Here is a 230,686-nt window from a genome sequence, read left to right on the forward strand (position 1 = left end):
TCGAACCGGACGACGACGCGACGCTGCCGGGCGGCGTGCGCGTGACGGCGCTCGACGTGCGCTTTCGCGGCCAGCAGGTGGCGGGCGTGTGGTTTGCGCCCGACGCCGGCTCGCCGGGCGCGTATTACGACCTCGACGGCGTGCCGCTCGCCGGTGCGCATTTCGCGATGCCGGTCGCCGCGACGCGGATCAGCTCGCAGTTCGGCGCGCGCGTGCATCCGGTGACCGGCACACGCCACGTGCATTCCGGCGTCGATCTGGCTGCGCCGACGGGCCGTGCCGTTCATGCGTCGGAGAACGGCGTCGTGTCGTTCATCGGCACCGAGCCGCGCGGCTACGGCAAGTACGTGGTGATTCGCCACGGCGGCGGCTATGCGTCGTACTACGCGCACCTGTCGGCGTTCGAGCCGACGCTGCGAACCGGTACGCGCGTCGAGCGCGGCCAGCGTGTCGGCGCCGTCGGCAGTACGGGGACCGCGACCGGCCCGCATCTGCATTTCGAGGTCCGGCGAAACGCCCGTCTCGTCGATCCGGTTGCGCTCGTGCAGGCAGCCAACGCGGCAAAGCTGAAGGGCGAACTGCGTGTCGCGTTCAACAGCGTGGCTCATGCCGCCCGTACGCAGTTGGCGTCGGCCACGTGGACACAGCCGGTCGCCATGTCGACGGCAGTCGAGCCGCATACGGGCTGATCGCTAGCGCCGGATGCCGGCCGCTGCGGTCGGCGTCGCTGCACCAGCACGCGCAGTCGCGCAGCGGCAGCGATATTCCGAGGTACGTCCGCGTTTGAACGGCAGGTCATCGTGCGAAGCAACATCGCTGAATGGCTTGCGGCAACACATGCGCGGCTAATCGTTTAATAAGTTGCGTCAAATTTTCCGATTGCTTCGGACTGCATCGCGATCGCTTTCAGCGCGTGAGCGAAAGCCGGCAAATTCAACCGGTTTTTCGTTCCATCTCGAATGCGACGCTTGCCGCATCTCCGAATGCTGCGCAGCGGCAGAAACCGTTCCCATTATTTCTCGTTGAGAAATTAATCGCCGGCTGATTTCCAATATCACACGAACTGACCTTGCGATTATTTCAAGACAGGTGATATAACCCGTTCCACGCACCGATTTGCAGCAATAACGTCACCAATAAATGCGAGCGGAACGATGAAAAGAAAAACGCGGAACCTGGGTTTGGGTGGGATGGCGATCCTGACCGGCGCGATGCCGGTGGGCGCCCATGCGGCATGCTCGGCCACCGCGCCGGGCAGCGGCACGACGGTCACGTGTTCCGGCGCCAATGCGCCGTCGGTCGTGGCCACGGCCGGCAGCACCAACGTGACGGTCAACCTCGATTCGACCGTGACGGGCAGCTATGTGCTGACGTCCACGCCGACGCCGTTTTCCGTCGACACGTCGAGCGCGATCACCAACAACGGCAACCTGTCGATGTCCGGCAACGGCACGGGCGTCGCGAACCGCGGCGCGGTGCTGCTCGGCGTGAACAACGGCAATACGCTCACCAATGCCGCGACCGGCGTGATTTCGACGACTGGTCAGTACAACGACGGGATGGCCGCGAACGGCAACAACAACACGCTCGTCAACAACGGCACGATCACGACCAGCGGCAACAATGCGTACGGGATGACGGCCGCGTGGGGGCAGAGTAATCCCGGCGCGTCGGGCAACCAGATCGTCAACACCGGCACCGTGACGACGTCCGGCAACAACGCGCGCGCGGCGTCGCTGCTCGGCGGCAACGGCACGATCACCAACAGCGGCACGCTGACGTCGAACGGCCGCGATGCGCCGGCCGTCTACATGCAGGGCAACAACGACACGCTGGTCAACAGCGGCACGATCCAGACGACGGGCACCGCGACGAGCGGCGGCAGCGTCGACGCGGTCGTGTCGAACACGCTCGGCAGCTCGTTCACCGCAACGATCACGAACCAGGCCGGCGGCAGGATCATCAGCAACAACGGCATCGGCGTGCGCTCGACCAACGGCGCGACGACGATCACCAACGCGGGGCTGATCCAGGGCGGCGGCGGCACCGCGATCCAGGGCGGCAGCGGCAACGTGACGCTGATCCTGCAGACGGGCTCGCAGATCGTCGGCACGGCGAACGGCGGCGGCGGCGCCAACACCGTGACGCTGCAGGGCACGGGCACCGCGTCGAACGCGTTCACGAATTTCCAGAGCCTGACGATGGCCGGCACGGACTGGACGTGGGCCGGCACCGGCACGTTCTCGACCGCGCTCGTGCAGAGCGGCACGCTGAATCTCACCGGCACGCTCGGCACGACGACGGCGTCGGTCGTCGCGACCGTGAACGCGGGCGCGACGCTGCAGGCGAATGCGTCGAACCTGCCGCTGTCCGTGACCGACAACGGCCTCGTGCGCTTCCAGCAGGACAGCGCCGGCACGTACACGGGCACGATCGGCGGCTCGGGTGCGGTGGAGAAAACCGGCGCGGGCACGCTGACGGTCGCGCCTTCGTCGGCCGGCGGCAACACGTATTCGGGCGGCACGACGATCACGCAGGGCACGTTGACGGTCGCGGCCGACAATGCGCTCGGCGCATCGTCAGGAAACCTGACGTTCAACGGCGGCACGCTGCAGCTCGGCAGTTCGTTCAATCTGGCATCGGGCCGCGCGGTGTCGATCACGTCGAACAACGGCACGATCGATACGCAGGGCTTCAATTCGACGTTGACGCAGGGCATCGCCGGTGCGGGTTCGCTGACGAAGCTCGGCAGCGGCACACTGACGCTGAACGGAGCGAGCAGCTACGCGGGCGGCACGAACGTGAACGCCGGCACGGTGATCGTCGGCGACGGTACGAGCGCGTCGGCGGCGCTGGGCGGCGGCGGGCCGGTGACGGTTGCATCGGGCGCGACGCTCGGCGGCTACGGCAGCGTGACGGGCAACGTGACCAACAACGGCACGATCTCGGTCGCGAATGCGCTGGCAAGCCTCGCGAGCGGCGCGACCGGCAATTTCCGGATCAACGGCAACCTGACCAACGCGGGGCTCGTGCAGCTCGGCGGCAGCGGCGTGGGCAACGCGCTGACGGTGGCCGGCAACTATGTCGGCCAGAACGCGACGATCGCATTGAACACGACGCTCGCCGGCGACGGCGCGCCGTCGGACAAGCTGGTCGTCAGCGGCGGCACGGCGAGCGGCGCGAGCATGCTGAAGGTGACGAACGTCGGCGGCGCGGGCGCACTGACGACCGGCGACGGCATCCAGGTCGTGCAGGCGACCAACGGCGCGACGTCGAGCGCGGGTGCGTTCACGTTGTCGGGCGGCACGGTGAGCGCTGGCGCGTATTCATACTTCCTCGCGAAAGGCGGCGCGGCGGCCGGCACCGGCGACAGCTGGTACCTGCGCAACACGGTGCCGCCGAAGCCGCAGCCGCGGGTCGTCGAACCTGGGCAGCCGACACCGCCGCCCGCGACGCCAGTCACGCCGGCGGAAGGCACGCCCGAATCGATCGTCGAAGCCGTCGCCGATGCCGGCACCGGCGGCAGCCCGGAGCCGATCTTCCGCCCCGAAGTTCCGCTGTATGCAGAGGCACCGGCCGTCGCGCGGCAACTCGGCCTGCTGCAGATCGACACGTTTCATGACCGGCAGGGCGAACAGGGGCTGCTGAGCGAGAGTGGCCCGATGCCTGCGTCGTGGGCGCGCGTGTGGGGCGGCAACAGCAACATCAAGCAGAAGGGCGACGCGACGCCGTCGTTCGACGGCACGGTGTGGGGGATGCAGGTCGGCCAGGATCTGTATGCGGACAACAGCCCGAGCGGTCATCGCAATCACTACGGCTTTTTCCTCGGTTTCGCGCGCGCGGTCGGCGACGTGAACGGCTTCGCGCTCGCGCAGCCCGATCTGGGCGTCGGCACGCTGCAGATCAATTCGTACAACCTCGGCGGCTACTGGACGCATATCGGCCCGGGCGGCTGGTACACGGACGCCGTCGTGATGGGCAGTGCGCTGACGGTGCGCACGCACTCGAACGACAACGTGAACGGCTCGACGGACGGCAACGCGTTCACGGGGTCGGTGGAGGCCGGCTTTCCGGTCGCGCTCGGCTACGGGCTGACGCTGGAGCCGCAGGCGCAACTCGTATGGCAGTACCTGTCGCTCGGCAGGTTCAACGACGGGGTGTCGGACGTGACGTGGAACAACGGCAACACGTTCGTCGGCCGGATCGGCGCACGGCTGCAATGGGCGTTCGACGCGAACGGCGTGAGCTGGAAGCCTTACCTGCGCGTGAACGTGCTGCGCTCGTTCGGCGCGGACGACAAGACCACGTTCGGCGGCTCGGCGACGATCGGCACGCAGGTCGGGCAGACGGCCGGGCAGATCGGCGCGGGGCTGGTCGCGCAGTTGACGAAGCGCGGCAGCGTGTATGCGACGGTCAGCTACCTGACGAACCTCGGCGGCGAGCATCAGCGCACGATTACCGGCAATGCGGGCGTGCGCTGGGCGTGGTAGCGGGGCACGCGGCGATCTGACTGGGGCGCGAGCGCTCGATGCTCGCATATGGCAGCGTGTCGTTACCTGGAGCACTACAGTGTTTGAACCCGATGGCCGCGCCCACCGGCCACCATCGAACGCCCGCGCCGCAGCGAGATCTTGCGCGGTATCCGGATGGCCGGCGGTCGAGGCCCGCGCCGCAAAACCCAGGCCGTCGGTTGCTTGCCGAACCGGAACCGCGCGGCAACAGAGTAGCCCGGGGTGCGGCGCGGGCCAATCGGCCTGGTCTGATTTTGCGTGGGTCGCGATTCGGCGATCAGCCGAGCGGCCAGTTCAGGATCGCAATCCCGTCGTTGTAGTCGCCGTCCGTACCGTCCTCCGATCCGACCAGCCCGAAGTAGGTCTTCTTGAAGATGTCGACCTGCCGCGAGCCGATCTTCGACGGCTTGCCGTTCGCCGTCACGACCACGCGCACCTTCCCCTTGCCCGAATTCAGCACTTGCGTGTTCAGGTTTGCGTCCTGCGTGCCGGCGCCCTGGAACGTCGCGGCCGGTTTCGGGTTGTCGTCGACGAATACCTCGATCGTCTGCTGTGCGGCAGAGTTGACGAGCGCCGTCACGCCGAACGCGATGTTCGGCGGCAGGTTGAAGATGCCGTCGCGTTCGCCGCCGGCATTCGTCGCGGGGTCGGGCTGCGCGGGTTGCGGTTGCGCCGTCGCTTTCGCGAAGTACGTGACCACCGCGCCGATGCCGAACTTCGCGGCAGCGCCCGGCAGCACGCCGGGTGCACCGGCCCACGTCACCGTGCAGGCGTCGATCTTCCCGGTCGTGTCGGTCTTGACCTTGTTCATCCAGCTGCTGATGTCGAAGCTGTACGGCACGGTGGAGAGGTGGACGAACACATCGAATTGCGGCAGCTTCTCGACGAGCTGCGCGGTCATGAACTGACGCATCCGGTCGAGCACGGCCTGGTCGCCGCCGGCCTGCACGGCGAGCGCGTCGTTGCCGGCGAGTTGCAGCAGTGCGTACAGATCGTCATGGGTAAAGGGTTGTGGCATGTCGTCCTCGTCGTAATGGAAGGTCTCGCGTCGCGCGGCCGACGAATCGGTTTCGCCGTGTCGCGCGCGGAGCAAAGCGTGGGCAGTCGCGGCTGCCCGAATGAATCGCAACGCGTGGTTGGCCCTGTCGTCATTGCGATACCGAAAGCGGCGCGCAATCCATGCCGCGCCGTGCGTCCCCGTTATTGACGTCTGTCGATCAGCCCAGCGGCCAGTTCAGGAACACGATGCCGTCGTTGTAGTCGTCGTCAGCGCCGTCCTCCGACCCGACGATCCCGAAGAACGACTTCTTGAAGATGTCGACCTGTCGCGAGCCGAGCCGCGACGGCTTGCCGTTCACCGTCACGATCACGCGCACGCGGCCCTTGCCGGAGTCGAGCACCTTCGTGCCGAGGTTCTGGTCCTGCACGCCCGCGCCCTTGAACGTGGCGGCCGGTTTCGGGTTGTCGTCGATGTAGATGTCGATCGTCTGGTCGTTCGACGCGTTGGTGAGCGCGGTCACGCCGAACTTGATGTTGGCCGGGAGATTGAACGTGCCGTCGCGTTCGCCGCCGCCGCCGATGTTGCCGGCGCCGCCGGTTCCGCTGCCGGTTTCGGCGCCCTGATTGCCGCCGGATTGCGACGACGATTGCGCGACGGCGTTACCGATCGCGGAAATGCTCGCGTACGAGTCGATATGCATCGCGCTGCCGCGCACGCTTTTCCACTGGCCTTTCACGAACGTGACGTCGCTGCCGACGTCGATTGCGACGACGAGCGTGAACGGCATGCGTCCGCTGGTTTCCGGCGCTTTCGTGGAATGGGTGAAGCAGCCGTCCGCGACGACGCCCTTATCGGTCGCTATCGCGAAATAGATGCCGGGATAATTGTTGCCGGTCGCATACGGCGTCGGCACGTTGAGCGTGACGAGTAGTTTGCCGTCGCGAATGTTTGCCTGCTCTTTCGCAAGGTCGAGATGCAGGCCCGGAATGTCGACGTAAGTCTCGGACGTGACGACGGGCGCGCTGTTGATCGATGCCGAAATGATGGGCATGGCGGTCTCCTGAAGGCGAAACGGGTTTGAATTGAATGGCTTCGCGTTTTCGATGTGGAACCGCCGGGCTGCCTTGCAGGCGGCAGCCCGGCGGTCATCGGTCAATCGGCATTCAGCCGATCAGCCGATCGGCCATTGCAGCACGACGATGCCGTCGTTGTAGTCGCTGTCGTGGCCGTCTTCCGACACGACGATCCCGAAGTTGACCGTGAACGGCGAGCCGTCCGACTTCTTGCCGTTGATCGGCGCGAGGCGCGCGTCGGTGGCCGACGGCTTGCCGTTTACCGACACCTCGAAGCGGATCTTGCCGTTGCCGGAATTCAGCGTGGTTTCGCGCGGGCCGTCGCGCGTGGTCAGCTTGTGATAAGCGGCGGGTTCCTTGCTGTCGCCGATAAACAGCTTGATGTGCTGTTGTTCGGCGGCATTCGCGAAGAAAATCGCGCGGAAATCGGTATTCGGCGGAATCGAAAATTCGCCGGCGCGATTGGATGACGTTTGAGAATCGGCCATGCTTTCCTCCTGAAGATCAGTAGTAAGGCGTCTCCCCGCGTCTCGCAAACGTTTGCCGTTTGAAACGCGGTTCGACAAGCATGTCGAAAAATAAATAAAAAAATATTCAGATGAGAATGGTAATTGTTCAATAAATCGAAAATCAAGGTGAATCGATTTAATGAAACAGGTTTAATCGAGGATGTTTTTATATATTCCGTAAACTATGCCGGCGCGCGTGTTGTTTTTCTGAATAGTGCGCGGTACAGGCGGATCGGCAACGGGGCAATCGGGCTTCGGGGCGAGCGCTCGGTGTTCGCATCTGGCAGCGTTCGTTTCAACATCAGCATCTCTGTCGTGGCCGCGCCCACCGGCCACCACCGAACGCCCACGCCGAAGCCCGATCGCAAAGGGAGGGTGTGCGGCGACCGGCGAAGAGGATGGACCGACTCACTCCGAACATGAATAGGACCTCACCGGCGCCGCACCCATGAAGCATATCGACGGGCGCGGCCGCCGCCTATCGGACGGGACTGATTTTGCAGACGGCGCGGCCATGCGAGGCACGCGCTTCCCGTTGACAGCCCCGTCCACCCTGTGATCTGATTCCGGCCATGCAAGCCGCCCAGCCCCTCTTCTCGCTACGACTACTAGCCCGTTGTTCCGGGCTGGGTCTGCGGCTGCGCGCTTTCCATCTGCTTCTTTCCTGAAGCGCCAGATTTCCCCCGTATCACCGACCTGGCCCCGGTTGTCGACCGGCGCCTGAGCTCGTCTTTTTTCCGTATCGCTCCGCTCCGTCCCGGTCGCTCAACCGTCAAGGCTGTCGTTCGCCGTACCGCTTTGCCGTTGTGCCGCTTTTTACTGCTTTGATCGCTGCGTGCGCAGCCGGCCGCCACCGCTGAAGGCCGCCGCGCCGCGGTTTCCCGACAAACCGACCGAGGACCGAACATCATGATGCTGAAGAACCCCGCAACGAAGTACCGGCCGTTCACGCCCGTCAACTTGCCGAACCGAACATGGCCGTCGCGCACCATCACGCACGCGCCGATCTGGATGAGCACCGACCTGCGCGACGGCAACCAGGCGCTGTTCGAGCCGATGGACGCGGCACGCAAGATGCGGATGTTCAAGACGCTCGTCGCGATCGGTTTCAAGGAGATCGAGGTGGCGTTCCCGTCGGCGTCCGAGACCGACTTCAACTTCGTGCGCGAGCTGATCGAAGGCGGCCACATTCCCGACGACGTGACGATCGAGGTGCTGACGCAGGCGCGCGACGACCTGATCGAGCGCACCTTCGAATCGCTGCGCGGCGCGAAGCGCGCGATCGTGCATCTGTACAACGCAACCGCGCCGGAATTCCGCAAGATCGTGTTCGGCCTCGACCGCGACGGCGTGAAGCAGCTCGCGGTGAACGCGGCGCGCACGATCAAGCGCTGCGCCGATGCCGCGACCGACACGCAGTTCACGCTGCAGTACAGCCCGGAAACGTTTACGGCGACCGAGCTCGACTTCGCGAAGGAAGTCTGCGACGCGGTATTCGACGTATGGCAGCCGACGCCCGAGCACAAGGCGATCGTGAACCTGCCGGCGACTGTCGAGGTCGGCACGCCGAACTTCTATGCGGACCAGATCGAATGGATGCACCGCAACCTCGCGCGTCGCGATGCGCTGATCCTGTCCGTGCATCCGCACAACGATCGCGGCACCGCGGTCGCGGCGGCCGAGCTCGCGGTGATGGCCGGCGCCGACCGCATCGAGGGCTGCCTGTTCGGCAACGGCGAACGCACGGGCAACGTCGATCTCGTGACGCTCGCGCTGAACCTGTACACGCAGGGCGTCGATCCGGGCCTCGATTTCTCGCAGATCAACGAAGTCGCGCGCACGTCCGAGGAATGCACGCAGTTGCCGATCCATCCGCGTCATCCGTACGTTGGCGACCTCGTGTTCACCGCGTTCTCCGGCTCGCACCAGGATGCGATCAAGAAGGGCTTCGCGGTGCAGCGCGCCGACGCCGTGTGGGAAATGCCGTATCTGCCGATCGATCCGAGCGACCTCGGCCGCACGTACGATTCGATCATTCGCGTGAACAGCCAGTCGGGCAAGGGCGGCATCGCGTACCTGCTCGAACAGGGTTATGGCGTCGCGCTGCCGCGCCGCCTGCAGGTCGACTTCAGCGCGGCCGTGCAGCGCCTGACCGACGACAGCGGGCACGAGGTGACGAGCGCGCAGATCTGGTCGCTGTTCCAGCAGGAATACGTGGAGGGCGACGCGCCGCTGCGCTATGTCGGCCATGAACTTAGCGAACGTGACGGCCGCGAGACGATCGTGCTCACCGCCGACGTGCACGGCGAGCGCCGCGTGCTGCGCGGCGAAGGCAACGGCCCGCTCGACGCGCTGATGCATGCGCTGCGCACGCCGCTGCGAATCCAGCACTACGAGGAACGCGCGTTGTCGCAGGGCGCCGACGCAAAGGCGATCGCGATCGCGGAACTGGCCGGCTCGGGCGTGCGCGGCAGCGCGTTCGGCGTGGGCATCGACGCGAACCTGACGACCGCGTCGATTCGCGCGGTGATCAGCGGCGTCAACCGCGCGTATGCGCGGGCTGACGAAGCGGCGCAGGCGACGTTCTTTGGCGCGCAGGCGGCGGTGAAGGCCGTCGCGTAAGCGGGGCGGTGGCGGCCGCGCCGGCGGTGTCCGGCGCGGCCTGACAAACCTGACAGGAGATGACTCCACGCAACGGGCGTATCGTGCTAGCGGCGCGCGCGGGGCCATTTTCCCGCGCCCATCACCATGAGGAATGCGTCATGTCGAAGCTCGATGCCCTGCGGGGCGACATCAAGGGGCAGGCCCAGGCAGCGGATCGCCACAACCTGGTTCGGCCGGATGCGAACGGTGCGCTATGGGCGCGCGGCCTGACGACGAAGCGGGTCGCCGACCTGTTCCGGACGCTGCCGGGTTTGCCGGGTCACTGGATGCAGTTGCAGAACGAGGTCAACGCCGGGAATCGCTACTTCTACGGCGGCATCCAGAACGGCAGCGTGACGACCGAGGAAGGGAAGGCGCTGATCCGCTGGATCGCCAGGTCGGTCGTGAGCGCGGCCGAGAAGGCGTCGTTCGACTTCCCGCTGCAGCAACTGCGCTTCACGGCCGATATGGGCTGGCTCAAGCTGCAGCGCGTGTCGGGGCGCGTGATGGTGTTCTCGCAACCGTGAGCCGTGCGTCGACCCCGATGCTGACGGCCCGGGGAGCGCATCGGGACGGGCATCGGGAAGCGCGCGGCGCGTAGTCGAAGGCCGGGCTGTCGTCGGGCGAAGGGTTCGCCCGCTGGCGCAGTCGTTTTGTTTGTCCCCGTTCGTTGGCCACCGCTTCATCTTGAGGTGGCTTCTCGGAATTCGATATTTCGATTATTATCGAATAATGGAAACGAACCAGACCATCGCCGCGCTGTCGGCACTCGCGCATGAATCCCGGCTCGCCGTCTTCCGCACGCTCGTGCAGGCGGGGCCGCAGGGCCTGCCGGCCGGGCAGATCGCCACGCTGCTGAATGTACCGCCTTCATCGCTGTCCTTTCATCTGAAGGAGCTGGCCCATGCGCAGCTCGTCACGAGTCAGCAGGACGGCCGCTTCGTCATCTATAGCGCGAACTTCGCGACGATGAACGGGCTGCTGGCCTATCTCACGGAGAACTGCTGCGGCGGCAATCCGTGCTCGCCGGTGTCCGCGTGTTCGACGTCCGGCCCGCAACCTTGCTGAAGCGCCTTCGCCTACCTCGCCCATGACCACGAACGTCCTGATCCTCTGTACCCACAACTCCGCGCGCAGCGTGCTCGCGGAAGGCATGCTCAATCATTGGGCCGCGAAGCTCGGCAAGGACGTGCGCGCGTACAGCGCCGGCAGTGCGCCGAGCGGCCGGCTCAATCCGTTCGCGCTGGAAGCGCTGGCGAACGCCGGTGTCGACGTCGGCGGCTACCGCAGCAAGAGCTGGGACGAATTCACGGGCGACGGCGCGCCTGAAATGCGCGTCGTCATCACGGTGTGCGACAGCGCGGCCGCGGAGACGTGCCCGTACTGGCCCGGCAGCCCGGTCAAAGTGCACTGGGGTTATGCCGATCCGTCGAACGCGGTGGGCGGCGACGAAGGCAAGCGGCTCGCGTTCGAACTCACGCGCCAGGCGATCGGCTACCGGATGCTGCAGTTGCTGGCGCTGCCGCTCGATCGCATGAGCAACGCCGAACTCCAGGCGGCCTTGACCGAGATTTCCCGGAGCTGACCGTTCGCATGGCGGCTAGCCGAATTCACCGGCCGCCAGCGACTTCGAGACCGATACCCGTCCAATGAACACGTCCAACGTCGCTCCGCCGGAGCAGGCTGTCGCCAAGCCTTCCATCAACTTCTTCGAACGCTATCTGACCGTCTGGGTCGCGCTGTGCATCGTCGCCGGCATCGCGCTCGGCCAGGCGCTGCCCGGCCTGTTCCAGCAGATCGGCCGGATGGAATACGCGCAGGTCAACCTGCCGGTCGGGCTGCTCATCTGGGTGATGATCACTCCGATGCTCGTCAAGGTCGACTTCGGCGCGCTGCATGAAGTGCGTCAGCACGTGAAAGGCATCGGCGTCACGCTCGTCGTGAACTGGCTCGTCAAGCCGTTCTCGATGGCGTTCCTCGGCTGGCTGTTCATCCGGCATCTGTTCGCGCCGATGCTGCCGGCCGATCAACTCGACAGCTACATCGCGGGCCTGATCCTCTTGGCCGCTGCACCGTGTACGGCGATGGTGTTCGTATGGAGCCGGCTGACGGGCGGCGATCCGCTGTTCACGCTGTCGCAGGTCGCGCTGAACGACAGCATCATGGTGATCGCGTTCGCGCCGCTGGTCGGCCTGCTGCTGGGGATGTCGGCGATATCCGTGCCGTGGGCGACGCTGCTCACGTCGGTCGTGCTCTATATCGTGATCCCGGTGATCCTCGCGCAGCTCTGGCGCAAGCGGCTGTTCGCGAACGGGCAGGCGGCGTTCGATGCCGCGATGGCCAGGATCGGTCCGTGGTCGATCGCCGCCTTGCTGGCCACGCTCGTGCTGCTGTTCGCGTTCCAGGGCGAAGCGATCCTGAAGCAGCCGCTGGTGATCGCGCTGCTCGCGGTGCCGATCCTGATCCAGGTGTTTTTCAATTCGGCGCTCGCTTACTGGCTCAATCGCGCCGTGGGAGAGAAGCACAACATCGCGTGTCCGTCGGCGCTGATCGGCGCGTCCAATTTCTTCGAGCTGGCGGTCGCGGCTGCGATCAGTTTGTTCGGTTTTCATTCCGGCGCGGCGCTGGCCACCGTCGTCGGCGTGCTGATCGAAGTGCCCGTCATGCTGCTGGTGGTGCGCATCGCCAACCGGTCGAAGGGCTGGTACGAACGTGCTTGAGCAAACGGGAGAATCCATCTGCATGAACTACGTCACGATTCAATGCGATCACGCGGAGGGTGCGCATGTCTGACCGTCTGAATGACCTGCCGCAACTCGACGTCGAATCGTTCCGCGTGCCGGATGCCGGCCAGTTGCGGCCGGCGGTGCCGTCGACGCATCCGCCCCGGTTCCTGCTTTTGTACGGCTCGCTGCGCGAGCGCTCGTTCAGCCGGCTGCTGATCGAGGAAGCCGCGCGCCTGCTCACCGCAATGGGCGCCGAAGTGCGCGTGTTCAATCCGAGCGGCCTGCCGCTGCCGGACGATGCGCCCGAGAGTCATCCAAAGGTCGTCGAGTTGCGCGAACTGGTGCAGTGGTCGGAAGGCATGGTGTGGTGCTCGCCGGAGCGGCACGGCGCGATGACCGGCATCATGAAAGCGCAGATCGACTGGATTCCGCTGTCGATGGGTGCCGTGCGGCCGACGCAGGGCAAGACGCTCGCCGTCATGCAGGTCAGCGGCGGCTCGCAATCGTTCAATGCGGTGAACCAGATGCGCGTGCTCGGACGCTGGATGCGCATGCTGACCATCCCGAACCAGTCGTCGGTGGCGAAGGCGTTCGTGGAATTCGACGAAGCAGGGCGGATGAAGCCTTCGGCTTATTTCGATCGCGTGGTGGATGTGCTGGAGGAACTGGTCAAGTTCACGCTGCTGACGCGGGATATCGGGCCTTATCTGGTGGATCGGTATAGCGAGCGGAAGGAAAGCGCGGAGGAACTGTCGAAGCGCGTCAATCAGCGCAGTATCTGACGTGCCTCGGTGCGGCGCCCATGACGATCCACAGCGGACGGTCGGCCACGTGCACCTCGGCGCTCGCGAATCACTACCGCCTGAAAAGACTCTACCTTTCGAGGATCGGCATCATGCAACTACGCACTGCGGCGACATCCGATCTGGTTTCGATAGAGTCCCTGCTTCGCGCTTCCGATTTGCCTGTCGCCGGCGTGGCGGAATACTTGCCGAATTTCATTGTGGCCGTCGATGACCGGACCGTCATTGCATGCGGCGGTATCGAACACTACGGCAACTTCGCGTTGATCCGTTCGATTGCCGTCGCTGCGCAAGCGCGCGGCGGCGGGCTGGGAAAGACGATCGTTTCGCGCTTGCTGGCGGAATGCCGCAGTCGCGCGGTCGAAGCGGTAGCGTTGCGCACGACCACGGCGGAGCGCTATTTTGCTCGGCAGGGTTTTGTGCGCATTACGCTCGGTGACGTGCCTGGACCGCTGCTATCGTCCGGTCAGTTCGCCGGTGTGTGCCCGGCATCTGCGGCCATCATGCTGAAGGTGATTTAGCCGAACGCGCGGCGTCGACGCCGAACCGTTCGCCATCGAAGACGATCCGCACCTTACTTTGCAACCGTGATGCCTGCCGAATGCGCGCGCTGCGCGGGCCGCACCACGGTTTCAACATGCCGGCCCAGCGACACCGGCACTTCCATCACCTGACCTGGCGAAACGTAATCGGACTGGTCCGATTGGGTCGGCTCCGCGATCGGGATACCCTTCGGGTACCGGATCTGAACGGCGTCCTGCCTGCCGTCACCCGTCTGCCATTCCCGTTCGCGAGACCGCGCGTTGCGCGGCCCATCGTGTTCCTCCGGCGCCAGCCGCGAGCCGTCGCGTGCTCACTCGCTGATTCACTACTTCAAGCAGCATACGCGCACGGCCAATCGCGTCAGCGATATCGCGCCGAATCAGACGGGTCCGATTCATTTGCGTCCCTCGCGTTCATAGAATGGAATCGATGATGCGCTTCACGCGCATTGCCATTCGACGGAGGCGTTCCGCATGACCGTTCTTGATTCCTTCTCACGCATTGCCGAGCGCACGCACGGCTCGCGCAGTTCGTTCGCACTGCTGCGTTGGTCGCTAGTCGTGATCTTCCTGTGGTTCGGCGGAATGAAGTTCACCGCGTACGAAGCAGGCGGCATCGCGCCATTCATCGCGAACAGCCCGCTGATGAGCTGGCTGCACGCGCTGTTCGGCGTGGAAGGCGCGAGCATCGCGATCGGCGCGGTCGAACTGACGACGGCCGCGATGCTGGCGGTCGGCTCGCGCGTGCCGCTGGCGTCGGTGCTGGGCGCCGCGATGTCATCGGCCACATACGCGATGACATTGGCCTTCATGCTGACGACGCCCGGCGTTGGCGAGCCAACGGCCGGCGGGTTCCCGGCGCTCTCGGCGCCGATCGGCCAGGTCCTGCTGGCGGACCTCGTGCTGCTCGCGGCATCGCTGTGCCTGCTGCTGGCGTCGCTGCCGCCGCGCGGCGGCGACGCAGCGCGGATGTCGCCCGTCGCGTGACGACGGCGGCGCGTTCCGGCTCGGCCGAGGACGGAGCCATATGAACATCATGGGCGATCGACACATCATCGGGCGGTTGGCGAGCACGCTGGCACCGTGCTTCAAGGACGTGCTGCGCCGTCCACGCCGCACATGGCGCACGACGATTCTCGCGGCGACGGCAGGATGTCTGCTCGCGGCCGCATGCATCGCGGCGCCGCGCGTGTACGAGATGCAGACGCCGGCCGCGATCGGGATGCACGACGGAGCGAACCCAGTGCACACCGGTTCCGTCGTGCGCCCGGCGGCCGTACCCGTCGGCGCCGCACGGCACGGCGTTGGCGACCCGGCGCGCACCGCGCACGATTCGGCCGTGCATGCGGCCGCGCGCGCGAAAGCGCGCTATCCGCGCCGGCCCGATGCATCGTCCGATACCGCGAAGGCGCTCGGCATGACCGACGCGGAACTCGCGTCGTGGCTTACCGACATTCGCCAGCAGACGTCGGAGCCGACGTTTCATCCACGAGAACGCGGCGCCGCCGAACTTCACCCGATGCACCCTGCGCGCCCGACCGATTCCTGACGCTGCCGGGCGGCACGACTTCCGAAGACCGGCGCGGCCGCCGGTCGCGCCTGCCGCCCGTTCCCGATGCGCGTCGCGCCGTACGCCGGCGGCGGCGTATCCAACCAGAAACCAGCAAGCGGAGACAAGCATGCAGTTCTACGACGAGATGCATCGCGAAGGCGGCGCCGTCCGGCGCCACTACGAAGCATTCCAGCACTGGCTGAGCCAGCAGACCGACGACACGATGCGCCGCAAACGCGCGGAAGCGGACCTGATGTTTCGACGGGTCGGCATCACGTTCGCCGTCAACGGCGACGAATCGGGCGGCGAGCGGCTGATCCCGTTCGACCAGATTCCGCGCATCGTGCCGGCCGACGCATGGCGCACGCTCGAAGCGGGGCTGCGGCAGCGCGTGCAGGCGCTCAACCTGTTCCTGCACGACGTCTACCATCGCGGCGACATCGTGCGCGCGGGCATCGTGCCGGCCGCGCAGATCTATGCGAACGCGCAGTACCGGCCGGAGATGCAGAACGTCGACGTGCCGCGCGACATCCGTGCGCACATCGCGGGCGTGGACCTCGTGCGGGCCGGCGACGACGGCGCGTTCTACGTGCTGGAAGACAACCTGCGCGTGCCGTCGGGCGTGTCGTACATGCTCGAGAACCGCAAGATGATGATGCGGCTCTTTCCCGACCTGTTCGTGCGCAACCGCATCGCGCCCGTCGCGCACTACCCGGATCTGCTGCTCGACACGCTGCGCGCGAGCGCGCCGGACGGCGTCGACGATCCGGTGGTCGTCGTGATGACGCCCGGCATGTACAACTCCGCGTACTTCGAGCACACGTTCCTTGCGCAGCAGATGGGTGTCGAACTCGTCGAGGGCAAGGACCTGTTCGTCGACGGCCGGCACGTATACATGCGCACGACCCACGGGCCGAAGCGCGTCGACGTGATCTACCGCCGGCTCGACGACGATTTTCTCGATCCGCTCGCGTTCCGCAGCGATTCGGCGCTCGGCGTGCCGGGGCTGCTCGGTGCGTATCGCGCGGGGCGCGTGACGATCGCGAACGCGATCGGCACCGGCATCGCGGACGACAAGTCGATCTACCCGTTCGTCCCCGACATGATCCGGTTCTATCTCGACGAGCAGCCGATCCTGAACAACGTGCCGACGTACCAGTGCCGCAAGCCGGATGATCTCGCATACACGCTTGCGCACCTGCCCGATCTCGTCGTCAAGGAAGTACACGGCGCGGGCGGCTACGGGATGCTCGTCGGCCCGGCCGCGACGAAAGCGGAGATCGAGGCGTTCCGTGCGCGACTCGTCGCGCAGCCCGACAACTACATCGCGCAGCCGACGCTCGCGCTGTCCACCTGCCCGACCTTCGTCGAAGCCGGCATCGCGCCGCGCCACATCGACCTGCGCCCATTCGTGCTGTCGGGCCGCACCGTGAAGATGGTCGCGGGCGGGCTCACGCGCGTCGCGCTGAAGGAGGGCTCGCTGGTCGTGAATTCGTCGCAGGGCGGCGGCACGAAGGACACGTGGGTCGCGGGCTGAGCGGCACGCGCGGGCCCGAACCACAAGACAAAGGAGGCAGCATGCTGAGCCGCACCGCGGATCATATCTACTGGATGGCGCGCTATCTGGAGCGCGCGGAGAATACGGCGCGCATCGTCGACATCAACCTGAAATCGCTGCTGCTGCCGCAGGACGACGAACGGCAGCGCCGCACGCTGCGCGCGCTGCTGCGCTCGGTCGAACTCGAGCCGGCCTTCACGGCGAAGCATGGCGAACCGGCGCCCGAGACGGTCGTCGCGTTTCTCGTCGCGGATCGCGACAATCCGTCGAGCATCGTGTCCTGCCTGCGCAGCGCACGGGAGAACGCGCGCGCGGTGCGCGGCCTGCTGACGACGGAGTGGTGGGAGACGATCAACCATACGTGGATCGAGTGCGTCGAGCAGCTCGCGGCGGATGCGCTCGCGGCCGATCCGCACGAATTCCTCGAATGGGTGAAGTCGCGCGTGCACCTTGCGCGCGGCGTATCGATCGGCACCGCGATGCGCGACGACGCGTATTACTTCTCGCGGCTCGGCACGTTTCTCGAACGCGCGGACAACGTCGCGCGGATGCTCGACGTGCGCTTTCTCGACATCGAGCAGGCCACGGCCGATTCTCCGGACGAGATCGACGAGTTCTACTACTGGACGTCGATCCTCACGTCGGTGTCGGGGATGGAGATCTATCACAAGGTCTATCGCGACGTCGTGACGCCCGACCGCGTGGCCGAACTGCTGCTGCTGAACCCCGCGATGCCGCGCTCGCTGCGCGCGGCGATCGACGATTTCTGCATGACGCTCGACAAGCTGAAAAACGGTGCGTCGGCCGAGTGCGAACGCGAGGCGGGCCGATTGCGCGCGGAGCTGCATTACGCGGACATCCGCAAAATCCGCGCGCAGGGGTTGCACGCTTTCCTGAACGAATCGCTCGAGCGCGTGTATGCGCTCGGCAACATGGTCTCGCGCGCTTTCATGATGTCCGCGAGCTGAATCGAGGTTCCCATGTACCTGACCATTCGACACGACACGATCTATCGCTATTCGGCGCCGCTCACCTATTCGATCCAGCAGATCCGGATGACGCCGCCGGCGCTGCCGTCGCAGTACGTCGCGGGCTGGCGGATCACCGCGCCCGGCGCGCTCGATGCGTCGACCGATGCGTACGGCAACGCGCTGCATGCGCTGGTCGTCACGCGGCCGCTGACCGAAATCGCGCTGCATGCGCACGGTGCAATCGACACGCAGCCGCTCGACGACGGCCGGCTCGGGCTCGACCCGGGGCCCGTGCCGGTCGCGCACTACACGTGTGCGACGCGGCTGACCGAGGCCGACGGCGCGATCCGCGAGCTTGCCGCCCCGCTCGAAGCGGGCGACGGCTCCGGCGCGTTCATTGCTTTGGCCGAGCGGATCGCCGATGCGGTTGCGTACCGGCAAGGAATCACGGCCGCGACGAGCACGGCGGCCGACGCACTCGCGCTGCGGCACGGCGTATGCCAGGATCACGCGCACCTGATGCTCGCATGCTGCCGCGCGCGCGGCGTGCCCGCGCGCTACGTGAGCGGTTATTTCGACGCGGGCGACGTGCCGCATGCGGCGAGCCATGCGTGGGTCGACGTATGGGTGCGCGAGATTGGCTGGGTGTCGGTCGACGTCACGCACGCGCGCTTCGCGGGCGAAGCGTATTGCCGCGTCGCGACCGGCCGCGACTACGAAGCGGCCGCGCCGGTGCGCGGCGTGCGGATCGGCGGCGGTGACGAGTCGCTCGACGTGCGGGTGGACGTGCAGGCGGGAGGCGCGTTATGACCTACTGTGTGGCGATGCGCGTCGACGAAGGGATCGTGTTCCTGTCTGACTCGCGCACCAACGCGGGCATCGATCACGTGAGCACGTTCCGCAAGATGGCGCTGTTCGAGGTGCCGGACGAGCAGGTCGTCGTGCTGCTGTCGGCCGGCAATCTCGCGATCACGCAGGCGGTCACGCAAAGCCTTGCGTCGCAGCCGAAGACCGATCCGCAGTCGATCTGGCGCGTGCGCTCGATGCACGACGCGGCACGGCTCGTCGGCGATGCTGTGCGGGCGGTGCATGCGCGCGACGCGCAGTCGCTGAGCCAGTTCGGCGTCGATTTCAACTGCAGCTTCATCGTCGGCGGGCAGGTGCGCGGCGAGGCGCCGCGGCTGTTCCAGATCTATGCGGCCGGCAACTTCATCGAGGCGTCGACGTTGAGCCCGTACGTGCAGATCGGCGAGGCGAAGTATGGCAAGCCGATCATCGAACGGATGCTGTGCGAGGCGATGCCGCTCGCGGACGCGACGAAATGCGCGCTGATCTCGATGAATTCGACGATCCGTTCGAACGTGTCGGTCGGGCTGCCGGTCGATCTGCTCGTGTACGAGCGCGATGCGCTGCGCGCGACGAAGTTCGCGACGTTCGACGAGCATGATCCGTACTACGGGATGCTGCATACGACGTGGGCGGCGCGGCAGCGTTCGGTGTTCGACGAGATTCCGAACCTGCCGTGGGACGAAGTGCCGACGGTGCCGCCGCCGAGGGTCGCGCCGGAGCGCACGGCGTTGCGGGAGTGGGCGGAGTGGGCGGAGGGGGCGCCCGAGTAGAGGCAGGCGGGCGGTTCGCGTCCGCCTTTGCCGACCGATGCGCCGCGCTACGCCGGATCGATCGTGAAGTTCGCGAGCGCGTAGTGCGCGCGGCACGTCCAGAGCGTATTGCCGCCGCGATGAAAAACGGCGACGCCGTCACGGACGGTCATCCGCGTGCGCGGATACACGGCGCCGTGCCCGTTGACGGCGGCGGCAAGATCGTTGCGTTCCTTGCAGGCGGCCCAGTATTCGCCGTCCTGTAGTGTCGTCTGTCGATGATTCATGCTGACTCCATCGTGATCGGTATCGCGCACGCGCGGCAGGGCTTCGATGCGGGTGCTCGACGCTCGCATATGGCAGCGTTATCGAGTTGCAGCAGGATCAGCGCCCTTCAAAGCGTGGCCGCGCCCACCGGCCACCATCGAGCGCCCGCATCGAAGCCGTCGCAAGCGAAAGGTGCGCGGTATCCGGATTCGCTCGCGCCTCCCGAGCGCAGCCCTTTACAGGGCCGTCAGACCACGCGAATCCGGCACCGCGCGAAACAAGCTTATCGCCGAAAGCCGCGCAGGCCTATCAGACCAGGCTGATTCGAACCGGCACGGCGATCGGCGCGCGACGCTCAACGCACCCAGGCGAAGTAATACGCACCGCCGATCGTCAGTGCCGCGGCGACCAGCGTCGCATACGGCGCGAGATTCATCCACGCGCTCCGCTTCGGTACTTCAAGCTCCATGTCCTGCTGCATCTGCGCGGGGAAGCGGCCGCGATCCTGCCAGTAGTGGCGATAGACGAATACCGGCACGATCAGCAGCATCGCGATCAGCCCGTTGCGCAGCGTGCCTTCGCCTTGCAGATCGGCGCCAGCGCCGGCATAGACCAGATTCGCGAACCCGCACACCGCGCCCGCGGCGAGCAGCCACGTCGGGCAGCGGAACGGACGATCCCAGTTGCCGCGATCCATCCGGTGAATCCAGCCGGACTGCAAGTTCAGGAACACGAACAGCATGTAGCAAACGTTCGAGATCGACAGCACCGTGAAGTAGTCCGACATCATCAGCAGCACGAGGTTGAAGCCGAGATCGGTCCACATCGCGCGTGTCGGCGAGCCATGCTCGTTCACGTGCGACAGGTACTTCGGCAGCCAGCCGTCGACCGATGCCTGGTACAGCGTGCGCGACGAGCCCATCATCGACGTCATCACGATCAGCAGGATCGACAGCATCAGCATCACGACGATCGCGTTCGCAACCCATGCACCGCCGCCGACGAGCTTCGCCATCGCGGCTGCGACGCCGGTGCCGTCGCGAATCGACGGGTCGAGCATCGCCTGCGTGCCGAGCGCACCCTGGAACGCCATCGGCACGAGCGTCATCACGACGAGGCACAGCGCGCCCGACCAGAAGATCGCCTTCGCGGTGTCGCGGCGCGGATCGCGGAATTCGCGCGTATAGCAGACGGCCGTCTCGAAGCCGTACGACGCCCAGCCGGCCATGAACATCGCGCCGAGCGCCATCGTGACGCCCTGCCCGTTCCACGCGCCGAAGGTCGCGGCCGTGAGGTTGCCTTGCGCGTCGTGACCGAGCGGCAGCAGCGGCAGCAGGTTCGACATCGGCACGTCGCCGGTGACGAACGGCACGATGCCGACGATCAACAGCGGCGTGAGCGATGCGATGCCGAGAATGCGCTGCGTTTTCGCGGCCTTCGACGCGCCGCTGTGCTGAAGCCTGAACGTGATGAGCAGCAGGATCGCCGCGATGATGAACGTCGCGTTGATCCGCAGCGACAGACCGGGCTTGATGAAGCTCAGGTCGGCGAGCGTGAGCCGCCATTGCAGCACGGCCGCGTCGGCCGGAAAGAAGCTCGTGAGCGCGTAGCTGGCCGCGAGGCCGCAGCCGAGCGCGAGCATCGGCGACCACGCGAGCCAGTTGCACCACACGGAAACCGGCGCGATCAGCTTGCTGTAGCGCACCCAGCCGATCGCGCCGTATACCGACGCGCCGCCCGATTTGTGCGGGAACAGCCCGGAGATTTCGGCGTAGGTCGCGCTTTGAATCAAGCCCATCGTAATCGCGGCGATCCAGATCGCCCACGCGGGATGGCCGATCGTCGCCGATACGCCGCCGATCGTGAACAGCACGCCGGCCGGCACGCCGCTCGTGACCCAGAAGCCGTCTTTCCACGTGAGGGTGCGTTGCAGCGTCTGGCTTTCGGGGGCGGCGTCGTGCGAGGCCGGGCTGTGAGCCGCGCCGGCGGGACGGGTAGGTAATCCTGCGTCGCTCATCGTTGTGTCCTGTTGCGATTCCGGGGCGGCGGGTCGTGCGGTCATCGCACCCATGGGTGTGTCGATGACGCGACCGCGTGCCGTGGTCGGGAATCGGGGTGAAGAAGGCGGCCAGAGGCCGATGAAATGCGGCGGCTATCGCTGCCACAACGGCCTCGATAGCCGTGAGGATGCGTGGCCGGATCGCCTGCGAGGCCCTCGTCGGCGCTTGCGCGCCGGCCGGGACGCAATTGCGGCCGCCTGAATGCGTGCGGCGTGCCGGTACGGGCGCGGCGTCGAGCGCTGCGAGCCGATCGCCACGGCGGTTCAGGTGCGCGATCGCGCACCCGCACGTGCGTTTTTCCGGGCCGCACGACGATGGTCCCGGTATTCGACAGGCCGAGCAATCGGACTAGTCGGATTCTGTCGGATCGCATCGCGCACATGGCGCCGTGGCTCGGACCGGTCCGATTGCCGGCGCGACCAACGTAGACGATGCTGTGGGCTTTCCAGGAATCAATGCATGGGTCTGCTGATCATCGCGATATGCGTCACCGTCGCCATATTCTTCGTGTTGTGACCGATTCAGGTCGATATGACATGCGAACTTTCCATGACTGAAAAGGAGCCTTCCGCTCGATGACGAACCGGATTCGCAAGCTGGCGACGGTGGCCGTCGGCTGCCTGCTGACGGTCGCGGCATGCGCGGCCGACCGCACGCGCTGGCCGGATGCATCGAGCGAAAAACCGCTCGTCGGCGTGCAGGTCAAGATCCAGTCGTTCACGCCCGACGACGCGCGCAGGATTCACGCGACCGGCTTCGCATTCGTCCGCTTCGGCGCATGGGCCGACCGACTCGATCAAGCCGCCTATCGCGCGCAGCTCGACGAAGCCTTCGATGCCGCGCGGTCCGCCGGCTTGCCGGTGCTGCTGACCGTGCGTGCGCTCGGCTCGTTCGCGGTGGCGCGCGGCACGAAGCCGAAGGCGGCGGCGCTCGCGGCCGCGGGCGAACGGATCGCCGATGCGGTCGCGGCGCTGGCCGCGCGGCACGGGCGCGACCTGATCGCCGTCGAACTCTGGAACGAACCGGACCTCGCCCGCTACTGGCCGACGGGTGACGTGGCGCAGACCTTCCCGCCGTTCGCCGTCGCGCTCTGCCGACGATTGGCGGAAGGGGCAAAGGCCGTGCCGATCGTCGGCTTCGGGTTCGCGCGGGCGCCGCTGCCGGGCAGCGTGCCGGGCGGCCTGCTGGCGAGCGTGCAGACGGCCGCGCCGGGTTGTCTCGATGCGGTTTCCTATCACGCGTACGGCATGACGCCCGCGCAGATCCGCGCGGCGGCACGCGATATCGATGCGCGCTACGGCTTGCCGGCGATCGTCACCGAAGTCGGCGCGGCGTCGGTGGGCGGCGACGGCGAACTGCGCCAGGCGCACCGTCTGCGCACGCTGCTCGACGCACGCGGTGAACTGCAAACCCCGCTGATCGCGGTCTACGAATGGGCCGATACCGGGAACGCCAGAGACACGGCCCAGCGAAGCTACGGGATCGTGCAGGCGGACCGGACGCCGAAGCCCGCGCTCGACGCGGTTCGCGCGTCGCTGCACGCGGCTCCTGCGGCCCGGTAATCAGGCTCGCGCGCGCCGCGTGCGGATCGACCACAGCGCGACCGCGAACGGTGCGACGCTCGACAGGTGTCGCAGATAGCTGCCGAGATCGGGCTCGAACAGCATCGACACGGCCACGTGGCCGAGTACGAGGCAAGCCGGCAATTCACCGTCGCGCGCCGGCCTGGTTGCGTCGGCAACCGTCCGCCGCGCCGGCACGCGTCGCCACGCGGCGCACAGGAACAGCGCGATCAGCGCCTGCATCGCCCATCCCTTCGGATCGAACGAGAAGAACACCGGCAGGTTCAGCCGGACGAGCGAATACGCGTAATTCCCGACGAAATGCACGAACGAATCGGGCGGAAACGGATTGTAGAAACTCGTGCGCGCGCCGAACGGCGACGAATAGACGAGATAGTCGACGGCGAGGTCGCGCGGCTGCTGAAGCAGCGTATAGGCGGCGTTCGGCAGCGCGACGAGCACGGCGACGGCCAGCAGCACGCCGGCCACTCGCGGCAGCGTCGACACGCGCCGATACACCCATGCCGCGAGCGCGATCGCGAGAATCAGCGCGAAATAACCGCGGATCGTCGCCGCATAGCCGAGATACAGCGCGGCGGCGATCAGCATCGGCCGCGCCGTGCCGCGCAGGCGCGCGGCGGCGAGCACCGCGAGCGACATCGCGACGACGATCGTGTCCTTGCTGGCGACGAACAGGTTGAAGAACAGGCACGGCGCAAGCAGCACGAGATAAACGACGAGCCCGCCGAGCCGGCGCGTCTCGCGCAGCGCGACCCAGATCGTGACGACGCCGAGCGCGACCACGAACACGGCCGTGCCGGCGTTGCCGAGTGCCTGATACAGCTTGCCGACCGCGTCGAACGACGAACCGTCGTAGGTCGAGCCGCCGCCGATCTGGGTCTGGATCTTGTCCGCGTCGCGGAAGATGAATTCCGGCAGCAGCGTGCGCGCGTTCGCATAGACGCCGACATACAGCAGCGCGACGAGCGCCGCGATCGCGTCGCGCAGGCCGCGACTCAGCAGCGGCCCGCTCCAGATGACGCTTCGGATCACGTTACGCAGCATTGCCCGCTCCGGCGCGTTTGCCGCGCACGGCGGCGACGCGCGACGTGACGATCCACGCGAGCCACGCGGTCACCGCAATGCTGGCGACGAGATGCGCGACGGCCGCGCCGAGCGCGCGCTGGTCGTGCACGAGCTCGATCGACATCGGCACGCAGGCAATCGTCAGCACGGCGATCACGCCGGCGACCACGCGCCCGGCCCGCAACGCGACGGCGGCGGCCCACAGCACGTCGGCGGCGGCGCGCAGCACGAACGACAGCAGCAGCACCGCGAGGATCGCGGCCGACGGCGTATCGTTGCCTGCGTGCGCGAGCCTGAAGATCCACGGATGCATGAAGGCGATCGCGAGCGCGGCGGCGCCGGTCAGCAGCAGCGACGCGCGCAAGGCCCGCGCGAGTTCGGCGCGGAATGCCGGCGCGGCGGCGCGCGTGCTGTCGAGCGCGCTCACGAGGCGCGGCGCGGTCACCGCCACGACGGTCGCCGACGCGATCGTCTGGATCGCGTTGGCGATCGACCAGACGAACACATAGCGGCCGAGTTCGTTCGCATCGAGCTGTGCTGACGCGACGAAGCGTTCGAGATATTGCAGCACCGACAGCAACAGCAGCGCGACGAAGAACGGCGCGCCATCGCGCCAGACCGCACCGAGCCGCACGCGCGTCGCCGACAACGCAGGCATTGCCGGCAACCGGTGCGCGGCGCCCGCGATCAGCACCCAGCCGGCCGCCACGACAAAGACGTCGGCCGCGATCCAGATCGCGAACAGTCCGTCGATCGAATCGATCGCGCGCGTCGCCAGCGCACCGATCGCGACCCCGGCCCACGCGCCGGTGCGGACGAACAGCAGCCACGACGCAGCACGCGCGCGATGCAGCGAGAACAGCCACGTATTGACTTCGAGCGCCGCGTGTTCGGCGCAGGCGACGAGCACCACGAGCAGGAGCGGCATGTCGGGCAACGCGCCGATGCGCGCCGCGCCAGACGCGTCGACCGGCAGCGCGGCGACGCCGCACAGCAGCGCATAGACGCCCGCATAAAGCACGGACAATCGCACGCAGGTCCGCACCGCGTCGTGCGGATTGGGGCCGGCCAGCCGGCGATTGATCTCGGTGCTGAAGCCGAGCCCCAGCACCTTCGACGATACGACCGACACGGCGAGCGCGACACCATAAACGGCTACCGCGTCGAAGCCGAGCATGCGCGCGACGACGATCGTCAGCATGAACTTCAACCCGAGCGCACCGACCCGCAGCGCCAGGCGAAACCATGCGGCGCTCATCGTGCCGCTCCATTCGCGAGCGCGTCGCGCAGCACGGCGACGATCCGCGCACGTTCGTCCCCGAGGCGCGCGAGCCCGACCTCGGCGTGGATCCAGAACCGGCGCAGCGCATCGGGCGCGAGCAGCGTGTCGCAGACCGTATTCGCGTCGAAGTCGGCCGCATTCGCAGCCCATTGGCCGACACCGAGATCGTCATACGCGCCGAAGCCCTTGCGCTCGTAGCTCAGGTGATACGCGGGCACGCCGTGCAGGATCGCTTCGAGCGCGCCGTGCAGGCGCACGGATACGACCGCGTCGGGTGTGTCGTCGGCGAGCACGTCCTTCAGCGAGCGCGCGGCGTCGAAGCCGCGTTCGCGGTAGTACGCGGCGTCGTCGTTGCCGCGGCCCATGCTTTGCACCGCGAACGTGATGCGGCAGAACGCGCCGAGCCGCTCGATCAGCGCGTCGGTCGATGCGAGATAGCGCGCGCGTTGCGTATCGTTCCACGCGGGCGGGCGGCGCAGCACGAGCGCGACGTGCGCTGGCGTCGACGCGGCCGAGCGCACGCGGTCGCGCAGGCCGGTCGCGCGGCGCCCGAATTCGAGCACCGCGAGATCGGGCGCGCGGCGCGTGTTCGCGTTGCCGGCGAGAAACGTGGCCGAGCGGTCGTCGCGCGCGAACACGGCGTCGAAGCCCGCGAGCAGCGAAGTCAGGTGCCCGGCGAGCAACGGATTGCCGGCCGCCGGCCCGATGCTCTGCGACAGATAGACGGCCGGCTTGCGCGCCGCGCGGGCCGCGCGCATCTGCACGAGATGCCCGGCTTCGAGCTTGAGCGCTTCGATTGCATTGCGCGCGCGCAGATAGCCGCCGCCGACGCCGACGATCAGGTCGGCGCGCCGCAGCAGCGTGCGCAGGTCGGCAAGCGCCGGGTTCGCGCCGATAGGCAGCGCGGCCATCGCGGCGCCGATCAGGCGCCCGGCGCCGCCGGCGGCGAGCACGGGCGCCGGCCGTACGTCCGGATGACCGGGGAACGAAGCGGGATCGGCCGCGACGATCGACACCTGCGTGTCGGCGCCGAACGCGTCGCGCAACAGCGCGACCGACAGTTCGACGAGCAGCCCGTCGCCGGAATTGCGCGCGCTGTACGCATGCAGCAGCGCGACGTGAACGGTGCGGGTCATCGTGTGTTCTCCTGGAGAAGCTCGCGATAGACGGCGAGCGTGCGGTCGACCATCGCGTCCGCCGAGAAATGCGGGTACGCGCGCTCGCATTGATCGCGCATCAGCCCGAAGGCGCCCGGGTGATCGACCAGCCGGCTGACCGCCGCGGCGAACGCGGCCGGATCGTCGTGGTTCGTCACGGCCAGGCCGACGCGATGTGCGGCGATCAGTTCAGCCGCGCCGGCGACCTTGGTCGCGACCATCGGCACGTGTGCGGCGACGGCTTCGAGGCACACATACGGAAAGCCTTCGTAGCGGCTCGGCAGCGCGAGCAGGTCGAACGCGGAGAAGTAGCGGCGCGCGTCGTCGACGCGGCCCGCGACGTGCAGGTTCAGCGGCAGGTCGCGCGCTTCGTCGCCGGCAGCGCGAGCGAAATCGCCGGAGCCGATTGCAACGACCTGCAAGCGACGGCCATAACGCTGCTCGAGCAGGCGCGCGATGCGTACCAGGCGATCCACACCCTTCTGGTGATCGAAGCGGCCGACGAAGCCGACGACGAACGTGTCGTCGGCGAGGCCGAGCGCGATGCGCGCGGCCTGGCGCGCGAGCAGCCGCGGCGGCGTCACGCCGTTCTCGACGACGCGAATCCGCTGGCGCGCGATGCCGAGTTCATGCAGGTGGTCGGCCTCGTCCCGCGAGACTGCGACCACCGCATCCGAGCATGCATTGCCGAGCACGCGCTCGATGCCGCCGTAGAACGCGCGCTTCGCGGGCGACAGCGTCGGGTTCAGCGTATAGACCGCATGCGGCGTGTAGACCTGCTTCCACGGCCCGCGACACAGCCGAGCGAGCGCACCGGCCTTCGAGCTGTGGCTGTGCACGATGTCGGGTTGAAGCCGGCGCAGCAGCCGGCGCAGCGCAAGCAGGCCTGTCAGATCGTGCGGACCGACCGGGCGCCGCAGCGGCAGCCGGTGGAATGAATGGCATTGCGCGGCGGCGCCGGCGAGCATCGCGTCGTCGAAGCGCTCGCCGAGCGGCGCGATCAGGTGGATTTCCGCGTTCGAGCGGGCGCGCAGCCCCGCGATCAGGTCGGCCAGATGCACGGCGACGCCGCCGCCGGCCGCTTCGACGACCAGCGCGATGCGCAGCGGCGGCGTGGCCGGAACCGGAGGCGTTGCCGCGCGCGGGGCGCGGTGATCGACCGGCGGCGGCGCGAGTTCGATGTCGCTCATGCGGACCTCCGCAGCAGACGTTGCAGCACCGCGCGCAGGCGGGCGACGTGCGTGCAGCGCGTGTCGCAGGTGTAGCGATACGCTTCGTAGCGGTAGCCGCCGTATTTCGAGCCGAACGCGGACGCGCCCGAGCGCGGATCGAGGCCGTTCAGCACCACGCCGACCAGCCGGTCCGGCCGCTGCGGCAGCCGCTTCGCGGATTCAACCAGTTCGCCGGCCCGCGTCGAGCCGGCACGCGCGACCAGCAGCGCCGCATTCGCGTACATGTCGAGCCAGGTGGCGTCGGTGGCGGCGAGCAGCGGCGCGGAATCGACGACGACGAGGTCGTAGCGCGCACGCAGCGATGCGAGCAGCGTGCCGGCACGCGCGTGTTGCAGCAGTGCGGTCGGTGCGTGCGGCAGTTCGCCGGTCGGCAGGAAATCGAGGTTCGGCGCGACGCCGCGGCGCACGACGTCGTCGGCGTCGGCGCGGCCGTCGAGCAGTTCGGCGAAGCCCGGGCCGCGCTCGAGGCCGAAATACTGGTGCAGATAGCCTTTGCGCAGGTCGCCGTCGATCAGCAGCACGCGCCGGCAGCTCGCCGCATGCACCGCGGCGAGGTTGACCGACACGAACGACTTGCCGGTGCCGGGCGCGGGGCCGCTGACCAGCACCAGTGGGTGCGCGATATCCGCGAGCGAGAAGTGGAGCGAGGTCTGCAGGCTGCGCAAGCCTTCGATCGCCGGCTCGTACGGATCGTCGTACGCGAGCACGTGCAGGCCCTGGTCGTGCTGTTCGACCGCGCGCATCAACCGGCGCTGGCGCGTGGCGGCGGGCAGCACCGCGCGCACCGGCAGTGACGTATGGCGCTCGATTTCGTCGACGGCCGTGAGCCCGCCGTACAGGAACTCCCGCATGAACGCGGCGATCACGCCGAGCGCGAGGCCGATGAGCGCGGCGGCCGCGATCACGACCGGGCGGTTCGGCCGCACGGGATCGGCGGGCGCGACGGCCGCGTCGACGACGCGCACGCTGGCCGTCCTGCCGGCCTGCACGAGTTCGAGCTGCTGGATGTTGTTCAGCAGCGCGGTGTACAGATCGGTGTTGACCTTCACGTCGAGTTGCGCGCGCACTTCCTCGGCCTGCTGCGCGGGCAGCCGCGCGATGCGGCCATCGAGCGCGCCCTGCTGCCGCTTCAGCGTCGCGAGCTGCGCGTCGAGCGCGGCCATGTCGGGGTGCGTCGGCAGGAAGCGTCGCGAGAGTTCGTCGCGTTTCTGCTGCAGTTCGAGCGCGCGCGTCTGCAGGTCCGCGCCCTGCTGGAGCGCGAGCTTGCCTTCCTCGGCGAGATCGACCGAGCCGGTGCGGCTGCGCAGCGCCGCGTAGCGCGTTTCCGCGCGTTCGAGCTGCTGCTTCACGATCGGCAGCTGCCCGTTCAGGAACGTCAGCGACTGGGCGGCCTCGGCGGAACGGCGTGCGATGTTCTGCTCGACGTAGCGGTTCGCGATCGCATTGAGCGTCGCGCTGATCTCGGCCGGATCGCTGCCGCGCAGCGACGTGACCAGCACGCCCGATTGCTTGACCTTCTCCTGCACGTCGAGCGCGGTGCGCAACGTGTCGATCGTCTCGGCGCGCGATTGCCGGATCAGCTTGAAGCGCGTGCCGGGCAATGCGTCGAAACCCGTGATCTCGACGTGCAGCGGGCCGTAGCGCGTGTCGAATGTTTCCGGGTGGCCGACGGTGCCGACCGCGTCGGCTCGCATGTCCGCGCCCGTGAGGCGGTAGCGCGTGGCGTCGAGCCGCACGACGTGGAACGTGTCGCCTTCGGCGCGCGTCGGTACGTCGAACCGTGCGACGTCGATGCGCTCCTGGCCCCACGCGTAGCCGCCGAAGCCGAAGAGGCCGGGCGATACCGCGCCGTCGTTGAAGCGGGCGACGAACGCGCCGATCACCGGCACGCGTGAAGGCTTCGCGACGATATAGCTGCGCAGGTCTTCCACCGCACGCGTGACGACGAGCCGCGACGACAGGATCTGCGCTTCCGCCGAGGCCGGCGAGCCGACGTTGAAGAACGACGCGGCGTCGCCGAGCAGGTTCTTCGACGCCGCGTCGGTCGCGTCGTCGGTCTGGATCATCAGGTCGGCTTGATAGGTGGGCGGCGCGACGAACGCAACCAGCGCGCCGGCGGCGACGCAGGCCGTCGCGATCGACGCGATCGTCCAGCGCGCGTTGCGCAGCACGTCGAGCACGCGGATCAGGTCGATCTCGCGTTCGGGGGGAGAGGAAGTGTTCATGACCACAACTCGGAAACAGGAAGGGCCGGCCAGCGCGCGTCGAGACGCGGCAGCCAGCTGGCGACGGCGAGATCGATCAGCGCCGCGCAGCGGATGAAATCCGCACGCGTGCCGCGATACGGGTCGGGGATGTCGAGGCCGGGAAGTGCGTCGTCCGACGCACGTGCGTATTCGCCGAGCCGGAAGACTCGCCCGCGCAGGAACGGATGGCGCGCTTCGAGCACGCGGCGCTGGCCATCGTCCATCACGAAGATGAGCGATGCCTGCTTGCACAGGTCGGTCGTCACCGGGCGGGCGCGGTGCGTGTCGAGCGACAGGCCGCGTGCGCCGGCCATCTCGCACGCAAGCGGATCAGCCGGGCGGCCCGGCGGCGGTGCGAGGCCGGCCGAACCCACGTCGGCCTGCGGCAGCCGCGCCGCGAGCAGCGCGGCCGCGAGCGGGCTGCGGCAGATGTTGCCTTCGCACACGACGAGCAGGAACGGGCGCGCGCTCATTTCGCGGCGATCCCGGCGGCGACGCCCGTGTTGACGCTCGGCAGCAACAGGCTCAGCACGCGGCTGAAGCGCACCAGTCCGTTGCTGTCGACGTAGACGATGTCCTTCGGTTCGAGCTCGAACTGATTCGCGAGCACCATCGCGACGGGCGAGCGCGCGTCGAGATGGAACACCGTCGGCGCACGGCCCTGCGCGCCGCGGATCACGAACATCTGTGCGGCGTCGGCCGTATTCGAATTGATGCTGCCGGCCTGCAATAGCGCGTCGCTGAGCGTCAGGCGGCCGTTGCGCTTCGGCAGCGCGAGCAGCGGCCGGTTCACTTCGCCCATCACATAGACGCCGTTGTTGTCGCGCGCGCCGACGCGCAGCAGATCGCCGCCGCGCAGCACGATGCGCGCCGGATCGCGATGGTGTTCGATCAGGCTCGCGAGATCGATGCGCACGGGCGTGCCGTCGCGCACGACCGTCACGTCGCTCTGGTCGGCGGCGGGCGTGAAGCCGCCCGCGCGCGCGATCGCGTCGGCGAGCGTCATCGTCACGTCGTTGACCGGCAGCGCGCCGGGGGTGTGCACTTCGCCGTCGACGTAGACCTGCTGCGAACGGAACGACGCGACGCGCAGCGTGACCTGCGGATCGCGATAGATCGTCGACAGTGCGCGGCGCACGCGCGCCTGCGCGTCGGATGCGGTCAGCCCGGCGACCTTCAGCGTGCCCGCATACGGGAACGTCAGGTTGCCGCGATCGTCGACGACGAAGCCGGCGACCGGGTCGGCCGCGCGCGGCGGCGTTTGCTGCGCGCCACCTTGCGCGGCCGCGAGTTCGGGGTGGTCCCAGACCGTGATCTGCAGCACGTCGCCGGGGCCGATCCGGTACGACGGCGCGCGCGGCGCGGCCGGTTCGTCGAGCAAAGCGGTCGCCGCGTCACGCGCGGCGCGCTGGCGCGCGATCAGCGCGGGATCGATCGCGACGAGCGGAGGCATCGCGGCGGATGCGGTGCGGGCGGGCGCCGTCGCGCTGACGCCACCGGTATCACCGGCGGCAGGCGCCCCCGCAGTGGGCGCGCTGGCCGGCGTCGCGGCTGCTTGATCCTGGCCGTCCGCCAGCCAGCCGAGATAGGACGTGTTCATTTTCATGCCGGGCGCGAACGCGCATCCGGACAGCCACACGCAGGCCGTCAGAACGAGCGCAAGCGCACCGCGGCGGCCGGCGGCCGCCGATGCGATAGGAATGCTCATGATTACCTTCCAGTAACGCCGCGCATGACGATGCTGCGGCGCGCGACGGGCTCGTCGAAGCGGAGCCGCGCCGGGTCTATCGGAATGCGGCGGGCATGACGCCGCCGCGGCGAACGGCCGAGCCGTTCAGTAAGCGTTGGGATGCACGATCCCTTTCAGCACGGTCGCACCGATGATGCGCAGGTCGAGCGCGAACGACCAGTTGCGCAGGTAGTACAGGTCGTAATCGACGCGCGACTGCATGCTTTCGAGCCGTTCGGTCGCGCCGCGCAGACCGTTGACCTGCGCCCAACCCGTGATGCCGGGCTTGATCCGGTAGCGATGGATGTAGCCGTCCACGAGCGTGCGGTACTGCGCGTCGTGTTCCACCGCGTGCGGGCGCGGGCCGACCACCGACATGTCGCCGAACAGCACGTTGATGAACTGCGGCAATTCGTCGAGGCTCGTGCGCCGCAGGAATGCACCGACCTTCGTCACGCGCGGGTCGTTGCGTTTTGCCTGCACGACCGTGCCGGGCTGTTCGACATGCACGCGCATCGTGCGGAACTTGTAGATGTCGAACGTGCCGCCATCGCCGCCGCGCCGCTTTTGCGTGAACAGCACCGGGCCCGGCGACGTCAGCCTGATCGCGGCCGCGATCGCGAGCAGCAGCGGCATCAGCACGATCAATACCGCCGCCGCGAACGCGCGATCGAAGATCGTCTTCGTCAGCTGTGCACCGCGCGACAGCGGCGGCGCCGCGAGCGCGATCGCGGGTTCGCCGAGAATCTCGTCGACGCGGCTGCCGAACAGCGCATGCTTGCTGACGTCGGGCATCAGACGCAGCTCGACGAAGTCGTTGCGGAACTCGTCGATCACCGGCTCGACCGCGTCGTCCTCGATCGCGAGCGCGATCCAGATCTCTTCCGCCTGCGCACGTCGCGCGCACGCCGCGAACGATGCGAGATCGTCGAGCACGCGCGCCCCGTCGTCGAGTGCGGGCATCTCACCCGACGTGCGGTACGCGCCAACGAGCCGGTACGACGGCGACACGCTCGCGCCCAGCGCCGTGGCGAGGCGCTCGATGCGCGCGCCATCGCCGACGATCGCCACGCGGCACGGTGCGATCGTCGCGCGCAGGCTGCGGCGCCGCGCGACGCTCAGCGCGACGCGAAACACCACGAGCGCGATCGCGACGCCGATCGTCCAGTCGAAGAACCAGTGCAGTAGCACGACCGTGAGCGTGGTCAGCGCGACCATCTTCACGAACACGAAGCCCTGCACGACGAGCCAGAGCGCGAGCGTGCGCAGCGCGGTGCGCGTCGCGGGCAAGCGCCGGCCGTCCAGGCCCGCGCCCGCGAGCCGCAGCAGGAACGCCGCGAGCAGCGCGCTGACGCCGACCAGAATCGATTCGATCCGGAACGCCGCGAGATCGCGAAACGAACCCGTATGTGCCCATGCGGCGATCGCTACGATCGTGATGACATCGACCGCGCATACGACGATTTCGCCGCCTGTCGGCTGTCTGATTTTCATGTTTCTTTCCCTCGTTGCCTGCCGCGCGCGATCGGGGCGCGCCACCGTGCCTGTTCCGGCCGTACGACGTCATGCCGCCGGACCGGAGTTTCGTTGTTACGAAGTACTACGCAATCTGTAGATCAAAAAGATCGTCGGAATAATGCGATGTCTGACGCTCGCGATCGAGCAACGCCAGCGCACGATCGACGATGAACGGCGTCGGCCGGCTGCAGTCGAGCGACGCGACGGCGCGACGATCGATCCACGCGCATCGCGCGATCTCGCTCGCCGGGTTCGCGGTCGCCTCGTCGTCGATATCGGCGACGAACACGTGATGAAACTTGTTGCGGCCCGTCGTTCCGAACAGACGACGAGGATTGCGACAGACGAGCCCGGTTTCCTCGCGCAATTCGCGACGCGCGGCATCGGCCGGCGATTCGCCGCGATGCGGGCCGCCGCCGGGCAGCACCCAGCGGGCATGCAGGCGCGCGACCAGGAGAATCCGGTCGCCGCGTCGGCAGAGAACGGTGGCGCGCTGTTTCATGGCATGACCTCGCACGCTCGAAGCGGCGTGCAAAAAAAGCCGCCGCCCCGGAGAGGGCGGCGCGAACGGAGACATTGATCGCGATGTTTCGCGCGACTTGCCGGGTGACAGGGTTTTAGCCATCCAGCGAGGCCATTGTGTCGAATGGGCCCTACGCAGGGAATCGGATCAGTCTGAATCGTCTGTCAACGATTGTGAAAGCAGAATCAGACGGGTCTTATTGTTGATGCGCCTGCCGCTCGCGAAAATTTCCTGGTCGAACGGATGCATGGTGAGCCGTTCGATACCTCGTATCCGAAGCTAGTCTTCGTTCCAAGCGCCGCCCGGTTCGGGCGGCGTCTTTTTCCGGGGTGCGTGCCGCACGACGCAACACGGCATATCGGCATCGATCGACAAGAACGAATGCCTTGCGGCGGCCGGTGGGCTCGGCTGCTTATCGACTGACCGACTCTCCAGTTGATTGACGGAACAACGCTGCCATATGCGAGCGCAGGGCATTCCTTCCTGTCCGTGGACGTGTCGCGTCCGCTCATGCGTGCCGTTCCCCTGTTTACCTTTATCAAGGAGTGCATCATGAAAACCCGACTTCGCGCCGCCGGCGCCCTGATTGCGATCGCCTGTGCAGTTGGTGCGACGAGCGCGATCGCCGCCGATACGCAACCGCTGCCGAAAGGCGTCGCGGTTGTCGTCAACAACGTGCCGATCGCGCAAAGCGACTTCGACGCCGCGGTCAAGGCGACCGGCCAGCCGGATTCGCCCGCGCTGCGCGCGCAGGTGAAGCGCGAGCTGGTCATCAAGCAACTGCTCGGCCAGGCCGCCGACAAGGCGAACTACGGCAGCCGCCCCGAAGTGCAGGGCATCGTCGCGCGCGTGCGCGCCGACGCGGCGACCGATCTCTATCTGCGCGACACGCTGCGCCCGCAGCCGGTGACCGATGCGCAGGTGAAGGCCCGCTACGACGCGATCGTCGCGAACGCCGGGCAGTTCGAATACCGTGCGGAAGTCATTGCCGTCAACGATGCAACGAAGGCGAACGCGGCGCTGGCGAAGCTCAAGCAAGGCGTCGCGTTCGACGCGGTCGCGAAGGAATTCAACACGACCGCGAACGGCGGCGTCGCGCAATGGGTGTCGCTGAAGACGCCGCTCGCCGAAGGGCGCACGGGCGGGCTGCCGATGCCGATCGCGCAGGCGATCGCAATGGCGCCGGTTGGCGCGACGACCGGCCCGATCCAGATCGGCAATGCGTACGCGATCGTGAAACTCGACGAGAAGCGCAAGCCGGTGGTGCCGAGCTTCGATCAGGCGAAGGCCGTGTTGCGCCAGCAGCTCGAGGCGCAGTCGGGCGAGCGCGCGCTGGCGCAGCTGGTCGACAAGCTGGCCGCGCAGGCGACGATCGTGCAGTAACGCGGCGCGAGCGCGCGGCGGCGAGTCTTGCTGCGCGCAGACGCACACAGCGACGATTGCCGATTCAGTCCTGTCCGATAGGATTGGCCGGCGATCGGCGCTAAGCTGGTCATGCGTGGCATCGAAGCAGTGTCGACGGCGGCCGGTGGGCGCGGTCGCATGCGCTGCTACCTCTCTGTAGCACTACTCCTAACGCTGCCTTATGCGAGCGTCGATTGTGCGGCTTCGAGCGCCACGCACCTTTTCTTTTCGAATGTTGCGACTGTCGCGACACTCGCGACCATCGTGAACAAGCCATCGTCGGCACGGCGCAGCCGCGGCCGGATCGCGAAACGCATGACATCGCCTGCCGCGCCGGCCTGACGCGACGACGCGGCGCATTCGCTTCGCGCATCGTCGATTGTTTTTCCACCCATTCCGGATCGTCCGGATACGCGGCGCAGGCGCATCGGCGGTCGCTATCCCGCGTAGCGCGCGATCGCCCGTTCGACCCGTTTCAAGAAAATCGCCCTCGTGTGCTCCACGGCTATCGCGCCTTCTCATCTGTGCGCACGGCGCACAGATCATGTAACGCCCGGGACGTAGCGCCACACGCGGCGGCGTCAATAAAATGATTTCTCGACTTTTCAACAGGACTACGACATGAACAACCCGACGCTGCGCCGGATTCTCGGCGCCACCGAACCCGATGCGCTGCCGGCACGCGCCACCGCATTGCTCGTGATCGATTTCCAGGACGAATACTTCACCGGCGCCCTACCGATTCCGGACGGCGCGGACGCGCTCCGGAACGCCGTGTCGCTCGTCGACCATGCGGACCGCAACGGCTGGCAGGTCGTGCACGTGATGCACGTCGCGCCGGCGGACGCACCGATTTTCGCAACCGACGGTCCGACCGTCGGGATTCACCGCGACATTCTTCCGAAGCCCGCGCATCAGCTCGTCGAGAAGACCTCGGTGAGCGTGTTCGCGAGCACGCCGCTGGCGGACGCATTGAAGCGCGACGGGATCACGCATCTCGTGATCTGCGGGCTGATGACGCACGCCTGCGTCGCAGGCGCCGCACGCGACGCCGTCCCGGCCGGCTTCGACGTGACCGTCGCGGCTGACGCCTGCGCGACCCGCGACATCGTGGTCGACGCACAGCTTCAGGTATCGCACGACGCACTGCATCGCGCCGCGCTCGCCGAGATTGCCGATACGTTCGGCGCCGTCATGAATACGCGCGACATCCTGTCGCTCGCCACCCGTTGATTCAAAAAAAAGGAACCGCCATGTCATTCCGTCTCCCCCGTTTCATGCAGGCTGCCGTGATCGGCATGTCGCTCGCCGCTGCGTCGGTCGTTCACGCGGCGCCCGCACAAGCCGATGCAACCCCGACGATTCGCGCGATGTCCGGCGCGAAGCCGATCGATCATCTCGATCCGAAGACCACCGCGCTCGTCGTCATCGATTTCCAGAAGGAATACTTCAGCGGCAAGATGCCGATCCCGAACGGCAAGCAGGCGATGGAGAACACCAAGCGGCTGATCAAGTTCGCCGACGACGCGAAGATGCCCGTGTTCCAGGTCCAGCACATCGCGCCGGCAGGCTCGGCCGTGTTCGCGATCGACGGCGACACCGTGAAGTTCCAGCCGGGGATGGAGCCGCGCGCGCACGACAAGACGGTGCAGAAGACCACCGTCAGCGTGTTCGCCAGCACCGACCTGGACAAGCAACTGAAGGCGGCCAACATCAAGACGATCATCGTCGCGGGCCTGATGACGCATGCATGCGTGGCCGGCGCTGCGCGCGACGCGGTGCCGCTCGGCTATCAGGTGGTGGTAGCATCCGACGCGTCTGCTACGCGGGCGATCAAGCGCGCGAACGGCGCCACGATCGACAGCGACACGCTGCACCGCGCGGCGCTGGCCGAGATCGAGGACACGTTCGGCGACGTGATGACGACGTCCGAGATCACGAAGCTGCCGCTGCGCTGACGCTTCGCTTCACGCGCCCTGCGGGGCGCGCAACCCTACGGCATCGCTCATCCATCATGGACCAGTTGCTCGCCATGCGCGTCTTTTGCTGCATCGTCGAGGCGGAAGGTTTTTCCGCCGCGGCGGCGCGGCTCGACACCACGCATTCGTCGGTGTCCCGCCAGCTCAAGCGGCTGGAAGCCGAACTCGGCGTGCAGCTGTTGAACCGCAACACGCGGCGCTTCACGCTGACCGCGGCCGGCGCGCAGTACTACGACGCGTGCGTCGACATCCTCGGCAGGGTGGAGGCCGCGGCGAGCGGCGTGATGAACGAGGGCGCGCGCGTGGCCGGCGTGCTGCGCGTGAGCGTGCCGCTCGCGATCGGCACGCTGGAGCTGGCAGACTGGTTGCCGGCCTTCCAGCGTCGCTATCCCGATGTCCGGATCGAACTGTCGTGCAGCGACAGGCTGGTCGATCTCGTCGCGGAAGGCTTCGATGCCGCGCTGCGGATCAGCGGCCCGCTCGACGACAGCAGCATGGTCGCGCGCGTATTGACGAAATCGGAGATCGTGCTGGTCGCGTCGCCCAGCTACGTCGCGGCGCATGGATTGCCCGCCGCGCCGGAAGAGATCGCGGCGCACGAATTGCTGACGCACGCGGGCGCCGGCGCACCGGCGGAATGGGTTATCGAGTCGACGCAGGGCGAGGCTGTCCGCGTGCCGCTGAGTGGCCGGCTGAGAACCGATGCGATTACCGCGACGCACGCGGCCGCGCTGGCCGGTCTCGGCATCGCGGCCTTCACACGGCACACGGTGCAGTCGGAACTCGCACGCGGGCAGCTCGTGCGCATCCTGCCTGGCTGCACGCTCGGCACGCGCTGCTACTACGCGCTCTATCCGCAGACGCGGCATCTCGCGCCGAAGGTTCGCGTGTTCGTCGATCACATGGCGGCGCACTACGGCGCCCGTTGATATTCGGTGCCGCCTGCGTTGCTACGCGGCGTTGGCAGCGGTGTGTCGGTATCGAGGCTGTCGGCCCATGCCTGCACGGCCTGATGGTCGACCACATGCCCGGTGTCGACGTCGGACAGCGCTTCGCGTGTGAGTCGTTCGCGTTCGGCCATTGCGTCGATCTGTTCGGCGAGCGGCAGCGGAACGCATGCGGTCAGGACTTTGGTGGGGGGCGTAGTCACGAACTGAACTCCAATGCGGCTTTGAATCGAACTCAATCGTAGTGATTCAAGTTGATTGCTTCCCGACAAGTTCGGCAGCATCGTAAGTACGCGATGCGCTGGCGTGTGCCGATGCTTGAAAGCACGCAGCGCCGATACCGCTTCGGAGGCAGCGGCCGGGCCCGACCGCCACACTCTCCTTCCTGCCTACTTATCCAGCCATCACACCGAAACCGTGACGCCTGCCAACCGCGGTTGCCCCGCAGGCCGCACCACGATTTCCACATGCTGGTCAAACGACACCAGCGTCTGAATCAGCAACTCCAGCGAAACGTTCCGAAGCCTGTCGCGCTGCTCCGGGGTGACCACCGGCCGGGCCATTTCCGCGAGCGCCGCAGCCTCGGCCTCGCTCAGCCCATACGAGGCGATCAGTGCATTGAGTTTCAGCGCGAGCGCGGACTTGGCCGACAGTAGCCCTGCGTCGTCGAAATCAGGGTCGAGCGGCACGTTGTCAATGTCTTGATGCGAGTCGTTGCGATTCATTGTGCGTCTCCCGTCATCACCGAAAACTGCCGCTGCGCCGTTGCGGGATCGACTTCGGGGAAATCGTCCTGCCCGACAGGGGCGCCGTCTGTTTCGTCCATCGGCGTGATCACCACCCGCCCATGCGTCACGTCGATCCGCAAGCGCTGCCCGGGCTCGAAACCCGCTGCCTCGATCCATCGGCCGGACAGCTTCGTCCACAGATACAGCACAGGCGGTGCCCTGTCGGCGAACCGAAGGTGCGGAATGGTACGGCGGTGCCGAATAGACGATCCAGCGGGGACGAAGCTATCGTGGAAAACTGCCGGTGCGCTATGATTCGCGTCAGCCATGGTTGACTCCGGTGTTGAGTTGACTGTGGTCAGCGGGTCGTGGGTGCTCCTACACTCACGGCCCGCGCTCGTTTACGCGGGGACTTCAACCCGCATGCCTTCACATCACGAATCTGCGAGAAGGCCGCTTCGTCCACACGCGCAAACGTGCATCCACTGTAGCCGAATCGACGGGTGGAATGGGCATCGGTTAATTGCGTTCTGCCCACGTTAGCCATCAGGACAAGAAGGACAACGCGCGTGCGCTTGTGTTCGCCGCGTTTGCCGGACGTTGGTCACTTCGTCTCCAAATGTCAACGCGGCGAGATATCCACCATCGGCATCGAACCGATGCCGTGCGCCGTCGCCGCCGCAATGCGCCGCGCGAGCGCCGCCTCCGCGCCCGATCGGTACTGCTCGTACTCCCGCGCGAACGCGACTGCATCGCCCGCCAGCGCCAGCGCTTCCAGCGATGCGCAGATCGCCGATACATCACGCTCACCGATCATCGCGAACGCGCCGCGCATGCTGTGGATCTCCATCCGTGCCGCTTTCAGGTCGCCGTTCTCGAGCGCACGCGCGATCGCCGCGTTCGCGCGGCGCATCGTTCCGACCAGCACGGCGTGCAGGTCGCGCGGCAGCGGCCCGTTCATCCGCGACGGCGCGAGCGCGGCCTGGCGGGTCGGGCGTGCCGGGTTCGTATAGGTCGCGATCGCGCGTTCGAGCGACTTCAGCGACGTCGGCTTCGTGACGATGTCGTCGACGCCGGCTTCGCGCGCCAGGCGCAATTCATCGGGCTCCGCGTGCGCGGTCACCGCGAGAATGGCGTGCGCGCGGCCGCGTTCGCGCAGCATCCGCGCGAACGCGTACCCGTCGAGGCCCGGCATGTTCAGGTCGGTCATCACGAGCGCATAGTCGTGTTTCTCGACGAGTTCGAGCGCTTCGGACACGCTACCCGCGATGTCCGCACGGTAGCCGAGCACGTCGAGCTGGTCGTGCACAAGCATGCGGTTGACCGCGTTGTCGTCGACGAACAGGATGCGGGCGTTCGACGCGTCGCCGCCGGCGTGCGCGTGCGGCGTGCCGGGCTGCGAATCGAGCGCCAGCGGCAGCGTGACGACGAAGGTCGATCCGACGTTCGGCACGCTGTCGGCCGCGATGCCGCCACCCATCGATTCGGCCAGCTTGTGGCTGAGCGCGAGCCCGATGCCGGTGCCGCCGAAGCGGCGCGCGGTCGACGCGTCGGCTTGCGCGAACGGCTCGAACACGCGGGCGAGCTGCGCGGCCGTCATGCCGATCCCCGAATCGCTGACGCGGATCGTTACGGGCGTCGCGTCCGCGCCCGGCGCGGACACGGACAGCGCGATCGAGCCGCGCTCGGTGAACTTGATCGCGTTGCTGACGAGATTGACGACGATCTGCCGCACCCGCAGCGGATCGCCGACGTACGGCCGGGCGATGCGCGGATCGATTTCCGCGCACAGCGCGACGCCCTTCGCGGCCGCGACCGGTTCGAAGAGGTCGACGATATCGCGCACGAGCTCGTCGATGCGGAAACTCGCCGCTTCGAGCGTCATCCGGTTCGCCTCGATCTTGGTCATGTCGAGCACGTTGTTCAGCATGTCGAGCAGCATCCGCGCGGCCGACGTGACCGCGTGCAGCCGCGCTTTCTGGCGGCTCGGGTCGGGTGCCTTGTCGACCAGTTCGAGATTGCCGAGCATCGCGTTCAGCGGCGTGCGGATCTCGTGGCTGATCGTCGTGAGGAACGTCGATTTCGCGCGGTTCGCGCTGTCGAGCGCGCGCTCGGCGTCGGCGCGCGTCGTGATGTCGGAGAAGCTGCACAGCAGCGTGTCCTTGCCGCGGTAGCGGCCGCGCACGAAGTTGACGACCAGGTCGCGCGTGCGGCCGTCGGCGAGCGTGACGGGCAGCTCGACGTCGAGGATCGCCGGCGCGCCGTTCGCGCGCGCCCGGTAGCACGCGAGCAGGCGTTCGTGCAGCGGCGGCGCGCCGGCTTCGCGTTCGTACAGTTCCAGCATCCGGTTGCGCAGCAGCACGTCGTGCGTGTCGAGCGACACGAGCGCGATGCCGAACGGCGAGGTCGCGATGATCGCGCGGCTCATCTGCTCGCTGTCGAACACGCGGCGCGAGCGGCGGAACAACGGTGCGAACACTTTCAGGTCGAACGCGACGACCAGCGTCCACAGCACCGCGAGGATCAGCGCGGCCACGCCGAATTCGCGCAGGATCGTCGGCCAGAGCCCGATCGCGATCGTGCGCCACGAATATGCATAGACGATCGCGAAGCCCGAATCGGAAATCCGGTCGCTGATCGTGAAGATGCCGTGCAGATAGCCTTCGTCGAACCGGTCCAGACCGCGCCGCCAGCCGTTCTCGGCGAGCGCGTGGCGCATCAGCGCGCCGCCGTCGATCGACGCGCGCGTGCGGTCCGCGCTCAGCATCACGCGGCCGCCGTCGTCCACCAGCATCACGACGGCGTCCTCGGGTGCGTGCTTGAGGCGGTCGGCGATCACGCCGACATCGAGATCGCTGACGAACGTCATGAACTGCCGCTCGCCGTCGAACGCCGGTTCGACCAGGCGGAACGCGGTCTTGCCCGTCAGCGGATCGGTCGCGGGCGCCTGCCATGCGATGCGGCGCGTCGCGCGCCAGTAGCGCGCGACGGCCGGATCCGACCAGTCGGCGACGTCGAACGCGAGGCGGTCGATCAGTGCGTGGGTGTCCCGCGCGCCGATGCGGGCGAGCACGTCGCGATAGGGCGTCGACGGCGGCGGCGTGATCGCGATCACGTCGCGCTCGGGGCTGTACGCGTAGCCCGACATCGGCAGCCCGGATTGCCGCTCGGCGGCGGCCACCGACACGGTCAGGCGTTCCATCAGCTGCACGTACTCGTCGATCCTCGCGTTGGCTGCCACGGCTGGCGTGGCAGCGACGAAGATTTCGCTCGTATTGGGCAGTGGCGCCAGCACGACGTGGCCGTCGCGCACGAGCGCCTCCACCGCGCTGCGCGAATGCCGCGGATGGCTGTTCCACAGCAGTTCCGCGTTGATCACGGCGCGCCGCATCGACGCCTGTTTCGCATCGATTTCGAGCTGGACGAGCGCCTTGTGCGTCGCGAACAGTTCGCGGCGTTTCGAGATGTAGTCGCGCACCGATCCCGTGAGCAGGATGCTCGTCGCGAACAGGATCACGAGCGACAGCACCGCGGCCCCGCCGTACAGCGTGAAGCGCTGATAGCGGTTCAGCAGGCTCAGGTCGCGCGCTTCGCCGTCGATCGACGCGAACGGCGCGCCGGCGTCCGTCGGGGACGAGAACAGTTTTCGGATGGGCATGGAACGAATACCGTGAAATCAATGCGCTAATCAGTGACGCGCGCGCTTCGGCCGGCGCTGACCGGTATGTCGAAGCGGAACGCGTAGCGATATCCGTGAGCCGTGTGGGAGGGCAGGCGTTTGCGCTGCCGGCTCGGGGAACGAGCCAATTATCGGGATGGCAGGGCCGTCGGTATGTAGGGCAGTCCGAAGCAATCGGCGACGATCGCTAGGACCAGTCCTATTTTTGAAGGCGGCTGCGCGTTGCGTTTATACGGCCCGATAGATGCGTATGTCAAACGGAACGACGACGCTATTGTGCGGTTTCCTCGCAGAATTGTCAGGCATCGTCATATTCAGACCAGTCCTATGAAATTAGTTTGGGCTACTCCCGGTGTCTGATTATCGAAACCGCATGCGAAAAATATATTGCCTCAGGTAACTAAAGGTATTTCGTCTCACTTTTTTGCTAAGAGGCAATGGACATGAACAAGTCTTATCGGACCGTCTGGAATGCCACGACGGGTACGTGGGTGGCCGCCGAGGAAACGGCGCGCTCGAAATCGAAGGGATCGTCGCGGGTGGCGCGCAAGGCGCTGGTCGCGGTCGCGTTGGGTGGTGCAGCGGTTGGTGGCGTGTCGGCGGCGGACGTGCGTGAAGTTGTCGAGGGCACCGAGGGTGTTGTTGACGCAAATGGCGCGAGCCAGGTGGCCGAGGACGATGCGGATTCGTCGACGGTCTCGACAAAGATCGGCAAGGTGATCGGTTCCGCCGTCGGTACCACGTCGACCATGACCTCGACGCTCAACAATATCAATGCCACGGCACCTGAGTCGGGCGGTGGAGTTGGAGTCATGTCGGCGGACATCGGCCTGATGGGTGGGTTGGACGGCGGCACTGCGTCTGGGACCAACATCGCGGTTGGGGCGGGTTCCGCGGTGAGATCGAGCAATCGATACACCCCGACTTACGGTATTGCAATCGGCAATGACGCGCTCGTGTTGGACGGCGACATCGAGGGTGCTACCGGTTCAATCGCGATTGGTCACTCCGCGAATTCGTCCGGCTCAGGATCAGTCGTTATTGGCGATAGTGCGAGGAATCTTGGGTCCGCTGCGGTCGCGGTTGGTTCCGGTGCTTACACGCAGCGAGGCGTGGCTGTGGGCGCTGGCGCCGCTGGAAACGCGAATCGTTCAACCGCACTGGGAAATAGTGCGACTTCAACCGCCACTAACAGCGTGGCGTTGGGTAATGACAGTCTGGCCGATCGCGCCAATTCCGTATCGGTAGGTTCGAGCACGCTGAATCGCCAGATCACGAACGTGGCTGCAGGCACTCAGGCGACCGACGCCGTCGACGTGGCGCAGCTCACCCCGGTCGTGACGGCCCTCGGCGGCGGTGCGACGATCAACGCGACGACGGGCGCGGTGACGGGCCCGACGTACAACCTCACGAACGGCGGCCGGCAGACGACGGTCGGCGGTGCACTGACTGCGCTCGACAACGCGCTGACGACGTCAAACCGGTTCGTCAAGGTCAACGGAACCACCGATGCAACTGCGAACGGTGCGGGTTCCATCGCAATCGGCTCTGGCGCGACTACTACCCCGCTTATTGGCGGCTCATCCACCGGTCAAACCGCGATCGGCAATGGAGCGACTGCGAATGGACTGTCGTCGACGGCGCTTGGATCGTCTGCGGAAGCAAATGGTACCGGGGCATTGGCTGCCGGCCGGCTTTCCAATGCAACGGGCAACAGCTCCACGGCATTGGGCAATCAGGCGTCGGCACAGGCAGGAGGCGCCACTGCACTGGGCAATCTCGCCAGTGTCGCGGCTGGGGCAACCAATTCCGTCGCGATCGGCAACAACGCCAGTGTCGCCGAAAATGTGACGAACGCGATGGCGCTGGGTACGAATGCAATCGCGAATCGCAACGATACGATCTCGGTCGGTTCGGCCACACAGCAACGTCAAATCACCAACCTGGCCGCCGGCACGCAGGATACGGATGCGGTCAACCTCGCCCAGCTGAACGCCGCGATTGCGAATGTCGGCAGCGATAGCCCGTATTTCCAGGCAAACGGCGCAGGCGATGGCAGCGATGCTGCCAGCGCGGTGGGCGCGGGCTCGGTCGCCGTGGGTTCCAACGCATCGACGGTTGCCGACGGCGGCATCGCGATCGGCAACAACGCGAAGTCCGAGATGCAGAACGGTGTGGCAATCGGCAATGCCGCTGTCGCCTCCGAGGACGGCGTGGCGATCGGCCGCGATGCGCATGCGCAGAGCGCAAACTCTCTCGCGTTCGGTGCGCAGTCGTCGGCGGCTGCCAATGGCACGTCGCTCGGCTTCAACGCGAAAGCGGCTGATAACGCGATGGCGCTGGGCGCCAATACCGTGGCAGCCGGCAGCAACTCGGTTGCGCTGGGCAACGGCTCCGTCGCAAGCGTGGCCAATACCGTATCGGTCGGCAGCGCTGGCAACGAACGCAAGATCGTCAACGTCGCGGATGGCGACCTGTCGGCGACGAGCACGGACGCAGTGAACGGTTCGCAACTGTTCGCGACGAACACGCGCGTCGGTTCGCTGGAAGATTCGCTGAAGGGCGGCGGCGTGATCGACCCGACGACGGGCGAATCGCTGGCGGTGGTATACGACGGCACGGCGAAGGACACGGTGACGCTTGCGGGTGCGAACGGCACGACGCTCACGAACGTGAAGGCCGGTGTGGCCGACATGGATGCAGTGAACGTGAGCCAGTTGAAAGACTCGGGCCTGATCGGCAACGACGGCAAGGCGATCGCTGCGGTGACGTACGACCGTAATGCAGACGGCACGCCGAACTACGGTTCGGTGACGCTGGGCGACGGCAATGGTCCGGTGAAGGTGACGAACGTGGCTGACGCAACGGGCGACAGCGACGCGCTGAACCTCGGCCAATTGAAGCAAGCCGGTCTGGTGGGCGAAGACGGCCAGGGCAACCTGACGTCGCTGGCGGTGGCGTACGACGACGCGTCGAAGGGCACGGTCACGCTGGGCGGCGGCGCTGCGGGCACGACGATCACGAACGTGAAGGCAGGCGACCTGTCGGCGACGAGCACGGACGCGGTGAACGGTTCGCAACTGTTCGCGACGAACCAGAGCGTTGGCGATCTGCGCGACTCGCTGCAGAACGGTGGCGTGATCGACCCGGTCACGGGCCAATCGCTGGCTGTGACCTATGACGACGCGACCAAGGCAGGCGTGACGCTGGGCAATGCCGGCACGCCGGTGGCGATCCACAACGTAGCGGCAGGCGACCTGTCGGCGACGAGCACGGATGCAGTCAACGGCTCGCAACTGTTCGCGACGAACACGCGTGTCGGCTCGCTGGAAGACTCGCTGCAAAACGGCGGCGTGATCGATCCGGTCACGGGCCAATCGTTGGCCGTGGTATATGACGACGCGACCAAGGCAGGCGTCACGCTGGGCAACGCCGGCACGCCGGTAGCGATCCACAACGTAGCGGCAGGCGACCTGTCGGCGACGAGCACGGATGCGGTCAACGGTTCGCAACTGTTCGCGACGAACCAGAGCGTGGGCGATCTGCGGGACTCGCTGCAAAACGGCGGCGTGATCGACCCGACGACGGGCGAATCGCTGGCGGTGGTTTACGACAGCGCAGCAAAGAACCGCGTGACGCTGGGCGGCGCAGGCGCGTCGGGTCCGGTGACGCTGTCGAACGTCGCGGCGGGTGTCGCGGCAACCGACGCGGTCAACGTGCAGCAGATGCAGCAGGCCGTGGCGACGGGCAACCCGTATATCGGCGGCCGTGGTACAGGCGTCGCCGCACAGGCGACCGGCATCAACGCGGTGGCGCTGGGCCTCGGCTCGCTCGCGAACGAGATCAACACGATTTCCGTCGGTAACAGCACGACCGGCCTGCAACGTCGGATCACGAACGTGCAGAACGGTGAGGCCGACAGTGATGCGGCTACCGTCGGCCAGGTGAACGAGCTGATGGGCGTCGCGTCCACGAGCACGCAGGCGGCGCTCGACAACATCGACACGAAGACGACGTCCGCTATCCAGGACGTGAACAGCCGACTCGACGCGATCAACACGGTTGCGGGTACGGATCCGTACGTCCAGGTCGACGGCGCAGGCGACGGCAGCGACAACGCATCCGTTCGCCCGGGCACGTATGGCGTGGCGATCGGCGCGGAAGCCAACGCAACCGGCAATACGGCGATCGCGATCGGCGCACAGTCGGTATCGTCGGGCAATAGCTCGGTCGCGCTCGGCGCGGGTGCGTCGGCGACGGCCACGGGCGCCGTTGCGTTCGGCAGCGGCCGGGCGACCGGCACCAGCGCGCTCGCGCTGGGTAACGGCACGAACGCATCGGGCAACAACGCAGTGGCCGCTGGTTTCAACGCGGGCGCTTCGGGCCTGAACGCGCTGGCGTTCGGCAATACGGCGCGCGCCAACGCAACGGATTCGATGGCATTCGGCACGACCGCACAGGTCGATCCGCTCGCGACGAACGGTATCGCGATCGGCCGCGCGGCCAACGTGACGAGCGCGGCGCAGAACTCGGTCGCGCTGGGCTCGAATTCGGTCGCGGATCGCTTGAACTCGATCTCGGTCGGTTCGACGAGCCAGCAGCGCCAGATCATCTATGTGTCGAAGGGTACGGCCGACACGGACGCGGTGAACGTGAGCCAGCTCAAGGACGCGGTAAGTGCGTTCGGTGGCAATGCGTCGGTCGGCGCGGACGGTTCCATCGTGAACCCGACGTATACCTTTGACGGTGCGACCTATCACAACGTTGGCGATGCGCTCAACGCGCTGGCCCAGCGGGGCGGCGGCTCTGATCCGCTTGCAGTGACCTACGCCAAGAACCCGGACGGCTCGGCGAACTTCGACCTCGTCTCGCTGGCCGGCGTGGATGGCACGACGCTCACGAACCTGAAGGCGGGTGCGCTGTCGGCGACGAGCACGGACGCGGTGAACGGTTCGCAGCTGTTTGCAACGAACGAGCGTGTCGGTTCGCTGGAAGACTCGCTGCAGAACGGCGGCGTGATCGACCCGACGACGGGCGAATCGCTGGCAGTGGTGTACGACGGCACGGCGAAGGACAAGGTCACGCTGGCTGGCGGTGCGACTGGCACGACGATCTCGAACGTGAAGGCCGGTGTGGCCGACATGGATGCAGTGAACGTGAGCCAACTGAAGGACTCGGGCCTGATCGGCAACGACGGCAAGGCAATCGCCGCGGTGACGTACGACCGTAACCCGGACGGCACGCCGAACTACGGTTCGGTGACGCTGGGCGACGGCAATGGTCCGGTGAAGGTGACGAACGTGGCTGACGCAACGGGCGACAGCGACGCGCTGAACCTTGGCCAGCTGAAGCAAGCGGGTCTGGTGGGCGAAGACGGTCAGGGCAACCTGACGTCGCTGGCGGTGGCCTATGACGATGCGTCGAAGGGCACGGTCACGCTGGGCGGCGGTGCTGCGGGCACGACGATCACGAATGTGAAGGCAGGCGAACTGTCGGCGACGAGCACGGACGCAGTGAATGGTTCGCAGCTGTTCGCGACGAACCAGGACATCGGCGACCTGCGCGACTCGCTGCAAAGCGGCGGCGTGATCGACCCGACGACGGGCGAATCGCTGGCAGTGGTGTACGACGGCACGGCGAAGGACAAGGTCACGCTGGCTGGCGGTGCGACTGGCACGACGATCTCGAACGTGAAGGCCGGTGTGGCCGACATGGATGCGGTGAACGTGAGCCAACTGAAGGACTCGGGCCTGATCGGCAATGACGGCAAGGCAATCGCTGCGGTGACGTACGACCGCAACCCGGACGGCACGGCGAACTACGGTTCGGTGACGCTGGGTAACGGCAATGGCCCGGTGAAGGTGTCGAACGTGGCTGACGCAACGGGCGACCGCGACGCGCTGAACCTTGGCCAGCTGAAGCAAGCGGGTCTGGTGGGCGAAGACGGTCAGGGCAACCTGACGTCGCTGGCGGTGGCCTACGACGATGCGTCGAAGGGCACGGTCACGCTGGGCGGCGGTGCTGCGGGCACGACGATCACGAATGTGAAGGCAGGCGAGCTGTCGGCGACGAGCACGGACGCAGTCAACGGTTCGCAGCTGTTCGCGACGAACCAGGACATCGGCGACCTGCGCGACTCGCTGCAAAGCGGCGGCGTGATCGACCCGACGACGGGCGAATCGCTGGCAGTGGTGTACGACGGCACGGCGAAGGACAAGGTCACGCTGGCTGGCGGTGCGACTGGCACGACGATCTCGAACGTGAAGGCCGGTGTGGCCGACATGGACGCAGTGAACGTGAGCCAACTGAAGGACTCGGGCCTGATCGGCAATGACGGCAAGGCAATCGCTGCGGTGACGTACGACCGCAACACGGACGGCACGCCGAACTACGGTTCGGTGACGCTGGGTAACGGCAATGGCCCGGTGAAGGTGTCGAACGTGGCGGCTGCCACGGCGGACACGGATGCGGTCAACTACGGCCAGATGAAGGACTATGTCGACGGCAGCATCGGTGTTCCGGGCAACCCGCTCGCCGTTGCCTATGACGACACGTCGAAGGGCTCGATCACGCTGGGTGGCGCGAACGGCACGACGATCACGAACGTGGCGGCGGGTGAAGTGAGCGCGACGAGCACGGATGCGATCAACGGTTCGCAGCTGCACGGCGTGTCGCAAAGCGTGGCCGATTCGCTGGGTGGCGGTTCGACCGTCGGCGCGGACGGCACCGTGACGAACCCGACGTACTCGCTGGCCGATCCGGCGGACGCTTCGCAGAAGCACGACTACCACAACGTGGGCGACGCGCTGGCGAACCTCGACGGCCGTGTCGTGGACAACACGACCAACATCACGGTCATCAAGAACCAGCTCTCGGACTCGGGTCTGGTCGATCCGGTGACGGGCCAGTCGATCGCGGCGGTGACGTATGACCGTAACGCGGACGGCACGCCGAACTACAACTCGGTGACGCTGCGCGGCACCGACGGCACGACGCTCGCGAACGTGAAGGCCGGTGTGGCCGACCTGGACGCAGTGAACGTGAGCCAGCTGAAGGGCTCGGGCCTGATCGATCCGGTAACGGGTCAATCGATCGCCGCGGTGACGTACGACCGCAACCCGGACGGCACGGCGAACTACGGTTCGGTGACGCTGGGTAACGGCAACGGTCCGGTGAAGGTGACGAACGTCGCCGACGCAACGGGCGACAGCGACGCGCTGAACCTCGGCCAGCTGAAGCAAGCCGGTCTGGTGGGCGAAGACGGCCAGGGCAACCTGACGTCGCTGGCGGTGGCGTACGACGACGCGTCGAAGGGCACGGTCACGCTGGGCGGCGGCGCTGCCGGCACGACGATCACGAACGTGAAGGCGGGCGAGCTGTCGGCAACGAGCACGGACGCGGTGAACGGTTCGCAGCTGTTCGCGACGAACCAGGACATCGGTGATTTGCGCGACTCGCTGAAGGGTGGCGGCGTGATCGACCCGGTCACGGGTGAATCGCTGGCAGTGGTATACGACAGCGCGGCGAAGAACCAGGTGACGCTGGGCGGTGCGAATGCAACGACACCGGTTCAACTGAAGAACGTCGCAGCCGGTACGGACGGCACCGATGCAGTCAACGTGGCGCAGCTGAAGGAAGCGGGCCTGGTTGCGCCGGTCGATCCGACGAATCCGGGCGCGGGCCTGACCTCGCTCGCGGTGACCTACGGTGACGCGTCGAAGAGCACGGTGGCGCTCGGCGGCGCCAACGGCACGACGCTGTCGAACGTGGCGGCCGGTGCTGTGAGCGCCACGAGCACGGACGCGATCAACGGTTCGCAGCTGCACGGCGTGTCGCAAAGCGTGGCCGATTCGCTGGGCGGCGGTTCGACCGTCGGCGCGGACGGCACCGTGACGAACCCGACGTACTCGCTGGCCGATCCGGCGGACGCTTCGCAGAAGCACGACTACCACAACGTGGGCGACGCGCTGGCGAACCTCGACGGCCGTGTCGTGGACAACACGACCAACATCACGGTCATCAAGAACCAGCTGGCCGATTCGGGCCTGGTGGATCCGGTGACGGGCCAGTCGATTGCGGCGGTGACGTATGACCGCAACACGGACGGCACGCCGAACTACGGTTCGGTGACGCTGGGTAACGGCAACGATCCGGTGAAGGTGTCGAACGTCGCGGACGGCGTGGATCGTCACGATGCGGTGAACCTCGGCCAGCTGCAGGATGCGGGTCTGGTCGCACCGGTCGATCCGACCAACCCGGGCACGATGACGTCGCTCGCCGTGACATACGGCAAGAACACGGACGGCACCGCGAACTTCGACCAGGTCGTGCTGGCCGGCAAGGGCGGCACGACGATCTCGAACGTGAAGGCGGGCGCGGTGACGGCCACGAGCACGGACGCGATCAACGGCGCGCAGTTGCACGGCGTGTCGCAGAGCGTCGCCGATTCGCTGGGCGGTGGTTCGACGGTCGATGCGGACGGCAAGGTGACGAGCCCGACGTACGTGGTCAACAACCAGACGTTCAACAACGTCGGCGATGCGATCACGAACATCTCGAACAGCCTGGTGGATGGCTCGATCGGCCTCGTCCAGCAGGATGCGACGACGCGCGACATCACGGTCGCGAAGGACACGGACGGCACGGTCGTGGACTTCACGGGCACCGCGGGCGACCGCGTGCTGACCGGCGTGGCCGCGGGTGCGGTGAACGCGACGAGCAACGACGCGATCAACGGGTCGCAGCTGCACGGCACGGCGCAGAGCGTCGCGGACGTGATCGGCGGCGGCACGACGGTCGATGCGGACGGCAAGCTCGCGGACACGGCGATCGACGTGAACGGGCAGAAGTACTCGACCGTCGCGGAGGCAGTCCAGGCCGCGGCCGCGTACGGCGCGACCGATTCGCTGGCAGTGCGTTACGACCTGAACGGCGACGGCACGCCGAACTTCGGCTCGGTGACGCTCGGCGGCTCGGGCGCGGCACCGGTTCAGTTGAAGAACGTCGCGGATGGCGTGAACAAGTACGACGCCGTCAACTTCGGGCAGCTGTCCGAACTGAACGACAAGATCGACGACATGGACGGTCGCGTCGGCGCGCTCGAGCAGAATCCGGGCAACGGCGGCGGTACGGGCGACAGCCCGTACTTCTCCGGCACGGACGTCACGCCGGGCTCGTCGACGGCGGCCAATGCCGGCACCGGCACGGGCAACACGGCGGCAGGCTCGGGTGCGAGCGTCGGCGGCGGCGCGAACAACGCGACCGTCATCGGTTCGAACGCCAGCGCCACGAAGGACAACGGCGCGGCGATCGGCTCGGGTGCGAAGAGCACCGGCGAAGGCGCAACCGCGATCGGCAGCAACGCGAGCGCGTCGGGCAGCCAGTCGGTGGCGATCGGCTCGGGCTCGGTGGCGAACGAAGCCAACACGGTCTCGTTCGGCAACGGCACCGACGACGGCAACCGCCGGATCGTCAACATCGCGGACGGTATCAACGCGAACGACGCGGCGTCGAAGGGGCAGCTCGACCGTGCGGTCGGCGGCCTGCAAGGCCAGATCAACGACGTGTCCAAGAACGCGTACTCGGGTATCGCCGCAGCCACCGCGCTGACGATGATTCCGGGCGTCGATCCGGGCAAGACGCTGTCGTTCGGCGTCGGCGGCGCGACCTACAAGGGCTATCAGGCCGTGGCGTTCGGCGGCGAAGCCCGTATCACGCAGAACCTGAAGATGAAGGCCGGCGTGGGTCTGTCGAGCGGCGGCAACACCGTCGGCGTGGGTGCGTCGTACCAGTGGTAACGCGCAGGGCGGGGCGTGAGCCCCGCCCGCCCGACGTGTTCCCCGTCCATTCAACCTTTTTCATTACGAGCGTCCGCCCGCGGGCGGACGCCATCATGACCATGAAATCATTGTTCTTGCGCGCCGCGTCGATCGGCGCGATCGCGATGGCGCTCGGCGCCTGCACGACCCAGTCGGGATTGACCTATGACATCCGCGCAGTTTCCGTGCCGGGCAAGCCCGACCGCGTGTTCCGCGTAAGCTGCGACGGGCTGCTCGGCAGCGCCAATTCGTGCGCGCGCGCCGCCGAGGAGTTCTGTCAGGGCCAGGGCTTCACGCCGCTCGAGATGATCGATCGCGTGTACAGCCGCGCGCCGATGAAGGATCCGCGCGAAATCACGTTCATGTGCGGCAAGCCGCAGCCGGTCGTGCAGCCGGCGCCGCAACCGCAGGCACAGCCGCAACCCGCACCGCAGCCGGCGCCGGTTCCGCAGCGCCAGGTGCTGCTGCAGGGCGACGCGAACTTCGCGACCGACAGCGCGGCGCTGACGCCGCAGGCGCGCCGCGATCTCGACCGTTTCATCGAGATCAATCGCGGCGTGACGTTCTCCCGCGTCGCGATCACCGGTTTCACCGATTCGACGGGCGGCGCGGCGCATAACCGCTCGCTGTCGGAAGCGCGTGCGCGCACGGTCGTGAACTACCTGCGCTCGAACGGGTTGCAGGCGCGCTCGTTCGCGGCCGAAGGCCTCGGCGCGGCGGACCCGGTCGCGTCGAACGCGACGCAAGAGGGCCGCGCGCAGAACCGTCGCGTCGAGATCCGCCTCGACACGCAATGACGCATTGCGAGGCGCCGGCATGCCGGCGTTCCCCGTGCCTGCGTCGGTCATGAGCTGACGCACGGACGGCGCGCGACCGACCGTCGCGCACCGGCATCCTCGGCAGGCTTCAGGCCGCCGGCTCCAGAAGAGCCGGCGGCCTGTTTCTTTTGGGGCGTACCGAGGCCGGCTGCCGGCAGCGCCCGATCCGTGGATGACACCCCGGTTTCATGCGAAGATAGCGCCCAATTACGATCCAGCGCGGCGCGATCGCGCCGTCGCCAGCAACCGGGCGGCCAGTCGGCCGCCTGCGACAGCGGTGGACACCCGGGCGACTATGGGAACCTATCAAATACGCGTGGTATTGGCCGACGACCATCCGGCGTTGCTTGTCGGCGTCCAGCACGGCCTGTCGTCGGTGCCGACGATCCAGCTGGCGGGCACGGCCGGCAATTCGGACGAACTGGTTGCGCTGCTCGACGCCGGCTCGTGCGACGTCGTCGTATCCGACTACGCGATGCCCGGCAGCGCCCACGGCGACGGCATCGCACTGTTCTCCTACCTGCAGCGCCGCTATCCGGCCGTCAAGCTCGTCGTGCTGACCATGCTCGACAACGCGGCCGTGGTCGGCGCGCTGATGCGCATCGGCATCGCGTGCATCGTCAGCAAATCCGACACGACCGATCACCTGATTCCCGCGATCCATGCGGCGGCGACGGGCGGCTCCTATTATTCGCCGTCGGTCGAGACGGTCGTGCGAACGCTGGGGACGCATTCGAGCGCGCGGTTCGCCGACCAGGCGCCGGCGCTGAGCAGCCGCGAGATCGAGGTCGTGCGGATGTACGCGTCGGGCATGACCGTGAACGAGATCGCCGAACAGTTGAGCCGCAGCAAGAAGACCATCAGCACGCAGAAGGCGCGCGCGATGCAGAAGCTCGGCATCGACAAGGACATCGATCTGCTGCGTTACGCGATCGAGCACGGCATCGTGGCCGCGTCGGGCAGCGAAGGGAAGGGCGGGGAAGAAGCAGGCGGGAATCGGGGCGACGGCGCGTGAGTGGCGCCGCCATTGGCGCACGGCCGGCCGCGCAAGCCGGCGGCCGCGGCTTGCGATGTCTTCACGGCATCGTGTCGGGCGGCAGCACCGCGCTGCCCGGGTCGGCCACCAGCCCGCACGCGATCGCGTAGCGAACCACGTCGACGTCGCGCTCGAGGCCGAGCTTCTGCATGGCCGAGCTTTTCTGCGTACTGATGGTCTTCTTGCTGCGGTTCAGCTTGTCCGCGATCTCGTTGACCGACAACCCCGACGCGAACAGGCGTACCACTTCGGCTTCGCGCACCGACAGCGTCGGCGTCTTGTTCGCCGTGGCGCCGACCTGGCGCAGCGCGCGATCCATCGAAGGCGACAGATAGCGGCCATTCGTATAGGCCGCGTGGATCGCCATCGTCAGATGGTTGGTCATGTCCGACTTGCTGACGAGGCAATGGATGCCGAGATCGATCAGCGCGCGCAGCGCGACCGCGTTCTCCAGCATCGTCATCACGACGATCTTCAGGTTCGGGTGGCGCTTCAGGACCGCGCTGAACAGCGTGATGCCGTCGCCGTAATCGGTGCCGGGCATTGCATAGTCGGACACCAGCACGTCGCACGGATGGGCGGCGAGCGCCTCCATCAGCGCCGTCGAATCGTGCGCGGTCGTGACGACCGCCACGGTGTTCGACGCCGACAGTTCGTACTGCGCGCCGACGACGACCGCCGGATGGTCGTCGGCGATGATGACGCGGATGGGGAAGCTTTTCATGATGTTGGTCTCGGTTATGTCGCGCCTCACGATGCGCGGCGCGTGCTTTCATTCCGGATGGTTTGCGGGGTGAGAAACGGCGCGAATGCGCGGCCGGGCCGGCCTTGCGGCCCCGACTGTGCATTCGCCCGACGACCGATGGCGGCTCACGGGGAACCGCCATCGGTGGTCGGGCGAACCAGCGGGGGAATCGCTTCCCCCGCTTTCGCTGCGAGGCTCCGCGTATAGCGGAGCCCGTCGGTCAGAACTCGTAGCCGACTTGCGCACGCACACCTGCATCGCCCGTCGACGTGACGGACAGCGCGCCGTTCATCAGCCACTTGCCGTCGCGCGTCCGGTAGGTCGCACCGGCCGCCACTGCCGAGCCGCTCTTGTAGTTCGCGGCACCGACGGCCACCACCGTCTTGCCCGGCTGCGACGGCGTCAGGTTCGGCATCGCCATCGCCGCCGCCACACCGGCGTACGCGTTCTTCGCGACGTCGTTGATCATGCGGTTGGTTTCACCGAAACGCTGATCCACCGACTCCATTGCGCGGTCGAGCTGGCCCTTCGTCGCCGCGTCCGACGCGTTCACGCCGTCGGCGATATTGACGATCCGGCGGTTGCCTTCCTCGGTGCCGTTGCCGAACGAAACGGTGTTCGCTTCGTCGGCAATCGAGCCCGCGCCGATCGCGACCGAGCCGCTGCCGCTCGCGCTCGAACCCTGGCCGATCGCCGTGCTGTTCTCGCCCGATGCTGCCGAGCCCTGGCCGATGGCCGTGCCGTTGTCGCCCGATGCTGCCGAGCCTTGGCCGATCGCCGTGCCGTTGTCGCCGGTCGCGGCCGAGCCTTGACCAAAAGCCGAGCCGTTGTCGCCCGATGCAACCGCGCCCTGGCCGACTGCCGTGCTGTTCTCGCCCGACGCATCCGCGCCGTCGCCGACCACCAGCGAGCCGTCGCCGCCCGTGCCCGTGCCGGGGCCCATGCCGCCGCCCGAGCCGCCGCCGCTACCCGTTTCGAGTTCGCCGACGCGATCCGTCAGGTCGTTCATCTGGCCGCTGAGCTGACCGAACTGCTGCGCGAACTGCTGCTGCATGTCGTACAGCTGGCTGCCGTTCACCGCGTCCATGCTGTTCGCCGCGATCAGGCCGGGCGCGACGTTGTGCAGTGCCGTGCCGCCCACGCCACCGAAGGTGACGCTGCCGAGCGTGATGTCGTCGTAGGTGACGGCCGCGATTTCCTTGCCCGTGTAGTCGATCAGGCCGGTTGCCTTGAGCTGCGCGATCGTAACCGCATCGTCGTCATTCACGCCGTTGCCGACGCCGCTCAGCGTGCGCGCACCGTTGGTGCCGGCGAAGTTCACCGTCGAGCCGCCCGTGGCCGCGCCGACCGTGATCGCACCCGTCGCTTGATCCTGCCGGACGAGACCGATCTGGCCCGCCGCGAGCTGATCGCCGAGGTTCGTGATCGCGCCTTCGTTGTTCGTCACGCGGCCGTCGAGGTTCGACACGGCATCGCCGACGTTATGAACGATGGTCGTGCCGCCGTTGCCGTCGCCGACCGTGAAGCTCGGGGCCGTGATCGAACCGTCCGGATTGACCGTCGAGCCCGCGCCGATCGCCGAAGCGACGCTTTCGGACACGCCGTGCAGTTGCGAACCGTTGACGGCTTCGTTGCTCGTTGCCGAGACTTCGCCCGCTGCCACGCCGGCCAGCTTGCGGTCGCCAGCAGTGCCGGTGAAGTCCACGACCGTGCCGTCAGTGTTCTTCGCGACCGTGATGTTGCGCGTCGTGCCGTCCTGCTGGACGAGGCCCACGGTGCCGCTGCCGATCTGGTCGGCGAGGTTCGCGATATCGCCTTCGTTGGTCGTCACGCGGCCGTCGAGGTTGGACACGGCATCGCCGACGTTGCGAACGATGGTCGTGCCGCCGTTGCCGTCGCCGACCGTGAAGCTCGGTGCGGTGATCGAACCGTCCGGGTTCACCGTCGAGCCCGCGCCGATCGCCGAAGCGACGCTTTCCGACACGCCGTGCAGTTGCGAACCGTTGACGGCTTCGTTGCTCGTTGCCGACACTTCGCCCGCCGCCACGCCGGCCAGCTTGCGGTCGCCCGCGGTGCCCGCGAAGTTCACCGCTGCGCCATCGGTGGCCGCGCCGACCGTGATGTCCGCGCCCGCGCCGGCTTGCTGCACGATGCCGATCGTGCCGCTCGACAGGTCGCCGAGCTGGTTGTTGATGTTGGTGATGTCGGTCGTGTTCTTCGCGATGTCGCCCTTCGCGGTCGTCAGCTCGCCGTCGAGCGCGCCGAGCGCGTCGCCGACGGTCGTCTGCGTGCCGCCGTTCGTGAGGACGTACGTCGGGCCGGTCACGGCGCCCGTCGTCGGGTCGATCGCCGCGCCGCCGCCGAGGGCGTCCACGACCGGCGTGAGTTGCGACACGTTCACGGCGTCGGTTGCCTGCGTGCCGGCGGCCATGTTGGTGATCTGGCGTTGCAGCGTCGCGTTGCCGACCGATACGCTGTTATCGCGATTCGCGATCGAGCTGACGCCGAGCGCGACCGATCCGGAGCCGGATGCCGTCGCGTTCGTGCCGATCGCCGACGATTCAGCCCCGGTTGCGCGCGACCACGTGCCGACCGCACTGGAGGAAACGCCCGAAGCCGTCGCGCTTCTGCCCAGCGCCGTAGTGTTGGTGTTGTTTGCGATCGTGTTGCCGCCGATCGCTGTTGCGCCGGTCCCCGTACCTTGTGCGTTTGCGCCGACGGCGACCCCGGTGTTGCCTGCTTGCGCGGGCGCGGTGCTCGACGTCGTGTCGATCTTGACGTACGTGTCGTCGAGTTTGGGCGCAAGCGCGGCGTTCATCTGGCCGAGGTTCACGGCGTCGGTCGCCTGCGTGCCCGCAGCCATGTTGGTGATCTGGCGTTGTTGGGTGGCCGAGCCGACCGCGATCGTGTTGTTGCGAGTCGCAGTTGCGTCCGTACCCAGCGCCATCGAATTCGTCACACTTTGTGCGACGCTGGCATTGTTGCCGATCGCGACGGAATTGGTCGCTCCAGCTGCGACGCTGGCACCGTTGCCCAATGCGGTGGAACCCGCCGCCTGTGCCGACGACTGATTGCCCAATGCCGTGGCGCTGTTACCCGTTGCATTGGAAAGCCGGCCGAGAGCCACGGCTCCGGTACCATTCGCTGTCGAGGACGATCCGAGCGCCGTCGACGACAACCCTTGCGCGTTCGCGAGGGCGCCAATCGCAACCTGGTTGGTAGTCGTCGTCCCGCCGGCTCCGGCAATTGCGCCACTACCGATTGCGATGGAATTCGAACTGGTCGCCGTTGCGTCGGTAGATCCGTTGACCTTGATGAGGGCATCGTCGAGTACGGCGTTCGTGCCGATCGAGCGTGTGCTCATCATGCCCGTCGCGCTCGCAGGCGTGCAGGCGCCGGTGACATCGAGCGAGCCCGTGCGGCCATCTTCCGTGGTACATGCGTCGGCAGCGAATACGCTGCCCATCGATGCACCACCCAGCGCAAGTGCGACCACCGCCTGACGCGCCACGCGCGCCGAGCCCTTCGAATGCGATTTCGCCGTTTCGGCGACAGCCGTCCAGGTACCCGTCGCGGCGTTCCAGATATTGCGATACGTCTTGTTCATTTCCCTACTCCTTTCAGTATGTTGGGCTACTGAAAGAATGGTAAGGATCGGCCTCGTCCGAATCTGTCGTCCGGGGCTGAATCGTCGCGCCGTTTGCGTGGGGCCAGTCCTACACGCTGGCGCGCTTGTCGCGGCGTGCGGTGGGGTGAACCCGACAGGGCGGGATGACGAGCGCATCGGCAACCGGATCGAGCCGGCGCGTGCAGGCGTTGCAACACAGCGCAAAAGGGGACGGGGGAGCGAAGGTCGAACGGCACGCGTATCGCGCACTCGAGGCGCCGGAGTGACGGAACGCGGATTGACCATTCGAGCAGAGGTTCGATGCAAGGAGGCTGGAGAAAGCGGCGACTCACTGGCGCCGACGTAACGCGGGCGCATGTGCGTGCGCGCTCACGTTCGCGGGAACGACGAGCTGAGGGGCGAGCGCTCGGTGTTCGCATCTGGCAGCGTTTGCGTATCGATACCAACACCCATCTCTGTCGTGGCCGCGCCCACCGGCCACCACCGAACGCCCGCGCCTCAGTCGGCTCCCGACCGCAACGCGTGTGTCGCGCGGCGTCGAGCGCCGCCGACATCGCGTCGGGACAGCTTACCGACAACGTCGACGGCAAAGAATCAGACTGGGCTGAATTTGAAACTGCGTTCGGGGCGGCCCGGTGTCGCACCGCATCGACGCATGAATGGCTGCAAAAAAACGGAGGGATCGCTCCCCCCGCTTTCGCCTCGATGCGCACGCGATGCGCGGGGCGCGCCGGCCGGCATCGACGGCTTACCAGTAGAAGCCGCCGCCGACGACCGCGCCGACCGTGCCGCGGCTGCTCGTGTTGGCCGATGCCTTGACCGTCCACTTGCCGTCACGCGTCATGTACGACACGCCGAGCGCACTCCCGTACTCGCCGCCGTACGTGCTGCCCGCCATCGACACGAACGTACGCCCCGGTTGCGTCGACTGCGGCAGCCCGGCCACGGCCATCGCCGCCGCCACGCCGCCCATTGCATCCTGGCGGGCGCTGCGTACCGAGTTCTGCATCTGCTGCACGTTGACCGCGTCGGTCGGCGCCGTGCCGGCGGCGACGTTCGTGATCTGGCGTTCGTTGCCGGCCGAGCCGACCGATACCGCGTTGTCGCGATCCGCGACCGAGCCCGCGCCGAGCGCAACCGCGTTGTTGCCCGATGCATGCGATCCCTGGCCGATGGCCGTGCCGTTCTCGCCGCTCGCGTTCGATCCCGCGCCGATCGCCGTGCCGTTGCCGGCCGAGGCACCCGCGCCCGTGCCGATCGCGGTGCTGTTGCTGCCGGACGCATCGGCGCCGGCGCCGAGCTGGGCGCTGCCGGCCCCGCTGCCGGCCGGATCGAAGTCGCCCGAACCGTTGCCCGGGTTGTCCGGATTTTCCGGCAAGCCGCCGGATTCCAGCCCGGAGACGCGATCGTCGAGCCCGGAGAACCGGTTTTCGAAGTCCTGTTGCATGGCAAACAGCTGGCCGCCGTTCACGGCGTCCATGCTGCCGGCCGCGAGCAGGCCGGGCGCGACGTTGTGCAGCGCCGTGCCGCCCACGCCGCCGAAGGTGACGCCGCCGAGCGAGATGTCGTCGTAGGTGACGGCCGCGATTTCCTTGCCCGTGTAGTCGATCAGGCCGGTTGCCTTGAGCTGCGCGATCGTCACCGCATCGTCGTCGTTCACGCCGTTGCCGACACCGCTCAGCGCGCGCGGGCCGTTGGTGCCCGCGAAGTTCACCGTCGAGCCGCCGGTGGCCGCGCCGACCGTGATCGCGCCCGTCGTCGGGTCCTGCTGCACGAGGCCGATCCGTCCGCTCTCGAGCCTGTTGCCGAGGTTCGTGATGTCGGTCCGGTTGTTCGCGATGTCCGTTGCATTCCGCGCGACAGCCTGGTTCGTGGCGTGGAGCTGGTCGCCCGTCACGGCGTCGCTGCTGCCGGCGGCGACGTCGCCGTTTGCAACGCCCGTCAGCTTGCGTTCGCCCGCCGTCCCGGCGAAGTTCACGGCCGCGCCGTCGGTGTTCGCGCCGACTGTCAGGTTCGCACCGGCGCCGGCCTGCTGGACGAGGCCGACCGCGCCGCTGTTCATGTCGCTGCGAATCTGCGTGATCGACGTTTCGTTGTTCGTCACGCGTTGATCGAGGCCGGCGACGTTCACGTTCGTCGTATTCAGCTGGTCGCCGGTGATGGCGTCGGAGCTGCCTGCTGCGATGTCGCCATTCGCGATACCCGTCAGCTTGCGGCTGCCCGCCGTCCCGGCGAAGTTCACGGCTGCGCCGTCGGTGTTCGCGCCGACCGTCAGGTCCGCGCCCGCACCGGCCTGCTGGACGAGGCCGATCGTGCCGCTCGACAAGTCGCCGAGCTGGTTGTTGATCGTGGTGATGTCGGTCGTGTTCTTCGCGATGTTCGTCTCGTTCACCGTCACGCGGCCGTCGATGTTCGTCACTTGCGTGCCGAGGCCCGCGATGTCGGAGGCGTTCTGCGCCACGCCCTGATTCGTCGCATAAAGCTGGTCGCCGGTGACGGCGTCGGTGCTGCCCGCCGCGATATCGCCATTCGCGATACCCGTCAGCTTGCGGCTGCCCGCCGTCCCGGCGAAGTTCACGGACGCGCCGTCAGTGTTCGCGCCGACCGTCAGGTCCGCACCCGCGCCGGCCTGCTGGACGAGGCCGATCGTGCCGCTCGACAGGTCGCCGAGTTGGTTGTTGATCGTGGTGATGTCCGTCGTGTTCTTGGCGATGTTCGTTTCGTTCACCGTCACGCGGCCGTCAATTGCCGTGACGCGGCCGTCGATGTTCGTCACTTGCGTGCCGAGGCCCGCGATGTCGGAGGCGTTCTGCGCCACGCCCTGATTCGTCGTATGGAGCTGGTCGCCGGTGACGGCGTCGGTGCTGCCCGCAGCGATATCGCCGTTTGCAAGGCCCGTCAGCTTGCGTTCGCCCGCCGTCCCGGCGAAGTTCACGGCTGCGCCGTCGGTATTCGCGCCGACCGTCAGGTCCGCGCCCGCGCCGGCCTGCTGGACGAGGCCGATCGTGCCGCTGTTCAGATCGTTGCTGATCTGCGTGATCGACGACTCGTTGTTCGTGACGCGGCGATCGAGGTTGGTCACGTCGCCGCCGAGATTCGCGATGTCCGACGCGTTCCGGGCAATGTTCCCGTTCGCGGTCGTCAGCGCACCGTCGAGCGCGCCGAGCGCGCCGCCGACGGTCGTCTGCGTGCCGCCGTTCGAGAGGGTGTATGTCGGGCCGGTCACGGCGCCCGTCGTCGGGTCGATCGCCGCGTTGCCGCCGAGGGCGTTCACGACCGGCGACAGCTGCGACACGTTCACGGCATCGGTCGCTTGCGTGCCGGCGGCCATGTTGACGATCTGGCGCTGCACCGTGGGCGAGCCGACCGAGATCGTATCGCTGCGGGTCGCCAGTGCGTTCGTACCGAGCGCCATCGCGTTCGTGACATTGGCGGCGACGCCGGCGTTGCTGCCGATCGCGACGGAATTGGTTGCGCCGGTCGAGACGCTGGCGAGATTGCCCAGGGCGACGGAGCCCCCGGCCTGTGTCGACGCCTGACTGCCCAGCGCAGTGCTGGTACCGGCCGTCGCGCTTGCCAGACGGCCGAGTGCCACGGCACCCGTGCCCGTCGCGGTCGCCGAGGACCCGATCGCCATGACCGACGTGCCGCTTGCGGTTGCATCGTTGCCGATCGCGGTCGCGCTCACGCCACCGGTTGCGAGCGTGTCGTTGCCGATCGCGATCGCGCCCGTGGTGCCGGTTGCCGTGGCAAGACGGCCGAATGCCATCGAACCGGTGCCGGTCGCGGTAGCAGCAGATCCGAAAGCGAGAACCGACGTGCCGTTGGCAACGGCGCCATTGCCGATTGCGACCGCGGCCGTTCCGGTTGCCGTGGCAGCCGTTCCGCCCATCGTGGCCGGCAGGACCTTGATATACGCGTCGTCGACCACGGCCGTCGGCGTGATCGACCGGGATTGCGCACCGGCAGGCGGCGTCGGCGTGCACGCGCTCGCGGTATCGGTCGTGCTCGCCGAGTCGTCTGCCGTCGTGCAGGCTTCGGCTGCCGCGGCGGTGCCGAAGGGAGCGGAGAACGCGACGACCGCGGCGACAGCAACGAGCGCTGCGCGCGCCGAACCCTTGGAATGCGCGTTCGCCGTTTCGGCGACAGCCGTCCACGTGCGGGTCGTGGCGTTCCAGATGTTCCGGTACGTCTTGTTCATATCCCTACTCCTTTCAGTTTTTGGGTGTCTGAAAGCATGGTAAGGATCGGACTCATCCGAATCTGTCGTCCCGGGCTGAAACGCCGTAGCGGCCCTGTCGGACCAGTCCTACACGCGATGGGCGGCGCGCGTTATACCGTCGCTTCCTCGGCGGAAACCGGCGATTGCGCGTGGTTCGCGACGAAGCGGTGCAGGCGCGCCCAGGCCTGTCGATACCGATGTCGCGACACCGCGGCCAGCTGTGCGTCGTACACGATCAGCACCTGTTCGAGCACGGCGGCTTCGTCGTCGAGCAGCAGCCAGGGCTCGCCGCGTTCCGCGCGCGCGTTGCATTCCGCCAGTACATCGTCGGCGCGTCTGTACAGGTCGGGATCCGCTCCCGATCCCGCGTCGTCGTGCAGGAAGAACGCCATATAGGCTGCCCGCAACAGGCAGAGCATCTGATCGAAGCGTCCGTTGCCGGAGCGCATCAGCGCGAGCGCCATGTGCGTTTCCAGCGACAGCGCGCGCACCTGGTCCGTCGGCAGCGGCAGCAGCATCGCCTTCGTCAGCGCCGAACGGCCGCCTTTGCGTGGTCGGGTTTTCTTCACCGGTCGATATCCTGTCGAGCATGCCCGCCGGGCGATTTCAGAAGCCGGCCGCGACGCGCGGGCTACGCCCGGCACGCCGCCGCTGCCGGCCGCACGATCGATCCGCGCGGCGGGGGCGCCGTTGCGATGTCGATCCGTGCGGCGGCGATGCCGGTCCTGCATTCGGCGCGCGCGGGATGGGCCGCGCGTCCGAAGCACCGCGCCATCGTAGCGACGGGCATCGCGTGCGGCGATCAGCCTAGTCCGATTCTGGTCATGAGGTCATGAGTACACGAGGACGTGTGGCGGATCGGGCGATCCGCCGCGTGTGCGCCTGTCAGGCCGGCGGCGCGTGCGTTGCGCGGCGCTGCAGCGCTTCGCGCGCGAGACGTTCCGCTCCGGCGAGCAGCGCCGCGAGCGGCGCGGTGTCGCCGGCCCGCGCGGCGTCCTGCATCTCGCGCACGGCATCGGCGACCGCATGCTCGTGGATCGTCGCGAACGCGCCGCGCAGCGCGTGCAGCTCGTCGCGCAGCGCGCGGAGGTCGTCGTGCGCGAGCGCGGCGCGCAGCGCCGTGAGCGAACGCTCGACGCTTTCTCCCAGCAGCGCCTGCACGTCCGGCGGCAACGGCCCTTTTGCGAGATCGTCCAGCGCGGACGCGCGCGGACGGGCGGCGCCGACGTTCGCGAAACGCCGCACCGTGCGGTCGATCGTCTCCAGCAGCACGGGTTTCACCAGCACGGCGACGATGCCGGCTTCCGCACAGCGCGCCTGTTCGTCGGCGCTCGCATGCGCGGTGCTCGCGACGACGGGCAGGTCGGGGTATTGCGCGCGGAGCGCGCGGGCGAGCGTGTAGCCGTCCATGCCCGGCATGTTGAGGTCGGTGATCACCAGGTCGTAGCGTGCATCCGCGCAGCGGCGTAGTGCGGATGCGCCGTCGTCGGCCGTGTCGGCGTCGTAGCCGAGCGCGACGAGCTGGCTCTGTTGCAGCTTGCGGTTCACCGGATGATCGTCGACGACGAGCACGCGCGCGGCGAGCGCCGGCAGCGCGGCGTCCGGTTCGCGCGCGTCGTCTTGCGCCGCTTCGTCGGCGCTCGCCGCGCGCAGCGGCAGCGTCACGACGAAGGTGCTGCCGTCGCCCGGCGTGCTCTTCACGTCGACCGTGCCCTTCATCATCGTCGCGAGCCGCTTCGTCAGCGCGAGGCCGAGCCCCGTGCCACCGAAGCGGCGCGAGATCGACGTGTCGGCCTGCGTGAACGGCTGGAACAGCGCCGCGCGCTGCGCGTCGGTCATCCCGATGCCGGTATCGCTGACGCCGATCGCGACGGGCGACGCCGGATCGGTATCGTCGCGCAGATAGACTTCGAGCGTCACGTCGCCGTGGCTCGTGAACTTGATTGCGTTGGCAACGAGGTTCGCGGCGATCTGCCGGATGCGGGTTGGGTCGCCGATGTAGCGTTGCGCGAGCGCATCGTCGACGATCACGTCGAACTGCAAACCCTTCGCCGTCGCGAGCGGTTCGAACATCGCGCCGGTCTGCGTGATCGTTTCCGCGAGATCGAACGGGATCGCCTCGATCGTCATCTGGCCGGCTTCGATCTTCGACAGATCGAGGATGTCGTTGATCAGGTCGAGCAGCGTCGCCGACGCACCCTCGACCGTATGCAGCCGCTCGCTCTGCGTATCCGTCAGCGGCTCGCGGCCGATCAGCTCGAGATTGCCGAGGATCGCGTTCAGCGGCGTGCGGATCTCGTGGCTCATCGTCGCGAGGAACGCCGATTTCGCGTCGTTCGCCGCGTCGGCCGCGCGCCGCGCTTCGTCGAGATGGCGCTCGACGGCCTTCTGCGACGTGATGTCGGATACGTTGCACAGCAATACGTCCGCGTCGCGATAGCGCGTGCGCACGAGCGTCGCGAGCAGGTCGAGCGTGTCGCCCTGCGCGGTGGGCAGCGGCACATGCAGGTCGGGCTGCCACGCGTTCGCGCCGGGCGTGCGGTCGAAGCGTGTGAAGAGGCGCGCGGCGAGCGACTGCTCACCGGCGGCGCGTGCGTCGTACGCGCGCATCGTGTCGTTCTGCATCAGCACCGTGCCGTCGTCGAGCGACAGCAGTGCGATGCCGGACGGCGCGGCCTCGACGATCGTCCTGTTCAGGTTCTCGCTCTCGACGATGCGCCGCGTGCGTGCGTCGTCGGGCTTCAGCACGCGGCGGTCGAACAGCACGAGCATGGTCCACGCGAAGCCGAGCGCAATCGTCATCAGCGCCGCGTACCAGCCGACACGCTGGCCGAGCGCCGTGAGCACCGAGCGCGTCGAGAACGACTGCACGAGCGTCCAGTCGGTGCCGGGAATGCGCTGGCTCAGCGTGAAATAGCCGGCGTGATGCGCGGGATGCGGGCCGTCGGCGCGCACTGCGCGCGCATCGGCGACGAGCCGTTCGACGATCGTTGCCGCGGCATCGCCGCGTTCCGCCGCGCCGACGCGCAGCACCGTATGGCCTTCGGCGTTGGCGATGATCGCGGCGTCGCCATCGTCGCGGCCCGCGAGCCGTTCGCGCAGCAGGCTGGCGGGCAGCGTCGACACGAACACGACGTTCGGCCGGCCGCCGTCGTAGACGGTGCCGACCAGCCGGAACACGTCGCGTTGCTGGATCGGGTCGTGCGCGGGCGCGTGCCAAACGTAGCGCCCGGCCGGCGAGGGGCCGAGGTCGCCCGCGACCTTGTCGAGCAGCGCGGCGACGTCGGCCGAACCGGTCATGGCCAGCGGATCGGCCGCCGGCTGCGGGATGATGAGCGCGAAATGACGGTTCGGGTCGTACGCGTAGCCGGCGATCGCGCGGTCGGCTTCCTGCTTCGCGACGTACGCGCCGACGCGGTAGCTCATCTCGCTCGACATCGCGAGGTCGCGCGCATACGACGCGGCGGGCCGCGCAGGCGACAGGTCGGCGACGGCGAGCACCGGCGGGAACCGAGGGCTGCCTTGCAGCACGAGCCGGCCGTGCCCGTCGGCGAGTTGCGCGGCGAGCGCGGGATCGGTCGCGCGCGTGTGCCAGACCGCTTCCTCGTGCGTGACCAGCGTGTCCATGCCCGTCGCGCGCAGGTTGAATTCGAACCGGACGAAGAACTGGCGCACCGCGAACTGCGTGTAGCGCTCCTGCACGTAGTCCTTGCCCATCGCATACAGCAGCGTGCCGCTCGCGGCCAGCGCGGCAAGCGTCACGCCGATGCCGCCCGCATACAGCAGCGTGCGCTGACGGCGCCCGACGGGCGTGCGGGAGGCGGGGCGGCTGCGGTCGGAGGCGGCGCGATGATCCATCGTGGCACGGGGCGGTCGGCGAAGGTTTCGCCATGATAAGGGAGACCGGCCGTGTCGCGGTGCGGTGATTGCGCTTTGCTCGAAGCCGGTTCGCCGCCGGCCGTTCGTCGCATGGGGGAACGTGGTGCGCCAGCGTGTGGCCGGATCGGGCGGTGCGCTGCTTGTCAGGCTTCGTGCGACTCGCGTCAGAGCGAGTGCGCGTGCATGTGCTCGTGCGGATGCTCGGACGCGGAATCGGGCTCGGAGCCGGGCTCGCATTCGACGAGCCGGTAGCCGAATCCGTACACGGTGAGCAGCTTCAACCCGTAGCGGCCGTCGAGCTTGAGCCGCCCGCGCAGGTTCGTGATGTGCGTATCGAGGCGTCGGCTCGACACCGCGACGAGCGAACCCCAGACGAGCTGGCTCATGTGCGGGCGTGACAGCGGCCGGCCCAGGTTCATGAACAGCGCCGTCGCGATCTGGAAGTGCTTCTCGGTCAGCACGTGTTCGTGGCCGTCCACGCGGACCGTGCGATTGGCGGCGTCGAACTCGAAACAGCCGACACGCCAGTGACGATGATGCGTCGTCCGGTAGTGGGCCCACCGCAGCCACGTCGACACGCTCGATACGATGGTTTCGGCGGGCGACGCGTACGGCAGGTATTCGTTCGCGCCGGCGTCGAACGCGATCGTCCGAGCGCGGTCGTCGTCGTGCTGGCTGGTCACGAGCAGCGGCATCGATACGGCGAAGCGCGCGCGCAGCGTGCGCACTGCCTCGGCGGTCCGGTAGCACGGCGTTTCGCATTGCACGACGAGCAGGTCGAACGGCCGCGCATCGCAGGCGGCCAGCAGGTCGGGCAGGTATTCGAAACGCACAGGGCGGTAGCCGGCGCGGCGCAGCACGTCGTCGATCCGCAGGCGGTCGTAGCCGTGGCCGGCCCGCCGCAGACGATCGTCGAATGCATGGCGCGCCGGATGATCGATCGTCAGGATGCCGATCGTGAGCGTCGAGGCGTCGGTCATGGGCGGAGAGGGCATCGGTCGTGCCGGCGGCGCGTGCGCGGATGCCGCGTGCCGGGGCGGCGCGTCTGCATGCGCCGGCGGTTCGCGGTGGCGCGGCCGTCGTCGGGCACGGCGCTGTCGCGGCGTTCGTCCGGTGCAGCAGAGGCGGTTTCGATGCGCTCGCGTCGCGCGAAGGGAGAAGAGATCATGGACGGACTCGATTCGCGCTTGAGATCCGAATGCCGGATGTCGCGCGAAAAAGATCCCGCCGCGAAGGCGGGATGAATATCGACTATCTATCTCTGGAAACCGCGGCATGCCTGCATTCGGAGGACGACAGGCACGCCGCTGAAATGATTGTCGTCGTGTGTGTGCATCGCGTGAATCAGCCCAGTCTGAAATTGAAGGTGGCGATGCGTGCAACGCGCATGCGCGTTGCACGCCTGTCTCGACGACGCGCCCTGTGCTTTTCGTTGGCACTGCTTCGCACGGACCAGCCGGCACGCCGCGTGCGCGATCACAGGTATCGGGCGACCCGACCGATGCCGCACGCAGGCGTTGCCTGCCGGCCACGACGACGCGTCGTGTGCTTCCATCGCCGCCGCTTCGCATGGAACCGCCGGCACACCGCGTGCGCAATCGCAGGTATCGGACGAGGCTGACCGATTCCGCACGCAGTATCGGACCACGCGCAACGACTTCTTGCCGACAATGCGGGAGCGGATCGCAGCCGACACCGAGGCCGCCGCACGCGTCCGGCGTTCTGCGCCCTGTACGCCGTACCGCTCCGTCGCGGCGCGTACCGCCCGCCTGCATGCCATCGCGCATGCTGCGTCCGGGCGGTGCGGCCTCCTTGCATGTCATCTGCTATGAAACCATCGATTCGCGTCGCGCTGGGTTGCGTCTGGCTGGCGCTGAGCCTCGCCGGCACCGCGCTCGTCGTGTCGCGTGCCGTCGGCGATGCCTACGACCGCTTTTTCCAGGATTCGAGCATCGCGATTCGCCTGCTCGGCCAGAAGGCCGCGCAGCACGAGGCGATTCTCGCGACGCTCGGTGCGACCGCGTTGTTCGCGCCGCCGCCGCAGATGCTCGACAATCTGCGCGCGCGGATGCCGCAACTCGACGGGCTCGAATTCCGGCGCTTCGGCGCGGATCGGCATATCGCGGGCAACGCATTGCGACGCACGCAGCCGCCGTCGCACCGTTTCGGCACGACGTTCTCGATCGAGTTCGCGGCCGACGGCGGTTACTGGCTCGTCGCCGATACGGGCTGGGCCGTGCGCATCGACCCGCGCCACTTGCTTCAACCGGGCGACTGGCCCGACTCGCTCACATCGGCGACGCTGCATCTGCAAGACCACGCGTTCGACCTGCTGCACCGTAATGCACCGACGACGCCGTTCGGCTGGACGATGCGGCTCGAAAAGCATCTGCCCGCGCAACCGCAGGCGTTCGTGCTGACGACGACGCGCACGCTCACGATCGTCGATCTGCCGTGGCTGCCGATCGCGTTGTGGAACGCGGTGGCCGCGCTGCTGGCCGCGGGCGCGTTCGGCGCGTGGCGGCTGCGCGAGACGCGCCGCCGCGAGCGCGCCCGCGCGCGTCTCGACGGTGTCGCGCGCCTCGACACGCTCGGCGAGATGGCGGCCGGCCTCGCGCACGAACTCAACCAGCCGCTGACTGCGATCGTCACGCATACGCGCGCGGCCGAGCGGCTGCTCGACACGCCGTCGGAGCGCGACAGCGTGCGCCGCGCACTGCAGACGAGCGTCGCGCAGGCGAAGCGCGCGGCGGCGATCCTCGACCGGTTGCGCGCGGCGATGACATCGACCCGCGACGACGCACGCCGCGCGCTCGATCCGGACGCGCTGATGGCGTCGCTGCTGTTCCTGCACGCCGACGACGCGGCGCGCGAGCACGTCGCGCTGACGTGGCGCAACGCGACGCCGCGCGCGCAGCCGCTGGCCGATCCGGTTGCGGTCGAGCAGATCCTGCACAACCTGATTCGCAACGCGCGCGATGCGCTCGCCGGCGAGCCGCGCGGCGAGATCCGCGTGAGCGGCGCACGCGCGGGGCGGCACTACCGCTTCAGCGTCGTCGACAACGGGCCGGGCGTGCCGGATAACGCGCTGCCGCGGCTGTTCGAGCCGTTCTTCACGACGCGCACGGACGGGCTCGGCCTCGGGCTGCCGTTGTGCGACACGCTCGCGCAGCGGCAGGACGGATCGCTGACGATCCGTAACCTGCCGTTCGGCGGCGTCGAGGCGGTGCTGTTGCTGCCGATCGACGAGGAGGAACACGCATGAGCACGAATGAAACACCGAACCCGATGTCGGCCGGGTCCGTCGTCGCGATCGTCGACGACGACGAAGCCGTGCGCGACGGCCTCGCGCTGCTGCTGCGCACGGTCGGCGTGCAGACGCGCCGCTTCGCCGACGCGCAGGCGTTTCTCGCGGAGGCCGACGACAGCACGCTCGGCTGCGTGCTGCTCGATCTGCGGATGCCGGGGATGAGCGGGCTCGATGCGCTCGATTGCCTGGCCGAGCGGCGCGATCTGCCCGTGATCGTGCTGACCGGCCACGGCAACGTCGACGCATGCCGGCGCGCGTTCAAGCGCGGCGCGTGCGATTTCCTGCGCAAGCCCGTCGACGACGACGAACTGATCGACGTGGTCCAGCAGGCGATGCGTCGCCATGCGGACCGGCGCGACGGCGATGCAGCAGCGCAGGCACGCGCGGCGCGTGCGATGCGGTTGGCGACGCTGAGCGCGCGCGAGCGCGACGTGCTCGACGGCATCGTGCGCGGCAGCAGCAACAAGGAAATCGCGTGCGATCTCGGGCTGTCGCCGCGCACGGTCGAGACCTATCGCGCGAACCTGTTCGACAAGCTGCGGGTCGCGTCGCTCGTCGAGCTCGTGCGCGATTACGCGGCGCTCACAGGCGTTTCGACGCCATAGCCTTTGTCTTTTTTCTTCAGGGAGAACTCGAATGAATACGACCCGAACCACGATGATGCGGCTCGCAACTGCAACGCTGTTCACCATGACGGCCATGACAATGCCTGCACATGCGGCCGATGCACCCGCATCGGCAACGGCTGCATCGGTCGATCATGAATTCGACTACGACCATCAGCGCGAATGGCATCTGGAATCCGGCGATGCGCAGTCGCCGGTCGCGATCGACTCGGGCACGGCCAGGCGCGCGACGCGATACGAAGACGAAAACATCGCGATCGACGTGCACATCGCCGATACGCGCGCGAAGGTGATCGACAACGGCCACACGATCCAGATCGTGCCGGCCGGCGGCAGCGCGACGATCCGTGGCCGCCATTTCAGGCTTCAGCAGATTCATTTCCACGCGCCGGCGGAACACACGCTCGACGGCCGAACCTATCCGATCGAGGGGCATTTCGTGTTTCGGTCGCAGGATGGCCGGCTGGCCGTCGTCGCCGTGCTGTATCGCACCGGCAGCGAGAACGCGCAGTTCGCTGCGGCGATGGATGCGCTCCGCGGCGCGGACACCGCGAGCCTGTCGTCGTTTCACGCGAGCAGGCTGATGCCCGGCAAGGTGAACGCCTACTATCACTATCTCGGTTCGCTGACCACGCCGCCGTTGACCGAAAACGTCGAATGGTACGTGCTGGACGAGCCGGTCGAGCTGTCCGCCGACGACATCGCCGCGTTCCGGATGCGCTACTCGCACAACGCGCGCACGGTGCAGCCGCTGAACGGGCGGCCGCTGCTGCGCTACGACGTGAAGTAATCGGCGACGCACGGCGCCTCCGTAGCGCTACGGAGGCGCTACCCGTACGCGAACGGGTTCAGCGCGCTTGACGAACTTCCTACGATGACGCGATCTCCTCTCATCCACAAGGAAGCATGGTCATGATCAAGTCATTCGCACTGCCGTCGTCGCTCGCGCTGCTGTTCTCGGGCGCGGCGTTCGCCGACGTGGCTGCACCGGAAACGAAGAAGCAGGACGCGAGCGACGCGGGTTATTACGCGACCGCGCGCGTCATCGGCGCGTTCGACAACGCCGTGAACATGGAGCTGACGAGCCCGCGCGTGACGAGCCGCATCGGCGGCCCGGACGGGCAGGATCGCGTGACGGGCTCGGTCGCGGCCGGCTATCAGTTCGGCAACGGCTGGCGCGCGGAAGGCGAGTACGTGTTCAAGCGTTCGGGCAATTTCGTCAGCTACTGGGCGCCGTTCGACGCGAACGCGAACGAGTTCCACGTGTCGTCGCAGCGGCTGATGCTGAACGGTTATCGCGACTTCGATCTCGGCCGCGGCTTCTCGGTATACGGCACGCTCGGCCTCGGCGTCGCGATCGTGTCGGCCGACGGCTGGCAAGGCAACGATACGCGCCGCTTCGCGTCGAAGACGCAGACCAATCTCGCGTATTCGGCCGGCGCGGGCGTGAGCTACGCGATCAACAAGCGCTTCACGATCGACGTCGGGTATCGCTATGTCGACATGGGCAACGTCGAGACCGGCTTCAACACGTTCGTGAACCGCGTGTCGGCGCGCGACGAGCAGCTGAAGTCGAAGCTGTCGTCGAACGAAGTGTTCATCGGGCTGCGCGGGCGGTTCTGACAGGCGCGAGGCGGGCGGCGATTCGTGCGACTGCGCGATCGGCCGCCCGATGCGTGGTCGGATCCGGTCCGCGACAAAGGACGGTGTGACGCGGCACGGCCGCCCGCGCTTGCTTGAACCAAGCCGCCGCCAGAATAAGCCCAGTCCGATTTACTCGCGACAGGCCGCGCGGCGATACTCCGATCCGTCATCCACATTCAATAGCGCGAATCCGTCCGGCGAACGGCGGGCGGTTCGCCTCCGACATCATGGGCATGCAGGACATCACCGGACATTTCGCGTTGCCGCTCGCGCGGCCCTTCTCCGACCTTCCGCCGCCGTTCGGACGGCGCCGCACGCCGTTCGTGAAGAGCAAGCGGCCGCGGCCGGGCGTATTCAATCTGCACGGCGCGCGCGACGCGTCGGCGTCCACCGCCGTGCGCGCGTCGGATTTCGGTTCGGACAACAAGCCGTGGGTGAAGCCGCGCCCTGCACCCCGCCGGTGGCGGCCCACGATGATGATGCTCGCGGCCGGCCTCGTGTTCGGCTCGGTGGGCCTGGCTGGAACGCACGCGTTCCACGGCGCCCGTCGCGGCGCGTTGCGCAATACCGTCTACGAGGCGGCGATCTCGACCGCGTCGGGGTCGGCTGTCGCGGCGCCGGCGACGATCCCGGTGGACCCGGACGTCGGGCCCGGCCTGGCTGTCGCGGCGACCGTTGCGGGAACCGGCGAAACGACGGCCGTGCGCGCCGAAGCCGCGCCGACGCCCGACGCGTCGACCGCAGCACCGGCCGCGCGGAAATCCGCGAGCGTGACGCGCAGGAAGGCGGTGCGCCTGGAAACGGCGCGCGAGCGTCTGGCCGCGGCTGCACCTGCATCGGCTGCGTCGGGCGGCGCGACATCGCGCGCGCATGCAGCGGAGCAGGCCGATGCGTCGCCCGCCGCGTCCCGGTCGGCCCACGCGGCCGTCGGCATGACCGCCGCGGAATTCTCGAAATGGCTTTCCGCGACGCGCGAACCGGCGCGTGCCGCTGCCTCTGCCGCATCGCCGGGTCCGGACCTGCACGTCGCGCTGCCGAGCCATACGCGTCTCACGGACGAAAGCGCGAGCGGGCAATGACGTTCGACCGCCTGATCCCGGAAATCCTGTTCGGCTTCATGGGCCTGGTCGGCATCATCAATCCGTTCGGGATGGCGTTCGTGTTCCTCGAGCGCACGCAATCGCTGACCGAGCCTGAACGCGCGATGCTGTCGAAGAAGCTCGGAAGAAACGTGTTCTTCACGCTGCTCGTGATCTTCTTCGTCGGTGCGCCGGTGCTGAACTTCTTCGGCATTTCGATGGAAGCGCTGCGGATCGGCGGCGGCTTTGCGGTCGCCGTGGCCGGCTGGTCGATGCTCAATGCGCCGGACGTGTCGACCGATGCGTCGGTGGCGCACGGCAGCGATTTCCAGAACCTGATGGCGCGTGCGTTTTTTCCGCTGACGGTGCCGCTGACGATCGGCCCCGGTTCGATCGCGGCCGGCATCGCGCTGCACGCGAACCGCTCGCATGGCGCGAAGGACTACCTGCTGTCGGGCGTGATTTCGGTGGCGGTCGCCGCGCTCGTCGCGTTCGCGATCTGGCAGATCTACAGCCGCGCGACCACGCTCGCGCGCTATCTCGGCGGCGAAGGCACGAAGGTCGCGATGCGCGTGTCCGCGTTCCTGCTGCTGTGCGTCGGCGTGCAGATCATGCTGACCGGCATCGCCGAGTTCGCGCGATCGATCGGTGCACAGGCGGGTTGAGCGAGGACGGGGCCGGTTTCGATTGCCGCGCCGTCAGCGTTTGCGGCGCATGAAAATCTCCGGCGATGGCCGGTCGTGCGGGAAACGGTCCGGCGGGTCGATCGGGACGGCGCCGGATTTCGCGATTGCTGCGCGGTGGTGTTTGTCGGCGCATGAAACGCCCTGATGATGGCTGGTCGAGCGGGAAACAGTTTTGCCGCTGCGTCGCAGGCCGGCCTCGCGTTTCGCGTTCGCCGGCCCGCGCCGGACGACGCAGGCCCGAGATGTTCGCCGTGCCTGTCGTCGCAATGCCTGACGGTGCGTCGGCGCAGCCGTTTCCGCACCTCAGAAACCGAACCGCGTATTCATCGTGTCCTTGAGCCGCGCGGCGGTGATCTCGCCCATATGCGACTCGACTAGCCTGCCTTTGTCATCGAAGAACAGCGTCGTCGGCAGCCCGCGCGAACCGTAGGTCCGCATCGCGCCGAGCGAGCGGTCGAGCAGCACGTGGTCGAAGCGCAGCCCTTCGCGTTCGAGAAACGCGCGCACGGTCTGCACATCCTCGCCTTGATTGATCATCAGGAAACTGATGCCCGGGTAATCCTGTTGCGCCTGCGCCAGGATCGGCATTTCGCGCTGGCACGGCGGGCACCAGGTCGCCCACAGGTTCACGACGACGGGCTTGCCCGCGTAGCGGTTCGGTGCGACGGGCGTCGCATCGAGCGTCTCCACGCGCAGCGCGGACAACGGCGCCGCCGTGCGGTCGAACGTCGCCAGCACGCCCTGCGCCGCACCCCAAGCCAGCATGCCGGCGGCGATGCCGGCGAGCGCGGGGCGCGCCAGCCCCGGCAGGCGGCGCGACCGCCAGCCGATATAGGCGAGCGCGACCGGCAAGCCGATCCACCAGGTAAAGCCGCCGTCGCCGAGCGCGACGAGGGATTTCGGCGCGGCGAAGTAGTCGGGCCACCAGCGCGCGATATAGCCGACGCGCGCGGCGATCAGCCCGATCAGCAGTGCGTCGAGCAGCAGGCTCGCGGATGTCTTGTGCTGGCCGGCGGGCCGGTTGCGCTGCGCGAAGCGCGCGACGATCCACGCGATCAGGGCGGCGATGGCTACGGCCACGACCCTTACGGAAAAGGGGCCGATGCTCAGCATGAGGAAGCGTTCATTGTCGTTGATCGAATGAGGAATGCGTTGATGATTGGCGGTCGGGCACACGCTGCGTTGCCGTGGCGCTGGCATCGTCGCGTTGCTTCGATGCGCACGCGCCGCAATGCGGACAGACCGTCGCACCGGCATCGCCGGACTGCGCTTGCTGCGCCCGTCCGCGTTCGAGCGCGGACGCGACGAGCTCCGCGCCCATGATACCGGTCGGGAACGCGATGATGCCGTAACCGAGCAGGATCGCGCACGACGTGATCAGCCGGCCGAGCGGCGTGTGCGGCGTCAGGTCGCCATAGCCGGTCGTGCTCATCGTCACGGCGGCCCAGTACACGCCGACCGGAATGCTCGTGATGCCGTTCTCGGGGCCTTCGACGAGAAAAATCACCGTGCCGAGGATCACGACGATCACGAACATTCCGCCGATGAACACGAAAATCTTGCGCCGCGCACGCGCGAGCGCGCGGATCAGCATCTGGCCTTCCTCCAGATAGATCGCGAGCCCGAGTATGCGGAACACGCGCAGCAGCCTGAGCAGGCGCACGTCGATCAGCGCATGCAGGCCGGGGAAGAAAAACGCGAGATAGGTCGGCAGGATCGATACGAGATCGACGATGCCGAAGAAACTGCGCGCATAGGCGGCGGGCTTCGGCGCCGTGAACAGCCGCATCGCATATTCGACGGTGAACAGCAGCGTGAACGCCCACTCGGCCGCGTACAGCGCGTTCCCGTACTGCGCATGCAATTCCTGCACGCTGTCGATCATCACGACGAACACGCTCGCGACGATCAGCGCGAGCACCGCGATGTCGAGGCCGCGGAGGAAGCGGGGGCGACGGATCGCGTCGCGGATCGCGGCGCGCATCGTATGGACGAAGGGGGAGGTCGAGAGGTTCACGGGTCGGAGTTTACGAGCCGTCCGACGCCAATCCTATCGGACCTGTCTGAATTGCCGGTGGGTCTTGCGCCCGAAAATCAGACCAGACTGATTCCCGGATGCGGAGCGCTCGTCAACAATGGATCTACCGGACGGCGTGGTGGCCGGACGGCGTCTCCGTCTGAACACGGTAGACCTCTCCTTTACGGCTGCTTCAGGGCGGCCGTTTTTTTGCCATCTTGCGTACGACGCAGACTGCCGGCACAACGAAGACGCGGACGAGCGCACGTCGAATCGGAATGCGGCAATCGAAGCCGCGACGCGTGCCTGTTGCTAAGGGGCATGCTCAAAGGAGAATCTGCTCGATGAAGATCGTTGCGGTCGCAACCCGCATCGTAGCCGTTGGGTGAGCGCAGCGGCTGCCGCTCGACGGGCCGCGAATCCGCGGTCCGTCGGGCGTCGGACATTACAGCTTCTTCGCGTGAGCCGCGTCCGCTTGTTGCGCGCCGGCCGAGGGGTCGAGCGTCGACAGCGTCTTCTCGGTGAAATTCTCGTACAGCCAGTCCATGCGTGTCCCGTCCATACCGGCGATGCCGCCGAGTGCGTACGATGCCGACACCTTGAAGCGGTCGACCTGACGATTGTCGGTGCCGACGAGCGTCACGGTGCCGTCGACATAATCGCTGCCCGCCATGAAGCCGAACATGACCGCGGAGAAACTCGAGCGCACCCGAATGCCGGTGACTTCAACGTTCAGGTGCATTGCATCGGTTGAATCGGCCTTTGCCAGAAGCTTGCGTGCGTCCAGCGCGCTTTCGATTTGCTCCTGCAGTTTCTTGGGGCTGAACTTCAGATTGTCTTTCAACGCTTCCTGGGCAGCCGCGTCCAGCGTAACTTGCACGATAACCGGCTTGGTGCCGAATTTGGACGTCGACGCAGTCGCGGTGGCCCCCGCCTGATTACCTGCGTCGCGTGTCACGCTGCTTGCGCAGCCCGACAGGAAGCCGATCGTCACCAGTGCCAGAGTGGCATGTCGGATAACAGATTTCATGATTTGGTCTATGGATTGAGGTTATTTGAGATGGCTCTGTGGCCGGGAGGAAATTTATCACCGGGTGATCTGATTCAAATGGTCGAATTGATAGAAAACAACCCGGCATTTATTCGCCACGGATTTTTGTCGCGGATCGAGGATATGAGCACGCTGCACGTCGATCCGGTTTCGTTCTACCCGAATGCGAACGAGGAGAAGCGGCGACGCAGGCGCGGTAAACAGGTATCCGCTGCCGCGCCGCCGATCACTTACGTGCGGTCACTGGCCGTTGCCGGATACCGCGCCGCCGAGCCTGTAGGCCGTGAAGAATTCGTACCACGGAGAACCTTCCGCAACCGGCACCCCAAGCGCCGACGTGCGTCGCTTCAGCGCCCCGAACACGTCGTTGATGCGGGCCGTCTGCGCGACGTCGTTGAACGGATAAGGCCGGGACCGTCCCGCCGCGAACGTGCCGTATGCGATCGCGAGCAGGCGTGCGCTGTCGTCGGTGCCCGCGATCGCCGCGTCGATCGCTTCGACGAAACGCGGCCGGTCTTCGGCGCGCGACCCGGACAGGCACAGGAATACGATTGCCGACAGTTCATGCAGGTCGTTCACCTGCAGCAAGGCGGGCAGCCGCGCGACGATCCGTTCCACCGGCTCTTCACGCAGCGCGTCGCCGAAGTCGAGCACGGCGGTCATCGGATTCCTGTCTGCTTTCAGGCGATCGAGCGCAGGCGGTATGGCCGACGCGCTGTCCGGCAACGACGGCGGCGCGGATCGCAACGCATCCGCCACCTGCTGCGTCCATTCCGGAAAGATCATCCGCGCGTTACCGAACTGCTCGCCGCCTTCGGCCGCCGGATTCCATCGATAAACGATCGTGCCGCCGCGAATGAACGGCGAATACAGATGCTCGGGTGTTTGCGGCAGCGGCCGCCGATTGATCGGCAGCCACGCGAGCGTCAGCCAGTCGTAGCGGCCGGTCGCGGGCACCGACGGGCTCGAACTCGCGACGACCTGCCACGTGCCGCGATTCGCATAACGGCGGCGCGCGTCGGGCACCGGGACGGTCCGGCCTTTCGCGGTGTCGAAATACGTCGCGCCGGTCACGTTCGCGCCGCTGTCCGCAGCCGGCGTGATGGTTGAGATGACCCACGACGAACCATCGGCCGAACGGTAGTCGGACGGCTTCAGCGTGGCGACGTCGTGAACCATGCGCGTTTCCGCCGCGACGGGGCTCGGGGGAAGATTGGCGGGAGCGGCGACGATACTCGGCATGGGCTTTCCTCGGAATCGGGTGCGACTCGTCGAACGGGGACGAGGCACGGCAGCGCAGGTAGTTTTCTGTCACTGTAGAACTTCGCCGCCGGAAACGGAAAGCGCCGGATGTGGCGTAACCCGGTCATGCGTTCCGGCGCCGGACCATGCCGATACGGACCAGTTGAAGCAGTGGGTGCGCGTACCGTTGTTTTTGCCGATCAAGGCGCTGCCGGTGGGTTGAGCGGATCGATGGTCAGCCAGGGTTTCACGCGGGTATCGCGTCATTTGCCTTAGTGTAGTAACACACCTGCATGGGTGTGTTTGAGGAACTCACGATGACTATCACTACTCTCTCAAGTCGCGAATTCAATCAAGACGTGACTAAAGCGAAGAAAGCGACAAAGGATGGCCCGGTGTTTATTTCGAACCGCGGCAGGCCTACTCATGTGCTGTTGAGTTTCGAGGATTACCAGCGCCTCACGCAACAGATACGCAACATTGCCGACGCGCTGGCATTGCCCGATGTCGAGGACATCGAGTTTGACCCTCCGCGCGCGGACGTCAGGATCAAGCAGGTTGACTTCCGATGATGCTCGTTCTCGATACCGATGCCCTTGGGATTTCTTGCGTCGCGCACGTGGATAACTGGATTGCTGTTGGCGCAACACGCTCCTTGTAAAGGCCGTAGCGTTGTACGAGTGATGGTGGATTCGTCGGGGGAAGCGGATACGAATCGACACGCCGAAAGTATGGCCCTCGGGCTACCGGGGCCTGCGACGCCAGCCGTGCTGACACAAGACCGTTACCATTTTGACACCCATTTGCACCCATTAATTTGCTGCGAGAGAAATGGGTGTAAATGGGTGTAATATTGGTTTATGTTCCGAGCCGTCACCCTCCAGATCACACCGGAAGTCCTGGGCCTGATTGCCCGGATTGACGGGATCAAAGGCGCATGGCGTGCTTTGGGCACACTCGCGCCTGACCGACTGTCGGCTTTGCGGCGCGTGGCCACCATCGAAAGCATTGGATCGTCCACCCGCATCGAGGGCAGCAAGCTGAGCGACCGCGATGTCGAGCGCCTGCTATCCAATCTCGCCATCAAGCAGTTCGAGACGCGCGACGAGCAGGAGGTGGCGGGGTACGCCGAGCTGATGGACTTGATGTTCCAGGCGTGGAAGGACATCCCGTTCAACGAGAACCACATCAAGCAGCTTCACCAGATTCTGCTGCAATACAGCCAGAAGGACGAGCGGCACCGGGGACATTACAAGACTAGCTCCAACAGCGTCGCTGCTTTCGACGAGAGCGGCGCGCAGATCGGCATCGTCTTCGAAACGGCCATGCCGTTCGATACACCGCGTCTGATGGCGGAGCTCGTGCAGTGGGTGAATGACGAACGGGAACGGGCGCACCTGCATCCTTTGCTTGTTATCGCCATCTTCGTGGTCGTGTTCCTGGAAATCCACCCGTTTCAGGACGGCAATGGGCGGCTCAGCCGCGTGCTGACAACCTTGTTGCTGCTTCAGGCGGGCTATGCCTACGTTCCATACAATTCGCTGGAAAGCGTGATCGAGGTGAACAAGGAAGCCTACTACCTCGCGCTGCGTCAGACGCAGGGCACCATCCGCACCGACGCACCCAACTGGCAGCCGTGGTTGCTGTTCTTTCTGCGTTCGCTGGCCGAGCAGGTGCGGCGGCTTGAAAAGAAAGTCGAGCGCGAAAAGATCGTGCTGGCCTCACTGCCTGTACTGTCCTTGCAGATCGTCGAGTTCGCCCGCGAGCATGGGCGCATCACGATGGCCGAGGCGATCAAGCTGACAGGCAGCAACCGCAATACCTTGAAGTCGCACTTCCGTGACCTGGTCGAACGCGAACATTTGCAGCAGCACGGCAGTGGACGCGGCGTTTGGTATGGGGTGAATTGAGGAGAACCCGCTGAACGTGTGACCAACTATCTCGATGTTGGCCCGCATCCAGTACCCGGAAGGTATGAGAAATGTCCCGGATTCGTCCGGGCGGGCAGCGAATACAAATCGACGCACAGAAATTGTGTCCCTGGGGACACAAAAATCAATCAAAAGGACGGTTTTGTGTCCTTCGGGCTACCAAGGCCGTGATGGCGTACAACGTGCGGCGATGTGGAGCGCGCGACGGGCTGTCGTTGCATTCACGAACTAGTCGCGGCCGCTGAGTTGAACGCCCGCCCGCCCCGCCCCGCTCAGCGCGGCAACACCTTCCTGTAAACCACGAACCCCGATTTTTCCGCGACGGTGTCGTACAGCCGCATCGCCGTGTGATTCGTTTCATGCGTTTGCCAGTACACGCGTTCGGCGCGATGCTGGCGCGCGGCGTCGTACACGGCTTCGATCAGCGCGCGGCCGACGCCCTTGCCGCGCTCGCTGTCGAGCGTGAACAGATCCTGCAGGTAGCAGGTCGGCCCGGCGAGCGTCGTGCTGCGGTGATACAGGAAATGCACGAGCCCGACGAGCTTGCCGTCACGTTCCGCGACGAAAGCATGCACGGGTTCATAGCCGTCGAAGAAGCGCGACCACGTGAGCTGCGTGATTTCCAGCGGCAGCGCGGTGTCGCCGAAGCGGCCGTAGAAGCGGTTATAGCCGTCCCAAAGCGGCAGCCAGCGGTCGTAGTCGTCTTCCCGGACCGCGCGTACGGTCAGGCCGGCGTCGGTGGCGTTCATGTGCGCGAACCTTTCGATGAGGGTTGGACGTGTTGCCGGCTCGGCCGACAACGACGCAAACCGCCACGATAGGCAGTTCGCGGCGCGCTGGGTAGGCCCATGGCGGTCGCGGTTTCTGGTGCCACGGTAGGTGAGTTCGTCGTGGCGTGCCCGCGTTGTGCCGCTTGGGCGCCGTCGTGCCGGGGCGGCCGTCGCCGCTTCCCCGAGCATCGGCGGATTGAGCCGCGCGAACGCCTGTTGCCGGCGATACGGGAAGTACGGATACGGCGCTTGCACCGCGCTCGCCGCGTCGAGTTTCGCGACCTGCGCATCGGTCAGCGACCAGCCGACCGCGCCGAGGTTCTGGCGCAACTGTTCCTCGTTGCGCGCGCCGACGATCACCGACGACACGGTCGGCCGTTGCAGCAGCCAGTTCAGCGCGATCTGCGGCACGGTCTTGCCGGTTTCCTCCGCGATCGCATCGAGCGCCGGTGTCGTGATCCCGAACATGACATGACAGCCTGAAACCGGACCTCGAACAGATTGCCCACGTTTCGTCATTTAGCTAATATGCGAAACGTTAAACGAAGCCTTCCAACCCCATGGACGACGTTACCCGCATCAGCGCACTGGCCAACGAAAGCCGTCTGGCCGTGATGCGCTGGCTCAAGCAGCCGCGCAAGCATTTCCCGCCGCAGCCGCACGGCGATTTCGACGAGCTCGGCGTGTGCTGCACGTACATCACCGAGAAGCTCGGCATCGCGCCGGCCACGACCACGCGCCACATGCGCATCCTCGCGGATGCCGGGCTCGTGCAGGCGACCCGCGTCGGCAAGTTCACGTACTACAAGCGGATCGACGGCGCGGTGCAGCAGCTCGGCCGCGATCTCTCGCAACTCTGATTCGATCGATCTCCACCGATCCCCGCCGAGGCAACCGACATGGACGAACTTGCATTGCTGGCCGACGCCGACCGCCGCGCGCACGCGTATCTCGCAGCGACGAACGAACGGCGCGCGTTTCCCGACGCGGCCTCGCTGGCCGGCCTCGCCGCATTCGACGAGCCGCTGCCCGACACGGGCCGCCCGGCCGACGACGTGCTGCGCCTGCTCGACGAGCAGGGCTCGCCCGCGACCGTCGCGTCGAACGGCCCGAACTACTTCGGCTTCGTGATCGGCGCGACACTGCCGGCCGCGGCGGCGGCCGAGCGGCTGATGCTCGCATGGGACCAGTGCGCGTCGTCGTACGCGAATTCGCCGGTGGCCGCGACGCTCGAGCGCCAGGCCGCGCGCTGGGTCGTCGACGCGCTTGCGCTGCCCGAAGGCAGCGCGGTCGGTTTCGGCACGAGCGCGACGGCCTGCACGCTCGTCGCGCTGGTTGCCGCGCGGCGCGCGCTGCTCGCGCGCAAGGGCTGGGACGTCGACGAGGACGGCCTGATCGGCGCGCCCGAGGTGAAGGTCGTGATCTCCGAGCTCGCGCACATCACGGTGAAGAAGGCGCTGCGCGTGCTCGGCTTCGGGATGAAGCGCATCGTCGTTGCGCCGGTCGACGCGCACGGCCGCATCGACCCGGCGCAGTTGCCGCCGCTCGACGACATGACGATCCTCTGCGTGCAGGCCGGCGAAGTGAACACCGGCGAATTCGATCCGTTCGCGGCGCTGATTCCGCCCGCGAAGGCGGCCGGCGCATGGGTGCACGTGGACGGCGCGTTCGGCCTGTGGGCACGTGCATCGTCGAAACGCGCGCTGACGGACGGCATCGACGGCGCGGACAGCTGGACGACCGACGGCCACAAATGGCTCAACACGCCATATGACGGCGCGATGGTGATCTGCCGCGACGCGGCGGCGCTCGCGACCGCGATGAACAGCGATGCCGTCTACCTGAGCGGTGCGCAGGATGCGCAGAAGAACCTGAACCTCGAATTCTCGCGGCGTGCGCGCGGCATTCCCGTGTGGGCCGCGCTGCGCTCGCTCGGCCGCGCCGGGCTGGCCACGATGGTCGAGCGGCATTGCGCGCAGGCATCGCGTGTCGCGGACGGCCTGCGTGCGGCCGGCTACGACGTGCTGAACCGCGTCGTGCTGAACCAGGTGCTGGTGCGCGCCGGCACGGACGAGGAAACCGTCGCGATCCGCGAGGCCGCGCAGGATTCGGGCGACGTGTGGTTCGGCGCGACCGTGTGGCAGGGGCGTCCGGCGTTCCGGATCAGCGTGTCGTCGTGGCGCACGGAAGACGCGCACATCGATCGGCTCGTGGCGCTGTTGACTCAACTGCGCGGCACGCCCGTGCGCTGAATGGTGGCGGGGGACGGAGCGGCGGCAAACCGGCGTCGCGATGCGATGCCGAGTCTCCACGCAGCCGGAAATGTCGGACAATGCCGGAGCGCCCATGCGCCGCATCGTCCGTCGGCCGATTGCCCGTTCGCCGGCCCGGGCGGCGCGTCCAACCGATGCAGTCACGCTAACGAGAGCCCCCATGTCGACCACCTCTCCCCGGGAATTGCTGAAGGCCGCCGATATCGCGAAGCTGGAACCGACGCGCGCCGTGCATTCGCTGAATTCCAATGCTGTTCGTCTCAAAAGACCGCTCAGCGACCTGACCGGCATCACGCAGTTCGGCTTCCATTTGCTCACGCTGATGCCCGGTCACGAATCGGCCGAATACCACCGTCACCTGTACGAGGAAGAATGTGTGTACGTGCTGTCCGGCACGGGGACGGTCACGATCGGCGAACGCCCTTACGACGTCGGGCCCGGCGATTTCCTGGGCTTCGCGCGCGGCGGTGAAGCGCACACGCTGCAGAACACCGGTGACGTGCCGCTCGAACTGATCGTCGTCGGGCAGCGCCTCGAACACGATGTGTGCGAATACCCGAGAATCGGCAAGCGGCTGTACGTCGCCGGTGAACTCGAGGATTTTGTCGATCTGCCGAAGCAGCGCTGAGCCGATCCGCGATGCGCTGATGCAGGCTGCAGGGCACCGCGCCCGGCAGTCGCTGGGCCAAGCGGTTGTGACGATCTTCGCTGTTCCCGTTTTCGCTGGCGCCGCGGCTCGTGCGGCTGGCCTGCATCGATGCGAGAGCGGTCGTGTCGGACCGGCTTCCGGTAACCCGATGACCAGCTTTGGACCTGCTATGTCTTGGATTTGTCCGAAATTTGTATACATTTTTCGGACGCTCTTCGCTTGACCATTGTCCGAAAAATGTATACAAATTTCGGACAAGGAGAGTTTGCATGTCAGACATTAGTACCCGCATCGTCACGCTCGTTCGCGAGGCGGGACCTGGCGCTGTCTGGGTGCCAGCCGACTTTGCGCATCTCGGTTCGCGCGACGTGATAGACAAGACATTGCAACGTCTTGTCGCCAGCGGAACCCTGCGCCGCATCGATCGGGGGTTATACGACCTCCCAGCCGTCAATCGGCTGACCAAACGGCCGACGGCCCCTGATTATCGCGCCGTGCTCGACGCAATCGCTCGTCGCGATCAATTGCGTCTGCTGGTCGACGGCATGACGGCAGCCAACGATCTTGGGCTGACGGATGGCGTTCCTGCGCGAGTGACTATCCATACCGACGCACGCCGGCGCGCGGTTCAACTCGATGAACTGCGAATCGACTTCAAGCAGACAGCCCCCAGTCGCCTTTTCTGGGCCGGGCGACCCGCCATGCGAGTCGTGCAGGCGCTTCACTGGCTCAAGGACACGCTGCCGGGCGATGGAGACAGGGTCCGTGCCCGACTCAAGTCCGTCCTCGCAGACCCAAAACATGGGCGAGTCATTGCCCATGACCTCGCTCAGGGCTTTGCGCATTTGCCGACATGGATGCAGGAGTTCTTGCGCTCGGTTCCGCCTTTTGACCAGGGGGGCGCCGACTCGCCCCTGCTCAGGGTTTCTGACGAACCAGGTAAAAAGACGGTGCTGCCGGATACGGGTGGAGGTCCTCGATGAACGAGGCCTATCGGGAAATCATCGCGGCCAGTGACGCGGATCGTCGCGATTTGTTCATCGGCACAGCGACGCGTCTGGGCACGGCGGTGCAGAACGTCGAGAAAGATTTCTGGGTATGTTGGGTTCTGGATGCACTGTTCAACGGACTGCCTTCAGGCGGCCCGCGTCTCCTGTTCAAGGGCGGTACATCCTTGTCCAAGGGGTTCGGGCTGATCTCCCGTTTTTCGGAAGATATTGACATCACGGTATTTCGGGGCGATCTCGGGCAGCATGTCGAGCCGGCGGATATTGAAGCCCTGAGCGGGAAGCGGCGCCGCGTTCGACTCGACGCGATACGTGAAGCTTGCCAGGCATTTATCCAGGGGGATTTCAACGCTGGGTTACACGCCTGCGCGACACGGCTTATCCCTCAGGGCTTTACGCTGGAGTCCGACCCGGACGATGCGGACGGGCAGAGCCTGCTTTTCTGGTATCCCGCGGCAACAGTTCGACAAGACGAGTACATCCGTTCTGCGGTCAAGATCGAGTCCGGTGCAAAGTCGGCGCTGGATCCGCATGCAATGGCAACCATCAAACCCTACGTTGCCCGGAACGCGTGTCCGGTCGCGTTCACGCGCTTATGATGCGGGAACGCCACCGACAGGGTTCCCCGATATGGACGCGCCGCTCCCGCCGATGCATGCCCCGATTTCCGAAACGGAACCTGAAACCGAAGCCGCCGCCGAGCCGCGCGCGTCGCGCCTGCATCGGCCCGTCGCGCTCGTCACCGGCTCGACGTCGGGCATCGGCGCGGCCATTGCGCGCCGCCTGACGGCGGACGGCTATGCGGTGATCCTGCACTCCCGCAGTTCAGCCGACACCGGACGCGCGATGGCGCGCGAGCTCGGCGCGGCCTACGTGCAGGCCGATCTCGCCGACGATGCCGAGCGCGTGCGGCTGATCCGCGACGCGCTCGCCGTGCACGGGCGGCTCGACGTGCTCGTCAACAATGCGGGGATCAGCCGCGTGATCCCGCATGAGGACCTCGCGGCGGCGACGCCCGACGTGTGGCGCGAGATACACGAGATCAACGTGATCGCGCCGTTCCGGCTCGTCGCCGAAGCGCAGCCCGCGCTGCTCGAAGCGGCGTCGCGCGGGCGGGCCGGCTGCGTCGTGAACGTCAGCTCGCATGCGGGCGTGCGGCCGAAAGGCGCGTCGATTCCGTATGCGGCGGCGAAGGCCGCGCTCAATCACACGACGCGGCTGCTGGCGCGCACGCTCGCGCCGGCGATTCGCGTCAATGCGGTCGCGCCGGGGCTGGTCGATACGCCGCTGACCGCCGACTGGACCGAAGCGCAGCAGCTCTGGCGCGAACGCGCGCCGATGCGCCGCGCGGCGACGCCGGACGACATTGCGCAGACGGTCGCGATGCTCGTCGCGTCCGATTACGTGACGGGCGAGATCGTGATGCTCGACGGGGGATTGAACCTGACTTGATGCCGTGCGGGCGGTTACGCGCGCGACGTTGCGCGCCGACGCGACCTTGCAATCGGGCAGCCTCGTGCAGGCGTCGTGCGCAAGCGCCGAAGCGGCCGCCTGGCCAAAGCCGCCAAAGCTGCCGAAGCTGCCGAAGCTGCCGAAGCAGCCAAAGCAGCCAAAGCAGCCAACGCGGCCAATATGGCCAACCCGATCAGCCGAGATTCGACCGCAGCCGCGCGAGCGCGCCGTCGTGCGTGCGCTCGAACTTCAGCGGCGTGACGGCGATATACCCTTCGCCGAGCGCGACCGTTTCCGAATCCGCGTCGTCGTCGCGCGGTGCGCGCGCGAGCTTCAGCCAGTGATAGTCGATCTCGCGCGGGTCGCGGCCCGACACGATCTCGACGCCCTGCAGCGTGCCGGCGCCCTGGTTCGTCACCTTCAGCCCGCGCACGTCCTGCGCGGGGCGGGCGGGAAAATTCACGTTGAGGCACGCGTCGCTGTCCCAGCCGGCGGCGGCGAGCCGGCGAATGACATCGGGCGCATGCGCGAGCGCCGTGTTCCACGGTACCGCGTTGCGATCGGTGAACGCCTGGCTCAGCGCGATGGCCGGCACGCCGACCAGCATGCTCGTCATCGCGGCGCCGACCGTGCCGGAAAACACCGTTTCGGTGCCGAGATTCGCGCCGCGGTTCACGCCGGACAGCACGACGTCGGGCCGCGCGTCCTTCATCAGGTGGCTGACCGCGATCGCGACGCAATCGCCGGGCGTGCCGCGCACCGCGAAGCGGCGTTCGCCCTTGCGATGCACGCGCAGCGGTTCGTGCAGGCTCAGCGAATGCGACGTGCCGCTCTGGTCTTCCGCCGGCGCGACGATCCACACTTCGCGCGCCAGTTGCATGGCGACCTGTTCGAGTACTTCAAGGCCGGGGGCGTCGAATCCGTCGTCGTTGGTCAGCAGGACGCGGTCGAAAAGCGGGCGGGTTTCTTGCATCGGGACGATCCTCACGGAGATGGGCGATGAGAGGGAAGGGCGGCGTGGCGCAAGCCACAAGGCTAGCATCCCGGCGTGAGAATCGTCGTGTCGTGTCATGTCGCGTCGTCGGCGCGGACATGAAAACGGGCGCATTGTGCGCCCGTTCGTCGGTTGAGATGCCGCGTAAGCGGCGATCGGCCCTTCCGGCGGCTAGCCCCGCGAATGATTATTTCCCAAACAGGAGAATGTGCGTTGCCGGCCGGAGCGCGAGATCGATCGTCGCTCGTCCCCTTGGGGGACGGCTGGCAACGCACGTTCACAAGCCGGCTATCGGCGGGAACGGGCTCTATCCAATCAGATGCCGCAGCAGCCCCGCCGACACGACGCCGACGATGACGGTCGGCAGGATCGACAGGCGCGTCGCCGCGAGCAGCGTGATCGCGAGCGCGAGCAGGTCGGCCGGCCGCGTCGACACGAAGGCCGGCGCGATCACCGAGATCAGCACGCAGCCGGGCACGTTCTCCATCACCGATGCCATCCGCGGGCTGAGCGTGCGGTTGCGCAGCAGCACGTAGCCGAGGATGCGCGACAGGTAGGTCGTCGACGCCATCAGCACGATCGTCGCGACGGTGCTGAAATCCGGAAGCTCAGGCATCGCGCGGCTCCCACAGCAGCGCGGCGACGAGCCCCGCGCACGCGCCGGCCGCGACGTACCATGCGCCGGGCACGGCCAGGTGCGTGGCCGCCGCGACGACGAGGCTCACGAACCACGGGCGGCTCGCGCGCATTCCCTTCCACATCCCGCGCAGCAGCACCAGGAATACGGCCGTGAACGCCATGTCGAAGCCGTATTGCTCGACGTTGCCGATCGTCGGGCCGGCCGCCGCGCCGAGCGTGGTCATCGAGATCCACGTCAGGTAGAGCCCGATACAGATGCCCGCGTAATAGGGCACGCTGATGTGCGTGGCCGAGCGCGAGCGCGCATCGGCGAGCGACATCGCCCAGCTCTCGTCGCACATGAAGAACAGCGCGACGAACGCGCGGCGGCGCGGCAGGCGCCGGATGTACGGCTCGAACGCCGCGCCCATCAGGATGTGGCGCGAATTCACGAGAAACGACATCGCGACGATCAGCGCGATGTGCGGCGGCGAGGTCCACAGATGGATCGCCGCGAATTCGGAACCGCCGCCGAAGTTCAGGCCCGTCATCATCGGCACCTCGAACAGGCTCAGCCCTTTCTGCGCGGCCTGCGCGCCGAGCACCAGCGCGAACGGCACGAAACCCAGCATGACGGGCAGCGCCGCGCGCAAACCGCGGCCCATCTCGGCGACATAGGCGGGCTTGTCGCGAAGCCCGGACGACGTTGAAACGCTACTGCTCATTACTCCTCCTTCGGGGGGAGGGATTGTCTGCTTTTTTGACTCGAATCGGGTTGCGTTGTGGCCATAACTTTCAGAGAATTTGGCATTGAACGCGCGATTTGCGAATTTTTTGGAATCGGATGCCAAATGAAACTGGATGCCATCGACCGGCGGATCCTGAGCGCGTTGCAGCGCGACGGCCGCATGCAGAACGTAGAGCTCGCGCACGAGGTCGGGCTGTCGCCGTCGCCGTGCCTGCGGCGTGTGCGGCTTCTCGAGGAAGCGGGCGTGATCGAGAAATACGTGGCCGTGCTGAATCCCGCGAAGGTCGGCAAGGGGCTGACGATCTTCACGCGCGTGTGGCTGAAGGGGCAGGACGCGGAATCCGTGAACCGTTTCGCCGATGCCGTCCAGCAGATGCCGGAAGTCGTCGAATGCCATCTGATGGCGGGCGACTGCGATTTCCTGCTGCGCGTCGTCGCGGCCGACATCGACGACTATCGGCGCTTCCAGATGGAAACGCTCACGCGCATTCCCGGCGTGCTGAGCGTGAAGACCGACATTCCGATGCAGAAGGTCAAGCTGACGTCGGCGCTGCCGACCTAGCGCCGAACGAGTGCGAGGCGATGACTCGACGAACGGTCAGGTCTCGGTGACAATCGCCGGGTAATCTGGCGAGTCATGCCGCTTCGAACGTATCGCGCGCACCGCCGTGCGATGTTCGATGCGCAAGCAACTAACGGTCAATGTCGATGCGATCGGGCAGGCGGCGCTGCGCGCCGGGTCATGCGCCGGCGCGGATGCGTTTCTTCTTGTCGGGCCATTCATGCAGCCATTCAACAATCCGTGGAATTCGCTGGAAATCGTCAAGCTCGTGCTCGGCGTGCTGACGCCGTTGTCGGTGGCCTGCCTCGGCTGGCTCGTCGCGCGTCGGCTGAAGCGGCTCGAACTCGTGCAGTGGACCAACCAGCGGCTGATCGAGAAGCGCCTCGCGCTGTACGACGCGGTCGCGCCGCAGCTCAATGCGCTGCTGTGCTTCTACACGTGGATCGGCTACTGGAAGGACATCTCGCCGGACGACGTGATCCGCGCGAAGCGCGAGCTCGACCGCACGTTTCACATCTACCGCTACCTGTTCGACGAGGATGTGTACGACGCGTATCACACATACATTCACGCGCTGTTCGACATGCACACGGGCCCGGGCCGCGACGCGCGGATCCGCTCGCTGATCCAGTCGCCGGACGGCGACCGGAGCGTACACGGGGCGTATGAATGGAGGCCGGCGTGGTCCGAGCGTTTCGCGACTGCGAATGTCGTGCCGAAGGACGACGTGCTGCGGCATTACACGCAGTTGATGGAACGGCTGCGCGTGGCGCTGGGCGCGACGCGCTGACGGCTCGGCCTCGCACCTCACGCTTCGCGCCTTACGCCGCGCACCTCACGCCGGTATCGAAATCCGCCACCCGGCGGCACGGATTCACGCCCTCGCACAAGAAGCGGATGCGGTGCGCGGTAGCTGCTGACATCCTCGCGCCATGTTCACTCTCGCGAGGTCCATATGATTGTCGACACCGGCTGCCAGCCGCTCATGATCCGCTCGCCCGACGCGGGCCGGCGGCGTCTTTTCTCCACCGGTTCTCCCGAACCTCATGACATGCCGTTGCCGGTCGAACCGGAGATCGGCGACATCGTGTTTATCCGCGTGACCGTGCGGCCGTTTCTCGAAGTGGCGAGCGCGACACGGTCGTGGACGAATCACGTCGGGATCGTCGTCGGCCGGCGCGGTGGCGAGCCGCTCGTCGCCGAGAGCACGTTTCCGCTGTCGCGCGTCACGACGATGTCGCGGTTTCTCGCGCGCTCCGATCGCGGCGCGTGCGTGATCGCGCGACTGAAGCAGCCGCTCGATGCCGCGCAGCGGCGCCGGCTCGTCGACGCGGCGATGCGCCAGGTCGGCGTGATCTACGACACGGGTTTCAATCTCGCGTCGCGCCGGCAGTTCTGTTCGCGTTTCGTTCGGGAAGTCGTGCGTGACGCGACGCGGATTACGCTCGGCGACGTTGAAACCTTCGATACGCTGCTGCGCAGGAACCCCGATCATCCGCTCGGTTTCTGGAAGGTCTGGTACTTCGGGCGGATTCCGTGGCAGCGCCGCACGGTGACGCCGGCGAGCTTGATGGGCAGTCGTGAACTGCGCGTGGTGCTCGATACGCGCGCTTGCGCCGACGATGCGTGCGCGGGCGGGGATTAGGTGAGATGCGGGGCGGGTGGGCCGTCAGTCGCTCGAGCAACCGACGGCCGATTCAATCATGTCCGGGCCGCGATGCGACTCAGGCGAACGAGATCACGAGTTTCTTGCCGCACGCGGCCGCATACTTGCGCAGCGTTTCAATCGACGGAGAGTGCTGGCCTGTCGCGAGCGCGCGTTCGAGCCGCGTAACGGCAGGCGCCTTCGTGCCCATGCGCTCTGCCACATCGGCTTGCGAAAGACCGGCGGCTCGCCGGGCGGCCAGCATGGCGTCGAGCAGCGCGAACTCCTCGCGGTTCAATCGTTCGTATTCGGCGCGTACCTTCGGATCGGCCAGCGCGCGCTCGCGCAGTGCCTTATAGGTTGCCATCTCGAATTTCCTTCAATCGGCGGCGCGCGGTTTCCAGCTCTTTCTGCGGCGTTTTCTGCGTCTTCTTCACGAAGCAGTGAAGCATGACGATCCGCCGGTTGACGACCGCGCAGTAAAACACACGTGCGATACCTTCCAGGCCCTTCAACCGCATTTCGTACAACCCATCGCCCATCGGCCTGGTGCGAGGTTCGCCCGGATTCGGGCCGTACTGCTCCATGCGGTCAGCGAGTGCGAAGAATCTGGCGGTCAGCGTTTTCGGCAACGCAAATACGCCAGCCTCGACTTGCTCGCTGAAGAAATGGATTTCGTCCGCGACGGTTCGCATAGTAACAAATTTGTTATTTCCTTGCAGGAAGGAGCGCCGTCGTGTCTGTCATGAGGGCGGCTCGTCGAATGCACGGAAGCACCGGAGAAACGTTCAGGCGTTTCTCTGGTGCTTCGTTGCTGATTTGCGAGCCAGATTGTTTGGCTGTGGCCTGAATTCGGCTAGTTATCCGAATGGATATCAGGCCCGCCCGTGCGCTTCGGGAGGGGGCGAGATCAGTTCCGCCCCGCCACCGCGAGCCGCGCCGCAAGCCCGACGAACACCGAACCGAGCAGATATTGCGGCAGTTTCGACGGGCGGCGGCGCGCGCCGATCCGCCGGCTTAGCCGGCTCGCGGAGAGAATCACCGCGCCGTTCACGACGAGCCCGATCAGGTTGAGCACCGTCGCGAGCACGAGAATCTGCACGGCGATCGAGCCATGCTCGGGCCGCACGAACTGCGGGAACAGCGCGAGCACGAACAGCGCCATCTTCGGATTCAGCAGGTTCGTCGTCAGGCCCTGACGGAAGATCGCGGCGGTCGAGTGCCGGCGCTGCGACGCGATGGGCGATAGCGAGGTTGCGTCGGAACGGAACGTCTTCCACGCGAGATAGAGCAGGTACGCGGCGCCGGCGAAACGCACGATGTCGTACGCGATCGGCACCGCGAGAAAGAGCTGCGACAGCCCGAGCGCGGCGGCGAGCGCATGACAGTAAGTGCCGGCCTGAATGCCGGCGAGCGTCGCAAAGCCCGCGCGCCGGCCCTGGCTCACGCTGCGGGACGCGATCAGCAGCATGTCGGGGCCCGGCGTGACGGTCAGCGCGAGACACGCGCCCGAGAACAGCACGAGCGTGGAGAGGTCGATCATGGGAGTCCCTTTGGCGTGAGCGGCGTAAAAGGAATGCCAGTTTAGGAGTGCCGCCGCAGGTGGTCAACCGTGCTCGCGACGACATTCGGTCGACGGCCGACTGGCTTCCATCCTGCCGATAAAACGGAAGCCGTTTTTGCCGTTCACGCGATTCGTGCAGTTGCTCCGGCAATTAACAATTTCGTCACGAAATTTCGTACCTGATCTAAATACATGGGAAATGTCTGTCTGTAGCATTCGGCGCTTGAGTCACAGCTGGCAAGTGCTTTGTCGGCTAGATCCGGATGTGTTCCATGTGGGAAGTTCATATGCAAGTCGTCGGCCACCGTCGGGTCGACATCGACAGCGTCGAAGCGGCGCAGTCGCGCGAGGCCGGCTCGCAAGCGGTGCCGCGCGATGCCGGCGTCGCGCTGCGCGCCCGCCACGCATTGTGCGTGGCGCTGATCTGCGGCGGTGCCGCGGGCCTGGTCGAGCAGGTCCATGCGCAAGTGCCGGACGCCGGGCGAGCGATGCGCGACATCGAGACGCCGCGTCCGGATCTGCCTCCGGAAACCGCGCCCGAGCTTAAGGTGACGCCGTCGGAAGACACCGCCGAGAGCGCACCCGAGTCGGGGCCCCGCGTGCTCGTTCGCGCATTCGCGCTCGACGGCAATACCGTGTTCGGCAGCGAAAAACTGCTGCCGCTCGTTGCCGATCTGGCCGGCAGCACGCTGAGTTTCGCCGACCTGCAACGCGCCGCCGGGCGCATCACCGCCTACTATCGCCGTCATGGCTACGTGCTTGCGCGCGCGTACCTGCCTCGCCAGGACATCGACGACGGCGTCGTGCGTATCGAAATCGCCGAAGGCCGCTACGGCGCAATCACGATCCAGAACCATTCGCGCGTGCTCGATGCCGCGCTGCGCCAGCCGCTCTCGGCGCTGCATCCGGGCGATGTCGTACGCGGGTCCGATCTCGAGCGCAGCCTTTTGCTGCTCGACGATCTCGCCGGCGTCGGTGCGCGCGGCACGTTGCGTCCGGGCGAAACGCCCGGCACCACCGATCTCGTCGTCGACGCCGACAAAGGGCCGCTCGCGTCCGGATCGCTCGAATTCGACAACTTCGGCGACGTCGCGCTCGGGCGCTACCGTCTCGGCGGCAGCATCGACGTCAATTCGCCGCTGCGGCTCGGCGATCGCCTGAGCCTGCGCGGGCTTATCAGCAACGAGCGCCAGCGCTACTACCGTGCCGCCTACCAGGTACCGGTCGGGCCCGCGTCGACGCGGGTCGGCGTCGCGTATTCGTCGCTGCGCTACCGGCTCGGCGGCGCGTTTTCCGATCTCGATTCCCAGGGCCGTGCGAGCGTGCAGACCGCGTACGTCACGCAGCCGCTCGTGCGTGCGCGCGCGCTGAGCGTCACCGCGCAGGTCCAGTACGAAAACAAGAACCTGCGCGACGACTACGGCGTATTCGACATCCGGCGCGACAAGAACGTCGGCCTGTGGACCTTCGGCGTCAGCGGCAACAGTCAGGATGGCTTGCTGGGCGGCGGCCGCAACGGGTTCTCGGTGATGTTCGGCGTCGGGCGGCTGCGCAGCAACGATCCGTTCGAGGCGGATTCGCTGAAGAAGTCGATCGGCAGCTTTGCGAAGCTGAATGTGAGCGCGCTGCGCGTGCAGGCGCTGGGGCGGCGGCTCGAGTTGTACACGCAGTTCAGCGCGCAGCTCGCGTCGCGCAATCTCGACGAATCGGAGAAGTTCAGCCTCGGCGGCCCGTACGGCGTGCGCGCGTATGCGCTCGGCGCCGGCAGCGGCGACCAGGGCTGGCAGGCCAGCGCGGAGCTGCGTTATCTCGTTGCGCCGGGATGGCAGGTCAGCACGTTCGTCGACGCCGGGCGCGTGCAGGGCGACAAGCATCCGTGGACGCGAGAACGAAACATGCAGCACATGCAGGCCGGCGGTGTCGGCGCGAGCTGGTATGGCGCGAAGCGCCAGGTGACGCTGACGGCCGCGTGGCCGCTCGGCGCGGCGACCGGCTCGCCGACCCGCGCGCCGAGCGTATGGGTTCAGGCCGCTCAGTATTTCTGAGCACGCGTGATCGGTCCGTCCGGCAAGGCGGGGTTGTAAATATAAATTGAAGAGGATACCAAAATGAACAAGGCCTATTCATTGGTGTGGAATGAAGTGCAGGGCGGCTGGTGCGCAGTCGGGGAAACGGCGCGCCGTCGCGGCAAGTCGGGCAGCGGCAAGCGCCTGCTCGCGGCGGGCGTGTCGCTGCTGGGGCTGGCGGCGGCGTCGGGCGCATACGCGCTGCCGACGGGCGGCGAGATCGCGTCGGGTAAGGCGGACATCGCGACGTCCGCGGACAACAAGACGATGTCGATCAACCAGCACACGGACAAGCTGATCACGAACTGGCAGGACTTCAGCGTGGGTGGTGGCGAGCGAGTGTCGTTCCAGCAGCCGACGAACCAGTCGATCGCGCTGAACCGGGTGATCGGGGCGAACGGCAGCCAGATTCACGGTCAGATCGACGCGAACGGTCGCGTGTTCCTGGTGAACCCGAACGGCGTGATGTTCGGCGCGGGCGCGCAAGTGAACGTGGGCGGTCTGGTGGCGTCGACGCAGAACCTGACGGACGCTGATTTCCTGGCGGGCCGCTATCGATTTGCGGGAACGTCGGGTCAAGCGGTGGAGAACGCCGGGACGATCGCGGCGACGGAAGGCGGCAGCGTGGCGCTGCTGGGCGCACGCGTGTCGAACACGGGCGTGATCCGTGCGCAGATGGGCCGTGTGGCGCTGGGCGCGGGCAATGCGTTCAACGTGAACTTCGACGGCAACGGGCTGCTGAACCTGCAGGTCGAAAGCGGCGCGGTGGACGCGCAGGCGAACAACGGCGGGCTGCTGAAGGCGGACGGCGGCGAAGTGCTGATGACGGCGCGCGCGGCCGGCGACCTGCTGGGTTCGGTGGTGAAGAACAGCGGCACGATCGAGGCGCAGGGCCTGAGCAGCCGCGACGGGAAGATCACGCTGGACGGCGGCCAGGTGCATGTCGCGGGCAAGTTGGACGCGAGCTCGCAGGATGCATCGACGGCGGGCGGCACGGTGACGACGCGCGGCGAGCAGGTGATGGTGTCGCGCGATGTGCAGGTGGATACGCGTGCGGCATCGGGCAAGGCGGGCCTGTGGACGATCGAGGCGGCCAACGTGGGCGTCGATGCGGCCGGAAATGCCATCACCGGAGAGACGTTGTCGCGCAACCTGGGTACGACGAACGTGGCGCTGACCAACACATCGGGCGACCTGACGGTGGGCGATGCGGTGAACTGGGCGAGCGACAACACGCTGGCGCTGACGTCGAAAAAGGGCAGCGTCGACCTGAAGCAGTCGCTGAAGGCGAGCGGCGCGAACGCGGGCGTGACGATGAACGCGGCGCAACAGATTCGCATCGGCAACAAGGTGGCGCTGACGGGCGAAAACGCAAGCCTGGCGCTGAACTCGGGCAGCGGCCATACGCTGACGAACGACGATGCGACGGTCACGCTGTCGGGTCGCAATGCATCGTTCTCGGCGAACGGCGATGCCTATCAGGTGATCCACGATCTCGCGGGGCTGCGCGGCGTCGAAGGCAACATGAAGGGCCGTTACGTGCTGGGCAATGCGATCGACGGCAAGGGCGCGCAATTCCGCGGTATCGGCGGTGACAGCGCATTCAACGGCGTGTTCGATGGCTTGGGCAACACGATTTCCCGCTTGACGATCAATGGCAACGGTCAGTACGTCGGCCTGTTCGGGTTGAATCGCGGCCGTATCGCGAATCTCGCGCTCGACTCGTTCGCCGTCAACGAAGCATCGACCGGAACGCCTGCGTCGGTCGGTGCGCTTGCCGGCGCCAATCATGGCGGGACCATCTCGAACGTTCGCGTAACGAAGACGACGGTTTCGTCGAACGGGAAGATCAGCAGCCTCGTCGGCGGCCTCGTCGGTGACAACGTCGCCGGCGTCATCGACCGCGCCCGATTCCAGGGCAGCATCACAGCCAACGAGGCGGCCGATTCAATCGGCGGCATTGCCGGCAGGAATTTCAGCGCGCGGATCGCGAATAGCCAGGCCGATGCCGAGATCACGAGCATGCGATCGTCGAACTACATGCGCGCCGTCGGTGGTGTCGTCGGCAGGAATCTCTATGCGACGGTGTCGGATTCGACGAGTGCCGGCAGGATCTCGGTGGGTGACCGCACGCAAGTGGGCGGCCTCGTCGGTCAGTCGGCGAACGGCATGATCGACAACGCGATTTCGACGGTCGACGTGTCGGCCGGGAAGTCGAGCTTCGTCGGCGGCGCGGTCGGCAGCAGCGATGGCGGCACGATCGTCGGTTCGTCGGCAAGCGGCATCGTTCGCGCGACGGACGGCAGCAAGGTCGGCGGGTTCGTCGGCCTCAACAGAGGCGCTCGTATCGCGGATGCGCAAGCGTTCGGCGCGGTGAACTCGAAAGGCGCGGCAGCCGTTGGCGGCTTCGCTGGGGAGAACGTCGACGGCGGCGTGCTCGAAAACGTCGCGGCAAACGGTAGCGTGAGCGACATCGCGAGCAGCGTCGTGGGCGGCCTGGTCGGCAGGAACGCCGGCACGATCCGGGCGGGCAACGCGGCAGGCGATGTCGGTGCAGGCCAGGGAGCCAGCGTGGGCGGGCTTGTCGCCGTGAACGACGGCGCAATCGAGCAATCCGCGGCTCGCGGAGCCGTGCGTGCCGGGCAGGCGAGCCGGGTTGGCGGGCTCGTCGGCCTGAACCACGGAACGATTTCGGGGTCGAGCGCGGACGGATCGGTCACTGCGGCTCGCGACAGCTCCGTCGGAGGTCTGGTCGGCGAAAACATCGGCAAACAAGCCAGCATCCGGAACTCGAAGGCATCGGGCAACGTGACGACCGCCATCGGCCAGTTCATCGGCGGGTTCGCCGGGATGAACGGTGACGGCGCGCTGATCGCCGATTCGGAATCGTCGGGGGCGATCGCTGGCACCGGTTTGCTCGCCGGTGGGTTCGTGGGCGTGAATCATGGCGTGATCCGTTCGTCGCATACGAGTTCGAAGTTTGATCGCTCGGGGGTGGATATGCCCTTGGTGAGAGGCGGATTCGTTGCATTCAACTCGGGGCGCATCGAATCGAGCGATACGAGCGGCGCGGCCGCACGTGAACCGTTCGCCAGCGTCAACGTGGGCTGGATCGACAGCAAGCGGTAATTCTTCTCGGTGAAGAGCCGGGCTCGAATGCCCCGGGGCGGCAACCAGGATCGAACGGTTGCCGCCCCGGATACGGCATGCCGGTTCCGGGGCGGGTTGGAGCCGGCGAGCATGGCGCGGATGGTGCAGTAATCCGCGAAACGAGCAACGGACGTATTCGTTCCGCGCTCGATAAGCAGTTTGTATAGGTATACGAAATAACTAAAGTATGCCGACCAATCATGAGGAAATGAAGAATGAACAAGGCCTATTCATTGGTATGGAATGAAGCGCAGGGCGGCTGGTGCGCAGTAGGGGAAACGGCACGCCGTCGCGGCAAGTCGGGCAGCGGCAAGCGCCTGCTCGCGGCGAGCGTGTCGCTGCTGGGGCTGGCTGCGGCGTCGGGCGCATACGCGCTGCCGACGGGCGGCGAGATCGCGTCGGGTAAGGCGGACATCGCGACGTCCGCGGACAACAAGACGATGTCGATCAACCAGCACACGGACAAGCTGATCACGAACTGGCAGGACTTCAGCGTCGGTGGTGGCGAGCGAGTGTCGTTCCAGCAGCCGACGAACCAGTCGATCGCGCTGAACCGGGTGATCGGGGCAAACGGCAGCCAGATTCACGGTCAGATCGACGCGAACGGTCGCGTGTTCCTGGTGAACCCGAACGGCGTGATGTTCGGCGCGGGCGCGCAAGTGAACGTGGGCGGCCTGGTGGCGTCGACGCAGAACCTGACGGACGCTGATTTCCTGGCGGGCCGCTATCGATTTGCGGGAACGTCGGGTCAAGCGGTGGAGAACGCCGGGACGATCGCGGCGACGGAAGGCGGCAGCGTGGCGCTGCTGGGCGCACGCGTGTCGAACACGGGCGTGATCCGTGCGCAGATGGGTCGCGTGGCGCTGGGCGCGGGCAATGCGTTCAACGTGAACTTCGACGGCAACGGGCTGCTGAACCTGCAGGTCGAAAGCGGCGCGGTGGACGCGCAGGCGAACAACGGCGGGCTGCTGAAGGCGGACGGCGGTGAAGTGCTGATGACGGCACGTGCGGCCGGCGACCTGCTGGGTTCGGTGGTGAAGAACAGCGGCACGATCGAGGCGCAGGGCCTGAGCAGCCGCGACGGGAAGATCACGCTGGACGGCGGCCAGGTGCATGTCGCGGGCAAGCTGGACGCGAGCTCGCAGGATGCATCGACGGCGGGCGGCACGGTGACGACGCGCGGCGAGCAGGTGGTGGTATCGCGCGACGTGCAGGTGGATACGCGTGCGGCATCGGGCAAGGCGGGCCTGTGGACGATCGAGGCGGCCAACGCCGGGGTCGGCACGGCAGCGCAGCCGGGCAAGCGCGGTCTGGTCATTGGCGGCGGGCTCAACGGTAACACTGGCAGCGGCGGCAATGGCGGCACCGGCGGTAACGCTGGCGGTGCGATCGACGGAGAGACGCTGGCGCGCAGCCTGGGCACGACGAACGTGGCGCTGACCAACACGTCGGGCGACCTGACGGTGGGCGATGCGGTGAACTGGGCGAGCGACAACACGCTGGCGCTGACGTCGAAAAAGGGCAGCGTCGACCTGAAGCAGTCGCTGAAGGCGAGCGGCGCGAACGCGGGCGTGACGATGAACGCGGCGCAACAGATCCGCATCGGCAACAACGTGGCGCTGACGGGCGAAAACGCAAGCCTGGCGCTGAACTCGGGCAGCGGCCACACGCTGACGAACGACGATGCGGTGGTTACGCTGTCGGGCCGCAATGCGTCGTTCTCGGCGAACGGTGAAGGGTATCAGGTGATCCACGATCTCGCGGGGCTGCGCGGCGTCGACGGCAACATGAAGGGCCGTTACGTGCTGGGTAACGCGATCGACGGCAAGGACGCGCAATTCCGCAGCCTTGGCGGCAAGAGTCAGGGGTTCACTGGTGTGTTCGACGGTCTGGGCAATACCATCGGCAACCTGTCGATCTCGAACCCCGGGGTGGCGACCGTCGGGTTGTTCGCGTCCAATTCGGGTCGCATCGCCAACCTCACGCTGGACAAAATCACTGCGCGGGGGGCGGCCTCACCGACAGACATCGTCAGCATCGGCACGCTGGCCGGCTACAACCTGGGCGACATCACGAACGTGAAGGCGAAAAACGTCCTGGTAACCGGCACCGGCCGCGTGATCGTCGGTGGTCTGGTCGGCAGCAACTATAGCGGACGGATCGATCGCGCATCCGTTTCCGGCCGTGTCGAAGGCGGCAAGGAAGCGCAGTACGCCGGTGGTCTGGTTGGCGAAAGCCGCACCGTCCTTTGGCCGAATCTCGGCGACGCGACCATCAGCAACAGCCGCGCCGACGTACAGGTCCGCAGCGAGTCGGCGGGCAGCACTGGCGGTCTGGTCGGGATCAACCGGGGCATCATCTCGGCCTCGACGGCCACGGGCAGTGTCACCGCGCTGGCCAGCGGTGCGCGTGTCGGTGGCCTGGTCGGTTTCAACGAAGGCGGGGAGAAGTCGGGCCGCATCAAGGCCTCTTCGTCGAGCGCGAGCGTGCGAGGTGGTCATGACGCGACGGCGGGCGGCCTGGTCGGCTACAACGCCGCGGCGATCGAAGCCTCCAACGCGACGGGCAGCGTGACCGTGGGCAACAACGGCACGGCGGGCGGCCTGGTCGGCTACAACACCGCGTCGATCGATGCATCCGGCGCGAAGGGCGACGTGACCGTTGGCGACAACGGCAAGGCAGGCGGCCTGGTCGGGGAAAATCTCGGCAAGATCGCCGCGTCGACGGCGGACAGCAAAGTCGTTGCCGGTCGGTCGGCCATGGTCGGCGGGCTCGCCGGCGTCAACCGTGCGACGATCCTGGCGTCGACGGCGAACGGCAGCGTTCAGGCCGGCAACGCCGCGGTGGCGGGCGGTCTCGTGGGGTTGAACGAGGCCACGATCAACGCATCCACGGCGAACGGCAACGTCACGACGGGCACCGACAGCCAGCTGGGCGGCCTCGTCGGCCTTAACGGGTACGCGGCCAAGATCATCGCATCGAATGCGCATGGCAAGGTGGACGGGCGCGGCAACGCGAAGGCAGGCGGCCTCGTCGGCACGAACCTCGGCAAGGTGGACGGTTCGTCGGCCGACGGAGAGGTCAAGGTCGGCGCGCAAGGCCAGGCAGGCGGCCTCGTCGGCGAAAACCACGGCACCGTGACCGCCTCCTCGGCGGCCGGCAACGTATCGGCTGGCGATGACGGCATGGCAGGTGGTCTCGTCGGCATGAACTTCGGCAAGGTGGCGAGCGCCAGCGCAAGCGGGGCCGTGAACGTCGACGGTACGTACGGCAAGGCAGGCGGCCTGGTCGGATACAACATGGGCAGCGTGGCGTCGTCGAGCGCGTCGGGCGACGTCGTTGCGGGCGACAATAGCTACGTCGGTGGTCTGGTCGGCCAAAACTTCATGGGCGCATCGATCGATGCGTCCGACGCTTCCGGTTCGGCGAAGGGCGGTGATCTCAGTCGGGTCGGCGGCCTCGTCGGCGAAAACGACGGCAAGGTCAAGGCGTCGTCGTCGTCGGGTGCGGTGTCCGGCGGGCGCTATGCGTGGCTGGGCGGCGTGGCAGGCGGAAACTTCGGCAACGTCGACAATTCGAGCTCGAGCAGCCGTATTGCCTACACGGACGGCTACGACCAGTTCTACGGCGGGCTGGTCGGCCTCAATTTGGGCTGGATGCGTGGCAATAGCGTGAGCGGAAGCGCGGCGGCGGTGCCGCTGGCGGGCCGCAACATGCGCGAAATCCGGAACTGATCGGTCCCGTTCCGGGAGGCGGGGGCGTTGCAGTGACGCTCGCCTCCCGGGCACGTCGCGCTGTCTCGGCTTCGATCCGACGTCCGTTCGGCACAGGTGCCGGGCGGGTTGGCGACCGGCAATGGCGGTTCGTACGCCATCGCCGGCTCGGTCTTCGTCGAAACGATGCTTTTCAAAGGTTCTTCGCGTTGACCCGCGAAGAACCTTTTCTTTTGGGCGGCGAGTTGGGCATGCCGGAGAATCATTGGAACAGTCGGTATGCGCGCCGCCAGTACGCGTCGAGGTGGCAGCGCGATCGGGGGCAAATCTTTAGAAAACTTTAACAAAATGCGTTGCCCCAGCTGTTGATCCGCCGAACGCTCAGTCGACGCAATGCGAAAAAACGACGCGTATTTGTCGCATCAAGATTCGGTCAAGTCCGAAAGTGCGGCGCAGTTCTATCTAATATGTACGAAATGGTTCATGCGACGAGGACGCCCGCGCGAGCCTTTGGCATGATCGGAAATCCCTTCATTTTCTAGGTGTTTTCCGAGACGGTCACGGGTGCCGGAACGACGTCGTTCCGGTCGCGTTCGCGATCGTCAACGCGCGCCATGTCGCAGAGCCCGCTTCAATCGATTCGTCGTTATCAGAGCATTTCGGTGTTCGGCGGCGGAATCGTCGTTACCATCCTTGTCCTGATCGCTTGCGGTCTCGGGATGGCATCGATCGTCTCGGGTTATGTCGAGGGGGCGCGGCGCAACTACCTGAACGGGCTGGAGCAGACGCTCAACGAAATCCAGGTAAGCGAAACCTCGTTCCGCAACGGCGTCGCGAACGCGCAGCTGATCTGGCAGGAGGCCAGCGACGTGCCGGCGCCGATCGTCGACGAGTTCCTCCTCAACGACCAGCGCGTCGCGACCCGTCCGTATCCTTCGCTCGTCGTCGGCGTGCCCGCGCGCACCGGCGATCGGGCCGAAGTCGCGCGCTATCTGTCGCTGTCGGTCCTGTTGGCACGCATCTGCGCGGCCAGCTCGATCAATCGCGGGCGCACGCTGGAGGGCTACCACTACAGCACGCGCACCGGTTTGTTCGCGCTGATCCCCCATCGGGACCGCGACGATCCCGCGCTGGTTTCGCCGGAAAGCCGCGCACGCATACTGGACGCGCTGCGCGTCGATTTCGAGCACTCGTATCCGGGCATCATCGATGCACGTCCGCACGTGCGATGGCTGCCGCCGTTCACCGATCCCGTGTCGGGGCAGCCGCGCATCCGGCTCGCGGCCGAGGCGCGCGACAACGGCAAGCCGTTCGCGGTGCTCGTCACCGAATATCCGCCCGATTACCTGCTGTCCTGGCTCGCCGACTATCGCCCCGAAGGCATGTTCTACATCACGACGGCCGATGGCCGGCTCGTCACGATGGATCCGTCGGCAAGCGATGCCGATCGCGTGGAAAGCCTGCTGAAGCTGAACCCGTCGCGGGGCGGTGCGTCGGCGTCGGGCGCGCCCGTATTCCGGAACGGCTTCCTGCTGTTTCACGGCAAGCTCGAGCCGACGGGCTGGACGCTTGCGTATGCGCTGTCGTGGGCCGACATCGCGGCCGGCGTCGCACGTTCGGCCGGTACGCTCGGCGCGGCGACGCTGCTCGCGCTCATCGTCATGTGGGTGCTGCTGCTGCGCTTTCATCGTCGGGAGTTCGTGCCGCTCTACGCGAGCTCGCAGCGCGTGTTCGACAGCGAAGCGCTGTGCCGCAGCGTGATCGAGATGGCGCCGATCGGGCTCGGGCTGATCGCGCGCGACGACGGGCGTTTCATGCTCGTGAGCCCCGCGCTGACGGACGTGGTCGAGCGGATCGGCGGCGACTATCACGCGCTGTCGAGCCAGGTGGCCGACGCATGGCAGGCGCGTGGCGACGCAGGCGGCGTGTTGTACGGCGACCTGCTGCTGGGCGACACGCAAGCCGCGCACCTGAACCTGGAGTTCATCGCGTGCGGCGCACGCTATCAGGGCACGGACGTGCTGATCGCCGCGGTCGCCGACATGACCGCGAAGCGGCAACTCGTGCAGCAGCTGGAAGAGGCCGTGCGCGCGGCCGATTCAGCCAACGCCGCGAAATCGTCGTTCCTCGCGGCGATGAGCCACGAGATCCGCACGCCGCTGAACGTGATTCTCGGCAACCTGGAACTGCTTGAGCGCTCGGCGCTCGACGCGGTCCAGCATGGCCGCGTGTATACGCTGCGCACGTCGGCGAAGAGCCTGCTCGCGCTCGTCAGCGACATTCTCGATTTTTCGAAGATCGAGGCCGGCGCGATGTCGGTCGAATCGATCGCGTTCGACGTGAGTGCGGTGATCGAGCGCGAGCTGAACGCGTTCGCGACGATCGCGAAGGCGAAGGGATTGCAGCTGTTCTGCGAGATCCATGCGAGCAGCACGCAACAGATGCGCGGCGATCCGACGCGGCTGGCACAGGTGCTCCGCAATCTGCTGAACAACGCGCTGAAGTTTACGCATGCGGGCAGCGTGACCGTGCGCGTTGCCGTCGTCGCCGACGGGCATGACGCCCCGGAACTGTCGATCGAGGTCGAGGATACGGGCATCGGCATTGCCACCGAACATCGACACAAGTTGTTCAAGGCGTTTTCGCAGGTCGATACGTCGATCACGCGGCGTTACGGTGGCACCGGTCTCGGGCTCGCGCTGTGCAGCCGGCTCGTCGCGGCGATGGGCGGCCGCATCGCGGTGGAGAGCGAGCCGGGCGCCGGCAGCCGTTTCACGGTGCTTCTGCCGCTCGGTATGGACGTTGTCACGCTCGACCGGCCGCGCGCGGCGCACGCACACGCGCTGACGCTGATCGCCGCGCATCCCGCGTGGCGCGATTTCGCGTTACCGCATCTGCAGGCATGGGGATTCGACGTCAGCGTGTACGACAGCCCGTCGAGTCTGCCGGGCGGCGTTGCGCGACGGGGCGCGGTCGTGCTGTTCGGCGATTCCGACACGTGGTCGCACGCGGATCTGGCCAGCCTGAGCGATTGCGAGCGGCTGATACTCGCGATACCCGACGGCCCGCTCGAACCGTATCGTGCCGGCGACACGGTACGCGTGTCGAGCTATTCGCTCGGCGGCTTGCGTGCCGCGTTGGCGCTCGGCGGCCCGCTGCTCGGCGGCCCGATGCGCGACGAAAGCCGGATCGATGCCGTATCGGGCGACGATCCGCGGCGTGACGATTCGCACGCTCGCGATTCGGCGGCGGCCGAAATGTCGCGCGCGGCCGCCGAGCGCGGCAGTCGCGCATTGCGCGTGCTCGTCGCGGACGACGAAACCATCAACGGCTCGATTTTCAGCGAGCAACTGTACGCGCTCGGCTGTACGGCAGCCGAGGCCGGATCGGGGCGTGCGGCGCTCGAATCGCTGGCCGGCGGCGAATGGGACGTGCTGCTGATCGGCGACGATCTGCCCGACATGCGCGCGCACCAACTGGCGGAAGCGGCGCGCGGCGTCGATCCCGCGTGCGACGTACTGGTCGTGACGTCGCATTTGACACCCGAAGGCATGCAGCGCTGCGCGGCAGCCGGTGTGCGGCGCGTATTGACAAAACCCGTGACGCTCGGTCACTTGCGCGGCGCGCTTGCGCATGCGTGGCAGCGGCGTGCCGCGGCTTCGGCGAAGGAGCCATGCGCGGCCGCTTGCCCATTGGGCTCAACCAATCATGAAACAGCTTTGTATGACAAGTAACCAACAGCAGCGTACGCGTCAGCGCGTATCCAAAACAACAAGGGCAGGGTGCCGGCGCATGTTCACGTCGCGCGGCAGAATTCAAATCAATACTGGAGGGGAACGTCGTGCGTCACGTAGGGAAGGTATTCGCACTGTTGCTCGATTTTGCCGCGCTCTCTGAGAAGTCCCGTCGGGAATTCCTGACGATGATGAACGAGTTTCTGCTCATGTCGCCGGTTCAGCGGCGCCGTACGCTGAACGAGTGGAAAAATCGGGTGGACGGCAACCCGCATGACCTGCCTGGCGATTCGAGCCACCGATAGCGCCGCGTCGCGGCCCGACCGCGCTGCGTGAGAGCGTAGCCGGTATCCCGTAACGGCGCCGAGCCGTCGTCAACTTCGGCAATCTGCGCGGCGCGTCCGTGCGGACAGGTCGTGCGTATCACGAGCGCCGGCACCTGTCGTCCGCCGCGTGGCCCACGCTAATTGCAGGGCGAACCGGGATTTATCTTAAAATTGAGTCATTATTTGTCCGGTGCGCCTAATATGGCCAGCCATCGACGCGATGGCGCGAGCATGCTCCCCGTCGCGGCGGGGACCGGAAGCGTGACTGAAAGCCTCGGGGAAACAGGAACATGGACGAATTTTTTGTGCGCGTGATGGTGGCCGACGATCATCCGGCGTCCGCGCTCGGCATGTCGCAGTCGCTGCAAGGCAACAGTACGATCAAGCTTGTGGGCACCGTTTCGAACTCGACGGACCTGGTCGCGGCGCTCGACGCGCAGCAGAGCGACGTGCTCGTGCTCGACTACGTGATGCCGGGCGGCAAGTACGGCGACGGGCTCGTGCTGCTGTCGTTCCTGCAGCGCCGCTATCCGGCGCTGCATATCGTGACGATCACGATGATCGACAACCCGAGCGTGCTGCGCGCGATCCACAAGCAGGGTGTGAGTTGCATCCTCAGCAAGTCGGACGCGATCTCGCACCTGATCGGCGCCGTGCATGCCGCGTACGTCGGTGCGAACTACATGTCGCCGTATATCAAGCAGCTCCTGCAGGACATCGAATCCGAGCCCGCTACCCGCGCACTGACGACACGCGAGATCGAGGTTGTCCGATTGTTCGGCGCGGGCTACACGGTGGGAGAGATCGCAGCGCAGCTCCATCGCAGCAAGCAGACCATCAGTTCGCAGAAGTCGAGCGCGATGAAGAAGCTCGGGATCGTTCGCGACGCGGATCTGATCCGCTACAACGACGAGCAAAATCTCGCCGGTGCGTCCGACGACGATGCCGCGTCGACGTGACGCACGAGGCCCGGCTGCCGCTCCGGCCAGCTTCCGGGCAAACTCCGCCGAAGTGACGCATCGCGTGTGAGCGCAGGCACGCCACGCGAACGACTACCCTGTTTTCCTGGGGGGCGATGCGCCGGCATCGGCGAATGATGCGGTATGCCCGGCCACGAGCAACGAGATCGATACGACATGCCCGCAAAGCTCAAAAGAATTGTTTCGTACGCCACCGGGGCCGTTCGCAAGCCATTCGAACCGGGACGCGTCCGGCGGCAGCAGCAGTTTCAGCTGTATGCCAGCGGCGCGGCGATCTCCGGGTTCATTCTGGTGTGCGCGACACTCGTTTTGCTGCTCGACGTGCAGGAGTCGCTCGAGCGCTTCCGCGTCGAGTTCACGGGGCGCAGGGCCGAACTCGTTGCCGAGCTGGAGATCATGAGGGCGCTGCGGAATCGCTATGTCGAGGACATGGAGCTGCAGTGGGCCGGCGCCGCTGACAATTCGCGCGGCCTGGGGTTGCTCGCCGGCAAGCACGGCAAGCAGACGTTCGTCGGGCAAAAAGGGCGAATTGCGATCGCCGCATTCGCCGACATCCCGCCGGCCGCATCGGCGGACAGTCGCTTGCCTTACCTCGCGCGCTATCTCGAGCGGGTCGAGGTGACGGGCGTCCTGCCGCCGCCGCAACCGGCCGATCCGGGCGGTTCTGCCTACCTGATCGATCCGAACGGCGATTTCGTCGTTGCGGCGGGGTATCCGCTGGTGAAGCGAGCGCTTGCGTTGCCGGCCGGTGTCGACGTCAGGGCATTGGTCGAGCAACTGCGGCCGATGACGGACGATACGGCCGTATCGACGGCGCCCGCCGTTCGTCGAAACGCGATTGCGCTGGATCGGCGATTCGATCCGGTGCTCGGGCGCTCCGTGCTGCGGATGGTGCAATGGGTGCGTGGCGCGGACGGCAGGCCGGTCGTCTGGTTCGTCATCAACAGCCTGCCGTTGATCGAGGGGATACTGCGCTCGCCGGGCGCCGGCAGGGAATACGCGCTCGTCGATTCCGGCGGAAAGCTCCTGCTCGGCGGGCAACCCGACAGCACGATGGTGGCCCATGCGCTCGAGCATGTGCGCCACGACGCCGGCGAGCGGGCGGCCGCACATCGTGTCGGCATGAACTTCGTCATCAGCGACCGGGTGCCGAGAGCGGACGAGGTGGTGATGGCGACCATCTCATGGCGTGCCGTGCTGAACGACATAGCCTGGCGCGGGAGCTTGACGGTCACGCCCGCGCTCGTCGCGATCGCGCTGCTGTGGATCGCAATCGTGGCGTTCGACAGGCGGGCGCTGCGTCCGGCGAATCGGCGTGCGATTCGCCTGATCGAAAGCGAGGCGCTCAACCGGGCGCTGATCCGCACGGCGCCGGCCGGGCTCGTGCTGCTGTCGTTCGTCGACGGCGAAGCGATCGTGCGCAACGACGCGATGATCGCGTACGAGCGGGGCGTGGCGGGCGAGCCGCTCGGCAAGCGGCTGTGGCGCGCGTACCGGGACGGCGCGCCCGCCGGCAACGCGCGTGCGCGCGTCACGCGGGAGCTGGCCGTCGAGCGCGCGGGAAGCGGCACCGTCTATCTCGACGCGCACATCGTGCGAACCAAGTACCGCGGGATCGACGTGCTGCTGTGCACGCTGCTCGACATCACGGCCCGCAAGCAGGCCGAGGAGAAGCTGCGCGAGGCGCGCGAAGCCGCCGAATTCGCGAACAAGGCGAAATCGACGTTTCTCGCGACGATGAGCCACGAGATCCGCACGCCGCTCAACGCGATCATCGGCAACCTGGAGCTGATGGAGCGCGCGCAGATGGCGGCGCCGCTGCGGCGCCGGCTGGGGACGATCATGTCGTCGTCCGATGCGCTGCTGCGCGTGATCAACGACGTGCTCGACCTGTCGAAGGCCGAGTCGAACCAGATGGCGCTCGAAAGCATTCCGTTCGACCTGCGTCGTGTCGTGAACGACGTGGCCGCGATCTTCCGTCCGCTCGCGGATGCGAAAAACCTCACGCTTGCATGCAGGATTGCGCCGGATCTTGCCGATGGTTACGTGGGAGACCCGACGCGGCTGCGGCAACTGGTGTCGAACCTCGTCAGCAATGCGATCAAGTTTACGAAGCGCGGCGGCGTGACGATCGACGTGCGGCTTGCCCAGGCGGGCCCGGCAGGCCGCGGCGTCGAAATCGCCGTCCGCGATACGGGCATCGGCATTCCCGAGGACAGCATGTCGACGCTGTTCGACGTCTATATCCAGACCGATGCGTCGATCTACCGGCGTTTCGGCGGCACGGGGCTCGGGCTGCCGCTGTGCCGGCGCATCGTGACGCTGATGGGCGGCGAGCTGAGCGTCGACAGCCGTCTTGGCGACGGCACGGTTTTCGTGGCTGCGTTGCCGCTGCCCGAAGCGCCGGCTGGCTGGCGGGACGATACGCCGGAGCCCGGGACGTTCGCGGATACCGTGCGCGGGTACGAAGCTGAGGCGGAATCCGAAGTGGGCACGGAGGCTGACGCGCGCGAGGAAGCTGCCGATGACGAACCGCTGCAAGTGCTCGTCGCCGAGGATCATCCGGCAAGCCGGGCGTTGCTGCGCGACCAGCTCGACGCGTTGGGCTACGACGCGACGATCGTTTCCAACGGCATCGAGGCGATGCGCGCGTTCTTCGAGCGGCCGTACGACGTCGTGCTGACCGATCTCGGGATGCCGGAACTCGACGGCTTCGCGCTCGCGAACTTCCTGCGCGAGCAGGGCGCGCGCGTGCCCGTGATCGCGATGACGGCACATGCGACCGACGAGGATCGGCGGCGCTGCGAGCAGGCCGGCGCGGTGGAGGTCGTGCTCAAGCCGCTGTCGATCGAGACGCTCGACGCGGCGTTGCGGCGGCATGCGGGGCGCGACGCGGCGTCGCCCGCGCCGGCGTACGGGCATGCGCAGGCACCTGTCGCGCTCGCGATGACCGACGAGGTGCGGCGCACGCTGCGCGACGCGACGCTGCATTCGCTCGCGGCGATCGGTGCTGCGCTCGCGAGCGGCGACGCCGATACGCTGCGCATCGAACTGCATTCGATGCGCGGTGGCTTCGCGCTGGCGGGCGACGCCGAAGCGCGCGACGCGTGCGCAAGCGCGGAGCACGCGATGCGGGACGGCGGCCCGGAAGCATTGAAACGCGTGTGGAGTTCGACCGAGGCGGCCGTCCGGCTGGCGCTCGGACGGCTCGCTGTCGGCAGGTGACGAGCCGGGTTCGCGCATCGCGGGAAAATAATCCGGAGTATTGATCGTCGGTTCGCGGATGACGGCCGCCGTATCGTGCATCGCCGTTGAACATCCCGATACACGCCGCGCAGACGCAGATGCGCAGCGGCCTGCCCGTGCCGAAACCAGGTGGATGTCACGCTGACTCGCGCTGCGCGAGCCGCGCGCGCTTTTTGCTGTCGATGACGGCCACTTCATCGGCCGGCACCTGGCAGAACCCTCGCACTCAGCGAACGAAACAGGCTTCGAACTCCGGCGGATCGAGCGCCGCGAATACCTGCCCGAACGTATCGTGCGATGGGATCCCCCGCTCCAGCGGCACGTACCGGCGCATCCAGTCGAGCTTCGATTCGCGCCCGATCTGGCTCGCGACCCGGCTATCCGCCTCCGACAGCATCCGGCTCCGGTTACATGTCTGCCATCGTATTCCGAACGTGTGGAGCGGGCATGTGAATACCGGCACGACACGGGTCATTTGAAGCCTACATCGCAGGTCCGGACGCAAGATGATTGGTGCAAGACATGCTCAGGCGGCCAAGTAAACGACCGAAGCGAAGGGGTTTGTGCGTAACCTCGGGCACGAATTGTTAGATTCATCTAACAATCAATGATTTAAAAATACGAATTTTGCAATTTCGTACAAGTACGAGCTTATTTGGCCGGTTGATTAAAATTCGTCCTATATCCCGCCAGGCACGAGTCATCGAAAATAGCGTCAGTGGAATTGATCTTCCACACATCGAATTCCGATTAATTCATCGCAATTCGATTCCTGAAACGCAATTTTTAAATAGAGATCATTCGATGAAACTCAGCAAACTCGTTCTGGCACTGGGCGTAACTGGCGCACTGTTCGGCATCGCACATACGGCACAAGCCGAACCCGTGTCGAAGAAAATCACGCTGACCGCGCAAATCAACGACGCCATCTTCGTGTCGAAGCCGGACGGCTCGACCTGGTACAGCACGGAAGAACTCGAAGCCAACGACTACACGCAGTCGAAGTTCTCGAAGACGCTGCCGGTTCGCGTGTGGACGAAGAACCCTGAATTCAACATTTCGCTGGCGCAGCCGCTGAAGCTGTCGAGCGGTTACTACGAAATGAAGAACGCCAAGGTTCAACTGACCAGCCAGGCAGGCGACGCCGAAGTCAAGTTCGGCGCGCAGCAGAAGATCACGCAAACGACCGCGGGCAACGGCGGCTTCGACGAAGTCCACAACCTGAAGATCAACGTCGATTCGCCCAAGCAAGTCGGTACCCAGACCACCAACGGCAGCTACAGCGGCGATCTCGTGATGGTGTTCGAGCCGGTCGCAGCAGCGGCTCCGTAAGCCAGGTAAGCGGGCTGATGAGAAGCCCCGTCAGGGGCTTCTTTTTTAACGCCGTGTCAAGAATAAATCGCGTGTCAATCCTTCCAAACCCGCCATAAGAGATAACGTGTTCGCCGATCAAGTTCCCTTCCGATTCAACAAGCTGTGGCTGGGTGCGTTCCTTTTTGTTTCGTCGCATTCATTTGCAGAGCTTAAGGTCTCGTACGGAGTACCTGAAGGGTTCAGCGCGGCCGAGATGGATGACAGCGCGAATTATGTAGCGACGTTCAAAGGACGGACGCTGCCGGGGTTCATCGGCTATTCGCAGGCGGATGGCAACCTCACGTTCGATGCGAGCAAGTATGAGGAAAACGGCGTTTCTGCGGAGGACATCCGCACCTTAACGAACGTCGTTTCGCAACTGGATTACAAGCGTTGCAGCAAGGGCTGCGACGTCGAGGTCGACGGTTATTACGTCACCGTCGACAAGATGAAGCGGTCGATTTCGATTCGCGACAAGCGCGAGGATTATGTCGCGCCGCAGACGAGCCTCGGCATCGTCAACAACCAGTCACTGGATTTGCGCGCCGCGTCGGATGGCTACCGGGCCGCGAACGTCAACGGCAACACCTGGGTCGGCCTGCCGTCGCAGAGCTTCGGCTACGTGAGCTGGTACGCGAACCAGACGTCGTCGCGTTACGGCAGCGGTGGCACGCGCGGCGTATCGTCGTATTACCTGCAGAAGAACTTTGCCAGCACGTATGTGCGGGCAGGTAAGCAGAACAACATCGACTATGCGTCGGGGTCGGTCAGTACGCTGCTTTCGCCGAGCTTCGACCAGTTCGTGACGGTCGGCAGCCAGACCCACCTGCAGGTCAACAACAATGCCGGGTCGCTGATTCTCTATGCGGCCGCGGAAGGGAATTACGAGTTTTACCGCAACGGCCGCCTGATCATAAAGCGGCCGGCCGCGATCGGCCGCAACGAGATCAGCTTCGCCGATCTTCCGGGCGGCTACTACTCGGTGGAAGTGCGTCTCGTCGACCGCAACGGCAACGTGGTCGCCCGCGAAACCCGCGAAATCAACAACCTCAACTTCGGGGCAACGGGCGGCAATTCGTGGCATGTGACGGCCGGTAAGGACATGGACGTAGGCGGGCTTCTGGTCGAGGCCGGCATGAGCCGAAACCTGAAGCAGTTCTATGTGAACGCGTCGATGCTTGCGGGGCACGACGGGAAATGGGCCGCGGAAGTGAACGTGACGCGCCCGACGCAAATCGCCGGCATCGATGTCGCACCCACGCTCGGCGTGCTGAGCGGGGAGAGGGGCGTCGGCGGTTACGTGAACATCTCGCTGGCGAGCGAAGCGCTCGGCAGCCTGATGGTGAGCCGTTACCAGAACACCGACGTGTCGCGCTTCTATCGAGGGCAGCCGAGCACGGCTGTGTCCTATAGCCGCACCATCCGCAAGGCGACCTTCGGCTACAACTACCAGCAGTCGAATGCCGGTGCCGCTCATCAGGCGGAGGTGCGCTGGAACTATCGCCCGAACGGGCTGTGGGGCACCTTCGCGCTAGGCGTGCAGAAGGGCGGCTTCCAGCGCGGCAACGGCGGTTATGGCGTGTACTTCAACATGACCATGATGCTGGACAAGGTGCAGGCGAGCTTCAGCGCTGCGCATTCCGGCGGGCAGACGCAGTTGAGCGGCGATGTCCGCAAGGATTTCCAGGACAGCTTCGGCACGTCGTCCATTGGGTTGAACGCGAACCGCATCGGCAACGACTACGGCGTCAACGTCTACGGCAGCCGTTCCGGCACGCGCGGCGACGCGTCGCTGAACCTCGGCCACAGCAGCGCGGGCAGCAACGTCGACTTCAACTACCGCGGCATGGTGGCCGCGAACAAGGATGGCATCGCGCTCGGGCGCTATAGCTCGAGCGGCAGCGCGATGCTGCTGAAGACGCCGAAGCTCGACGGCATGAAGTACGGCTTCAACGTCGAGGGCGCCCCGGTTGCCGGCGACAGCACCTATGCGGTGCCGCTGAACGCATACAACGATGTCGCGTTCGCCCGTGTGCAGAGCAACAGCCAGGATCTCGACATGAACATCGAGGTGCCGGCGAACATCGTCCGCGCGCATCCGGGGCAGGTGTATTCGGCGAAGGCGCGGGTCGACATCAACATGATCTACAGCGGCTTCCTGACGGACGCCGACGGCAAGCCCATCGACGGGAAAGTGGTGGAAACCGGCGATGCGGTCCACCGGAACGGACTGTTCTCGATCGTCAGCAAGAAGATGCTGAGCGAGGTCACCGTGCAGCGCGACGATCGCCGTTATAGCTGCGACCTGAAGGACGCGAAAGGCAGCAATTACAGCTGCAAGCTCACGACCGATACGAATGCAGGAGAGGAAACGAAATGAACATGAATTTGCGAACCGTGCTTCCCGCGCTGTGCGGGCTGCTGCTGGCGACGATCCAACCGGCCCATGCCGAAGGCGAGCTGATGGTGATGCCCGCTACGACCAAGGTGTTCAACGCGCACGAGCAGAAGGTGACGGTCAAGAACATGGGCGATGCGCCGCTCTATCTGAACGTGTCGGTGCAGAAGGTCACGAACCCGGGCAAGACGCCGGAAAACAAGGTCGCGCTGGGCGATCTCGAGCACCCCGGCGTGCTGGCCAGCCCGGACAAGCTGACGCTCGGCCCTGGCCAGACGCGCGCGATCGTCCTGAAGTCGCTCGCGGAGCCGGAGCAGGAAGCGCTGTACCGCTTGTACATCCTGCCGGTACGGTCGCTCAAGGTCGATGACGCGCCGCAGGACAAGATCACGGCGCCGATGTCGGTCGCGATCGGTTACGGCGTGCTCGTGCGGCACATGCCGCCTCCGGGCAAGCAGCAGTCGGGCTGGACGCATCGCTGCGAGGGTGGCGGGATGACGCTGGAGAGCACGGGCAATATTCGCCAGATTTTCAATGACGTGAAGGTCGGCCAGTCGGCTTCCCCGCAGACTATTGCCGTGTTCCCGGGCACGCCGCAGCATTTTGACACCAAGCGGATGACGTTGCGGGTCGACGAAAAGCCGATGACGCTGGAATGTCCGTGATGAAGCACAAGCGGCGTTGGGCGTTGGGCATGCTCGCGGCGCTGTGCTGCACCAGCAGCATGGCCGCGGGCGTTTTGAAGTTGTCCCGCACGGAACTGACATTGGCGCCGGACAAGCCGGTGCCTGAACTGTGGGCCGAGAACGTCGGGGATACGCCGTTGTACCTCGATGTGACGCAACAACTGGTCACGAATCCGGGGCAAAGCCCGGAACGCCTCGTACCGGTGACGGACGTGATGCGCCCCGCGCTGCTGGTGTCCCCCAACCGTCTCACGTTAGCGCCAGGGCAGAAATATCGGGTGATGCTGCAGGAGTTCGAAACGTCCTCGCAGGCTCAGGTGTGGAGACTGACATTCCGGCCGCGAGAGCGAATTGTTGTCGATGCGAATAACGCGTCAGGGACGCAGGCACCGCTTGTTATCAGCGTTGGATATGGCGTCGTGATTTATCAGCTGCGCGGAATGTCGGCGCGGTAATCGATAGCAATCCGCAAGGAAGATGTTCCGTGCCGATGGCCTGTGGTTCATTTTTGATTGAATTGATATTGATAGTGCCTTTTTAAGGCCAAGCGAGAGAATGATGTCGGATAACCTATTCTGTAGGAGAGGATGGCGGCTTGTCATGTTTTTGATTGCGCCATTTGTTTTTTTGTTTTCCGGAAATGTATTTGCGGCGTTTAATTTGATTACTGGCCCGGTTGTCGATAGTTATGGCTCTTGTTCTTGGCGAGATAACGGGGATGGAACCAGTACGCTAAATCTCGTTATGAACTTCAAGAAGGCATTCACCGGTCAAGGTAGCTTTGTTTATTTTAGTACGCGCGGGGTTATGATATATACATACGATAAGTACGGAAAAATGAATCCGAGTGGTAATAGCGCGAAAAAGGTCTGGATTAATTCTGTTCCGCATGCCTCTTCTTATTCTGGGAGTGATTACGTAATATACCATGGTGTTGCACCAACCGGAGCGAGCCCTCAATGGAGTATTCGTGAGCCATTCGCGGCTGAAGTAAGTGTTTTGATCGACAATTATAAAATTTCCGACTGGCCCGCAGTTTCCATTCGCGCTGGTAATTATACTAACAAGGATGATGTCGCTGAAGTAACCGGTGGCGCGTATTTCGATCGGAACAATACCGGTAGTAGTTGTAATATCATTGACCCGGAGAAGCCGCCGCCGCCCGCCATCGCTATTGGCATGACCGCGCCGGACTGGAATCTGGGTGAACTGCCCGAGGGAAATGGAGAGAAAATTTTCCCGAACAGTTCGGATCAGCTTTGTTTTACCTATTCGGGTACGGCGGTGAGCGGCAAGCAGTTCATCATCAACGCCGGCAGTGCCAATGGCGTTGTCAGTAACCTCTATCGCCTCAAAAACCTGAAGGACGCGTCGCAACTCATACCCTATAGCCTGACGCTCGATAGCGGCACGTCGAATGTGACGTTGCCGAATGCGAACAAAAAAGCACTGTCGTTCAATAGCTCGGGAAAAACCTGCTTTGTTCCGACATTCAAGACGACGGTCGACCCGAACATCAAGAGCGGCGATTATAGCGACGTCCTGACGTTCACTGTCGTCACCAAATCGTAGGAGCGCAAGTGAAAACGTCCACCCTCTGTAACGCGCTGATTGCGCTGCTGTTCGTGCCTGCCGTCGCACTGCCGCAGACCGTGGCCCTCACGGGAAAGACCAAGAGCAAGATCACGGCGCACGTGGCCGGTCGGGACATGCTGACCGTGACCGACGACAAGGATGGCTGGTTCGACAAGGGGCTGGAAATGCAGCAGCTCGGTGGCTGGACGACGCCGTATGAGGTGCAGGCGCGGTTGAAAGTCGTATCGACGAGCGGTGCGTTCCAGGTTCGCATGGACGACCCGCTGACGATTCGCAACCAGTCGAATGCCGCTCAGGTGTTCCGGTCGCCGAAGGTGCTCCTCGGCAACGAAGGCGGGGATCCGAAGGCGCTGTTGGTTGGCCAGAGCGTGCAGTTTCAGAACCCGGCGCCGCCGGTGGCCGGTACGGACTCGGTGGGCTACTACGGTCTCGCCATTTCGGCCTATCCGCCGGAAGGCGATTTCAAAAGCACGGTAGGTACATACGCCGGTGTGTTGTCGATGACATTCGAACCGGTCATCAAGGCGCCTTGACGAACGATCGTCATGCCAGGCGCTCCCCCAATCCTCCACTGATTGACACATGAACATGAAGCAGCTTTCTTCCGTATTGTTTGGCGTTTGCGCGGTGGCCTGCCTGTCCATGTCGGCGCCATCGTTCGCCGCGATCGACCTGATGCCGAAAGAAGCGAAGGTCGACGCGAAGGTGACGTCCGTGCAGGTGGTCAACAACGGCGATCGGCCCGAATACGTGAGCATTTCGCTGTCGCGTCTGCTCAACCCGGGCGCGCCGCTGGAGGATGAGCGGCTCGAGCCGGTTGGCGAATCGACGCATCCGTCCATCTATGCGTATCCGTTTCGCATGACGCTTTCGCCTGGTCAAACGAAGGCGATCATTCTCAAGCCAGTGCGCGCGGTCGAGACGGAGACCGTTTACCGGCTCGACGTCAAGCCGGTCGTCAAGGTGCTGGGGGCCGAGAAAAAGGCGGCGACCGCCAATATCGTTGTCAATCTCGGATTCAGCGGATTGGTTCGCCAGTTGCCCGACAAGGAGCGCCGGACGCTTTCCGTCACGTGCGAAGCCGATGGTGCGCGCGTAACCGCGACAGGTACCGTGCGCTATCCCGTAACGGGTGCCGAAGCGGACGGCCAGAAGCTCGACGATTTCAATGTCTATCCGGGGGTGCCGCTGCCCGTGCATGGGCGCGTCGTGAAGATTCCGGGGTATCCGGCGTGTGAAGGCCACGCGGGATAATTCGACGTTTCGATGCGGAATTGGCAACCGGTTCATTCGCATATCGCCTGCATTCTCCGAATGACACGGCGCGTACCCTTGGACGCTGATGTGCGGGCCGACCGACAGGCTCGCGATTGTCCAACCTCGCCTGTCGAGCGCGACCAGCGCGACGATCAGCACGAACGCGTGACCACCCCGCGGTATGACCCGCGCAAACCCTTCCGGCGTGCCGTAGCGCATCTGCAGCAACGGGATCGCCGCGATGGCGGCAACGGCGACGGTGCCCCATATGGGTGACGGCCGAGGCCGTCATCGATCGCATCGAATACAGGCACATGCGTCACGGCATGTGCGGGCAGGACGGCGATCCGGTATGCACCGGCGCTCATTGACGCGATGCACGAGCATGCCGCGCATCGACGCGCGGCATCATTGCCCGCCTGTTGCTCAGCCCTTTGCGACGACGTCGATGCGCAGCGCTTCGCCGCCGGCGACGATCGCGAGCAGGCGATCGACGTTCGGGTGCGCGCCGGGGCGGTTGCGTGCGTCGGCGGTGTGCTCCGCGAACACGGCGAGGCCATGCTCGGCAGCCTTCGCGTCGAGCGCGCCGAATGCCTGCTTCAGGTAGTGGTACACAGCGAGCGAACCCTGCTTGCCGGGCTGGTTCTCGATGCTGGCGACCACGTCGCCGTTCGCGCCGACGAGATCGATGCGCGCGATGCCGTCGATGGCCGGCAATTGCGCGAGGTTGTCCTTGAATACTGGGGTAGCTTGAATCACTGAAAACACTCCGTCGGTTCGGTCTTGGGCCAATGAGGATGGCCGGCCGTATCTTATCCGATCGGCTGCGGCGCACCGGCCGGCGCGGCCGGCGCGCCTGCGTTGCGCGAGCGCTCGATATCGGGGCTGCGATACGCGCGCTCGGGAATCTGGGCGAGCCGCGACGCGTGCACTTGCTGCGGCGCGAGGCCGTAAAACTTCTGAAAACTCATTATCAGCGGCGACCATTTGTCCGGATCGATGCGGTCTTGATGGCCGTCCATCAGCAGGTCGGGATGCACGTGCACGCGCTGGATGCGCAGCTCGAACACCATGATCTTGCCGCGCAGGTCGGGTGTTTCATCGGCGAGGCCGTGCGTGGCCGCGACGACCGCTTCCAGGTGAACCGGGCATTCGAGCGCGCGCGGCGGCGACACGGTTAGCGACGCCGCTTCGGTAAGCCCGGCCGTGCCGAACTTGTCGGGTTCGTATACATAGCCTCTCGCCCGCTTTCCGTCGGGCACCGGATACGTGCCCGTCGTGCGCGCGATCCGGTCGACCGCGTGCGCCTGTGCCGACGACGGCAGGTTCAGCACGCATTCGCCGGTGCGCAGCAGGTTGCGGGTGGTCTGCGAGCTGGCGGCGATGCCGATCACGCCGCGCCAGCCGAGCCAGAACGCGGACGAGATCGGCGCAAGATTTGCTGTGCCGTCCGGGTTCAGCGTGCTGACCAGCACGACGGGCGTGCCGAAATAGAGGATATTCGGTTCGGTGACGCGATGCGGAGCGTTCATGGTCGGGGCCTTCGTTTCGTTGACGGATCAGTCCGCATGCTGATCCCGTCGCGGCCGCGCGGCGCTCCGATTCTTGTCGTGTCATCCAGCGGGCGGCGGCGCGATGGCGGAACGGAAATTGCGCGTGATGCGCGGGCGGCGCGCGGAAGGCGTCGGGCCATTGCGCCGGCCGGCTTCCGTGCCCGCGTGCGCCGGCATCGCGCCGGCTTTTCCGCTACAGTAGGACATCGCCGATCGCACCCGCCGACCCGGTGCGGTCACGTTCCAGAATTGCATATGAGGGCCCCGATGCACACCCCGCAACGCTATTCCGAAGAGGCGCCCACGCGCGCGGAAGTCGACGCACTCGCCGGCACGACCGTCATCGAATTCGGCGCGAACTGGTGCGGCATCTGTGCAGGCGCGCAACCTGCGATCGTGGCGTCGTTCGCCGCACACCCCACCGTGCGCCACCTGAAGATCGAGGACGGCCCGGGCCGCCCGCTCGGCCGTTCGTTCCGCGTGAAGCTGTGGCCGACGCTGGTGTTCCTGCGCGACGGCGTCGAAGTCGCGCGCGTCGTGCGCCCCGCCGATGCGAAGCAGATCGAAGCCGACGGCTTCGCTGCGCTGGCCTGAAGGCATCGCCATGCAACAGGCCATCACGCACGTCGCCGTCGACACACGCGGCAGCGGCCTCGTCGAATTCACGTCGCAGGTGCGCGCGTTCGTCGACCAGCAGTCGATCCGCACGGGCCTGCTCACCGTGTTCTGCCGGCATACGTCGGCATCGCTGCTGATCCAGGAGAACGCGGATCCGTCGGTGCAGCGCGATCTCGAACGCTACTTCGCGACGCTCGCGCCCGAGGACGACACGCGCTACGAGCACGACACCGAAGGCGCCGACGACATGCCCGCCCATTTGCGCACGGCGCTCACGCAGGTTCAGCTGTCGATTCCGGTCGAGCACGGGCGCATGGTGCTCGGCACCTGGCAGGGGATCTACCTGTTCGAGCATCGCCGCGCGGCGCACCGGCGCGACATCGTGCTGCATCTGATCGGCGAATAAACGGGAACGTGAGCGGTAACGCGCGACGCAGTGCTGGCGCGCGATGTCGTGCGCGTTTGCACGCGGCATACCGATTCAGCCGAGCAGCTTCTCGATGAGGGCGCCGAGTTCGCGCAGGTGCACGGGCTTCGGCAGGAATTCGTCGAACACCTGTTCGTTCTCGCGCAGCGCTGCCGATTCATAGGCGCTGACGCCGATGATTGCCGGATGTCGGCCGTCGTCGCCCGGTTGAGCGACCGCGCGAATGCGCCGCGCGACCTCGAAGCCGCTCAGGTCCGGCAGTTCGAGATCCAGCACCACGATGTCGTAGCGGCCCGTGCCGAAGCGCGCGACGCCTTCCTGGCCGGTGCCGCACAGATCGGCTTCGATGCCGAGCGCCGACAGCATCGCACCAAGCGTTTCGCGCGCGTTGTCGTTGTCGTCGACGACCAGCGCGCGCAGGTCGCGATGCGCGGCGGCGGCCGACCACGCGGGTGCTTCACCGGCGGCCTCGACGAAGTCGGGCACTTCGACGGGCAGCGTCACGACGAACTCGCTGCCTTCGCCGACCACGCTGCGCACGTCCACATGCCCGCGCAGCGTCGTGACGATTTCGCGCACGACGGCGAGCCCCATGCCGATCCCGTCCACGTGCAGCCCGACCGCGTCGTTCGCGCGGTAGAACGGCTCGAAGATCTTCGACAGGTGCGGCTTCGCGATGCCGGTGCCCGTGTCGCGCACGGCAAGCTTCAATTGCCGGCCGGCCGGCGCGTCGGCGAGCGTGATCGATACCTTGATCGACCCGCCGAGCGTGTACTTGACGGAATTCTCGATCAGGTTCGACAGCACCTGCCGCAACAGCTTGCGGTCCGAGCGGATCGCGAGATCGTGCGGTTCGACCTGCTGCGTGACCGCGATCCGCTTGGCCGCGATCTTGTCGCGCAGCGGCTCGATCACTTCGGCGAGCAGCGGTGCCATGCCGACCGTTTCCAGTTCGGCGAGGCGCTTCGTCGAGCGCAGCTTGATGTAGTCGGTCAGGTCCTTGACGAGCGCTTCGAGCGATAGCGCGGAATTCTGCAGCCGCCGGATCGTCTTCAGGTTCGCGTCGGACTGCGGGCGTGCGAGCAGGATCTCGATCGATCCGCAGATCGCCTGCAGCGGCGTGCGCAGCTCGTGGCTGACCATCCCGAGGAACGCGTTCTTCGCCTCGATCATCTCGAACGCGCGATCGGACGCCTTGCGTTCCGCGTCGAGCGCCGCGTCCTGCCGTTCGAGCAGGTCGTCGCGCGTGCGCATCGTATAGAACAGCAGCAGGAACAGCGCGCACAGGATCACGCCGAGCACGATGCCGAGGGTCAGGATCGCGCGCTGCTTTTCCTTCAGCTGATGGAACGTAAAATCGCGCTGCGCCATCTCGATCGCGCGGAAGTAGTTCGCGAGGCCGTTGACCTTCGGCCAGTATGCATTGACGTCGTCGATCACCTGCCGCGCATGCTTCGGCGCACCGCGCAGCAACGGCACGTCGCGCTTCAGGCGCGCCATGAATTCACCGAGCGCGGCGATCTCGTTGCGCGCGCGCGGGATGCGCAGCCAGTATTCGGATACCTCGGACGGCCGCTGCAGGAACCCGAACGACACCGACAGGCTGTCGAGCTGCATCTGCACGCGATCGAAGTCGTCGTCCTCGTGCGTCGCGTAGAGGATCAGCTGCCGGTCGAACCGCGTATAGACGTTCCGGTATTGCGCGGCCGTCCAGAACACGCCTTCGCGCGGCCCTTCGAGCACGCCCTCGTTGACCGATGTCGCCAGCAGATCCCACAGCAGGAACGCCCACGCGGCGAATCCCGTGATCCACAGCGATCCGAGGACCAGGATGATCTTTCTGTTTTTCCGCCGCGGCCGCGTCATTTCACTTCACGGTCAGGCCGATGATCTGCCACGCGAACTTGGCTTCGCCGAGCGGCGTCTTCAGCTCGTCGGGATACTGGTCGCGCGGATACATGATCCACAGCGGGCCGTAGTTGTCGTTGCCGAGCACCTTGCCGTTCATCGTTCGCGCGAGGATCACGCCGTACCGGTCGGCGTCGGACACGGGAATCGTGAACGTGTATTCGTCGATGCAGTGGAATTCGATCTGCGTGCCGTGCGCGCCGACGGCCTTCAGCACGTCGGACAGGCGCGGGCCGGTGAAGGTCGCCTTCGGCGTCCAGCTCGTCGACGTGACGATCGTATGCTGCGGCAGCGCCATCAGCGCCTGCTCGGAAAACACGTATGCCGTCTTGCCTTGCTGGTTGCTCTTGTCGATGTTGCCGTCGACGGTGAACGTAAACGACGAAGCGGCCCATGCCGCGGCGGCCATGCCGAGCAGGCAGGCCGTCAGCAGGCTCTTGGTCCAGATGGTTGAAATTCGCATGTCTTTCCCTCGGTCGTGCGGTGGTGGGGTGTCGCTCCGGTCTCAGCCCGCGGCGGCCACGGCCGGCAGCGCGATCTTCAGTTCGCGTGCCACTTCGGCGAACAGGATCGGCAAGCGCACCGGCTTTTCCTCGCAGCGCGCGTTGTAGTGCGACACGATGTGCGCGATTTCGTCCTCGCTCGCTTCCCCGGTCGAGATCTTGCCGGTCAGCAGGAAGATCGGCGCGCCGCTGTTCTCGCTCGAACGGATGCCGCGCACGAGATCGGCGGCGGTCTGGTCGCCGAGCATCCAGTCGAGGATGTAGCCGTCGAAATCCTCGACTTCCAGCGCCTTGCGGAACGTGGCGCCGTCGAAGTACGGGATCGCGTTCACGCCTTTTTCGATGAAATATTCACATACCGTCTCGGCGACGTCCCGCGAATCGTCGACCACGGCGATCCGCGCCGCGTACACGTTCGGCTGGCTCGAGCGCAGCTCGACGACGTCGACCGCATACGTGCGCCCTTCGCGTGCGTGCTGACGCTCGGTGACGATCCATTCGCCTTGCCACTGCAGCGCGACGAAATCCGTTTCGATCTGGCTGCTGGCCTTCGTCGAGATCGCGGCGCGGCAGCGAAAGCGCCGCGACTCGATCACGAGCGTCGCGTCGACCATCTCGGCCGCGGGCGGCTGCGCGCCCTTGTCGTCGAGCAGGATCGCGGGCGGCACGCCGAAGTGCGTCGCGATGTCCTGCAACTGCGACAGGTTCCACGGGATCAGGCCTTTCATCTTGCGCGTGACGACCGAGAAACTGAGACCGAGCACGTTCGCGATCGTCGTGTTGTGACTTCGCGGCGGAATGCCGTTCCGGTTCAGGAGGTCGCGCACCTTGTTGGCGGTGATCAGATCGACATTGGCCTGCTCGCTGTTGGGCATCTCGATGGGGTCTCCAGGGGTTTTGGGCGAGGAAGAGGATATCAAAAGTGACGCGTCATGCAAGCTTTGAAAAAGCGAAGGACCTTGACATGCCATTTTTCTCCATTATTATTGCTCACCACGTCACTATTGTTTGCCGCGTCATGTTTGGGATCGATGCCGGCGACAGCCGATACAGCGAAGAGCGGCGGCAATGAAGTAGTGACGGAACGATTCAAAGAGAGAACCTGAGAGAGCCTTGGGCAGCGTGTCGGCGTTGGCGGATTGTATCCGCTGCGCCGCGCGCGACCAGGTTGCGAGCCAAGCTCGCGGAGGTGAAAAGCTCGAAGAATTGCTGCGCGCGTCGTCGCGCTGAAGCAGGCCGCGAAGGCCCGGCCGAAGGCGGCATACGATCCCGGCCTGCGTTATTTCCGCGGCGACAAGGAATCGAAGAAGCTGCTCGAGTTCGCGCGCAAGGCGAAGAAAGAAGACGAAGAAGACTGGAAATGGCGCACGCAATGGCGTGACGTCTATTACGGCTACTGGTACTCGGGCTATCCGTACTACGGCGTCTGAAATCGGACGTACTGGTACGACTGACCGGGCCGAAAGCAACGGGGCGGCAGCGGGGAGACCACCATCGCGCCAAGCCGGGGGTTCATCGAAGTTCGTATGGACGCATAAGCCGAACAACGACTCTATCGATCGATAACGACATGAAGACCAACCTTTCCCGTCGTCTCACTCAAGGTGCGCTGGTCGCGATGCTTTGCGCGTCCGTCGCGGCAGCGTCGCACGGGTCATTCACAGCTCAATGACCCGCGCTCGCTGAATCGAGTGCCTCAGGTGCGCCACGTCATCCGTGGCGCATCTTTTGCCGCCGGCTTGCCGGCGGTATTTCGTTTACGTCCGGGCCGCGCCCCTCAAGCGATCTCGCTGAAAAATTTCAATCACGTCCCAAGCGGACTTTCCTGTTCTCGTACGCGAAGCGAACGCTGACGCTGCCGTGACGGTTGCGCACGAGCGGCAGCGTGACGAGCGCACGGCACACGCTCGCCTTTTTGCTGCAGTCGAGATCCCCGATTCGCCGCCGAGCCGGCACGTCATGTCGGAACGGGCGACGCCGATGCGCGTCGATACCGAGCCGGCTGTCACCTGAAACAACGCGCGTAAGTAGCGCTGGCGGGCGTTGCTCGGGACGCGCGGCGAAACCTGCCGCCCATGCGCAGCGGCGCGTTGACGCCGCCTCTGGTCGCAACGCCGACACACGTCGCAGTCGTCGGCCATCGCGTTCGCGGGATGGCAGTGTTTTCACGCCGGCTCGCGAAATGATCCGGCACACATCACGCGGCTTGCTCGGTCACTTGACATCAATAGACACGCCTTGTAGGCAGGGGCTTCATTGGCAAATAGTACAAGAAACATATCTATGCCAATTAGTTTAGGACATGAACGATTTAAAACACCAGATCGTAGTGGCAGTATCAAGTCTTACATCGTTTCGATAAGCGATGGGCTTGCGGTAAGCAGAGGGCGTCGGTCTCGTTGAAGTTGTTGGGCCACGTCAGCCAGGTGCGAAATTTAACGATCCGTGACGTTTGATTGAAGGTCCATGTCAATCGATTCAGATTCGCATTACTAAACAACACATGAAATCGATCATCGGTCCGGGATTCGATTCGTGCCGGCGTGGCGTGCATTGCGTGTAGATGCACCGCCGTTCCGTCGCCAATCGATCGCGACGGATGATCGCCCAGGGTTATGCCTTCGTTCAACCAAACTAGATATACCCCCGCCGTTCGCGGAACAGCTTCACGGTTCAGGTTGCTGGACGCCGTATTGCTCGTCGTCACCGCATGGGCAGCGAGAAGCTGGCTGGGCGGCTCGCCGTCTGCCGGATCTGATGCGGTGCTGATCGCCGTTTCGATCGCGTGCGCGCTGGTCCTGTTTCCGTTGGTCGGTGTGTACGGCGATCCCGAGCGCCGCCTGTCGTGGCGTCGCGTGTGGCTTGCGCCGGCCTGTCTGGCCGTCGCGTTGTGCGTCGGCGCGATTTCCGTCATGGCGCACGACCGGCAATTTCCGGTCGCGCTCGGCTGGCTAGCCGGCTGGTTCGCGCTGTCGGCGGTCGCGCTCGTCGTGTCGCAGGCCGCGCGGTGGTGTCTCGGTGTTTTCGCGGCGGCGCGGCATGCCCGGCGCAAACCGGTTGCGCTCGTCGGGCATCGCGAACGTTGCCGGGCGCTCGTCGGGCGCGATGCGCGGCAAACGGGGCGGTCGTTCCAGATCGCCGCGATCTTCGACATGTCCGGTTCGTCGCCGATCGGGCCGGAAGAGCCGGCCGTGCATCGTGACCTCGCCGAATTCGTCGAGTACGTGCGTCGCGCCCACGTCGGGGAGATCTGGATCGTGCTGCCGCTGTCGGAGGCCGATCGCGTCGGCGAGATCGTCCACGCGTTCGCCGAGGATCTGGTCGACATCCGCTTCATGCCCGACCTCACCGGCATGACGCCGCTTCATCCGAACGGGGCGCTTCGTGGTCACGCGCTCGATCTCGTCTCGTCGCCGCTTTCAGCGCGGGCGCTGGTGGGCAAGGCGGTGTTCGACCGCGTGTTCGCGGGCCTGGCGTTGATCGGAATCGCACCGCTGATGGCCGTCGTTGCGCTGGCGGTGAAGTTGTCGTCGCCGGGGCCGGTGCTGTTCCGGCAGCAACGCAGGGGCGCTTACGGGCGCATCTTCACGATCTACAAGTTCCGGACGATGCGCGTGCCGGACACGCGCGAGCCGGGCGAAGTCCGGCAGGCGACGCAAGGCGACCCGCGCGTCACGCGTGTCGGCGCGCTGCTGCGACGCACGAGCCTCGACGAACTGCCGCAGTTCTTCAACGTGCTGAAGGGCGACATGTCGGTGGTCGGGCCGCGCCCGCATGCGGTGGAGCACGACCGCTTCTACCAGCCCCTTGTCGACGGCTATATCCAGCGCTACCGGATCAAGCCGGGCATCACCGGCTGGGCCCAGGTCAACGGGCATCGCGGCGAGACGGATCGCGTCGAGAAGATGCAGAAGCGGGTCGAACACGATCTTTATTACCTGAACAACTGGTCGTTTGCGATGGACGTAAGGATCGTGGCGGCGACCGTCCTGTATGGATTCACGCATCGCAATGCCTATTGAATGACGCGTCGATGCACACGCTCTGGACAACGGAAATGGAAACTGGAAAACGGCCCGGGTCACGGGCGCAACGCTTGCGATCGGCAATGACGGTCTTGCCCGTCGTGCTGCTGTCTGCTTGCACGATCGAACCGGGCATGCATATGAACCTCGCGCACGATGCGGCGCGGGATGGCGGTATCGCGACGCAGGCATACGAAGGCGGCCTGGCGGTGTCGATGCATCGCATCGTCGCGGCACCGTCCGGCCAGCCGCGAAACGCACCCGCTTCGCGTGAAGCGGCGGCATCGGTACCGATCGGGCCGATCGACGGCGAGCTGATCGCGGCCCAGCGGCGCGAGGCGAGCGCACAGGAGGAACGCACGCGCGCGGCGCTCTTTGCGGTGCCGGCGCCGTACGCGATCGACGCGGGCGACGTGCTGCAGATCACCGTTTGGGACCACCCCGAACTGGCCGCGGCGCAGGGCAATCCGGGCACGCAGCAGGTGCGCGCTGCCGATCCGCCGGCGGGCTTCGTCGTCGATCAGGCCGGCAACCTGGCCTTTCCGTACGTGGGCGAACTGCATGTCGCCGGCATGAGCACGAGCGAGATTCAGTCCGCGCTGCGCGCGCGGCTGTCGAAGTGGTTCGTCGCGCCGCAGTTGACGGTGCGCGTCGCGTCGTATCGCGCGAATCGCGTCTACATCGACGGCGAAGTTCGCGCGCCGGGCGCGCACCCGCTCAACGACACGCCGATGACGCTGCTCGAAGCCGTCACGCGCGCGGGCGGCTTCACGGCCGACGCCGATCAGAGCCGCATGACGCTCGTGCGCGACGGTGCCGCCTATCCGGTCGACCTGCCGGGCCTGATTCGCGAGCGCGTCGATCCGTCGCGCATCGTGCTGCGCAACGGCGACCTGCTGCAGGTCGGCGCGCGCGACCAGTTCGGCGTGTACGTGATGGGCGAAGTCAACAAGCCGACGACGGCGCTGCCGCTGCGCAACGGCCGGCTCACGCTGGCCGACGCGCTGTCGCAGGCCGGCAGCGTGAACCAGGGTACGGCCGACCCCAGGCAGACCTACGTGATTCGCGCCGGCGCGGACCGGCAGGCGCAGGTGTTTCATCTGGACGGCAGCTCGCCGGTGTCGATGGTGCTCGCCAATGAGTTCGAGCTGCAGCCGCGCGACGTCGTGTACGTCGACAGCACGAAGCTCGCGCGCTTCGGCCGCGTGCTCGCGCAACTGCTGCCGGCCATCAACGCGGGCCTGACGGCCGCGATCGTCACGAAATGATGAAACGGATCCTGGTGGTGTGTACCGGCAACGTATGCCGCAGCCCGGCCGCGCGGGCGCTGTTGTCGCGCGCGCTGCCCGGTCGCACGGTGGAGTCGGCCGGCGTCGCGGCGATCGGCGGGACGGCGGTCGACCCGGTGATGAATGCGCTGTTGATCGAGCGCGGCTTCGACCTGTCCGCGCATCGGGCCCGACGCGTCGATGAACGAACCTGCCGGTGGGCCGACCTGATTCTGGTGATGGAGGTCGCGCAGCGCCATCTGATCGAGCGGATTTGCCCGATGACGCGCGGCCGTGTGTATTGCCTGACCGAGCGCTACCAGACCGACGTTCCCGATCCGTACCGCCGAAGCCGCTACGTCTACGACTACGCGATGAGGCTGATCGAGCACGGCGTGGCCGATTGGGCCGCGCGGATCGCCACCTTCGAACCGAACCCGCAGCCGCATCCGGATACCGGCGCGGATGCGCCGGAACACTTGCAGTGAGCCTCAAATGAACGCATCGAACCCACGCCAACCTCATTTACACGACGCCGACGAACTCGACGTGCGCGGCATCCTCGACGTGCTGATCCGGCACGCAGGCCGCATCGTCGCGGTCACGGCGGCGTGTGCCGCGCTTGGAGCCGGCTATGCCTTCGTCGTGAAACCGGTCTACAAGGCAGACATTGCCGTGCAGGTGGAAAGCGGCGGCTCGGACCTGCGCAGCATGGCGGACGGCGGGCTCGTCGGCGGCCTCGGCGCGCTGTTCGACGTGAAGTCGACCGACGACGGCGAGATGGAAATCCTGCGCTCGCGGCTCGTGACCGAACCGGTCGTCGACGGTCAGCGCCTGCACATCGAAGCGCATCCGCGCCGCGTGCCCGTGATCGGCTCCGCCGTCGCGCGCTTCAATCGCAGGCTGTCGACGCCCGGCTTGTTCGGGATCGGCGGGTTCGTCTGGGGCAACGAGCGCATCGACGTTCCGGCATTCGACGTGCCGCGCGACTTCCAGAAACACACGTTCATCGTCACGTCGCTGGGCGACGGGCGCTATCGCCTGTCCGGCAGCGATCTCGATCGCGATGCGGAAGGCGCGATCGGCGAGCCGCTGCGCGTGAAGACGGCCGCCGGCGACGTGACGCTGCAGGTAGCCGGCATCGAAGCCGAAGCGGGCGCGCAGTTCGTCGTGAAGGCGGATTCGAGGCAGGTCGTGCTCGCCGAACTGCAGAAGAAACTGACGATAGCGAACCGCGGCAAGGATCAGTCCGGCGTGATCGGCGTGTCGTACGAAAGCCATGATCCGGTGCGCGCGGCAGCCGTGCTGAACGCGATCGCCGACAACTACGTGCAGCAGAACGCGAGCCGCAAGGCGGCCACCGCCGAGAAGTCGCTGGCGTTCCTGAGCGACCAGGTCCCGGCCGTGGAGCGTCAGTTGCGTGCGGCCGAAGATCGCCTCAATGAATACCAGGCCCGCCATGAAATCGTGGACCTGACCGAGCAGGCGAAGGCGATGCTGACGCAATCGACCGCCGCGCAGATGTCGCTGTTCGAGCTCGAACAGAAGCGGCGGGCGTTGGCGTCGACGCTGACGCCGGCTCACCCGGAGCTCGCGGCGGTCGACCGGCAGATCGCCGCCGCCAACGCACAGATCGGGACGATCAACGACACGATCCGGCGCTTGCCCGATGCGCAGCAGAACGTCGTACGCCTGCGCCGCGACGTGACCGTGCAAACGGAGATCTACGTCGGCTTGCTGAACAGCGTCCAGCAGCTTCGCCTGGCGACCGCGAGCAAGATCGGCAACGTGCGTGTGATCGATCGCGCGATCGTGCCGGACAAGCCCGTGCGGCCAAGGCCGGCGCTGGTCACGGTGATGGCCGCGCTGATAGGGCTCGTGCTCGGCACGTGCGCCGTGATCGGCCGCGCGGTGCTGTTCGGCGGCGTGACCGATCCCGCGGAGATCGAGCGCGACACGAACCTGAACGTGATGGCGACGATTCCGCACAGCGTTGCGCAACACCGGCTTGCGCAGCGTGACGCCGCGGCAGGCGGGGCGACGGTCCTGGCGCTGGCGCGACCGAACGAACCCGCGGTCGAGGCGCTGCGAAGCCTGTGCACGGCACTGCGGTTCCAGTTGATGGACCAGCCCGACGGCAACCGTGTGCTGATCACGGGGCCGTCCGCGGGTGTCGGGAAATCGTTCGTGTCGGGCAACGTGGCCGCGCTGCTCGGACAGTCGAACAAGCGGGTGCTGCTGATCGACGGCGACCTGCGTCGCGGCAAGCTGGCCAAGCGCTTCGGCCTGCGGCCGGAGATCGGCCTGTCGACCGTCCTTCGCGGCGGCGCGACCGCCGCCGACGCCATCGTGCGCGACGTCGCGCCGAACGTCGACCTGCTGCCGGCCGGCCCGTATGCCGATCGGCCCGTCGAACTGCTGTCGTCCGATCGTCTGTCGGCGTTGCTGATGCACGTTGCACGCGATTACGACGTCGTGCTGCTCGACGCGCCGCCGCTGTTGCCGGTGACGGACGCCGTCGTCCTTGCCGCGCAGGCGGACACGATCCTGCTTGCGGCACGTGCCGGCGTGACGACCTCGGGCGAACTGCTCGAAGCGTCGAAGCGGATCGAACGCGTCGGCGCGCGCGCGACCGCGGTCGTGTTCAACGGCTTCCGGCCGGGGCTGCGTTCCGCCCGGTATGGCAACTACGGCGCGTACGGGTATGACAACGCCGATTCGCAAACCGCTGCGGATCGCACGTGATCCGCCGACGGAGATTCCAATGACCCATCACCACGAAAACATCCTCGTCACGTTCGGCACCCGCCCGGAAGCCATCAAGATGGCGCCGCTCGTCCACGCGCTGCGGGCCCGCGAAGGCGTGCGCTGCGGCGTCTGCGTGACGGCCCAGCATCGCCAGATGCTCGACCAGGTGCTCGACCTGTTCGGCATCGTGCCGGATTTCGATCTCGACCTGATGCGCGCCGGGCAGACGCTCGGCAGCCTGACCGGGCACATCCTCAATGCGCTCGATCCGGTGCTGGAATCGTTCCGGCCCGATCTCGTGCTCGTGCACGGCGATACGACCACGACGCTCGGCGCGACGCTCGCCGCGTACTACCGACGCATTCCGGTCGGTCACGTGGAAGCCGGGTTGCGCACCGGCAACCTGTATTCGCCGTGGCCGGAAGAGGCGAACCGGAAGGTGACGGGCGCGCTCGCGCTGCATCACTTCGCGCCCACCGAAACCTCACGGGCGAACCTGCTGGCCGAAGGCGTCGACGCCGCTCGCGTGCACGTGACCGGCAACACCGTGATCGATGCCTTGCTGACGATCACCGGGCGCCTCAAGCACGACCGGGCGCTGGTGCGGCAGATGCGCGAGCGGTTTCCGTTCGTCGACGACGAGCGACGCATGATCCTCGTGACCGGCCACCGCCGCGAGAACTTCGGCCGCGGTTTCGAGCAGATCTGCGAAGCGATCGCGACCATCGCGAAGCGCTATCCGGAGTGCCGCATCGTCTATCCGATGCACCTGAATCCGAACGTGCGCGAGCCCGTCACGCGGCTGCTCGGCGACATCGGCAACGTCGTGCTGATCGAACCGCAGGAGTACTTGCCGTTCGTGTACCTGATGAGCCGCGCATGGCTGATCCTGACCGATTCCGGCGGGATCCAGGAAGAAGCGCCGTCGCTCGGCAAGCCGGTGCTCGTGATGCGCGACACCACCGAGCGACCGGAAGCCGTCGCGGCCGGCACGGTGAGGCTGGTCGGCACCGAAGTCGAGCGGCTGGTCGGCGCGGTGGTCGAGCTGTGGGACGACGGCGCTGCCTATCGCGCGATGAGCCGCGCGCACAACCCGTACGGCGATGGCCGTGCAAGCGAGCGGATTGCGGATCTGCTGGTCTCGCCGCCGATCCTGACGCAGGGGCCGGCATACCTGGCCGGCTCGCCCTGCTGAATCCCCCGACGTCTGGAGAACCTCATTCATGTCATTCGAAACCATTTCCGTCATCGGGCTGGGCTATATCGGCCTGCCCACCGCGGCGGCCTTTGCCGCGCGCCGTAAAAGCGTCGTCGGCGTCGACGTGTCGCAGCATGCGGTCGACACGATCAATCGCGGCGAGATCCATATCGTCGAACCCGAACTGGACATGCTCGTGCATGCCGCCGTGACGCAAGGCTACCTGCGCGCGACGGCGACGCCCGAGCCGGCCGATGCGTTCCTGATCGCGGTGCCGACACCGTTTGCCGATGGCAACAAGCCTGACCTGACCTATATCGAGGCCGCATGCCGGTCGATCGCGCCGGTGCTGAAGAAGGGCGACCTGGTGGTGCTGGAGTCGACTTCGCCGGTCGGCGCGACCGAAAAAATTGCCGCGTGGCTCGCGGCGCACCGCCCGGACCTGAGCTTTCCGCAACAGGCCGGCGAGCGCTCGGACATCCGTATCGCGCATTGCCCCGAGCGCGTGCTGCCGGGCCATGTCGTGCGCGAACTCGTGGAGAACGACCGCGTGATCGGCGGCATGACGCGCAAGTGCGGCTCGCGTGCGCAGGAGCTGTACGAGGTGTTCGTGCGCGGCGAGTGCATCCTGACCGATGTACGCACCGCCGAAATGTGCAAGCTGACCGAGAACGCGTTTCGCGACGTGAACATCGCGTTCGCGAACGAGCTGTCGGTGATTTGCGACCAGCTGGACATCAACGTATGGGAGCTGATCCGGCTGGCGAATCGCCATCCGCGCGTCAGCGTGCTGCAGCCGGGGCCGGGCGTGGGCGGCCATTGCATCGCGGTCGATCCGTGGTTCATCGTCGATTCCGCGCCGGAGCATGCGCGTTTGATCCGCACCGCGCGCAATGTGAACGACGACAAGCCGCATTTCGTCTACGAGCGCGTGCGGCAGGCGGCGAGCCGGTTCCGCGAGCCGGTGATCGCGTGTCTCGGGCTTGCGTTCAAGGCGGATATCGACGATCTGCGCGAGAGCCCCGCGATGGAGATCGTCGAAGCGCTGGCGAAGAACGCCGGCGCGACGCTGCTGGTCGTCGAGCCCAACATCGCCGTGTTGCCGGCAGCGCTGGAAGCAACGACCCGGCTGTGCGAGCTGAACACCGCGCTGGCCGAAGCCGACGTGATCGTGATCCTCGTCGATCACGCGCCGTTCCGGCGCATGGACCCGGTGCGGCTGCAGACCAAGGTCGTGATCGACACGCGCGGCGTGCTGGCGCGCGGGTAACGGACGGGCGCACAACAATCATGCTGCGGAATGCCGACGCCAAAAAGCTGCTGGGCCGTGTCGAGGCGCTTGTCTGTACCGGCGCGCCCGGCCTCTATCGCGTGCTGACGTTCTGGGTCGTCCAGCGGATCTATTCGCTGGACGAGCTTGGGGCGGCGGCATCCAACCTGTCGATCGCGCAGATGATCGGTTTCTTCACGGCCATCGGCTGGGCGACGCTGATTCTGGTCCGCGTACCGGCGAGCGACGGGAAGCAGGCGGCGCGCGGCGCGTTCTACTCGCTGGTGTCGATGGCGGGATGGACCGCCGTGGCCGCCACGATCGCATGCGTGCTGGTGTTCGCGACCGGCCTCGTCGCGTTCGATCTCGGCGGCGTGGTCGCGCTGATGTGGGGCTGGACCGTGTATCAGCTCGCGCGGCATTTCTTCGTGTCGTACCGCCGCTACCGGATCACGATCGCGTTCGACTGCCTGCTGATCGCGGGCTCGTGCGCGATGCTGTGGATCGGCACGCGCCACGGCTATTCCGCGTCGCTGTGCCTGGCCGTTGCGCTGGTCGTGGTGGCCGTCGCGATGTTCGCCGCGATCGGCATGCCAGATCGTCGCGCGTTTTCGATGCGCATCGACGTGAAGGGGCTGCAGTTCGGGCTGACCAATTTCCTGTCCGGCGGCATCGCGCTGGTGACCGTGCCGGCGGCGAACGCGATGTGCGGTGCGTCGTTCGCGGGGATGCTGTCGTTGTTTTCCTCGGTGACCGCGATCGGCAACCTGCTGCCGCGCGCCATTTCGATCGCGCAGTTGCCGGACCTCGTGAAGCGGAAGAAGGACAGGGCGCCGCTCGACGCGACGCTGGGCGCGATGCGGCGCAATATCGACCTGTCGAACCTGGTCGTGCTGGTCGCGAACCTGGCAATGGTGGCGGGACTGACCTACCGCTACGGGCTCGACGGCAACGGCGCGTACGTGGCGCTCGCGGGCGGCGTGCTGCTGGCGATCCAGTGCGCGGCCGGCGTGCTTGGCGTCGTCGGCAGCAACGTGATGATGGCGTTCGAGCAGAGCGCGGCCACCGCGCGGATCAACATCGGCACCTCGGCGCTGTTCGTCGTTTTGCTCGGCGGCTGCGTCGCCATCGGCGGCGAAACCGGGTTCTTCTGCATGCTGGCGTCCGCGGTGGTCGTGACGCTGATCCGGAACGCGATCGTCGTGATGCATGCACGGCGGGTATGCGCGGCCTATGCGGAATCGATCAGGGCGTCGGGCGCCGCCGATATGCAAGCGATGCCGGCGTCGTCGGGAGCGCGGCCATGAATGCAGCCGCCCGATTCCCGGCGATCGTGCCGCATCGTCGATCGCGCGTGGCCGACCTGGGCGCCGGCCTGCTGGCGCTCGCCTACTTCGTCTTCTGCGTCAGCGACACGCTGCTCACGCTCGACGACGATCGTTCGCAGGCCGTAAAGATGGGTGCGTTCGGCCTCGTGTTCGCGGCGATCCTGCTGCGTCCGCGCTTTCACCGGCTGGCCGTTCTCGCGCTGCCCATCGCCGTGTCGCTCTGCATCGGGATGCTGCTGTCGTTTAACGTCCATGCCGGGATCGAGGAACTCGTCCGCTTCCTCTTTCCGGTCGCGATCACGGTGGCTATCTACCCGTATCGCGACCGGCTCGACGTGCTGGTCAAGACGTTCATCGGCGTGGTCGTGAGCAACGACCTGTTCCAGCTGTATTTCTACGTGTCGTATGCGACCGGGCTGCCGCTGTTCATGCCGGTGCGGATCGATTCGGGATTGTTCCTGCGTGCGCAGGGGTGGATGGGGTTCTTTTCGGAGTTCAGCTTCATCAACTTTTGTGCATTCCTGCTGTGCCGCTGGTATTGGTCCGGCCGTCGCGCGGCGATCGCGTCGTGGGGGTTCCTGTTGTTCGCGTTGCTCGGCTTCTCGTTCAAGCTGTTCGCGGTGCTGGCGCTCTATCCGTTCGTGAGGAACGTCAGGGATGTGCGCGCGTGGCTGGCTGCCGCCGGCATCGCGGGCACGATGCTCATGCTGATGGCGATGGGCGTGCTGGATTCGCTGTTGAAGGTCGGCATGGCGAAGATCCTGTTCTACGTCGTCGCAGGCAATTCGGCGCGCGCCGAATCCTATCGCGTGATGTTCGAGTCGATCGGCAACGGCAATCTGCTCGGCGAAGGGTTGGGCAGCTTCGGCGGCCCGGCGTCGGTGAAGTTCTCGTCGCCGCTCTACCAGCTCTATCACTTCGACTGGTACGGGCTCGGCGGGCTGTTGAAGACCACCGACACGTTCTACCCGCACTTGTTCGTCGAGATGGGCGTGTTCGGCGCGCTCGCGTGGCTGGTGTTCGTGCTGGGGTACGGGCAAGGGCGGCGCAAGCCGGCCGTCTGGTTCTACGTCGTCGGTGCGTTCTGCTTCGACAACATCTTTTCGATGGCGTTTGTGTCGCCGTCTTACGTATTTTCCGCGCTGCTGGCGATGTATGCGTTCTCGTGGGGGCGGCCGTGCGTCGCCCCGGCGCATCGCGGCGGGGTGGTGGGAGTTCGCTCATGAAAATTCTGGTCGTTACGAACATGTATCTCGGCAGCAACCGCGCGAGCCCCTGGCAAGGCGTGTTCGTGACCGAGCAGGTCGACGCGCTGCGGCGTTCCGGCGGCTGCACGGTCGACGTGCTCGTCATCGAAGGGTATCGCGGCAAGCGCGAATACCTGCGCTCGATCCTGCAGGTCTGGAAGGCCGCTCGTGCGGGCCGGTACGACGTCGTGCATTACCACTTCGGCCTGAGCGCGTGTTCCGCACCGCTGGTCCGGCTGTTTACGAAAGCGCGGGTTGTCATCACGTTCCACGGCACGGACATCCTGGGCCCGCTGTGGATGCGCGCGGTGTCGAAATCGATGGCCTGCTTCGCACATGCGTGCATCGGCGTGAGTGCGGAAATTTCATCGCGCCTGATCCGGCTGCGCCGCCGCTGCGTGACGATTCCGTGTGCGGTCAATGAAACGGTCTTTGCCGGGAATCGCGACGATGCGCTGATGAAAGCCGCCGTGCCGATCGTTGTCTTCCCGTCGTCGCCGAAGCGTCCGGAGAAGAACTATCCGCTGTTTTCGCTGGTGCTGCGGCAGCTTGAGGAGCAGCACGGCATCCGGGTGCAGGAGCGGCATATCGACGGTCTCGATCGCGGCGAGGTGCGCGACCTGCTGGCGCGTGCCGCGTGCCTGCTGATGACGTCGACCCGGGAAGGGTCGCCGCAATCGGTCAAGGAAGCGATGGCGCTCGATCTGCCGGTCGTATCGGTCGATGTCGGCAACGTGCGGCAACTGCTCGACGGCGTGTCGCCGGGGATGGTGGTGTTCGACCACGACGCGGGCCGTCTCACGAACGAGCTTGCCGATGTGTTGAAGGCCGACGCGCGATCCAACGGGCGCGAGAAGCTTGCGGCGCTCGGTTACTTCTCCGCCGATGTGTCGGCGAAGCTGAAGGCGTTGTACGCGTCGCTGTGCCGATCGTCGCGATTTGCCGACGATATTCCGGAAGTCAAAAAAAATGATGGCGAGGCCTTGTTATGAACCAAGCTGAAATCTTTTCATGCCCGATCCATCTGATGTCGATGAACGATACGGTGGACTGGATCGGCGCGAGAGTCGAGAAACGGCAATTCACGCAGCACGTCGTGGTCAACGTCGCGAAGCTCGTCAACCTGCAGCGCGATGCGGAACTCGCCGCGTCGGTTCGCGAATGCGACATCGTCAACGTCGACGGCATGGGCGTCGTCTGGGGCGCGCGGCTGCTCGGCATCCCGGTGCCCGAGCGCGTCGCGGGCGTGGATCTGTTCGAGCGGCTGCTGGCGCTGGCCGAAGCGAAAGGGCTGCCGGTCTATCTGCTCGGCGCGACGCCGGAGGTCGTCGAGCGGGTCGTCGCGGTGACGGCGGCACGCTATCCGCGGCTGCCGGTCGCCGGATATCACCACGGCTATTTCTGGGACGACGAACAGGCGGTCGTGGACGATATCCGCCGCTCGGGTGCGCGGCTGCTGTTCGTCGCGATCACGTCGCCGCGCAAGGAAAACTTCATCAATCGCTGGAAATCGCAGTTGGGCGTCGATTTCGTGATGGGCGTGGGCGGGACGTTCGACGTGGTGGCGGGGAGGGTCAAGCGGGCGCCGCCGTGGATGCAGCGCAGCGGGCTGGAGTGGGCGTTTCGCGTGATCCAGGAGCCGGGGCGGATGTGGAAACGCTATCTGTCGACCAACAGCCGCTTCCTGGCGATGCTGGCGCGCGCGTATGTGTCGCGGTTGTTTCGGCGAAAAGGCGAGCGGGATGCGCGGTAGCTTCGTCGTCGCCGCATGCGTGCTCGTCGCGTCGGTTTGCCACGCGGGCCCGGAAGGTGGCAAGCATGACGATGCGCATTTTTATCGGTCGGACTGGGCGAGCGGCATCGATGCGCGGCTTCGTCTGCAGGAGCCGGTGGTGGAGAACATCACCACCGCCGGGATTTCCGGTATTCGCGGCACGCTGTTGAGGGTGACGATGAACCGCTCGCAGGACTTCAGCAGCGTGGCGAGCGGCACGCCGCGTTCCGAGGTCAGCTTCTCGCCGGTGTTTCGCTTCGCCAACGGTCGCGACTACGAGGTGCGCTGGTCGACGGTCATTCCCGCCGACTACCGGTTCGATTCCAGACAGCCGGAACTGATCGCGCAATTGCATCAGGGCGGCAGCGACGGATCACCGCCGTTTGCGTTGCTGCTGAATGCCGGGAAGTACGAAGTCGATGTGCGCGGCGCGCCGGGCATGCCGAGCCGATCCGTTGCATTCGGCGACCCGTCGGCGGATCGCGGGAAACGGGTCTGGTGGGTGCTGCGGTATCGACCGGACGATTCAGGCGTCGACGCGCTGACCGAGGTGTTCCGGAACGGCGAACGCGTCGTGCATGTTACGGGCGTACCGAACGCGTTTCCGAACGATCGCGACGCCTACTTCAAGCTCGGCCTCTACAAATGGTGGTGGAAGACCCGCCCGTCCGATGTGACCGAGCGGACGATCTATTACGGCGACATCGAGATGAAGGCACTGCGTGACACGGCCCGATGAGCGGAGCTGAACCGGGCGGATGCCGTGCCGGTTCGACGGAGGCGTGACGCCGGTGCGCGCCGCGCCTCCGCCCGGCCCCGTCACCCGTTGCGGAAAATCTCCGCATACGCGCTCAACGCCGGCACGCCGCCCAGGTGCGCATATAGCACCTTCGAGCCCGGCTCGAATTCGCCGAGCCGCACCTTGTCGATCATCCCGTGCATCGACTTGCCTTCATAGACGGGATCGGTCAGCACGCCTTCGAGCCGCGCGCACAGCCGGATCGCCTCGAGCGTGCCGTCGTTCGGCAGCCCGTATTCGGGGCCTGCGTAGCGCGTGTCGAGCACGACGTCCTGCTCGTCGATGCGACGCCCGAGCTCGACGATTTCAGCCGTATGGCGCGCGATGCGTGTGATCTGCGCATGCGTTTTCTCCGGCGTCGCCGACGCGTCGATGCCGATCACGCGATCCGCGCGGCCGTCGGCCGCGAAGCCGACGACCATCCCGGCCTGCGTGCTGCCCGTCACCGAGCACACGACGATGTAGTCGAACTTGAAGCCGAGCTCGGCTTCCTGCTGACGCACTTCTTCCGCGAAGCCGACGAAGCCGAGCCCGCCGAGCGGATGCTCGGAGCAGCCGGCCGGAACCGGATACGGCTTGCCGCCCGCCTGCCGCACGCTCTCCATCGCTTCTTCCCAGCTACGGCGGATGCCGATGTCGAAGCCGTCGGCGACGAGCCGCACGTCGGCGCCCATCATGCGCGACAGCTGGATGTTGCCGACCCGGTCGTACACGGGGTCTTCATAGTTGACCCAGTGCTCCTGCACGAGCACGCATTTCATGCCGAGATGCGCGGCAACGGCCGCGACCTGGCGCGTCTGGTTCGACTGGACGCCGCCGATCGATACGAGCGTGTCCGCGCCCTGCGCGAGTGCGTCGGGGATCAGGTATTCGAGCTTGCGGGTCTTGTTGCCGCCGAACGCGAGGCCACTGTTGCAGTCCTCGCGCTTCGCATACAGCTCGACCTTGCCGCCGAGGTGCGCGCTCAGGCGCTTGAGCGGCTGGATCGGGGTCGGGCCGAACGTCAGCGGATAACGGGGGAAGCGTTGCAGGTTCATCGATTTTTGTCTCCGGAAAGGCGGGGTTGGCGCGGGCATCGGTGCGTTCGGGAGGGGCCGGCACGCCGTGTCCCGATGGAAAAATGATAGGCAAGCGCGCGCGAAATGAGCTTGCGAAATAAATATCGTCGGCCTACGTTGATAACGAATCGAGTGCTGATCAAGCAATTCGAGTTCGAAAAAATCGAGGAAGACGCAATGAAATTAACTGGAAGACCGGCGGCGCCGGGCGATGCCGCGCCCGCGCTCGATCGCATCGATCGCGCGATCCTCAGGCAGCTTCAGCAGGACGCGTCGATCTCGAACGTGAGCCTCGCCGCGAAGGTGAAGCTGAGCGCGCCGGCGTGCCTGCGGCGCGTCGAGCGGCTCAAGGAAATGGGGATGATTCGCGGGATCGTCGCGCTGCTCGACCCGAAGCCGCTCGGGGCCGGCATGCTGGTCGTGATCGGCTTCGTGCTCGACCGCTCGACGCCGGAAGCGTTCGCCGCGTTCGAGAAGGCCGCGCAGAAGGTGTCGGGGTGTGTCGAATGTCACGTCGTGACGGGCGAGTTCGACTATTTCATGCTGGTGCGCACACGCGACAACGAGAGCTTCAACCGGCTGCATGCGGAGCAATTGCTCTATCTGCCGGGCGTGCGGCAGGTGCGCTCGTTCATGGTGTTGAAGGAGATTCTGTCGACGCACGCGCTGCCGGTGTAGCGCAGCCTGCATGACGAGTGGTTGGCCGGGCACGCTGCGTCAGCGGCGCGCCGGCGGAAACGGTGTGTGTCGGTGGCACTGCCTGTCAGGGCAGTGCATCGTGGCGGAAATGACTTGCGTGCCTAGCGCTGCCAAGGCGCCGTGCCGGGCTGCTGCACAGTCTTGCCGAGCCGCGCTCGCGCATCGCGCACGATAGTCGCATCGAGTTCTCCGTCATCCGCCAGCGCCTTCAGCGCCGCGAGCACGATGCTCGCGCGATCGACCTCGAAGAACGCGCGCAGCGCGTCGCGCGTGTCGCTGCGGCCGAACCCGTCGGTGCCGAGCGTCACGTAGCGGCGCGGCACGTATGCGCGGATCAGTTCGGGCACCGCGCGCACGTAGTCGGTCGCCGCGATCACGGGCCCGCGCGTCGTGGCGAGCGCGGCGGTGACGTACGGCGTCGAGTACGCGTCGTCGTCGAGCCGCGCGCGACGCTCGGCTTCCATCCCGTCACGCTGCAGTTCGGTGAAGCTCGTGACGCTCCATACGGCCGCGTCGATGCCCCAGTCGTCCTTCAGCATCCGCTGCGCGGCGAGCACTTCGCCGAGGATCGCGCCCGCGCCGAGCAACTGCATGCGTGCCGTTGCGTTCGAACCGGACGGCAGCCGGTGCATGCCCTTCAGGATGCCTTCGCGCCGCGCGGCCGGATCGTCGTCGGGCATCGACGGCTGCGCGTAATTCTCGTTCATCACGGTCACGTAATAGAACACGTCGCGCTGCTGCTCGACCATCTCGCGCATGCCCGCATCGACGATCGTCGCGACTTCGTACGCGAACGCCGGATCGTACGCGCGGCAGTTCGGGATCGTCGACGCGGCGAGGTGGCTGCTGCCGTCCTGGTGTTGCAACCCCTCGCCGCCGAGCGTCGTGCGCCCGGACGTCGCGCCGACGAGGAAGCCGCGCGAGCGCTGGTCGGCGGCGGCCCAGATCAGGTCGCCGATGCGCTGGAAGCCGAACATCGAGTAGTAGATGTAGAACGGCAGCATCGGCAGGTCGTGCACGCTGTACGACGTCGCGGCGGCGATCCACGACGAGATCGCGCCCGCTTCCGAAATTCCTTCCTCGAGAATCTGCCCGCGCGTGTCCTCGCGGTAGTAGAGCATCGAGCCGAGGTCTTCCGGCTCGTAGCGCTGGCCGAGCGGCGAGTAGATGCCGACCTGCCGGAACAGGCTGGCCATGCCGAACGTGCGCGCTTCGTCGGCCACGATCGGCACGACGCGCGAACCGATGTCGCGATCCTTGATCAACGCGGCGAGCATGCGCACGAGCGCCATCGTCGTCGACATCTCGCGGCCCGCCGCATCCAGCGCGAACGCTCCCCAGGCCGGCATCGAAGGGACGGTCAGCCCCTTCGATGCCGCCATCCGCCTTCTGGGCAGATAGCCTCCCAGGGCAGCCCGGCGAGCATGCAGGTAACGCATTTCCGGGCTGTCTTCCGCTGGCTTGTAAAACTTCAACTGCTCGACGTCGTTGTCCGACAGCGGCAACCGGAAGCGATCGCGGAACGCCTTCAGATCGTCGACGTCGAGCTTCTTCTGCTGATGGGTCGTCATCCGGCCCTGGCCGGCCGCGCCCATCCCGTAACCCTTCATCGTCTTCGCGAGGATCACGGTCGGCTGGCCGCGGTGCGCGAGCGCGCGTGCATATGCGGCGTGCAGCTTGCGCGCGTCGTGGCCGCCGCGGCGCAGGCGGTCGATCTCCGCATCGGTGAGCTGTGCGGCGAGCGCTTCGAGCGCGGGGTCCTGGCTGAAGAAGCGCGCGCGGTTGTAGGCGCCGTCGTTCGCGGAGAAGGTCTGGAACTGCCCGTCGACGGTATTGGCGAACGCACGCGCGAGCGCGCCCGCGTGATCGCGTGCGAACAGCGGATCCCAGTCGGAGCCCCACAGCACCTTGATCGTGTTCCAGCCGGCGCCCGCGAACTGCGCTTCGAGTTCGTCGATCACGCGGCCGTTGCCGCGCACCGGGCCGTCGAGTCGCTGCAGGTTGCAGTTGATCACGAACACGAGATTGTCGAGCCCCTCGCGTGCGGCGAGCGACAGCGCGCCGAGCGATTCGGGTTCGTCCATCTCGCCGTCGCCGAAGAAGCCCCACACGGTGCGGCCCGCGGTGTTCGCGAGGTCGCGATGCTGCAGGTAGCGCATGAAGCGCGCCTGGTAGATCGCGTTGATCGGGCCGATGCCCATCGAGCCGGTCGGGAACTGCCAGAAATCGGGCATCAGCCACGGGTGCGGATACGAGCACAGGCCCGGGCCGGCGATTTCGCGGCGGTAATGCTTCAGGTGATCCTCGGTGAGGAAGCCTTCGAGATACGCGCGCGCATAGACGCCCGGCGACGAATGCGGCTGGAAGTACACGAGATCGCCGCCGGCCGTGCCGGGTGCGTCGCCGGTCGCGGCCGCCGCCGCGCGGAAGAAGTGGTTGAAGCCGGTCTCGAACAGGTCGGACGCCGATGCATAGCTCGCGATGTGGCCGCCGAGTTCGCCGTACGCGCGGTTCGCCCGCACGACCATCGCGAGCGCGTTCCAGCGCAGCGCGGCCGACAGCCGTTCCTCCAGGTCGAGGTCGCCCGGATACGGCGGCTGCTCGGCGAGCTCAATCGTGTTCAGGTAGCGCGTGACGGGCGTGCGCGGCGACGCGAGGCCGGTTGCGCGCGCATGCTCGGCGAGCCGGTCGAACAGGTATTGCGCGCGGTCGCGGCCGACGTGCGCGACCACCGCGTCGAGCGCGTCGAGCCATTCGGCGGTTTCTTGCGGGTCCTCATCGGCGCGCGCGAGGGCCGCGCGCTGCGCGTGTTCGATACCGTTCGACAGATCCGTCATATGAGTCTCCCGCGCGCTGGCTGCGGCACGCATCAATGGGACTCATGCTACGCGTCGATCCGCAAAATATGCGTCTGAATTCATTGGGAATTTGCCGCTAGATAGTGTAAATATTCCGAAATCGTCGTGATAGAAGGAATATTCAGACCATGAGCGCCTCCCCCAAGCGGCTCGACCGCATCGACATCGGCATCCTGAACCAGCTTCAGCAGAACGCGCGGATCACGAACGCGGAACTCGCGCGCGCGGTGAACCTGTCGACCACGCCGTGCTTCAACCGCGTGCGCGCGCTGGAGAAGCTCGGGCTGTTCCGGCAGCAGGTCACGCTGCTCGATCCCGAGCCGCTCGGGCTGCGGATCAACGTGTTCATCCAGGTCAGCCTCGAGAAGCAGGTCGAGGACGCGCTGCAGCGTTTCGAGGAGGCGATCTCGCAGCGGCCCGAGGTGATGGAGTGCTATTTGATGTCGGGCGACGCCGATTATCTGCTGCGCGTCGTGATGCCCGACATGCGCACGCTCGAGCGTTTCATCATCGAGCGGCTGACGACGATTCCCGGCGTGTCGAACATCCGGTCGAGCTTCGCGCTGAAGCAGGTGCGCTACAAGACCGCGCTGCCGCTGCCGCCGGCAGGGCTCACGCTCGTCGATCCGGACGAGTCGGCATCCGACTGGGGTTGAGCGCGGCGGCTGCCAGCCGGTCCGTTCGCCTGCGCGACGCTGACGAAACGATGACACCGGCCGCGCGGCGCTGCGCCGGATCGAACCAATCGCGTGCGTGCGCCTCATACGGCAGTCGGCCCGGTTGCACCGTCGCGACGCGGCGCGGGCCAGTCGCGTATGCTCGTCCGGTCGGCGATGCGTGCGAGCGCACGGCCGGTTCATGCATGTCTCGATCAACCAACGAGTGAGGGCGTGATGGCAAGACAGACGATGGCGGAATACCTGGCGAAGACGCTGGCGGCGGCGGGCGTCGAGCGCATCTGGGGCGTGACGGGCGACAGCCTGAACGGCCTGTCGTTCAGCCTCGCCCAGATCGGGGCGATCCGCTGGATGCACACGCGGCACGAGGAAAGCGCCGCGTTCGCGGCCGGCGCGGATGCCGCGTCGACCGGGCGGCTCGCGGTGTGCGCGGGCAGCTGCGGCCCCGGCAACCTGCACCTGATCAACGGGCTGTACGACTGCCACCGCAATCACCAGCCGGTGCTCGCGATCGCCGCGCACATCCCGTCGACCGAAATCGGGCTCGGCTACTTCCAGGAAACCCATCCGCAGGAACTGTTCCGCGAGTGCAGCCACTTCGCGGAGCTCGTGACCAACGCGTCGCAGTTCCCGCGCGTGCTCGCGCGCGCGATGCGCACCGCGATCGAGGAGCGCGGCGTCGCGGTGATCGTGCTGCCGGGCGACATCGCGCTCGGCGACGGCCCGGAAGAAGCGCCAGCGTGGAGCGCATCGGCGCCGCCGTCGATCCTGCCGGCCGATGCCGATCTCGACCGGCTCGCGGCATTGCTGAACGGCTCCGACGCGGTCACGCTGCTGTGCGGCAGCGGCACGCAGGGCGCGCACGACGAAGTGGTCGCGCTGGCCGACACGCTCGGCGCGCCGGTCGTGCATGCGCTGCGCGGCAAGCAGTTCGTCGAATGGGACAACCCGTTCGACGTCGGGATGACCGGGCTGATCGGCTTCAGCTCCGGTTATCACGCGATGGAATCGTGCGACACGCTGCTGATGCTCGGCACGGATTTCCCGTACCGGCCGTTCTATCCGTCGAACGCGAAGATCGCGCAGATCGACTGGAAGGGCTCGCAGCTCGGCCATCGCGCGCCGCTCGCGCTCGGCCTCGTCGGCACCGTGAAGGAGACGATCGCGGCGCTGCTGCCGCGGCTGACGCGCAAGACCCAGCGGCGCTTCCTCGAGAATGCGCTGAAGCATTACGCGGCCGCGCGCAAGGGGCTCGACGATCTCGCGGTGGCCGAGCCGCCGGGCCGCGCGATCCATCCGCAATACCTGACGAAGCTCGTCGACGAAGTCGCGGCCGACGACGCGATCTTCACGGCCGACGTCGGCACGCCGACGCTGTGGGCCGCGCGCTACCTGACGATGAACGGCAAGCGGCAACTGCACGGCTCGTTCAACCACGGGTCGATGGCGAACGCGATGCCGCAGGCGCTCGGCGCGCAGGGTGCGCATCCGGGGCGGCAGGTGGTGTCGCTGTCCGGCGACGGCGGGCTGTCGATGCTGCTCGGCGATCTGCTGAGCGCGCGCCAGCTCAACCTGCCGATCAAGATCGTCGTGTACAACAACAGCCTGCTCGGCTTCGTGTCGATGGAACTGAAAGCGGCCGGCTATCTCGATACCAACGTCGACCTGAGCCCGACCGATTTCGCGGCGATCGCGAAGGGCGCGGGTATCTTCAGCGTACGCGTCGAGCATTCGGAGAACGTCGAGCAGGCATTGCGCACGGCGTTCGCGCACGACGGGCCGGCGGTGGTCGACGTCGTCACGTCGAAATACGAGCTCGCGATGCCGCCGAAGATCGAGATCGCGCATGCGAAGGGCTTCAGCCTGTTCATGCTGCGCGCGATCCTGAGCGGGCGCGGCGACGAGATCGTCGAGCTGGCGAGAACCAACCTGAGGTGAGGCGGTGCCGCGCGCGATGCGGCGTGCCGTTCGTTCCCGATCGGTCACGCTGCTTCGCTCCCGTCGGCGGCCCACTCACGGATGCGGCGGCGCGGGCAATTAGGGACAATCTTCACGTCGCCTTAAGTTTGCGTTTCCTAGAATCGATTGGATCGTCGCTCTTCCTGCGGCGGACCGCTTCGTCCAGGAGGATGCCAGTGAACAAGCCCCGTGACGCCGTAGCCCCGTTCCACGCAGTCGTCGGCACGTCGAAGCCGAAGGCGCAACCGCACAAGGCCGGCCAATGATCTGGCCGAACGCGTGGCGTGTCTCCGCACTGTTCGTGCGCGAGTGGGTCGGCCGCCCGGCCGCGGTGGGCGCGTTGTGCCCGAGTTCGCGGCATCTGGCGCGCGGGATGGCCGACGCGGTGCCGGACGGCGACGGGCTGGTCGTCGAACTCGGCGGCGGCACCGGCGCGATCACCGCGGCGTTGCTCGAACGCGGCGTCGCGCCACGGCGCCTCGTTGTGGTCGAGCGTTCGCCGGCGTTCGTGCAGCACCTGCGGCGACGCTTTCCGGATGTGTCGATCGTGTGGGGCGATGCGCGGCAGCTCGAACGGCTGCTGCCGCCCGCCGCGCGGGTCGATGCGATCGTGTCGTGCCTGCCGCTGCGCACGCTGCCGCGCGAGGACGTGACGGCCATCGTCGAGCAATGCCATCACGTGCTGTCGGCCGACGGCGTGATGATTCAATTTACATACGACTTGCGCTCGCCCGGCCGTCATCCGCTGGGCGATTCGGCATTCGTTGCCTGCGGCAGTCGAATCGTCTGGGCAAATATTCCGCCTGCGCGCATCGTGACCGTGCGCGGCGTTGCCGCCGAACACGCCGGTTGACGCGGCCGCGCGAAGGGCGCTGGGGCACGGCGCTGCGCCAGTTTCTTTCATAAGTCATACTGATCCTTCCAATTTCCATTCTTCGCAAGTGGGGCTTGCGGTCAGGCCGGCCGGTTTTTTCCTTTTCCAGCCGTGTCCGACAGGGATCGCCGACGAAGCGCTAGAAGCGCACGCCGTCCGGCACGCGCGCCGCGGGCCGCGACGCGACCCGTTTGATGAAGCGGTCGAGCGGTGTCGCATAGCCGCGCGCGATGACCCAGCTCAAGCCGGCCGACAGCACCAGATACGCGACGAGCAACGCCAGCTTGCCGTCGCCATGCGTGGCAGACGGCGGCCAGAACGTGCGCAGCGCGCCGAGCACGATCAAGTGGAACAGATACAGCTCGTAGCTGAGCCGGCCGCTCCAGCGCAGCGGCGCGAACGCGCGGCCGTGCGCGCGTTCGCGTTCCGCCTGCGCGCCGATCAGCAGCACGGCCGTGCCGAGCGCCATCGCGGATACCCCGATCACATGGCTTTGCGCGATCGGCCACGCGAGATAGAGCGCCGTCATCGCCGCTGCCGCGAGCCATTGCACGGGCGCTGCCGCGAGCGCCTGCCAGCGCGCGCGTTCGGCGAGCAATGCAGTGCAGCAGCCGATCGCGATGCCGTCGAAACACGCGAAGTACGCATAGAGGAAGCCGCCTTCGTCGCCCGGATGCGTGAAGCGGTACACGGGGCCGATCGCGGCAATCAGCAGCCAGAACGCGAACAGCCGCGCGTCGCGGCGCAGCGCGATGCACAGCAGCGGAAACGACAGGTAGAACACCTCTTCGACCGACAGCGACCACAGCACGCCGAGCGCGTAGTTGACCCATCCGTATGCGCCGATCAGCACGTTCATCCAGAACGTGAGCGACGCGAGATTCACGAGCCAGAACGACACGGCGACGCCCTGCGGCGCATGGTTCGTGAAAATCGGCACGCCGGCCGCCGCGAGGCCGTTGACGAGCGCGAGCAGCAGGAGCAGGCACGGGACGATGCGCGCGATGCGCGACACGTAGAAAGCGCGCACGTCGAGCGCGCCGAGGCTGCCCCAGCGGCGGCGCGCATTCGACGTGATCAGGTAGCCCGAGATCGCGAAGAACATCGTCACGCCGTAGTTGCCGTTGCGCACGATCGCATGGACCGTGTCCCAGCCGAGCACGCGCGCGAGCGCCGTGTCGCGCAGCGGATACGCGATGTTGAAGTGATGCAGCAGGACGAGCACGATCGACACGCCGCGCAGCAGGTCGATCCGCGCGTTGCGCGGGCCGGCGCTCATTGCGGCCGGGCCGGTTCGGCGAGCGCCGGCAGCGCGGCCAGGAACGTATCGCGCGAGCGCAAGCCCGCATTCGGCGTCTGCCGCTTGTCGTCTTGGATCAGGTTCGCGAACACGAGCGTGCGCGGCCCCTTCGTCGCCCAGCCGACGAACCAGCCGTACGCGTGCGCGGCGTCGTACTTGAGGCCCGGCGAGCCCGTGCCCGTCTTGCCGTGCACGGTCCAGCCGTCCGGCTGCGCGTCGATCAGCGTGATGCGCTCGGTCATGTCGTACGCGTGCGTGCTGACGGGCAGCGTCCGGTGCACGATCTTGCGCATGAACGCGACCTGTTCGAGCGGCGAAATCTGCAGCGATGAATTGACCCATGCGCCCATCGCGCCGCTGAGTTCGCCCTGCTTGCCGGTCACGTCCGTATTGCCGTAACCGAATGCGTTCGTGTACTGCTGGAAGCGTGCCGGCCCGAGCGCTTGCGCGACTTGTTCCGAGTACCAGAAGATCGACAGCTTGATCCAGCGTGCCGGGTCGGTCGGCTCGCGCCACGGGGCGCCGCCCCAATCGGGATAGCCTGCGTGGAAGGCGAGTGTCGGCGTGTGTTCGTCCTTCAGGAAGCCGGCGTCGAAGCCCATCAGGCTGATCGCCACCTTGAAGGTCGACGCCGGTGTGACGCGGGTCGCGCAATCGCCTTGCTGGACGAGCATCCGGCCGGTGGCGGCATCGGCGACGACGGTGCAGACAGGACGGGCGGATGTGGAGGCGGCGGCGAGGAGGCCGGCGGCAAGGACAAGCAGCGTGCGGCGCCAGGTTTTCAAGCGAGACTCCATCGGATCGTGATCGGGAGGTGCGCCGTGCGGGCCGGCCGGCGGATCGTGTCGCCGGGGGCGCGTTCAATGGGGCAGGTGCCGGGGCGGCGGCGATTGCCGGAGCCGACTGTCTAGGCCGCGCACAGTGTATCGGAGGCGGGGCGGTTGTGACGGGACGTGGTCGTCGGCGGTAGCGGTGAGGATGGGCAGAGCGAAGGTGACGATGACGCGGCCTGCACCCCGCATGCCGTTTTTTGCACTACCGCGCCGTTTTTTTGCACGGCGTTTATGCGCGGTCTTCTAAGCTGGGCATGTGTCGAACAGCCGAGACGGCTTCCGTCCGCTCCATGACCTTCATCCATCCCGTTCCCGCCTTCGATGTCGCCGGCCGCCAGGTGCGCGCCGGCGCACGCAACACCGTCCTTCCGTTCCCGCCGCCGCGCCTGCGCCTGCAGTTGCCCGTCACGCTGACGGCCGACTCCGGCGAACTCGCGCGCGCCCGCCTCGCGGCGCTGCTGCATTCGCCGCTCGGCGTGTATGTCGTCAGCGCGCGCACCGTGCGCGACGTGATCCATGTGCACTTCGAGATCGCGCCGGAGGATCTGGATTTCACGCTGCACATGCTGATCGCGCAGCAGGCCGATGCGGTGATCGGGCCCGTCGCGCGCCGGCTGCGCGTCGGGCCGCAGCCCCGGTGAATCGGGGAACGATTATTGCGCGTCGGTTGCTTGTTGATCGTTTGATTCGCCGCCGGATCGTCGGTCGCGGTGCTGTCCGCCCGCCGGGCGGCGGATGTTCGTGCGCCGCGTCGCGTGCGGCGCCGATCCTGAATATGGAGTGTCCATGTACCTCACGGAAGAAGTGCATAGCGCGCGGCCGGCAAGCCGCCGCGCGCGGACGGCGTCGCTGCCGTCGGGCCGGCAGCTCGCGCGGCAGCTCGTGACGACGGTGCGCGTGGCCGAAATGTTGCTGCATCAGGCGATCGTCGTGCCCGACGGGCATCAGTGGTCGGTCGACACCGAGCGCGTCGACGCGGCCGGCGGGCCGCTCGCGGCGTGGGAAACCTGCGTGACGTTGCGGATCGGCAAGGTGTTCGCGCCGGCGGTCAACCCGGCCGCACGGGTCAACGACTCCGATCAGGTCGCAGTCGAGATCGGCCTTTGTCTGCCCGAGCAGGCGTATCTGGACGAGCGGCGCGTGAGCATCTTCGGCCGCCGTCACGGCAACCGGTTCGGCGCGACGCTGTCGGTCGCGTCGGGCGCGCAGTGGGGCTGGCGACGCATCGAGCATGTCGCGCCGGAACATGCGCAGGTGCGCGGCGATACGCTCGAGGCACTCGTCGATGCGGTCGCGGCGAACGTCAATGCGGCGCTGGCCGCGGCGGGGTTCGGCGCGACGCGCTGATCACGCGTCGCCGGTTTGCCCGGTCTGCCGCTGCAGATCCTCCATCAACTGTTCCGCGAGAAAGTCGCACGGCGGCCGCTTCGATTTCGTGCTGCGCGCGAGAATCAGTTCGAGCGGCGGCAGGTCGGGCAGCCCGTGCGAGCGGCCGAGCATCGACAGTTGCGCGGGAATCGCGCAGCGCGCGAGCGGCGCGACCGCGAGGCCGGCCTCGACCATGCTGAGCAGCCCGAGCAGGCTCGGGCTTTCATACGAGGTGCGATACGGCACCTTCGCGCGTTCGAGGCTGCGGATCGCGTTCTCGCGCGCGACGCTGCCCGGCATGAACACCGCGATCGGCAGCGGCCGCTCTTCCCACACGCGCGGCCCGTTCGTCATCGCGGCCCACGCCATCGGCTCGTGGCGGATGAAGTCGCCGGTCAGCCCCTTGATGCGTGTGCCGCACACGAGATCGACGGTGCCGTCCTTGATCAGCGGCGCGAGCGCGCTGCTCGGCAGCCCCATCACCTGGATCTCGACCTTCGGGTAGGTCGCCGAGAATTTCTTCAGAACCGACGGCAGCAGGGACGACGCATAGTCGTCCGGCACGCCGATCACCACTTTACCGGTCACTTCCGGCCGCACCACGGCCGCCCACGCCTCGTCGCGCAGCGCCAGCATTCGTCTGGCGAATCCCAGCAGCACCTCGCCCTCGCGCGTCAGCACGATGCTGCGCGGCTTGCGCACGAACAGCGGCCGGCCGATCGCGTCTTCCAGGCTCTTGATCTGCATGCTCACGGCCGACTGCGAGCGGTTCACGGCTTCGGCGGCGCGGGTCATGTTGCCGGTTTCCGCGACGGCGACGACGGTGGCCAGCACGTCGTGATCGAGCATCTTCATGGGTATCAGGAAAACTGAACGTAACGATCAGCATTATGCGTTTTTATTGTTGCTGTGTGTCTGCCATAGTGCAATCACGCTGGCGTTTTGCCCGGCACGCAGGCTTGAACAGGAAGAGTGGTGTATCGATGATGGACCATCCGTTGCGCGCCGCACTGGCCGCGGAATTGCATGCGCGGCCGTTCCTGCGGCTTGCCGAAGCCGTGTCGCTCACGCATTACGCGATCTATGCGGACGGCCAGCCCGACATCCACGAAACGCTGCTGCACGCGCTGTGCCGCGACACCGGCATTGCCGCGCCGCACGAAGGCGCGACGCACTACGCGGTGCAGTCGCCGTGCGGCTGGCACCTGAAGTGGGAACGTCACACCGAATTCTCGACCTTTACGTTCGTCGCGCCGCGTCGCGACACCGGCTATTTCGACGATCTCGCGATCGAAGGCATTCCGGCCGCATGGTTCGCGCGGCTGGCCGGCATCCGCTTCGTCGCGGTGCGGATGGAACTGCTGTCGGGCGATGCCGCGCGGCTCGTCTGCGGCGACCTGCGCCGCTGGATCGACGGGCCCGCGCTCGTCGGCAGCAACGTGCTCGGCGGCGGCAAGGTGTTCTGCGACTGGCATGTGCGCGACGACGGCTTCATGCGTTTTCTCGTCGTCGACGAGGATTTCCGCGAGGAGCAGGGCGGCCGCCTGCTGCAGCGTCTGTACGAAATCGAAACGTACCGGATGATGGCGCTGCTCGCGCTGCCGGTCGCGCGCCGGATGAGCCGCGAACTCGACGAGATCCACGCGGCACTGCATGCGCTGATGCAGCGGATGGACGCGAGCGGCGCCGACGGCGACGACGCGGCGCTGCTCGTCAAGCTCACGCATCTCGCGGTGCGGGTCGAATCGCTGTCGGGATCGGGCGCGCGTTTCAGTGCGTCGCGAGCGTACGAAAAACTCGTGCTGGCGCGCATCCAGGAATTGCGCGAGGAGCGTATCGAAGGGATGCCGACGATCGCCGAATTCATGGAGCGGCGTTTTGCGCCGGCGATGGAGACGTGCCGCAGCGTGTGGGCGCGCCACGAGCAGATCGCCGCACGGATCGCGCGCGCGGTCGACCTGTTGCGCACGCGCGTAAACCTCGCGCAGGAAAAGGACGTGACGCGCCTGCTGGCGGGCATGGAGCGCACCGCGCGCAATCAGCTTCATCTGCAGCACGCGGTCGAAGGGCTGTCGGTGGCAGCCATTTCGTACTACGTGCTGTCGCTCGCGACGGCGGCGTTCAAGGCGTTGCACGTGATGAACCTGCCGGTCGATCCGGAGCTGGCGGAAGGCCTGCTGATCGCGCCGGTGGTATTCGCGGTGATTCACATCACGCGGCGCACGCGCGCGCAGCTTGCGCGATCGGAGGCCGTGCATGACGGCGCGCCCGTGCGGGCGGCGGCGTTGAAGCAGGTCGGCTAGAACATCAACGACATATCAAAGGAGTGGAGATGACTTTTTCGCAGAAGCAATCGGGGTTCTTCAGCGGTTTCGACGCGTTCGACGAACCGGCACCGGACGAAGCGGGCGTAGCGGAAGAGGCGCGCATGACGTCGTATCAGGCCGTGTTGCAGGAGCCGATGACGTCGCTCGTCGGGAATACGCTCGATCGGCCGGACGTCGCGGCGGTGGCGATTCTCGGCTACAACTGACGCGTTTCCTCGCGTCGATTCGATTCGACGCAGGCGTTCATTTGCCGGCCGCCTTTTGGCGCGCCGGGCGTGAATTGCCTTTTCCCTTCGCTTTCCCCGCCCCTAGCGCGAGCGCCAGCTCGACGAACGCGCGCGCGGCCGCGCTCCGGTATGCTCCCTTGCGCTGTAGCAGCACCGCCGTGCGCCGCAGCACGGCCGGATCGAGCGCGACGGAAACGAGATCGTCGTGCCCGGCCGCGATCGTCGCGGGCAGCAGCGTCGCGAGATTCGTGCGGCGCACGATCTCGATCACCGCACCAAGCGAATTCGCTTCCATCAGCACACGCGGCCGCACGTCGTGCTCGCGGAAATAACGGTCGATCTGCACGCGCGTCGCGAACTCGGCCGTGAGCAGCACCAGCGGCGCGTCGTGCAGCGCGCGCAGGCCAGCCTTGCGTTTCCCGGTGAGCGCGTGCCGACGGTTCACGACGAGCGCGAGCGTCTCGACCAGCAGCGTTTCCGCTTCGATATCCGCCGTCTGCACCTCCTCGAACGCGATGCCGACATCGAGCTCGTCGTCGACGAGCAGCGCCTCGATGCGTTCCTGCGACATCTCGCGTACCGACAGCGACACATCCGGATAGCGGCCATGAAACGCCTCGACGAGCGGCCCGACGAGATAGCTCGTGAAGGTCGGCGTGACCGCGATCCGCAGCGAGCCGCGGCTGAGATCCTGCACGTCGTGAATGGCGCGCCGGCCTTCCGCGAGATCGTGCAACGCCTGCCGCGCATAGCGGAAATACACGTCGCCGGCGTCAGTCAATCGCGTGACACGCCCGGTGCGGTCGAACAGCTGCGCGCCGAGCATCTCCTCGAGCTGGCGGATCTGCTGCGACAGCGCGGGCTGCGACACGTGCAGCGCGACGGCCGCGCGCGTGAAGCTGCAGTGTTCGGCGACGGCCAGGAAGTAGTTGATATGGCGCAGCAGCATCGCGATTCCTATAAGTTTTGCTTATCCGATGGATCATAAATCAGTCTTTTACGTTATTGGAAGTCCGGCGTAACCTGCCCTTCATCGATTTCACCTACACCGGAGGACACGCGATGAAGGACATCATTGAAGGCTTTCTGAAGTTCCAGCGCGACGCCTATCCGGAGCGTGCCGCGCTGTTCCGCGATCTCGCGCGCAGCCAGAACCCGCGTGCGCTGTTCATCTCGTGCTCGGACAGCCGGCTCGTGCCCGAGCTCGTCACGCAGCGCGAGCCGGGCGATCTGTTCGTGATCCGAAACGCCGGCAACATCGTGCCGTCGTACGGCCCCGAGCCGGGCGGCGTGTCGGCCTCGGTCGAATACGCGGTGGCCGCGCTGCGCGTGACCGACGTCGTGATCTGCGGGCATTCCGATTGCGGCGCGATGACCGCGATCGCGACCTGCCAGTGCATGGACCACATGCCTGCCGTCGGCCACTGGCTGCGCTACGCCGATTCGGCGCGCGTCGTGAACGAGGCGCGCGCGCATCTCAGCGAACGCGATCGGATCGACTCGATGGTGCGCGAGAACGTCGTCGCGCAACTCGCGAACCTGAAGACGCACCCTGCCGTGCGGCTCGCGCTCGAAGAAGGGCGTCTCGCGCTGCACGGCTGGGTCTACGACATCGAATCCGGCTGCATCGACGCCCATGACGGCGCGACCGGCCGGTTCGTCTCCCTGGCGGACCATCCCGACGTCCGTGCCACGCCTGCGACGCTTCCCGTCGCGGCCTGAATCGCTCCCACCCAACCACGAGGTATTGCCATGATCCAGTCCCAGCACAGCCAGACCGCCCGCCACGCGCTTGCGGAGACCGTCGTCCTCGCGAAGGCGCGCAAGAACCTGTCGTTCGCGCAACTCACCGAAGGCACGGGCCTGAGCGAAGCGTTCGTCACGGCCGCGCTGCTCGGCCAGCACGCGCTGCCGGCCGGCGCCGCGCGCGTCGTTGCCGACAAGCTTGGCCTCGACGACGACGCGGTGCTGCTTCTGCAGACGATCCCGCTGCGCGGCAGCATCGACGATCGCGTGCCGACCGATCCGACCATTTACCGCTTCTACGAAATGCTGCAGGTGTACGGCACGACGCTGAAGGCGCTGGTTCACGAGAAGTTCGGTGACGGCATCATCAGCGCGATCAATTTCCGGCTCGACGTGAAGAAGGTCGACGATCCCGAAGGCGGTTCGCGCGCGGTGATCACGCTCGACGGCAAGTACCTGCCGACCAAGCCGTTCTGACCGAACCGACGCAGGCGCGGCGCCGCAACGGCGCCGCCGCACAGGTTCGCCCGACGTGCGTCGGCCGCCGGCCGGTGCACGTTCCGGCCATTCCGTTTCTACGAGGACACAGCCATGGATTTTGTGAAACGCACGATCGATCTCGCGATGAAGAACGTGGAAGAGGGCGGACGCCCGTTCGCGACGGTGATCGTCCGCGACGGCGAGATCGTTGCGGAGAGCCCGAACCTCGTCGCGCAGACCAGCGACCCGACCGCGCATGCGGAGATCCTCGCGGTGCGCGATGCATGCCGCAAGCTCGGCACCGAACACCTGACCGATTGCGAGATCTACATCCTCGCGAGCCCGTGCCCGATGTGCCTCGGATCGCTGTACTACTGCAGCCCGAAGCGCGTGATCTACATCACGACGCGCGAGGACTACGCGCCGTTCTACCGCGACGACCGCAAGTACTTCGAGCTCGACACGTTTTATGCAGAATATGCGAAGCCGATCGGCGAGCGGCGGCTGCCGATGGTGCAGCAGAAGCACGGCGACGCGATCGGTGTCTACCGGCGCTGGCAGGAACTGAACGCGAAGTGACGTGATCCGCGCGGCGCGCAGGTTGCGCGGCCAGCCGCCTCGGCTGCTCGTTTTTCTCATCCTTCGGTCCGCCCGGCGGCTTTCGTGCCGCCGGATAGATCATGCGCGAGCGGCGCAGCGTGACCGACATGAAGGCGGCGTTCGCGGTGGCGTGAGCCGACGCAACGCGACAACGTGCAACGAAGCGTCGGCCGCGCGATGCGCTCGCCGTTCGTGCTTTTGCAGCGGCAGCGCCGGTCGGACTCGATTCGACCGCATGCCGGCGCGCAGGCGACGCGCTATAGTCGTGCGACGCCCGCGGGGTGCTGCACGCCCGGCGGTCTTTTCACGCACGCATTCGCCCGATGACAGCCCTTCCCGACGTTACCCTTCGACTGACCGACACCGAGCAGCCGGCCGCACGAGACTTCATCAGCCGCAAGCTCGGCGAATTCAACCACGCGATGACGGGGCGCGCCGATGCGGCCGCGCTCGACGTCTACGTGACCGACCCCGCGACCGGCGAGGTATTGGGCGGCCTCACCGGCCGGACTTCGCTCGGCCTTTTCTTCATCGATCTGTTCTACCTGCCCGAATCGCTGCGCGGCGGCGGATTCGGCAGCCGGTTGCTGCGCGAAGCCGAAGCGGAAGCGAAACGGCGCGGGTGTGCACGCGCGGTGCTGTACACGATCTCGTTCCAGGCGCCTGACTTCTACCGGAAGCAGGGTTACGAAGCCTTCGGCGAAGTGCCGTGCGAGCCGGAAGGGACCGCGCGTGTGTTCATGGTCAAGACGCTTTGAGAGCCTGTTCCTGACATCCGCCGACATCGCAAGCGGTGGCAGCAAGCGCAATGCCCATCCCGCTCGCGAATCACCGTCCCGGCGTCGCGCGCTCGACGATCATGTCGTAGAGCGCCCGCGCCGCGGGCGACAGTTGCGCGCTCTTGCGCGTGACGAGCACGAGCGTGCGCGACACCGACGGCTCGACGAGCTCGATCGTGCGGATCATCGGATACGCGTTCTTCTGGATCGCGAGCTTCGGCACCACGGCCGCACCGAGCCCTTCGGCGACGAGCCCGAGCGCGGTCGAGCTGCGCTGCACTTCGTAGAACGAGTGCAGCGACACGCCGCTGGTTTTCAGCGCGCCTTCGAGCAGCCCGCGATTGCCGCTCACTTCGCCGGCAAAGATCAGCGGATGCGGCTGCAGTGCCGCCCAGCGGATGCGCCGCCGCTTCGCGAGCGGATGATCGTCGCGGCAGACAAGCACATACGGGTCGTGCGTGAGCGGCACGCTGACAAGTTCGGGGTGCTGGTCGCCGGCGATGCTGATGCCGAATTCGGCTTCGCGGCGCAGCACGGCCTGCAGCACCGATGCCGATGCGTGATCGAGGATCTTCACGCGATCGTGCGGCCGGTGCCCGGAGAACGCGCGCAGGATGCGCGGCAGGTATTGCACGCCGACCGTCGGCACGCACGCGATCGTGACGTCGCCGCGCTGGCTCAGGCCCGTCTCGCGGATTTCGGTCAGCGCATCGGATAGTTCGTTCAGCAGCCGCCGCGCTTGCGGCAGGAAACGCCGGCCGATCTCGGTCAGCGTGGTGCGGCGCGTCGTGCGTTCGACCAGCGCGACGCCGAGAAACGACTCGAGCTTGCGCAGCCGCTGCGTGATCGCCGTTTGCGTCACGTGCAGCGTGTCGGCCGCCTGCCTGAAGCTGCCGCCGTCGGCGATCGCGACGAAAGCCTGTACACCGAGCGTATCGATTTTCATCAGAAATTTGAATCAATAACGATATTAAATTCATTTTACTGAAGTGCGGCGTCAGTCGCAGAATGCGCTGCATCGGCGGCCGCATGCATCCCGCGCCCGGATGCAGCGGCGCCGCCCATGCCGACAAGGAGAACCATCGTGACGACCCCACTCGATCAATACGCGAGCCAGTACGTGCAATTCGAGGACGAGCGCACGCGGCCGGTGCGCGACCTGCTGGCCGCCGTGCCGCGCACGCCGATCCGCACCGCGATCGACATCGGCTGCGGGCCCGGCAATTCGACGGAAGCGCTGATCGCACGCGCACCCGACGCGACGATCCACGGAATCGACGCATCGGCGGACATGATCGCGGCCGCGCGCAAGCGCCTGCCGGCACTGCGCTTCGATATCGCCGATGTGGCCGCGTGGGACGATCCGGGCGGCTACGACCTGATCCTGTCGAACGCGGTGCTGCAATGGGTGCCCGCGCACGACACGCTGTTTCCGATGCTCGTCGGCCGGCTTGCGCCGGGCGGCCATCTCGCGGTGCAGATGCCCGACAACCTCGACGAACCCGCGCACCGGCTGATGCGCGAAGTCGCCGCGGCCGGGCCGTGGGCGGACAAGCTGAAAGGCGCGGCGCGCACCGAACGGTTCGACGCGCGCTACTACTACGCATTGCTGTCGCCGCTGTGTTCGCGCGTGGACGTGTGGCGCACGACCTACTACCACCCGCTGCGCGGCGGCGCGGACGCGGTCGTCGAATGGTTCAAGGGCAGTGCGCTGCGGCCGTTCCTCGCGGCGCTCGACGACGGCGAACAGCGTGCGTTCCTCGCGCGTTATCGCGAGGCGATCGCCGGGCCGAACGGTTATCCGGCACTCGACGACGGCACCGTGCTGCTGCCGTTCCCGCGCCTGTTCGTCGTGGCGACGCGGAAGTGACGCGGCAATGCCGCCGGCGACGGGCCGGTGGCCGGCAAGATGCAGACGCACGTCATCGTCGCGGCAGGATAGCGGTGCCCCGGATTGCTCATATCAAATCGGCGCCGCTCGATTGCTCGCCAACCCTAAGTGTGTCGCGCTGCGGTTCGACTATGCTGAAATGACTGCAGCCCGGGCATCGCGCCGCAACGCTGCAACCGGCGATGACGGGAGGGCACGATGACCGAGCAAAGCAACGTTCAACTGGTGCAGCAGGCGTACGCGGCGTTCGGCAGGGCCGATATCGACGGCATCCTGCAGACGTTATCCGAAAGCGTCGACTGGTTCATACCAGGGCCGACCGGCATCATTCCGTTCGCAGGCAGACGACATGGGCCTCAAGAGGTCGCGGCGTTCTTCGGGGCGCTTGCGTCGACGCAGACCGTGGAACGGTTCGAGCCGCTCGAGTTCATCGCCAGCGGCAACCGGGTCGTCGTGCTCGGCGCACAACGCTGGTATGTCCACTCGACCGGGCGCACGTACGAGGACGAGTGGGTGCATCTGATCACGATCGAAAACGGCAAGATCACGGCGTTTACCGAGTATCACGATACCGAGGCGGAAGCGGCGGCCCATCGACAGTGACGGCGCTGTATGCGTGCCGGCTTTCCGGGAAAAACTCGTCTGGAATCCTGAACGGCGGAACTGGTCGGTCGATCGCGCGCATCGCGTGGCGCAGTTCATGACAGCTGCGCAGCCACGCGATGCCGAGTTCGCTGCCGATCCCGCTGAGCCCGAAGCCGCCCCAGCACACGTGCGGGTAGATGAGTTGCGGCGCATTGATCCACACGAGCCCCGCGCGCACGTGTTTCTGGAACTGCTTCGCGACGTCGAGATCGGCATCCTCGCGCACGATCAGCGACGACTTGCCGCCGAGTTCGAGCGTCACGCGCTTCATGTCCTCGGCCGCTGCCTGCATCACCTTGCGGCCGGCCGCCGTGCTGCCGGCAAACGAGATCTTGTCGATCAGCGGATGCGCGGTCAGCGCCGCGCCGACGTCGGTTTCGGCCTCGAACGGCGGGTTGCCGCTCACCTGCATCTGCAGCGCGGCGAGGCGGTCACGTTGGGCTTCGACACGCTCGGCGACCGTCGCGAGAATGCGGCAGTGCTCGGCGGGCGGCGTATCGCGCCAGCCGGCGAACGCACCGCGCACAGCGGCGTCGACGTGCGCGGCCTGGCCAGGTCAGCGCGCGATCGCGGGTGGCGCGGCGCCGTCGTGCGATCCGGCGGAAGGGAGCGCGGTGGTGGCCGAACCCCACGCAGCGAGTTCGCGTTTCGTGCGCACGCCGAGCTTCGCGAACGCGCGTTTCACGTACGACTCGGCCGACGCGACGCGCACGCCGAGGATCCCGGCGGTTTCCGGCACCGTCTTGCCGGAGATCAGGTGCTTGCAGGTTTCGTATTCGCGCTTCGACAGCTTCACGCCGTCGGACGCGATCCGCGCATCGAACTGCGCGAGCGGATGGACTTCGGGCGTCGGGTGCGCGACGCGCCGCACGGCGGTGGTCGACGCATGCAGTTCGAGCAGCGGGAACAGCACGTCGCTGATGCTGCGAAAGCGATTCATCTCGGCCAGCGTGAACGGCGGCCGGTCGCGGCCGCGCTCCAGCGCGATCGAATGCTGCGAGTAGCGTGTGCCGCGCGCGAGCACGCATTCGTGGCCGATATGCACGTCGTCGAATAGCCGCTGGCGGAATTCGCCGGGCGGGATCGCCGCGATGTCGCGCACGACGAGCATCGTGCCGGTCTTGCCGCGCAGCCCCGCGAACAGCGGGTCGCTGTCGAGAAAGCGCTCGTAGTAGAGCGTCATCACGTCCGAGATGTCCGACGTCGCGGTGCCGATGCCGCTGCTGCCGATCCATTCGCATCGGTAGCCGGTGGGCATCGTGCCGTCGACGCGCGAGCGTTCGACGTGCGCGACGTCGAGCGGCACCACGTCGTTCAGCAGTTGCGTGAGGCGCGGCACGAAGTGCGGCGTGCCGACCGTCTCGATCAGCTCGCCCAGCGCCTTGAACGACACGTTGAAGCGGTCGTTGTCGCGGTGGGAGGGGTTCACGTTCAGCGGCATGCGGTTCCCCGGTGAGAAGCGGCGGGATTGTAGCGATTGCGGTGAAAAACGTCATTAAGGGGAAACACCGGCGGGTGTCCTTGCGACTTCATGCTCCGCAAGACATCGCTTGTCCCCCGGAAGGGGGCATACCGGGGCAGTGTAAATGAGTAACTTTGTCTCTGCTTTTTTCGATCAATAGACGAAAGATTCAGATGACCAAACTGATCAAGGACATCCTGCCGCCCGGCGCAGGCATCGGCGAATTCACGAAGCTCGACTTCGGGATGGACGAAATCCGAACGACCCGGCGCGACGTTTTTTTGCGGTTCTGATGCGCAGGGCGGCACGCCCGTGCCGTCCGCGTAACGGTCAAGCGTCGATGCGCTCGACCTTGCCGACCAGCAGCCCGTACGACAGGCTGCCCGCGAGCGCCATCGCGGCGATGTAGGTGATCGCACGCGAGAAGTCCGCGCCGTTCACGAGCAGCCCGATCACGATCGGCGTCGCGATCGCGGACAGGTTGCCGATCAGGTTGAATACGCCGTTAGAGCCTTGGAGCGAATCGCGTCGACATTTGAACAGGCATTCCTGTTAATGGGAAGTTGCGCGCTCAATATGTGGGAAAGCTGCGAGAGGCGCGCGGCCCAGATGCGGCGCGTGTCAGCCGCCTGCGGGCGTGGCGTCCTTCGCGCTGATCCAGCCCGTCACGGCGCCTGTGCGCGGATTGCGATAGACGACTTTCAGCCACTGGAAGTCGGCAGCCGCGTCGACCAGTTCGAGCGTGTCGCCCGCGACGACGTAGCGCCGCGTCGGCGCATCGTTCATGGTCTCGTGCAGCGGCACGCGCGTCGCGCGCACCTTGAAAGTGACCTTGCCGCCGCCGTAGGCCTGCGGGCGGCGCGACACGCGTTTGCCGTGCTCGTCGTAGGTCAGCAGCATCGACGACGGACCCGCATCGTCGTCGAGCAAGTCGCGCAGGTCGTCCGGTATCGCTTCGCTCGACTGATACAGATACATCCTGCCGTTGGCGTCGAAGCGATACGCATCGGTGTACCAGATCGGGCCGCCGCGGCACGAGCTGTAAAGCGTGTGCTCCTTCGGCTTCGCCTCGACATTGATCAGGTCGTCGCAACTGCCGTGCGGCATGTCGTTCGCCGGCATTTGCAGTGGCTCGAACTGCTGGCGCGCGGCGTTGTACAGATAGATGCCGTAGTTTTCGTTAACCATGCCGAGCAGCGCGTGCGCCGCGAGATCGCGGTGGCCGTCGAAGTTGTAGTCGTCCGATGCGAGGTGGTAGTGGCCTTCCTCGTCGGCGGCGGTGACGCCGAGCGTCTGCGTTTTCCCGCTTGGCAGGAAGCGGACCGTGATGTGCGCGCTGTCGGCGCGCTCGATGCGCGCTGTGACGGTGTCGTCGACCTTGAACGTGAGCAGCGGTTTGGCCCCGTGCGCGGCGAAGGGCATCGATGCGCACGCAGCGAGCAGCAGCGCGGCGACGCGCGGAAACGGTCGGAATTGCAGGGAGTGCGTCATGAGCGGGCGTTGGCGCGAAGGGGATGAGCGTGCAGGTGATCGGTCAGCCACCCGCGCTGTCGTCGCGATACCCGCTCTTGCCGACGAAGATCTCCTTCAGCGCCGCACGCAGCGCGACCGGATCGTACTGGCCGGGTGCGAGATGGATCACGTAACGCGTCTGGCCGTCGAGACGCGCAGCGATGCCCGGTTCGATCTCGACGTCGATCGTGTTGTCCGTCAGGCGCACCGACAGATCCTTGACGCGCCAGTTGATCTGGTCGCGCACCATCACTTCGATCAGCGTGTCGTCCGGAAAGCGCGACAGCGCGAAGCAATAGTCCTGCTCCGCGTCGTGACAGTAGATGTTGGCGAAGCTTTCGTCGTCGTCGAGGTCGGACGTTGCCGCGCCGACGGTAGCGTGAAGGTCCATGAACGTAGGTTCCTGCGTAATAGGTTGTCGAGGTTATCGGGGTGAGCGGCTTGCCGTTTCGATCGCCTCCGCCGCTTCGGGCGCCACGCCGGTATCGCACGACGCATCGGCATCGCGCGCCTTCAGCCACAGCCCGAATTCGCGCATCACGTCGACCACCGGCCGCAGCCGGTCGCCGTCCGCGGTCAGATCGTACTCGACGCGCACCGGCACTTCCGGATAGATGGTCCGCCGCACGAGCCCCGCGTCTTCGAGCGCGCGCAGGTCGAGCGTCAGCATGCGCTGCGAGATGCCCGGCATGTCGCGGCGCAGGTCGCTGAAGCGCCGCGGCCCGTCGAGCAGATACGACACCAGCAACAGCCGCCAGCGGCCGCCGAGCATGCGCATCGCTTCTTCAACGGAACATCCTGTCGCACTCGTTTTCATCCTGCTGAACCCTGGTCGGTAAATTTTTTGTGACTACGGCACAAATGACTGCCGTCTTCCCACCCATGCGCCGATGCGAGATATTAGCGCCCGCGTCGCGGCAAATCGATACACGGACAACCAACGAAGGAAACGCATGAAGCTCTATCACGCTCCCGGCAGCTGTTCGCAGGCGATCCGCATCGTGCTGCACGAAGGCGACATCGACGCGCAGATCGTCAACGTCGACGCGCGCAAGCATGTCGTCGAAGGCGGACGCAACTACTACGACGTGACCGAACTCGGCTACGTGCCGCTGCTCGAACTCGACGACGGCACGATGCTGCGCGAAGGGCCGGTGATCGCGCAGTATCTCGCGGATCTGCGCCCGGAAGCCGCGCTCGCGCCCGCCTACGGCACACTCGCGCGCTACCGGCTGATGGAATGGCTCAACTTCCTCGGCACCGAGATCCACAAGGGTTTCATCCCGCTGCTGTATGCGGTGCAGGCGGGGAAGTACGTGGAGCCGGCGCGGCAGAAGCTCGACAGCCGCTTTGCATGGATCGACCGTCAGCTCGACGGCAAGACGTTCGTCACGGGCGACACGTTCACGGTTGTGGATGCGTACCTGTTCGCGCTGACCGGCTGGGGCAAGGCCGACTGGATGCGCTCCGTGTACAACGCGGATATCGACCTGAGCCGGTATGCGCATCTGAGGGCGTGGTACGAGCGCGTGCGGGAGCGGCCGGCGGTGCAGGCCGTGCTGGCGGCGGACGGCCTGTCGCGGTAGCGCGCGGCGACGGCGACGGCGATGGCGACTGCGACGGTCGCGGATACGGCGCGTCATCCCGTCGCACCGCGGCCGTTTCGCGCTATCGCGGCGCCGCCACGCAGCAAAATGCCGCGCTATAATCGCCGCCATGAAACTGCTTCGGACCTTCATCTTGCTGCTGCTTTGCGCGGTGCTGCCCATCAGCGGGCTGGCAGCCAGCGGCCTGACCGGTGAATGTCCGATGCAGCACACGATGTCGATGGAAGCGGATACCGGCATGACCATGTCCGCCGACATGAGCGATTGCGACTCGATGAAGTCGCTCTCCGCCAGCAACGCGAAAGCGAAGGCCAAAGCCAAGGTCATGGCCTGCAAGGTGACGGCCCAATGCCAGTTCGGCAGTCTCTATCACCCGGCCGCCCGCGTCGACGTCACCCGTCCCGCTGCATTCGCCAGCACGATCGTCTTCCACTACACGCAGTCCGTCCCGGTCCGCGACCCGAGCGGGTTGTGGCGCCCTCCACGCATTAGCTGATCCCGATCCGACCGGTTCACCGCCCAGGCGGTGAGGTTCGTCCTGTGCTCAGGACGTGGAATCCCTTTGGATTCCGACGTTGGGGTTAAACCATGTCATTCGATTTCGGCACGCCGCGCACGCGGCGTGCGTGTCGGCGCGCGCCCGTGCTGTGGGCCGCGCTGCTGGTGGCGTGCGCCGTTCACGCGCAGCAGTCGCCATTCACGCTGGACGCCGCGCTGCAGTCCGCCACCGATCATTCCGCTTCGATGCAGGCCGCGCAGGCTTCGGTGCACGCGAGTTCGGAAGCGGCCGTCAAGGCCGGCCAGTTGCCGGACCCGATGCTCAAGGCCGGCATCGACAACCTGCCGGTCAACGGCGGGCAACGCTTCACCGTCGGCCAGGACTTCATGACGATGCGCCGCATCGGCATCGAGCAGGAATGGGTGTCCGGCGACAAGCGGAGGTTGCGCACCGCGCTGGCCGGCGAGCAGGTCGGCCGCGAACGCGCGGGTTATCTCGTGCAGCTCGCCGCCGTGCGCCGGCAGACCGCGACGGCCTGGCTCGACGCCGTCTATGCGAAGCAGGCGCTCGCGCTTCAGCAGGCGCTGCTCGCGCACATGAACCATGAACTCGACGCGACGCAGGCGTCGTATCGCGGCGCGAAGGCGAGCGCGGGCGACGTCGTGCAGGCCCGCGCGATGCTCGCGCAAACGCAGGATCAGGTGCTCAAGGCGCAGCAGACGTATCGTTCCGCACTCATCGCGCTTGCCCGCTGGACGGCCACGCCGGTCGCGGATGTGACAGGCACGCCGCCCGCGCCCGAATCCTTCGTGTCGTCGCTGCCGCCGGACGAACTGCGTCTGTCGCAACCGGCGCTCGTCGCCGCCGCGGACGACATCGCGGTCGCCGAAGCCGACACCGCGGTCGCGAACAGCGAGCGCAGCCCGAACTGGACGTGGGAAATCGCGTACCAGCAGCGCGGCGGCGCGTATTCGAACATGGTGTCGGTCGGCGTCTCGATCCCGTTGCCGATCAACCGCAAGAACCGCCAGAACCGCGACGTCGCCGAGAAGGCCGCACTCGCGACGAAGGCGCGGCTGATGTACGAGGACACGCTGCGTCAGGTGCAGGCCGATATCCGCACGCAGTCCGAAACGCTGGCGAACGGCCGCGAACGCATCGCGAACCTGAGCGCAGCGCTGCTGCCCGCCGCCGATCAGCGCGTGCAGCTCGCCAATGCCGCCTACCGGGCCGGTACGGGTTCGCTTGCCGACACGTTCGCCGCGCGGCGTGCGCAACTGGAAGCGCAGTTGCAGGTGCTCGATCTCAGGCGCGACGTGTCGCAGACCTGGGCGCAGCTCGAATATCAGGTCGTGCCGGCGACGCTGGCCGCCGCGCAGTGAAGGAGAACTTCATGACGAAGCAATCACTGGCGCGCGCGGTGCTGTTGACGTTCGCCGCCGCGGCGCTGCTCGGCGCCGGCTATTTCGCTGGCGTCCGCCATGCGGCGGGCGGCGCGGGGATGGACGCAGCGGCTGCAGCATCCCCTGCCGCACCTGCAGGCGCGACCGATCCGAAGACGGGACGCAAGGTGCTGTACTGGCACGACCCGATGGTGCCGAACCAGCACTTCGACAAACCGGGCAAATCGCCGTTCATGGACATGCAGTTGCAACCTGTCTATGCGGACGAAGGTGGCGGTTCGTCAGGCATCCGGATCGATCCGGGCCTGCAGCAGAACCTCGGTATCCGCTACGCGACCGTACGCCGGCAGCAGACGGCAGCGGGATTCGATGCGGTGGGCACCACGCAGTTCGACGAATCGCGCGCGGACGTCGTTCAGTCGCGCGTCACCGGCTATATCGACCGTCTGTATGCGCGCGCGCCGATGCAGCGCATCGCGAAGGGCGCGCCGGTCGCGTCACTGTTCGTGCCGGACTGGCTCGCGCCGCAGGAGGAATATCTCGCGCTCAAGCGCGGCGGGATGGACGGCAGCCTGCTCGATGCGTCGCGTGCGCGCATGCGGGCGCTGTCGATTCCCGACGGCATGATCGCGAATCTCGATCGCACCGGCCGTGCGCAGACGCACGTCGTGCTGACCGCGCCGGAAACCGGCGTCGTCAGCGAGCTGAACGTACGCGACGGCGCGATGGTCGCGCCCGGGCAGACGCTTGCGAAGATCGCCGGGCTGTCGACGCTGTGGCTCATCGTCGAGGTACCCGAAGCGCTTGCGCTGAACGTGCAGCCGGGGATGTCGGTCGACGCGACGTTCGCGGGCGATCCGGCGCGGCACTTCACCGGGCGCATCCGCGAAGTGCTGCCCGGCATCAGCACGGGCAGCCGCACGCTGCAGGCGCGCGTGGAGATCGACAACGCAGCGCTGAAGCTCACGCCCGGCATGCTGATGCGCGTGCGCGTGCGCGTCGAAGCGAAACAGACGGTGTCGCGCCTGCTCGTGCCGTCCGAAGCGGTGATCGCGACCGGCAAGCGCACGATCGTCATCGCGAAGAACGGCGACGGCCGGCTTCAGCCGGTGTCGGTGACGGTCGGCAACGACGTCGGCGGCGACACGGAAGTGCTCGACGGGTTGAACGAAGGCGATACGGTCGTCGCATCGGGGCAGTTCCTGATCGATTCCGAGGCCAGCCTGAAAAGCGTGCTGCCGAAGCTGGAGCGGGCCGCGGGAGCAAGCACGCCGGCATCGTCCGCAGCAGCGGCGGCACCGATCTACGAAACCACCGGCAAGGTCGAGAGGGTCACGGCCGACGACATCACGTTCTCGCATCAGCCCGTTCCGGCGCTCGGCTGGGGCGCGATGACGATGGCGTTCGGCAAGCCGTCGGCGAAGGCGTTCCCGAATGTGAAGCCGGGCCAGACGGTGCGCTTCGCGTTTACGCAGACTGACGACGGCTACCGGCTGACGAAGGTCGAGCCGCAGGGAGGCGAACGATGATCGCGCGCATCATTCGCTGGTCCGTCCACAATCGCTTCCTGGTGCTCCTCGCTACGGTGCTGATCGCCGCATGGGGCGTTCATTCGCTGCGGCAGACGCCGCTCGATGCGTTGCCCGACCTGTCGGACACGCAGGTGATCGTGAAGGCGTCGTATCCGGGCAAGGCGCCGCAGGTCGTCGAGGATCAGGTCACCTATCCGCTGACGACGACGCTGCTCGGCGTGCCCGGCGCGAAAACCGTCCGCGCGTACTCGTCGTTCGGCGATGCGTTCGTCTATGTGCTGTTCGACGATCGCACCGATCCGTACTGGGCGCGTTCGCGCGTGCTCGAATACCTGAGCCAGGTGCAGAGCCGGCTGCCGGCAGGCGCGACGGTGTCGCTCGGGCCGGATGCAACCGGCGTCGGCTGGGTGTACGAGTACGCGCTGGTCGACCGCACCGGCCATCACGATCTCGGGCAACTGCGCGCGCTCAACGACTGGTTCCTGAAGTTCGAGCTGAAGGCCGTGCCGGACGTATCCGAAGTCGCGAGCATCGGCGGCATGGTGCGCCAGTACCAGGTCGTTCTCGATCCCGACAAGCTGCGCGCGTACGGGATCACGCAGGCGGCGGTTGCGGACGCGCTTCGCCAGGCCAATCAGGAGTCCGGCGGTTCGGTCGTCGAGCTGGCCGAGTCGGAGTACATGGTGCGGTCGTCCGGCTACCTGCGCACGCTCGACGATTTCCGGCACGTCGTGCTGCGCACCGACGACGCGGGCACGCCGGTGTTGCTCGGCGACGTCGCGCGGATCCAGGTCGGCCCGGCGATGCGGCGCGGGATCGCGGAGCTGAATGGGCAGGGCGAGGTGACGGGTGGCGTGATCGTGATGCGCTCGGGCAAGAACGCGCTGACGACGATCGACGCGATGAAGGCGAAGCTCGCCGACCTGAAGCGCTCGCTGCCGCCCGGCGTCGAGATCGTCACGACCTACGATCGTTCGCAACTGATCGAGCGCGCGGTGGACAACCTGACGGACAAGCTGATCGAGGAATTCGTGATCGTCGGTATCGTCTGCGCGGTGTTCCTGTTCCATCTGCGCAGCGCGTTCGTCGCGATCCTGTCGCTGCCGCTCGGCGTGCTGGCCGCGTTCATCGTGATGCGCTATCAGGGCGTGAACGCGAACCTGATGTCGCTCGGCGGGATCGCGATCGCGATCGGCGCGATGATCGATGCGGCGATCGTGATGATCGAGAACGCGCACAAGCATCTGGAAGCATACGACCACGCGCATCCCGGCGAGCCGATCACGGCCGCGCGCCGCTGGGAACTCGTCGCAGCGTCGGCCGCGGAAGTCGGGCCGGCGCTGTTTTTCTCGCTGCTGATCATCACGCTGTCGTTCATTCCGGTGTTTTCGCTGGAAGGGCAGGAGGGCAAGCTGTTCGCGCCGCTGGCGTTCACGAAGACCTACACGATCGCCGCCGCCGCCGGGTTGTCGGTCACGCTGGTGCCGGTGCTGATGGGCTATCTCGTGCGCGGCCGCATTCCGCACGAGCACGCGAATCCGATCAACCGCGTGCTGATTCGCATGTACCGGCCGCTGCTCGAAGCGACGCTGCTGCGCCCGTGGTTCGCGATCGGCGTCGCGGTTGCCGCGCTCGTGCTGACGGCCGTGCCGTTGTCGCGGCTCGGCGGCGAATTCATGCCGCCGCTCGACGAAGGCGACCTGCTGTACATGCCGACCGCGCTGCCGGGCATCTCGGCCGACAAGGCGAGCGAGCTGCTGCAGCAGACCGACCGGCTGATCAAGACCGTGCCCGAGGTCGATACCGTGTTCGGCAAATCGGGGCGCGCGGATACCGCGACCGATCCTGCGCCGCTCGAGATGTTCGAGACGACGATCCGCTTCAAGCCGCGCAGCGCATGGCGGCCCGGCATGACGCCGGAGAAGCTCGTCGACGAACTCGATCGCACGGTGAAGGTGCCGGGCCTGTCGAACGTGTGGGTGCCGCCGATCCGCAACCGGCTCGACATGCTGTCCACCGGCATCAAGACGCCGGTCGGCGTGAAGATCTCCGGGCCGGACCTGAAGGGGATCGACGCGATCGCGACGCAGGTCGAGGCGGCCGTGAAGCACGTGCCGGGCGTCACGTCCGCACTCGCGGAACGGCTGAACGGCGGCCGCTACATCGACGTCGACATCGACCGGCTCGCCGCCGCGCGCTACGGGCTGTCGGTCGCCGATATCCAGTCGGTCGTGTCGTCGGCGGTCGGCGGCGACGATATCGGCGAAGTGATCGCGGGGCGCGAGCGCTTTCCGATCAACATCCGTTATCCGCGCGAGATTCGCGATTCGCTCGAGAACCTGCGGCAACTGCCGATCGTCACGGCGCGCGGCGCGCAGATCCGCCTCGGCGACGTCGCGCGCATCGCGATCGCCGACGGCCCGCCGATGATCCGAAGCGAAAACGCGCGGCTGTCCGGCTACGTGTATGTCGACCTTCGCGGCACGGATCTGAGCACCGCGGTTCGCGCGATGCAGCAGGCGGTCGCGCAACAGGTCGCGTTGCCGCCCGGCTATTCGATCGCGTGGTCCGGGCAGTTCGAGTATCTCGAACGCGCGGCGGCGACGCTGCGCACCGTCGTGCCGGTGACGCTCGTCGTGATCTTCGTGCTGCTGTTTCTCACGTTCGGCTCGGCGGCCGACGCGCTGCTGCTGATGTCGACGGTGCCGTTCGCGCTGGTCGGCGGCTTCTGGCTCGTGTGGGGGCTCGGCCATGCAGTGTCCGTTGCGACGTCGGTGGGTTTCATCGCGCTCGCGGGCGTGGCCGCCGAATTCGGCGTCGTGATGCTGCTGTATCTGAAGGGCGCACTGACGCGCCGGCTCGACGCCGGCGAACCGCTGACCGATGCGCTGCTGCTCGACGCGATTCGCGAAGGCGCGGTGCTGCGCGTGCGGCCGAAGGCGATGACGGTTGCCGTCGTGCTCGCCGGCCTCGTGCCGATCATGGTCGGGCACGGCGCCGGCTCCGAAGTCATGCAGCGCATCGCCGCGCCGATGGTCGGCGGCATGGTCACCGCGCCGCTGCTGTCGATGTTCGTCATTCCCGCCGCGTGGCTTCTGCTTCAGCGCCGTCGTGTGCGAAGCGCGAGCGATGCGCGGCATTCCGATGCAGTTCCTCACGGCATGAACGTGCCATCTACCCAAACCGGAGAATCCCGATGAAGAAATTGATTGCTACCACCGCTGCCGTTCTCGCGATCGGCGCTCTTGCAACGCCGGCCTTTGCCGCCGGCGACATGTCGGGCATGGACATGTCCGGCATGAAGATGTCGTCGGACGGTTCGGCCGAGTCGCATGCCGCGCTGACCGATGCGGAAGTGAAGAAGGTCGATGCCGCGAGCGGCAAGGTCACGCTGAAGCACGGCGCGCTCGACAACGTCGGGATGCCGCCGATGACGATGGCGTTCAAGGCGAAGGATGCGGCCATGCTCGAGCAGGTGCATGTGGGCGACAAGGTCAAGGTCCGGATCGAGAACGTCAACGGCACGATGACGATCGTCAAGCTCGTCAAGGCATCCTGATCGTCTAGACGCGGGTGTCGTTTTCGCCCGCGTCAATGCAGTGAACCGCATCGCGCGGACGCGGCGGACGTTGCCGCGTCCGCGTCCGCGCGCGTGCGCGTGTCGGGCAATGCGCCCGATCCCGACTTCAGCGCGCCAGCGTCAGGAACAGATACACCACATAACCCGCGCCGTTCGCCAGCAACGCCCAGATCGCGAGCCCGCGCTTGCGCGCATTGACGCGCAGCCAGGCCGCCGCCGCGAGCGTGACGATCACGCCGGTCAGCACTTCGGGGCGCGGCTCCCACGGCGTCAGCATGATGCCGATCGCCGGCAGCAGCGTGCCCTGGAACACCATCGCGCCGGTGATGTTGCCGAACGCGAGCGTGTCCTTCTTGCGGCGGATCCACAGCACGCTGTTGACCTTCTCAGGCAATTCCGTGGCAATCGGCACGATGATCAGCGACAGCAGCAGCGCCGATATGCCGAGCACGTGCGACACGCCTTCCACGCCGTGAATGAAGCCCTTCGCACCGCCGACCAGCAGCGCGACGCCGAGCAGCAACTGCAGCGCGATGGTCGCCAGGTTGGTCGGCAGGCCCGTGCGCGCCAGGAACATCGTATGCGGCGCCTCGGTGCCGTGCCCGGCATCGACGAGCTGGCTCGACGCGCGGAACGTCATCACGACGTACATCGCGTAGATGCCGACCAGCATCGCGGAAAGCAGCGCGCGTACGGCCCAGTTGTGATGCGGGACGAACATCGCCACGGTCGCCAGCGAGAACGCGGCCAGGAAGTAGTTCATGTCGCGCACGAAGCCCGTGCGCTCGGGCGCGATCGTGCCGCGCAGCCCGCGCGAGCGGATCACGGCGAGCGTCATCAGGAAGGTGGTCAGCGTTGCGAGCATCAGCGGCGCGCCGAGAATCGCGCCGACGCCGATTTCCTCGTTCACGGCCTGGTTCGCCGTGCCGCCGGCCAGCGCGAGCAGCGGCACCATCGTTTCGGGCAGCGCGGTGCCGACGGCCGCGAACAGCGAACCGGTCACGCCTTCGGAAATCTTCAGACGTTCGCCGAGATGTTCGAGCGCATTGGTGAAGACTTCGGCGGCCACGAGGATCACGAGCAGCATGAACGCCAGTTCGACGAACATGAAAGTCATGCGGCACCTCCGCAGGCTGGTGCGTAGAGGTCGATGGGGCGCGGGGGAACGGCTGGGAGGAACATGGGGACTCCGTGGTCGGACGCTGACGAACCATGGCACAACCGCCGACGTCCGACCAGGAACGACGCGATGTGCCCATGGTCTCGCCAGACCGAATCGGCCGAACGCGCCACGGCCGAAAGCCGAGTGTGTTGACGCGTTCGCTTTCCGCGGGGCGGAAAGCAGGCTACTCCCCAAAGACGAAGGGCAGTCTAGCGGAGCGGATTTCTTTCGACAAGCCTTCGCCTCGAAAAGTGTTTCTTCGCGGATTTCCGTGGATGCCGCTGTCCGACCATGAGCCGCCCTTCATGCCAACTATCGTGTATGACCGTTACCTGATCGTAAGCGGCCGTTGACACGTCTCTTGGTCCTTGGCGCCCTGAATGTGCAGGAATCCGCCAGGCGCTGATCGTCTCCTGTCCGCTCGCTCGAGCTCCAGTTCCGGCGTCCGGCATTTTTCCCGTGGCGCCCGCGCCTGCTCCTATCACATATCGGCAGCCAGCATTTTGGCAATTTCCGTAAGGGACCGCTCCAGAATCGACTGCTAATCGCGATCGATCTCGGGCCGTTATCTGCTGCAAGTATTCCGTCGAAGCTGCACTCTGCAGAGTGAGCTTCGCACCTTCTCCCCCCCGCTGGTCAATCTGCAAGGTCGGTAAGCACATGAAGCTGTCATTTGCGCAGAAACTCTGGTTGCCACTCATCCTGAGCCTGCTGTGTCTCGCCGGCATATCGGTCTACAACGCTTACCAGACTCGAGAAATGCGGCTGGAGGAGCGCAAGGCGGACCTGAAACATGCAGCGGAGATCGCGCTGAGTGCGGTCAAGACCCTTGGCGATCAGGCTGCCGCCGGTGCCATGACGGTAGCGGACGCCCAGAAGCGGGCCTTGGACAGCGTCCGGAACATGCGGTACGGCGAAGACGGTTATTTCGTGATCCTCAATTCGCAGCCGATGGCGCTGATGAACCCTGCAAGACCGGAACTGGAAGGCAAGGACGTCGGCGATTTCAAGGATCCGAACGGCGTCTACTTCTTCAGGGACACGGTTGCCGTCATCAAGCATGCCGGTCGGGGTTTTACCGCATATTCCTTTCCGAAACTGGGGAGAACCGAAGCCTCTCCGAAAGTCGTCTACAACGTGACATATCAGCCGTGGGACTGGATTCTCATGACGGGGCTTTATGTCGACGACCTCGATGCTGCATTCCGCTCGACGCTGTACCAGAGCCTCGGGATTCTGGTGGTACTGGCCGGCGCGCTGTCGGTTGTCGTGTTGCTGCTCAACCGCGGCATCTTGCGCTCACTGGGCGGTGAGCCGTCCTATGCCGCCGAGATTGCAAACCGGATCGCCGGCAACGATCTGACCGCCGTGGTGAAGACCGCACCGAACGACCGCTCGAGCCTGCTTTTTTCGATGAAGCGCATGCAGGAGCAGCTCACGCAGACGATCGGTACGATCAAGGTTTCGGCCGACTTGATCGCTACCGCCACGCACCAGATTGCGGCGGGCAACCAGGACCTGTCGCAGCGCACCGAAGAGCAGGCCGCCTCGCTCGAGGAAACGGCGGCCAGCATGGAGCAATTGACCTCTACCGTCACCCAGAATGCCGACAATGCCAGCCAGGCCAGCCAACTCGCCGCGCAGGCTGCCCAGGTGGCGGAGCAGGGCGGCGCCGTCGTGTCACGCGTGGTGGAAACCATGGATGGCATCAACGCCAGCTCGGACAAGATCGCCAACATTGTCGGTATCATCGAGAGCATCGCGTTCCAGACCAATATCCTCGCGCTGAATGCGGCTGTCGAAGCGGCGCGGGCGGGCGAGCAGGGACGGGGTTTCGCGGTGGTCGCGTCGGAAGTACGTTCGCTGGCACAGCGCTCTTCGGCGGCGTCCAAGGAAATCAAGGAGCTGATCCACGATTCCGTGGAGCGCGTGCAGGCAGGCGCCGGCCATGTACGGGAAGCGGGTGCGAAGATGCGGGAGATTACGTACGAGATCAGGCGCGTGACGGACATCATGGGGGAAATCACCGCCGCATCGCAGGAACAGAGCAAGGGTATCGGCCAGGTCAACCAGGCCGTCACGCAGATGGACGAAGTCACGCAGCAGAACGCGGCGCTGGTCGAACAGGCGGCGGCCGCCGCCAGCTCGCTCGAGTCGCAGGCGGACGATCTGAAAGCGTCCGTTTCGATGTTCAGACTGAACGCCTCACGCGACGCCGAAGCCAGCCGCCCTGTCACGCAAAAGCAAACGCAAACGCACACGACTGCGGCTCCGACGCGCGCCCGGACCCCGGCCAGGTCAGCCCCGGATCGGCCCGCACCGCAGCCCGTTCTGGCGGCGCAAACCGCCGCGGCGGGAGAATGGGACAGCTTTTAGGCGGCCATCCGCGTCACGAGTGACCAACAGGCGGAGCAAACCGCGCGGGTCGACGCCGGCACGGAGGGTTATCATGCGTCTACGTGAGCGTTGAAGAAGCCGGAGACGACGCCAGTCATCAGCGCAACGAACTCCCCGGATGCGACGGATACCCGCTTGGCATCCGCGAGACCTCAACTCTAAGGGGATCGTTCAAGATTGAATACAAGAGCACCGATGCCCGGCCCCGCCGACGATCAACCGACGTCGGACAGCAAAGCCGCCACACCGGAATACGTCTACCTCGGGCGGCAGCCGATTCTGGACCGCAGCGGAGTATTGAACGCATTCGAACTGCTGTTCCGCTCCGGGACAGCCAATCTTGCCCGAATCACGGATGACGCTGCTGCCACTGCGCAGGTCATCGAGAGACTCATCGGCGATATTGGCCTCGACGCTGCACTGGGCGATCGCACCGGCTATGTGAACGTCGACCGGACGGTGCTGATGTCCGACATCGTCCGGTTGTTGCCGCGTGAACGCGTCGTACTCGAAATCCTCGAAACCGTGACGTTCGACGAGGCGCTCTGCAGACGCTGTAACGAACTGCGGCGCGCGGGCTACCGGCTCGCGCTGGATGACGTTTCTCGGGTTTCCCCGCGCCTGCTCGAGTTTCTGCCTTACGTCGATATCGTCAAGATCGATTTTCTCGAATGCCCGCGCGAACACCTTGGCGAACTGATCGACGCCGTCAGGCAGCACGGCAAGGTGTCGATCGCCGAGAAAGTCGAAACACCGGAGGACCATGCTGCGGCCATGCGCGCCGGCTTCGACCTGTTTCAGGGCTACTACTTTGCGAAGCCGCAGGTGCTGACATCGCGGCGCATCAAGCCATCGCGCGACGCGCTGCTGCGCCTGCTCGTGCTTCTGGGCGGCGAACCGGAGATTGTCGAACTCGAAGCCGAACTCAAGCGGATTCCGAACCTCGTCATTCAACTTCTGATGCTGCTCAATTCGAGCGCGGTCGGGCTTAGCCAGGCAGTTTCATCGCTGCGTGAGGCGATCATGCTGGTCGGCACGCGGCAAATCACGCGCTGGGCACAGTTGCTCCTGTTTGCAGATGAACGTCTGGACGCGCTGCGCTCCGATCCGCTGGCGCAGCTGTGTGGCACGCGTGCGCGATTCATGGAACTTGCCGCCAGCCGGCTGCGGCCCGATGACGATCGGATTGCCGAGACCGCGTTCATTGCGGGCGTGTTCTCGCTGGTTCATGTGCTGTTCGGCAACACGATCGAGGACGTCGTGACTACGCTGCCGATCCACGCCGATATCCGGCGGGCACTGCTCGAACGGCGTGGCGAGCTGGGTCTGCTATTGAACGCCAGCGAGGCAGCCGAATCGGGGGAGTTCAACGCAATCCGCGCAGCGTGCAATGAATTGACGATCTTCACCCCCAACGACCTGACCATGCTCTGGCTTGCCGCCGCCGCGTGGTACGACGATCAGGTGCGTGGGCTACCCGCACACCGCCCGCAGCGAGCCTCGCAATAAGGGAGCGACGGCCGCGCCGTCGACCTCACCCTGCCCGCAGCCGCTCGACTTGCCGCCGCGCAACCCGGATGTCGTCGTGGCACTCAACTCTTGCCCGAATCTGCCGTTAACTCAGGGCGGCTGCCCCTGAGAGGGCGGTGAGGGCGGTGCTCCGGCATGTGGATTCGCCGGACAAGGGGGCGTCGACCGTGGTCACGGGGCCAAAGTGCCGCGCTCGTCGCCACGACGCCTCGAGCGATGGGTCAATTCCCCGTTTGCGAGTTCGATGAGTACGCAACCATTCGAGGCAAGTGAGATCGCATCTTGCCTGCCGCCGCGGGCGAGCCCGAAGGTTGCCGGATCGACGTGCGCCGGCGAGGATTTTTCGTCTTGGTTAGAGAATGTATCCGAACAGCTACGATGTTCCGATTGCGCGCCTCGTCGCGCGTCAGATTCTGTCCTGCGCGCCCGCCACGCCGGTGCGGGAGGTCGCGCGACGCATGTTCGCCGAACGTTGCAGCTCGATCGTCGTGATGCAGGATGAACAGGTCGTCGGGATCTGGACCGAGCATGATGCACTGTCGGCCGGCGACAGTTCGCGCGAACTCGATCGGCCGGTCAGCGAGGTGATGAGCCATCCGGTGCTGACGCTCGAGGCCGATACGCCGCTGGGTGAAGCCGCGATGAAGTTCAAGCAGTCGGGCGTGCGGCACTTCGTGGTAGTCCGGGATGGCGCCGCGATCGGCGTGCTGACGCAGACCGACGTCGTCGTGAACCAGGGGCCGGAATTTTTCCTGCACCTGAAGCCGATCGAATCGATCTGCGTCCATCCGCCCGTTGTGGTGCCCGAGCAGGCCGCACTGCACGAAGTCATCGCGCGGATGCGCGCGCAACGGCTCGATGCGATCCTCGTCGGCTACGACGACGGCGAGCACGGCATCCTGACCGAACGGGACATCGTCCGGCTCCTGGCGGACGGCGGGGCCCAAGGCGCGGTCGGGGCCCATGCGAGCAAGCCGCTGCAGATGCTGACCGCCAAGCAGAGCCTGTATGCGGCGCAGCGCTTCATGACCGAGCACAATATGCGGCATGTCGGCATCCAGGACGACGATGGCAGGCTGACCGGGCTGCTCTGTTTCGCGGACGTGCTGCAGAGCATCGAGCACGAATACGCGAACGAGCTGCGCAGCGCCTTGCGCGAGCGCGACGAAGCGCTGGGCCTCGCGCGCTTCAACCTGCGCATGGCGGATCGGGTGTTCGAATCGGCACTCGAAGGCATCATGGTGACCGACCGGCACGCGAAGATCGAGCGCGTCAACCAGGCCTTCACGCGCCTGACCGGATACACCGAGGACGAAGTGATCGGGCGCAACCCGGGCCTGCTGAGTTCCGGGCGCCAGACGCCCGATTTCTACAAGCAGCTGTGGCATTCGCTGACGACCGATGGCCACTGGCAAGGCGAAATCTGGAATCGCCGCAAGACCGGCGAGCTGTTTCTCGAATACCTGACGATCACCAGCATTCGCGACAGCGAAGGCGAGATCTCTCACTACGCGGCGATCTTTTCCGACATCACGCAGCGGCGCCAGGCGGAGGAGCGGCTGGGCTATCTCGCCACGCACGACGTGCTCACCAATCTCGCGAACCGGATGCTGTTCGAGGAGCGGCTCGCGCACGCGATCGTCCACGCGAAGCGGCTCGGTCGCAAGGTCGCGGTGATGTACCTCGATCTCGACCGCTTCAAGCTGGTCAACGATACGCTCGGCCACAACGCCGGCGACGAGGTGCTGAAGATGGTCGCGGAGCGCATCGTCGCGAAAGTGCGCGCGAACGACACGGTGGCGCGCATGGGCGGCGACGAATTCGCGCTCGTGCTCGAGGAGGTCGACGATGTCCGCGACGTCGGGCGAGTTGCGCGCAAGCTGCTGGACGAAGTGGGGCGGGCGATCGATATCGGTGGTCGCGAGATCTTCGTGACGCCGAGCATCGGCATCAGCATCTATCCGGACGACGGCACCGAGGCGGAGGACTTGATCCTGCTCGCGGACCAGGCGATGTACGGCGCGAAGAGCCGCGGCAGGAACGTGTTCCAGTTCTTCGAGAGCAAGATGACGTCGTCGGCGATCGAGCAGCTGGAGACGCTCGGCGAGTTGCACCGCGCGCTCGAGCAGAATGAATTCCGCCTGTTCTACCAGCCGCAATACGATCTGGCCAGCGGCCGGATCGTCGGCGTGGAGGCGCTGCTGCGCTGGTTGCATCCACGCAGGGGCCTGGTGCCGCCGGGCGACTTCATCGGGCTGGCGGAGCGGTCCGCGCTGATCGTCCCGATCGGCAGGTGGGTGCTGCACGAAGCCTGCCGGCAGGCGCGCCGCTGGCTCGACGAGGGCTTCGAGTTCGGGCGTGTGTCGGTGAACGTGTCGGCACGGCAGTGCTTTACCGACCACTTCCTCAGCGACCTGACGACCATTCTCAGCGAAACCGCATTGCCGGCCGAATGCCTGCAGCTCGAGTTGCTCGAAAGCATGGCGATGAACACCCGCGAGGAAATGGGCATCCTGCTGCGCGAACTGGCGACGCGAGGGATCAGCCTGGCGATCGACGATTTCGGTACGGGCTATTCGTCGCTGGTGTATCTGAAGGACCTGCCCGTCGATACGCTGAAGATCGATCAGTCGTTCCTCGCGGACTGCGGTTCGGGCAGCACGGACGACGCGATCGTGCGCGCGATCGTTGCGATGGGGCGTGCGCTGGGGCTCGATGTCGTGATGGAGGGCGTCGAGACGGCAAAGCAGCTGGCTTTCCTGCAGGAGATCGGTTGCCACCAGGGGCAGGGCTTCTTGTTCGCGCGGCCGCAGCCCGCCGATCAGCTGGTCGGCATCTCGTCGCGCCGCGGCGCTGAATTGCTGGCAGAGTGAGCCGGTCGCGGGGCGCGCAGCGTTCACGCGCCGGCGGGTCGACGACTGACGCATGCGGCGCGGACCGGCTGCCGCGCGGCACGTAACCGGTCGAAGTCGTTCCCGTTCCAATGACACTTCAGCGGGTGGATGAGGGGCAAATGACGATTTGCCGTCATTTCCGCCTGCATGACACGATTTGAGGGATTTCCGTAAAATACGCCTTCTCAGGGTATTCGGTTAACGACTCCGTCATGCATCGAATCGGGTTTTTTGTTTGCAGTGGCCACGACGCGCTCGATCTTGGCGGGCCACTGTCGGCTTTTAATCAGGTGGCCGGAGCCGCTGGCCATACGCCGTACGATCTTCATGTCATCTCGCAGTCCGGAGGCCCGGTACGCGGCAATACCGGCCTTTCGATCGAGACCAAGCCGGTCGGAAGGCGCATGTTCGACACCGTCGTTTTCGTGGGTGGTGATATCGGCCCGATGCAGACACCGGAGAACATCGCCGCTGCCAAAAAATTGTGCGCCAGGGCGTCGCGGGTGGCGAGCGTGTGTACGGGAGCGTTTCTGCTTGCGGAAACCGGCTTGCTGGACGGCTTGAGAGCAACCACGCACTGGCGATACGCTGCGCTGTTGCAGTCCCGCTTCCCTCGCGCCCGGGTCGAGGGCGACAGCATCTATATCGTGGACGGCCGCATCTGGACGTCGGCGGGCATTGCCTCCGGAATTGACCTGGCGCTCGGCTTGATCGAAAGAGACATGGGTGCGGAAGTCGCGCGCGCCGTTTCCAGGCTTCTGGTCGTTCCGTACCGTCGACCGGGCGGGCAGTCCCAATTCTCCGCGATGTCGCAAATGGAGCCTGAATCGGATCGTATCCGCATCGCGCTGAACTTCGCGAGAGAGCATCTGGCCGAAGCGCTGCCAGTGGAACGACTCGCCGATGCGGCAAGATTGAGCCCGAGGCAGTTCGGACGAGCATTTCGTCGGGAAACCGGGGAAACACCTGCCAGGGCGGTCGAGCGTTTGCGCGTCGAAGCTGCGAGGCTGCGCCTGCAGGACGGTAGTGAACCCATCGAACAAATTGCGCTGGCCGTGGGATTCACTGATCCGGAACGCATGCGGAGGGCCTTCATCAAACTGTATGGCCACCCTCCGCAGGCGATCCGCCGCGAGAGCAGATTGAACAGTGCGCGCTGATCGAGCGCCGGGCTAATGGCGCTCGCGGTACGTGACTACTGGATCGCGGGGCGCTCAATGGCCATCGGATTTCCGGGCAGCGTAATCATTCCAGATGTCGCGATGCAATTTCCACGCGCCGCCCTCCTTCAGAAAGAGGAGGATCTGCTTGCCGCGGTATTTGAGGTTTCCAGCAGGGTCACGGATTTCCGCATCCGAAACCTCCGTCACGGTCCGGTCGTTACCGTAGAACTCGTAATTGCTGAACGATACGGTGTCGGGTTTTGCCCCGGCATACCCGTTGGCGAAGTGCGCGGCAATCGCGCTGCCTCCCGTCACCCTGTCGCCGCCGGGCGGCAGGAGTGCGCCGTCTTTCGTATACAGACGGCCTATCGCGTCGTAGTCCCCTCGCGCAAAGGCATCCGCCCATCGCGCGTTCTCGGCTTTGATGGCCGCTTCGGTTTGAGGCTGCGGGCCGCCGGCAATGGCTGGCGCCGCAAACGCGAAAAATGAAAAGCAGGCTGCAACGGCTGCAGTAAAACGACGAATCTGTTGCATTTGAGGATTTCCGGTCAGGGTTTGAATCGAAGGGGCTGCGCCAGCTTGCGCAGGTGAGGCAAGCGAGGTCGGCCGCGGCTTCATCGAAACGCGTGCGAGTCCTCGCAGACATTGGCCGCGGGCATCTCAGCGAACGCCAGGGATGCGTGCGAGCCCCCTGGATGCACCAGGCAGTTCCTTGTCGACCATCGCGACGAGTTCCGGCCGTGCGTCTCTGGGATGACCGGAATGGAACGGCGGAGCGGGATCGTATTCGATCACGAGTTGCGTGAATTCGGCGGCCTGCCGACCGCGCAGCTTCTCTGCGACGCGAAGGGCGAAATCGATGCCCGCCGTCACGCCGCCGCCGCTCATGAAGCGGCCGTTGTCGTCTTCCACGAACCGATCCGGCACGGGGATCGCGCCATATTCGGACAGCTTGTTGACGAAGGCCCAATGGCAGGCGCTTCGCTTGCCCTTGAGAATGCCCGTCGCAGCGAGCACCAGCGATCCGTTGCAAACCGACGTGACATGTTTGGCGCTTTCCGCCAAACGCCGGATCTGCGCTTGATACTCGGGCCGCATCGGCGCCGTCAAATCGGACCCGCCGGGCACCAGAATCAGGTCGGTCTTTTCGATATCGGCCAGTCGTTCGGTCTTGCCATACACGACCCCGAATTCGAGAGTCACGTTGCCCCCATTGAGGCTCGCATAGCGAACGTTCGTATTCGGTAAGCGGTGGAAAATTTCGCTGGGGCCGGCGAAGTCGAGAAGTGTCCCGCCGTCGTAATTGACAATCAAAATGTCGAGCGGGGCATCCGGAGCGCGTTCTCCTTTGCTGGCTGCCTGCGCAAGAGCAGGCGTGGTGCGGCCAAGCAGGGCTCCGCCACCCAGCACGGCGCCCAGCGTGGCAATGCTGCCGAGCTTGAGCATATCGCGGCGCGAGCGACCTGCTCCTGTGAGTGCCTTTCCGTAGGCATTGTTATCGTTGCTGTCGGTCAAGATCATTTCTCCTTGCGCTTCGGCCCCTCCGTGCGCAACCGGGTTGGGCCGGATTGAAAACCACCACGACAGGCATGCGGGTGGACGTGTGATCAAGGTGTGGATGAGCCGGAAGAACGTGCAGGGCTCTTGAATCGGAACGCGCGGGCTTAAAGCTGCGAGGCACCGCCATCGACAATCAGCTCGCTGCCGACGACGTACGAGGATTCGTCGCTGGCGAGATAGAGCGCCGCGTAGGCAATGTCCTCTGCCTTGCCGAGATGGCCTACCGGGATGGTCTTCGCGAACTCGCTCTTGAAGTTGCGGACATCCTCGTCCGACATCCCCCACTTGCCGAGCAGGGGCGTGTCCATGCCGCCCGGCGCGATCGCGTTGAACCGAATCTTGCGATCGAGAAACTCGTAGGACCAGCTACGGGCCAGCGATCTCACGGCGGCCTTCGCCGCCGCCGTCAACGAGATGCCATGCTTGCCGGTCTGGGCGACGAACGATGTGTTGAGGATGACTGACGAGCCATCTCGCAAGTCCGGCAGCACCGCTTGAAGCGTGAACACCACGCCCTTGACGTTGATGTCCATGATCTCGTTGTAGAGGTGGTCGTCGATGTCGTTGACCGCGGACGGGAAAGCCCAACCAGCGTTGGCGAACACGACATCCAGCCCGCCGAACTTCGCTTTTACCTCTGCGGCAATCGCTCGCATGTCCTCGATCGAACGGACATCGCCCTTGAGAACCAACGCATTCTCGCCAAGCTCGGCCTTCACGCGCTCGAACACTGCATCGTCGCGACCGGTAACCGCAACTCGGGCACCTTCTGCAATGAAAAGCCTGGCGGTCGCGAGACCGATGCCGCTGGTACCGCCCGTAATCAAAGCTGACTTGTTCTTGAGCCTCATCTTCCGTTCCTTTCTTTGCTCGAGATTGGTCAAACCGGACGCACAAGCCGCAATCGCGTTTGTGCTCGTGTTCCGGCTTGATTCCTGCGCAAATTATGGAACCGGAAGTGAATGGCTCAAAGGTCATATAACCCTCAAAATACGCCACTCAATTCAACCTGATGACGAACCCGCTTTTGGGGGCTACTGGCGGCCGCGCGCAACAATGGCGGGCCGGGCGGCTGATCCGAAAACCAAGCGAAGCCTCTGACTCTCTATTAACGTCGACGCGTCCGTGTGGTGTGTGTCACCGGCCCGCAGTAGTATCGGTGGCATCCCGTGTCAGGATTCCCGAATCGAGAGCGACCCATGCAGACCGAAGCGTCGACCCGCATTCTTCGTCAAATTCCGCGCAGCGTCTGGGTGTTGGGCTGCGTCAGCCTGTTGATGGACGTATCGTCGGAAATCATCCACAGCCTGTTGCCGATGTTCCTGATGGTGGGGCTCGGCGCGAGCGCGACCACGATCGGCGTCATCGAGGGGATCGCCGAGGCGACGGCGCCGGTCGTCAAGGTGTTCTCCGGCACGTTGAGCGACTATCTGCGCAATCGCAAGTGGCTGGCGGTCGCCGGATACGGGCTCGGCGCGCTCAGCAAGCCGCTGTTCGCCATCGCGCCGACGATCGGCGTCGTGGTGACGGCGCGGATCGTCGACCGGATCGGCAAGGGAATCCGCGGCGCGCCGCGCGATGCGCTCGTGGCCGACGTCACGCCGGTCCACCTGCGCGGCGCCGCATACGGGCTGCGGCAATCGCTCGACACGGTGGGTGCGTTTCTCGGGCCGCTGCTGGCCGTCGCCATCATGCTGATGTGGCGCGACGACTTCCGCCTCGCGTTCTGGCTGGCCGTGATACCGGGCATGCTGGCCGTGGCGCTGCTCGCGTTCGGTATCGAGGAGCCGGCGCGCGCGCCGGGCGACAAGCGCATCAACCCGATCCGCCGCGACGTCGTGAAGCAACTCGGCGCGCGCTACTGGTGGGTCGTCGCCGTCGGCGCCGTGTTCGCGCTGGCCCGCTTCAGCGAGGCGTTCCTGGTGCTGCGCGCGATGGGCGGCGGCGTACCCGTCGCGCTCGTTCCGCTGGTGATGGTGGCGATGAACGTCGTGTACGCGCTGTCGGCCTACCCGTTCGGCAAGCTCGCCGACACGACGAGCCACACGAAGCTGATGGTGGCCGGACTCGTCATGCTGATCGCAGCCGACCTCGTGCTTGCGCACGGCACGCACTGGGGAACCGTACTCGTCGGCGTGGCGCTGTGGGGGCTCCATATGGGGATGACGCAAGGGTTGCTGGCCACGATGGTCGCGCAAGCCGCGCCGTCCGAATTGAGAGGCACGGCGTTCGGCGTTTTCAATCTGCTCAGCGGCGTCGCGACGCTCGTATCGAGTGTCGTCGCCGGCATCCTGTGGGACAGGGCGGGCGCCGCGGCCACGTTCTACGCGGGGGCGGTGTTCAGCGCGGCGACCATCGTGCTGCTCGTCCGCTTGCGCGGATCGTTCGGCACCGAGCACGCCCGGTGATCGCGAGCCGGCAGCGAACTGCCTGACTAACTATCGGTGCCGCGCGGAAAGTAAAGCGCGAACGTCGTGCATCCGTCGCGGCTCACGACCTCGACCTTGCCGCGATGCAGCTCCATGATCGACTTGACGATCGCGAGCCCGAGCCCCGCGTTCCGCGCCGCACCATGCCGCGACGAATCGACGCGGTAGAAGCGCTCGAAGATCCGGTCGACCTGTTCGGGTGGAATCGCGGCGCCGCGATTCGTAACCTCGACGACCGCGTAACCGGCCTGCACGGAAACGGCTAGCTCGATCGTCGACTCGGCTTCCGCATGTTCGAGCGCGTTCGACGCGAGGTTGCTGACGGCGCGCCGGAACAGCGTTGCGTCCGCAACGACCGGCGCATTGCCGCGCACGTCGATGCGCACGCCGGCCTCGTCGGCCAGTGCCTGGAAATACGACGCGAGCCGGCGCAATTCGCTGCCCGCGTCGAGCTCGGCGGTTTTCAGATGCTGCCGCGCATTGTCGGTGCGCGCGAGAAACAGCATGTTCTCGATCATCCGCTGCAGCCGTTCGCATTCCTCGATATTCGAATCGATCAGCGCTTCGTATTCTTCGGTCGTGCGTGCGCGCGACAACGTGATCTGCGACGAGCTGATCATGTTGGCGAGCGGCGTGCGCATGTCGTGCGCGAGATCGGACGAGAACTGCGACAGCCGCACGAACGCGCGTTCGAGACGGTCGAGCATCCGGTTGACCGAGGTCGCGAGCTCGCGCAGCTCGACCGGGCCGCCGCGCGCGTCGAGGCGCGCGTTCAGGTTGTGCGCCTCGATGAGCGACGTCTGCCGGCCGAGGCTCTCGACCGGGCGCAGGCCGCGCGACGCGACCGCATAGCCGAGCGCGCCGACCAGCAGCGCGCCGACGGCCGCCGCGAACCAGATGTCGACGCGATAGCTTTCGAGCAGCGACTGGCGATCCGTCGCCGTGCGTGCGAGCGCGACCTGGATTGCCTCGCCGGACGGCAGCGTGGCGCGCGCATAGACGCAGCGCGATGTGCCGATGCCGGGCGGCGAGCAGGTGAACGGGGCGCCGGTTTTACCGGTTCCGCCGGACGCATGCGGCGCGGCGATCACCGTGGCGAGCGTGTTGCCGGCTTCGTCGGTGTGCTCGACGAGCGGGCGGTTCTGCCCGTCGTAGATGCCGAGATAGACGCCCGGATGCGACAGCAGCACCTCGTGGAATACGGCCGGATCGGCGCGCAGCGCGGCTGTCGATCCGCTCGCGTGCGCGAGCTGCAGGAACTGGTTGAGCTTGCCGGAGATCTCGATGTCGTCGCGCCGCGTCAGTTCGGCGGACAACGAACGATAGAGGTACGCGCCGGTCAGCGCGAACACGAGCGCGGCGACGACGGCGAACGCGAGCGTCAGGCGCCGCAGCAGCGAATACGAAGCCGGGCCGGCGGTCACGAACGATCCTCGAGCACGTAACCCATGCCGCGGATCGTGTGGATCAGCTTCTTGTCGTACGCGTTGTCGATCTTCGCGCGCAGCCGCTTGATCGCCGCATCGACGACGTTCGTGTCGCTATCGAAATTCATGTCCCAGATCTGCGACGTGATGAAGGTGCGCGTCAGCACCTCGCCCTCGCGTTCCGCGAGCAGTTGCAGCAGCGCGAATTCCTGCGCGGTCAGGTCGATGCGGTTGTCGGCGCGCCGCACGCGGCGCTTGATCAGGTCGATTTCGAGATCGGCCACATGCAGGATGTCGCGCACGTTGCGCGGTGCGCGCCGCAGCAGCGAGCGGATGCGCGCGAGGAACTCGGCATACGCGAACGGCTTGAGCAGGTAGTCGTCGGCGCCCAGTTCGAGGCCGGCGACCTTGTCCTCGATCGCCTCGCGGGCCGTGAGCAGCAGCACGGGCGTCTGCTTCTGCGCGCGCAGCCGCCGGAGCACCTCGAAGCCGTCCATCTCCGGCAGCATCACGTCGAGCACGACGAGATCGAAATCCTCGTGCAGCGCGAGGAACAGCCCGTCCTTGCCGTTCTCCGCGATGTCGACCGTGTAGCTCGCCTCCATCAGCCCCTTCCGGAGGTACGACGCCATCTTGGGTTCGTCTTCGACTATCAGTATCCGCATGGTGAGGCAGGCTGTCCGTGGTTCCAGCCGGTCAGTGTAACGCCTGAGCTTACGGCGCCGTGCGTGCGCGAAAGATGACCGCCGGATGACGGAATTTTCATGAAACGCGTGATCGCCGCTCCGCCCGCGTTTCATGAAAATCCCGTCATGTTTCGACCATGTCGTCGTCACGGCGGCGGCGATAAGCTGCAGCCGTGTTGTCCCCGGAGCGCGCCGTCGCGGCGCTGCGCCGGCCGATCCGATCGTTGCCCGCCTGATTCCGTTTCCATGTCGTACTGGCGCAAATTCATCCTCGTCGTGCTGCTGGCGCTGAGCCTGCCGATCCAGTCGTTCGCGACCGTTTCGATGCAGTGCGCGGGCGCTGTCGTGCCGCATGCGGAAGAGGTGCCGCACATGATGTCGACCGCGCCGGGCACGCGGGGGAACCATGGGGATCACGACAGCCACGCGGCGTCGTGTGCCGCCTGTGTGTCCTGCTGCTTCGGCACGGGCATGTCGGGTGTGCCGGCGGTGCCGGCTGCGGCGGACGCCAGCATCGCGATCGCGTCGTATCCGCTTTCGGCCGTCGTCGTGTCGTTCCTGACCGGCGGCATCGAGCGGCCGCCTCGGCGGATTCCCGTCTAGTCCCTGCCCGCGGCCGACCGGCCGCGACCCGCAATCCACGCTGGCGGCCGTACGCGGTCCGCCGGACGACTCACGACGAGACTTGTTCATGCGATTGATCACTGCGGCGCTGTTGAGCGCGGCGGCCATCGTGCCGTCGCTCGCGCCTGCGCAAACCCCGTTTCCCGATCCGGCGGACGCCGCCGCGACGGTGCCGGACGTCACCGTGACGTCCGCGTTCGACGGCTACCGGCCGTATCGGGACGACGAAGGCCCGGGCTGGAAACAACTGAACCGGGACGTACTGGAACGGCCCGCGAAGGGGCGCACGACCGCCGACACGAAGCCCGGCAACCCGGCGGGCAACGGCGGCGCCCATGCGATGCACGGAGGGGCCGCGCGATGAAGAAACTGGCGATATCGCCGCGGATCGGCGCGGCCGCAATCGTGCTGGCATTCCTCGCGGGCTGCACGACGTTTTCGAAGGACGGCGGCTTCGGCGCCGTGTCGTCCACCGCGTCGGAACGGATCGGGAAAGACGCCGTCGTCGTCCGCACCGACGCCGACCGCGAAGCCGTCGACAAGCGGACCACGGAATTGCTTGCGAAACCGCTGTCGATGGACGACGCGGTTCAGGTTGCGCTGCTGAACAACCGCGGCCTGCAGGCGTCGTACGCGGAGCTCGGGCTGTCGGAGGCCGACCTCGTGCAGGCAGGCCGACTGCCGAACCCGCGCTTCTCGTTCAGCCGCACGCGCGCCGGCGACGGCGAGCTGAGCCTCGGCCGCACGTTCTCGGCGAACGTGTTCGCGCTGCTGACGATGCCGCTCGCAACGAACATCGAACGGCGTCGTTTCGAACAGACCAAGCTCGAAACGGCCGATGCGATGCTGAAGGTCGCGGCCGACGCGCGCCGTGCGTATGTCGAGGCCGTCGCCGCCGAGCAGGCCGCGAACTACGCGCAGCAGGTGCGCGATGCGGCGAGCGCGGCCGCCGAACTCGCGCAGCGCATGCGGCAGGCCGGCAGCTTCAGCCGGCTCGATTACGCGCGCGAACAGGCGTTCCATGCCGACGCGGTCGCGCAGCACGCGAAGGCGCGCCAGCAGGCCGTGGCCGCGCGCGAAAAGCTCACGCGCGCGATGGGCTTGTGGGGCGAGCGCACGCAGTACGCGCTGCCCGACCGCTTGCCCGACCTGCCGAAAGCGCGTCCGGACCTGCCCGATCTCGAACGCTTCGCGATGAGCAACCGGCTCGACATCCAGGCGGCGAAGCTGCAGACGCAGGGCGTCGCGTCGTCGCTCGGCCTCAGCAAGGCCACGCGCTTCGTCAACGCGGTCGATCTCGGCTACGTGAACAACTACGAGACCGGCAAGGGTCACGAGCACGGCTACGAGATCAGCGTCGAGATTCCGCTGTTCGACTGGGGCGGCGCGAAGGTCGCGCGGGCCGAGGCCGTCTACATGCAGTCGGCGAACCGGCTCGCGAAGACGGCCATCGATGCGCGCTCCGAAGTGCGCGAGTCCTACGCGGCATACGTGACGAGCTACGACGTCGCAAAGCACTATCGAGACGAAGTCGTGCCGCTGCGCAAGACGATCTCGGACGAACTGCTGCTGCGCTACAACGGGATGCTCGCGAGCGTGTTCGAGCTGCTGACCGATGCGCGCGAACAGGTCGGCGCGGTGAACGGCTACATCGATTCGCTGAAGGACTACTGGCTCGCCGAAACCGATCTGCAGATGGCCGTCGGCGGCCGGCTGCCGACTTCGGGCCCCGCACCGCGCGCGGCGGCTGCCGCCGAACCCGAACCCGGAACCGACGCTGCGCCGCAGCCGGCTTCCTCACCCGCGGCGCAACCGGCGCCCGCAACGCATCCTGAAGGTCATTGACATGGTGTCCCGTCGACAATTTCTCAGCGGCTCGGGCGCCGCGCTGCTGGGCGCCGCGATGGTCAGCAAGGCCGGCGCCGCGTCGCTGCCCGAAGCGCCCACGATGGCGAAAACCGCCACGCAGCCGCCGCTCGTGCCGCCGAACGGCCGCCCGTACACGCCCGTCGCGACGCTGAACGGCTGGACGCTGCCGTGGCGGATGAAGAACGGCTGGAAGGAATTCCACCTGACGGCCGAGCCCGTCGTGCGCGAGATGGCACCCGGCATGAACGCGAACCTGTGGGGCTACAACGGCCAGTCGCCGGGCCCGACGATCGAGGCCGTCGAAGGCGACAAGGTCCGCATCTTCGTGACCAACCGGCTGCCCGAGCACACGACGATCCACTGGCACGGGCTGCGGCTGCCGAACGGGATGGACGGCGTCGGCGGCCTCACGCAGCCGCATATCCCGCCCGGCAAGACCTTCGTCTACGAGTTCCAGCTCGAATCGCACGGCACGTTCATGTATCACCCGCACGCCGACGAGATGGTGCAGATGGCGATGGGGATGATGGGCATGTTCATCGTGCACCCGAAGGATCGCGGCACGATGCCGGTCGATCGCGACTTCGTGTTCCTGCTCGCCGCGTACGACATCGATCCGGGCAGCTACACGCCGCGCGTGAACGAGATGACGGATTTCAACATGTGGACCTTCAACTCGCGCGTGTTCCCCGGCATCGATCCGCTGCCGGTGCGCGCGGGCGACCGCGTGCGGATTCGTTTCGGCAACCTGACGATGACGAACCATCCGATCCACCTGCACGGCTACAGCTTCGAAGTCGCGGGCACCGACGGCGGCTGGATTCCGCCGGCGGCGCGCTGGCCGGAAGTGACGGCCGATGTCGCGGTGGGCCAGATGCGCGCGATCGAGTTCACCGCCGATCGCCCGGGCGACTGGGCGTTCCATTGCCACAAATCGCATCACACGATGAATGCGATGGGCCACCAGGTGCCGAACCTGATCGGCGTGCCGCAGAAGGATCTCGCGAAAAAGATCGGCAAGCTCGTGCCCGACTACATGGCGATGGGCAGCACGGGCGGCGCGATGGGCAACATGGAGATGCCGCTGCCCGACAACACGCTGCCGATGATGACGGGCACGGGCCCGTTCGGGCCGCTGGAGATGGGCGGCATGTTCACGGTGCTCAAGGTGCGGCAGGGGCTCGGCCGCAACGACTATCGCGACCCGGGCTGGTTCCGGCATCCGAAGGGCACCGTCGCATACGAATACACCGGCGAATTGCCGGACGGCTGAGCAGCAGTAGCAGCACGCGGCGGCCGTGCCGATGCGGCCGCCGGTTTCGATTCACTCACTCGGGAGCAAGCACGATGAAGAAGGGACTGGTTTCGATTGCAATGGGTTGCGCGCTGGCGTTTTCCGCCGCGTCGTACGCGGCCGGCGACATGGCCGGCATGGACATGAGCGGCGGCGCGATGCAGGGCGCCGACGCGAAGCACGGAATGTCGCACGGCGAGATCCGCAAGGTCGACACGGCCGCGGGCAGGCTGACGATCAAGCACGGCCCGCTGGACAACCTCGGGATGGACGCGATGACGATGGTGTTCAAGGTGAAGGACCCAGCGATGCTGTCGCAGGTGAAGGTGGGCGACAAGATCGACTTCGTCGCCGAGGACGTGGGCGGCGCGCTGACCGTCGTCGAACTGAAGAAGCCGTGACGCCGGGCATGAACATGAAGATCACGACTCTCACGCGGCTGGCCGCCTTCGCCGCGGCCGGCGCGATTCTCGCGGCCGCACCGGTCGCGGCATCGGCGCACGGCAAGCTGGAAAGCGCCGCGCCCGCGACCGGCAGCACGGTCGATACGGCGCCCGACACGTTGCGGCTGACGTTCAACGAAGACCTCGAACCGACATTCAGTTCGGTGAAGGTGTCGGACGCGAACGGCAACGCGGTCACGCAGGAAAAAGCGAAGGTCGATGCGTCGAACCCGCGCGTGATGACCGTCGCGATGCCGAAGCTCGCGCCGGGCGCGTACACGGTGCAGTGGGCGGCGATGACGGCCGACGCGCATCGCACCAAGGGCACCTATACGTTCAAGGTGAAAGGGTGAACGAGGGCTTCGTCGGCCTGCTGCGGCTCGTATCGGTGGCGATCCAGAACGCGGGGTTCGCGGTGATCGTCGGCGCGCTGCTCGGCAGCCACTGGCTCGCGCGCGGCGCGTCGGCGTGGCAGCACGGCATCGGGCGGCGTCTCGTCGCGACGCTGCGCATCGCGTCGGTCGTGTCGCTGCTCGCGAGCATCACCGCATTCTGGGCGCACTGCGCGCTGATGAGCGAAGTGTCGCTGCTCGACGCCGGGCCGTCCGTCCGCGCGATGCTCGTGGGCACCGGCTTCGGCCATGCGTGGCTGGCCGGTGCCGTGTTCATGGTCGTCGTCGTGCTGCTGTCGTTCGTCAGGCATGCGAACGAAACACGCTTTCCGTTCGCGATGTGGGCCGCGCTCGCATGCGTCGCGCTCGCGCGCAGCAACGGCGGCCATCCGGTCGACGCGGGGCTGTTCAGCGTGCCGGTGTGGGTCGACTGGCTGCATCTGCTGGCGATCAGCGCGTGGGTCGGGCTCGTGCTCGTGACGGCGTTCGGCGTGATGCCGCGACTCGTTGGCATGCCCGCGGGCGAACGCGCGACCGGCGCGTCGTTCGTGCAGTCGCTTTCCGATGCGTCGACCTATGCGTTGATCGCGCTGTTCGCGACCGGCGCGTACAACGGATGGCGCGGTGTCGATACGCCCGCCAACCTGCTCGCGTCGACGTACGGACAGATCCTGCTGCTGAAGCTCGCGCTCGTGCTGATTGCAGCGGCGCTCGGCGGACACAACCGGTTCTTCGGGATGCCGAAGCTGCTGGCCGCGCTGAAGGACCCGGCCGCCGCGATGCCGGCCGGCCCGTTGCGCCGGTTCGGCGCGGTGTTGCGGATCGAGGCGGTGGTGCTGGCCGGCGTGCTGATGGTGGCGGCCGTGCTCGTGTCGAGTGCGTTGCCGGGGACGGTCTAGCGCGGCGGTGCGGTGCTGCAGGTCACGCAGGGGAATCGTCACGCGGACGGCGGATTTTTGTCGGACGATCCCCCCTGCGTTTTCCGGCACAACCCGTGCGGCTGGTTGTGATCGCAGCGCGATGACGGAAATTACATCGGCCTGTCTGCCGATTACCAAAAACTGTCATTGAGCGCCGCTAAGCTTTCGCCACCCTCACAACCGGGATTCCCCGCCATGCGCTCGACAATCCGCCTGTTTGCCCCGCTATTGCTTCTGCCCACGCTCGCCGCGCCGGCGCTCGCCGCCACCGCCGCGCCCGTCAGCCCGAACTGCGGCGGCAGCGCGACGCCGATCGCCGATATCCAGGGACCGGGCGCGCCGTCGCCGCTTGCCGGCCAGAACGTGTCGATCGAAGCCGTCGTCACCGCCGATTTCGGCGGTACCGACGGCTTCGGCGGCTTCTTCGTCCAGCAGGCCGACGCGCAGCGCCGCAACCAGCCGGGCGTGTCAGAAGGCCTGTTCGTCTATGCGCCGAAAGTGCGTGCGAAGGCCGGCGATCTCGTGCACGTGACGGGCAAGGTGGAGGAGAAATACGGGCAGACGCAGCTCACGCAGTCGGGTGCGATCGCGGTGTGCGCGAACGGCCAGACCGTCACGCCCGCGACGCTCACGCTGCCGGTGGACAGCCCGAACGCATTCGCCGCGTATGAAGGGATGCTCGTGCGCCTGCCGCAGACGCTGAACGTCACCGACAACTACGAGCTCGGCCGCTACGGCAGCGTGTTGCTCAGCAACGGCCGCCTGCGCACGCCGACGAGCGTCGTGCCGCCCGCGCAGGCGCAGACGCAGATCGATGCGAACGCACGCAACCGATTGGTACTCGACGACGGCTCGAACAAGCAGAACCCCGCGACCGTGCCGTATCCGGCGCCGGGCCTGTCGGCCGCGAACACGCTGCGCGCGGGCTACACGGTGCGCGACGTCGAAGGCGTGCTCGAAGTGCGTTACGGCGCCTGGCGCGTGCAGCCGCTGCCCGGCGCGGCCGTGCCGGCATTCGACGCGCGCACGAACCCGCGCACCAACGCGCCCGCGCGCGATCCGAAATCGAACCTGCGCGTCGCGTCGTTCAACGTCCTCAACTACTTCAACGGCAACGGTCTCGGCGGCGGCTTCGACGATCCGAACAACCGCGGCGCGAAGAACTACCAGGAATTCCAGCGTCAGGAAGCGAAGATCGTCAGCGCGCTGAAGGCGCTCGACGCCGACGTGATCGGCCTGATGGAAATCCAGAACAACGGCTACGGCGAACTGAGCGCGGTGCGCCAGCTCGCGGCGAAGCTCGGCGACACCTGGCGCGTCGTCGATCCGGGCACGTCGCGCCTCGGCGGCGACGCGATCGCGGTCGCGATGATCTACGACAGCCGCAAGGTCGAACCGGTCGGCCGCGCGGCCACGCTCGCGATCGACGACAAGAACCGCCAGCCGCTCGCGCAGTCGTTCCGCCGTATCGGCGGCAAGCAGGCACTGACGATCGCGGTGAACCACCTGAAGTCGAAGAACTGCCCGGACGCCGCGAACGACGATCTCGACCAGGGCGACGGCCAGGGCTGCTGGAACCCGACGCGCACGCGTGCGGCGGCGAAGGTTGCCGACTGGCTCGCCGGCACGCCGACCGGTGTCGCGGGCCAGGGCGTGCTGCTGATCGGCGACTTCAACAGCTATACGCATGAAGACCCGATCCGCGCGCTCGAATCGCGCGGCTACCGCAACCTCGTCGCGCGCTGGATCGGTGCGAACGCATACAGCTACGTGTACAACGGCGAAGCCGGTTATCTCGATCACGCGCTCGCGACGCTGCCGCTCGCGTCGCACGTGAAGGCCGTGCACGAATGGCACATCAACGCGGACGAACCGCTCGCGCTGCAATACACGATGGCGTACAAGTCGGCCGAGCAGCAGAAGACGTTCTACGCGCCGGATGCGTATCGTTCGTCGGATCACGATCCGGTGCTGATCGATATCGCGCTGCCGGGCGGCGGGCGTTGATGGCGGGTTGATTGTTTGTGGCGGGCGACGGCGCGTGTGTATCGCGCGCCGCTCGCACCGCGGAAAATCCGGTCGGATATCGGGTAAATAATTCCACTGCAACCGAGGCGAATTAGCGGAATCGGTATTTTGTGGATGGCGAGGGACGCATAAGCGCCGCGGATTGAAAAATTGTAGAAGTGAATAGAGTCATCGAATCACGTATGCATGAAGCTACGCCGCTTTAATCGATTGGTGATAATAAAAATGAAAGAAAAATCCTGTCGATCTGAAGGCTAACTTTGAAGCGCTTCGTCAATATAAAAGGCGCTTCTGCGTTGTGCGAGAAAAGCAAAATATTCGGCGAAGCCTTGCCGACAAGGCGCACCTTGCACGAATAATCCCGCTTTCTTTCAAATTCCAGACACTGACCGGCCTTCGCATCATTACGGGATTTTTAATATCGGAATGATCTTTGACAACGCGGCGCAGCACCGCCTATTTTGTCGATGTCGTAAATTTCGGTAATCAGAAAAGAAGTCCAAACTGCAGGGGGCGGTTCAAGCACGATTCTCGCCGGCAGTTTGCTGTGTCTGTATCACGTTCAGTCTCTTGAAGCAGTCCGATCCCAACCGCCTTTTGCGCGAGTGGCGGGTGTTGCTGCGCGTCTCGCCGGCGAAGGCGGCCTTTGTGAAGCGGTATCCGAACCAAATCAAAGGGCAGAGATGAAACCAGACAGGAGCTGTACCGGCAGCCGCCAAGGTCGCCGTGGTCGTCACGGCCGATTGGCCGGGCTAGGCGCATTGACCGTCATGACACTGGCGCTCGCGGCATGCGGCGGCGACGATTCGTCGTCCGTCGGCGCGTCGAGCCTCGCGCAGGCGACCGCCAGCCAGCAGGCCGGCGTGCAAGCGGCCGCCAGCCAGGCGCCGGCGGCCAACCAGCCTTACGTCGATCAGGTCGCGTATTCGATGAATGCGACCGACGGCCTCGCCGCCGCGCAGGTGTCCGAGAAAGCGGCGGTCATGCACTACCAGTGGAAGTCCGGCGGCACGACCATCAACTACACGACGACCACCGGCCACCTGACCGCGCAGGACGCGAACGGCAATGCGGAAGCGTCGATGTCGTATGTCGCGTACACCGCGCCGAGCACGAACGGCAAGCCGCGGCCCGTCACGTTCGTGTATAACGGCGGCCCCGGCTCGTCGTCGATCTGGCTGCGTCTCGGCTCGTTCGCGCCGACCCGCGTCGCCACGCCCGATCCGCTGTTCGGCAGCAACTGGCCGAACTATCCGCTCGTCGACAACGCGGAAAGCCTGATCGACACCACCGACCTCGTGTTCATCGACCCGCCGGGAACCGGGCTGTCGGAAGCCGTGTTGCCGAACACCAACCAGAAGTACTGGGGTTCCGATGCGGACGTGAACATCATGCGCGACTTCATCCAGCGCTACCTGAACGTCAACAGCCGCGGCAGCTCGCCGATCTACCTGTACGGCGAATCGTACGGCACGCCGCGCACCGACATGCTGGCGCTCGCGCTCGAATCGGCCGGCGTGCACCTGACGGGCATCGTGCTGCAGTCGGCAATCCTGAACTACTTCGCGGATGCAGTGGAAGCGGTGGCGATCACGCAGTCTACGGAAGGGCTTCTGCTCGAAACCGATACGGTGGCAGGTTATCTGCCAGGTTACGCGGCGGTCGCGGCGTACTTCAACCAGGTCTCGCCGGCGCCGGTGAACCAGGCTTTGTACGCACTGCAGACGGAACTGTTCACGACGCTGATCTACAACCAGCTGCAGAAGTATTCGCAGTCGTGGGTGTTGAGCCAGCTCGGCATTCCGGATGCGCTCGGCACGCCGGTGTTCCCGAGCGATGCGACGCTCCAGCTGTGGTCGATCCCGTCGAGCCTGACGCAACAGGCGCTGCGCGGCTACTTCAACGCGAACCCGTTCGGCACGAGCCTGCTGCCCGGAACGACGGTCGGCCGGTATGACGGACGCGTATCGTTGCCGAACTCCGATCCGCGTCTGCAAACCGACGGCGACCCGTCCGACATCCTGATCTCGCAGCCGTTCACGAACGCGCTCGCGACGCAGATGCCGGACTACCTCGGCTATACCGCGCCGAATGCGACTTACCTGCCGCTGAACGACAACATCATCGGCGTATGGGACTTCTCGCACGACGGCCAGCCGATGCCCGACACGATCCCCGATCTGCTCGGTGCGCTGCAGCTCAACCCGAAGCTTCGCGTGCTCGCGGAGAATGGCTTCCACGATCTCGCGACGCCGTTCTTCAACACCGAGAAGCAACTCGCGCGGCTGCAGACGGTGAAGGGGCTGAACCCGAAGCTGCAGGTGAACTTCTTCCAGGGCGGTCACATGACGTATCTGGACGATGTCGCGCGTCCGCAGATGAAGCGAGACCTGACGACGTTCTATCGCGGCAAGCGGATTCCGACGGCGCTGACGCTGCATACGCTGCCGCCGCCGTGGCCGGACGAGAACCCGCCCAGCGTGCCGACCGGCAGCGTCCCGGGCGCAACGGCCGCGACGACGCTGGCGGCGGCCCCTTGAGCGACGGACTCCTTGTCAAAGGAACCCTCTATTCATCCATTGAATGCGAGTGATCATGTCCCTAATCAAATTGATTCGGCGTACGTCTGCGTTGATCGTCCTCGGTGCCGCGATGAGCAGCGCCTACGCATTGCCGCCGCAGGCGGTGGCGCCGGTGAAGCTGCCGCATGGCGGGCGCGGTGTCGACGGTCCGTTCTTTCCTGCCACGCGTGCGGCGCCGGTGTTGCCGTCGACCGGCACGACGCTGCAGCAGCAGGCGCAGCGGCGTGTCGACGCGAGGCTCGGCGCCAATACGGTGCTGAGCAACGGCGCGGCCGTGACGAAGGCGCAGGCGCAGAGCAGCGGGCTCGGTTTCGTGTCGAAGCACTTCGACGAGATCGATGCGAAGCACACGGGCCGCGTGACGATGAGCGATGTACGGCAGTTCATCCAGCAGCGGCAGGTGCAGGCGCAGCAGGAACAGCAGGACGAGTGACGTAGCGGTGTATGGCCTGACGGCCGGGTGCTGGCGCGGAGTGTGCGTCGGCACCCGGCACTCACGAATGCCGTGCGTCGAGGCTATGGCGCGATCACGGTCATCCTGAACGGCCCGCCGTTCGCCGCCGCATGCGCGACCGCTTCGTTCGCATCGTCGAGCGCGAACACCGTCACGTCGAAATGCCCGAGGTCGAGCAGCCCGCCGCGGACGAGCCCCGTCATCAGCGTCACGGCTTCCGTCGGGCACATCCACTTGCCGCGCAGCGTGATGTCGTTGCGCATGATCCACGGATACGGCAGTTCGAGCCCTGCACCGCCGAGCATGCCGACGCCGCCCATCAGCACCACGCGCCCGTACGGGCGCACCGCCATCACTGCGGCACGCACCGTCGTCGCGGGCACCGACGGCGGCATCAGGTCGATCACGCAGTCGATCGGCCCCGGCGCCGCCTGCTGCATGCGTGCGCGATCCGCGGCTTCGTCGCCGGTCAGCGCGACGGTGCGCACGCGTTCGCCGAAGCGGCGTTCGAGATCCGCGAGCGTGCGCGCATTGCGGCCGGGCACGACCACGCACCGCGCGCCCATCGCCAGTGCCACCGCGATGCCTGCGCTGCCGAAGTTGCCGGTTGCGCCGCTGACGAGCACGATCTCGCCCGCGCGCAGATCGGACGCAAGCAGCCCGCCATACGGCACGAGCAGCGTATTGAGCGCGCACCAGCGTGCGGCGTCGGCCGGCGGGATGTCGCCGATGCGCACGGCGTTCTCGGTCGGCACCCGCAGTCGTTCGGCAAACGGGCCGTCGTGGAAATGGCGCTGCAATTGCTTGCCGCCTTCGCCGCGCGCGCTCCAGCCCTGCAGCACGATATCGGGCATCAGCGCATCGTCGCGCGCGCGCACGGTCGGATCGCAGAACACCCAGTCGCCCGGCTGCAACCTCGTCGCGTCGGGGCCGGTTTGCCTGACACGGCCGATTGCGCCGCAGCCGGGCACCATCGGCAGTTCGATCGGATACCGGCGCTCGCCGCTGAACACTTCCCGTGCATAGGACAGCACCGGTGCAGCAACGACATCCACGATGACCTCGCCGGTGCCGAGCACGGGATCCGGCATCGTCTCGATCGCGAGCGGCATGCCGAGCGACTTCAGAATCGCAGCTTTCATGACTGTTCCAGAGGGTGGGGGACGCGCCGATTCTGGCAGGCTTAGAATCCGCAACAAGGCCCGGCACGAGCCCAGGATCGACCGATACCACCCTGCACGGAGCGACCCCGATGACCGTTACGACGCGAACCCCGTTCGGCGATTTTCTGCGCTCGCGGCGCAAGAAGCTGCGGCCGGATGCCGTCGGCCTGCACGACGGCCCGCGCCGGCGCACGCCCGGCCTGCGGCGAGAGGAAGTCGCGGAACTGGCGGGCATCGGCGTCGACTGGTATGTGCGGCTGGAGCAGGGGCGCGACGTCAGCCCGTCGGACGCGACGCTCGACGCGCTGGCACGCGCATTGCGGCTGGACAAGGCCGAGGCTGCCCATCTGCGCGCGCTCGCGCGGCGCGACACGTCGCGTGCGTTCGTGCCGGAGTGCGTGCCGCCCACCATCGCGCGGCTCGTTGCGAATCTTCACCTGCCTGCGTACGTGACCGGGCGGCGCTGGGACATCCTCGCGTGGAATGCCGCCGCGGCCGACCTGCTCGGCTTCGATCGGCTCGCGGAAGCCGACCGCAACATCCTGGTCTACATGTTCGTCGAGCCGCACGCGCGTCGGCTCTTCGCCGGGAGTTGGGCCGACGAAGCGCGCAGGATGATCGCGCTGTTTCGCACGAACCATGATCTCCATGCGAACGATCCGGCGTTCATTGCGCTGGTGGAGCGCCTGCGCGCGAGCAGCGACGAGTTCGCGAAATGGTGGGATGCGCACGACGTGCGCAGCGGGGCGTCGGGCCAGAAGGTGCTCGTGCATGCGCAACGCGGCACGCAGCGTTATGAATACGCGACGTTTCAGGCGAATGACGATCCCGCGTTGAAGCTGGCGATTTATACGCCGGTGAGTGGCGATGGGGGCGTCGGCGAATAGGGGGGCGCGAGCGACAGGATTCCCGGCGGGTCATGCAAAGGCAGTCCTCAGCCGGGTGACCGAGGCTTGATTGGTTGGCCTGCGTCACCACCCGGCGACGTCTCAATGCATCGGCATTCTTTGCGTGCGAAGGCGGGTGGTGCGGCGGCGTGTTCGGGCAGTGTTCCGCGTCAGGCCGTGTGCCGAGCCGCCAGACGATTCCAGAGCGCCGCTGACCGGCTGCCGCTTCGGCAATACGCGAGCACGGGTTTCGGCAGCGTATCGAGCAATGCTTCGAACGCATCGACTTCCGCGTCGCCGATATGATCGCGCTCGACCGGCAGGTAGCGCGCTTCGAGGCCCAGTTCGCGGGCAGCTGCAGCGATCTCGTCGAACGCAGGCTGATCGTCGCCTTCGCCGTCCGGGCGGTTGCAGATGACCGAGCGGAAGCCCGCATTTCGGATCGCCTTCAGATCGGCCGGCATGATCTGCCGCGAAGCGGAAAACCCGTTTGCAGCCGTCGCCCGACATTGCTCGATCGCTTTCCGGAAACAGGCGATCGCGAAATCGACGTCCTGCTCCGTCGTAAAGCGACCGAAGCTCACGCGCACGGTGCGGCCGGCCGTCTCCGCATCGAGGCCGATCGCGGTCAGCACGTGCGACGGTGCACCGCTGGTCGAGTTGCATGCGGATGTAGACGACACGGCGAGCGCTTCGCCGAGCATGAACGGGAAAAAGCCGGGCGCATTCACCGTCAGACTCAACGTGTGCGGGATGCGGCGCGCAGCAGCGGCGTTCTGCGTGACATCGCCGAGCGCGAACAGCGCGTCCGTCAGGCGTGCGCCGAGCGCCGCAATCCGCACGGCTTCGCCGTCGAGTTTTTCAGCGGCGAGTTCGCACGCGACACCCATGCCGACGATCTGATGCGTCGCGAGCGTGCCCGAGCGCAATCCGCGCTCGTGTCCGCCGCCATGAATCTGCGGAGCGATCCGGTCGGCGATGTCGCGGCGCACGAACAGCGCGCCGATGCCCTTGGGGCCGTACACCTTGTGCGCGGACATCGACATCATGTCGATGCCGAGCGCACGCACGTCGATCGGCGTCTTGCCGAGCGCTTGCGCGGCGTCGACGTGGAGCAGCGCGCCCGCGGCGTGCACGATGCGCGCGATCGCGGCGATGTCGGTCAGCGTGCCGATCTCGTTGTTCACGAGCATCAGCGACACGAGGCCGGTATCGGGGCCGATTGCCGCGGCGACCGCGTCGGCGGTGATTTCGCCGTCGTGCGTGGGCGTCAGGAAGCTGACCGACATCCCGCGCTTCGACAGGTTCGCCATCGTATCGAGAATGGCCTTGTGCTCGAGGCGGCTCGTGATCAGGTGGCGCTTGTCGGTCGCGGTTTCCGCATAGCCCTTCAACGCGAGGTTGTTCGATTCGGTGGCACCCGACGTCCAGACGATCTCGTCGGCGTCCGCGCCGATCAGCGCGGCGACTTGCGCGCGTGCGCGCTCGACCTGTTCCCGCGCCAGCCGGCCGGCGGCATGCGAGCTCGATGCGGGATTGCCGAAGATGCCGTCGAAGCCGAGGCAGGCCGTCATCGCTTCGATCACGCGGGGATCCGCGGGCGTCGTCGCCGCGTAGTCGAGGTAGTGCAGCGTGGTGGTGTCGCTCATGTCCGTTTCTTGCTGATTCTGAATGGGAGAAATGATACGGGGGACAGGAGGGAAAATGGATCCAAAATAGGTCGGTGATCCAGCTTGATATGGAATAACGTTTTCTTTTAATGTGGAATGGTGGAATTTGTTTCTTGGTGGGCGGAGCCGTGCGCGACGTGCCCCCATCGCCGGGTTGCCGTGAAACGATGGGCGAGCGGTGCCTTCCCGCGTCGTTTCGTATTCGGGGGCGGTCGCTACTGTTCCACGGGTTCGATCAAGTCGTTACTGTGGATCGGATGGCTTGGCCAGTCGGTGAGCGTCCCGAACCCATGCATGCAATGCGCTTTCGTACTTTGCCGGGATCGTAATCGTCAGTGTGGTCAGGCGCGTATCGTTGCCCGGCAGCTCCAGATACCTTTGCCAGGCCTTCCGCACAAGTTGCGACATGGCGGAACACGTCATGCCGAGTTCGGCGGCAAGCGCACGCTGTGACCGGCCCTTCACGAAGATTTCAAACAACGCCCAATGGTTGATGGGCTTGATCCGGGTATCTTGGAGCTTCAACAGTCGGAACTGTTCGGCGCTCATGCGTCGGCTTTGCCGCATTCAGACACGCCCGGAAGTTTGCAGGGAAGAAATCAACGCCGCGCCGCAGGAAGTCTTGTGGCCGTCGAATGCGGCGGCGCTGCCTTCGACATCAAACGCCATGTCACCTTCGGCAATCACGCCGGTTCCGTGAATCGGACATGAACACGCGTCGCCAATGCGGGCGACCGCGCGTCCCATTACCTTGCTCCTTCCGGCTCCGGACTCGACCCGGCCGCCGTGGGTGTGTACGTCGCCTACTCGAATAATTCCTCGCATATAACCAATCTCCTGAATGACTTGTCGCGGTGGCCGCGTTCGCTCGAAACGCGCTGCCGCGTCGGTTTGCATCACCACGAATAGCCCTGCGTTCCGTAGTTCGTGTCGTGACGACGGCCCCACCACGGCAGATAGGCGTTGTTCCCGCCGCGCGCGCGGAACCAGTCCTTGTCCGGATCGATCGTCGTGAGTTTCGATGGCGGCATCACCACGACGGCGACGGGATGCGCCGGGTCGGTCGTGCCGGCGACCAGTGCGTTGCCGCCGTAGTGATTGACGCGGCCGATGGCCAGCGCAACGTCGGTCAATGCGCTACCGGTTCCCATGTCGCCGAGCAGCGCCGCCGTGTTGAACGTCTGCTTCTGGTGGTCGTATTCGGGCAGGACTTCGGTAAGCGACTGCGACAGGCCGACAAGGCGCTTCGACGCCGCATCGCTACCGGCACCCGCATCGTGAACGATGTACTTGATATCCGGGACCGCAATCCCTGCGTTTTGTGCCGCTTGATCGATGGTCGCCTTCCACGCTTGCACCGTTCGTGTCGTGCCGACCTTCTGCGAAAACTCGTCGGTGTTGCCGGTCGCGGCCTTGCCGATCCATGCGAGCGGTTCGCGCTCGGTGTTGAAGGTCGGGCCGGCGAGGAACAGCACAACGAGGTTTTCGTTGATCTGCGCATCGGCCGGCGGGAAATTCGGTGCGTCCCAATTCATCACCCATACGCTCTTGTCGGGGTTGGCTTGCAGGTAGTTCAGCGCCTTGTTTAGCGACGTGAAGCCGGCGTTCGCACCGCCTTGCGTTACCTGAACATCGGGGAGAGTGTTGCGGCTCCAAACCTTCGGGAAATGCGGATTTCCGATAAAGAATGTTCTTCTAATTTCGTCGGCTAAGAATGCTCCTGATTCGGCGGCATCGAGTCGCGGTGGAATCGCCAATTCGACATGAACGCCAGCCAGTTCGCGCCAATCCTTTGGGTCATCTGGCTTCACCGTGTAGAAGTACTTCGCGTTCATGGCATAGCGCGAACGCATCAACCGGGGGAACTGTTCCATGTACTTGTGATAGAAACCCTTGAACGTCTCGGCACCATCGTTTCCGTAGGCAATTCCTGCGACTGATTGCAGCGTCATGAACGACTTCGGATCGGTGCGCACCATGTCATCGTTTTTGTTCGGCGCGACAAGTCCTTGAACCCACAACGTTTGCCATTCCGTTGGGTAATCTTTTCGTTGCAGCGGATTCTGCCAAATCAGGCCGACGACCTGCGCAACGAACGGCTTGGCAGGTTCTTCGGTCGGCGCGGCGATACTGGCGTCTTGCTTGGCACTTGGTGCGGCTTGCGCTGGACGCGTCATCGCCGTGGTGAGTAAGAGCACGATGAGTGCCAGTAACCCAGGCAAAATAACTAGTCGTTTCATCCAATCTCCTGTTTCAAGTAACGCAGGGTGCTGCTGATCCAAATGCGCCATCAACGCGAGGATCAGCAGGGCCGAAATTATCCACATCACGACCGCCAAGGTGACGCGGCGCGGCCATGTGGCGATCAGCGCTTTCATACCACCCCCCCGGCCCGCAGATAGAGTTGGCCCTCGCGCTCGTCCACGATCTTTCCGGGCATGTTCCCTTCGCAATCTTTGGCGTGCACCCATTCGTGTATAGATAACTCGCCAATCACACCGTCCAAAAAGTACTCGTAATACTTCTTGACGGGGTTGCGGTTCGGGATGCCGTCCCCCATCCGCCAGTCAGCCTCAATCCGCAGCGCTTTCAATTGCTCAGGCGTCAGGTAGCACGGGCCAATCGCCACATCATAAGCAAGCGCCTTTCTCGCATGTTCCGGGTTGGTCATCGTCGTTGAGTGGTTCGTCGGGCTATTGGTCTGGCCACGATCCAGCCAATCCGTGATCTGCTTGTCTCGCCAGTCCTTGTAGCCGTCAGGTAGATCGCTTTTCCCATCCTCTCCGATAACATGACCGTCACCGTCGACCCACTCGGTGTTCAACGTTCGGCGCGCCTCCATCCGCATCAGTGCACGGTCCTCGTAACGCTGCCCGGCTTCACTCCCGGCCGTCCCCTGGGCGTCGCCGTCCTTGTTCTTCGCCTTGTACTGGTCATAAGGGTCATCTGCCTGTTTGTCCACATCGCTCTTGCTCGCATCGCGCCATGCGGACGGCGGATCGTTACCTTCGTTGAAGTCGCTTACTGCGTCGCCGTCCCGCGTTTCGACCGGCTTGCCGAACCGCAGCGCCTTCGGCGGAAATGTTTCGTCCAATGCAGGTGCATCCGCAATGATCGTCCACCCCTTCGGCGGATCTTCGTTCACACGAAACATCTTTAGTGCGGAAGTCGCAGCGGTCGCCGCATACATGATCGGCGCAGTGATCAATGTCCCCATCATCCCGAAGATGGATTCGTTTCCTTTGAGCGCACCGATCAGACCGAATTTTGCCGGCGGCGACGGGGGATACCAGAAGCCCGATGTCGTCCCTTTCTCGCCATGCCGCCAGTCGTCTTCCCAATATCGATAAGGTTTCTGCACGCCGACATCGAAGCCGGACGCGAACACGCGCTGCGTCAGGACGCCGGATACGCGGATGTCGTCGAGTTCGTGCTTGCCGATACCGCGCCAGCCGATACCCTGCACAGTCACGGCCGAGATCACCTGATCGTGCGGACAGCAATACGACGTGACGCGCCCGTACGTCGAACCGTTCAGGCCGTGACGCGCGCGGTCATCCTGCGCGGCATAGGACTTGTTGCTCGTCGGCGATACGCGGTCATTTGCCATGTCTTCATCGACCTTGTCGGGCGACGGCTCGTATGCGGCGCGGGCGCCGATGATCGACAGGAATTTTCCGAACGTCTGCGTGCGTGCCGCGTAAGTCTGTCGTCCGCGATTGCCCTTGTCGTCCTTCGTTCCGCGCTGTGACCACGTGTCCATGAATATGCTGGATTTTTGCTGACCTTCGCCCTGAGCGAAACTGTACGGGGCATTCGCCAGCACGTAGGCGTCCGCAACGCACCGTCCCTTACGCCCCCAAGGATCTTCGACTTCCGGTAACGCATCACCAAAGAACGCGCCTGTGAGGCCGACGATATTCCCTTGGCTGTGACACACAACCGTGATCGGTACATTGGCCTGCATCTTGCGGATCGACTCGATCAACCTGGCGAGCCGCAACGCGGCAAGCACGCCATACGCACGCGGCGGCGCGCGATATAGTGGCCGGTTGGTCGGGTTGATACCCTGCACGGACGTCCATCCGAATGCCCGGTCGTCGAGGCCGCCGTGCCAAAGATCGGGCAGGCTCGAACAGCCGTTGGTGAACGGACCGCCGCCCCAATAGTCCTTCTCGTTCAGAAAGATCTTGTCGCCGTATTCCTTCAGCTCTTCCAGTGTCGCCTTGTAGCCCCACCGAAAATGGATGACGGGTGAGAATGACGGATCAGGTTTGACATAGGTTCCCGCCCAAAGCTGCGGGTTCAGAAACCCGTCCGGCGTCATGCCTTCGGTGTACTTCGCGGGCGTCAACTGGCCGGCATCGACGCCTTGATATTTCATCTGATCATCCATGCGCCCGAGCCGCCGATTCAGGCCTTCACACAATCCTTCTTCGGACGCTTCGAACCATTCGCCCTCAGAGTTGACACCGTGGACGAAGATGACGACCCCAGGCAACGGAAGTTGCTTGACGCAGACAAGCCGGTTGTTCTTGTCGAACAACATCGGCCCTTCGGTTCGGCCGACGACGATAGGCGGCGATTCGGAACGCGATGCAGCCGTGTCGGGCGCGTCGGTCTTTGCGGCGGGCTCGTCGGTGCGCGCGTTCGCTACCGGTCGGGGATCGAGAATCGAGGCGGCCATCGTTTTAAACGTTTTTCTTGATGAACTGCACCGCCAGCTTCTCGAACTGGTCGGCATGGACCGCCGGCAGTTCGCCGGCCGTGTCGGTCGTGAGGTTCGACAGTGCCCCGGACGCCTTCTGAATTTGCCCGTCGAAGCCCGCCACCGCATCGCCATCGGTCGCGCGAACGAGTTTCGGCACGCGGCCAAGCGGGGCTTTGTCGAACTTCGGCATATCGGCGTTCATGCTGGCCGGACCATCCCACGCATGGCCCGCCGACTTCACGGTGAAGATGCCGGGGCAGCCAAGTTCGATGTTGCCGCCGTCAAGCTTGAGATACGCGCCGCCCGATGTGACGAGAACCACCTGATCGTTTGCCATGCCGGCAAGCGTGCCGCCCGCCGCAGTCAACTGGATGTTCTTCGCCGAATCCACCTGCGTGTCGTCGTTCTGCGACTGGATCGTCACCTTCCCCTGATTCGCGATTGCCGACACGCCGTCGCTATGCGCGAACATCGCGATGCCATGACCGCCATGCAGACTGATGCGCTCGCCGCTGGCGAGTTGCACGTGCTGCCGTGCGATCTGATCGATGTTCTCGCCCGCATACATGACATGCGTTTTGGGAGTGACGTGCAGCGATCCTGCCTGCGCGCCGAACGCCAGCAAGGCGGATGCGTCACCGGCTGCACCGGATTCCGCGCTGCCGGGTGTCCACTTGCGGAACGCATCGGCGATCTTGCCCTGGCCGACGGTATCGGCGGACTGTCCGCCATGCTGGCCGGCATAATCGCCGAGCGATTTGAACAGTTCGGCGCACTGGTCGAGCAAGTGAATCAGCTCGTCGCGATCGATCTGACCACCGGTCGCGCGTGTGCGCGCATAGGTCGACAATAGAATGCCCTGGGCGGCGCGCAACGCCGCGGCGGCGTCGGTGCGCAGTTCCGCACCTTCGCCCCGATCGCTTCCGTGTCCGTCTTTCCGGGGCTGCGTCAGGTACCCCAGATTCAATTGGGTATGCGCGTGTTCGCTCGCCAACTGCGCCGAGATTTGCGATGGCGTATCGTCCAGGCGAAGCTGGTTGTACCGATCGCCGTTGATTTCCTTGGTCTTGATCCCGGACAAGTAGCGGTTGCCGGGTAGCGCGCCGGTATGCGTGAAAGTCGCGGGCGGGTTTGCGCCGTTGCTCAAAACCCCGATGATGACCAACCGGTCCGGATCGCCCGACAGGCACCCCAGCAAGACTTCCATGCCGACGCGGGGGAGGAAGAGCGCACCGAAGTTGCCGCCCGCGAGACTCGCCGCGACACGTATCGGCGCACTGTCACCGGCCGACCCGTTCGTTCCGGCACCTTGCGCGTGCGCGTGATCCGCCGGATCGAAGCCGTGAATCCGCACGCGCACGCGGCCGGCTTTGTCGCAGAACACTTCTTCCCCCTGCGTGCCGACGATCGTGCCGGTCAGCAGGTGAGCCGGCGGGAGGTCGATTTCCGGATCGTAGGACGGCTTGAGCGGCACACCGCGACGCACGCACGTGAAACTGTTCTCGTAACGCGTGTCCGTTTGGTCCGACGCATCGGCCGGCAGGAACGGTGTGGTTCGCGTGAGGTTCCGGCTCGCCGCGAACAGCGCGTTCACGCGGCTCGTCAGGTCTTTCGGCAGGTTGTTCCAGATATCGTGCCGAACCGACGTCACGACGAACTGCCGCTGTTCGGCCAGCTTCATGTCCAGTTCGGGGTCGCCCGTCAGCGTGAACCAGTAACCGACCGGCATATCGCGTACGCTGCCGATACCGTCGTAGCGCTCAGCCTCGAACTGGTGGGCGAGTATCCGGTCGTGTGTGATGCGGCCGTGGTCGTTCCACGAATCGCCCACGTGCGGAATATCGATCGCCACATCGGTCAGCAATTGGGCAAGGTCGTTGCCGGCGTCGCCCTGATCGATGCTGCTTGCGATAGCAGAGACGTCCATGCGGGCCTTCTTGTAGTCCCACGACGGACGGCTGGCTTTGCCGGGAGACAGGCTTTGATAACGAGCGAACAGCGTCACCGTATCGCGTAGTTCGGTTCCTGCATCGCGCGGGTGAAGACGCACGGTACCGGCGGGTGATTCCGCCAATCGAAGCGGGTCATCGCAGAATGCGAGCGTATGAATCGGCCGCTCTTCGGTCGTGCTACGCGCCCCTCCGACCGGCCCGGCCTTCGCAAAAACCGTGATGCCTTCGCGCCGCAGCAGTCGACGCACAAAACGAGCGTCCGACTCGTTGACCTGCCGCGTCAGTTCGCGTGCCGGATAGCGCTCGATTCGCAATCCGGACAGATCGAAATCGAATGCACGCGCGAGTGCGGCGCTGCGTTGTCGCCATTCGTTCATCAGCGTGGCAAGAATCTCGATAACGCTCATCGATCGGAATACGCGGGAGTTGGTGCGGTAGTCCATCAACGAAAGCGCATCGCAGACGTGCAACTGGTATACCGTCAGCTCGCCGTCGGATTGACCGATATGCACGTCCCGCACGATTGCATTGATCGTCCGCACGTCGCCCCGGTCGGTCGTCAGGCGGACCGATACAGGCAGGCCGAGAAACAGCGTGGGGGATAGATGATCGCGTGTGGAAACGCAGGTCAGGTACCCGTCGATGCCCGACATCAACCCTTCGCGGATATCGGCGTGATGGAGCGCCAGCAGATGGCCGACTGCGCGTTGCGCCTGCCCGAAATGAAGGGCGACCGGCCGCTTGTTCCAGTCGACAAGACCGGATGCAAAGTTTCGAAATGTTGCTGCTATCGACATAACGGCAATCTCGTTATTATTTTCCGGATTCGGACTTGTTCGAATTGGACTCTCGGTTTAATAAAGCGGCACTCGTAATTTCGATGCGGAGAATATCAAACTTATATCGATTTCAATGAATATTGATATTTCGAGATGAAAAATAACTCATTAAGAAACAGTGTTTGACGTTTTTCGGCGTTCGATTTTTTAATAAAAGTCCTATGTGGAGCATATTTGGTGATATTCATGTCTGATCTTTGCGGGTCAGCCGCGCCGTGGTGACTGACTTTTCGTCGAACTGAATTGGGTTGCCAAATTTCAAAAAATCAGACTTTTCCCAATTCGGAATGGACTGCGACACATTGCGGTGTCGGAAGGGAGCCGAGCATGCCGGATCGTCTGCATGCAGGGCGTAAACGGAGCGGTACGACGATTCTTCGATGTCCATGAGGGATTTCCCCGTGACGCATGCGTGAGCGTCATTTCAACGCCGCGTCCATTCGCTCCGCGCTTCCCCGTAGACACTTCCCGCCCCCTCGCGTCCGATTATTTGCATTTCGCGAATGGCGCGTTCGCCGGTTGTTCCATACCCGATCCGCAGCCTTGCACCTATCGTGGTGGCGTCGGCTGGCTGGATTCGATGCGTCGAACCGGAAAGGCGGCCGGCACTTCGTTGCGATTCGCGTCGCACACCACACAAAAAACATCGGACCTGGCTTATGCACAGGCGCTTCGGCGCGCGCAGGCGGACCAGTCCTCGGAGACGGAAATGAAAGCAAACGAGTGGGATACCTCCTATGAGTGGAAGGCGGTGACGCTGCTGGCGCTCGGCTTCGGGCTGGTCGGCCTCGACCGCTGGCTCATCGCGCCGCTGTTCCCTTCGATCATGAAGGACCTCAACCTGACCGCGCAGGACGTCGGCAACTGCATCGGCGTGCTCGGCCTGTCGTGGGGCGTCTTCGCGGCGCTGATGGGCGGCATCTCGGACAAGATCGGCCGCAGGAAGGTGCTCATTCCGGCCATCATCGCGTTCTCGCTGCTGTCGGGCTTTTCGGGGCTCGCGGGCGGCCTGCTCGGGCTGATGGCGATTCGCGGGCTGATGGGCGTCGCGGAAGGTTCGTTCTGCCCGACGAGTTTCGCGGCGACGGCCGACGCATCGCATCCGCGGCGGCGCGGCCTGAACCTCGGCCTGCAGCAAAGCGGCTTCGCGCTGTTCGGGCTGGCGCTGTCGCCGATCATCGCCACGCAGCTGCTCGGCTTCCTGTCGTGGCGCTGGGTCTTTGCGCTGGTGGCGATTCCCGGCCTGATCCTCGGCGCGATCATGTTCTTCGTCATCCGCGAGCCGAAGGTCGTGAAGGAGGTCGCGTCGGAACACGCGCCGGCTTCGCTCGGCCACGTGCTCAAGAGCCGCAACATCCTCGTGGCGATGGCCGCACTGTGCTGCGCGATGACCGGCGTCTTCGTGCTCGGCGCGCTGCTGCCGCTGTACCTGACCGATTACCTGTCGCTCGGCACGCAGAAGATGGGCCTCGTGGTGTCGGCGATCGGCTTCGGCGGCTTTCTCGGGCAGTTCGGTTTGCCCGGCCTCTCCGACCTGGTCGGGCGCCGCCTCGCGAGTATCGTCGGCTTCGCGGGAACGGCCGTGATGCTCTATATCTTCCGCGGCCTCGGCCCGCAGCCGCTCGCGTTGTTCGGCGTCCTGTTCGTCGCGTCGTTCTTCACGCTCGGGCTGGTGTCGCTGCTGTCCGGCCCGGTCGCGACCGAGGCTGCGCCCGTCGGCCTCGTGTCGACGTCGATCGGCGTGGTGGTCGGCGTCGGCGAGATCTTCGGCGGCGGCATCGCGCCGGCGATGGGCGGCTACGTCGCCGCACACTTCGGCATCCAGAACATTCTGTGGTTGCCGATGTGCGCGGTCATGCTGGGCATCGTGGTCAGCATGCTGTTGAAGGAAACCGCGCCCGCCGTGCTGCAGCGTCGCGTGGTCGTTCAACCGGAGCTGGCGGCCGGCAAGCAGCCGAGGTAATGCCCGCGCGAGCGCGCAGGCGTTCGCCCGTGCCGGTGCGCTCCGCGATTGACATCGATTCGGCGACACAGTGACGCTTTTCGCATGACACAGCCCGTTGCCCGGTGCAGGTAGACTGCCGGTTTCGCTGTCGAAAAAAAGGCGCGGTATGGACCGGTTCCTCAGCATCGAGGCATTCGTAAGAGTCGCGGAGGCGAGCAGCTTCGCCGAGGCCGCGCGGCAGCTTGGTGTGACGAGTTCGGTCGTGACGAACCGCATCCAGCAACTGGAGAAGTTCGTCAATGCGCCGCTGTTCCATCGCAGCACGCGCCACGTGCGCTTGTCCGAAGTGGGCGAGGCGTTTTATCGCGAGTGCGCGGAGGTGGTGGGGCGCGTCAACGAGTTGACGGACCAGATGCGCGAGCTGCGCGCGACGCCGACCGGGCGGCTGCGCATCCAGATGCTGCCCGGTTTCGCACTCGATCACTTCGGCGCGCCGCTGGTCGAATTCAATCGACGCTACCCGGGCATCCAGCTCGACGTCATCGTCAATGATCGTGTGGTCGACCCCGTCGAAGAAGGGTTCGACATCGCGTTCCAGATCTTTCCGCCGATTTCCGAATCTCTGATCGAGCGGCGGCTGTTCACGGTCAGGCGTCTCTTCTGCGCGTCGCCCGCTTACCTCGAAGCGCATGGTGCGCCACAACATCCGCGCGATTTGCTGCAGCACACCACCGCGCTGTATTCGGGCTATCCGTCGCGCAATCGCTGGACGATGACGCGCGACGACGAGGTCGTCGAAATGGAGCTGCCGGGCATGATTCGCTCGAACTCCGTTCACCTGCTGCGCGAGTACGCGCTGACCGGCGGCGGCGTCGTTTGCCTGCCCACGCTCGTGGCGAGCGACGCGCTCGTCGCGGGGCGGCTGGTGCCGATCCTGACCGACTACCAGCTCGCGCCGCTGAGCTTTGCCGCCGTTTATCCCGCAACGCAGCGACAGGCGTTGAAGGTGAAGGCGCTGGTCGAATTCCTCGCCGAATATATCGGCGACGAGCCCCCGTGGGATCTTCCGCTTCTGGAGCATGGCTGGGTGCGGTGACCCGCGCGATTATTCGCGAAACGCAAATGCCGTAATCGCCATCCGTTGCCTTGTTGCCGCTGTCGCTTGCCCCTAGAGTTGAATCCAACAAGCAGTTCAACTCAGGAGACAGCAATGACCGACACGGCATTCCACACCGTCTTTGGCTCGCTCGACAGCTACAGGAAGGGCGAGATCGAAATCACCAGCGGCAGCGCCCAGCACTACGCCTTCTCGAACGTCTTCGAGGTGGCATCGAAGTCGGCCCCTTACGAAAAGGTCGTCGCCGGCAAGAATCTCGAATACGTGATCGAAGTGCTGAGGACCGAGGGCCAGTCGCCCTGGTTCGCATGTGCCCATGACGAGTTCACGATCCAGATGGACGGCGAAGTCCGGATCGAATTCATCAAGCTCGACACGCCGCCGGCATCGGGCCGCGGCACCGTCAGCGCCGGCGCACAACCGGCCGGCCGCAAGATGGGGTACGTCGTCCTGCGCAAGGGACATCAAGCGCTGCTGCCGGCCGGCTGTGCATACCGCTTCGTCGCCGGCAAGCCGGGTGTCGCGCTCGTGCAGACCATCCTCGGCGAGCTGTCCGTCGAGAAGTGGGCCGAGATCTGCCTGCACTGACCGTTCCGACCGCTCACATTCGACTATTCCAGGAGACACGTTATGGCCACCCTCGAGACCCTCGACCCTTCCGCCGGTTTCGCCGCCGATCTGGTGCGATCCACGCAAGCCGATGCCGTTACCGGCTACCGCCGCTTTCAGCTCGGCGAGTTCGCGTTTCAGCGCGATGAGTATTTCGTGAAGATCAGTTGGCCCGCGAAAGGCCAGACCCGCACGCATGCGATGCCGGCCGACGCGTTCCTGCGCGCGATGATGCGCGACGTGGCGTGGGGCTTCTTCTACGGCTGGGTGAATTTCGATCACGTGTTCGGCACGCGCAATCACTACGGCAAGGTGGACATGTATGCGGGCACCTTCAACGGCATCCTGAAGGACGCCGGGGTCGACTACACCGAGACCTTCGAAACGCCGACGATCATGGCGACCTTCAAGGCGATGTTGCACGACTGGACGAACGAAGGCTTCGACCCGTTCGCGGCGCCCGAGGAAACGGGCACGGCATTCGGGCGCAAGCATGGCGACAACGGTTCGGCAATCGAGCGCACGCGGATCGCGACGCGCCGCATGCCGGGCCTCGAAGGCGACTCGCCGCTGCGCGACGAGCTGCCCGTCAACCGCGCGTTTCTCGACGTCGCGCAGGACGAGCCGGAAGTGCATGTCGAGCCGGGCTTCGAAGGCGAGCTGCACGCGTTCAACCTGTTCAAGTACCTGTCGCGCTCGGACGTGACGTGGAATCCGTCGGTCACGTCGGTGTGCGGGCGCAGCCTGTTCTGCCCGACCACCGAGGAATTCATCCTGCCGGTCTTCCACGGCAACGACCGCGTCGAATGGTTCCTGCAACTGTCCGACGAAATCGTGTGGGACATCGGCGACAAGAACACCGGCGCACCGCGGGCACGCGTCACGATGCGCGCAGGCGACATTTGCGCGATGCCCGCCGACATCCGGCACCAGGGCTACTCGACGAAGCGTTCGATGCTGCTGGTCTGGGAAAACGCGACACCGGACCTGCCGCAACGCTACGAGAGCGGCGAGCTCGCGCCGTATCCGATCGCGTTCTGAGCAGCGCTTCAGATTTCGCTTCAGCAATACACCGAGGACGATTCATGCAAACCCAACTCTTCATCGACGGGCGCTTCGTTGACGCCGTCGACCGCGGCACGATCGACGTGCTGAATCCTCACGACGGCTCCGTCATCACGAAGATCGCCGCGGCCACCGCGGCGGACGTGGACCTGGCCGTCGAAGCGGCGACCCGCGCGTTCCCGAAATGGTCGGCCATGCCGGCAGCCGAACGCGGCCGGCTGCTGCTGCGCCTCGCCGATGCGATCGAGGCGCATGCGGAGGAGCTGGCGCAGCTCGAATCGCTGGACACAGGCCACCCGATTCGCGATTCGCGCGCGCTCGACGTGCCGCGCACGGCGGCGTGCTTCCGCTACTTCGGAGGCATGGCCGACAAGCTGCAAGGCTCGGTGATTCCCGTCGAAACCGGCTTCCTGAACTATGTGCAGCGCGCGCCGATCGGCGTCGTCGGCCAGATCGTGCCGTGGAATTTCCCGCTGATGTTCACGAGCTGGAAGATGGGCCCGGCGCTGGCCGCCGGCAACACGGTGGTGCTCAAGCCGTCCGAAATCACGCCGCTGTCGACGTTGCGCATCGTCGAGCTGATGGCCGAGGTCGGGTTCCCCGCAGGCGTCGTCAATATCGTTCCCGGTTACGGACATACGGCCGGCCAGCGTCTCGCCGAACACCCGGGCGTCGGCAAGATCGCGTTCACGGGTTCGACCGCAACCGGCCGCCGGATCGTCGAAGCGTCGCAGGGCAACCTGAAGCGCGTTCAACTGGAGCTGGGCGGCAAGGGCGCCAACATCGTCTTCGACGATGCCGAGCTCGACGCGGCCATCAACGGCGCCGCATGGGCGATCTTTCACAACCAGGGGCAGGCGTGTATCGCGGGGTCGCGCCTCGTGCTGCACGAGCGCATTGCGGACGCGTTCCTCGAGCGATTCGTTGCGCTCGCATCGTCGATCCGGATCGGCAACCCGTTCGACGCCGATACCGAGATGGGCCCGCTGACGTCGAAGCAGCACCTCGAGCGCGTGCTGTCGTTCGTCGACGTCGCGCGCGAGCAGGGCGGCCGCGTGCTCACCGGCGGCAGCGTGCCGCAAGATCCGGCACTGGCCAACGGCTACTATGTGCGCCCGACGGTCATCGAAGCGAAGAGCGCGACCGACCGCATCGCGCAGGAGGAAGTGTTCGGCCCGTTCGTCACCGTGCTGCGCTTCGGCAGCGACGAAGAAGCGCTGGCCATCGCCAACGCGACGGAATACGGGCTGGGCAGCGGCCTGTGGACCCAGAACCTCTCGCGCGCACACAAGATGGCGTCGCAGATCAACGCGGGCATGTGCTGGATCAACTGCTACAAGCGCGTCAATCCGGGCAGTCCGTTCGGCGGCGTGGGCAAGTCGGGCTACGGCCGCGAGATGGGCTTCGAGGCCATGCACGACTACACTGAAGCTCGGTCGGTTTGGGTCAATGTCGACGGCAACGTGCCGCCGCACTTCAAGCGCTGAGGCTTTCATGGAACGTTTCGTCTATCAGGGCACGCCTTCCCGCGTGGTGTTCGAATGGGGGGCGCTCGCCAGGCTGCCGGGCGAGCTGTCGGCGCTCGGCGCGCAGCGCGCGCTCATCCTGTCCACGCCCGAGCAGCGGCCGCTCGCCGACCGCGTGAAGGCGGTACTGGGCGAGCGTGCGGCAGGCGTGTGCGCACAGGCGGTCATGCACGTTCCGGTCGAAGTCGCGCGTGCCGCGCGCGAGATGGCCGCCGAGCTGGGCGCGGACTGTTGCATCGCGATCGGCGGCGGTTCCACGATCGGGCTGGGCAAGGCCATTGCGCTCGAATCGTCGCTGCCGATCCTGGCCGTGCCGACGACTTATGCCGGCTCGGAGATGACGCCGATCTACGGGCTCACCGAAGGCCGGCTGAAGCGCACCGGGCGCGATGCACGCGTGCTGCCGCGTACCGTGCTCTACGACCCGTCGTTGACGTTGTCGCTGCCGCCGGGCATTTCGGCGGCGTCCGGTGTCAATGCGATGGCGCACGCGGTCGAGGCGCTCTATTCGGAAGACGCGAACCCGGTGATCAGTTTGATGGCCGAGGAATCGATTCGCGCGCTCGGCGAAGCGCTGCCCGTCGTGGTGCGCGATCCGGAAAACCGGGAGATGCGCAGCCGCGCGTTGTATGGCGCGTGGCTCGCGGGAACCTGCCTGGGCGCGGTCGGCATGGCGCTGCACCACAAGCTTTGTCATACGCTCGGCGGCACCTTCAACCTGCCGCATGCGCAGACGCACGCGGCCATGTTGCCGCATACCGCGCACTACAACCACGCCGCTGCGCCCGACGCGCTGCGCCGCGTCGCGCGAGCGCTGGGCGGGAACGATGCGGCCGAAGCCGGCCCGCTGCTGTTCAGGCTGAACGAGCAGCTCGGCATCGCGCCGGCGCTCGCCGACATCGGGATGCCGCAGGAAGGCCTCGACGAAGCGGCCGATCTCGCATGCCGGAATCCGTATGCAAATCCGCGGCCGATCGAACGCTCGGCGATTCGTGCGCTGCTTCAGGACGCGTGGGAAGGGCGCGCGCCGCATTGAACGGCCTGACGTGCAAAGGGAAAGGGAGACAGACATGAATGAGCACCATGACAGCGACACGAGGCTGACCGAGCAGGTTGTCGCCAGCTTCGAAGGCACGCCGAACCCGCGCTTGCGCGTGCTGATGCAGAGCCTCGTGCGGCATCTTCATGCGTTCGTACGCGAGACGGAACTGACGGAAGCCGAGTGGATGGCGGCGATCCGCTTCCTGACCGAGACGGGGCAGATGTGCGACGACGTGGTGCGCCAGGAGTTCATCCTGTTGTCGGACACGTTGGGCGTTTCGATGCTCGTCGATGCGATCAACCATCGCTTCGCAACCGGCGCAACGGAGACGACGGTATTCGGCCCGTTCTACATCAAGGGGATGCCCGAGCGTGCATATGGCGAGAACATGGCGCTCACGCCGGGCGCACCGGTCGTCGTGCATGGGCGCGTGCTGACCACCGACGGTGTTCCGGTGAAGGACGCCGTGCTCGACGTATGGCAGACCGCGGAAAACGGCATGTATTCCGGGCAGGACACGGCGCAGCCGCACGGCAACCTGCGCGGCCGCTACCGGACCGATGCCGAAGGCCGTTATGCGATCACGACGATTCTGCCGGTCAGCTATCCCATTCCGACCGACGGCCCGGTCGGGAAGATGCTCGACGCCACCGGCCGCCATCCGTGGCGGCCCGCGCATCTGCACTTCATGATCGACGCGCCGGGCTTCCGTACGCTCGTTACGCATCTTTTCGACGAGGACGACCCGTACCTGAAGTCGGATGCCGTCTTCGGCGTGAAGCCGTCGTTGATGGTCGCGTATCGTCAGCGTGCCGCGCAGGACGAGCTCGCCCGTCAGTTCGGACTGAACGGCCCATACCGCGAAGCGAAGTACGACTTCGTCCTCGACCGGAGCTGATCGAATGGCTCGATTTTTCGCGGTGTTTGCGACGGACCAGCCCGGTATGCGCGAGGTGCGCGACCGTGTGCGGCCCAGTCATCGGAGCTACCTGCGCGCGGCTTCGCAGCACGGCGTGTATGTGCGGCTCGGCGGCCCGACGCTGGACCCGCAGGGTGACGCGATGAACGGAACGCTGCTCGTCGTGGAGGCCGACGATATTCATGCGGTGATGCAGTTTGTCGGAAACGATCCGTATGTGAAGGAGGGGTTGTTTTCGCGTGTGGAAGTGCGTCCTTGGGACTGGAGCCTGGGAAACCCCGAGCAGAGAGTGTGAATCATGGACGCAACGCAACTCTGCCGTTTCTCCGACGTGCCTGATGGCGGCGCGCGGGTCGTCGACGAAGCATGCATCGGACGTCCGGTGATTGTGGTGCGGCGTGGCGAGCAGGTGTGGGCGTACGTGAATCGTTGCCCGCATTTCTCGGTGCCGCTCGATTTTGTGCCGGGCAATGTTTCCTGCTACCGGTCGCAGGTATTGATGTGCGCCCATCACAGTGCGCTGTTCCGGTTCGATGACGGTGTGTGTATCGACGGACCTTGCTCGGGTGCGGCGTTGGAAGCCGTGGCTGTCGAGGTGGATTCTGCCGCGTGGGTTATCTGGCGAGGCGCTTGATTCGATTGTCCTGATCGGTACGAGTAGGGCAATCCATTTTCCATGCGGCGATCTTAGAATTTATAAATCAGTAAAACTAATCATATTTTCGGCGTCGTTATATCTGCCGGGATGAAGGCGTTGTTTTACGAAGCGTTGAGCGAGAACCCGCCGCGCAGCGGGTGGCAGACTCGCATTTCCATAAAAAGACGGAGACATGATGAAACTCAGGTTTGGAGCAGTGGCGATTCTTGCCGTAGCGCAGGGCGCATGGGCGCAGAGCAGCGTGACGATGTTCGGTCTTATCGACAGCGGCATCACGTATGTCAGCAACGAGGGCGGCGGAAAGAACGTCAAATTCGACGACGGGATATTCGCGCCCAATCTCTTCGGTCTCCGTGGCACGGAAGATCTCGGTGGCGGGTATCGCGCGACGTTCGCGCTCGTGAATCAGTTCTCGATGGCCAACGGCGCCATCATCGGGTCCGGAATTTTCGGGCGCAATGCCTACGTGGGCCTCGAGAGCGACCGGCTCGGCAGCGTCACGCTGGGCAATCAGTACGACTTCATGGTGGATTCCCTCTTTTCCAAGGGGAATGCGATTGCGAGGGACATCTCGGGGCTGTACGGTTTCAGGAATGGCCCGTTCCAGCGTCTCGCGCTGCCGGGCAATCCGACCGGTGCGTTCGATTGGGATCGCACGGCAGGCAGCAAGCCGATCGCGAATTCGGTCAAATACACGGCGCCGACGGTTGCGGGGGTGTCTGGGGGCGTGATGTATGCGTTCGGCGGGGTGGCCGGCTCGATCGGCGCGGACAATGCCGTCAGCGCCGGGCTGAACTATGAGGTGGGGGCTTTCGGTGTGGGTGCGGCCTATACGAATGAGAAGTACGGCCCGGCGCCCGGCGTGCCGTCGACCACCGTGCGCAACTGGGGCGTCGGGATGCATTACGACTTTGGCGTCGTTACCGCGAGTGCGCTGGTGACCACCGTGCGGAATTCGTTCAACGATGCCGCGGTGTGGATGGCCGAAGGCGGTGGGGTGTGGCGCGTCAGGCCGGATGTCGTGCTGGGGGCGAAATACATGTACATGAAGGGTAATGAAGCAGTGAACAACAACCATGCTCATCAGCTCAGCGTGGCGCTTCAATACCTGTTGTCGAAACGGACGATGGTTTATGTGTCGGCTGATTATCAGCGGGCGAATAGTGGTGCAAATGCGCAGGTTAATGGCGTGCTGGATCCGAATGGGGCGTCGAGTTCGGCTAGTCAGGCGGTGGCGCGGGTGGGGTTGCATACGATATTTTGATTGGGGGTGCGGCGGCGGGCGGAACTTGCGTCAAGGTCCGCCCGGCACCGGACTAGTCGCGCGGCGACATGCCGACATGCGCGCCGCCGCTCTCGTCCGGTCGGTTGTTGTCGCCCGGACAACACCGTAGTGTGCCCGTTGACCTGCTGCCGGGCCGACAATGAGCCTACGATAAGGTGCGCCGGCCATCGGTGAATTTCAAACAGGGGATGCGTGGCCGGTGATTCCGCCCTATAGTGCTCGTCGTTGACCGATCGGCAAGAAAATCAGGAGTTCGCCGTGTTTCACCGGAAATCCAAGTTGGGTCGTTCGAACTTCGTGTGCGTCGTCGCCCTGACGATGATGCTGGCGCCAGTCGCGGCGCATGCAGAGGCGGAGGCTATCGACGGCACGACGCGCATCGCGCCCGTTGTCAATCACGACACGTCACCCGCACGACCGATCGTCGGCGACGACCCGGTTGCAATTCGGGATGCCCTGAAGAAGCAGCACATCAGCACCATCCCACCTTCGTTGAGCGCCCGGGTTCGCGGCCTGGTCTCCGGCGCTGCCGACCGGCATCACCCGAATCCCGACCTGGCGGCCGTCGATCTGGATCGTGACGTGACGTTCGTGGTGCCGGTGCGGTACGGGCTGAGGTACCGGTCACAGCGGCACCTATTGACGCTGGATGTCGACCTGTTCGACGTAGAGCGCGACGACCGGACGGGCATCCTGCTCAAAAAGGTCACGACGGGGCCGCGAGGGCGAGGGCTCGTGATTGCACCCGAAGCGAAGGCAAAAGGGTACATCCAGCAGGTCGACATCATCGAACTCGAGTCCGGGAAAGGCAAAATGACCACGGTTCGTAGCCGCATGCGGCTTTCGCCCGCCGTGTACGCCCAAACGCATGGCGACTTCGCACTCGTTTTTTCCGGGCGCCTGGTTCGGCCTTACCTGACCGAAAAAATCGAGCATGTCGATCCGAGCATTGACGAGCCGACGGACATTACGACCAGGATCTCCAGGTTGCACATGGAGATCAATGGCATCTGGCTGGTGAGTCCGTCGAGCGGTGTCGTGCTGTCGAGGAAACTGCGTCTGTCGAAGTAGCGTTTTTCCTGTACGAGGCGCCGATCCTCTGCACGAGTGCGTGCGACCGCGGTGTAGTCGGCGTCCGGTCGGAACAATACAGCCGTGCGCGAAATGCACCAATGTTCCGGTATGTCGATGTCGAGGGGGCGTTGCGTCGCTGAGCTGCATGGATGTGGACCACGCCCACCCGAGGCCTTTCCCGCTGCGGCGGAAGTTGTACGGTCGTTATGCGACCGCCGCAAGCTGCGTGACAAGCTAAATCTTCGCGTTGCGCAGTCGCAGCGCGTTCGAAATGACCGAAGCGGAGCTTAGACTCATTGCAAGTGCGGCAATCATCGGCGAGAGCAGCAAACCGGTGAATGGATAAAGCACCCCAGCCGCCAGCGGAACGCCAAGTGCGTTGTATACGAACGCGAAGCCAAGATTTTGCTTCATGTTTGCGACCGTCGCCACGGACAGCTCTCGAGCACGGGCGATACCGCGCAAGTCGCCCTTGACAAGCGTCACCTGAGCGCTGCTCATCGCCACATCCGTGCCCGTTCCCATGGCAACGCCGACATCGGCTTTCGCGAGTGCCGGAGCGTCGTTGATGCCGTCTCCAGCCATCGCCACGACATGCCGGGCTTGCTGAAGCTGCGTCACCAGATTGAGCTTGTCGGCGGGCTTCACCTCGCCATGGAATTCGTCGACGCCGAGCTTCTCGGCCACGGCCTTGGCAGTGACCACGCCGTCACCGGTCGCCATCACGACTCGAATACCGTTCTCCTTCAATGTCGAAAGCGCTTCCGGCGTCGTCGCCTTTATCGGGTCAGCGACTGCCAGCAGTCCGGCCAAGCCGCCATCGACTGCCAAGTACATGACACTGGCGCCTTGCGCACGCATGCCGTCCGCCTCCTTGGCAAGCGATTCGACGGAGACGGCGTCAGTCTGCATCAGCGCGGTGTTGCCAAGCGCGAGTTTCCTGCCGGCGACCAGTCCTCGCACGCCAATACCCGTGGCGGATTCAAAATTTTCCGTGCGGTCCAAAATGAGCTTCTTGTCACGGGCAGCCGCAACGATGGCTGCAGCAAGCGGATGCTCACTACCTTGGTCGAGACTCGCCGCCAGACGAAGCACTTCGTCGGTCGTGTATCCGTTTGCGCCCACGGCTTGCTCGAACGCTGGACGTCCCTCAGTCAGCGTCCCCGTCTTGTCGACAATGAGCACATCGACCTTGCGCAGATTTTCAATCGCAGCCGCATCTCGAAAGAGAATCCCGGTCGCGGCTCCTTTGCCGCTTGCGACCATGATGGACATTGGCGTCGCAAGCCCCAGCGCGCAGGGGCACGCGATGATGAGCACTGCCACCGCATTGATGAGGCCGAACACCCAGCTGGGCTCCGGCCCAAAGATGCCCCACACGAAGAACGTCAGAAGAGCGACGCTGACGACCCCGACGACAAACACGCCGGCCACCTTGTCGGCCATACGCTGCATGGGGGCCCGAGACCGCTGCGCCTGCGCGACCATCTGCACGATTTGCGACAGCACGGTCTGCGAGCCGACCTTTTCGGAGCGGATGACGAGACTGCCTGTTGCGTTCATCGTTGCGCCAATGACGTGGTCGCCAACGCGCTTCGTGACGGGTATGGGTTCGCCAGTAATCATGGACTCGTCCAGCGAACTCGAGCCATCGGTCACCACGCCGTCCGTGGGGACTTTCTCGCCCGGCCGCACACGAAGCAGGTCTCCCACATGAACATGGGACAACGGAATGTCTTCCTCGGAACCGTCCGGGTTGATGCGTCGAGCAGTCTTGGGTGCGAGACCCAGTAGTGCCTTGATGGCGGCGGACGTTTGCGAGCGGGCCTTCAGTTCGAGCAACTGCCCGAGAAGCGTCAGCGAAATGATGACTGCCGCCGCTTCGAAATACACGCTGACTCGGCCGTGCGCACTGTACGTTTCTGGAAACACTCCGGGGAAGATGGTGGCAATGACACTGTAGATATAGGCCGCGCCTGTCCCCAGTCCGATGAGCGTCCACATGTTAGGGCTGCGGTTCATGAATGAGCGCACGCACCGCGCGAAAAACGGCAGGCCTGCCCACAGGATGACCGGCGTAGAGATGATGAACTCAACCCAGCTTTCGGTGCCGGCGTCCATCAATTCGAGGCGATGGCCAAACATCGCCAGGACGAAAACGACGACGGTCAGTGGCAACGTCCACCAGAATCGGCGTCGGAAATCGACCAGTTCCGGATTTTCGCCTTCGTCGACGCTGGGCAGAACCGGTTCCAGCGTCATGCCGCACTTCGGGCATTGCCCGGGGTGGTTCTGGCGAATTTCCGGGTGCATCGGGCACGTGTAGATGGTGCCCTCGGATGCTGCTTGTGACAGCTGAACGGTCGAGGGCTCGGCGTATTTGGACGGTGCCGCCTGAAATTTCGCCAAGCATGCCTGGCTGCAGAACAAGTACCACTTGCCGTTGTATTCGCTACGGAATCCTGACTCATCGGATACTTTCATTCCACAGACGGGGTCGTGAAGTGAATCCCGGGTGCGAACATGCTCGCCATACCCCTCATGATGATGAGCATGTGCATCGCGTCCATGCTCAGCGGAATGGACGTGCTTGTCCACCCCATCTGCAGGATGCCCGTCCGGCGACGAGTGCTCCAGAATCCGTTGGCGATTAAGCCTGTCTTCGCCGGGTTGACCGCTCATTTTGACGCTCCTTTGCTCATCCGTTCAGCTCCCATTGGGACTCGTCGCCCTGCGCATTCGATATTGCCGTGATGACGGTGCTACCGCGTGCCGATGTATTGAGCAATAGCGCAGGAGCAACGTTCATTCCGCGCGTTCCCGTTCTACCAGTGACCTCAATCTTCTGATTCCAGAGACCGACACCGGCAACATGCGGTCCGGGAGAGACGTATAGGCATACAGGAATGCGTCAGTTCGGCCCTCAGAGGCGGTTGTGTAACCATGCGAAGAAGGCGCCGGCTGCAAAGAACCAGACCGCAAACACAAAGGCCGGGTAGATAACAAACCACCAGGACAGTGGCTCGCCCGTCTGAAGGCGGCGGAAATCGAGCCCGTGAAAAAGAGCGTTCATGAAGTTCATGAACGGTTCAGGAAGTGCCATCCATACAAGCGTGCATAGGACATAGAAGAGCACAACCGTGACTGAAAGCGTCACGCCAGTCTTGAAGGGCCTCATGGCAGCCTCCTCATCCCGGAAGATTACGATGGAGTTCAGCAGCAGTGCCAGCTATGGGTGAGCCGCCTGAATTCAATGTACTTGGGCCGGGCGTTTTCCAACCAAGTTGGGTACAAAGCGCGGCGTGTGTGCCGCGTATTCACGCCACGCCTCGCCGAACTGCGCGTCCGAATCGCGCTCCTCTTGTATCGCTAGTCGAACGTACATGAAAACTAGAAAAGGGAACATTGCCAAAGTAACGAGCGTGGGCCATTGGAGCAGGAAACCCAGCATGATGACGACGAACCCGACGTACTGAGGGTGTCGGATTTTCGCGTAGGGTCCGGTGGTCGCCAACTCCTTGCCACGCTGAGCTTCATACAGTACGTGCCACGCCGTGGACAGCAAGTAGAAGCCGCCCAATATCAAGAAGAAGCTGAGAAGATGCGGAAGTCCGCCATGCGGGTCGCCGTGCCTGCCAGTCAAAGTCCACCAGAGGTGTCCTGCATCGTGCGATAGAAAATTTGTTTGCGGAAAGCGCGTCTGCAACCAGCCCGATAGCAAATAGATGGTGAGTGGAAACCCATACATTTCCGCGAATAGCGCGACGATGAAGGCGGAGAATCCACCGAACGTTCGCCAGTCCCGCTTTGTCGCCGGCTTGAAGAAGCTGAACGCGAAGATGATGAAGACAAGGGAATTGATAGCTACGAGGCTCCATAGCCCGTAACCGTCACCGATGCTGGTCATGACCGTCTCCCGAATCAGGACGCCCGTCGATCGTTTTCGTCCCATGATGCCCGTGCCCATGGTGCATAAACAGATGCATCAGCGGGCACGAGAGCAACAGCAGATATGGCAACACCCCAAGGAAGTGGGCGCGGTGTTCGGAAAGCAGGAGGAATAGTGCTATTGCAGCGAACGCTACGAGTGCAATGGCTGACCGCGATTTCCAGAACGGCCGAGCGCGATGTGAGTTGTCATCCATGCCTGTCTCCCATCCTGAATCACTTGTTGGCGGCCGCTGGCGCACCAGCGATTGCAACGGCGCTGACCATGCCGAGCGTTGCAATTGCGAGTTTTTGCGGGAATGCCATCTTGTTCTCCACGAGCATAGTTCTCGATAGCCGGTTGAACCCTAAAATCACTCTATGCTGACGCTCCTTCGATGGCTTGACGTGGCTCAACGAATCACGAACCGAATTCTTCATACGTAGCGCGGCCGCGGAGCGAACATGCGACCGGGCGGGTGTATCGGTCCGGACGTGCTCGACAATGCAGCATTGATGTGCATCAACGCTGCGACCGCCCAGCTCCTTACGATAGGCAGTGCACCCGTGAGCGGCAGAATGCCGCGGAATATCGAACAGAGGCGCATCCATGTCGGCAAATTCTGCAGCAATCTCCGCACGGCGCCGTCTGGCCCGCGCACTTCTGACGGCAGCACTGGCGGTGAGCCTGCTTCCTCTCCCTGGGTGCGGCTATAACGCCATCCAGACCGAAGATGAGCAGGTAAAGGCCAGCTGGTCGGAAGTTCTAAATCAGTATCAACGGCGAGCCGACCTTGTTCCCAATCTCGTCAACACGGTGAAGGGGTATGCGAACCAGGAAAAGGAAGTGCTCGTAAGTGTGACGGAGGCCCGGGCACAAGTCGGCTCGATTCGCGCCACGCCCGAACTCATTGGCGACCCGCAGGCGTTCGCAAAATTTGAAGCGGCGCAGGGACAGCTCACGTCGTCTCTGTCACGTCTGCTCGTGGTATCGGAGAACTATCCGCAATTGAAGTCGGATGCGAACTTCCGCGACCTGCAGGCGCAGCTCGAGGGTACGGAAAATCGCATTGCCGTAGCCCGCAATCGATACATTCGCTCCGTCCAGGCGTACAACACGACCATACGTTCGTTCCCGAATAATTTGACTGCAAAGGCATTCGGCTATCTGGAGCGCCCCAACTTCTCGGTGAGCAACGAAGCCGAGATTTCCAAACCGCCGCGGGTCGACTTCGGCTCGACGCCGGCATCTGCAGGCAAGGCCCCCAATTGAACATGTTCCGACTGGCGATGGCCGTCGTCTTAGCCTTCTTTGTCCTGGGGGGAGCCTGCGCCCACGCGGACGTCGTTGTCCCGCCGCTGACATCGAGAGTAACCGATGAGACTGGAACCCTGACGAGCGACCAGATGGCCAGCCTTGAGAAGACGTTGAGAGAGTTTGAGGCGAAAAGAGGCGCGCAGATTTCAGTTCTCGTTGTTCCGACCACGGAGCCCGAAACCATCGAACAGTATTCGATGCGAGTCGTCGAGCAATGGAAGCTTGGGCGCAAGAATGTCGACGACGGCGCGCTCCTGATTGTCGCCAAAAACGACCGAACGCTTCGAATTGAGGTCGGATACGGCCTCGAAGGCGTGCTCACCGACGCGACGAGCAATCGCATCATCAACGAGGCGATAGTTCCGCGGTTCCGAAACGGGGATTTCTACGGCGGCATCACTGCCGGCCTCGACGGCATGATGCGAGTCACTAGCGGCGAACAGTTGCCTCCGCCGCGGCGACAACGCGGGACAGGCGATGGCGCCGGACGGTTACTTCCCGTCCTCTTCCTCCTGACGGTCATGGCCGGCGGCCTTCTGCGCGCCATGCTTGGGAGACTGCCGGGGGCGGCCGTTACAGGCGGAGTCGTTGGGGTACTCGCATGGGTTTTGTCGGGGGCGCTTTTTGTCGCCATCGCGGCAGGACTGATGGCGCTGCTCTTCACGTTGCTGGGGGGCGGGATGGGAGCAGCTGGCGGGCGCTTCATTGGCGGCAGCGGCGGTAGTTCCGGCCGCGATTCAAATCGCGACATCTTTCGCGGAGGCGGCGGAGGCTTCGGCGGCGGTGGCGCATCGGGACGGTGGTGAGCATGGACCTGAAACGCCTCTTCCGGCATCTTTTCACGACCCATTGGCGGGTCAACAGCGCATTTTCACGGCGGGAGCTTATCGCTATTGAAGAGGCTGTACGTACCAGTCATCGCGCGCACGTGGGTCAAGTCAGGTTTGCTGTAGAGGGTGCGCTGCACATCCGCGCCTTGCTGAAGGGCACATCTGCGAGGGACCGTGCCATCGAGGTTTTCTCGGACCTCCGGGTTTGGGACACGGAGCACAACAACGGCATTCTTATCTATCTGCTTCTTGCGGACCGTGACGTCGAAATTGTTGCGGACCGAGGCATACACGCCAAGGTGGATGGCCGCGAATGGGAGGCGATTTGCCAGGCCATGGAGGCTCATTTCCGGCAAGGCGATTATCGGTCCGGTGTTCTGCGAGGTATCGAGCAAGTTACCGAGCTGTTGCAAAAACACTTTCCGCTTCATGGTCCGCGGCTCGATGATCTTTCGAGCTCGCCCGTTGTGATATGAGTTCCGAAGCTTGACATCGGTCCGTTTCTCGAGCGGAAATTCTGGCTGACGCGAGTCGTAATTCGATGATACGAATCTAGGTAATGAGTGGTGCTATCGTCACTTACGTGATGCCATGCAGCCTCGATTTGCAATACCACGGAATCTCCATCAAGCCCGCGAATTACCTCCCGGACCGGGAGGAACTCGCCCGGGAGCGTCGCGAGCGGAACGCCCTGGCAGCTCGTGGATGTCATCACTCCACAGTCACCGATTTAGCCAAATTCCTAGGCTTATCAATATCCGTCCCCCGCGCCAATGCAGCGTGATACGCCAGCAATTGCATCGGCACCGTATGCAGAATCGGCGAAAGCGGCCCGTAGTACTCATTGAGCCGAATCACCTCGATCCCATCACTCGGCACCAGCCCGCAATCCACATCCGCAAAGACAAAAAGCCGCCCGTTCCGCGCACTGACCTCATGCATGTTCGACCTGAGCTTCTCGAGCAGCATGTCATTCGGCGCAACCGCGATCACCGGCATCTCGTTACTAACGAGCGCAAGCGGCCCATGCTTCAACTCACCCGCCGGATAAGCCTCCGCGTGAATATAAGAAATCTCCTTCATCTTCAACGCACCCTCGAGCGCGATCGGGTAATGCATCCCGCGCCCGAGAAACAGCATGTTGTCGCGTCGCGCGAGCAGTTCCGACCACGCCATGATCTGCGGCTCCAGCGCGAGCACCTTCGACATCGCGTCGGGCAGGTGCCGTAGCGCACGCAGATGCTCCTTCTCTTCTTCATCACTCAACCGCCCGCGCACCTGAGCAAGCGACAACGTGAGCAGGAACAACGCAACCAGCTGCGTCGTAAAAGCCTTCGTCGAAGCCACTCCGATCTCGATCCCCGCACGCGTCACGAACTGCAGCGCACATTCACGCATCAACGCGCTCGTCGCGACGTTGCAGATCGCGAGCGTATGCATCATCCCGCTCTGCTTCGCAACATGCACGGCACCGAGCACATCGGCCGTCTCGCCGCTCTGCGACACCGCGACAACCAGCGTGCGCGGATTCGGCACGCTGTCGCGATAGCGAAACTCGCTGGCAATTTCAACGCTGGCCGGCAGCTTCGCGATGCTCTCGATCCAGTACTTCGCGGTCAGCGCCGCGTGATAGCTGCCGCCGCACGCGAGCAGCAGCACCGAATCGACTTGGTTGAACACGCGCCACGCACCGTCACCGAACAGCTCGGGCATGATCGACGCAACGTCGAGCAGCGTATCGGCCACCGCCTGCGGCTGTTCGAAGATCTCCTTCTGCATGTAGTAGCGGTACGACCCGAGGTCGGCGGCGCCGCTATGCGCGGCGACCCGCTGCACCGCGCGCTCGACGCGCTGGCCGGCCGCATCGACGATCCAGTAGCGATGCAGCTGGATATCCGCGACGTCGCCGTTCTCCAGATACGCGATGCGATCGGTGATGCCCGACAGCGCGATCGCATCGGACGCCAGGAAATTCTCGCCTTCGCCGACGCCGACCACGAGCGGCATCCCGTCGCGCGCGCCGACGATCCGGTGCGGCTCGTCGCGGCACATCACCGCGATCGCGTAGCTGCCGCGCAGTCGCGCGACCGCGCGCCGCACCGCGTCGAACAGGTCGCCGTCGTACAGATGGTCGATCAGGTGCGCGATCGCCTCGCTGTCGGTCTGGCTCGCGAACACGTAGCCGTGCGCCTGCAATTCCGCGCGCAACTGGTCGCAGTTCTCGATGATCCCGTTGTGCGACAGCGCGATGCGCGCGTTGGCGTCGCTCGGCGAGAAGTGCGGATGCGCGTTGAGCGTGACGGGTGCGCCATGCGTGGCCCAGCGCGTATGCGCGATGCCGGTGTAGCCCGACAGCGCATGCTCGGCGATCTCGCGCTGCAGGTTGGCCACGCGATCGACGCTGCGGGCACGCGCCAGCGCACGGTCACGGTAGACCACGACGCCGCACGAGTCGTAGCCGCGGTATTCGAGCCGCTTCAGGCCGTCGACAAGGTTCGGCAGGATGTCCCGCTGGGCGACCGCCCCGACAATTCCACACATATCGCGCTCCGTAAATGTCCTGTCTGGATCAGTGAGAGCGATGGTAGAGGCGGTAGAATGGAATTAAATTTCAAAATATCGATATAAATGAAACGAGACGTAGATCGTCTATCATGTTGAAATTAAATTTCACATCCTGACCGGAAGGAGCCGCCGATGGCCGGCATCACCCTCGACGATCTCGACCTGCGCATCCTCGCGATCCTGCAGGACGACGCGTCGGTGTCGAACCTGCAACTGGCCGAGCGCGCGCTGTCGTCGCCGCCGACCTGCATGCGCCGCGTGCGCCGGCTGACGGAAGCGGGTGTGATTCGCCGGCAGGTTGCGGTGCTCGATCCGGTCGCGATCGGCACGGCCGTCACGGCGCTGATCGAGATCAGTCTCGACCGGCAGACGGCCGAAGACTACGACGCGTTCGAGGCGTACGTGTGCGCGGAGCCGGCCGTCACGCAGTGCTACCGCGTGTCGCCGGGGCCCGATTTCGTGGTGGTGGCGGATCTGGCCGACGTCGCCGAGTACGACGAATTCGCGCGGAGGCTGTTCACCGGCGCATCGAACGTCCGCAACGTGCGGACATTCTTCTCGACGCATCGCGCGAAATTCGAGGCGAACGCGCGGGTCACGCATGCGATGCGCAAACGCGCGTGATCGCGTCGCATCACGCAGTGGCCGCGTCCGCCAATTGCAGCGGCTTGCCGTACCCGAAGCAATGCGCCGGTTCGGGAAACACGCGCTGCCGCACGTCGTGCGCGTACTGACGGATCGCGTCGCGCATCACCGCATTCGCGTCGGCGTAACGCTTCACGAAGCGCGGCGTGTATGCATCGAATGCGCCGATCATGTCCTCGGTCACGAGCACTTGTCCGTCGCACGCGGGCGATGCGCCGATGCCGATCGTCGGGATCGTCAGCGTTTCGGTCAGGTGGCGCGCGAGCGCTTCGGCGGTGCCTTCGATGACGACGCTGAACGCGCCGGCCCGCTCGGCCGCACACGCTGCGTCGAACACCTGCGCGGCCGAACGCGGGTCCATGCCCTGCGCGCGGAAGCCGCCCGTCGCGTTGGCCTGCTGCGGCATCAGGCCGACGTGCGCCATCACCGGAATGCCGCGCTCGGTCAGGAAGCGGATGGTGTCGGCCATCTCGCTGCCGCCTTCGAGCTTCACGGCCTGCGCGCCGGTTTCGGCGAGCAGCCGCGCGGCGGAGCGATAGGCCTGCGCGGGCGATTCCTGGTAGGTCGAGAACGGCAGGTCGACGACGACGCACGCCTGTGCGGCGCCGCGCACGACGGCCGCGCCGTGTGCAATCATCATGTCGAGCGTGACGCGCAACGTATCGGGCATCCCGTACAGCACCATGCCGACGGAGTCGCCGACGATGATCACGTCGGCCACGTCGTCGACGAGCTTCGCCATCGGCGCGGAATACGCGGTCAGCGACACGAGGCTGCCGATGCCTTTGGTCGAACGGATCGCGGTGACGGTCTTGCGGGTGGTGCGGGTATGAGCGCTCATGTTCGGAAGCCGTGTGAAAGAAGAGCCGTGACGGTAGCATCGCGCTCGTTCGTGCAATGACCTTCGGAGGACGTCTTATGTTGCTGGCGGGACAATCGGGTGACCCTTACGCGGCGCCGCCGATGGCGCGCCTGCCGAGGCCGCTGTACGTGCGTGCGTTCGGGATTCCCGGCAACGTGAGTGTCGACGCGCACAGTCATCCGTGGGCCCAGCTGATGTATGCGACGAGCGGCGTGCTCGAGGTGTCGACGCCGTCGGGCCGGCAGCTGCTGCCGCCGCACTACGCGATGTGGATTCCGCCGCACGTGCCGCATGCGGTGACGACGCGCGAGTGCGTCGCGTTCCACAGCCTGTATCTCGACGAAGCGATCGCACGCAGCGATGCGAACGACGATTGCACGATCCTCTGCATGACGCCGCTGCTGCGCGAGCTGGTGATTGCCACGGCCGAATTGCCGGTGAACTACGACGAAGCGGGGCCGGACGGCGCGCTCGTATGCCTGATCGCCGACCGGATCGCACGGATGCGACCTGCGCCGCTGACGGTGCCGCTGCCGCGCGATCCGCGCCTGCTGAAAATCGCGCGCGCGTTGCATGCGCATCCGGGCGATACGCGCAGTCTCGACGAATGGGGCCATCAGGTCGGCGCGACGCGGCGCACGCTGTCGCGGCTGTTCCGGCAGGACACGGGGCTGTCGTTTACCGAATGGCGGCAGGCCGTGCGGCTGCTCGCGTCGCTGCCGCTGCTCGATGCCGGCGAGCCGATCGGCGCGGTGGCCGCGCAACTGGGCTACGACTCGACTTCGTCGTTCATCGCGCTGTTCCAGGCGAAATTCCGCGTGACGCCCGGTGCGTATGCGAAGCGTGAAGCGCGCAGGCCGGTATTGAACGCGTGATACGGCTACGCGTGCCGCGCGCCGTCACTCAGAACGCGAGCGCTGTCTGCACCGGATGATGTGCGCCACGCTCGAACCCGGCACCTTCTAGCGACAGCAGCGCGCGCTTGCGGTCGATGCCGCCCGCATAACCGGTCAGGCTGCCCGACGCGCCGACCACGCGATGGCACGGCACCATGATCGACACCGGGTTGCGGCCGACCGCACCGCCCACGGCGCGCGCGGCGCTCATCGGCAACCCGACGCGTTCGGTGATGTCGCCATACGACACGAGCTCGCCGAACGGAATCGCGAGCAGTTCCTTCCATACACGCCGTTGAAACGTCGTGCCGCGCAGGTGGATCGGCACCGAGAACGTTTCGCGCATGCCGGTGAAGTATTCGGCGATTTCTTCCGCGACCTTGCGCGCGATCGGCGAAGTGACGAGCGCGTTTGCTTCCTGCGCGATCGAAAGCGACGGAAAGTATTTCTGGCCGACGAAGAACAGGCCCGTCAGCGCATCGTCCTCGATGCGCACGGCGATGTCGCCGAGCGGGCTCGGAATCAGATGAGCGGGAGTCATCGCAATACGTCTCCTTGAAGGCGCCACACATGCAATGCGGCATACGCGCGCCACGGCGCCCAGCGCGCGGCATGCGGCGCGGATGACGACATGCGCGGGCGTTCGGTGGGTTCGCCGCGTTCGGTGCGTGCGGGAAGCAACGCATCGTCGGCCGGGAACGCATTCGGCCAGGCCATCGCACGCATCGCGACGTACTGCACCGCGCGTTCGTCGAAGCCGGCCATCTCGCGCAGCGCGGCGAGCGTCGCGTCGAGCGGCGCCATCGGTTCGAGTGCGAGCATGCCGTCTGCGACCGCGCGTGCGAGCGACACGATCGCCTGTGCCGTTTCGCGCGCAAGGCCGAGCGCTTCGAGCGCCGCCGGTGGCAGGGCGGCCAGCGTCGCCGAGGAAGGCAGTGCGTGCGTCAGCCCCGGCAGCGCGCCTTCTACCTTAGTGCCGAAGCGTTCGGCGATGCGCGCGAGCACCGCACCCGCATGCGCTGCCGCGAGCCGTTCGCCCGCGATCGCGCGAAGGGCGATTTCGAGGCCGTCGAACGCGCCGGGCACGCGCAGGCCGGGCGAGCCGCTCGCGAGTGCGCCGAGATGCGCGTCGATCACGTCGGGGCGGCTGTCGAGATCGAACAGCCGCCGCACGCGCGCGAGCACGGCCGGCACGACCGGCGTCAGCGCGGGCGATACGGTGACGGCCAGCGCGAAGCGCTGCGGCACGTGCGCGACGGATAACCATCCGGTCAGGCGGCCACCATCGTTTCGATTCGGCAATTCGACGACACGCGCATAACCCTGCGCATCGATCCGCTC

Annotated in this window: 195 protein-coding genes, 8 pseudogenes and 1 riboswitch (2 of these 204 only partly in view); of the genes and pseudogenes, 124 read left to right on the forward strand and 79 right to left on the reverse strand. The window is 65.8% G+C overall.

Translation table 11 applies throughout. The annotated features are described in order from the left end of the window. Together KVT39_RS08570 and KVT39_RS08575 are read left to right on the forward strand one after the other, a co-directional pair. Window positions 1–689, forward strand: partial view of a M23 family metallopeptidase gene (locus KVT39_RS08570; protein ID WP_217588511.1) — the 3' portion only. The gene continues 676 nt to the left of window position 1, outside the view; 689 of the gene's 1,365 nt are visible here — the last part of the coding sequence; the start codon falls outside the window, past its left edge; it ends in the stop codon at window positions 687–689. A gap of 501 nt (window positions 690–1,190) precedes the next feature. Further along, window positions 1,191–4,490: an autotransporter outer membrane beta-barrel domain-containing protein gene (locus tag KVT39_RS08575; protein WP_217588971.1), complete on the forward strand. Its 3,300-nt coding sequence runs from the start codon at window positions 1,191–1,193 to the stop codon at window positions 4,488–4,490. 298 nt (window positions 4,491–4,788) lie between these two features. Here the strand turns inward: KVT39_RS08575 and KVT39_RS08580 are convergent, their stop codons facing one another. The 3 genes from KVT39_RS08580 to KVT39_RS08590 form a co-directional block, all read right to left on the reverse strand. Next, complete coding sequence (locus tag KVT39_RS08580; RefSeq protein WP_034181117.1) at window positions 4,789–5,529, reverse strand: fucose-binding lectin II; 741 nt, start codon at window positions 5,527–5,529, stop codon at window positions 4,789–4,791. Between the two features lie 199 nt (window positions 5,530–5,728). Next, complete coding sequence (locus KVT39_RS08585; RefSeq protein WP_217588513.1) at window positions 5,729–6,562, reverse strand: fucose-binding lectin II; 834 nt, start codon at window positions 6,560–6,562, stop codon at window positions 5,729–5,731. Window positions 6,563–6,682: 120 nt separating this feature from the next. Further along, a complete protein-coding gene (locus tag KVT39_RS08590) occupies window positions 6,683–7,072 on the reverse strand; it encodes a fucose-binding lectin II (RefSeq protein ID WP_034181081.1) in 390 nt (129 codons plus the stop codon). A gap of 933 nt (window positions 7,073–8,005) precedes the next feature. Here KVT39_RS08590 and leuA point away from each other — a divergent pair. The 13 genes from leuA to KVT39_RS08655 all read left to right on the forward strand — a co-directional run bounded on the left by leuA (window position 8,006) and on the right by KVT39_RS08655 (window position 19,507). Then, window positions 8,006–9,715, forward strand: coding sequence for a 2-isopropylmalate synthase (gene leuA, locus KVT39_RS08595; RefSeq protein ID WP_175747048.1), 1,710 nt, complete (start codon window positions 8,006–8,008; stop codon window positions 9,713–9,715). A 140-nt stretch (window positions 9,716–9,855) separates the two neighbouring features. Beyond that, window positions 9,856–10,263, forward strand: a complete 408-nt coding sequence (locus KVT39_RS08600; RefSeq protein WP_175746889.1) for a peptide ABC transporter ATPase — start codon at window positions 9,856–9,858, stop codon at window positions 10,261–10,263. A gap of 205 nt (window positions 10,264–10,468) precedes the next feature. Beyond that, window positions 10,469–10,804 (forward strand): helix-turn-helix transcriptional regulator, encoded by a 336-nt coding sequence (locus tag KVT39_RS08605; RefSeq protein ID WP_034181084.1) that lies wholly within the window; start codon window positions 10,469–10,471, stop codon window positions 10,802–10,804. A 22-nt stretch (window positions 10,805–10,826) separates the two neighbouring features. Continuing rightward, on the forward strand, window positions 10,827–11,321 hold the full coding sequence (locus tag KVT39_RS08610; protein ID WP_217588515.1) for an arsenate reductase ArsC: 495 nt from the start codon (window positions 10,827–10,829) through the stop codon (window positions 11,319–11,321). Between the two features lie 64 nt (window positions 11,322–11,385). Beyond that, window positions 11,386–12,456, forward strand: a complete 1,071-nt coding sequence (gene arsB, locus KVT39_RS08615; RefSeq protein WP_217588516.1) for an ACR3 family arsenite efflux transporter — start codon at window positions 11,386–11,388, stop codon at window positions 12,454–12,456. Between the two features lie 65 nt (window positions 12,457–12,521). Beyond that, window positions 12,522–13,244, forward strand: a complete 723-nt coding sequence (gene arsH / locus KVT39_RS08620) for an arsenical resistance protein ArsH (RefSeq protein ID WP_217588520.1) — start codon at window positions 12,522–12,524, stop codon at window positions 13,242–13,244. A 20-nt stretch (window positions 13,245–13,264) separates the two neighbouring features. After that, the gene (gene arsN2, locus KVT39_RS08625) at window positions 13,265–13,786 is read left to right on the forward strand and encodes an arsenic resistance N-acetyltransferase ArsN2 (RefSeq protein ID WP_254640396.1); all 522 of its coding nucleotides are present in this window, start codon (window positions 13,265–13,267) and stop codon (window positions 13,784–13,786) included. A 495-nt stretch (window positions 13,787–14,281) separates the two neighbouring features. After that, a complete protein-coding gene (locus tag KVT39_RS08630; RefSeq protein WP_217588521.1) occupies window positions 14,282–14,794 on the forward strand; it encodes a YkgB family protein in 513 nt (170 codons plus the stop codon). Between the two features lie 49 nt (window positions 14,795–14,843). Continuing rightward, entirely contained in the window at window positions 14,844–15,356 is a 513-nt protein-coding gene (locus KVT39_RS08635) for a hypothetical protein (protein ID WP_217588522.1), read from the forward strand. 130 nt (window positions 15,357–15,486) lie between these two features. After that, entirely contained in the window at window positions 15,487–16,896 is a 1,410-nt protein-coding gene (locus tag KVT39_RS08640; RefSeq protein ID WP_034181091.1) for a circularly permuted type 2 ATP-grasp protein, read from the forward strand. Window positions 16,897–16,937: 41 nt separating this feature from the next. Further along, window positions 16,938–17,885 carry an alpha-E domain-containing protein gene (locus tag KVT39_RS08645; RefSeq protein WP_204493936.1) on the forward strand — a complete coding sequence of 316 codons (948 nt, stop codon included), beginning with the start codon at window positions 16,938–16,940 and terminating at the stop codon, window positions 17,883–17,885. Window positions 17,886–17,897: 12 nt separating this feature from the next. Beyond that, on the forward strand, window positions 17,898–18,698 hold the full coding sequence (locus KVT39_RS08650; protein WP_034181093.1) for a transglutaminase family protein: 801 nt from the start codon (window positions 17,898–17,900) through the stop codon (window positions 18,696–18,698). After that, window positions 18,695–19,507 carry a peptidase gene (locus tag KVT39_RS08655; RefSeq protein ID WP_217588523.1) on the forward strand — a complete coding sequence of 271 codons (813 nt, stop codon included), beginning with the start codon at window positions 18,695–18,697 and terminating at the stop codon, window positions 19,505–19,507. Before KVT39_RS08650 ends, KVT39_RS08655 begins: the two co-directional genes overlap by 4 nt. A gap of 47 nt (window positions 19,508–19,554) precedes the next feature. Here the strand turns inward: KVT39_RS08655 and KVT39_RS08660 are convergent, their stop codons facing one another. Next, window positions 19,555–19,773 (reverse strand): hypothetical protein, encoded by a 219-nt coding sequence (locus KVT39_RS08660; RefSeq protein WP_131946719.1) that lies wholly within the window; start codon window positions 19,771–19,773, stop codon window positions 19,555–19,557. A 335-nt stretch (window positions 19,774–20,108) separates the two neighbouring features. Then, a pseudogene (locus tag KVT39_RS08665) lies at window positions 20,109–21,689 on the reverse strand (APC family permease); the annotation flags it as partial. A 699-nt stretch (window positions 21,690–22,388) separates the two neighbouring features. Here KVT39_RS08665 and KVT39_RS08670 point away from each other — a divergent pair. Beyond that, entirely contained in the window at window positions 22,389–23,375 is a 987-nt protein-coding gene (locus tag KVT39_RS08670; protein ID WP_217588527.1) for a glycoside hydrolase family protein, read from the forward strand. On the opposite strand, the gene KVT39_RS08675 is transcribed toward KVT39_RS08670, so the two are convergent. The 9 genes from KVT39_RS08675 to KVT39_RS08715 form a co-directional block, all read right to left on the reverse strand. Next, window positions 23,376–24,440, reverse strand: coding sequence for a hypothetical protein (locus KVT39_RS08675; protein ID WP_254640397.1), 1,065 nt, complete (start codon window positions 24,438–24,440; stop codon window positions 23,376–23,378). After that, the gene (locus tag KVT39_RS08680; RefSeq protein ID WP_217588529.1) at window positions 24,430–25,719 is read right to left on the reverse strand and encodes a lipopolysaccharide biosynthesis protein; all 1,290 of its coding nucleotides are present in this window, start codon (window positions 25,717–25,719) and stop codon (window positions 24,430–24,432) included. Before KVT39_RS08680 ends, KVT39_RS08675 begins: the two co-directional genes overlap by 11 nt. Further along, the gene (locus KVT39_RS08685; protein ID WP_217588531.1) at window positions 25,716–26,879 is read right to left on the reverse strand and encodes a polysaccharide pyruvyl transferase family protein; all 1,164 of its coding nucleotides are present in this window, start codon (window positions 26,877–26,879) and stop codon (window positions 25,716–25,718) included. Before KVT39_RS08685 ends, KVT39_RS08680 begins: the two co-directional genes overlap by 4 nt. Next, window positions 26,876–28,090 carry a glycosyltransferase family 4 protein gene (locus tag KVT39_RS08690; protein WP_217588533.1) on the reverse strand — a complete coding sequence of 405 codons (1,215 nt, stop codon included), beginning with the start codon at window positions 28,088–28,090 and terminating at the stop codon, window positions 26,876–26,878. Before KVT39_RS08690 ends, KVT39_RS08685 begins: the two co-directional genes overlap by 4 nt. After that, the gene (locus KVT39_RS08695; protein WP_217588534.1) at window positions 28,087–30,357 is read right to left on the reverse strand and encodes a polysaccharide biosynthesis tyrosine autokinase; all 2,271 of its coding nucleotides are present in this window, start codon (window positions 30,355–30,357) and stop codon (window positions 28,087–28,089) included. Before KVT39_RS08695 ends, KVT39_RS08690 begins: the two co-directional genes overlap by 4 nt. Beyond that, the gene (locus KVT39_RS08700; protein ID WP_204493955.1) at window positions 30,354–30,851 is read right to left on the reverse strand and encodes a low molecular weight protein-tyrosine-phosphatase; all 498 of its coding nucleotides are present in this window, start codon (window positions 30,849–30,851) and stop codon (window positions 30,354–30,356) included. The genes KVT39_RS08695 and KVT39_RS08700 overlap by 4 nt, the downstream gene beginning before the upstream one ends. Continuing rightward, a complete protein-coding gene (locus tag KVT39_RS08705; protein ID WP_217588536.1) occupies window positions 30,848–32,086 on the reverse strand; it encodes a polysaccharide biosynthesis/export family protein in 1,239 nt (412 codons plus the stop codon). The genes KVT39_RS08700 and KVT39_RS08705 overlap by 4 nt, the downstream gene beginning before the upstream one ends. Before the next feature lie 126 nt (window positions 32,087–32,212). After that, the gene (locus tag KVT39_RS08710; RefSeq protein WP_217588538.1) at window positions 32,213–33,601 is read right to left on the reverse strand and encodes an undecaprenyl-phosphate glucose phosphotransferase; all 1,389 of its coding nucleotides are present in this window, start codon (window positions 33,599–33,601) and stop codon (window positions 32,213–32,215) included. Window positions 33,602–33,707: 106 nt separating this feature from the next. After that, window positions 33,708–34,250 carry an NUDIX hydrolase gene (locus tag KVT39_RS08715; protein ID WP_235212495.1) on the reverse strand — a complete coding sequence of 181 codons (543 nt, stop codon included), beginning with the start codon at window positions 34,248–34,250 and terminating at the stop codon, window positions 33,708–33,710. Window positions 34,251–34,700: 450 nt separating this feature from the next. Between KVT39_RS08715 and KVT39_RS08720 the strand changes: the two genes are divergently transcribed. Then, window positions 34,701–35,531, forward strand: a complete 831-nt coding sequence (locus KVT39_RS08720; protein WP_175746861.1) for a peptidyl-prolyl cis-trans isomerase — start codon at window positions 34,701–34,703, stop codon at window positions 35,529–35,531. Between the two features lie 200 nt (window positions 35,532–35,731). Here the strand turns inward: KVT39_RS08720 and KVT39_RS08725 are convergent, their stop codons facing one another. After that, window positions 35,732–35,980, reverse strand: a complete 249-nt coding sequence (locus KVT39_RS08725; RefSeq protein ID WP_217588541.1) for a hypothetical protein — start codon at window positions 35,978–35,980, stop codon at window positions 35,732–35,734. 193 nt (window positions 35,981–36,173) lie between these two features. Between KVT39_RS08725 and KVT39_RS08730 the strand changes: the two genes are divergently transcribed. The 3 genes from KVT39_RS08730 to KVT39_RS08740 all read left to right on the forward strand — a co-directional run bounded on the left by KVT39_RS08730 (window position 36,174) and on the right by KVT39_RS08740 (window position 38,460). Then, entirely contained in the window at window positions 36,174–36,785 is a 612-nt protein-coding gene (locus KVT39_RS08730) for a cysteine hydrolase family protein (protein ID WP_175746857.1), read from the forward strand. A gap of 65 nt (window positions 36,786–36,850) precedes the next feature. After that, complete coding sequence (locus tag KVT39_RS08735) at window positions 36,851–37,510, forward strand: cysteine hydrolase family protein (RefSeq protein ID WP_200882404.1); 660 nt, start codon at window positions 36,851–36,853, stop codon at window positions 37,508–37,510. A gap of 56 nt (window positions 37,511–37,566) precedes the next feature. Then, on the forward strand, window positions 37,567–38,460 hold the full coding sequence (locus KVT39_RS08740; RefSeq protein ID WP_175746855.1) for a LysR family transcriptional regulator: 894 nt from the start codon (window positions 37,567–37,569) through the stop codon (window positions 38,458–38,460). Here KVT39_RS08740 and KVT39_RS08745 read toward each other — a convergent pair. From KVT39_RS08745 to KVT39_RS08760, 4 genes are all read right to left on the reverse strand, one after another. Then, window positions 38,445–38,681, reverse strand: a complete 237-nt coding sequence (locus tag KVT39_RS08745) for a CopG family transcriptional regulator (protein ID WP_131946732.1) — start codon at window positions 38,679–38,681, stop codon at window positions 38,445–38,447. The two genes, KVT39_RS08740 and KVT39_RS08745, sit on opposite strands and share 16 nt — an antisense overlap. Window positions 38,682–38,882: 201 nt before the next feature. Then, window positions 38,883–39,203 carry an XRE family transcriptional regulator gene (locus KVT39_RS08750; RefSeq protein WP_034181110.1) on the reverse strand — a complete coding sequence of 107 codons (321 nt, stop codon included), beginning with the start codon at window positions 39,201–39,203 and terminating at the stop codon, window positions 38,883–38,885. Continuing rightward, on the reverse strand, window positions 39,200–39,535 hold the full coding sequence (locus tag KVT39_RS08755) for a SymE family type I addiction module toxin (RefSeq protein WP_034181111.1): 336 nt from the start codon (window positions 39,533–39,535) through the stop codon (window positions 39,200–39,202). The genes KVT39_RS08750 and KVT39_RS08755 overlap by 4 nt, the downstream gene beginning before the upstream one ends. Window positions 39,536–39,828: 293 nt before the next feature. After that, window positions 39,829–42,864, reverse strand: coding sequence for an ATP-binding protein (locus tag KVT39_RS08760; protein ID WP_217588544.1), 3,036 nt, complete (start codon window positions 42,862–42,864; stop codon window positions 39,829–39,831). 464 nt (window positions 42,865–43,328) lie between these two features. On the opposite strand from KVT39_RS08760, the pseudogene KVT39_RS38645 reads away from it, so the two are divergent. From KVT39_RS38645 to KVT39_RS08775, 4 genes and pseudogenes are all read left to right on the forward strand, one after another. Further along, a pseudogene (locus tag KVT39_RS38645) lies at window positions 43,329–44,132 on the forward strand (ESPR-type extended signal peptide-containing protein); the annotation flags it as partial. Between the two features lie 33 nt (window positions 44,133–44,165). Continuing rightward, window positions 44,166–52,682, forward strand: coding sequence for a YadA-like family protein (locus KVT39_RS08765; RefSeq protein WP_368858913.1), 8,517 nt, complete (start codon window positions 44,166–44,168; stop codon window positions 52,680–52,682). A gap of 95 nt (window positions 52,683–52,777) precedes the next feature. Next, window positions 52,778–53,500, forward strand: a complete 723-nt coding sequence (locus KVT39_RS08770) for an OmpA family protein (protein ID WP_217588548.1) — start codon at window positions 52,778–52,780, stop codon at window positions 53,498–53,500. Between the two features lie 316 nt (window positions 53,501–53,816). After that, window positions 53,817–54,536 carry a response regulator transcription factor gene (locus KVT39_RS08775; RefSeq protein ID WP_034181843.1) on the forward strand — a complete coding sequence of 240 codons (720 nt, stop codon included), beginning with the start codon at window positions 53,817–53,819 and terminating at the stop codon, window positions 54,534–54,536. Between the two features lie 61 nt (window positions 54,537–54,597). Here the strand turns inward: KVT39_RS08775 and KVT39_RS08780 are convergent, their stop codons facing one another. From KVT39_RS08780 to KVT39_RS08805, 6 genes are all read right to left on the reverse strand, one after another. Beyond that, complete coding sequence (locus tag KVT39_RS08780; protein ID WP_243565980.1) at window positions 54,598–55,281, reverse strand: response regulator; 684 nt, start codon at window positions 55,279–55,281, stop codon at window positions 54,598–54,600. A 241-nt stretch (window positions 55,282–55,522) separates the two neighbouring features. Beyond that, window positions 55,523–59,086 carry a YadA family autotransporter adhesin gene (locus KVT39_RS08785; RefSeq protein WP_254640399.1) on the reverse strand — a complete coding sequence of 1,188 codons (3,564 nt, stop codon included), beginning with the start codon at window positions 59,084–59,086 and terminating at the stop codon, window positions 55,523–55,525. A 592-nt stretch (window positions 59,087–59,678) separates the two neighbouring features. Then, window positions 59,679–63,131 carry a YadA-like family protein gene (locus tag KVT39_RS08790; RefSeq protein ID WP_217588550.1) on the reverse strand — a complete coding sequence of 1,151 codons (3,453 nt, stop codon included), beginning with the start codon at window positions 63,129–63,131 and terminating at the stop codon, window positions 59,679–59,681. A gap of 131 nt (window positions 63,132–63,262) precedes the next feature. Beyond that, window positions 63,263–63,721 (reverse strand): hypothetical protein, encoded by a 459-nt coding sequence (locus KVT39_RS08795; RefSeq protein WP_034181847.1) that lies wholly within the window; start codon window positions 63,719–63,721, stop codon window positions 63,263–63,265. A 316-nt stretch (window positions 63,722–64,037) separates the two neighbouring features. Next, a complete protein-coding gene (locus tag KVT39_RS08800; RefSeq protein WP_217588553.1) occupies window positions 64,038–67,010 on the reverse strand; it encodes a response regulator in 2,973 nt (990 codons plus the stop codon). A 185-nt stretch (window positions 67,011–67,195) separates the two neighbouring features. Continuing rightward, entirely contained in the window at window positions 67,196–68,026 is an 831-nt protein-coding gene (locus tag KVT39_RS08805) for a response regulator transcription factor (RefSeq protein ID WP_254640400.1), read from the reverse strand. A gap of 833 nt (window positions 68,027–68,859) precedes the next feature. Between KVT39_RS08805 and KVT39_RS08810 the strand changes: the two genes are divergently transcribed. The 6 genes from KVT39_RS08810 (at window position 68,860) to KVT39_RS08835 (ending at window position 74,355) form a co-directional block, all read left to right on the forward strand. Then, window positions 68,860–70,296 (forward strand): ATP-binding protein, encoded by a 1,437-nt coding sequence (locus tag KVT39_RS08810; RefSeq protein WP_217588554.1) that lies wholly within the window; start codon window positions 68,860–68,862, stop codon window positions 70,294–70,296. After that, window positions 70,293–70,946 carry a response regulator transcription factor gene (locus KVT39_RS08815; protein ID WP_217588555.1) on the forward strand — a complete coding sequence of 218 codons (654 nt, stop codon included), beginning with the start codon at window positions 70,293–70,295 and terminating at the stop codon, window positions 70,944–70,946. The genes KVT39_RS08810 and KVT39_RS08815 overlap by 4 nt, the downstream gene beginning before the upstream one ends. 31 nt (window positions 70,947–70,977) lie before the next feature. Further along, window positions 70,978–71,757, forward strand: a complete 780-nt coding sequence (locus KVT39_RS08820) for a carbonic anhydrase (RefSeq protein WP_217588556.1) — start codon at window positions 70,978–70,980, stop codon at window positions 71,755–71,757. Between the two features lie 122 nt (window positions 71,758–71,879). Next, window positions 71,880–72,590 (forward strand): outer membrane protein, encoded by a 711-nt coding sequence (locus tag KVT39_RS08825; RefSeq protein WP_034182183.1) that lies wholly within the window; start codon window positions 71,880–71,882, stop codon window positions 72,588–72,590. 254 nt (window positions 72,591–72,844) lie between these two features. Next, entirely contained in the window at window positions 72,845–73,690 is an 846-nt protein-coding gene (locus tag KVT39_RS08830; RefSeq protein ID WP_254640401.1) for a hypothetical protein, read from the forward strand. Next, window positions 73,687–74,355 carry a MarC family protein gene (locus KVT39_RS08835; RefSeq protein WP_034181853.1) on the forward strand — a complete coding sequence of 223 codons (669 nt, stop codon included), beginning with the start codon at window positions 73,687–73,689 and terminating at the stop codon, window positions 74,353–74,355. Before KVT39_RS08830 ends, KVT39_RS08835 begins: the two co-directional genes overlap by 4 nt. Window positions 74,356–74,679: 324 nt before the next feature. Here KVT39_RS08835 and KVT39_RS08840 read toward each other — a convergent pair whose 3' ends face one another. The 4 genes from KVT39_RS08840 to KVT39_RS08855 form a co-directional block, all read right to left on the reverse strand. After that, window positions 74,680–75,489 (reverse strand): TlpA disulfide reductase family protein, encoded by an 810-nt coding sequence (locus KVT39_RS08840; protein ID WP_204493987.1) that lies wholly within the window; start codon window positions 75,487–75,489, stop codon window positions 74,680–74,682. 10 nt (window positions 75,490–75,499) lie between these two features. Next, window positions 75,500–76,360 carry an ion transporter gene (locus KVT39_RS08845; RefSeq protein WP_081938479.1) on the reverse strand — a complete coding sequence of 287 codons (861 nt, stop codon included), beginning with the start codon at window positions 76,358–76,360 and terminating at the stop codon, window positions 75,500–75,502. 478 nt (window positions 76,361–76,838) lie between these two features. Beyond that, window positions 76,839–77,423 carry a DUF4410 domain-containing protein gene (locus KVT39_RS08850; protein ID WP_034181855.1) on the reverse strand — a complete coding sequence of 195 codons (585 nt, stop codon included), beginning with the start codon at window positions 77,421–77,423 and terminating at the stop codon, window positions 76,839–76,841. Between the two features lie 261 nt (window positions 77,424–77,684). Then, window positions 77,685–78,686, reverse strand: coding sequence for a hypothetical protein (locus KVT39_RS08855; protein WP_105391763.1), 1,002 nt, complete (start codon window positions 78,684–78,686; stop codon window positions 77,685–77,687). A 133-nt stretch (window positions 78,687–78,819) separates the two neighbouring features. Between KVT39_RS08855 and KVT39_RS37890 the strand changes: the two are divergent. From KVT39_RS37890 to KVT39_RS08865, 3 genes and pseudogenes are all read left to right on the forward strand, one after another. Further along, window positions 78,820–78,909, forward strand: a pseudogene (locus KVT39_RS37890) (class I SAM-dependent methyltransferase); the annotation flags it as partial. A 94-nt stretch (window positions 78,910–79,003) separates the two neighbouring features. Further along, window positions 79,004–79,258, forward strand: coding sequence for a type II toxin-antitoxin system prevent-host-death family antitoxin (locus tag KVT39_RS08860; protein ID WP_034182185.1), 255 nt, complete (start codon window positions 79,004–79,006; stop codon window positions 79,256–79,258). Window positions 79,259–79,546: 288 nt separating this feature from the next. Continuing rightward, window positions 79,547–80,596 (forward strand): Fic family protein, encoded by a 1,050-nt coding sequence (locus KVT39_RS08865; protein WP_217588560.1) that lies wholly within the window; start codon window positions 79,547–79,549, stop codon window positions 80,594–80,596. A gap of 293 nt (window positions 80,597–80,889) precedes the next feature. Here KVT39_RS08865 and KVT39_RS37895 read toward each other — a convergent pair whose 3' ends face one another. Both KVT39_RS37895 and KVT39_RS38415 read right to left on the reverse strand, forming a co-directional pair. Continuing rightward, entirely contained in the window at window positions 80,890–81,366 is a 477-nt protein-coding gene (locus KVT39_RS37895; RefSeq protein ID WP_105391762.1) for a GNAT family N-acetyltransferase, read from the reverse strand. A 294-nt stretch (window positions 81,367–81,660) separates the two neighbouring features. Next, window positions 81,661–81,906 (reverse strand): annotated as a pseudogene (locus tag KVT39_RS38415) (aldo/keto reductase); the annotation flags it as partial. 41 nt (window positions 81,907–81,947) lie between these two features. Here KVT39_RS38415 and KVT39_RS08875 point away from each other — a divergent pair. The 6 genes from KVT39_RS08875 to KVT39_RS08900 all read left to right on the forward strand — a co-directional run bounded on the left by KVT39_RS08875 (window position 81,948) and on the right by KVT39_RS08900 (window position 86,768). Further along, window positions 81,948–82,247: a helix-turn-helix transcriptional regulator gene (locus tag KVT39_RS08875; RefSeq protein ID WP_217588563.1), complete on the forward strand. Its 300-nt coding sequence runs from the start codon at window positions 81,948–81,950 to the stop codon at window positions 82,245–82,247. Between the two features lie 39 nt (window positions 82,248–82,286). Next, entirely contained in the window at window positions 82,287–83,639 is a 1,353-nt protein-coding gene (locus tag KVT39_RS08880; RefSeq protein ID WP_217588564.1) for an aminotransferase class V-fold PLP-dependent enzyme, read from the forward strand. A gap of 181 nt (window positions 83,640–83,820) precedes the next feature. After that, window positions 83,821–84,288: a cupin domain-containing protein gene (locus tag KVT39_RS08885; RefSeq protein ID WP_034181862.1), complete on the forward strand. Its 468-nt coding sequence runs from the start codon at window positions 83,821–83,823 to the stop codon at window positions 84,286–84,288. Window positions 84,289–84,578: 290 nt separating this feature from the next. Next, window positions 84,579–85,292, forward strand: a complete 714-nt coding sequence (locus KVT39_RS08890; RefSeq protein ID WP_181152255.1) for a DUF6088 family protein — start codon at window positions 84,579–84,581, stop codon at window positions 85,290–85,292. Then, a complete protein-coding gene (locus tag KVT39_RS08895) occupies window positions 85,289–85,915 on the forward strand; it encodes a nucleotidyl transferase AbiEii/AbiGii toxin family protein (protein WP_217588566.1) in 627 nt (208 codons plus the stop codon). Before KVT39_RS08890 ends, KVT39_RS08895 begins: the two co-directional genes overlap by 4 nt. Before the next feature lie 31 nt (window positions 85,916–85,946). Beyond that, a complete protein-coding gene (locus KVT39_RS08900; RefSeq protein ID WP_111019424.1) occupies window positions 85,947–86,768 on the forward strand; it encodes an SDR family NAD(P)-dependent oxidoreductase in 822 nt (273 codons plus the stop codon). A 193-nt stretch (window positions 86,769–86,961) separates the two neighbouring features. Here the strand turns inward: KVT39_RS08900 and surE are convergent, their stop codons facing one another. The 3 genes from surE to KVT39_RS08915 all read right to left on the reverse strand — a co-directional run bounded on the left by surE (window position 86,962) and on the right by KVT39_RS08915 (window position 89,105). Continuing rightward, the gene (surE, locus tag KVT39_RS08905) at window positions 86,962–87,741 is read right to left on the reverse strand and encodes a 5'/3'-nucleotidase SurE (RefSeq protein ID WP_034181865.1); all 780 of its coding nucleotides are present in this window, start codon (window positions 87,739–87,741) and stop codon (window positions 86,962–86,964) included. A 328-nt stretch (window positions 87,742–88,069) separates the two neighbouring features. After that, window positions 88,070–88,378 carry an AzlD family protein gene (locus tag KVT39_RS08910; RefSeq protein ID WP_034181866.1) on the reverse strand — a complete coding sequence of 103 codons (309 nt, stop codon included), beginning with the start codon at window positions 88,376–88,378 and terminating at the stop codon, window positions 88,070–88,072. Continuing rightward, window positions 88,371–89,105 carry an AzlC family ABC transporter permease gene (locus KVT39_RS08915; RefSeq protein ID WP_217588568.1) on the reverse strand — a complete coding sequence of 245 codons (735 nt, stop codon included), beginning with the start codon at window positions 89,103–89,105 and terminating at the stop codon, window positions 88,371–88,373. Before KVT39_RS08915 ends, KVT39_RS08910 begins: the two co-directional genes overlap by 8 nt. 126 nt (window positions 89,106–89,231) lie before the next feature. On the opposite strand from KVT39_RS08915, the gene KVT39_RS08920 reads away from it, so the two are divergent. From KVT39_RS08920 to KVT39_RS08930, 3 genes are all read left to right on the forward strand, one after another. Continuing rightward, window positions 89,232–89,690, forward strand: coding sequence for an Lrp/AsnC family transcriptional regulator (locus KVT39_RS08920; protein WP_006749370.1), 459 nt, complete (start codon window positions 89,232–89,234; stop codon window positions 89,688–89,690). A gap of 220 nt (window positions 89,691–89,910) precedes the next feature. After that, entirely contained in the window at window positions 89,911–90,480 is a 570-nt protein-coding gene (locus KVT39_RS08925; RefSeq protein ID WP_217588570.1) for a hypothetical protein, read from the forward strand. A 165-nt stretch (window positions 90,481–90,645) separates the two neighbouring features. Further along, complete coding sequence (locus KVT39_RS08930) at window positions 90,646–91,335, forward strand: YebB family permuted papain-like enzyme (RefSeq protein ID WP_217588572.1); 690 nt, start codon at window positions 90,646–90,648, stop codon at window positions 91,333–91,335. Window positions 91,336–91,414: 79 nt separating this feature from the next. Here KVT39_RS08930 and KVT39_RS08935 read toward each other — a convergent pair whose 3' ends face one another. The 3 genes from KVT39_RS08935 to KVT39_RS08945 form a co-directional block, all read right to left on the reverse strand. Continuing rightward, window positions 91,415–91,702, reverse strand: coding sequence for a helix-turn-helix domain-containing protein (locus tag KVT39_RS08935; protein WP_034181868.1), 288 nt, complete (start codon window positions 91,700–91,702; stop codon window positions 91,415–91,417). Further along, complete coding sequence (locus KVT39_RS08940; protein WP_217588581.1) at window positions 91,689–92,030, reverse strand: type II toxin-antitoxin system RelE/ParE family toxin; 342 nt, start codon at window positions 92,028–92,030, stop codon at window positions 91,689–91,691. The genes KVT39_RS08935 and KVT39_RS08940 overlap by 14 nt, the downstream gene beginning before the upstream one ends. Window positions 92,031–92,245: 215 nt before the next feature. Continuing rightward, entirely contained in the window at window positions 92,246–92,878 is a 633-nt protein-coding gene (locus KVT39_RS08945; protein WP_217588583.1) for a LysE family translocator, read from the reverse strand. Between the two features lie 293 nt (window positions 92,879–93,171). Here KVT39_RS08945 and KVT39_RS08950 point away from each other — a divergent pair, with 293 nt between their 5' ends. The 7 genes from KVT39_RS08950 to KVT39_RS08975 all read left to right on the forward strand — a co-directional run bounded on the left by KVT39_RS08950 (window position 93,172) and on the right by KVT39_RS08975 (window position 110,093). After that, a complete protein-coding gene (locus tag KVT39_RS08950) occupies window positions 93,172–94,944 on the forward strand; it encodes a ShlB/FhaC/HecB family hemolysin secretion/activation protein (protein ID WP_254640402.1) in 1,773 nt (590 codons plus the stop codon). A 63-nt stretch (window positions 94,945–95,007) separates the two neighbouring features. After that, window positions 95,008–98,094, forward strand: a complete 3,087-nt coding sequence (locus tag KVT39_RS08955; protein ID WP_217588585.1) for a GLUG motif-containing protein — start codon at window positions 95,008–95,010, stop codon at window positions 98,092–98,094. Between the two features lie 236 nt (window positions 98,095–98,330). Then, window positions 98,331–101,849: a GLUG motif-containing protein gene (locus KVT39_RS08960; protein WP_217588587.1), complete on the forward strand. Its 3,519-nt coding sequence runs from the start codon at window positions 98,331–98,333 to the stop codon at window positions 101,847–101,849. Between the two features lie 593 nt (window positions 101,850–102,442). Continuing rightward, window positions 102,443–105,562, forward strand: a complete 3,120-nt coding sequence (locus KVT39_RS08965) for an ATP-binding protein (RefSeq protein ID WP_217588590.1) — start codon at window positions 102,443–102,445, stop codon at window positions 105,560–105,562. A 107-nt stretch (window positions 105,563–105,669) separates the two neighbouring features. Beyond that, on the forward strand, window positions 105,670–105,867 hold the full coding sequence (locus KVT39_RS37905; protein ID WP_034181874.1) for a hypothetical protein: 198 nt from the start codon (window positions 105,670–105,672) through the stop codon (window positions 105,865–105,867). Between the two features lie 311 nt (window positions 105,868–106,178). After that, the gene (locus tag KVT39_RS08970; protein WP_034181875.1) at window positions 106,179–106,847 is read left to right on the forward strand and encodes a response regulator; all 669 of its coding nucleotides are present in this window, start codon (window positions 106,179–106,181) and stop codon (window positions 106,845–106,847) included. A gap of 177 nt (window positions 106,848–107,024) precedes the next feature. Further along, window positions 107,025–110,093: an ATP-binding protein gene (locus KVT39_RS08975; protein ID WP_217588592.1), complete on the forward strand. Its 3,069-nt coding sequence runs from the start codon at window positions 107,025–107,027 to the stop codon at window positions 110,091–110,093. Window positions 110,094–110,340: 247 nt separating this feature from the next. On the opposite strand, the gene KVT39_RS08980 is transcribed toward KVT39_RS08975, so the two are convergent. Next, window positions 110,341–110,511, reverse strand: a complete 171-nt coding sequence (locus KVT39_RS08980) for a transposase family protein (RefSeq protein WP_217588594.1) — start codon at window positions 110,509–110,511, stop codon at window positions 110,341–110,343. 407 nt (window positions 110,512–110,918) lie between these two features. Between KVT39_RS08980 and KVT39_RS08985 the strand changes: the two genes are divergently transcribed. The 7 genes from KVT39_RS08985 to KVT39_RS09015 all read left to right on the forward strand — a co-directional run bounded on the left by KVT39_RS08985 (window position 110,919) and on the right by KVT39_RS09015 (window position 117,401). Next, window positions 110,919–111,446 (forward strand): CS1 type fimbrial major subunit, encoded by a 528-nt coding sequence (locus tag KVT39_RS08985; RefSeq protein ID WP_217588595.1) that lies wholly within the window; start codon window positions 110,919–110,921, stop codon window positions 111,444–111,446. Window positions 111,447–111,681: 235 nt separating this feature from the next. Beyond that, window positions 111,682–113,847 (forward strand): TcfC E-set like domain-containing protein, encoded by a 2,166-nt coding sequence (locus KVT39_RS08990; RefSeq protein WP_217588597.1) that lies wholly within the window; start codon window positions 111,682–111,684, stop codon window positions 113,845–113,847. Then, window positions 113,844–114,530 carry a pilus assembly protein gene (locus tag KVT39_RS08995; RefSeq protein ID WP_217588603.1) on the forward strand — a complete coding sequence of 229 codons (687 nt, stop codon included), beginning with the start codon at window positions 113,844–113,846 and terminating at the stop codon, window positions 114,528–114,530. The genes KVT39_RS08990 and KVT39_RS08995 overlap by 4 nt, the downstream gene beginning before the upstream one ends. Then, a complete protein-coding gene (locus KVT39_RS09000) occupies window positions 114,521–115,006 on the forward strand; it encodes a hypothetical protein (protein WP_217588605.1) in 486 nt (161 codons plus the stop codon). Before KVT39_RS08995 ends, KVT39_RS09000 begins: the two co-directional genes overlap by 10 nt. Window positions 115,007–115,151: 145 nt before the next feature. Further along, window positions 115,152–116,123: a hypothetical protein gene (locus KVT39_RS09005; RefSeq protein ID WP_217588607.1), complete on the forward strand. Its 972-nt coding sequence runs from the start codon at window positions 115,152–115,154 to the stop codon at window positions 116,121–116,123. Between the two features lie 8 nt (window positions 116,124–116,131). Next, on the forward strand, window positions 116,132–116,680 hold the full coding sequence (locus KVT39_RS09010) for a hypothetical protein (protein ID WP_217588609.1): 549 nt from the start codon (window positions 116,132–116,134) through the stop codon (window positions 116,678–116,680). A gap of 49 nt (window positions 116,681–116,729) precedes the next feature. Then, the gene (locus KVT39_RS09015; protein WP_254640403.1) at window positions 116,730–117,401 is read left to right on the forward strand and encodes a hypothetical protein; all 672 of its coding nucleotides are present in this window, start codon (window positions 116,730–116,732) and stop codon (window positions 117,399–117,401) included. Between the two features lie 429 nt (window positions 117,402–117,830). On the opposite strand, the gene KVT39_RS09020 is transcribed toward KVT39_RS09015, so the two are convergent. Both KVT39_RS09020 and KVT39_RS09025 read right to left on the reverse strand, forming a co-directional pair. Beyond that, window positions 117,831–118,163: a DUF2322 family protein gene (locus KVT39_RS09020; RefSeq protein WP_034181882.1), complete on the reverse strand. Its 333-nt coding sequence runs from the start codon at window positions 118,161–118,163 to the stop codon at window positions 117,831–117,833. 53 nt (window positions 118,164–118,216) lie between these two features. Further along, entirely contained in the window at window positions 118,217–118,936 is a 720-nt protein-coding gene (locus KVT39_RS09025) for a flavin reductase family protein (RefSeq protein WP_217588610.1), read from the reverse strand. A 288-nt stretch (window positions 118,937–119,224) separates the two neighbouring features. Here KVT39_RS09025 and KVT39_RS09030 point away from each other — a divergent pair, with 288 nt between their 5' ends. Both KVT39_RS09030 and KVT39_RS09035 read left to right on the forward strand, forming a co-directional pair. After that, the gene (locus tag KVT39_RS09030) at window positions 119,225–119,551 is read left to right on the forward strand and encodes a thioredoxin family protein (protein WP_034181884.1); all 327 of its coding nucleotides are present in this window, start codon (window positions 119,225–119,227) and stop codon (window positions 119,549–119,551) included. 10 nt (window positions 119,552–119,561) lie between these two features. Beyond that, window positions 119,562–119,981 carry a secondary thiamine-phosphate synthase enzyme YjbQ gene (locus tag KVT39_RS09035; RefSeq protein WP_217588612.1) on the forward strand — a complete coding sequence of 140 codons (420 nt, stop codon included), beginning with the start codon at window positions 119,562–119,564 and terminating at the stop codon, window positions 119,979–119,981. Between the two features lie 75 nt (window positions 119,982–120,056). Here the strand turns inward: KVT39_RS09035 and atsR are convergent, their stop codons facing one another. The 3 genes from atsR to KVT39_RS09050 are packed head-to-tail and all read right to left on the reverse strand — an operon-like array spanning window position 120,057 to window position 123,288. Continuing rightward, window positions 120,057–121,868 (reverse strand): hybrid sensor histidine kinase/response regulator AtsR, encoded by a 1,812-nt coding sequence (atsR, locus tag KVT39_RS09040; RefSeq protein ID WP_217588613.1) that lies wholly within the window; start codon window positions 121,866–121,868, stop codon window positions 120,057–120,059. A 1-nt stretch (window position 121,869) separates the two neighbouring features. Beyond that, complete coding sequence (locus KVT39_RS09045) at window positions 121,870–122,373, reverse strand: molybdopterin-dependent oxidoreductase (RefSeq protein ID WP_034181887.1); 504 nt, start codon at window positions 122,371–122,373, stop codon at window positions 121,870–121,872. Between the two features lie 42 nt (window positions 122,374–122,415). Beyond that, window positions 122,416–123,288 (reverse strand): helix-turn-helix domain-containing protein, encoded by an 873-nt coding sequence (locus KVT39_RS09050; protein WP_034181888.1) that lies wholly within the window; start codon window positions 123,286–123,288, stop codon window positions 122,416–122,418. A gap of 47 nt (window positions 123,289–123,335) precedes the next feature. Here KVT39_RS09050 and KVT39_RS09055 point away from each other — a divergent pair, with 47 nt between their 5' ends. From KVT39_RS09055 to KVT39_RS09110, 13 genes and pseudogenes are all read left to right on the forward strand, one after another. Further along, window positions 123,336–123,485, forward strand: a complete 150-nt coding sequence (locus KVT39_RS09055; RefSeq protein ID WP_181152253.1) for a hypothetical protein — start codon at window positions 123,336–123,338, stop codon at window positions 123,483–123,485. 41 nt (window positions 123,486–123,526) lie between these two features. Next, window positions 123,527–123,843, forward strand: a pseudogene (locus tag KVT39_RS37910) (hypothetical protein). Window positions 123,844–125,028: 1,185 nt separating this feature from the next. Further along, the gene (locus tag KVT39_RS09060) at window positions 125,029–126,435 is read left to right on the forward strand and encodes an undecaprenyl-phosphate glucose phosphotransferase (RefSeq protein ID WP_217588622.1); all 1,407 of its coding nucleotides are present in this window, start codon (window positions 125,029–125,031) and stop codon (window positions 126,433–126,435) included. Window positions 126,436–126,521: 86 nt separating this feature from the next. Next, window positions 126,522–127,706 (forward strand): polysaccharide biosynthesis/export family protein, encoded by a 1,185-nt coding sequence (locus tag KVT39_RS09065; RefSeq protein WP_243566008.1) that lies wholly within the window; start codon window positions 126,522–126,524, stop codon window positions 127,704–127,706. Continuing rightward, complete coding sequence (locus KVT39_RS09070) at window positions 127,703–128,194, forward strand: low molecular weight protein-tyrosine-phosphatase (RefSeq protein ID WP_217588623.1); 492 nt, start codon at window positions 127,703–127,705, stop codon at window positions 128,192–128,194. Before KVT39_RS09065 ends, KVT39_RS09070 begins: the two co-directional genes overlap by 4 nt. A 7-nt stretch (window positions 128,195–128,201) precedes the next feature. Further along, window positions 128,202–130,451: a polysaccharide biosynthesis tyrosine autokinase gene (locus KVT39_RS09075; RefSeq protein WP_081938484.1), complete on the forward strand. Its 2,250-nt coding sequence runs from the start codon at window positions 128,202–128,204 to the stop codon at window positions 130,449–130,451. Window positions 130,452–130,470: 19 nt separating this feature from the next. Continuing rightward, on the forward strand, window positions 130,471–131,649 hold the full coding sequence (gene wecB / locus KVT39_RS09080; protein ID WP_034181890.1) for a non-hydrolyzing UDP-N-acetylglucosamine 2-epimerase: 1,179 nt from the start codon (window positions 130,471–130,473) through the stop codon (window positions 131,647–131,649). A 28-nt stretch (window positions 131,650–131,677) separates the two neighbouring features. Then, the gene (wecC, locus tag KVT39_RS09085) at window positions 131,678–132,922 is read left to right on the forward strand and encodes a UDP-N-acetyl-D-mannosamine dehydrogenase (protein ID WP_217588628.1); all 1,245 of its coding nucleotides are present in this window, start codon (window positions 131,678–131,680) and stop codon (window positions 132,920–132,922) included. A gap of 20 nt (window positions 132,923–132,942) precedes the next feature. Next, window positions 132,943–134,229, forward strand: coding sequence for a hypothetical protein (locus KVT39_RS09090; RefSeq protein ID WP_217588629.1), 1,287 nt, complete (start codon window positions 132,943–132,945; stop codon window positions 134,227–134,229). Continuing rightward, window positions 134,226–135,476 (forward strand): hypothetical protein, encoded by a 1,251-nt coding sequence (locus KVT39_RS09095; RefSeq protein ID WP_217588633.1) that lies wholly within the window; start codon window positions 134,226–134,228, stop codon window positions 135,474–135,476. Before KVT39_RS09090 ends, KVT39_RS09095 begins: the two co-directional genes overlap by 4 nt. After that, window positions 135,473–136,489 (forward strand): glycosyltransferase, encoded by a 1,017-nt coding sequence (locus KVT39_RS09100; protein WP_217588649.1) that lies wholly within the window; start codon window positions 135,473–135,475, stop codon window positions 136,487–136,489. The genes KVT39_RS09095 and KVT39_RS09100 overlap by 4 nt, the downstream gene beginning before the upstream one ends. 35 nt (window positions 136,490–136,524) lie before the next feature. Continuing rightward, window positions 136,525–137,250, forward strand: coding sequence for a WecB/TagA/CpsF family glycosyltransferase (locus KVT39_RS09105; protein WP_279512539.1), 726 nt, complete (start codon window positions 136,525–136,527; stop codon window positions 137,248–137,250). After that, on the forward strand, window positions 137,240–138,010 hold the full coding sequence (locus KVT39_RS09110; RefSeq protein WP_051983742.1) for a heparin lyase I family protein: 771 nt from the start codon (window positions 137,240–137,242) through the stop codon (window positions 138,008–138,010). The genes KVT39_RS09105 and KVT39_RS09110 overlap by 11 nt, the downstream gene beginning before the upstream one ends. 80 nt (window positions 138,011–138,090) lie before the next feature. Here the strand turns inward: KVT39_RS09110 and KVT39_RS09115 are convergent, their stop codons facing one another. After that, on the reverse strand, window positions 138,091–139,107 hold the full coding sequence (locus KVT39_RS09115; protein ID WP_105392717.1) for a 1-aminocyclopropane-1-carboxylate deaminase: 1,017 nt from the start codon (window positions 139,105–139,107) through the stop codon (window positions 138,091–138,093). A 198-nt stretch (window positions 139,108–139,305) separates the two neighbouring features. Here KVT39_RS09115 and KVT39_RS09120 point away from each other — a divergent pair, with 198 nt between their 5' ends. Further along, a complete protein-coding gene (locus KVT39_RS09120; protein ID WP_034182197.1) occupies window positions 139,306–139,806 on the forward strand; it encodes an Lrp/AsnC family transcriptional regulator in 501 nt (166 codons plus the stop codon). Between the two features lie 122 nt (window positions 139,807–139,928). On the opposite strand, the gene mdeB is transcribed toward KVT39_RS09120, so the two are convergent. Next, window positions 139,929–142,664, reverse strand: coding sequence for an alpha-ketoglutarate dehydrogenase (gene mdeB, locus KVT39_RS09125; RefSeq protein ID WP_217588658.1), 2,736 nt, complete (start codon window positions 142,662–142,664; stop codon window positions 139,929–139,931). A gap of 149 nt (window positions 142,665–142,813) precedes the next feature. Here mdeB and KVT39_RS09130 point away from each other — a divergent pair, with 149 nt between their 5' ends. The 3 genes from KVT39_RS09130 (at window position 142,814) to KVT39_RS09140 (ending at window position 146,174) form a co-directional block, all read left to right on the forward strand. After that, window positions 142,814–143,341, forward strand: a complete 528-nt coding sequence (locus tag KVT39_RS09130; protein ID WP_105392719.1) for an Lrp/AsnC family transcriptional regulator — start codon at window positions 142,814–142,816, stop codon at window positions 143,339–143,341. Window positions 143,342–143,578: 237 nt separating this feature from the next. After that, window positions 143,579–145,300 carry a ubiquinone-dependent pyruvate dehydrogenase gene (gene poxB, locus KVT39_RS09135; protein WP_105392720.1) on the forward strand — a complete coding sequence of 574 codons (1,722 nt, stop codon included), beginning with the start codon at window positions 143,579–143,581 and terminating at the stop codon, window positions 145,298–145,300. Window positions 145,301–145,583: 283 nt separating this feature from the next. Then, complete coding sequence (locus KVT39_RS09140) at window positions 145,584–146,174, forward strand: class I SAM-dependent methyltransferase (RefSeq protein WP_034181898.1); 591 nt, start codon at window positions 145,584–145,586, stop codon at window positions 146,172–146,174. Between the two features lie 160 nt (window positions 146,175–146,334). Here KVT39_RS09140 and KVT39_RS09145 read toward each other — a convergent pair whose 3' ends face one another. Continuing rightward, complete coding sequence (locus tag KVT39_RS09145) at window positions 146,335–147,474, reverse strand: acyltransferase (protein ID WP_217588663.1); 1,140 nt, start codon at window positions 147,472–147,474, stop codon at window positions 146,335–146,337. After that, window positions 147,471–148,280, reverse strand: coding sequence for an OXA-1043 family class D beta-lactamase (gene blaOXA / locus KVT39_RS09150; protein ID WP_254640405.1), 810 nt, complete (start codon window positions 148,278–148,280; stop codon window positions 147,471–147,473). Before blaOXA ends, KVT39_RS09145 begins: the two co-directional genes overlap by 4 nt. 338 nt (window positions 148,281–148,618) lie before the next feature. Here blaOXA and KVT39_RS09155 point away from each other — a divergent pair, with 338 nt between their 5' ends. Both KVT39_RS09155 and KVT39_RS09160 read left to right on the forward strand, forming a co-directional pair. Further along, a complete protein-coding gene (locus KVT39_RS09155; RefSeq protein WP_131949106.1) occupies window positions 148,619–148,969 on the forward strand; it encodes a hypothetical protein in 351 nt (116 codons plus the stop codon). 145 nt (window positions 148,970–149,114) lie between these two features. Beyond that, a complete protein-coding gene (locus tag KVT39_RS09160) occupies window positions 149,115–149,675 on the forward strand; it encodes a hypothetical protein (protein WP_217588670.1) in 561 nt (186 codons plus the stop codon). On the opposite strand, the gene KVT39_RS09165 is transcribed toward KVT39_RS09160, so the two are convergent. After that, window positions 149,676–150,551: a LysR family transcriptional regulator gene (locus KVT39_RS09165; RefSeq protein ID WP_034181902.1), complete on the reverse strand. Its 876-nt coding sequence runs from the start codon at window positions 150,549–150,551 to the stop codon at window positions 149,676–149,678. Between the two features lie 128 nt (window positions 150,552–150,679). On the opposite strand from KVT39_RS09165, the gene KVT39_RS09170 reads away from it, so the two are divergent. Together KVT39_RS09170 and KVT39_RS09175 are read left to right on the forward strand one after the other, a co-directional pair. After that, window positions 150,680–151,999, forward strand: coding sequence for a DUF3422 family protein (locus tag KVT39_RS09170; RefSeq protein WP_217588671.1), 1,320 nt, complete (start codon window positions 150,680–150,682; stop codon window positions 151,997–151,999). A gap of 29 nt (window positions 152,000–152,028) precedes the next feature. Next, window positions 152,029–152,229 carry a hypothetical protein gene (locus KVT39_RS09175; protein WP_217588677.1) on the forward strand — a complete coding sequence of 67 codons (201 nt, stop codon included), beginning with the start codon at window positions 152,029–152,031 and terminating at the stop codon, window positions 152,227–152,229. Window positions 152,230–152,266: 37 nt separating this feature from the next. Here the strand turns inward: KVT39_RS09175 and cynR are convergent, their stop codons facing one another. Then, the gene (gene cynR, locus KVT39_RS09180; protein ID WP_217588683.1) at window positions 152,267–153,199 is read right to left on the reverse strand and encodes a transcriptional regulator CynR; all 933 of its coding nucleotides are present in this window, start codon (window positions 153,197–153,199) and stop codon (window positions 152,267–152,269) included. Window positions 153,200–153,312: 113 nt separating this feature from the next. On the opposite strand from cynR, the gene KVT39_RS09185 reads away from it, so the two are divergent. The 4 genes from KVT39_RS09185 to KVT39_RS09200 all read left to right on the forward strand — a co-directional run bounded on the left by KVT39_RS09185 (window position 153,313) and on the right by KVT39_RS09200 (window position 155,834). Next, complete coding sequence (locus KVT39_RS09185) at window positions 153,313–153,972, forward strand: carbonic anhydrase (RefSeq protein WP_217588691.1); 660 nt, start codon at window positions 153,313–153,315, stop codon at window positions 153,970–153,972. Between the two features lie 30 nt (window positions 153,973–154,002). Next, a complete protein-coding gene (cynS, locus tag KVT39_RS09190) occupies window positions 154,003–154,473 on the forward strand; it encodes a cyanase (RefSeq protein WP_072438272.1) in 471 nt (156 codons plus the stop codon). A gap of 114 nt (window positions 154,474–154,587) precedes the next feature. Further along, on the forward strand, window positions 154,588–155,055 hold the full coding sequence (locus KVT39_RS09195) for a nucleoside deaminase (RefSeq protein WP_034181908.1): 468 nt from the start codon (window positions 154,588–154,590) through the stop codon (window positions 155,053–155,055). A 344-nt stretch (window positions 155,056–155,399) separates the two neighbouring features. After that, window positions 155,400–155,834 carry a GNAT family N-acetyltransferase gene (locus tag KVT39_RS09200; protein WP_034181909.1) on the forward strand — a complete coding sequence of 145 codons (435 nt, stop codon included), beginning with the start codon at window positions 155,400–155,402 and terminating at the stop codon, window positions 155,832–155,834. Between the two features lie 70 nt (window positions 155,835–155,904). On the opposite strand, the gene KVT39_RS09205 is transcribed toward KVT39_RS09200, so the two are convergent. Then, the gene (locus tag KVT39_RS09205; protein WP_034181910.1) at window positions 155,905–156,801 is read right to left on the reverse strand and encodes a LysR family transcriptional regulator; all 897 of its coding nucleotides are present in this window, start codon (window positions 156,799–156,801) and stop codon (window positions 155,905–155,907) included. Between the two features lie 138 nt (window positions 156,802–156,939). Here KVT39_RS09205 and tam point away from each other — a divergent pair, with 138 nt between their 5' ends. Together tam and KVT39_RS09215 are read left to right on the forward strand one after the other, a co-directional pair. Beyond that, on the forward strand, window positions 156,940–157,725 hold the full coding sequence (gene tam, locus KVT39_RS09210) for a trans-aconitate 2-methyltransferase (protein ID WP_034181911.1): 786 nt from the start codon (window positions 156,940–156,942) through the stop codon (window positions 157,723–157,725). A 219-nt stretch (window positions 157,726–157,944) separates the two neighbouring features. Next, complete coding sequence (locus tag KVT39_RS09215; RefSeq protein WP_034181912.1) at window positions 157,945–158,349, forward strand: nuclear transport factor 2 family protein; 405 nt, start codon at window positions 157,945–157,947, stop codon at window positions 158,347–158,349. Between the two features lie 67 nt (window positions 158,350–158,416). Here KVT39_RS09215 and KVT39_RS09220 read toward each other — a convergent pair. Both KVT39_RS09220 and KVT39_RS09225 read right to left on the reverse strand, forming a co-directional pair. Beyond that, window positions 158,417–158,938: pseudogene (locus KVT39_RS09220) on the reverse strand (aldehyde dehydrogenase family protein); the annotation flags it as partial. A gap of 9 nt (window positions 158,939–158,947) precedes the next feature. Further along, window positions 158,948–159,832, reverse strand: a complete 885-nt coding sequence (locus KVT39_RS09225) for a helix-turn-helix transcriptional regulator (protein ID WP_217588693.1) — start codon at window positions 159,830–159,832, stop codon at window positions 158,948–158,950. Between the two features lie 194 nt (window positions 159,833–160,026). Here KVT39_RS09225 and KVT39_RS38420 point away from each other — a divergent pair. Beyond that, window positions 160,027–160,107 (forward strand): annotated as a pseudogene (locus KVT39_RS38420) (cupin); the annotation flags it as partial. A 76-nt stretch (window positions 160,108–160,183) separates the two neighbouring features. On the opposite strand, the pseudogene KVT39_RS09235 reads toward KVT39_RS38420, so the two are convergent. The 4 genes and pseudogenes from KVT39_RS09235 to KVT39_RS09250 all read right to left on the reverse strand — a co-directional run. Next, window positions 160,184–160,357 (reverse strand): annotated as a pseudogene (locus KVT39_RS09235) (MFS transporter); the annotation flags it as partial. 117 nt (window positions 160,358–160,474) lie between these two features. After that, on the reverse strand, window positions 160,475–161,344 hold the full coding sequence (locus KVT39_RS09240) for a hypothetical protein (protein WP_217588702.1): 870 nt from the start codon (window positions 161,342–161,344) through the stop codon (window positions 160,475–160,477). 43 nt (window positions 161,345–161,387) lie between these two features. Beyond that, window positions 161,388–161,756, reverse strand: coding sequence for a hypothetical protein (locus KVT39_RS09245; RefSeq protein ID WP_034181916.1), 369 nt, complete (start codon window positions 161,754–161,756; stop codon window positions 161,388–161,390). A gap of 33 nt (window positions 161,757–161,789) precedes the next feature. Beyond that, window positions 161,790–162,182: a helix-turn-helix domain-containing protein gene (locus KVT39_RS09250; RefSeq protein ID WP_034181917.1), complete on the reverse strand. Its 393-nt coding sequence runs from the start codon at window positions 162,180–162,182 to the stop codon at window positions 161,790–161,792. 136 nt (window positions 162,183–162,318) lie between these two features. On the opposite strand from KVT39_RS09250, the gene KVT39_RS09255 reads away from it, so the two are divergent. The 6 genes from KVT39_RS09255 (at window position 162,319) to KVT39_RS09280 (ending at window position 169,965) form a co-directional block, all read left to right on the forward strand. Beyond that, window positions 162,319–162,951: a glutathione S-transferase C-terminal domain-containing protein gene (locus tag KVT39_RS09255; RefSeq protein WP_105392733.1), complete on the forward strand. Its 633-nt coding sequence runs from the start codon at window positions 162,319–162,321 to the stop codon at window positions 162,949–162,951. 130 nt (window positions 162,952–163,081) lie between these two features. Beyond that, window positions 163,082–163,468 carry a hypothetical protein gene (locus tag KVT39_RS09260; RefSeq protein ID WP_217588703.1) on the forward strand — a complete coding sequence of 129 codons (387 nt, stop codon included), beginning with the start codon at window positions 163,082–163,084 and terminating at the stop codon, window positions 163,466–163,468. Between the two features lie 92 nt (window positions 163,469–163,560). Next, window positions 163,561–164,853, forward strand: a complete 1,293-nt coding sequence (locus KVT39_RS09265) for a TolC family protein (protein WP_217588708.1) — start codon at window positions 163,561–163,563, stop codon at window positions 164,851–164,853. A gap of 11 nt (window positions 164,854–164,864) precedes the next feature. After that, window positions 164,865–166,403, forward strand: a complete 1,539-nt coding sequence (locus tag KVT39_RS09270) for an efflux RND transporter periplasmic adaptor subunit (RefSeq protein ID WP_217588710.1) — start codon at window positions 164,865–164,867, stop codon at window positions 166,401–166,403. After that, window positions 166,400–169,606 carry an efflux RND transporter permease subunit gene (locus KVT39_RS09275; protein WP_217588711.1) on the forward strand — a complete coding sequence of 1,069 codons (3,207 nt, stop codon included), beginning with the start codon at window positions 166,400–166,402 and terminating at the stop codon, window positions 169,604–169,606. The genes KVT39_RS09270 and KVT39_RS09275 overlap by 4 nt, the downstream gene beginning before the upstream one ends. Next, the gene (locus KVT39_RS09280) at window positions 169,597–169,965 is read left to right on the forward strand and encodes a copper-binding protein (RefSeq protein WP_131949126.1); all 369 of its coding nucleotides are present in this window, start codon (window positions 169,597–169,599) and stop codon (window positions 169,963–169,965) included. Before KVT39_RS09275 ends, KVT39_RS09280 begins: the two co-directional genes overlap by 10 nt. 127 nt (window positions 169,966–170,092) lie before the next feature. Here the strand turns inward: KVT39_RS09280 and KVT39_RS09285 are convergent, their stop codons facing one another. Next, on the reverse strand, window positions 170,093–171,103 hold the full coding sequence (locus tag KVT39_RS09285) for a sodium:calcium antiporter (protein ID WP_034181923.1): 1,011 nt from the start codon (window positions 171,101–171,103) through the stop codon (window positions 170,093–170,095). Between the two features lie 112 nt (window positions 171,104–171,215). Continuing rightward, window positions 171,216–171,353: riboswitch (yybP-ykoY riboswitch) on the reverse strand. A 455-nt stretch (window positions 171,354–171,808) separates the two neighbouring features. On the opposite strand from KVT39_RS09285, the gene KVT39_RS09290 reads away from it, so the two are divergent. The 4 genes from KVT39_RS09290 to KVT39_RS09305 all read left to right on the forward strand — a co-directional run bounded on the left by KVT39_RS09290 (window position 171,809) and on the right by KVT39_RS09305 (window position 179,129). Continuing rightward, window positions 171,809–173,524: a methyl-accepting chemotaxis protein gene (locus tag KVT39_RS09290; RefSeq protein ID WP_217588723.1), complete on the forward strand. Its 1,716-nt coding sequence runs from the start codon at window positions 171,809–171,811 to the stop codon at window positions 173,522–173,524. 216 nt (window positions 173,525–173,740) lie between these two features. Then, window positions 173,741–175,054 (forward strand): EAL and HDOD domain-containing protein, encoded by a 1,314-nt coding sequence (locus KVT39_RS09295; RefSeq protein WP_034181925.1) that lies wholly within the window; start codon window positions 173,741–173,743, stop codon window positions 175,052–175,054. A gap of 380 nt (window positions 175,055–175,434) precedes the next feature. Continuing rightward, window positions 175,435–177,948, forward strand: a complete 2,514-nt coding sequence (locus KVT39_RS09300; protein ID WP_175746761.1) for an EAL domain-containing protein — start codon at window positions 175,435–175,437, stop codon at window positions 177,946–177,948. Window positions 177,949–178,181: 233 nt separating this feature from the next. After that, the gene (locus tag KVT39_RS09305) at window positions 178,182–179,129 is read left to right on the forward strand and encodes a GlxA family transcriptional regulator (protein ID WP_217588725.1); all 948 of its coding nucleotides are present in this window, start codon (window positions 178,182–178,184) and stop codon (window positions 179,127–179,129) included. Between the two features lie 54 nt (window positions 179,130–179,183). On the opposite strand, the gene KVT39_RS09310 is transcribed toward KVT39_RS09305, so the two are convergent. The 3 genes from KVT39_RS09310 to KVT39_RS09320 all read right to left on the reverse strand — a co-directional run bounded on the left by KVT39_RS09310 (window position 179,184) and on the right by KVT39_RS09320 (window position 181,543). Then, window positions 179,184–179,666 carry a DUF4440 domain-containing protein gene (locus KVT39_RS09310; protein ID WP_034181928.1) on the reverse strand — a complete coding sequence of 161 codons (483 nt, stop codon included), beginning with the start codon at window positions 179,664–179,666 and terminating at the stop codon, window positions 179,184–179,186. 126 nt (window positions 179,667–179,792) lie between these two features. Continuing rightward, window positions 179,793–180,647, reverse strand: coding sequence for a DJ-1/PfpI family protein (locus tag KVT39_RS09315; protein ID WP_217588727.1), 855 nt, complete (start codon window positions 180,645–180,647; stop codon window positions 179,793–179,795). Between the two features lie 149 nt (window positions 180,648–180,796). Continuing rightward, on the reverse strand, window positions 180,797–181,543 hold the full coding sequence (locus KVT39_RS09320; protein WP_105392745.1) for an SDR family oxidoreductase: 747 nt from the start codon (window positions 181,541–181,543) through the stop codon (window positions 180,797–180,799). 348 nt (window positions 181,544–181,891) lie between these two features. Between KVT39_RS09320 and KVT39_RS09325 the strand changes: the two genes are divergently transcribed. Next, a complete protein-coding gene (locus KVT39_RS09325) occupies window positions 181,892–183,100 on the forward strand; it encodes an MFS transporter (RefSeq protein WP_217588730.1) in 1,209 nt (402 codons plus the stop codon). 26 nt (window positions 183,101–183,126) lie between these two features. On the opposite strand, the gene KVT39_RS09330 is transcribed toward KVT39_RS09325, so the two are convergent. Both KVT39_RS09330 and KVT39_RS09335 read right to left on the reverse strand, forming a co-directional pair. Beyond that, window positions 183,127–184,545 (reverse strand): heavy metal sensor histidine kinase, encoded by a 1,419-nt coding sequence (locus KVT39_RS09330; RefSeq protein ID WP_217588732.1) that lies wholly within the window; start codon window positions 184,543–184,545, stop codon window positions 183,127–183,129. Beyond that, on the reverse strand, window positions 184,542–185,213 hold the full coding sequence (locus KVT39_RS09335) for a heavy metal response regulator transcription factor (protein ID WP_152861704.1): 672 nt from the start codon (window positions 185,211–185,213) through the stop codon (window positions 184,542–184,544). Before KVT39_RS09335 ends, KVT39_RS09330 begins: the two co-directional genes overlap by 4 nt. A 267-nt stretch (window positions 185,214–185,480) precedes the next feature. Between KVT39_RS09335 and KVT39_RS09340 the strand changes: the two genes are divergently transcribed. The 10 genes from KVT39_RS09340 (at window position 185,481) to KVT39_RS09385 (ending at window position 195,819) form a co-directional block, all read left to right on the forward strand. Further along, complete coding sequence (locus KVT39_RS09340) at window positions 185,481–185,837, forward strand: hypothetical protein (protein WP_217588734.1); 357 nt, start codon at window positions 185,481–185,483, stop codon at window positions 185,835–185,837. Between the two features lie 88 nt (window positions 185,838–185,925). Then, window positions 185,926–186,222 carry a hypothetical protein gene (locus KVT39_RS09345; protein ID WP_217588735.1) on the forward strand — a complete coding sequence of 99 codons (297 nt, stop codon included), beginning with the start codon at window positions 185,926–185,928 and terminating at the stop codon, window positions 186,220–186,222. After that, on the forward strand, window positions 186,219–187,703 hold the full coding sequence (locus tag KVT39_RS09350; RefSeq protein ID WP_217588736.1) for a TolC family protein: 1,485 nt from the start codon (window positions 186,219–186,221) through the stop codon (window positions 187,701–187,703). Before KVT39_RS09345 ends, KVT39_RS09350 begins: the two co-directional genes overlap by 4 nt. Window position 187,704: 1 nt before the next feature. After that, entirely contained in the window at window positions 187,705–189,000 is a 1,296-nt protein-coding gene (locus KVT39_RS09355; RefSeq protein ID WP_072438338.1) for a multicopper oxidase family protein, read from the forward strand. Between the two features lie 74 nt (window positions 189,001–189,074). Then, on the forward strand, window positions 189,075–189,422 hold the full coding sequence (locus KVT39_RS09360; protein ID WP_131949125.1) for a copper-binding protein: 348 nt from the start codon (window positions 189,075–189,077) through the stop codon (window positions 189,420–189,422). A gap of 14 nt (window positions 189,423–189,436) precedes the next feature. Beyond that, window positions 189,437–189,817 (forward strand): copper homeostasis periplasmic binding protein CopC, encoded by a 381-nt coding sequence (gene copC, locus KVT39_RS09365; protein WP_034182202.1) that lies wholly within the window; start codon window positions 189,437–189,439, stop codon window positions 189,815–189,817. After that, window positions 189,814–190,755, forward strand: coding sequence for a CopD family protein (locus KVT39_RS09370; RefSeq protein WP_217588737.1), 942 nt, complete (start codon window positions 189,814–189,816; stop codon window positions 190,753–190,755). The genes copC and KVT39_RS09370 overlap by 4 nt, the downstream gene beginning before the upstream one ends. A gap of 216 nt (window positions 190,756–190,971) precedes the next feature. After that, window positions 190,972–192,783, forward strand: coding sequence for an ExeM/NucH family extracellular endonuclease (locus KVT39_RS09375; RefSeq protein ID WP_217588747.1), 1,812 nt, complete (start codon window positions 190,972–190,974; stop codon window positions 192,781–192,783). Window positions 192,784–193,487: 704 nt separating this feature from the next. Next, the gene (locus KVT39_RS09380; protein WP_217588748.1) at window positions 193,488–195,344 is read left to right on the forward strand and encodes a peptidase S10; all 1,857 of its coding nucleotides are present in this window, start codon (window positions 193,488–193,490) and stop codon (window positions 195,342–195,344) included. 43 nt (window positions 195,345–195,387) lie between these two features. Then, the gene (locus KVT39_RS09385) at window positions 195,388–195,819 is read left to right on the forward strand and encodes a hypothetical protein (RefSeq protein ID WP_063835067.1); all 432 of its coding nucleotides are present in this window, start codon (window positions 195,388–195,390) and stop codon (window positions 195,817–195,819) included. Between the two features lie 83 nt (window positions 195,820–195,902). Here the strand turns inward: KVT39_RS09385 and KVT39_RS09390 are convergent, their stop codons facing one another. Further along, entirely contained in the window at window positions 195,903–196,982 is a 1,080-nt protein-coding gene (locus KVT39_RS09390; RefSeq protein ID WP_217588749.1) for a zinc-binding dehydrogenase, read from the reverse strand. A 110-nt stretch (window positions 196,983–197,092) separates the two neighbouring features. Between KVT39_RS09390 and KVT39_RS09395 the strand changes: the two genes are divergently transcribed. Continuing rightward, window positions 197,093–197,890: a helix-turn-helix transcriptional regulator gene (locus KVT39_RS09395; RefSeq protein WP_217588750.1), complete on the forward strand. Its 798-nt coding sequence runs from the start codon at window positions 197,093–197,095 to the stop codon at window positions 197,888–197,890. A gap of 170 nt (window positions 197,891–198,060) precedes the next feature. Here KVT39_RS09395 and KVT39_RS09400 read toward each other — a convergent pair whose 3' ends face one another. The 7 genes from KVT39_RS09400 to KVT39_RS09430 form a co-directional block, all read right to left on the reverse strand. Then, window positions 198,061–199,539 carry an aminotransferase class V-fold PLP-dependent enzyme gene (locus KVT39_RS09400; RefSeq protein ID WP_217588751.1) on the reverse strand — a complete coding sequence of 493 codons (1,479 nt, stop codon included), beginning with the start codon at window positions 199,537–199,539 and terminating at the stop codon, window positions 198,061–198,063. Between the two features lie 264 nt (window positions 199,540–199,803). After that, the gene (locus KVT39_RS09405; RefSeq protein WP_034182204.1) at window positions 199,804–200,109 is read right to left on the reverse strand and encodes a TrfB-related DNA-binding protein; all 306 of its coding nucleotides are present in this window, start codon (window positions 200,107–200,109) and stop codon (window positions 199,804–199,806) included. 18 nt (window positions 200,110–200,127) lie between these two features. Next, window positions 200,128–200,385, reverse strand: coding sequence for a PAAR domain-containing protein (locus KVT39_RS09410; protein ID WP_081938507.1), 258 nt, complete (start codon window positions 200,383–200,385; stop codon window positions 200,128–200,130). Window positions 200,386–200,456: 71 nt separating this feature from the next. Continuing rightward, window positions 200,457–201,938 carry a virulence factor gene (locus KVT39_RS09415; protein ID WP_217588752.1) on the reverse strand — a complete coding sequence of 494 codons (1,482 nt, stop codon included), beginning with the start codon at window positions 201,936–201,938 and terminating at the stop codon, window positions 200,457–200,459. Beyond that, on the reverse strand, window positions 201,935–204,247 hold the full coding sequence (locus KVT39_RS09420) for a DUF3274 domain-containing protein (RefSeq protein WP_217588754.1): 2,313 nt from the start codon (window positions 204,245–204,247) through the stop codon (window positions 201,935–201,937). Before KVT39_RS09420 ends, KVT39_RS09415 begins: the two co-directional genes overlap by 4 nt. Window positions 204,248–204,251: 4 nt before the next feature. Next, window positions 204,252–207,020 (reverse strand): type VI secretion system Vgr family protein, encoded by a 2,769-nt coding sequence (locus KVT39_RS09425; protein WP_217588756.1) that lies wholly within the window; start codon window positions 207,018–207,020, stop codon window positions 204,252–204,254. Between the two features lie 226 nt (window positions 207,021–207,246). Continuing rightward, window positions 207,247–207,450 carry a hypothetical protein gene (locus tag KVT39_RS09430; RefSeq protein ID WP_131949069.1) on the reverse strand — a complete coding sequence of 68 codons (204 nt, stop codon included), beginning with the start codon at window positions 207,448–207,450 and terminating at the stop codon, window positions 207,247–207,249. Between the two features lie 321 nt (window positions 207,451–207,771). Here KVT39_RS09430 and KVT39_RS09435 point away from each other — a divergent pair, with 321 nt between their 5' ends. The 11 genes from KVT39_RS09435 (at window position 207,772) to KVT39_RS09485 (ending at window position 218,299) form a co-directional block, all read left to right on the forward strand. Then, window positions 207,772–209,025 (forward strand): MFS transporter, encoded by a 1,254-nt coding sequence (locus tag KVT39_RS09435; RefSeq protein ID WP_105393324.1) that lies wholly within the window; start codon window positions 207,772–207,774, stop codon window positions 209,023–209,025. A 148-nt stretch (window positions 209,026–209,173) separates the two neighbouring features. Beyond that, on the forward strand, window positions 209,174–210,103 hold the full coding sequence (locus KVT39_RS09440; protein ID WP_175746732.1) for a LysR family transcriptional regulator: 930 nt from the start codon (window positions 209,174–209,176) through the stop codon (window positions 210,101–210,103). A 114-nt stretch (window positions 210,104–210,217) separates the two neighbouring features. Then, complete coding sequence (locus tag KVT39_RS09445; protein ID WP_034181946.1) at window positions 210,218–210,712, forward strand: hypothetical protein; 495 nt, start codon at window positions 210,218–210,220, stop codon at window positions 210,710–210,712. Window positions 210,713–210,754: 42 nt separating this feature from the next. After that, a complete protein-coding gene (locus KVT39_RS09450; RefSeq protein WP_034181947.1) occupies window positions 210,755–211,774 on the forward strand; it encodes a hydroxyquinol 1,2-dioxygenase in 1,020 nt (339 codons plus the stop codon). A gap of 44 nt (window positions 211,775–211,818) precedes the next feature. Beyond that, entirely contained in the window at window positions 211,819–213,285 is a 1,467-nt protein-coding gene (locus KVT39_RS09455) for an aldehyde dehydrogenase family protein (protein ID WP_217588758.1), read from the forward strand. Window positions 213,286–213,292: 7 nt separating this feature from the next. Further along, window positions 213,293–214,360: a maleylacetate reductase gene (locus KVT39_RS09460; RefSeq protein ID WP_217588760.1), complete on the forward strand. Its 1,068-nt coding sequence runs from the start codon at window positions 213,293–213,295 to the stop codon at window positions 214,358–214,360. Window positions 214,361–214,394: 34 nt separating this feature from the next. Then, window positions 214,395–215,264: an intradiol ring-cleavage dioxygenase gene (locus tag KVT39_RS09465; RefSeq protein ID WP_217588762.1), complete on the forward strand. Its 870-nt coding sequence runs from the start codon at window positions 214,395–214,397 to the stop codon at window positions 215,262–215,264. Window positions 215,265–215,268: 4 nt separating this feature from the next. Next, window positions 215,269–215,580 carry a YciI family protein gene (locus tag KVT39_RS09470; RefSeq protein WP_034181951.1) on the forward strand — a complete coding sequence of 104 codons (312 nt, stop codon included), beginning with the start codon at window positions 215,269–215,271 and terminating at the stop codon, window positions 215,578–215,580. 3 nt (window positions 215,581–215,583) lie between these two features. Further along, window positions 215,584–215,919, forward strand: coding sequence for a Rieske 2Fe-2S domain-containing protein (locus KVT39_RS09475; RefSeq protein ID WP_217588765.1), 336 nt, complete (start codon window positions 215,584–215,586; stop codon window positions 215,917–215,919). Between the two features lie 199 nt (window positions 215,920–216,118). Continuing rightward, window positions 216,119–217,207, forward strand: a complete 1,089-nt coding sequence (locus tag KVT39_RS09480; RefSeq protein ID WP_217588766.1) for a porin — start codon at window positions 216,119–216,121, stop codon at window positions 217,205–217,207. A gap of 279 nt (window positions 217,208–217,486) precedes the next feature. Continuing rightward, a complete protein-coding gene (locus KVT39_RS09485) occupies window positions 217,487–218,299 on the forward strand; it encodes a hypothetical protein (RefSeq protein WP_217588767.1) in 813 nt (270 codons plus the stop codon). Window positions 218,300–218,536: 237 nt separating this feature from the next. On the opposite strand, the gene KVT39_RS09490 is transcribed toward KVT39_RS09485, so the two are convergent. From KVT39_RS09490 to KVT39_RS09510, 5 genes are all read right to left on the reverse strand, one after another. Further along, complete coding sequence (locus KVT39_RS09490) at window positions 218,537–220,984, reverse strand: heavy metal translocating P-type ATPase (RefSeq protein ID WP_306795570.1); 2,448 nt, start codon at window positions 220,982–220,984, stop codon at window positions 218,537–218,539. Between the two features lie 241 nt (window positions 220,985–221,225). Then, window positions 221,226–221,480, reverse strand: a complete 255-nt coding sequence (locus KVT39_RS09495; RefSeq protein ID WP_105393332.1) for a DUF5676 family membrane protein — start codon at window positions 221,478–221,480, stop codon at window positions 221,226–221,228. Window positions 221,481–221,552: 72 nt separating this feature from the next. Continuing rightward, window positions 221,553–222,209, reverse strand: coding sequence for an isoprenylcysteine carboxylmethyltransferase family protein (locus tag KVT39_RS09500; protein WP_217588768.1), 657 nt, complete (start codon window positions 222,207–222,209; stop codon window positions 221,553–221,555). Beyond that, window positions 222,193–222,447, reverse strand: coding sequence for a DUF2933 domain-containing protein (locus tag KVT39_RS09505; RefSeq protein ID WP_175746716.1), 255 nt, complete (start codon window positions 222,445–222,447; stop codon window positions 222,193–222,195). Before KVT39_RS09505 ends, KVT39_RS09500 begins: the two co-directional genes overlap by 17 nt. Window positions 222,448–222,466: 19 nt before the next feature. Beyond that, window positions 222,467–222,841 carry a hypothetical protein gene (locus KVT39_RS09510; RefSeq protein ID WP_217588769.1) on the reverse strand — a complete coding sequence of 125 codons (375 nt, stop codon included), beginning with the start codon at window positions 222,839–222,841 and terminating at the stop codon, window positions 222,467–222,469. Here KVT39_RS09510 and KVT39_RS09515 point away from each other — a divergent pair. The 3 genes from KVT39_RS09515 to KVT39_RS09525 are packed head-to-tail and all read left to right on the forward strand — an operon-like array spanning window position 222,840 to window position 224,853. Next, a complete protein-coding gene (locus KVT39_RS09515) occupies window positions 222,840–223,502 on the forward strand; it encodes a LemA family protein (protein ID WP_034181955.1) in 663 nt (220 codons plus the stop codon). The genes KVT39_RS09510 and KVT39_RS09515 overlap by 2 nt on opposite strands. A 17-nt stretch (window positions 223,503–223,519) precedes the next feature. Further along, a complete protein-coding gene (locus KVT39_RS09520) occupies window positions 223,520–224,353 on the forward strand; it encodes a YgcG family protein (protein ID WP_217588987.1) in 834 nt (277 codons plus the stop codon). Window positions 224,354–224,355: 2 nt separating this feature from the next. Then, window positions 224,356–224,853: a TPM domain-containing protein gene (locus KVT39_RS09525; RefSeq protein ID WP_152865529.1), complete on the forward strand. Its 498-nt coding sequence runs from the start codon at window positions 224,356–224,358 to the stop codon at window positions 224,851–224,853. Window positions 224,854–225,088: 235 nt separating this feature from the next. Here the strand turns inward: KVT39_RS09525 and glmS are convergent, their stop codons facing one another. Beyond that, window positions 225,089–226,918 carry a glutamine--fructose-6-phosphate transaminase (isomerizing) gene (gene glmS / locus KVT39_RS09530; protein WP_217588770.1) on the reverse strand — a complete coding sequence of 610 codons (1,830 nt, stop codon included), beginning with the start codon at window positions 226,916–226,918 and terminating at the stop codon, window positions 225,089–225,091. A gap of 156 nt (window positions 226,919–227,074) precedes the next feature. Here glmS and KVT39_RS09535 point away from each other — a divergent pair, with 156 nt between their 5' ends. Continuing rightward, a complete protein-coding gene (locus KVT39_RS09535) occupies window positions 227,075–227,566 on the forward strand; it encodes an Lrp/AsnC family transcriptional regulator (RefSeq protein ID WP_021160045.1) in 492 nt (163 codons plus the stop codon). Window positions 227,567–227,576: 10 nt separating this feature from the next. Here the strand turns inward: KVT39_RS09535 and panB are convergent, their stop codons facing one another. After that, window positions 227,577–228,428 carry a 3-methyl-2-oxobutanoate hydroxymethyltransferase gene (panB, locus tag KVT39_RS09540; RefSeq protein ID WP_105393339.1) on the reverse strand — a complete coding sequence of 284 codons (852 nt, stop codon included), beginning with the start codon at window positions 228,426–228,428 and terminating at the stop codon, window positions 227,577–227,579. Between the two features lie 77 nt (window positions 228,429–228,505). Here panB and KVT39_RS09545 point away from each other — a divergent pair, with 77 nt between their 5' ends. Then, the gene (locus KVT39_RS09545) at window positions 228,506–229,324 is read left to right on the forward strand and encodes a helix-turn-helix domain-containing protein (protein WP_217588772.1); all 819 of its coding nucleotides are present in this window, start codon (window positions 228,506–228,508) and stop codon (window positions 229,322–229,324) included. Between the two features lie 28 nt (window positions 229,325–229,352). Here KVT39_RS09545 and KVT39_RS09550 read toward each other — a convergent pair whose 3' ends face one another. After that, the gene (locus tag KVT39_RS09550; protein WP_072438421.1) at window positions 229,353–229,886 is read right to left on the reverse strand and encodes a methylated-DNA--[protein]-cysteine S-methyltransferase; all 534 of its coding nucleotides are present in this window, start codon (window positions 229,884–229,886) and stop codon (window positions 229,353–229,355) included. After that, window positions 229,883–230,686 carry the 3' portion of a DNA-3-methyladenine glycosylase 2 family protein gene (locus KVT39_RS09555; protein WP_175747033.1) on the reverse strand. Its footprint extends 681 nt past the window's final position, so 804 of the gene's 1,485 nt are visible here — the last part of the coding sequence; its start codon lies beyond the right edge, outside the window — the gene reads right to left on this strand; it ends in the stop codon at window positions 229,883–229,885. Before KVT39_RS09555 ends, KVT39_RS09550 begins: the two co-directional genes overlap by 4 nt.

The organism is Burkholderia sp. GbtcB21, assembly GCF_019091065.1.
GTDB classification, from domain to species: domain Bacteria; phylum Pseudomonadota; class Gammaproteobacteria; order Burkholderiales; family Burkholderiaceae; genus Burkholderia; species Burkholderia pyrrocinia_C.

Bases quoted from the DNA above. Each gene is read 5' to 3' on its own strand.
- KVT39_RS08575 (WP_217588971.1), top strand. From the start codon at position 1,191: ATGGCGATCCTGACCGGCGCGATGCCGGTGGGCGCCCATGCGGCATGC.
- KVT39_RS08580 (WP_034181117.1), bottom strand. From the start codon at position 5,529: ATGCCACAACCCTTTACCCATGACGATCTGTACGCACTGCTGCAACTC.
- KVT39_RS08585 (WP_217588513.1), bottom strand. From the start codon at position 6,562: ATGCCCATCATTTCGGCATCGATCAACAGCGCGCCCGTCGTCACGTCC.
- KVT39_RS08590 (WP_034181081.1), bottom strand. From the start codon at position 7,072: ATGGCCGATTCTCAAACGTCATCCAATCGCGCCGGCGAATTTTCGATT.
- leuA (WP_175747048.1), top strand. From the start codon at position 8,006: ATGCTGAAGAACCCCGCAACGAAGTACCGGCCGTTCACGCCCGTCAAC.
- KVT39_RS08600 (WP_175746889.1), top strand. From the start codon at position 9,856: ATGTCGAAGCTCGATGCCCTGCGGGGCGACATCAAGGGGCAGGCCCAG.
- KVT39_RS08605 (WP_034181084.1), top strand. From the start codon at position 10,469: ATGGAAACGAACCAGACCATCGCCGCGCTGTCGGCACTCGCGCATGAA.
- KVT39_RS08610 (WP_217588515.1), top strand. From the start codon at position 10,827: ATGACCACGAACGTCCTGATCCTCTGTACCCACAACTCCGCGCGCAGC.
- arsB (WP_217588516.1), top strand. From the start codon at position 11,386: ATGAACACGTCCAACGTCGCTCCGCCGGAGCAGGCTGTCGCCAAGCCT.
- arsH (WP_217588520.1), top strand. From the start codon at position 12,522: ATGTCTGACCGTCTGAATGACCTGCCGCAACTCGACGTCGAATCGTTC.
- arsN2 (WP_254640396.1), top strand. From the start codon at position 13,265: ATGACGATCCACAGCGGACGGTCGGCCACGTGCACCTCGGCGCTCGCG.
- KVT39_RS08630 (WP_217588521.1), top strand. From the start codon at position 14,282: ATGACCGTTCTTGATTCCTTCTCACGCATTGCCGAGCGCACGCACGGC.
- KVT39_RS08635 (WP_217588522.1), top strand. From the start codon at position 14,844: ATGGGCGATCGACACATCATCGGGCGGTTGGCGAGCACGCTGGCACCG.
- KVT39_RS08640 (WP_034181091.1), top strand. From the start codon at position 15,487: ATGCAGTTCTACGACGAGATGCATCGCGAAGGCGGCGCCGTCCGGCGC.
- KVT39_RS08645 (WP_204493936.1), top strand. From the start codon at position 16,938: ATGCTGAGCCGCACCGCGGATCATATCTACTGGATGGCGCGCTATCTG.
- KVT39_RS08650 (WP_034181093.1), top strand. From the start codon at position 17,898: ATGTACCTGACCATTCGACACGACACGATCTATCGCTATTCGGCGCCG.
- KVT39_RS08655 (WP_217588523.1), top strand. From the start codon at position 18,695: ATGACCTACTGTGTGGCGATGCGCGTCGACGAAGGGATCGTGTTCCTG.
- KVT39_RS08660 (WP_131946719.1), bottom strand. From the start codon at position 19,773: ATGAATCATCGACAGACGACACTACAGGACGGCGAATACTGGGCCGCC.
- KVT39_RS08670 (WP_217588527.1), top strand. From the start codon at position 22,389: ATGACGAACCGGATTCGCAAGCTGGCGACGGTGGCCGTCGGCTGCCTG.
- KVT39_RS08675 (WP_254640397.1), bottom strand. From the start codon at position 24,440: ATGCTGCGTAACGTGATCCGAAGCGTCATCTGGAGCGGGCCGCTGCTG.
- KVT39_RS08680 (WP_217588529.1), bottom strand. From the start codon at position 25,719: ATGAGCGCCGCATGGTTTCGCCTGGCGCTGCGGGTCGGTGCGCTCGGG.
- KVT39_RS08685 (WP_217588531.1), bottom strand. From the start codon at position 26,879: ATGACCCGCACCGTTCACGTCGCGCTGCTGCATGCGTACAGCGCGCGC.
- KVT39_RS08690 (WP_217588533.1), bottom strand. From the start codon at position 28,090: ATGAGCGACATCGAACTCGCGCCGCCGCCGGTCGATCACCGCGCCCCG.
- KVT39_RS08695 (WP_217588534.1), bottom strand. From the start codon at position 30,357: ATGAACACTTCCTCTCCCCCCGAACGCGAGATCGACCTGATCCGCGTG.
- KVT39_RS08700 (WP_204493955.1), bottom strand. From the start codon at position 30,851: ATGAGCGCGCGCCCGTTCCTGCTCGTCGTGTGCGAAGGCAACATCTGC.
- KVT39_RS08705 (WP_217588536.1), bottom strand. From the start codon at position 32,086: ATGAGCATTCCTATCGCATCGGCGGCCGCCGGCCGCCGCGGTGCGCTT.
- KVT39_RS08710 (WP_217588538.1), bottom strand. From the start codon at position 33,601: ATGAAAATCAGACAGCCGACAGGCGGCGAAATCGTCGTATGCGCGGTC.
- KVT39_RS08715 (WP_235212495.1), bottom strand. From the start codon at position 34,250: ATGGCTAAAACCCTGTCACCCGGCAAGTCGCGCGAAACATCGCGATCA.
- KVT39_RS08720 (WP_175746861.1), top strand. From the start codon at position 34,701: ATGAAAACCCGACTTCGCGCCGCCGGCGCCCTGATTGCGATCGCCTGT.
- KVT39_RS08725 (WP_217588541.1), bottom strand. From the start codon at position 35,980: ATGCGCCTGCGCCGCGTATCCGGACGATCCGGAATGGGTGGAAAAACA.
- KVT39_RS08730 (WP_175746857.1), top strand. From the start codon at position 36,174: ATGAACAACCCGACGCTGCGCCGGATTCTCGGCGCCACCGAACCCGAT.
- KVT39_RS08735 (WP_200882404.1), top strand. From the start codon at position 36,851: ATGTCGCTCGCCGCTGCGTCGGTCGTTCACGCGGCGCCCGCACAAGCC.
- KVT39_RS08740 (WP_175746855.1), top strand. From the start codon at position 37,567: ATGGACCAGTTGCTCGCCATGCGCGTCTTTTGCTGCATCGTCGAGGCG.
- KVT39_RS08750 (WP_034181110.1), bottom strand. From the start codon at position 39,203: ATGAATCGCAACGACTCGCATCAAGACATTGACAACGTGCCGCTCGAC.
- KVT39_RS08755 (WP_034181111.1), bottom strand. From the start codon at position 39,535: ATGGCTGACGCGAATCATAGCGCACCGGCAGTTTTCCACGATAGCTTC.
- KVT39_RS08760 (WP_217588544.1), bottom strand. From the start codon at position 42,864: ATGCCCATCCGAAAACTGTTCTCGTCCCCGACGGACGCCGGCGCGCCG.
- KVT39_RS08770 (WP_217588548.1), top strand. From the start codon at position 52,778: ATGACCATGAAATCATTGTTCTTGCGCGCCGCGTCGATCGGCGCGATC.
- KVT39_RS08775 (WP_034181843.1), top strand. From the start codon at position 53,817: ATGGGAACCTATCAAATACGCGTGGTATTGGCCGACGACCATCCGGCG.
- KVT39_RS08780 (WP_243565980.1), bottom strand. From the start codon at position 55,281: ATGAAAAGCTTCCCCATCCGCGTCATCATCGCCGACGACCATCCGGCG.
- KVT39_RS08785 (WP_254640399.1), bottom strand. From the start codon at position 59,086: ATGCGCTCGTCATCCCGCCCTGTCGGGTTCACCCCACCGCACGCCGCG.
- KVT39_RS08790 (WP_217588550.1), bottom strand. From the start codon at position 63,131: ATGAACAAGACGTACCGGAACATCTGGAACGCCACGACCCGCACGTGG.
- KVT39_RS08800 (WP_217588553.1), bottom strand. From the start codon at position 67,010: ATGGATCATCGCGCCGCCTCCGACCGCAGCCGCCCCGCCTCCCGCACG.
- KVT39_RS08805 (WP_254640400.1), bottom strand. From the start codon at position 68,026: ATGCCCTCTCCGCCCATGACCGACGCCTCGACGCTCACGATCGGCATC.
- KVT39_RS08810 (WP_217588554.1), top strand. From the start codon at position 68,860: ATGAAACCATCGATTCGCGTCGCGCTGGGTTGCGTCTGGCTGGCGCTG.
- KVT39_RS08815 (WP_217588555.1), top strand. From the start codon at position 70,293: ATGAGCACGAATGAAACACCGAACCCGATGTCGGCCGGGTCCGTCGTC.
- KVT39_RS08820 (WP_217588556.1), top strand. From the start codon at position 70,978: ATGAATACGACCCGAACCACGATGATGCGGCTCGCAACTGCAACGCTG.
- KVT39_RS08825 (WP_034182183.1), top strand. From the start codon at position 71,880: ATGATCAAGTCATTCGCACTGCCGTCGTCGCTCGCGCTGCTGTTCTCG.
- KVT39_RS08830 (WP_254640401.1), top strand. From the start codon at position 72,845: ATGCAGGACATCACCGGACATTTCGCGTTGCCGCTCGCGCGGCCCTTC.
- KVT39_RS08835 (WP_034181853.1), top strand. From the start codon at position 73,687: ATGACGTTCGACCGCCTGATCCCGGAAATCCTGTTCGGCTTCATGGGC.
- KVT39_RS08840 (WP_204493987.1), bottom strand. From the start codon at position 75,489: ATGCTGAGCATCGGCCCCTTTTCCGTAAGGGTCGTGGCCGTAGCCATC.
- KVT39_RS08845 (WP_081938479.1), bottom strand. From the start codon at position 76,360: ATGCGCGCCGCGATCCGCGACGCGATCCGTCGCCCCCGCTTCCTCCGC.
- KVT39_RS08850 (WP_034181855.1), bottom strand. From the start codon at position 77,423: ATGAAATCTGTTATCCGACATGCCACTCTGGCACTGGTGACGATCGGC.
- KVT39_RS08855 (WP_105391763.1), bottom strand. From the start codon at position 78,686: ATGCCGAGTATCGTCGCCGCTCCCGCCAATCTTCCCCCGAGCCCCGTC.
- KVT39_RS08860 (WP_034182185.1), top strand. From the start codon at position 79,004: ATGACTATCACTACTCTCTCAAGTCGCGAATTCAATCAAGACGTGACT.
- KVT39_RS08865 (WP_217588560.1), top strand. From the start codon at position 79,547: ATGTTCCGAGCCGTCACCCTCCAGATCACACCGGAAGTCCTGGGCCTG.
- KVT39_RS37895 (WP_105391762.1), bottom strand. From the start codon at position 81,366: ATGAACGCCACCGACGCCGGCCTGACCGTACGCGCGGTCCGGGAAGAC.
- KVT39_RS08875 (WP_217588563.1), top strand. From the start codon at position 81,948: ATGGACGACGTTACCCGCATCAGCGCACTGGCCAACGAAAGCCGTCTG.
- KVT39_RS08880 (WP_217588564.1), top strand. From the start codon at position 82,287: ATGGACGAACTTGCATTGCTGGCCGACGCCGACCGCCGCGCGCACGCG.
- KVT39_RS08885 (WP_034181862.1), top strand. From the start codon at position 83,821: ATGTCGACCACCTCTCCCCGGGAATTGCTGAAGGCCGCCGATATCGCG.
- KVT39_RS08890 (WP_181152255.1), top strand. From the start codon at position 84,579: ATGTCAGACATTAGTACCCGCATCGTCACGCTCGTTCGCGAGGCGGGA.
- KVT39_RS08895 (WP_217588566.1), top strand. From the start codon at position 85,289: ATGAACGAGGCCTATCGGGAAATCATCGCGGCCAGTGACGCGGATCGT.
- KVT39_RS08900 (WP_111019424.1), top strand. From the start codon at position 85,947: ATGGACGCGCCGCTCCCGCCGATGCATGCCCCGATTTCCGAAACGGAA.
- surE (WP_034181865.1), bottom strand. From the start codon at position 87,741: ATGCAAGAAACCCGCCCGCTTTTCGACCGCGTCCTGCTGACCAACGAC.
- KVT39_RS08910 (WP_034181866.1), bottom strand. From the start codon at position 88,378: ATGCCTGAGCTTCCGGATTTCAGCACCGTCGCGACGATCGTGCTGATG.
- KVT39_RS08915 (WP_217588568.1), bottom strand. From the start codon at position 89,105: ATGAGCAGTAGCGTTTCAACGTCGTCCGGGCTTCGCGACAAGCCCGCC.
- KVT39_RS08920 (WP_006749370.1), top strand. From the start codon at position 89,232: ATGAAACTGGATGCCATCGACCGGCGGATCCTGAGCGCGTTGCAGCGC.
- KVT39_RS08925 (WP_217588570.1), top strand. From the start codon at position 89,911: ATGCAGCCATTCAACAATCCGTGGAATTCGCTGGAAATCGTCAAGCTC.
- KVT39_RS08930 (WP_217588572.1), top strand. From the start codon at position 90,646: ATGATTGTCGACACCGGCTGCCAGCCGCTCATGATCCGCTCGCCCGAC.
- KVT39_RS08935 (WP_034181868.1), bottom strand. From the start codon at position 91,702: ATGGCAACCTATAAGGCACTGCGCGAGCGCGCGCTGGCCGATCCGAAG.
- KVT39_RS08940 (WP_217588581.1), bottom strand. From the start codon at position 92,030: ATGCGAACCGTCGCGGACGAAATCCATTTCTTCAGCGAGCAAGTCGAG.
- KVT39_RS08945 (WP_217588583.1), bottom strand. From the start codon at position 92,878: ATGATCGACCTCTCCACGCTCGTGCTGTTCTCGGGCGCGTGTCTCGCG.
- KVT39_RS08950 (WP_254640402.1), top strand. From the start codon at position 93,172: ATGTGGGAAGTTCATATGCAAGTCGTCGGCCACCGTCGGGTCGACATC.
- KVT39_RS08955 (WP_217588585.1), top strand. From the start codon at position 95,008: ATGAACAAGGCCTATTCATTGGTGTGGAATGAAGTGCAGGGCGGCTGG.
- KVT39_RS08960 (WP_217588587.1), top strand. From the start codon at position 98,331: ATGAACAAGGCCTATTCATTGGTATGGAATGAAGCGCAGGGCGGCTGG.
- KVT39_RS08965 (WP_217588590.1), top strand. From the start codon at position 102,443: ATGTCGCAGAGCCCGCTTCAATCGATTCGTCGTTATCAGAGCATTTCG.
- KVT39_RS08970 (WP_034181875.1), top strand. From the start codon at position 106,179: ATGGACGAATTTTTTGTGCGCGTGATGGTGGCCGACGATCATCCGGCG.
- KVT39_RS08975 (WP_217588592.1), top strand. From the start codon at position 107,025: ATGCCCGCAAAGCTCAAAAGAATTGTTTCGTACGCCACCGGGGCCGTT.
- KVT39_RS08980 (WP_217588594.1), bottom strand. From the start codon at position 110,511: ATGCTGTCGGAGGCGGATAGCCGGGTCGCGAGCCAGATCGGGCGCGAA.
- KVT39_RS08985 (WP_217588595.1), top strand. From the start codon at position 110,919: ATGAAACTCAGCAAACTCGTTCTGGCACTGGGCGTAACTGGCGCACTG.
- KVT39_RS08990 (WP_217588597.1), top strand. From the start codon at position 111,682: ATGGATGACAGCGCGAATTATGTAGCGACGTTCAAAGGACGGACGCTG.
- KVT39_RS08995 (WP_217588603.1), top strand. From the start codon at position 113,844: ATGAACATGAATTTGCGAACCGTGCTTCCCGCGCTGTGCGGGCTGCTG.
- KVT39_RS09000 (WP_217588605.1), top strand. From the start codon at position 114,521: ATGTCCGTGATGAAGCACAAGCGGCGTTGGGCGTTGGGCATGCTCGCG.
- KVT39_RS09005 (WP_217588607.1), top strand. From the start codon at position 115,152: ATGTTTTTGATTGCGCCATTTGTTTTTTTGTTTTCCGGAAATGTATTT.
- KVT39_RS09015 (WP_254640403.1), top strand. From the start codon at position 116,730: ATGAACATGAAGCAGCTTTCTTCCGTATTGTTTGGCGTTTGCGCGGTG.
- KVT39_RS09025 (WP_217588610.1), bottom strand. From the start codon at position 118,936: ATGAACGCTCCGCATCGCGTCACCGAACCGAATATCCTCTATTTCGGC.
- KVT39_RS09030 (WP_034181884.1), top strand. From the start codon at position 119,225: ATGCACACCCCGCAACGCTATTCCGAAGAGGCGCCCACGCGCGCGGAA.
- KVT39_RS09035 (WP_217588612.1), top strand. From the start codon at position 119,562: ATGCAACAGGCCATCACGCACGTCGCCGTCGACACACGCGGCAGCGGC.
- atsR (WP_217588613.1), bottom strand. From the start codon at position 121,868: ATGACGCGGCCGCGGCGGAAAAACAGAAAGATCATCCTGGTCCTCGGA.
- KVT39_RS09045 (WP_034181887.1), bottom strand. From the start codon at position 122,373: ATGCGAATTTCAACCATCTGGACCAAGAGCCTGCTGACGGCCTGCCTG.
- KVT39_RS09050 (WP_034181888.1), bottom strand. From the start codon at position 123,288: ATGCCCAACAGCGAGCAGGCCAATGTCGATCTGATCACCGCCAACAAG.
- KVT39_RS09060 (WP_217588622.1), top strand. From the start codon at position 125,029: ATGCCTTCGTTCAACCAAACTAGATATACCCCCGCCGTTCGCGGAACA.
- KVT39_RS09065 (WP_243566008.1), top strand. From the start codon at position 126,522: ATGACGGTCTTGCCCGTCGTGCTGCTGTCTGCTTGCACGATCGAACCG.
- KVT39_RS09070 (WP_217588623.1), top strand. From the start codon at position 127,703: ATGATGAAACGGATCCTGGTGGTGTGTACCGGCAACGTATGCCGCAGC.
- KVT39_RS09075 (WP_081938484.1), top strand. From the start codon at position 128,202: ATGAACGCATCGAACCCACGCCAACCTCATTTACACGACGCCGACGAA.
- wecB (WP_034181890.1), top strand. From the start codon at position 130,471: ATGACCCATCACCACGAAAACATCCTCGTCACGTTCGGCACCCGCCCG.
- wecC (WP_217588628.1), top strand. From the start codon at position 131,678: ATGTCATTCGAAACCATTTCCGTCATCGGGCTGGGCTATATCGGCCTG.
- KVT39_RS09090 (WP_217588629.1), top strand. From the start codon at position 132,943: ATGCTGCGGAATGCCGACGCCAAAAAGCTGCTGGGCCGTGTCGAGGCG.
- KVT39_RS09095 (WP_217588633.1), top strand. From the start codon at position 134,226: ATGAATGCAGCCGCCCGATTCCCGGCGATCGTGCCGCATCGTCGATCG.
- KVT39_RS09100 (WP_217588649.1), top strand. From the start codon at position 135,473: ATGAAAATTCTGGTCGTTACGAACATGTATCTCGGCAGCAACCGCGCG.
- KVT39_RS09105 (WP_279512539.1), top strand. From the start codon at position 136,525: ATGTCGATGAACGATACGGTGGACTGGATCGGCGCGAGAGTCGAGAAA.
- KVT39_RS09110 (WP_051983742.1), top strand. From the start codon at position 137,240: ATGCGCGGTAGCTTCGTCGTCGCCGCATGCGTGCTCGTCGCGTCGGTT.
- KVT39_RS09115 (WP_105392717.1), bottom strand. From the start codon at position 139,107: ATGAACCTGCAACGCTTCCCCCGTTATCCGCTGACGTTCGGCCCGACC.
- KVT39_RS09120 (WP_034182197.1), top strand. From the start codon at position 139,306: ATGAAATTAACTGGAAGACCGGCGGCGCCGGGCGATGCCGCGCCCGCG.
- mdeB (WP_217588658.1), bottom strand. From the start codon at position 142,664: ATGACGGATCTGTCGAACGGTATCGAACACGCGCAGCGCGCGGCCCTC.
- KVT39_RS09130 (WP_105392719.1), top strand. From the start codon at position 142,814: ATGAGCGCCTCCCCCAAGCGGCTCGACCGCATCGACATCGGCATCCTG.
- poxB (WP_105392720.1), top strand. From the start codon at position 143,579: ATGGCAAGACAGACGATGGCGGAATACCTGGCGAAGACGCTGGCGGCG.
- KVT39_RS09140 (WP_034181898.1), top strand. From the start codon at position 145,584: ATGATCTGGCCGAACGCGTGGCGTGTCTCCGCACTGTTCGTGCGCGAG.
- KVT39_RS09145 (WP_217588663.1), bottom strand. From the start codon at position 147,474: ATGAGCGCCGGCCCGCGCAACGCGCGGATCGACCTGCTGCGCGGCGTG.
- KVT39_RS09155 (WP_131949106.1), top strand. From the start codon at position 148,619: ATGACCTTCATCCATCCCGTTCCCGCCTTCGATGTCGCCGGCCGCCAG.
- KVT39_RS09160 (WP_217588670.1), top strand. From the start codon at position 149,115: ATGTACCTCACGGAAGAAGTGCATAGCGCGCGGCCGGCAAGCCGCCGC.
- KVT39_RS09165 (WP_034181902.1), bottom strand. From the start codon at position 150,551: ATGAAGATGCTCGATCACGACGTGCTGGCCACCGTCGTCGCCGTCGCG.
- KVT39_RS09170 (WP_217588671.1), top strand. From the start codon at position 150,680: ATGATGGACCATCCGTTGCGCGCCGCACTGGCCGCGGAATTGCATGCG.
- KVT39_RS09175 (WP_217588677.1), top strand. From the start codon at position 152,029: ATGACTTTTTCGCAGAAGCAATCGGGGTTCTTCAGCGGTTTCGACGCG.
- cynR (WP_217588683.1), bottom strand. From the start codon at position 153,199: ATGCTGCTGCGCCATATCAACTACTTCCTGGCCGTCGCCGAACACTGC.
- KVT39_RS09185 (WP_217588691.1), top strand. From the start codon at position 153,313: ATGAAGGACATCATTGAAGGCTTTCTGAAGTTCCAGCGCGACGCCTAT.
- cynS (WP_072438272.1), top strand. From the start codon at position 154,003: ATGATCCAGTCCCAGCACAGCCAGACCGCCCGCCACGCGCTTGCGGAG.
- KVT39_RS09195 (WP_034181908.1), top strand. From the start codon at position 154,588: ATGGATTTTGTGAAACGCACGATCGATCTCGCGATGAAGAACGTGGAA.
- KVT39_RS09200 (WP_034181909.1), top strand. From the start codon at position 155,400: ATGACAGCCCTTCCCGACGTTACCCTTCGACTGACCGACACCGAGCAG.
- KVT39_RS09205 (WP_034181910.1), bottom strand. From the start codon at position 156,801: ATGAAAATCGATACGCTCGGTGTACAGGCTTTCGTCGCGATCGCCGAC.
- KVT39_RS09215 (WP_034181912.1), top strand. From the start codon at position 157,945: ATGACCGAGCAAAGCAACGTTCAACTGGTGCAGCAGGCGTACGCGGCG.
- KVT39_RS09225 (WP_217588693.1), bottom strand. From the start codon at position 159,832: ATGCCGCTGAACGTGAACCCCTCCCACCGCGACAACGACCGCTTCAAC.
- KVT39_RS09240 (WP_217588702.1), bottom strand. From the start codon at position 161,344: ATGACGCACTCCCTGCAATTCCGACCGTTTCCGCGCGTCGCCGCGCTG.
- KVT39_RS09245 (WP_034181916.1), bottom strand. From the start codon at position 161,756: ATGGACCTTCACGCTACCGTCGGCGCGGCAACGTCCGACCTCGACGAC.
- KVT39_RS09250 (WP_034181917.1), bottom strand. From the start codon at position 162,182: ATGAAAACGAGTGCGACAGGATGTTCCGTTGAAGAAGCGATGCGCATG.
- KVT39_RS09255 (WP_105392733.1), top strand. From the start codon at position 162,319: ATGAAGCTCTATCACGCTCCCGGCAGCTGTTCGCAGGCGATCCGCATC.
- KVT39_RS09260 (WP_217588703.1), top strand. From the start codon at position 163,082: ATGAAACTGCTTCGGACCTTCATCTTGCTGCTGCTTTGCGCGGTGCTG.
- KVT39_RS09265 (WP_217588708.1), top strand. From the start codon at position 163,561: ATGTCATTCGATTTCGGCACGCCGCGCACGCGGCGTGCGTGTCGGCGC.
- KVT39_RS09270 (WP_217588710.1), top strand. From the start codon at position 164,865: ATGACGAAGCAATCACTGGCGCGCGCGGTGCTGTTGACGTTCGCCGCC.
- KVT39_RS09275 (WP_217588711.1), top strand. From the start codon at position 166,400: ATGATCGCGCGCATCATTCGCTGGTCCGTCCACAATCGCTTCCTGGTG.
- KVT39_RS09285 (WP_034181923.1), bottom strand. From the start codon at position 171,103: ATGACTTTCATGTTCGTCGAACTGGCGTTCATGCTGCTCGTGATCCTC.
- KVT39_RS09290 (WP_217588723.1), top strand. From the start codon at position 171,809: ATGAAGCTGTCATTTGCGCAGAAACTCTGGTTGCCACTCATCCTGAGC.
- KVT39_RS09295 (WP_034181925.1), top strand. From the start codon at position 173,741: ATGCCCGGCCCCGCCGACGATCAACCGACGTCGGACAGCAAAGCCGCC.
- KVT39_RS09300 (WP_175746761.1), top strand. From the start codon at position 175,435: ATGTATCCGAACAGCTACGATGTTCCGATTGCGCGCCTCGTCGCGCGT.
- KVT39_RS09305 (WP_217588725.1), top strand. From the start codon at position 178,182: ATGCATCGAATCGGGTTTTTTGTTTGCAGTGGCCACGACGCGCTCGAT.
- KVT39_RS09310 (WP_034181928.1), bottom strand. From the start codon at position 179,666: ATGCAACAGATTCGTCGTTTTACTGCAGCCGTTGCAGCCTGCTTTTCA.
- KVT39_RS09320 (WP_105392745.1), bottom strand. From the start codon at position 181,543: ATGAGGCTCAAGAACAAGTCAGCTTTGATTACGGGCGGTACCAGCGGC.
- KVT39_RS09325 (WP_217588730.1), top strand. From the start codon at position 181,892: ATGCAGACCGAAGCGTCGACCCGCATTCTTCGTCAAATTCCGCGCAGC.
- KVT39_RS09335 (WP_152861704.1), bottom strand. From the start codon at position 185,213: ATGCGGATACTGATAGTCGAAGACGAACCCAAGATGGCGTCGTACCTC.
- KVT39_RS09340 (WP_217588734.1), top strand. From the start codon at position 185,481: ATGTCGTACTGGCGCAAATTCATCCTCGTCGTGCTGCTGGCGCTGAGC.
- KVT39_RS09345 (WP_217588735.1), top strand. From the start codon at position 185,926: ATGCGATTGATCACTGCGGCGCTGTTGAGCGCGGCGGCCATCGTGCCG.
- KVT39_RS09350 (WP_217588736.1), top strand. From the start codon at position 186,219: ATGAAGAAACTGGCGATATCGCCGCGGATCGGCGCGGCCGCAATCGTG.
- KVT39_RS09355 (WP_072438338.1), top strand. From the start codon at position 187,705: ATGGTGTCCCGTCGACAATTTCTCAGCGGCTCGGGCGCCGCGCTGCTG.
- KVT39_RS09360 (WP_131949125.1), top strand. From the start codon at position 189,075: ATGAAGAAGGGACTGGTTTCGATTGCAATGGGTTGCGCGCTGGCGTTT.
- copC (WP_034182202.1), top strand. From the start codon at position 189,437: ATGAAGATCACGACTCTCACGCGGCTGGCCGCCTTCGCCGCGGCCGGC.
- KVT39_RS09375 (WP_217588747.1), top strand. From the start codon at position 190,972: ATGCGCTCGACAATCCGCCTGTTTGCCCCGCTATTGCTTCTGCCCACG.
- KVT39_RS09380 (WP_217588748.1), top strand. From the start codon at position 193,488: ATGAAACCAGACAGGAGCTGTACCGGCAGCCGCCAAGGTCGCCGTGGT.
- KVT39_RS09385 (WP_063835067.1), top strand. From the start codon at position 195,388: ATGCGAGTGATCATGTCCCTAATCAAATTGATTCGGCGTACGTCTGCG.
- KVT39_RS09390 (WP_217588749.1), bottom strand. From the start codon at position 196,982: ATGAAAGCTGCGATTCTGAAGTCGCTCGGCATGCCGCTCGCGATCGAG.
- KVT39_RS09395 (WP_217588750.1), top strand. From the start codon at position 197,093: ATGACCGTTACGACGCGAACCCCGTTCGGCGATTTTCTGCGCTCGCGG.
- KVT39_RS09400 (WP_217588751.1), bottom strand. From the start codon at position 199,539: ATGAGCGACACCACCACGCTGCACTACCTCGACTACGCGGCGACGACG.
- KVT39_RS09405 (WP_034182204.1), bottom strand. From the start codon at position 200,109: ATGAGCGCCGAACAGTTCCGACTGTTGAAGCTCCAAGATACCCGGATC.
- KVT39_RS09410 (WP_081938507.1), bottom strand. From the start codon at position 200,385: ATGCGAGGAATTATTCGAGTAGGCGACGTACACACCCACGGCGGCCGG.
- KVT39_RS09415 (WP_217588752.1), bottom strand. From the start codon at position 201,938: ATGAAAGCGCTGATCGCCACATGGCCGCGCCGCGTCACCTTGGCGGTC.
- KVT39_RS09420 (WP_217588754.1), bottom strand. From the start codon at position 204,247: ATGGCCGCCTCGATTCTCGATCCCCGACCGGTAGCGAACGCGCGCACC.
- KVT39_RS09425 (WP_217588756.1), bottom strand. From the start codon at position 207,020: ATGTCGATAGCAGCAACATTTCGAAACTTTGCATCCGGTCTTGTCGAC.
- KVT39_RS09430 (WP_131949069.1), bottom strand. From the start codon at position 207,450: ATGGACATCGAAGAATCGTCGTACCGCTCCGTTTACGCCCTGCATGCA.
- KVT39_RS09435 (WP_105393324.1), top strand. From the start codon at position 207,772: ATGAAAGCAAACGAGTGGGATACCTCCTATGAGTGGAAGGCGGTGACG.
- KVT39_RS09440 (WP_175746732.1), top strand. From the start codon at position 209,174: ATGGACCGGTTCCTCAGCATCGAGGCATTCGTAAGAGTCGCGGAGGCG.
- KVT39_RS09445 (WP_034181946.1), top strand. From the start codon at position 210,218: ATGACCGACACGGCATTCCACACCGTCTTTGGCTCGCTCGACAGCTAC.
- KVT39_RS09450 (WP_034181947.1), top strand. From the start codon at position 210,755: ATGGCCACCCTCGAGACCCTCGACCCTTCCGCCGGTTTCGCCGCCGAT.
- KVT39_RS09455 (WP_217588758.1), top strand. From the start codon at position 211,819: ATGCAAACCCAACTCTTCATCGACGGGCGCTTCGTTGACGCCGTCGAC.
- KVT39_RS09460 (WP_217588760.1), top strand. From the start codon at position 213,293: ATGGAACGTTTCGTCTATCAGGGCACGCCTTCCCGCGTGGTGTTCGAA.
- KVT39_RS09465 (WP_217588762.1), top strand. From the start codon at position 214,395: ATGAATGAGCACCATGACAGCGACACGAGGCTGACCGAGCAGGTTGTC.
- KVT39_RS09470 (WP_034181951.1), top strand. From the start codon at position 215,269: ATGGCTCGATTTTTCGCGGTGTTTGCGACGGACCAGCCCGGTATGCGC.
- KVT39_RS09475 (WP_217588765.1), top strand. From the start codon at position 215,584: ATGGACGCAACGCAACTCTGCCGTTTCTCCGACGTGCCTGATGGCGGC.
- KVT39_RS09480 (WP_217588766.1), top strand. From the start codon at position 216,119: ATGAAACTCAGGTTTGGAGCAGTGGCGATTCTTGCCGTAGCGCAGGGC.
- KVT39_RS09490 (WP_306795570.1), bottom strand. From the start codon at position 220,984: ATGAGCGGTCAACCCGGCGAAGACAGGCTTAATCGCCAACGGATTCTG.
- KVT39_RS09495 (WP_105393332.1), bottom strand. From the start codon at position 221,480: ATGAGGCCCTTCAAGACTGGCGTGACGCTTTCAGTCACGGTTGTGCTC.
- KVT39_RS09500 (WP_217588768.1), bottom strand. From the start codon at position 222,209: ATGACCAGCATCGGTGACGGTTACGGGCTATGGAGCCTCGTAGCTATC.
- KVT39_RS09505 (WP_175746716.1), bottom strand. From the start codon at position 222,447: ATGGATGACAACTCACATCGCGCTCGGCCGTTCTGGAAATCGCGGTCA.
- KVT39_RS09515 (WP_034181955.1), top strand. From the start codon at position 222,840: ATGTCGGCAAATTCTGCAGCAATCTCCGCACGGCGCCGTCTGGCCCGC.
- KVT39_RS09510 (WP_217588769.1), bottom strand. From the start codon at position 222,841: ATGGATGCGCCTCTGTTCGATATTCCGCGGCATTCTGCCGCTCACGGG.
- KVT39_RS09520 (WP_217588987.1), top strand. From the start codon at position 223,520: ATGGCCGTCGTCTTAGCCTTCTTTGTCCTGGGGGGAGCCTGCGCCCAC.
- KVT39_RS09525 (WP_152865529.1), top strand. From the start codon at position 224,356: ATGGACCTGAAACGCCTCTTCCGGCATCTTTTCACGACCCATTGGCGG.
- glmS (WP_217588770.1), bottom strand. From the start codon at position 226,918: ATGTGTGGAATTGTCGGGGCGGTCGCCCAGCGGGACATCCTGCCGAAC.
- KVT39_RS09535 (WP_021160045.1), top strand. From the start codon at position 227,075: ATGGCCGGCATCACCCTCGACGATCTCGACCTGCGCATCCTCGCGATC.
- panB (WP_105393339.1), bottom strand. From the start codon at position 228,428: ATGAGCGCTCATACCCGCACCACCCGCAAGACCGTCACCGCGATCCGT.
- KVT39_RS09545 (WP_217588772.1), top strand. From the start codon at position 228,506: ATGTTGCTGGCGGGACAATCGGGTGACCCTTACGCGGCGCCGCCGATG.
- KVT39_RS09550 (WP_072438421.1), bottom strand. From the start codon at position 229,886: ATGACTCCCGCTCATCTGATTCCGAGCCCGCTCGGCGACATCGCCGTG.